212 protein-coding genes and 11 tRNA genes (2 of these 223 cut by a window edge) are annotated in these 230,686 nt (G+C 38.4%); 40 read left to right on the plus strand and 183 right to left on the minus strand.

Annotated elements, in window-relative coordinates; genetic code table 11:
• The 4 genes from RT761_RS01955 to RT761_RS01965 all read right to left on the minus strand — a co-directional run.
• Positions 1-86: the 5' portion of a flagellar biosynthesis anti-sigma factor FlgM gene (locus RT761_RS01955; RefSeq protein WP_218112420.1), read on the minus strand. 226 nt of this gene lie to the left of the window's left edge; 86 of the gene's 312 nt are visible here — the first part of the coding sequence; its start codon is at positions 84-86; its stop codon lies off the left edge, out of view.
• Between the two features lie 223 nt (positions 87-309).
• On the minus strand, positions 310-978 hold the full coding sequence (locus tag RT761_RS01960; RefSeq protein ID WP_218112421.1) for a cyclase family protein: 669 nt from the start codon (positions 976-978) through the stop codon (positions 310-312).
• 446 nt (positions 979-1,424) lie between these two features.
• A complete protein-coding gene (locus RT761_RS14250; RefSeq protein ID WP_343073755.1) occupies positions 1,425-1,628 on the minus strand; it encodes a DUF6485 family protein in 204 nt (67 codons plus the stop codon).
• A complete protein-coding gene (locus RT761_RS01965; RefSeq protein WP_218112422.1) occupies positions 1,615-2,340 on the minus strand; it encodes a glycosyltransferase family 2 protein in 726 nt (241 codons plus the stop codon). Before RT761_RS01965 ends, RT761_RS14250 begins: the two co-directional genes overlap by 14 nt.
• An 86-nt stretch (positions 2,341-2,426) precedes the next feature.
• Between RT761_RS01965 and RT761_RS01970 the strand changes: the two genes are divergently transcribed.
• Positions 2,427-3,464, plus strand: a complete 1,038-nt coding sequence (locus RT761_RS01970; RefSeq protein WP_218112423.1) for an AI-2E family transporter — start codon at positions 2,427-2,429, stop codon at positions 3,462-3,464.
• Here the strand turns inward: RT761_RS01970 and RT761_RS01975 are convergent.
• The gene (locus RT761_RS01975; RefSeq protein WP_218112424.1) at positions 3,461-4,216 is read right to left on the minus strand and encodes a Sir2 family NAD-dependent protein deacetylase; all 756 of its coding nucleotides are present in this window, start codon (positions 4,214-4,216) and stop codon (positions 3,461-3,463) included. The two genes, RT761_RS01970 and RT761_RS01975, sit on opposite strands and share 4 nt — an antisense overlap.
• Before the next feature lie 344 nt (positions 4,217-4,560).
• Positions 4,561-5,694: a DUF362 domain-containing protein gene (locus tag RT761_RS01980; RefSeq protein ID WP_218112425.1), complete on the minus strand. Its 1,134-nt coding sequence runs from the start codon at positions 5,692-5,694 to the stop codon at positions 4,561-4,563.
• Between the two features lie 147 nt (positions 5,695-5,841).
• Here RT761_RS01980 and RT761_RS01985 point away from each other — a divergent pair, with 147 nt between their 5' ends.
• On the plus strand, positions 5,842-6,402 hold the full coding sequence (locus RT761_RS01985; RefSeq protein WP_218112426.1) for a folate family ECF transporter S component: 561 nt from the start codon (positions 5,842-5,844) through the stop codon (positions 6,400-6,402).
• A gap of 34 nt (positions 6,403-6,436) precedes the next feature.
• Here the strand turns inward: RT761_RS01985 and RT761_RS01990 are convergent, their stop codons facing one another.
• On the minus strand, positions 6,437-6,946 hold the full coding sequence (locus RT761_RS01990) for a ferritin family protein (protein ID WP_218112427.1): 510 nt from the start codon (positions 6,944-6,946) through the stop codon (positions 6,437-6,439).
• 262 nt (positions 6,947-7,208) lie between these two features.
• Between RT761_RS01990 and RT761_RS01995 the strand changes: the two genes are divergently transcribed.
• The 5 genes from RT761_RS01995 to RT761_RS02015 are packed head-to-tail and all read left to right on the plus strand — an operon-like array spanning position 7,209 to position 10,034.
• A complete protein-coding gene (locus RT761_RS01995; protein WP_218112428.1) occupies positions 7,209-7,511 on the plus strand; it encodes a hypothetical protein in 303 nt (100 codons plus the stop codon).
• Between the two features lie 10 nt (positions 7,512-7,521).
• Positions 7,522-8,121 (plus strand): sigma-70 family RNA polymerase sigma factor, encoded by a 600-nt coding sequence (locus RT761_RS02000; protein ID WP_218112429.1) that lies wholly within the window; start codon positions 7,522-7,524, stop codon positions 8,119-8,121.
• Positions 8,100-8,327: an anti-sigma factor family protein gene (locus RT761_RS02005; protein ID WP_218112430.1), complete on the plus strand. Its 228-nt coding sequence runs from the start codon at positions 8,100-8,102 to the stop codon at positions 8,325-8,327. The genes RT761_RS02000 and RT761_RS02005 overlap by 22 nt, the downstream gene beginning before the upstream one ends.
• Positions 8,328-8,346: 19 nt before the next feature.
• Positions 8,347-9,273, plus strand: a complete 927-nt coding sequence (locus tag RT761_RS02010; RefSeq protein WP_218112431.1) for a serine O-acetyltransferase — start codon at positions 8,347-8,349, stop codon at positions 9,271-9,273.
• On the plus strand, positions 9,270-10,034 hold the full coding sequence (locus tag RT761_RS02015) for a hypothetical protein (RefSeq protein WP_218112432.1): 765 nt from the start codon (positions 9,270-9,272) through the stop codon (positions 10,032-10,034). The genes RT761_RS02010 and RT761_RS02015 overlap by 4 nt, the downstream gene beginning before the upstream one ends.
• 222 nt (positions 10,035-10,256) lie before the next feature.
• Here the strand turns inward: RT761_RS02015 and RT761_RS02020 are convergent, their stop codons facing one another.
• The 3 genes from RT761_RS02020 to RT761_RS02030 all read right to left on the minus strand — a co-directional run bounded on the left by RT761_RS02020 (position 10,257) and on the right by RT761_RS02030 (position 12,265).
• The gene (locus tag RT761_RS02020) at positions 10,257-10,658 is read right to left on the minus strand and encodes a YlbF/YmcA family competence regulator (protein WP_218112433.1); all 402 of its coding nucleotides are present in this window, start codon (positions 10,656-10,658) and stop codon (positions 10,257-10,259) included.
• Positions 10,659-10,765: 107 nt separating this feature from the next.
• Positions 10,766-11,776, minus strand: a complete 1,011-nt coding sequence (locus RT761_RS02025; protein WP_218112434.1) for a LacI family DNA-binding transcriptional regulator — start codon at positions 11,774-11,776, stop codon at positions 10,766-10,768.
• A gap of 84 nt (positions 11,777-11,860) precedes the next feature.
• Positions 11,861-12,265: a uroporphyrinogen decarboxylase family protein gene (locus RT761_RS02030; protein WP_218113382.1), complete on the minus strand. Its 405-nt coding sequence runs from the start codon at positions 12,263-12,265 to the stop codon at positions 11,861-11,863.
• Between the two features lie 527 nt (positions 12,266-12,792).
• Here RT761_RS02030 and RT761_RS02035 point away from each other — a divergent pair.
• On the plus strand, positions 12,793-14,208 hold the full coding sequence (locus RT761_RS02035) for an L-fucose/L-arabinose isomerase family protein (protein ID WP_218112435.1): 1,416 nt from the start codon (positions 12,793-12,795) through the stop codon (positions 14,206-14,208).
• Between the two features lie 69 nt (positions 14,209-14,277).
• On the opposite strand, the gene RT761_RS02040 is transcribed toward RT761_RS02035, so the two are convergent.
• The 5 genes from RT761_RS02040 to RT761_RS02060 form a co-directional block, all read right to left on the minus strand.
• Entirely contained in the window at positions 14,278-15,480 is a 1,203-nt protein-coding gene (locus RT761_RS02040; RefSeq protein WP_218112436.1) for a cupin domain-containing protein, read from the minus strand.
• A 134-nt stretch (positions 15,481-15,614) separates the two neighbouring features.
• Positions 15,615-16,619, minus strand: coding sequence for a LacI family DNA-binding transcriptional regulator (locus RT761_RS02045; protein WP_218112437.1), 1,005 nt, complete (start codon positions 16,617-16,619; stop codon positions 15,615-15,617).
• 111 nt (positions 16,620-16,730) lie between these two features.
• The gene (locus tag RT761_RS02050) at positions 16,731-17,690 is read right to left on the minus strand and encodes a substrate-binding domain-containing protein (RefSeq protein ID WP_218112438.1); all 960 of its coding nucleotides are present in this window, start codon (positions 17,688-17,690) and stop codon (positions 16,731-16,733) included.
• A gap of 151 nt (positions 17,691-17,841) precedes the next feature.
• Entirely contained in the window at positions 17,842-18,822 is a 981-nt protein-coding gene (locus RT761_RS02055; RefSeq protein ID WP_218112439.1) for an ABC transporter permease, read from the minus strand.
• Complete coding sequence (locus tag RT761_RS02060; protein WP_218112440.1) at positions 18,806-20,335, minus strand: sugar ABC transporter ATP-binding protein; 1,530 nt, start codon at positions 20,333-20,335, stop codon at positions 18,806-18,808. Before RT761_RS02060 ends, RT761_RS02055 begins: the two co-directional genes overlap by 17 nt.
• A gap of 217 nt (positions 20,336-20,552) precedes the next feature.
• Here RT761_RS02060 and RT761_RS02065 point away from each other — a divergent pair.
• The 4 genes from RT761_RS02065 to RT761_RS02080 all read left to right on the plus strand — a co-directional run bounded on the left by RT761_RS02065 (position 20,553) and on the right by RT761_RS02080 (position 23,502).
• Positions 20,553-20,641, plus strand: a tRNA-Leu gene (locus RT761_RS02065).
• A gap of 3 nt (positions 20,642-20,644) precedes the next feature.
• Positions 20,645-20,719: transfer RNA gene (locus RT761_RS02070), tRNA-Val, on the plus strand.
• Between the two features lie 328 nt (positions 20,720-21,047).
• A complete protein-coding gene (locus tag RT761_RS02075; protein ID WP_218112441.1) occupies positions 21,048-21,413 on the plus strand; it encodes a Na-translocating system protein MpsC family protein in 366 nt (121 codons plus the stop codon).
• A gap of 319 nt (positions 21,414-21,732) precedes the next feature.
• Positions 21,733-23,502 carry a phosphoenolpyruvate carboxykinase (ATP) gene (locus RT761_RS02080; protein ID WP_218112442.1) on the plus strand — a complete coding sequence of 590 codons (1,770 nt, stop codon included), beginning with the start codon at positions 21,733-21,735 and terminating at the stop codon, positions 23,500-23,502.
• A gap of 11 nt (positions 23,503-23,513) precedes the next feature.
• Here RT761_RS02080 and RT761_RS02085 read toward each other — a convergent pair whose 3' ends face one another.
• Positions 23,514-23,774, minus strand: a complete 261-nt coding sequence (locus tag RT761_RS02085) for a hypothetical protein (RefSeq protein ID WP_218112443.1) — start codon at positions 23,772-23,774, stop codon at positions 23,514-23,516.
• Between the two features lie 238 nt (positions 23,775-24,012).
• Between RT761_RS02085 and RT761_RS02090 the strand changes: the two genes are divergently transcribed.
• Entirely contained in the window at positions 24,013-24,873 is an 861-nt protein-coding gene (locus RT761_RS02090) for a sugar phosphate isomerase/epimerase family protein (RefSeq protein WP_218112444.1), read from the plus strand.
• Between the two features lie 100 nt (positions 24,874-24,973).
• Here the strand turns inward: RT761_RS02090 and RT761_RS02095 are convergent, their stop codons facing one another.
• From RT761_RS02095 to RT761_RS02165, 15 genes are all read right to left on the minus strand, one after another.
• Positions 24,974-25,168, minus strand: coding sequence for a hypothetical protein (locus RT761_RS02095; protein WP_218112445.1), 195 nt, complete (start codon positions 25,166-25,168; stop codon positions 24,974-24,976).
• Between the two features lie 10 nt (positions 25,169-25,178).
• Entirely contained in the window at positions 25,179-25,592 is a 414-nt protein-coding gene (locus tag RT761_RS02100) for a flavodoxin family protein (protein WP_218112446.1), read from the minus strand.
• Between the two features lie 141 nt (positions 25,593-25,733).
• Positions 25,734-26,573 (minus strand): 50S ribosomal protein L11 methyltransferase, encoded by an 840-nt coding sequence (locus tag RT761_RS02105; protein WP_218112447.1) that lies wholly within the window; start codon positions 26,571-26,573, stop codon positions 25,734-25,736.
• Positions 26,530-27,435: a class I SAM-dependent methyltransferase gene (locus RT761_RS02110; RefSeq protein ID WP_218112448.1), complete on the minus strand. Its 906-nt coding sequence runs from the start codon at positions 27,433-27,435 to the stop codon at positions 26,530-26,532. The genes RT761_RS02105 and RT761_RS02110 overlap by 44 nt, the downstream gene beginning before the upstream one ends.
• 533 nt (positions 27,436-27,968) lie before the next feature.
• Positions 27,969-29,792: a threonine--tRNA ligase gene (thrS, locus tag RT761_RS02115; RefSeq protein WP_218112449.1), complete on the minus strand. Its 1,824-nt coding sequence runs from the start codon at positions 29,790-29,792 to the stop codon at positions 27,969-27,971.
• Between the two features lie 186 nt (positions 29,793-29,978).
• Positions 29,979-30,053 (minus strand) — tRNA-Val (locus RT761_RS02120).
• A gap of 16 nt (positions 30,054-30,069) precedes the next feature.
• Positions 30,070-30,144 (minus strand) — tRNA-Cys (locus RT761_RS02125).
• A 16-nt stretch (positions 30,145-30,160) separates the two neighbouring features.
• Positions 30,161-30,236 (minus strand) — tRNA-Gly (locus RT761_RS02130).
• A gap of 14 nt (positions 30,237-30,250) precedes the next feature.
• Positions 30,251-30,326 (minus strand) — tRNA-Phe (locus RT761_RS02135).
• 7 nt (positions 30,327-30,333) lie between these two features.
• Positions 30,334-30,412 (minus strand) — tRNA-Asp (locus RT761_RS02140).
• 110 nt (positions 30,413-30,522) lie between these two features.
• Positions 30,523-30,909 carry a glycine cleavage system protein GcvH gene (gene gcvH / locus RT761_RS02145; RefSeq protein WP_218112450.1) on the minus strand — a complete coding sequence of 129 codons (387 nt, stop codon included), beginning with the start codon at positions 30,907-30,909 and terminating at the stop codon, positions 30,523-30,525.
• Positions 30,910-30,954: 45 nt separating this feature from the next.
• Positions 30,955-32,343: a dihydrolipoyl dehydrogenase gene (gene lpdA / locus RT761_RS02150; protein WP_218112451.1), complete on the minus strand. Its 1,389-nt coding sequence runs from the start codon at positions 32,341-32,343 to the stop codon at positions 30,955-30,957.
• Positions 32,344-32,559: 216 nt separating this feature from the next.
• A complete protein-coding gene (gene gltA / locus RT761_RS02155) occupies positions 32,560-33,957 on the minus strand; it encodes an NADPH-dependent glutamate synthase (protein WP_246465193.1) in 1,398 nt (465 codons plus the stop codon).
• On the minus strand, positions 33,947-34,798 hold the full coding sequence (locus RT761_RS02160) for a sulfide/dihydroorotate dehydrogenase-like FAD/NAD-binding protein (RefSeq protein ID WP_246465200.1): 852 nt from the start codon (positions 34,796-34,798) through the stop codon (positions 33,947-33,949). Before RT761_RS02160 ends, gltA begins: the two co-directional genes overlap by 11 nt.
• Positions 34,799-34,977: 179 nt before the next feature.
• Positions 34,978-35,517, minus strand: coding sequence for a ribonuclease H-like YkuK family protein (locus tag RT761_RS02165; RefSeq protein ID WP_218112452.1), 540 nt, complete (start codon positions 35,515-35,517; stop codon positions 34,978-34,980).
• Positions 35,518-35,669: 152 nt separating this feature from the next.
• Between RT761_RS02165 and dut the strand changes: the two genes are divergently transcribed.
• From dut to RT761_RS02190, 5 genes are all read left to right on the plus strand, one after another.
• Positions 35,670-36,104 (plus strand): dUTP diphosphatase, encoded by a 435-nt coding sequence (gene dut, locus RT761_RS02170; RefSeq protein ID WP_218112453.1) that lies wholly within the window; start codon positions 35,670-35,672, stop codon positions 36,102-36,104.
• A 34-nt stretch (positions 36,105-36,138) separates the two neighbouring features.
• A complete protein-coding gene (gene glgP / locus RT761_RS02175; RefSeq protein ID WP_343073767.1) occupies positions 36,139-37,896 on the plus strand; it encodes an alpha-glucan family phosphorylase in 1,758 nt (585 codons plus the stop codon).
• A 195-nt stretch (positions 37,897-38,091) separates the two neighbouring features.
• The gene (locus RT761_RS02180) at positions 38,092-38,862 is read left to right on the plus strand and encodes a hypothetical protein (protein WP_218112455.1); all 771 of its coding nucleotides are present in this window, start codon (positions 38,092-38,094) and stop codon (positions 38,860-38,862) included.
• 227 nt (positions 38,863-39,089) lie between these two features.
• Positions 39,090-39,407 (plus strand): IPT/TIG domain-containing protein, encoded by a 318-nt coding sequence (locus tag RT761_RS02185; protein WP_218112456.1) that lies wholly within the window; start codon positions 39,090-39,092, stop codon positions 39,405-39,407.
• A gap of 31 nt (positions 39,408-39,438) precedes the next feature.
• Positions 39,439-39,807, plus strand: a complete 369-nt coding sequence (locus RT761_RS02190) for an IPT/TIG domain-containing protein (RefSeq protein WP_218112457.1) — start codon at positions 39,439-39,441, stop codon at positions 39,805-39,807.
• A 116-nt stretch (positions 39,808-39,923) separates the two neighbouring features.
• Here RT761_RS02190 and asnS read toward each other — a convergent pair whose 3' ends face one another.
• The 9 genes from asnS to tadA form a co-directional block, all read right to left on the minus strand.
• On the minus strand, positions 39,924-41,228 hold the full coding sequence (gene asnS / locus RT761_RS02195) for an asparagine--tRNA ligase (RefSeq protein WP_218112458.1): 1,305 nt from the start codon (positions 41,226-41,228) through the stop codon (positions 39,924-39,926).
• 82 nt (positions 41,229-41,310) lie between these two features.
• Complete coding sequence (locus RT761_RS02200; RefSeq protein WP_218112459.1) at positions 41,311-42,072, minus strand: creatininase family protein; 762 nt, start codon at positions 42,070-42,072, stop codon at positions 41,311-41,313.
• Positions 42,073-42,088: 16 nt separating this feature from the next.
• The gene (locus RT761_RS02205) at positions 42,089-43,075 is read right to left on the minus strand and encodes a branched-chain amino acid ABC transporter permease (RefSeq protein WP_218112460.1); all 987 of its coding nucleotides are present in this window, start codon (positions 43,073-43,075) and stop codon (positions 42,089-42,091) included.
• Positions 43,072-43,971 (minus strand): branched-chain amino acid ABC transporter permease, encoded by a 900-nt coding sequence (locus RT761_RS02210; protein WP_218112461.1) that lies wholly within the window; start codon positions 43,969-43,971, stop codon positions 43,072-43,074. The genes RT761_RS02205 and RT761_RS02210 overlap by 4 nt, the downstream gene beginning before the upstream one ends.
• Positions 43,972-43,973: 2 nt before the next feature.
• On the minus strand, positions 43,974-44,678 hold the full coding sequence (locus RT761_RS02215; protein ID WP_218112462.1) for an ABC transporter ATP-binding protein: 705 nt from the start codon (positions 44,676-44,678) through the stop codon (positions 43,974-43,976).
• Positions 44,671-45,450, minus strand: a complete 780-nt coding sequence (locus RT761_RS02220; protein WP_218112463.1) for an ABC transporter ATP-binding protein — start codon at positions 45,448-45,450, stop codon at positions 44,671-44,673. The genes RT761_RS02215 and RT761_RS02220 overlap by 8 nt, the downstream gene beginning before the upstream one ends.
• Before the next feature lie 135 nt (positions 45,451-45,585).
• Positions 45,586-46,755 carry an ABC transporter substrate-binding protein gene (locus tag RT761_RS02225; protein ID WP_218112464.1) on the minus strand — a complete coding sequence of 390 codons (1,170 nt, stop codon included), beginning with the start codon at positions 46,753-46,755 and terminating at the stop codon, positions 45,586-45,588.
• Between the two features lie 305 nt (positions 46,756-47,060).
• Positions 47,061-47,154: transfer RNA gene (locus RT761_RS02230), tRNA-Ser, on the minus strand.
• Positions 47,107-47,598, minus strand: a complete 492-nt coding sequence (gene tadA / locus RT761_RS14255; RefSeq protein WP_218113385.1) for a tRNA adenosine(34) deaminase TadA — start codon at positions 47,596-47,598, stop codon at positions 47,107-47,109. Before tadA ends, RT761_RS02230 begins: the two co-directional genes overlap by 48 nt.
• 953 nt (positions 47,599-48,551) lie before the next feature.
• Here tadA and RT761_RS02240 point away from each other — a divergent pair.
• The 3 genes from RT761_RS02240 to RT761_RS02250 are packed head-to-tail and all read left to right on the plus strand — an operon-like array spanning position 48,552 to position 52,304.
• Positions 48,552-49,553: a D-alanine--D-alanine ligase family protein gene (locus RT761_RS02240; RefSeq protein ID WP_218112465.1), complete on the plus strand. Its 1,002-nt coding sequence runs from the start codon at positions 48,552-48,554 to the stop codon at positions 49,551-49,553.
• Positions 49,549-50,649, plus strand: coding sequence for an NAD/NADP octopine/nopaline dehydrogenase family protein (locus RT761_RS02245; protein ID WP_425491270.1), 1,101 nt, complete (start codon positions 49,549-49,551; stop codon positions 50,647-50,649). The genes RT761_RS02240 and RT761_RS02245 overlap by 5 nt, the downstream gene beginning before the upstream one ends.
• A gap of 14 nt (positions 50,650-50,663) precedes the next feature.
• A complete protein-coding gene (locus RT761_RS02250) occupies positions 50,664-52,304 on the plus strand; it encodes a hypothetical protein (protein WP_218112467.1) in 1,641 nt (546 codons plus the stop codon).
• 78 nt (positions 52,305-52,382) lie between these two features.
• On the opposite strand, the gene RT761_RS02255 is transcribed toward RT761_RS02250, so the two are convergent.
• The 24 genes from RT761_RS02255 to metG (RT761_RS02370) form a co-directional block, all read right to left on the minus strand.
• Positions 52,383-52,748: a S1 RNA-binding domain-containing protein gene (locus RT761_RS02255; protein WP_218112468.1), complete on the minus strand. Its 366-nt coding sequence runs from the start codon at positions 52,746-52,748 to the stop codon at positions 52,383-52,385.
• A 678-nt stretch (positions 52,749-53,426) separates the two neighbouring features.
• Positions 53,427-53,768, minus strand: a complete 342-nt coding sequence (locus RT761_RS02260) for an FtsB family cell division protein (protein WP_218112469.1) — start codon at positions 53,766-53,768, stop codon at positions 53,427-53,429.
• A gap of 95 nt (positions 53,769-53,863) precedes the next feature.
• Positions 53,864-55,150 carry a phosphopyruvate hydratase gene (gene eno / locus RT761_RS02265; RefSeq protein WP_218112470.1) on the minus strand — a complete coding sequence of 429 codons (1,287 nt, stop codon included), beginning with the start codon at positions 55,148-55,150 and terminating at the stop codon, positions 53,864-53,866.
• Positions 55,151-55,265: 115 nt separating this feature from the next.
• On the minus strand, positions 55,266-55,523 hold the full coding sequence (locus RT761_RS02270) for a S4 domain-containing protein (protein WP_218112471.1): 258 nt from the start codon (positions 55,521-55,523) through the stop codon (positions 55,266-55,268).
• Entirely contained in the window at positions 55,510-55,959 is a 450-nt protein-coding gene (locus tag RT761_RS02275; RefSeq protein ID WP_218112472.1) for a hypothetical protein, read from the minus strand. The genes RT761_RS02270 and RT761_RS02275 overlap by 14 nt, the downstream gene beginning before the upstream one ends.
• The gene (gene mazG, locus RT761_RS02280) at positions 55,911-56,723 is read right to left on the minus strand and encodes a nucleoside triphosphate pyrophosphohydrolase (protein WP_218112473.1); all 813 of its coding nucleotides are present in this window, start codon (positions 56,721-56,723) and stop codon (positions 55,911-55,913) included. Before mazG ends, RT761_RS02275 begins: the two co-directional genes overlap by 49 nt.
• Positions 56,724-56,775: 52 nt before the next feature.
• Positions 56,776-59,862, minus strand: a complete 3,087-nt coding sequence (gene mfd / locus RT761_RS02285; RefSeq protein WP_218112474.1) for a transcription-repair coupling factor — start codon at positions 59,860-59,862, stop codon at positions 56,776-56,778.
• Positions 59,859-60,437, minus strand: a complete 579-nt coding sequence (locus tag RT761_RS02290; RefSeq protein WP_218112475.1) for a hypothetical protein — start codon at positions 60,435-60,437, stop codon at positions 59,859-59,861. Before RT761_RS02290 ends, mfd begins: the two co-directional genes overlap by 4 nt.
• A 21-nt stretch (positions 60,438-60,458) precedes the next feature.
• Entirely contained in the window at positions 60,459-61,028 is a 570-nt protein-coding gene (gene pth / locus RT761_RS02295; protein WP_218112476.1) for an aminoacyl-tRNA hydrolase, read from the minus strand.
• Complete coding sequence (locus RT761_RS02300; RefSeq protein WP_218112477.1) at positions 61,029-61,706, minus strand: 50S ribosomal protein L25; 678 nt, start codon at positions 61,704-61,706, stop codon at positions 61,029-61,031.
• An 81-nt stretch (positions 61,707-61,787) separates the two neighbouring features.
• On the minus strand, positions 61,788-62,756 hold the full coding sequence (locus RT761_RS02305) for a ribose-phosphate diphosphokinase (protein ID WP_246465202.1): 969 nt from the start codon (positions 62,754-62,756) through the stop codon (positions 61,788-61,790).
• Positions 62,757-62,763: 7 nt separating this feature from the next.
• Entirely contained in the window at positions 62,764-64,146 is a 1,383-nt protein-coding gene (gene glmU, locus RT761_RS02310; protein WP_218112478.1) for a bifunctional UDP-N-acetylglucosamine diphosphorylase/glucosamine-1-phosphate N-acetyltransferase GlmU, read from the minus strand.
• Between the two features lie 228 nt (positions 64,147-64,374).
• Positions 64,375-64,450, minus strand: a tRNA-Gln gene (locus tag RT761_RS02315).
• Between the two features lie 60 nt (positions 64,451-64,510).
• On the minus strand, positions 64,511-65,875 hold the full coding sequence (locus RT761_RS02320) for a PFL family protein (RefSeq protein ID WP_218112479.1): 1,365 nt from the start codon (positions 65,873-65,875) through the stop codon (positions 64,511-64,513).
• A gap of 64 nt (positions 65,876-65,939) precedes the next feature.
• Positions 65,940-66,269: an ACT domain-containing protein gene (locus tag RT761_RS02325; protein WP_218112480.1), complete on the minus strand. Its 330-nt coding sequence runs from the start codon at positions 66,267-66,269 to the stop codon at positions 65,940-65,942.
• Positions 66,256-66,957 carry a deoxyribonuclease V gene (gene nfi, locus RT761_RS02330; RefSeq protein WP_218112481.1) on the minus strand — a complete coding sequence of 234 codons (702 nt, stop codon included), beginning with the start codon at positions 66,955-66,957 and terminating at the stop codon, positions 66,256-66,258. The genes RT761_RS02325 and nfi overlap by 14 nt, the downstream gene beginning before the upstream one ends.
• A gap of 188 nt (positions 66,958-67,145) precedes the next feature.
• Positions 67,146-67,379, minus strand: a complete 234-nt coding sequence (locus tag RT761_RS02335) for a Veg family protein (protein ID WP_218112482.1) — start codon at positions 67,377-67,379, stop codon at positions 67,146-67,148.
• A gap of 85 nt (positions 67,380-67,464) precedes the next feature.
• Positions 67,465-68,241 carry a 16S rRNA (adenine(1518)-N(6)/adenine(1519)-N(6))-dimethyltransferase RsmA gene (gene rsmA / locus RT761_RS02340; RefSeq protein ID WP_218112483.1) on the minus strand — a complete coding sequence of 259 codons (777 nt, stop codon included), beginning with the start codon at positions 68,239-68,241 and terminating at the stop codon, positions 67,465-67,467.
• Positions 68,242-68,281: 40 nt separating this feature from the next.
• Complete coding sequence (locus RT761_RS02345) at positions 68,282-68,467, minus strand: hypothetical protein (RefSeq protein WP_218112484.1); 186 nt, start codon at positions 68,465-68,467, stop codon at positions 68,282-68,284.
• Between the two features lie 67 nt (positions 68,468-68,534).
• Positions 68,535-68,891 (minus strand): hypothetical protein, encoded by a 357-nt coding sequence (locus tag RT761_RS02350; protein ID WP_218112485.1) that lies wholly within the window; start codon positions 68,889-68,891, stop codon positions 68,535-68,537.
• 60 nt (positions 68,892-68,951) lie between these two features.
• A complete protein-coding gene (locus RT761_RS02355; RefSeq protein WP_218112486.1) occupies positions 68,952-69,443 on the minus strand; it encodes a bifunctional nuclease family protein in 492 nt (163 codons plus the stop codon).
• 543 nt (positions 69,444-69,986) lie between these two features.
• Complete coding sequence (locus tag RT761_RS02360; protein ID WP_218112487.1) at positions 69,987-70,766, minus strand: TatD family hydrolase; 780 nt, start codon at positions 70,764-70,766, stop codon at positions 69,987-69,989.
• Positions 70,763-71,098, minus strand: coding sequence for a methionine--tRNA ligase subunit beta (metG, locus tag RT761_RS02365; RefSeq protein ID WP_218112488.1), 336 nt, complete (start codon positions 71,096-71,098; stop codon positions 70,763-70,765). The genes RT761_RS02360 and metG (RT761_RS02365) overlap by 4 nt, the downstream gene beginning before the upstream one ends.
• A 135-nt stretch (positions 71,099-71,233) precedes the next feature.
• The gene (gene metG, locus RT761_RS02370) at positions 71,234-72,763 is read right to left on the minus strand and encodes a methionine--tRNA ligase (RefSeq protein WP_218112489.1); all 1,530 of its coding nucleotides are present in this window, start codon (positions 72,761-72,763) and stop codon (positions 71,234-71,236) included.
• A gap of 665 nt (positions 72,764-73,428) precedes the next feature.
• On the opposite strand from metG (RT761_RS02370), the gene RT761_RS02375 reads away from it, so the two are divergent.
• Positions 73,429-74,814 (plus strand): MATE family efflux transporter, encoded by a 1,386-nt coding sequence (locus RT761_RS02375; RefSeq protein WP_218112490.1) that lies wholly within the window; start codon positions 73,429-73,431, stop codon positions 74,812-74,814.
• A gap of 4 nt (positions 74,815-74,818) precedes the next feature.
• On the opposite strand, the gene RT761_RS02380 is transcribed toward RT761_RS02375, so the two are convergent.
• From RT761_RS02380 to RT761_RS02390, 3 genes are all read right to left on the minus strand, one after another.
• Positions 74,819-76,057 (minus strand): MFS transporter, encoded by a 1,239-nt coding sequence (locus tag RT761_RS02380; protein ID WP_218112491.1) that lies wholly within the window; start codon positions 76,055-76,057, stop codon positions 74,819-74,821.
• A gap of 859 nt (positions 76,058-76,916) precedes the next feature.
• On the minus strand, positions 76,917-77,111 hold the full coding sequence (locus RT761_RS02385; RefSeq protein ID WP_218112492.1) for a hypothetical protein: 195 nt from the start codon (positions 77,109-77,111) through the stop codon (positions 76,917-76,919).
• Between the two features lie 97 nt (positions 77,112-77,208).
• Positions 77,209-79,224 (minus strand): ATP-dependent helicase, encoded by a 2,016-nt coding sequence (locus tag RT761_RS02390; RefSeq protein ID WP_218112493.1) that lies wholly within the window; start codon positions 79,222-79,224, stop codon positions 77,209-77,211.
• A 413-nt stretch (positions 79,225-79,637) separates the two neighbouring features.
• Here RT761_RS02390 and RT761_RS02395 point away from each other — a divergent pair, with 413 nt between their 5' ends.
• Positions 79,638-80,804 carry an IS481 family transposase gene (locus tag RT761_RS02395; protein WP_218110800.1) on the plus strand — a complete coding sequence of 389 codons (1,167 nt, stop codon included), beginning with the start codon at positions 79,638-79,640 and terminating at the stop codon, positions 80,802-80,804.
• Positions 80,805-81,150: 346 nt separating this feature from the next.
• Here RT761_RS02395 and RT761_RS02400 read toward each other — a convergent pair whose 3' ends face one another.
• The 3 genes from RT761_RS02400 to udp form a co-directional block, all read right to left on the minus strand.
• Positions 81,151-81,801 carry a hypothetical protein gene (locus tag RT761_RS02400; RefSeq protein ID WP_218112494.1) on the minus strand — a complete coding sequence of 217 codons (651 nt, stop codon included), beginning with the start codon at positions 81,799-81,801 and terminating at the stop codon, positions 81,151-81,153.
• Between the two features lie 409 nt (positions 81,802-82,210).
• Positions 82,211-83,385, minus strand: a protein-coding gene (locus RT761_RS02405) for an IS3 family transposase (protein WP_218112495.1) whose coding sequence is annotated in 2 segments (ribosomal slippage) — positions 82,211-83,106 and positions 83,106-83,385 — 1,176 coding nt in all. Because the reading frame shifts where the segments join, the coding sequence is not laid out codon by codon here.
• Positions 83,386-84,215: 830 nt separating this feature from the next.
• Positions 84,216-84,995: a uridine phosphorylase gene (gene udp, locus RT761_RS02410; RefSeq protein ID WP_218112496.1), complete on the minus strand. Its 780-nt coding sequence runs from the start codon at positions 84,993-84,995 to the stop codon at positions 84,216-84,218.
• Positions 84,996-85,708: 713 nt separating this feature from the next.
• Between udp and RT761_RS02415 the strand changes: the two genes are divergently transcribed.
• Positions 85,709-87,352: a nucleoside kinase gene (locus tag RT761_RS02415; protein ID WP_218112497.1), complete on the plus strand. Its 1,644-nt coding sequence runs from the start codon at positions 85,709-85,711 to the stop codon at positions 87,350-87,352.
• A 1,146-nt stretch (positions 87,353-88,498) separates the two neighbouring features.
• Here the strand turns inward: RT761_RS02415 and RT761_RS02420 are convergent.
• From RT761_RS02420 to RT761_RS02480, 13 genes are all read right to left on the minus strand, one after another.
• Positions 88,499-90,043 carry an MBL fold metallo-hydrolase gene (locus RT761_RS02420; protein ID WP_218112498.1) on the minus strand — a complete coding sequence of 515 codons (1,545 nt, stop codon included), beginning with the start codon at positions 90,041-90,043 and terminating at the stop codon, positions 88,499-88,501.
• Between the two features lie 14 nt (positions 90,044-90,057).
• Positions 90,058-90,978 carry a hypothetical protein gene (locus tag RT761_RS02425; RefSeq protein ID WP_218112499.1) on the minus strand — a complete coding sequence of 307 codons (921 nt, stop codon included), beginning with the start codon at positions 90,976-90,978 and terminating at the stop codon, positions 90,058-90,060.
• Positions 90,979-91,053: 75 nt separating this feature from the next.
• Positions 91,054-91,935 carry a UTP--glucose-1-phosphate uridylyltransferase GalU gene (gene galU / locus RT761_RS02430; RefSeq protein ID WP_218112500.1) on the minus strand — a complete coding sequence of 294 codons (882 nt, stop codon included), beginning with the start codon at positions 91,933-91,935 and terminating at the stop codon, positions 91,054-91,056.
• Positions 91,936-92,783: 848 nt separating this feature from the next.
• The gene (locus RT761_RS02435; protein WP_218112501.1) at positions 92,784-94,601 is read right to left on the minus strand and encodes a nucleoside-diphosphate sugar epimerase/dehydratase; all 1,818 of its coding nucleotides are present in this window, start codon (positions 94,599-94,601) and stop codon (positions 92,784-92,786) included.
• Between the two features lie 1,409 nt (positions 94,602-96,010).
• Positions 96,011-97,297, minus strand: a complete 1,287-nt coding sequence (locus tag RT761_RS02440) for a GumC family protein (protein ID WP_218112502.1) — start codon at positions 97,295-97,297, stop codon at positions 96,011-96,013.
• A 111-nt stretch (positions 97,298-97,408) separates the two neighbouring features.
• Positions 97,409-98,014, minus strand: coding sequence for a sugar transferase (locus RT761_RS02445; RefSeq protein ID WP_246465212.1), 606 nt, complete (start codon positions 98,012-98,014; stop codon positions 97,409-97,411).
• 166 nt (positions 98,015-98,180) lie between these two features.
• A complete protein-coding gene (locus RT761_RS02450; protein WP_218112503.1) occupies positions 98,181-98,693 on the minus strand; it encodes a hypothetical protein in 513 nt (170 codons plus the stop codon).
• Positions 98,694-99,247: 554 nt separating this feature from the next.
• Positions 99,248-99,460, minus strand: coding sequence for a type II toxin-antitoxin system HicB family antitoxin (locus tag RT761_RS02455; RefSeq protein ID WP_218112504.1), 213 nt, complete (start codon positions 99,458-99,460; stop codon positions 99,248-99,250).
• A gap of 1,030 nt (positions 99,461-100,490) precedes the next feature.
• Positions 100,491-100,613, minus strand: a complete 123-nt coding sequence (locus RT761_RS14260; RefSeq protein ID WP_218112505.1) for a type II toxin-antitoxin system HicA family toxin — start codon at positions 100,611-100,613, stop codon at positions 100,491-100,493.
• Entirely contained in the window at positions 100,573-100,710 is a 138-nt protein-coding gene (locus tag RT761_RS02465; RefSeq protein ID WP_218113430.1) for a type II toxin-antitoxin system HicA family toxin, read from the minus strand. Before RT761_RS02465 ends, RT761_RS14260 begins: the two co-directional genes overlap by 41 nt.
• The gene (locus tag RT761_RS02470) at positions 100,703-100,990 is read right to left on the minus strand and encodes a type II toxin-antitoxin system HicB family antitoxin (RefSeq protein ID WP_218112506.1); all 288 of its coding nucleotides are present in this window, start codon (positions 100,988-100,990) and stop codon (positions 100,703-100,705) included. Before RT761_RS02470 ends, RT761_RS02465 begins: the two co-directional genes overlap by 8 nt.
• 1,127 nt (positions 100,991-102,117) lie before the next feature.
• Positions 102,118-102,528, minus strand: a complete 411-nt coding sequence (locus tag RT761_RS02475) for a type II toxin-antitoxin system VapC family toxin (RefSeq protein WP_218112507.1) — start codon at positions 102,526-102,528, stop codon at positions 102,118-102,120.
• Positions 102,506-102,754, minus strand: a complete 249-nt coding sequence (locus tag RT761_RS02480) for an AbrB/MazE/SpoVT family DNA-binding domain-containing protein (protein ID WP_218112508.1) — start codon at positions 102,752-102,754, stop codon at positions 102,506-102,508. The genes RT761_RS02475 and RT761_RS02480 overlap by 23 nt, the downstream gene beginning before the upstream one ends.
• 180 nt (positions 102,755-102,934) lie before the next feature.
• Between RT761_RS02480 and RT761_RS02485 the strand changes: the two genes are divergently transcribed.
• Together RT761_RS02485 and hepT are read left to right on the plus strand one after the other, a co-directional pair.
• Entirely contained in the window at positions 102,935-103,354 is a 420-nt protein-coding gene (locus RT761_RS02485) for a nucleotidyltransferase domain-containing protein (RefSeq protein ID WP_218112509.1), read from the plus strand.
• Positions 103,355-103,368: 14 nt separating this feature from the next.
• A complete protein-coding gene (gene hepT / locus RT761_RS02490; protein WP_218112510.1) occupies positions 103,369-103,806 on the plus strand; it encodes a type VII toxin-antitoxin system HepT family RNase toxin in 438 nt (145 codons plus the stop codon).
• Positions 103,807-103,951: 145 nt separating this feature from the next.
• On the opposite strand, the gene RT761_RS02495 is transcribed toward hepT, so the two are convergent.
• From RT761_RS02495 to RT761_RS02595, 22 genes are all read right to left on the minus strand, one after another.
• Positions 103,952-104,824: an NAD-dependent epimerase/dehydratase family protein gene (locus RT761_RS02495; RefSeq protein ID WP_218112511.1), complete on the minus strand. Its 873-nt coding sequence runs from the start codon at positions 104,822-104,824 to the stop codon at positions 103,952-103,954.
• 412 nt (positions 104,825-105,236) lie between these two features.
• Positions 105,237-106,385, minus strand: coding sequence for a DegT/DnrJ/EryC1/StrS family aminotransferase (locus RT761_RS02500; RefSeq protein ID WP_218112512.1), 1,149 nt, complete (start codon positions 106,383-106,385; stop codon positions 105,237-105,239).
• Positions 106,386-106,388: 3 nt separating this feature from the next.
• Positions 106,389-107,975 carry a Gfo/Idh/MocA family oxidoreductase gene (locus RT761_RS14155; RefSeq protein ID WP_218112513.1) on the minus strand — a complete coding sequence of 529 codons (1,587 nt, stop codon included), beginning with the start codon at positions 107,973-107,975 and terminating at the stop codon, positions 106,389-106,391.
• Between the two features lie 25 nt (positions 107,976-108,000).
• On the minus strand, positions 108,001-109,167 hold the full coding sequence (gene wecB, locus RT761_RS02510) for a non-hydrolyzing UDP-N-acetylglucosamine 2-epimerase (RefSeq protein ID WP_218112514.1): 1,167 nt from the start codon (positions 109,165-109,167) through the stop codon (positions 108,001-108,003).
• Positions 109,168-109,363: 196 nt separating this feature from the next.
• Positions 109,364-109,507, minus strand: a complete 144-nt coding sequence (locus RT761_RS14265; protein ID WP_425491249.1) for a four helix bundle protein — start codon at positions 109,505-109,507, stop codon at positions 109,364-109,366.
• Positions 109,508-109,760: 253 nt separating this feature from the next.
• Positions 109,761-111,020: a nucleotide sugar dehydrogenase gene (locus RT761_RS02520; RefSeq protein WP_218112516.1), complete on the minus strand. Its 1,260-nt coding sequence runs from the start codon at positions 111,018-111,020 to the stop codon at positions 109,761-109,763.
• Between the two features lie 285 nt (positions 111,021-111,305).
• A complete protein-coding gene (locus tag RT761_RS02525; RefSeq protein WP_218112517.1) occupies positions 111,306-111,800 on the minus strand; it encodes a PIN domain-containing protein in 495 nt (164 codons plus the stop codon).
• Positions 111,797-112,060 carry a UPF0175 family protein gene (locus RT761_RS02530; RefSeq protein WP_218112518.1) on the minus strand — a complete coding sequence of 88 codons (264 nt, stop codon included), beginning with the start codon at positions 112,058-112,060 and terminating at the stop codon, positions 111,797-111,799. Before RT761_RS02530 ends, RT761_RS02525 begins: the two co-directional genes overlap by 4 nt.
• A 509-nt stretch (positions 112,061-112,569) precedes the next feature.
• On the minus strand, positions 112,570-112,953 hold the full coding sequence (locus RT761_RS02535) for a four helix bundle protein (protein ID WP_218112519.1): 384 nt from the start codon (positions 112,951-112,953) through the stop codon (positions 112,570-112,572).
• Between the two features lie 136 nt (positions 112,954-113,089).
• Complete coding sequence (locus RT761_RS02540) at positions 113,090-114,373, minus strand: glycosyltransferase family 4 protein (protein WP_218112520.1); 1,284 nt, start codon at positions 114,371-114,373, stop codon at positions 113,090-113,092.
• Complete coding sequence (locus RT761_RS02545) at positions 114,360-115,502, minus strand: glycosyltransferase family 4 protein (RefSeq protein WP_218112521.1); 1,143 nt, start codon at positions 115,500-115,502, stop codon at positions 114,360-114,362. Before RT761_RS02545 ends, RT761_RS02540 begins: the two co-directional genes overlap by 14 nt.
• Positions 115,483-116,679 (minus strand): glycosyltransferase, encoded by a 1,197-nt coding sequence (locus RT761_RS02550; protein ID WP_218112522.1) that lies wholly within the window; start codon positions 116,677-116,679, stop codon positions 115,483-115,485. The genes RT761_RS02545 and RT761_RS02550 overlap by 20 nt, the downstream gene beginning before the upstream one ends.
• A gap of 2 nt (positions 116,680-116,681) precedes the next feature.
• Complete coding sequence (locus RT761_RS02555) at positions 116,682-117,974, minus strand: O-antigen ligase family protein (protein ID WP_218112523.1); 1,293 nt, start codon at positions 117,972-117,974, stop codon at positions 116,682-116,684.
• A gap of 387 nt (positions 117,975-118,361) precedes the next feature.
• On the minus strand, positions 118,362-118,508 hold the full coding sequence (locus RT761_RS02560) for a hypothetical protein (RefSeq protein ID WP_218112524.1): 147 nt from the start codon (positions 118,506-118,508) through the stop codon (positions 118,362-118,364).
• Between the two features lie 446 nt (positions 118,509-118,954).
• Complete coding sequence (locus RT761_RS02565) at positions 118,955-119,893, minus strand: glycosyltransferase family 2 protein (protein ID WP_218112525.1); 939 nt, start codon at positions 119,891-119,893, stop codon at positions 118,955-118,957.
• Between the two features lie 109 nt (positions 119,894-120,002).
• Positions 120,003-120,239: a hypothetical protein gene (locus RT761_RS02570; RefSeq protein ID WP_218112526.1), complete on the minus strand. Its 237-nt coding sequence runs from the start codon at positions 120,237-120,239 to the stop codon at positions 120,003-120,005.
• A gap of 14 nt (positions 120,240-120,253) precedes the next feature.
• Positions 120,254-120,370: a hypothetical protein gene (locus tag RT761_RS14345; protein WP_425491271.1), complete on the minus strand. Its 117-nt coding sequence runs from the start codon at positions 120,368-120,370 to the stop codon at positions 120,254-120,256.
• 423 nt (positions 120,371-120,793) lie between these two features.
• Positions 120,794-122,023, minus strand: coding sequence for a glycosyltransferase (locus RT761_RS02575; protein WP_218112527.1), 1,230 nt, complete (start codon positions 122,021-122,023; stop codon positions 120,794-120,796).
• Positions 122,020-123,279, minus strand: coding sequence for a polysaccharide pyruvyl transferase family protein (locus RT761_RS02580; protein ID WP_218112528.1), 1,260 nt, complete (start codon positions 123,277-123,279; stop codon positions 122,020-122,022). Before RT761_RS02580 ends, RT761_RS02575 begins: the two co-directional genes overlap by 4 nt.
• Positions 123,280-124,287: 1,008 nt before the next feature.
• Entirely contained in the window at positions 124,288-126,135 is a 1,848-nt protein-coding gene (locus RT761_RS02585) for an ABC transporter ATP-binding protein (protein ID WP_218112529.1), read from the minus strand.
• Positions 126,132-127,439 carry a UDP-glucose dehydrogenase family protein gene (locus RT761_RS02590; protein ID WP_218112530.1) on the minus strand — a complete coding sequence of 436 codons (1,308 nt, stop codon included), beginning with the start codon at positions 127,437-127,439 and terminating at the stop codon, positions 126,132-126,134. The genes RT761_RS02585 and RT761_RS02590 overlap by 4 nt, the downstream gene beginning before the upstream one ends.
• Positions 127,429-127,980 (minus strand): helix-turn-helix domain-containing protein, encoded by a 552-nt coding sequence (locus tag RT761_RS02595; protein ID WP_218112531.1) that lies wholly within the window; start codon positions 127,978-127,980, stop codon positions 127,429-127,431. The genes RT761_RS02590 and RT761_RS02595 overlap by 11 nt, the downstream gene beginning before the upstream one ends.
• Before the next feature lie 158 nt (positions 127,981-128,138).
• Here RT761_RS02595 and RT761_RS02600 point away from each other — a divergent pair, with 158 nt between their 5' ends.
• The gene (locus RT761_RS02600) at positions 128,139-128,504 is read left to right on the plus strand and encodes a four helix bundle protein (RefSeq protein ID WP_218112532.1); all 366 of its coding nucleotides are present in this window, start codon (positions 128,139-128,141) and stop codon (positions 128,502-128,504) included.
• A gap of 210 nt (positions 128,505-128,714) precedes the next feature.
• Here RT761_RS02600 and RT761_RS02605 read toward each other — a convergent pair whose 3' ends face one another.
• Together RT761_RS02605 and RT761_RS02610 are read right to left on the minus strand one after the other, a co-directional pair.
• The gene (locus RT761_RS02605) at positions 128,715-129,140 is read right to left on the minus strand and encodes a type II toxin-antitoxin system VapC family toxin (RefSeq protein WP_218112533.1); all 426 of its coding nucleotides are present in this window, start codon (positions 129,138-129,140) and stop codon (positions 128,715-128,717) included.
• A gap of 4 nt (positions 129,141-129,144) precedes the next feature.
• The gene (locus RT761_RS02610) at positions 129,145-129,408 is read right to left on the minus strand and encodes an AbrB/MazE/SpoVT family DNA-binding domain-containing protein (RefSeq protein ID WP_218112534.1); all 264 of its coding nucleotides are present in this window, start codon (positions 129,406-129,408) and stop codon (positions 129,145-129,147) included.
• A 914-nt stretch (positions 129,409-130,322) separates the two neighbouring features.
• On the opposite strand from RT761_RS02610, the gene RT761_RS02615 reads away from it, so the two are divergent.
• The 6 genes from RT761_RS02615 (at position 130,323) to RT761_RS02640 (ending at position 135,451) form a co-directional block, all read left to right on the plus strand.
• A complete protein-coding gene (locus RT761_RS02615; RefSeq protein ID WP_218112535.1) occupies positions 130,323-130,592 on the plus strand; it encodes a type II toxin-antitoxin system Phd/YefM family antitoxin in 270 nt (89 codons plus the stop codon).
• Positions 130,567-130,995: a putative toxin-antitoxin system toxin component, PIN family gene (locus RT761_RS02620; protein WP_218112536.1), complete on the plus strand. Its 429-nt coding sequence runs from the start codon at positions 130,567-130,569 to the stop codon at positions 130,993-130,995. The genes RT761_RS02615 and RT761_RS02620 overlap by 26 nt, the downstream gene beginning before the upstream one ends.
• A gap of 302 nt (positions 130,996-131,297) precedes the next feature.
• On the plus strand, positions 131,298-132,098 hold the full coding sequence (locus RT761_RS02625) for a hypothetical protein (protein WP_218112537.1): 801 nt from the start codon (positions 131,298-131,300) through the stop codon (positions 132,096-132,098).
• 402 nt (positions 132,099-132,500) lie between these two features.
• On the plus strand, positions 132,501-132,752 hold the full coding sequence (locus RT761_RS02630; RefSeq protein WP_038961251.1) for an AbrB/MazE/SpoVT family DNA-binding domain-containing protein: 252 nt from the start codon (positions 132,501-132,503) through the stop codon (positions 132,750-132,752).
• Positions 132,728-133,174, plus strand: a complete 447-nt coding sequence (locus RT761_RS02635) for a type II toxin-antitoxin system VapC family toxin (protein ID WP_218112538.1) — start codon at positions 132,728-132,730, stop codon at positions 133,172-133,174. The genes RT761_RS02630 and RT761_RS02635 overlap by 25 nt, the downstream gene beginning before the upstream one ends.
• Before the next feature lie 1,110 nt (positions 133,175-134,284).
• Entirely contained in the window at positions 134,285-135,451 is a 1,167-nt protein-coding gene (locus tag RT761_RS02640) for an IS481 family transposase (RefSeq protein WP_218110800.1), read from the plus strand.
• A gap of 499 nt (positions 135,452-135,950) precedes the next feature.
• Here the strand turns inward: RT761_RS02640 and RT761_RS02645 are convergent, their stop codons facing one another.
• From RT761_RS02645 to mutM, 53 genes are all read right to left on the minus strand, one after another.
• Positions 135,951-136,361 (minus strand): type II toxin-antitoxin system VapC family toxin, encoded by a 411-nt coding sequence (locus RT761_RS02645; RefSeq protein WP_218112539.1) that lies wholly within the window; start codon positions 136,359-136,361, stop codon positions 135,951-135,953.
• A 6-nt stretch (positions 136,362-136,367) separates the two neighbouring features.
• Positions 136,368-136,598: a ribbon-helix-helix domain-containing protein gene (locus RT761_RS02650; protein WP_218112540.1), complete on the minus strand. Its 231-nt coding sequence runs from the start codon at positions 136,596-136,598 to the stop codon at positions 136,368-136,370.
• Between the two features lie 293 nt (positions 136,599-136,891).
• Positions 136,892-137,479 carry a DUF6036 family nucleotidyltransferase gene (locus RT761_RS02655; protein ID WP_218112541.1) on the minus strand — a complete coding sequence of 196 codons (588 nt, stop codon included), beginning with the start codon at positions 137,477-137,479 and terminating at the stop codon, positions 136,892-136,894.
• Between the two features lie 196 nt (positions 137,480-137,675).
• Positions 137,676-138,542, minus strand: coding sequence for an REP-associated tyrosine transposase (locus RT761_RS02660; RefSeq protein WP_218112542.1), 867 nt, complete (start codon positions 138,540-138,542; stop codon positions 137,676-137,678).
• A gap of 51 nt (positions 138,543-138,593) precedes the next feature.
• The gene (locus RT761_RS02665; RefSeq protein ID WP_218112543.1) at positions 138,594-139,577 is read right to left on the minus strand and encodes an aldo/keto reductase; all 984 of its coding nucleotides are present in this window, start codon (positions 139,575-139,577) and stop codon (positions 138,594-138,596) included.
• A gap of 107 nt (positions 139,578-139,684) precedes the next feature.
• Positions 139,685-140,125 (minus strand): type II toxin-antitoxin system VapC family toxin, encoded by a 441-nt coding sequence (locus RT761_RS02670; protein WP_218112544.1) that lies wholly within the window; start codon positions 140,123-140,125, stop codon positions 139,685-139,687.
• Positions 140,122-140,400, minus strand: coding sequence for a type II toxin-antitoxin system Phd/YefM family antitoxin (locus RT761_RS02675; RefSeq protein WP_218112545.1), 279 nt, complete (start codon positions 140,398-140,400; stop codon positions 140,122-140,124). The genes RT761_RS02670 and RT761_RS02675 overlap by 4 nt, the downstream gene beginning before the upstream one ends.
• Before the next feature lie 208 nt (positions 140,401-140,608).
• Complete coding sequence (locus tag RT761_RS02680) at positions 140,609-140,971, minus strand: nucleotidyltransferase domain-containing protein (RefSeq protein ID WP_218112546.1); 363 nt, start codon at positions 140,969-140,971, stop codon at positions 140,609-140,611.
• A complete protein-coding gene (locus RT761_RS02685; RefSeq protein WP_218112547.1) occupies positions 140,925-141,317 on the minus strand; it encodes a HEPN domain-containing protein in 393 nt (130 codons plus the stop codon). The genes RT761_RS02680 and RT761_RS02685 overlap by 47 nt, the downstream gene beginning before the upstream one ends.
• A gap of 62 nt (positions 141,318-141,379) precedes the next feature.
• Positions 141,380-141,874: a ferritin gene (locus RT761_RS02690; RefSeq protein ID WP_218112548.1), complete on the minus strand. Its 495-nt coding sequence runs from the start codon at positions 141,872-141,874 to the stop codon at positions 141,380-141,382.
• Between the two features lie 861 nt (positions 141,875-142,735).
• Positions 142,736-143,956 carry an FprA family A-type flavoprotein gene (locus RT761_RS02695; RefSeq protein ID WP_218112549.1) on the minus strand — a complete coding sequence of 407 codons (1,221 nt, stop codon included), beginning with the start codon at positions 143,954-143,956 and terminating at the stop codon, positions 142,736-142,738.
• A gap of 466 nt (positions 143,957-144,422) precedes the next feature.
• Positions 144,423-145,748: a bifunctional diguanylate cyclase/phosphohydrolase gene (locus tag RT761_RS02700; RefSeq protein WP_218112550.1), complete on the minus strand. Its 1,326-nt coding sequence runs from the start codon at positions 145,746-145,748 to the stop codon at positions 144,423-144,425.
• Between the two features lie 150 nt (positions 145,749-145,898).
• Positions 145,899-145,973: transfer RNA gene (locus tag RT761_RS02705), tRNA-Glu, on the minus strand.
• A 4-nt stretch (positions 145,974-145,977) separates the two neighbouring features.
• A tRNA-Gln gene (locus tag RT761_RS02710) sits at positions 145,978-146,051 on the minus strand.
• 997 nt (positions 146,052-147,048) lie between these two features.
• The gene (gltX, locus tag RT761_RS02715; protein WP_218112551.1) at positions 147,049-148,536 is read right to left on the minus strand and encodes a glutamate--tRNA ligase; all 1,488 of its coding nucleotides are present in this window, start codon (positions 148,534-148,536) and stop codon (positions 147,049-147,051) included.
• A 51-nt stretch (positions 148,537-148,587) separates the two neighbouring features.
• On the minus strand, positions 148,588-148,983 hold the full coding sequence (locus RT761_RS02720; protein WP_218112552.1) for a PaaI family thioesterase: 396 nt from the start codon (positions 148,981-148,983) through the stop codon (positions 148,588-148,590).
• Between the two features lie 105 nt (positions 148,984-149,088).
• Complete coding sequence (locus tag RT761_RS02725) at positions 149,089-150,222, minus strand: divergent polysaccharide deacetylase family protein (RefSeq protein WP_218112553.1); 1,134 nt, start codon at positions 150,220-150,222, stop codon at positions 149,089-149,091.
• Positions 150,194-151,384, minus strand: a complete 1,191-nt coding sequence (locus tag RT761_RS02730) for a S41 family peptidase (protein WP_218112554.1) — start codon at positions 151,382-151,384, stop codon at positions 150,194-150,196. The genes RT761_RS02725 and RT761_RS02730 overlap by 29 nt, the downstream gene beginning before the upstream one ends.
• Positions 151,385-151,908: 524 nt before the next feature.
• Positions 151,909-153,105, minus strand: a complete 1,197-nt coding sequence (locus RT761_RS02735) for a murein hydrolase activator EnvC family protein (RefSeq protein ID WP_218112555.1) — start codon at positions 153,103-153,105, stop codon at positions 151,909-151,911.
• The gene (locus RT761_RS02740) at positions 153,102-153,974 is read right to left on the minus strand and encodes a cell division protein FtsX (RefSeq protein ID WP_218112556.1); all 873 of its coding nucleotides are present in this window, start codon (positions 153,972-153,974) and stop codon (positions 153,102-153,104) included. The genes RT761_RS02735 and RT761_RS02740 overlap by 4 nt, the downstream gene beginning before the upstream one ends.
• Positions 153,975-154,007: 33 nt before the next feature.
• Positions 154,008-154,706, minus strand: coding sequence for a cell division ATP-binding protein FtsE (locus tag RT761_RS02745; RefSeq protein ID WP_218112557.1), 699 nt, complete (start codon positions 154,704-154,706; stop codon positions 154,008-154,010).
• Positions 154,707-154,881: 175 nt separating this feature from the next.
• Entirely contained in the window at positions 154,882-155,625 is a 744-nt protein-coding gene (locus RT761_RS02750) for a WecB/TagA/CpsF family glycosyltransferase (RefSeq protein ID WP_218112558.1), read from the minus strand.
• Positions 155,626-155,643: 18 nt separating this feature from the next.
• Positions 155,644-156,720: a polysaccharide pyruvyl transferase CsaB gene (csaB, locus tag RT761_RS02755; RefSeq protein WP_218112559.1), complete on the minus strand. Its 1,077-nt coding sequence runs from the start codon at positions 156,718-156,720 to the stop codon at positions 155,644-155,646.
• An 11-nt stretch (positions 156,721-156,731) separates the two neighbouring features.
• Entirely contained in the window at positions 156,732-158,615 is a 1,884-nt protein-coding gene (locus RT761_RS02760; RefSeq protein ID WP_218112560.1) for a DUF5693 family protein, read from the minus strand.
• Positions 158,612-158,995, minus strand: coding sequence for a biotin/lipoyl-containing protein (locus RT761_RS02765; protein WP_218112561.1), 384 nt, complete (start codon positions 158,993-158,995; stop codon positions 158,612-158,614). Before RT761_RS02765 ends, RT761_RS02760 begins: the two co-directional genes overlap by 4 nt.
• A 305-nt stretch (positions 158,996-159,300) precedes the next feature.
• Entirely contained in the window at positions 159,301-159,456 is a 156-nt protein-coding gene (locus RT761_RS02770) for a hypothetical protein (RefSeq protein WP_218112562.1), read from the minus strand.
• Between the two features lie 186 nt (positions 159,457-159,642).
• Positions 159,643-159,846: a hypothetical protein gene (locus RT761_RS02775; RefSeq protein ID WP_218112563.1), complete on the minus strand. Its 204-nt coding sequence runs from the start codon at positions 159,844-159,846 to the stop codon at positions 159,643-159,645.
• The gene (locus RT761_RS02780) at positions 159,827-161,386 is read right to left on the minus strand and encodes an acyl-CoA carboxylase subunit beta (protein WP_218112564.1); all 1,560 of its coding nucleotides are present in this window, start codon (positions 161,384-161,386) and stop codon (positions 159,827-159,829) included. Before RT761_RS02780 ends, RT761_RS02775 begins: the two co-directional genes overlap by 20 nt.
• Before the next feature lie 80 nt (positions 161,387-161,466).
• Complete coding sequence (locus RT761_RS02785; RefSeq protein WP_218112565.1) at positions 161,467-162,360, minus strand: hypothetical protein; 894 nt, start codon at positions 162,358-162,360, stop codon at positions 161,467-161,469.
• An 11-nt stretch (positions 162,361-162,371) separates the two neighbouring features.
• Positions 162,372-163,470, minus strand: a protein-coding gene (gene prfB, locus RT761_RS02790; protein ID WP_425491250.1) for a peptide chain release factor 2 whose coding sequence is annotated in 2 segments (ribosomal slippage) — positions 162,372-163,400 and positions 163,402-163,470 — 1,098 coding nt in all. Because the reading frame shifts where the segments join, the coding sequence is not laid out codon by codon here.
• A gap of 195 nt (positions 163,471-163,665) precedes the next feature.
• Positions 163,666-166,335: a preprotein translocase subunit SecA gene (secA, locus tag RT761_RS02795; RefSeq protein ID WP_218112566.1), complete on the minus strand. Its 2,670-nt coding sequence runs from the start codon at positions 166,333-166,335 to the stop codon at positions 163,666-163,668.
• A 296-nt stretch (positions 166,336-166,631) separates the two neighbouring features.
• Complete coding sequence (locus RT761_RS02800; RefSeq protein ID WP_218112567.1) at positions 166,632-167,168, minus strand: DUF5317 family protein; 537 nt, start codon at positions 167,166-167,168, stop codon at positions 166,632-166,634.
• Positions 167,158-168,408: an HD-GYP domain-containing protein gene (locus RT761_RS02805; protein ID WP_218112568.1), complete on the minus strand. Its 1,251-nt coding sequence runs from the start codon at positions 168,406-168,408 to the stop codon at positions 167,158-167,160. The genes RT761_RS02800 and RT761_RS02805 overlap by 11 nt, the downstream gene beginning before the upstream one ends.
• Positions 168,409-168,740: 332 nt before the next feature.
• A complete protein-coding gene (locus RT761_RS02810; RefSeq protein WP_218112569.1) occupies positions 168,741-169,427 on the minus strand; it encodes a hypothetical protein in 687 nt (228 codons plus the stop codon).
• Between the two features lie 99 nt (positions 169,428-169,526).
• Positions 169,527-170,075 carry a ribosome hibernation-promoting factor, HPF/YfiA family gene (gene hpf / locus RT761_RS02815; protein ID WP_218112570.1) on the minus strand — a complete coding sequence of 183 codons (549 nt, stop codon included), beginning with the start codon at positions 170,073-170,075 and terminating at the stop codon, positions 169,527-169,529.
• Between the two features lie 5 nt (positions 170,076-170,080).
• A complete protein-coding gene (locus tag RT761_RS02820) occupies positions 170,081-171,034 on the minus strand; it encodes a 1-phosphofructokinase family hexose kinase (RefSeq protein WP_218112571.1) in 954 nt (317 codons plus the stop codon).
• Positions 171,031-172,023, minus strand: coding sequence for a carbohydrate kinase family protein (locus RT761_RS02825; protein ID WP_343073757.1), 993 nt, complete (start codon positions 172,021-172,023; stop codon positions 171,031-171,033). The genes RT761_RS02820 and RT761_RS02825 overlap by 4 nt, the downstream gene beginning before the upstream one ends.
• Positions 172,024-172,245: 222 nt before the next feature.
• A complete protein-coding gene (gene xylB / locus RT761_RS02830; RefSeq protein ID WP_218112573.1) occupies positions 172,246-173,775 on the minus strand; it encodes a xylulokinase in 1,530 nt (509 codons plus the stop codon).
• 22 nt (positions 173,776-173,797) lie between these two features.
• On the minus strand, positions 173,798-175,060 hold the full coding sequence (locus RT761_RS02835; protein WP_218112574.1) for a dihydrolipoamide acetyltransferase family protein: 1,263 nt from the start codon (positions 175,058-175,060) through the stop codon (positions 173,798-173,800).
• Positions 175,061-175,254: 194 nt separating this feature from the next.
• Entirely contained in the window at positions 175,255-176,217 is a 963-nt protein-coding gene (locus RT761_RS02840) for an NAD(+)/NADH kinase (protein WP_218112575.1), read from the minus strand.
• A 16-nt stretch (positions 176,218-176,233) separates the two neighbouring features.
• The gene (locus tag RT761_RS02845; RefSeq protein WP_218112576.1) at positions 176,234-177,022 is read right to left on the minus strand and encodes an SDR family NAD(P)-dependent oxidoreductase; all 789 of its coding nucleotides are present in this window, start codon (positions 177,020-177,022) and stop codon (positions 176,234-176,236) included.
• A gap of 211 nt (positions 177,023-177,233) precedes the next feature.
• Entirely contained in the window at positions 177,234-178,274 is a 1,041-nt protein-coding gene (locus tag RT761_RS02850) for a zinc-dependent dehydrogenase (RefSeq protein WP_218112577.1), read from the minus strand.
• Positions 178,275-178,819: 545 nt separating this feature from the next.
• On the minus strand, positions 178,820-180,331 hold the full coding sequence (locus RT761_RS02855; RefSeq protein WP_218112578.1) for an FGGY-family carbohydrate kinase: 1,512 nt from the start codon (positions 180,329-180,331) through the stop codon (positions 178,820-178,822).
• A gap of 40 nt (positions 180,332-180,371) precedes the next feature.
• Positions 180,372-181,343 carry a sugar phosphate isomerase/epimerase family protein gene (locus RT761_RS02860; protein ID WP_218112579.1) on the minus strand — a complete coding sequence of 324 codons (972 nt, stop codon included), beginning with the start codon at positions 181,341-181,343 and terminating at the stop codon, positions 180,372-180,374.
• 1,224 nt (positions 181,344-182,567) lie between these two features.
• Positions 182,568-184,100: an FGGY-family carbohydrate kinase gene (locus RT761_RS02865; RefSeq protein ID WP_218112580.1), complete on the minus strand. Its 1,533-nt coding sequence runs from the start codon at positions 184,098-184,100 to the stop codon at positions 182,568-182,570.
• 695 nt (positions 184,101-184,795) lie between these two features.
• Positions 184,796-185,965: an MFS transporter gene (locus RT761_RS02870; RefSeq protein WP_218112581.1), complete on the minus strand. Its 1,170-nt coding sequence runs from the start codon at positions 185,963-185,965 to the stop codon at positions 184,796-184,798.
• A 379-nt stretch (positions 185,966-186,344) separates the two neighbouring features.
• Positions 186,345-188,354: a pyruvate dehydrogenase (acetyl-transferring) E1 component subunit alpha gene (pdhA, locus tag RT761_RS14160; RefSeq protein ID WP_281388026.1), complete on the minus strand. Its 2,010-nt coding sequence runs from the start codon at positions 188,352-188,354 to the stop codon at positions 186,345-186,347.
• Between the two features lie 102 nt (positions 188,355-188,456).
• Complete coding sequence (locus tag RT761_RS02885; RefSeq protein WP_218112582.1) at positions 188,457-189,506, minus strand: zinc-dependent dehydrogenase; 1,050 nt, start codon at positions 189,504-189,506, stop codon at positions 188,457-188,459.
• A 54-nt stretch (positions 189,507-189,560) separates the two neighbouring features.
• Positions 189,561-190,742, minus strand: coding sequence for a mannitol dehydrogenase family protein (locus RT761_RS02890; RefSeq protein WP_218112583.1), 1,182 nt, complete (start codon positions 190,740-190,742; stop codon positions 189,561-189,563).
• Between the two features lie 29 nt (positions 190,743-190,771).
• A complete protein-coding gene (locus tag RT761_RS02895; RefSeq protein ID WP_218112584.1) occupies positions 190,772-191,704 on the minus strand; it encodes a carbohydrate kinase family protein in 933 nt (310 codons plus the stop codon).
• A 2-nt stretch (positions 191,705-191,706) separates the two neighbouring features.
• Complete coding sequence (locus RT761_RS02900) at positions 191,707-192,666, minus strand: sugar-binding transcriptional regulator (RefSeq protein ID WP_218112585.1); 960 nt, start codon at positions 192,664-192,666, stop codon at positions 191,707-191,709.
• A gap of 153 nt (positions 192,667-192,819) precedes the next feature.
• Positions 192,820-193,545, minus strand: coding sequence for a ComF family protein (locus RT761_RS02905; RefSeq protein ID WP_218112586.1), 726 nt, complete (start codon positions 193,543-193,545; stop codon positions 192,820-192,822).
• A 217-nt stretch (positions 193,546-193,762) separates the two neighbouring features.
• Positions 193,763-194,560: a bifunctional DNA-formamidopyrimidine glycosylase/DNA-(apurinic or apyrimidinic site) lyase gene (gene mutM / locus RT761_RS02910; RefSeq protein ID WP_218112587.1), complete on the minus strand. Its 798-nt coding sequence runs from the start codon at positions 194,558-194,560 to the stop codon at positions 193,763-193,765.
• Positions 194,561-194,806: 246 nt separating this feature from the next.
• On the opposite strand from mutM, the gene RT761_RS02915 reads away from it, so the two are divergent.
• From RT761_RS02915 to RT761_RS02930, 4 genes are read left to right on the plus strand one after another with little or no spacing between them, the layout of a single operon-like run.
• Positions 194,807-195,754, plus strand: coding sequence for an ABC transporter ATP-binding protein (locus tag RT761_RS02915; protein WP_218112588.1), 948 nt, complete (start codon positions 194,807-194,809; stop codon positions 195,752-195,754).
• Positions 195,751-196,470, plus strand: a complete 720-nt coding sequence (locus RT761_RS02920; RefSeq protein WP_218112589.1) for a peptidase associated/transthyretin-like domain-containing protein — start codon at positions 195,751-195,753, stop codon at positions 196,468-196,470. The genes RT761_RS02915 and RT761_RS02920 overlap by 4 nt, the downstream gene beginning before the upstream one ends.
• Positions 196,471-196,472: 2 nt before the next feature.
• Entirely contained in the window at positions 196,473-197,294 is an 822-nt protein-coding gene (locus RT761_RS02925) for an ABC transporter permease (RefSeq protein WP_218112590.1), read from the plus strand.
• Positions 197,291-198,625: a hypothetical protein gene (locus RT761_RS02930; RefSeq protein WP_218112591.1), complete on the plus strand. Its 1,335-nt coding sequence runs from the start codon at positions 197,291-197,293 to the stop codon at positions 198,623-198,625. The genes RT761_RS02925 and RT761_RS02930 overlap by 4 nt, the downstream gene beginning before the upstream one ends.
• 651 nt (positions 198,626-199,276) lie before the next feature.
• On the opposite strand, the gene RT761_RS02935 is transcribed toward RT761_RS02930, so the two are convergent.
• From RT761_RS02935 to RT761_RS02960, 6 genes are all read right to left on the minus strand, one after another.
• Positions 199,277-200,068: a 3'-5' exonuclease gene (locus RT761_RS02935; RefSeq protein WP_218112592.1), complete on the minus strand. Its 792-nt coding sequence runs from the start codon at positions 200,066-200,068 to the stop codon at positions 199,277-199,279.
• Positions 200,069-200,100: 32 nt separating this feature from the next.
• Positions 200,101-201,015, minus strand: a complete 915-nt coding sequence (locus RT761_RS02940) for a rhomboid family intramembrane serine protease (protein ID WP_218112593.1) — start codon at positions 201,013-201,015, stop codon at positions 200,101-200,103.
• A gap of 74 nt (positions 201,016-201,089) precedes the next feature.
• On the minus strand, positions 201,090-201,827 hold the full coding sequence (locus tag RT761_RS02945; protein WP_218112594.1) for a DUF4234 domain-containing protein: 738 nt from the start codon (positions 201,825-201,827) through the stop codon (positions 201,090-201,092).
• Positions 201,828-201,899: 72 nt separating this feature from the next.
• Positions 201,900-202,913 (minus strand): acyl-CoA dehydratase activase, encoded by a 1,014-nt coding sequence (locus RT761_RS02950; protein WP_218112595.1) that lies wholly within the window; start codon positions 202,911-202,913, stop codon positions 201,900-201,902.
• Positions 202,914-202,976: 63 nt separating this feature from the next.
• The gene (locus tag RT761_RS02955) at positions 202,977-204,077 is read right to left on the minus strand and encodes an acyl-CoA dehydratase activase-related protein (RefSeq protein WP_218112596.1); all 1,101 of its coding nucleotides are present in this window, start codon (positions 204,075-204,077) and stop codon (positions 202,977-202,979) included.
• Positions 204,043-205,041 (minus strand): acyl-CoA dehydratase activase-related protein, encoded by a 999-nt coding sequence (locus RT761_RS02960; protein ID WP_218112597.1) that lies wholly within the window; start codon positions 205,039-205,041, stop codon positions 204,043-204,045. The genes RT761_RS02955 and RT761_RS02960 overlap by 35 nt, the downstream gene beginning before the upstream one ends.
• Before the next feature lie 758 nt (positions 205,042-205,799).
• On the opposite strand from RT761_RS02960, the gene nrdR reads away from it, so the two are divergent.
• The 3 genes from nrdR (at position 205,800) to RT761_RS02975 (ending at position 209,187) form a co-directional block, all read left to right on the plus strand.
• Entirely contained in the window at positions 205,800-206,261 is a 462-nt protein-coding gene (gene nrdR, locus RT761_RS02965; protein ID WP_218112598.1) for a transcriptional regulator NrdR, read from the plus strand.
• 61 nt (positions 206,262-206,322) lie between these two features.
• Entirely contained in the window at positions 206,323-208,425 is a 2,103-nt protein-coding gene (locus RT761_RS02970; RefSeq protein ID WP_218112599.1) for a ribonucleoside triphosphate reductase, read from the plus strand.
• A 57-nt stretch (positions 208,426-208,482) separates the two neighbouring features.
• Positions 208,483-209,187 (plus strand): anaerobic ribonucleoside-triphosphate reductase activating protein, encoded by a 705-nt coding sequence (locus RT761_RS02975; protein WP_218112600.1) that lies wholly within the window; start codon positions 208,483-208,485, stop codon positions 209,185-209,187.
• A gap of 26 nt (positions 209,188-209,213) precedes the next feature.
• On the opposite strand, the gene RT761_RS02980 is transcribed toward RT761_RS02975, so the two are convergent.
• The 17 genes from RT761_RS02980 to RT761_RS03060 form a co-directional block, all read right to left on the minus strand.
• Positions 209,214-210,206, minus strand: a complete 993-nt coding sequence (locus RT761_RS02980) for an ABC transporter permease (RefSeq protein WP_218112601.1) — start codon at positions 210,204-210,206, stop codon at positions 209,214-209,216.
• 21 nt (positions 210,207-210,227) lie between these two features.
• A complete protein-coding gene (locus RT761_RS02985; RefSeq protein ID WP_218112602.1) occupies positions 210,228-211,751 on the minus strand; it encodes a sugar ABC transporter ATP-binding protein in 1,524 nt (507 codons plus the stop codon).
• Between the two features lie 100 nt (positions 211,752-211,851).
• On the minus strand, positions 211,852-212,820 hold the full coding sequence (locus tag RT761_RS02990; RefSeq protein ID WP_218112603.1) for a substrate-binding domain-containing protein: 969 nt from the start codon (positions 212,818-212,820) through the stop codon (positions 211,852-211,854).
• A gap of 91 nt (positions 212,821-212,911) precedes the next feature.
• Complete coding sequence (locus RT761_RS02995) at positions 212,912-213,772, minus strand: sugar phosphate isomerase/epimerase family protein (RefSeq protein WP_218112604.1); 861 nt, start codon at positions 213,770-213,772, stop codon at positions 212,912-212,914.
• 310 nt (positions 213,773-214,082) lie between these two features.
• Positions 214,083-215,180 carry a DUF4432 family protein gene (locus RT761_RS03000; protein WP_218112605.1) on the minus strand — a complete coding sequence of 366 codons (1,098 nt, stop codon included), beginning with the start codon at positions 215,178-215,180 and terminating at the stop codon, positions 214,083-214,085.
• A gap of 386 nt (positions 215,181-215,566) precedes the next feature.
• Complete coding sequence (locus tag RT761_RS03005) at positions 215,567-216,538, minus strand: sugar ABC transporter substrate-binding protein (protein WP_218112606.1); 972 nt, start codon at positions 216,536-216,538, stop codon at positions 215,567-215,569.
• Positions 216,539-216,632: 94 nt separating this feature from the next.
• A complete protein-coding gene (locus RT761_RS03010) occupies positions 216,633-217,613 on the minus strand; it encodes a sugar phosphate isomerase/epimerase family protein (protein ID WP_218112607.1) in 981 nt (326 codons plus the stop codon).
• A gap of 46 nt (positions 217,614-217,659) precedes the next feature.
• Positions 217,660-219,138 carry a sugar ABC transporter ATP-binding protein gene (locus RT761_RS03015; RefSeq protein ID WP_218112608.1) on the minus strand — a complete coding sequence of 493 codons (1,479 nt, stop codon included), beginning with the start codon at positions 219,136-219,138 and terminating at the stop codon, positions 217,660-217,662.
• A 55-nt stretch (positions 219,139-219,193) separates the two neighbouring features.
• Positions 219,194-220,267, minus strand: coding sequence for an ABC transporter permease (locus tag RT761_RS03020; protein WP_218112609.1), 1,074 nt, complete (start codon positions 220,265-220,267; stop codon positions 219,194-219,196).
• 62 nt (positions 220,268-220,329) lie between these two features.
• Positions 220,330-221,421 (minus strand): uroporphyrinogen decarboxylase family protein, encoded by a 1,092-nt coding sequence (locus RT761_RS03025; protein ID WP_218112610.1) that lies wholly within the window; start codon positions 221,419-221,421, stop codon positions 220,330-220,332.
• 364 nt (positions 221,422-221,785) lie between these two features.
• Positions 221,786-223,282, minus strand: coding sequence for a glycerol kinase GlpK (glpK, locus tag RT761_RS03030; protein ID WP_246465223.1), 1,497 nt, complete (start codon positions 223,280-223,282; stop codon positions 221,786-221,788).
• A gap of 45 nt (positions 223,283-223,327) precedes the next feature.
• A complete protein-coding gene (locus RT761_RS03035; protein WP_218112611.1) occupies positions 223,328-224,371 on the minus strand; it encodes a zinc-dependent dehydrogenase in 1,044 nt (347 codons plus the stop codon).
• 212 nt (positions 224,372-224,583) lie between these two features.
• Positions 224,584-225,540 (minus strand): ABC transporter permease, encoded by a 957-nt coding sequence (locus tag RT761_RS03040; RefSeq protein WP_218112612.1) that lies wholly within the window; start codon positions 225,538-225,540, stop codon positions 224,584-224,586.
• A gap of 19 nt (positions 225,541-225,559) precedes the next feature.
• Complete coding sequence (locus RT761_RS03045; RefSeq protein ID WP_218112613.1) at positions 225,560-226,531, minus strand: ABC transporter permease; 972 nt, start codon at positions 226,529-226,531, stop codon at positions 225,560-225,562.
• On the minus strand, positions 226,528-228,057 hold the full coding sequence (locus tag RT761_RS03050; RefSeq protein WP_218112614.1) for a sugar ABC transporter ATP-binding protein: 1,530 nt from the start codon (positions 228,055-228,057) through the stop codon (positions 226,528-226,530). The genes RT761_RS03045 and RT761_RS03050 overlap by 4 nt, the downstream gene beginning before the upstream one ends.
• Positions 228,058-228,179: 122 nt before the next feature.
• Complete coding sequence (locus RT761_RS03055) at positions 228,180-229,583, minus strand: sugar ABC transporter substrate-binding protein (protein ID WP_218112615.1); 1,404 nt, start codon at positions 229,581-229,583, stop codon at positions 228,180-228,182.
• A 178-nt stretch (positions 229,584-229,761) separates the two neighbouring features.
• Positions 229,762-230,686 carry the 3' portion of a galactitol-1-phosphate 5-dehydrogenase gene (locus tag RT761_RS03060; protein WP_218112616.1) on the minus strand. 137 nt of this gene lie beyond the right edge of the window, so 925 of the gene's 1,062 nt are visible here — the last part of the coding sequence; its start codon lies off the right edge, out of view; the stop codon is at positions 229,762-229,764.

Genomic DNA, 230,686 nt, shown 5'->3' on the forward strand with positions numbered 1-230,686 from the left:
TTCGTAAATATTTCAGGATTTTTCTTCATTTTTTTTTCTTTGTATATCCCAATAACATTTTGAATTTGCGCTTCCGAAATTTTCATTTTGGCGCCTCTCATTTTCTTTCCTATTTAATATATCGGTTGGAAATAAAAAAAGTTTAATTTTATTTCATTGACTTTTTGGAGAATTTAAAAATTTTCTTCTAAAAAATTTCAGGTACTCCTCATTGCATCTAATTTTTTGATTGTTATACCCAACTCCTTTTTTCAAAAATGAAAATAAAGGAAAAGAAATATTAATATTTTTAGTAAAATAATTATAAATTTACTGATCTTTTACTTGAGCGACAGCACGGATAGGAGAACCGGTACACTTAACAAATTTCAATGGGAAAGCACAAAAAAAGGCTTCTTTTTTTAAAAGATGCTGAAGGTTGGTTAGAAATTCATAAATGATAACTCCAGCTGGTAGAAACACTCGATGGCTATCATAGGGCGCATGATCAATGCTCGGCGCATCAATTCCAACTCCCTTTACCTTCTGTTCAACTAAATATTGGGCAGCTTCCCCAGATAAACCTGCATATTGCTTAAAATATTCTTCCTGACCATATCGGATGCTGTCATTAGTATAAAATAAAACAATATCATTAGGAAAAATCGTAATTCCTTGCTGATTGATTGTTCTTTGTAGCTCTTCCCTTGAAAGGCTCTCTCCCGGTTTAAAATGACTTATATCAACTATGAGGCATCTTCCACAAAACCGATCAACTGGTATTTCTTCGACTGATAATCCTGTCTTATCAAAATGAGAAGGGACATCGAGATGAGTCCCGGTATGTTCTACCATAAAAAAAGCAGTTGTTGCATTAGGGTGAAGATCAAGGGTAGTCCAGGTAAAAAAAGTGGGTGATGGTTGTCCGGGAAAAACTGGTGATCCATTGTAGACTGGTAGGGTTAAATCAATCCAAGTGGTATTTTCGTTTGACAGCATTAGTTTCCCTCCCTCATTATCATTTTATCTTATTATAATGTTAAATAATATCTTCCATTTTCAATATGATCCATTAATAAGCAATAAACAACCTTATGTCTCCAAGGCTTAAAGCGCTTTAAGAAAACGCGACTTTCCTCCGCAGAAACCGGCTGACCTTTTTTATAATAATGACCTATGGCTTTTCGTAACCCCAAGTCATCAAAAGCAATTATATCGCTCCTGGTTAAATAGTAGGGCGATTAGGTGTTCCTGACTCCTCAATCTTGTTTAGGAATGGAACCTGGTTTTATTTAACAAAACTAAATAGAGTCATCGTTAAGCCAAATTCACGAAGAATCACTTCTGGATGCATAAACTCTTTTTAAGTACTTGAGGGTGAAAGGTGATGGGGGTTCACAAGTTATTTGCATCATCGTCTATGAAGCTATGGCCCCCTTCTTTAATTATTCACTATTTTTATAAAGGGATAAAAATTTTTGAAGGGAACGGTCATAAGTTTTTTCCACCTCAGCTGGGAAAAAACAGGCAGGTAGTTCATGATGAGACCAGTGATATTGAATACATTCACAACATATCCCTTTTCTTGGACATGGTTCATAGGTACAGGGACATGCCGAAGTATTCTTCTGTATTTTACACTCGCGCATACTTTTCATCCTTTTTTTCAGAAGATTTATCAGGGACAACAATTTCCTTCATTTTTATTTTGCTTTCATAGAGCAAGTAAGCGTAAATAATTTCGAAATACATCTTAATTCGATGATAAAAACCTAAGAAAGGACCGTATTTTTCTTCTTTATGATAGTGAGAGATGCCCCAAAGTGGGACCATTTCAACCTGACCACCAAAATCACGGGCATAATGAGTGAGAAATACTTCAACACCAAAACGAGACCAGGAAAAATCTTTCACTCTTCGTATCCACGTTCCTCGAACTGCTCGCTGTCCGTTTAAAATAGGGCAAACTTTCTGAGCTAAATCTGTTGACCCTCTCCCTCCTTTGAACACCCCAATTGTCATTACAATCGAAGGATCTTTAACCATGGGATTAACCAATTCGTAAAGATGTTTTTCATTCAAACGAATAAGGTCAGCATCAAGAAATAAATAAATATCGCTTTCACTCTTGTTCCTTATTCCACTGATTAGCGCAGCACCCTTCCCTTTGTTTCTATTATGTCGTAAAACATCTACAGCCATGCTGGGAGGGACTTGGACTGTTTTATCTCGAGAACCATCGTCAACCACCAGGATATCATCAATGAATTGAACGTTCTTTAATACTTTCAATACCTGTGAAATCCTTGGTTCTTCATTATAAGCCGGTACTATCGCAGTTATTGTTTGATTCTTTAACATATTAAATTCCCAACAATACCTCTTTTATTTGTATTCAAGAACACGTACAATATTATACACAAATAACCAGGAAGGAAAAGACAAATTTGACTTCTGAGAAAATTCTTGTTAATCTTTATCGGCTTCTTATTGCAATTATTATCCTCTTTGTTGTTTATATCCTAAGAAATATTCTCATCCCATTTGCCCTGGGAGGAATTTTAGCCTATGCACTAACACCAGCAGCACGCTATTTAAACAATCGAGGTTTTTCTTGGAAAACATCGGTATTGATCATATTTTTAGCTCTTCTCATTTTTTTTATTTTGCTTTTTTTCCTAGTTCTTCCAGAAGCTGTTTCTCAATTTCGATCTCTCACATCAAATCTCCCTGAGTATACTTCAAAAATTATTGATATAGCAAAAACTATCGATGAACGCTATCCAGCGTTAGGTATATCAGAAGCTATTGAAGAATTTATGATCAATCTCAGCTCGAACCTCCAGTCGTATTTAGCCACCATCCTGAGTAATATTGTTAATCTATTTTCGCTCATCATGAGTATTATTTTTATGGGATTTGTGCTGACTCCATTTATTCTTTATTACTTTATGGCTGATGCAGTTAAAATCCGTCGTGCTTTAATTCGCCTATTTCCCTCCCAAAACCGAAAGAAATTTGTCAAACTTATTCGATTGACAGACAAAATAGTTGGTAACTTTATCCGTGGCCGATTACTAGTTTCTTTATTTGTTGGCATATGCGTTACGATAGGTCTTTTCTTGATGAACATCGAGTTTTCTTTGGTAATCGGTGTCATTGCTGGTATTCTTGACATTATCCCCTATCTTGGTCCAATTATTGGAGCCATTCCGGCTTTGATTTTCGCTGGAACCAAATCCATATGGCTGGTATTGGCTGTAGCTTTACTTTTTGGAGGAATTAACCTCATCGAAGGAGTCTTCATTGCTCCTAAATTTATGGGGAAAGAAGTTGGTTTACATCCAGTAACCGTTCTTTTTGCCTTATTAGTAGGTGGTGAATTGTTTGGAGCGTTAGGAGTTATTGTTGCCATCCCGGTAGCTGGTGTTTTAAAAGCCTTCTATCTTCACAACCGGAAACATATTCAAGACGATATCACCTAAGCATTTTCTTCAAATTTTTTTATCTCTTCGTCAAGAAAATGGAGAATGCTACTTGCTTTCCCGTTCAGTACAAAAGCCGCTTTTTTATCAAATGGAGTTTCTTCTAAATTAATAATCATTAGTTTTGTTGCCAAAGAAGGAATCAAGTTTGCCGGCGATACTTGCAGACTGGAACCTATCACTAACAAAGGAAATTTTTGAACCATTTTTGTTGCTTGTTCAAAACTGGAAGGAAGCATATCACCAAATAAAACAACATCCGGCCGCAGAATACCTCCACACCGACAACGAGGAGGGATTTGTCCATCCATTACCAAGGATTCAAGTTTTTCAATTGAAACTGTTCTCATACATTTCACACAGCTCGCCGTTCGCAAATGGCCATGGATCTCCATCACTTTTTTTGAACCAGAATCGATATGGAGGCTATCAATATTTTGGGTTATAACAGCTTTCACCATGCCTTTACTTTCCCAACTGGCTAAAATATCATGGGCAAGATTTGGACGAGCCTGTTTAAATTGCATAAGGACCGAAAATCCAGTTTTATAAAATAATTCTGGCTGGTTGAAAAGGACCTCAGTAGAAAGGATTTCCATAGGATCATATTGATTCCACAACCCGGTTTGTGGACTCCGAAAATCGGGAATTCCACTTTCAGTTGAAATTCCTGCACCGGTTAGGACTATCCAAGGTCGATTAAGCCATAAACATTCAGCCGCTTTTTTTTGCCTATCATTGTGAAAATACATATATATAGTATTCCTCCTAAACTTTCAATAAAAAATCTGATCTATCCTGAAAATACCATCTTATAAATTCCCCCATTGAGGGGGGATAAAGGGGGGTGTGCCTTTAATCGGTCATCCTGAGCCCTCGCTTTTTGAGGGCGTGAGGATCTCATCTTTTAAGTTTTTTCTTCATAAATACTTTAAATGATGAGATTCTTACGTCGTCCGGCAAAAACACCGGACTCCTCAGAATGACTAAGTGGATGGTAGAGATTGCCACGTCGCACAAGACGCTCCTCGCAATGACGGATTTAGATAGGTATTTTCATCCTCATCTGGTACTGCTGACAGCATGAGGGTCTGGCCTATCGATTTAATATTTTTCCGACTGAAGATACTTTAATTTGTATGGCGTTATGGGGACATAATTCCTGGCAACAATAGCAACGGATGCAATGTTTATAGTTATGTTGAGGAACATGGTGTTTTTCTTTCCAAAATAACGCTTTGGGTTGAGCCGGACAAATATCTATACAAACTCCACAAGCTTTACATTTTGAATAATCGATGATTGGTTTCGATAAAAAGAGATTTCTAAAAGACCTTAAAAAACCTTCTTTTTTATAAGATACCATCGATTCTCTTTGAACATCAAAATCTGCCCTGTAAAAATGAGAAAAATCATCTCCAACTAATTCAATGCGGTCTTCTTGCCAATATCCCAGCTCCCCCTTTTCTCCTTCAAGACAAGTGATTACCTTTCTTGGATCCAGTCTTATAAGGCGACTAAAAGTAGCATCGATAGCAATTGGGTCCTGGGAAAAGGCGATCAAACCCATTAATCGAGGCCGTCCATTTCGTGGTCCATTTCCCTCCATAGCAATGATAGCATCCATCACATAAAAATCAGGCTTTAATAGTAAGTTTAAATCAACTAACATTCGAGAAAAATGAAGTACATCAGGAAGTTTAAAATGAAATTCACTCTTGAGCAAACCGGGAATACAACCATATTGATTTTTTACCGCACCGGTAACCCGGGTTAAGCCATGAGTTTTCCACTTAGGAAGACTTAAAAGGGCATCGAAATTAAATAAATTCTTGGCAACAGTAAACTGCCGATTTTGCGTTGCTCTTGAAAAGGTTACCTCTTTCTTTTCAACAAAATCAACCATTTCGATTTTAAGATTTCTTAATGGATCATAGATTCCGGCTTTTTTTGCAACAGTTTCGCTAGAACCAAATCCTGGTGAATCACCATATCCACAAATAAAATCATTTTCAATGAGAATCTCTGCAACTCCCTGCAATAAGGAAGGATGAGTGGTGATTGCTTTTTCAATGCTATCCCCGATTAGTAAATTTGGCTTCAACAGTATTCTTTTTTTATTTTGAAATATCCTTTTAACTCCACCAAAATAAGAAAAACCCCTCATCAGGGCTGTTTTTACTTGGTATAATTCGTAGCTTGGACAACCAATTAGAGCAACCTTACTCATTTATTTCCTTTCTTTTGATGAAGTAAACTATTTATAAATATTTACCTAATTCTCTTGCCTAATTAAATTATGAATCGTTATAATGGTTCGAAGTCAAATATGTTAAAAACTTAAAAAAAGTATATATAAAAGGAATTTTAGATTTTAATGATGAAGATTACTTCCAAAGAACTGGTCATAATCAGTCTATTTATCGCGATTGGAGTCATCCTAACTCGTTTCGCCAGCCTCAGAATTCCTGTGGGAGGAATCGAGGGAATACGGATTGGTATTGGACCTTTAGCAATTATTTTGGCCGGAATTCTTTTTGGACCTTTTTATGGGTCACTCACTGGAGTAATGGTCGATGTAATTGGCTATATTTTAAGCCCCATAGGACCTTATATGCCCCACTTTACCCTAACGTCTGCTTTATACGGTCTTATCCCTGGAATAATGAGTTTCCAAATCATCTCTCATTCTCATGAATTTAAAAACCTCCCCAAGCTTCTGATCTGGGGAACTGTTTCAATGACACAAATTTTGGTAGGATTTATTCTCACTCCTATTTTTCTACATTTAATTTTTGACATTCCCTGGAAGCTCCTTATCATTCCGAGACTTATTAGTACTCCCATTCAGGTGCTCCTTTTTGGATTTATCCTTCAACTTCTATATAAAGCTCCTCCTTTTTCATCGTTATTTTTTTCTACTCATCAGTCACGGTAAAATCATACTGGAATAAAATTGGATATTATTGATCTCAATCCTGAGGATACTGGGGAAATGTTTCTTGGCAATCGTTTAAATATTCCCTGGTATTAAAAAGCAAATTAAAATGACGGTACTCTTCACCGGCTAAAAAAGACAAAAAATCTTTAATTTTTTGATCACCAATTTCTTTCTCACTGGTAGCAAAAAATCGATGAATGCTAGTTTCCAATGCCATGGCCTGATCAATAATTTCTATTTCGGTTAACAAGGGCGATGAAGATTGGTTTTTATCTTGAACTATTTCAGAAAATATCGAATCAAAACATTCCCGAGAAGATCTCCTTAAACCTTCTCGGGAACCATTGGAAAATATTTCTCCCTTTCTGAGTTGCTCATACCCTTCTTGAATCCTTTGCAAGTGGAAAGATTCATCATCGATTATTTTTTTAAAAATTTCTTTACACAACAAATTCTGTAGTTGGTTTGATTTCTCAAGATAAAATTGATAAATGTCTTTCTTGTTGTGGAGTGCTAACTCAAAAACGGTTAAATCAGACAATTTTTATAACCCCTTTCCATAACAACCTCTCGCCCAAATAATTATAAACTGACATTGATTATTTAAAATATACAATCCATTTTAACATTATAACCAACAATCTCTTTAAAAAAGATGTAAAATAGTCATGCTATCTTATAGAGTAGTCGGACTGATATCTTAGAAAAACCATAAATAAGATTCAACAACTTTTAAAAAACTTGTACTCTTTTTAATCACTTGGTAGAATACCCAAAAATGATTTAGGTTTCAGGAGGAAAAAATGCAAGAACTTCCTTTAAGATGTAAAAGCTGCAAAACCCCGATAAATACTGAAGATATAACTGAAATTGGAATTTACAAAATTCCTGCTTATCGAGGTTCTGCATACATTCGATATATCTGCTCTTATTGTCGAGAATTCGGAGAAGCAACCTTTAGTTTAGAAAAAATGGAAGATGTCGCTCGAATTACTCGAAAAAAGAAAAAAGATAAACCGAAAGGACAAATTACTATAGATGAAGTTATTGAATTCCATAAAGACTTGGAAAATTTAAAAAATGCTGATTTTTTAAAAGACGCATGAAGGTAGGAAAATGTTGATGGAAAAAACCAAAGATCAACAAAAAATTCTTTTTCAAGAGCTTTTAATGCCCGAATTAGGCGCCTTGTTTCGAACCGCCTTGAGAATGACCAGGAATCGTGAAGATGCCGAAGATTTAGTTCAAGAAACAACCACCAAAGCTTTTTCAGCAATCGATCGATTCGAAGAAGGAACAAACTTTCGAGCTTGGATTTTTAAAATTCTCACTAATACTTTTATCAATAACTATTATCGGGTTCGAGAGCGCAATAAACTTCCATCCTTAGATGAAATGGAAGAAGAATCGGCATTTCAACCAGCTTTTGAAGGAATAAGTCCTGAACAAGCATTGTTAAATACATTGACGAAAGAAGATATTCAGAAGGCGATCGATGTTATTCCCATAGATTTTAAATCAGTTGTTGTTCTAAATTTGGTTGAAGGGTTCTCTTACAAAGAAACTGCTGAAATTTTGGACATACCAATTGGTACCGTTATGTCCCGTTTGCATCGTGGAAGAAAAATTTTACAAAAACTTCTCTGGGAATATTCCTCGTCAAAAAATAGTACTGAAAAGGGGACAAAAGAAGAATGGACTGCAAAGAAGCAGTAGAGAAATTATATCTTTACCTTGATGGAGAGATTCTCACACCTCAAGAACGTAAAGATTTTGAAGAACATCTAAGGATCTGCCGAAAATGTTGTGAAAAGTTTGATTTTGAAAAAAACCTTCTAAATTTAATAAAATCAAATTGCCTTGATACACCCCTTCCGGCAACTTTAGTAAATAAAGTTCTTACTGTTATTAATAGTTTTTAATAGTTTTTGAGGAGTAAATATGGAGATTGAAAAAAAAGAAAAAAAGATTGCCATTGGTGATTTGGCAAAAACCTTTGTCGAAAGTTATAAAAAGACTGATTTGATTACCAATATAGAAAAAAAGCAATTCCCCTCACGAATCAATGTCATTCGTATAACTGAGGAATTACGTGAAATTCTTTTCCCGGGTTACATTGGTCGAACCAGTTTAAATTGGTTAAATGTTGAGTATTACGTTGGAGGAAAGTTAGATCGTCTTTTCGATGAATTACAATTAGAAATCTCAAAAGCTTACGGTGAAGAATATTCAACGAAATCCCTTTCTCAAGCCGAGTGCATTCAGCTTTCTTGTGATCAAACTCTTACTTTTTTTCAAAAAATCCCCGAGATTCGAGAAATGCTTGAGGATGATGTCCAAGCAGCTTTTGATGGTGACCCAGCGGCAAAAAATACTGATGAAATTGTATTTAGCTATCCAGGCGTAGTGGCTGTCTCTATTTATAGGATGGCTCATGAACTCCTGGTTCAAGGTGTACCTCTCATCCCCCGGATGATGACCGAATATGCTCATAGCATAACTGGCATTGATATCCATCCTGGTGCAAAAATCGGAAGAAGTTTTTTTATCGACCATGGCACTGGGGTAGTTATTGGTGAAACAACTATTATTGGAGATCAGGTTAAGATTTATCAAGGCGTTACTTTGGGAGCGCTCTCCTTCCCCAAAGATGAGCGGGGCAAAATTATCCGTGGTACAAAAAGACATCCAAGCATAGAAAACAATGCAACTGTCTATGCAGGAGCCACCATTCTCGGTGGCGAGACAACAATTGGAGAAGGAAGTGTAGTTGGTGGTAATGTTTGGCTTACTCATTCCATCCCCTCCCATACCAAAGTAATCATCGAGGAGCCTCGGCTAAAATTTTTTGAAAATAAAAAAGAATGACTTGGCATTGGCATTTACTGTTTTTTTTGGGTTGGATCTCGGTTAGGTTAATCAGTGAGTCTTTCCCCTCTCCATATATTTCTTTTCTCTTTTTTCCGCTTTTCCCAATTCTTTGGGTCAGTTTGCCGCTTTTTTTTGCCGTTAAAGCCTTTATTTATTCCTTCCATCATGGAGGCTCTTTTTTAACAGCACTGATCAATGCCATCGTCGGATTTTTTCATTATCCACATTTTCTTTGGTCTCGGAGGTTAATCTTAGATTTATCACCGAATGCCATTCAAACCATCCTAAAAAAATCAACCAAAATTACCAAAGTTTCTGCGCCCGATTCGCTCTTTTGTCCTTTCTGTAACATAGAAATTCCTCAAGCACTGCGTTTTATTTCTGGGGAAAATATAACCACCACCAAGAGACCAATGCTCTGTCTGCGATGTGGATTACGATTTGATTGCTGTCGCTACTGCCAAAACTATGAGATGAGTGGGAATCAAAGTTGGATGTTTGAAAATTCTCGCGGTAAATGTAAGGTTATTAAGGAAGTGCAAAATATTGATTCCTTTTGCGATCCTTCCATGGCAAAACGACTCCATGATATGGGATGGGATAGCTTATATACCGGGCTTTCGATCCCCGATAATTTTACTCCACCTGATCGCTGCCGCCAGTTTATACTTGATGGAGAAAAAACCAAAATTGATCATATCCCGGGTATGGGTAAAATTCGGATTCGCTTAATGAAGCTCCAAAAAAAGCAGGATTGACACTCCTGCCGCTCAATCGGTACCGCTTGACAACCAAAACGCTTTTCAAAAAAGAACAGCATTAGGAATCCAACCGCCCTTGTTTATAACGGTTAGGTATTCCCGGTTTAAAAATGCAATAAGGAGGCTTTCAGCAGTTTCAATTAATAATGCTATAGGATAACCACCTGATTTCCTGATCTCTGATTTTTTACAATAATTCTCTATTTTTAAAGGATTTTTTTATTCCCAAGCCGCCTCCTCATTGTCATCATCTCGATGCATTACCGATAAAGCGAAATCAAAGCCTATGAGAGAAGTTATTTCAGTGTTTAAAGCCTGGGTAAGTTGAAATAAACTTTTTTCTGCCTCCAAATAGGAACGAATGAGTTGGTTATTGTTTGCTTTTTCATGCAAATTGTTAAGCTCGGCAAAGTCATTTTCTTCAATATCACGTTCACAAGATATTTCCAGCAACCGTTCTTGTTCATCCCTCAATAAATTCATAATTGAAGAGGCAGCTTCATCTCCAAGGATTGCTGAACGGGTGATCTGGAATTTTTTAAAAACGGTTGTTTGCATTATTTCTTCGGCAAATTTTCTTGAAACATTTTTTAAGTCTTCGTTTAAAAGTAACGAACTCATTTTTTAAGCCTCCCTAATTAAGTATAAAACACAAAACGATAGGATAACAATAGATGTTTGGCTATTCTAACATATTGAACCAAAGAATTTCTTTTTTAAAGGAAAGTTTATGGGATACAACCACATGATTTTCGAATAATTATTTCTGGTTGTAAAACAACTATCCTTTTTTCTCTTATCTTTTCCCCAGAAATTCTTTGAAGTAAAAATTCTGTGGCCATGCTTCCCATAGTATAAGCCGGCTGTTTCGCTACTGTTAGAAAAGGACAAGTATATGAAGCCATCTCAAGGTCATCAAAAGTAACTAAAGCTAAATCTCCAGGAATTTCAATACCCATCTCTCGCGCCGCTCGTATTATCCCAATAGCAATAAAATTATTGCCGGCAAAAACAGCGGTAGGTTTTACGCCAGAATATTGTAAAAACTTTGATGCCATCTGATATCCGAAATTCTCTTTAAATTCTCCAGAAATAATCCACTCAGAATTTTCTTGAATATGATATTCTCGAAGAGCTCGAAGATACCCTCTTACCCGATCTTGGCTCGTCGATAAAACCGGTGGTCCTGAAATAACGGCTATTTTCTTGTGATGATGAACTTCAATAAGATGTTTGGTTAAAAGATAAGCACCTTCTTCACTATCCCCAACCACACTATCCCAGCCATTATTAACAGAAAAAGTGCGATCAACAAGAACCAACGGGAGGTTGCGGTTTTTAATATCACCCAAATTGTTACCCGAACCACAACTGGCAATAATTATCCCATCTACTCGTCGTTGGAGCATAAGATTGACATAAAGCTTTTCTTTTTCAACATTTTCATCAGTATTACAAAAAATTGTATTAAAACCCCTCTGAGAAGCATAGTCCTCAACTCCCCTTGCAACAGTAGTAAAAAAAGGATTCGTAATATCGGAGATGATGAGAGCTAAAGTATTGGTTTGTTTTTTGACCAGGCTTCTCGCTAAAAAATTGGGTGAATAATTCATCTCTTCGGCAATTTTGTGAATCTTTTTTCTGGTTTCTTCTTTTACTATATTTTGATTGTTCAATGCCCGCGAAACTGTAGCCGGCGAAACTCCCGCTCTTTTGGCTATATCGTATATAGTTGACAATGAAATCACCACAACATTCTTAATAGATTCTTTAATTTTAAGGATTATAACAATTATCGATCTCGCCTACTCATTCTTCACTCGTTATAATTTAATTGGATAAGTCCCTTTTTGTTTAAGTAAGTTAATCATTCGATCATACCATCGGGGGTTCACGTTTCCTGCTATTGAATGATCTGAGGCAGGCAAATATCCTCCACCCTTAGCCGCATTTAACTTATAAAGAACCTCCTTCTCAATATCTTCCCAATTGCCTTCTCCAAGCAACCGTGTATCCAAACCACCATAAAAGGCAATTCTACTTCCATATTTTTGTTTTAGCTCAACTGGATCCATTCCCGCTTTTGCTTCCAAAGGATTATAAACATCAACCCCGGCTTCAATCAAATCTTCAAAAATAGCAAGACTTTTTCCACAACCATGATATACCGTTATAATTCCATGAGAATGGATAAAATCGCATAATTTTTTGACACAGGGAAAAAATATTTCCCTTCAAAGAGAGGGAGAAATTTTTCGTAGATTTTTTCGTAATCTCCCCCATTAATAAAACAAGCCTTAATTATCGTTCCACCAAATCTTCCTAATTCAAGACCGAATACCATACTGACTGACAAAACTAAAAAGCAAAATCAACCCCACAAAAATCATCTTTTTCAAGGTTTTTCCCTCTTTTTTTTAAAAACCTCTCTCAAACCCTTAAAGACTGATCCCTTAGTAAAATCCATATCACCCCCTTCGAATATAATTGTAACCGATTTCATATTATCATTGCCCTAAATGGATTGTCAACAATTTAAAAGATAGCAAAATTCTTGGTTGGTCTAAAATATTTAAAATATACTATATGATATTTTAACTTTTAAATAAGCTATTTCTATAATTATTAAGAAAATTATATCTAAAATTTTTTGATTTGCTATTTCACTTTAAAAATTTGACATTTGCAGGGTAAAAGCGATAATATTGATGAAATCGATTGCTTTTTTTGCTTTGGATAAAGGAGGAATAAAGAAATGAGTAAAATTGGTATCATTACTTTTTCCGATGGTCGTCCTCATGTTCACCAGGAATTATTAGCAATGAATTTAAAATTCCAGGAGAATTTAGTAAAAAAACTTCAACAAGAAGGTCATGAAGTCATTGTTGCCGATGAGCCCCCCTGGACAAATCAGCTAGCAGTTGCGGCTGGAAAAAAAATGCAACTCACTGGCGTTGATTGTACAATTTTCAATTATGCTATTTGGGCTTGGCCTCATTTTACCGTTTTAGCAGCTCAGTTTGCACCGGGTCCTTTTCTCTGTCTTTCTAATATCAATCCTGGGTACCCTGGTCTAGTCGGTATGATGGCCAGTTCTGGTGCATTAGATAATATTGGAATTCCTTATACCCGGATTTCAGGTGATTTAAATCAGGAATCAACTTTTAAAAAAGTAAATTGTTTCATCAAGGCTGCCGCCTGTTTGAAGCAAATACAAGGTGAAACCTTTGGGTGTTTTGGAGGGCGGCCAATGGGAATGTACACCGCCACCTCAGGAACTGATTCTTGGATGAAGACATTTGGAATTGATACCGAACATATCGATCAGTGGGAAATAGTCCGGCGATCAGAATTCCTGCTTTCTCAAAATCCGAAAAAAATCGAACAGGCTTTTCAATGGTGTGAAAAAAACATCGGCTCGATTCAATACGATGGGAAACAATTGACTCCAGAAATCTTAAAAAAGCAAATTGCCTCCTACTATGCAGTAAAAGAATTATGTCAAGAAATGCATTTAGATTTCTGTGGAATAAAGGGACAACCCGAGCTTACCAATAATTTTTGTACTATGGATGTCGCCGAAGCTTTTATGAATGACCCCTACGATTTCGATGGACCTAAAGAACCTATCGTTTGCTCTACCGAAGCAGATATGGACGCAGCATTAACCATGGAGATTTTCAAAAAATTAGCAAAAACCCCGGTACTATTTGCTGATGTTCGCCATTGGCATGAAGATTATCAAATATTGGACTTGTGCAACTCTGGCGAACACGCCACTTACTTTGCCGGAGCCAGCTTCGATTTTCGAGACAACCTACCTCGAGTTTCTTTCCTTCCTGAAGGCTTCTATTTCCAAGCTGGCGGTGCCGCAGTTCATCATCTTGCCCATCCAGGAAAAGTCACCATGGCACGATTAGGAAGAAAAAATGGAAATTACTGGATGGCTATTATGACTGGGGAATTTCTCCAGTTTGATGAGAAAACCAACCAAGAAATCATGACACGCACTCAAATTGAATGGCCCCATGCATTTTGTAAACTTGATACGAGTATTGACCGATTTATTGAAAAGTTTCCCTGCAACCACATCCATGGAGTATATGGTCATTTTGTTGAAGAACTCAAATTGGTTTGTGAATTTCTTGGTATTCATTGGGAAATCATTTAACTTAAACCCCTAATTAAAAAAGAGCGGGTGTAAAAAACCCGCTCTTTTTTTAAATAATTATTTCAAAACTTATAATTCAGGTCCAAAGTGTTTTAACATGACCAACATCGTATTTTCACTTGGATTGGTGATGGTTATTCCTTCCCGGGCTGCTTTTTGGGTTACAAACAATTCGTCGCTGGTCATTTCTCCAAATCGAATTAAACTTGGAGCATCGATAGATAAGGATCCAAACTGGCCATGACCCTCAATGGTAATCAGCCCATAGGCTTCCTTATCTTTGATGGTAACCGTACTCCCGGGAAACACCCTTAGCTCTTTCGCTGAAAAATCACTGGATTTATAGGAAATCCAAAATTCCTCATAACCTTCCGTTCTCATTTCTTCGACTGGTTTGACTGGTTTGGGTTCAGCAAATCGATTATGATAAAAATCTGGATCAACGTTTAAATCCCAGTTTATCAGGCTAATGATAAAATCAAGATCATTTTTATACTCTTCAGGAACATTTTTTACCAGTAATTCCCAAGGTGTTGGGACATCCCACACTAATGACTGGAACATAGCAAATACATCCGAACATCTTTGGGGTTCATAGGTTAATAAAGAACCAGGCGCATGAAGAATGCCAGGGGGGACGTCCCACCCAGTTCCTGGTTTGAGTTTATATGCTCGAGACAAATACAGTATCCCATTATCACCCTTGTTCCAATCTTCTAAACATTTTCTTACCTCATCCTTGGTTGTTCCGGGATTAAGACCAAAAAAAGTATAAGGAAACCAACCACCATGATTATTCAACTGGGCTGGAAAAAAGTAGGATTCCGGTTTTCCCATAGCCCCAACATGAGCAGCTGTTTCATCATCATGATGAAGATGATGAGGAAGGGGTTCCATATTGTCAAAAAACTTACTAAACATCAACCAGCCGCCAAATTTTTTCATAACGTCGGTCCCTAAGATATCATTCCCCATGATATCAATTGCTTCTTTGAGAAGAACTTTTTCCTCTTTCCTTCCATCTTTAAAATAAATATAGCTTAAACCCTCATCTGGAAGCGTCTCCGGCCCGTTGTCCGCTTTGGTCGTCGAAGCAAACCATCGTTCATCAATGCCACCCCGATGTGCTCCAAAAGCATAGTAATCATCAGGGTGAAGTTTTATGCGTTTACCAGGAATACAAAATGAACGAGGAACCCAATTGGGAAATAACCGAAATATTCCCTCTCCTTGTTCTAAAGCTCTTTCTACAACTTCTGATGAATTCGCCATAATACTCCCTCTTTTCTATTGTTTGTTTTTTAATTATCATCTAAAAATTTACCATAAAACCGTATCCCTATTCCATGGGAATAATCAATTATCTCTAATATAAAGATTTTATTTTATTAATCCAAGCTCACATTTCACCTTTTCAAAGGACGGGTTGATTCGCGGATTATTAAGCTCGGTTCCAAAACAATTCGATTGAGAGTGATTTCTTTCTTGTGAATATGATTTAAAATAACTTGAACTGCTTTTTGACACATTTCTTGAAATGGTTGGATAATAGTTGTAAGCGATGGAGTAACCATTTCCGAAGAGCTAATATTGTCCATCCCAATTAAGGAAATATCTCCGGGGACACGAATGTGATTTTTGTTGAGCTCTTTCAGGGCTCCAATTGCCATCATATCATTTTGGGCCCAAATTGACGTAATTTTAATACCATCACTTAAAAATTTTTTAATAGCGTAAATCCCCGATTCAAATTTAAAGTCTCCTTCATATATGAAACCCGAGGGCAATAGAATTCCATTTTCAGAAAGAATGGTTTTAAAGCCTTTTAATCGCTCTCGACAAAGAGCGATATTTAATGGGCCAGTTATACAGGCTATATTTTTGTGATCCAAGCTCATCAAATGCGAACCGGCTAAAATTCCGGCTTTATAGTTATTCAGAACAATACTGGGAATATGTTCCTTTTCCAAAAAACGATCAACAACCACAACTGGAATATTGGTTTTCTCAAGAATTTTGAAAACCCGGCTTTGATCAGAAACTCGAGAAAAAATTATTCCATCGACATTTCTTCGAATCAGGCTATCAATAAATCGTTCTTCTTTTTCCGGATCTTCATTGGTATTTCCTAAAATCAAATCAAATCCATGATCAACAATTTGTTCCTCTACATAATGAATGAAATTGACAAAAGTTTGATGGATGATTTCAGGAACAACCAAACCAATAATACCTCCACTTCTCATGCGAAGACCTTTAGCAAGGAGGTTTGGTTTGTAGTGGAGTTTCCGAATCGCCTTTTCCACTCTTAAGCGGGTTCTCTTATCTACCGGAATACTATTATTTATTACTCTGGATACGGTTGAAACCGAAACACCAGCGATTTGAGCGACATCTTTCATTGATGGCATAGATGACCTTATTTTTAACTTTAGAAACTAACTCTCCTTTTTAATCATTTCTTTTTAATAAGCTTATAATCTCATAGGGGAGTAGCGTTCTCCCCTATGAGATTATTTCATCTAGAAACTCTTTTCAGCTTGATCAAGATTATCCTTGGTAATTACAGCCGGCTCAATTAAAACCACCGCGTTTTCTGGGGTTTTACCTTCTTTTACAAAGTTATAAAGAATTTCAAAACCGGTCGCTGCTTGTTTCCCAGGAAATTGTTCTATCGTTGCATCTAGTATACCATCATCTATCGATTTTAATGCATCGGTTAGTGCGTCAAACCCAATCGTAATCACTTCTTGGACATTGAATTTAGCACTGGCTTGCAAAGCCTCAAGAGCACCGAGAATCATTTCATCGTTCGCTCCAAATACAGCATCAATTTCCGGGCTGCTCATAATAAAATCTTCCATAACCTGCATGCCATCATCTCGACGGAAATTAGCAGTCTGTGTCTTAACAGTTATATTTGGATATTGCTTCATAACATCCTGGAACCCAGAACTACGGTCAATAGCCGGACCAGCGCCTGGTGTACCATAAAGTTCAATTACAGTTCCCTTAGGATCACCAAATTTTTTGCTCAGTTCAGCAACAATAAATTCGGCGGCTTTCTTCCCACCGGTATAATTGTCTGCTCCGACATGGGCTAAAATCTCTACAGGAACTCCCTCTTTCAACCTGCGATCCACAGTCACCACAGGAATAGCAGCTTTATTGAGTGCTTCAACACCAGGAACGACTGCTTCGACTTCGATTGGAACTAATAATACTCCATTTACTTTTTTAATAATCATATCTTCAATAATTGATATTTGTTTTGATACCTCATCATTTGCTTCCAATGATACAACATTCACTCCCAATTGGCTGGCTTTGTCTTTCACAGCTTGTTCGAGAAAAGCAAACCAAGCAAAAGAAAGGGATGGGAATGAAAGCCCAATAGTGTATTCTTGAGCAAGAGCTAAAGTTCCAAACATACAGCTAAAAGCCAAGATTGCCACAATAAACAACAATCCAATTCTTTTCATTTTCTTCCTCCTTTTGGTTTTTCTCTAAAAAAAGAAAAAACATAATTTTTCTTTTTTTATCACCCCCCCCCTTAGTTAATTTTACCAGAAAAGAAATTAAATCTCCTTTGAATGCTGTTTAAGGAATGCTTCGTACTTGAAAGTATTTTTTTTAAACAGTCCGGAAACGACGCTTCATCCTATCCATAAGAACCGCAAGGATGATAATTGTACCCTTAACCATCATTTGCCAATAGGGTTGGACTCCTAATAAGTTTAAACCGTTAGAAATAACCCCGATGAGCAATGCGCCGATTAAGGTTCCATATACTCCACCTTCCCCACCCATCATACTGGTTCCACCGATAACCACTGAAGCGATTACATCTAATTCATAACCCTGCCCTGCTACCAGCTCTCCAGAATTGAGCCTTGATGTAAGGATAAGCGCACTTAATCCTGAGAGAGTGCCAAGAATTGTATAGGTAAGAATTTTTACTCGATCAACCATAATACCTGAAAGTAAAGCTGCCTCTTGGTTCCCCCCGATAGCGTATATGTAACGGCCAAAAACCGTTCTTTTAAGAATAATACCAAAAACGATGACACACCCTAAAAAAAGAATGACCGGGAAAGGAATAGGACCGATCATTCCAGCACCAATAAATCGGAAAGCAGGACTCATTCCAGAAATTGGTTTCCCCTGGGCTATGAGTAATGTCGCCCCACGAAATATACTCATCGATCCTAATGTAACAATAAAAGGATGTATTCCACCTTTGGTGGAAACATATCCATTAAAATAACCGATACCCGCTGCTACGAGTAAAGGAATAATTAAGCTAAGAAAAAAGTTACCACCCCATTTTACTTGAAATCCAGCAGCAATAATACCGGCAAAAGCAACAATGGAACCTACCGAAAGATCTATGAGTCCTAATAAAATTACTAATGTCATGCCAACTGCCATAACCCCGATGATTGAGACCTGTCGAATGACATTAATGATATTGAGGGGATTAAAAAAAACTGGATTAAGAATTCCAAAGACTACACAGACCACAATAAAAACTAATAGGATCCCAATCTTATCCCAAAAAATAAAGAAACGTTCAACTAATCCCTGATTTTTATCTTCAGTCAGAGCGTCCATTTAAACGTCCCCCTCCTATTGCTAGTTTTAAAACTTCTTCTTGGTTCGCATTTTGGCGGGTTAAGGTTCCGGTAATCTTTCCTTCTTTCATAACCAATATATGATCGCTCATCCCTAATATTTCCGGTAATTCTGAAGAAACCATCAAGATTGCAGCCCCTCGTTCTATAAGTTTGTTCATTAAGTGATATATTTCAATCTTTGCTCCCACATCAATTCCCCGAGTTGGTTCATCAAAGAGGTAAATATCGCACTCTCGAGCAAACCATTTCCCCAACACCACTTTTTGTTGATTCCCCCCGGAAAGAAACATGGTTTTCTGATGAAAGAAAGGAGTTTTAATATTCATCATTTGAACCATTTCAGAAGTGATATGATTGAGTTTCGTATCATCAATAAAACCACGATTGGATATCTTGGTTAAGGAAGGTAGCCCAATATTGTCCGTGACCGATAATAACAATACCAAACCTTGGGTTTTTCTTTCTTCAGGGAGAAGCGCAATGCCCAAATTAATGGCATCATGCGGAGATTGAATGGTAACTTTATTCCCTTTCACAAAAATCTTTCCGCCATCTAAAGGATCTAAACCATATATAGCCCGTAAGAGTTCAGTTCGACCTGAACCAACCATTCCGGCAATTCCTACGATTTGTCCCTTTTTAAGGGAAAAATTAATATTGTGCAGCACTCCCTTCCGGTTTAAATTTTCTACTCTTAAAACCTCATCTTCAACTTTATGATCCAGATGAGGAAATTGCTCAACTAATTTCCGCCCAACCATCATTTTTATCAAATCATCAATCGTTAACGTAGCTGTATTGCTGGTTGCAACATGCTTCCCATCTCTTAACACTGTCACTCGATCGGATATAGCAAATATTTCGTCGAGATGGTGTGAAATATAAATTATGGTTACTCCCTTTGATTTCAGGAACTGGATAATTCGGAATAGTGTTTCAATCTCTTTTTTTGCTAACGCTGCCGTAGGTTCATCCATTATTAATATTTGTGCATTGAGTGAAAGTGCTTTTGCAATCTCAACCACCTGCTTTTTTGCAACTCCCAAAGTTCCAACCTTCGCATCAATATCTACATCCACTTCCAGAAAATCTATGAGCTTCTGAGCTTCCTCTTTCATCTTTTTCCAATCAATAAATCCTCGCTGGTTGCGAATGTGGTGACCCATAAAGATGTTTTCAGCTACTGTTAAAGCAGGTATTAAATTCAGTTCTTGATAGATGGCAGCTATTCCGCTCCGTAAAGCTTCATGTGGGTTTTGATAATGAATTGATTGACCTTGAAAAAATACAGCTCCCGAAGTTTTTTGATATACACCGGTGACAATTTTAATTAAGGTCGATTTTCCAGCTCCATTCTCACCTACCAAAGCATGGACCTCTCCCCTTAAAACATCAAAACTGACATTATCTAAAGCTAACACACCCGGAAAACGTTTAGTTACCTTATCAAATCGTAAAATCCAATCCTCATCCTTAATGGGATTATTCATCAATCCTCTCCAATTTGTTTAACCTTTGGATATTTGAAATCGTTTTCAAGGTATTATAAAAAACACTTTCACTACTATTCTATATTCTCTTATTATTTTTATCAATTTAATTTGACTTTTCTTTTCAGCTAAAAAATATCTAATTTCTCAAATTTTTATCATCTTTTTCTATCCTTGACAAGGCTTATGAAATACGCTATTTTATATTTTGCCCTTCGCCGAAGTGGCGGAACTTGGCAGACGCGCTGGATTCAGGTTCCAGTGAGTTTAACGCTCGTGGGGGTTCAAATCCCCCCTTCGGCACCAGATGCGCGATTAACTCAGCGGTAGAGTGCCATCCTCACACGGTGGAAGTCGCTGGTTCGAACCCAGCATCGCGCACCACCATTTTTTGTTTAATCGCAACCAGAACTATCAAAATAGTTATAATAAGGTGTTACTCTGAGTAATCCTTTTCCATCGAGGCAAGAATGGTGATTTCAGAAGGTGAAAAATTTGCTGAAATATTCGGTCAATAAAAGAGTGAATACCTTTCTGTGCTTTCTTAGACAAAATGCAACACCAAATGAAAGTGTTGTAATAATAAAAAATACGCCAATTTTTAACCTCCTTTTTTAATATCAATCCAATTGCACCAATAATTTTTAATAAAATTCCATCACTTTCAATTGAATCAATATCAATTTAATTTCGGTTCTGGATTGGAGCTCTCATGAAAAAGAAAAGCGAATTGGAAAGTCAAATTAGTTCGACTCTCATCCAGTTTGAAAAAGAATACATGGGAAGAGGGCCAGTCGATATAAAGACTTACCTTTTTGATGATATTGTTTTTATACGATTGAAAGGCGTCCTCACCAAAGCAGAAACGCAATTAGCCTCAGGGGGGAGTAAGGATAACCGCGATTTAATAAAGCGGGTCCGTATTGAGCTTTTAGAAAAAGGAAGACCGCTTTTGGAAGCAATAATTGAAAATATTCTTAATCGAAAAGTAGTGAGCTTGCACACTGATATCAGTACTCGTACTGGTGAGCGGTTGATAATCTTTACTTTAAATGAACCACTGAATGACCTGGTCTAAAGTTTGCTTAATGAGAATATAAGTCTCTTTGAAAAAAAACACCACATCATGAATCTAATTTCTTGCATATTCAACTCTTCCCTTTTTTAAAGAAAATGAAAAAATGACTTTATTTCACTAATTTTTTCCATAAACATTGACAGCGGATATCATAATGAGTAGAATAACCACTTAAATCGGTGGAGCACTAAGGGTATTGGTGTTTCGCACATAAAGAAAGATACAGTCGGAAGCCAAAGAGTATTAATGACGATTTGGAGAGGGCTGGGGTTATAATCTAACTCCAGCCCTTTTTTATTTTAGAAAGAAGGAGAAAAAAATGAAAAGCTTTACTTTAAGGAATAAAGAAGTGATCATTCATACTGAAGGAGAAATTTGTGGTAACATCCAAGAATTAACCAATAGCCCCATTTTCGAAAGAATGGTTTACGCCTTCATGGATCATATCAAAAAGCACAGTTCTTTGTTAAGCGATTCTTTATTTCCTCCAGATGTTGAGCTTTCCTATCGTTCAAAAATAGTTTCTCTACTGCGAATTTTAACCACATCATCTCTTGAAGAAGTTGTTAAAATCTTACCTGATTATGGTTTCTTTTTAGATAAAAAAAATTTACTTCATGAATTTGTGGAAAAGCTCTATAACTTCTGGCGTCGATATGAAAGGTATATGATTTGTCATTCCGAGTCTGGAATCTATTCTCATGATCAAAAACCTTATCGAACTTTTAACATGACGGTTGAGCGTCTTTCCCACTTAGTTCGAGCAGGATATCGCGATATATGCGAAAATATCACTGGTACTCATCCTCGAGTTTATCGTCAAGTCGATGCCGGTTGCCAAGCGGGAATTATTGCGGTCCCAAAAAAATGGAATCTTCCTTCGGAAGAATACGCTAAACTCCTTTCCATCCCCTTTATCCGACAATTGATGATACAACCGCCTCTCATTCTCGATCCTCCAATGAATAAACGAACTGGACATTTCCATAAAATTCCTCAAAACGTATTATCCAGCCTTGTGATCGAGGGGAAAAAATGGCTTTGTTATCCAGCCCAGGTTGGGAAATTAGTCATCTTCATCTATTTTGAAGAATGTTTTATGGGATTAGGTTGTTCTCTGGCCAATCTTTTTGAGTTGGCTGATGATGATCAAATCAGCAAAGGACCGGATGCTATTTACCTTTATGGGATTAATCCCACAACGTTTCCTTCCAATCTCAATTCTGAAACTGTCTTTTTTGATGATGAATCGAATAAAATTCTGATCGGTTTCGTTCCTGGAAAAGAGCAATATGGGTACTTCGGCTATCTTAAAAAGATGGTGCTCACGCTCCACAATATTGTCATGATGAAAAAAGGAATCCTGCCTTTCCATGGCGCAGCTTTTCGTATCACCAATTTGGATAAATCAGTTTCGACTATTGCCATTATTGGAGACACGGCTGCAGGGAAATCGGAAACTCTGGAAGCTCTTCGTATTATGGGAAATGGATATATTGCTGACCTAAAAATTATTGCCGATGATATGGGCTCTTTTGAGATTGATGAAAACAACCATCAAATTCTCTGTTTTGGTACCGAGATTGGTGCCTTTGTTCGACTTGATGATTTAGAAAAAGGCTATGCCTTTGAACAAATTGACCGAGCTATTATCATGAGTCCTCAAAAAATGAATGCCCGAGTTATTTTACCAGTAACAACCGTAGATTGTATCTTAAAGGGATCCCCAATTGATTATATTTTCTATGCAAATAACTATGAAGAAATTGATGAGTTACATCCAGTTATTGAACGGTTTCCGACCGTTGAAAAAGCTTTGGAAGTATTCCGGGAAGGAAAAGCTATGTCAAAAGGAACCACCACGTCGGTAGGTATTGTGAATTCCTATTTCGCAAACATTTTTGGGCCTATTCAGTATCTCGATCTCCATGAAAAAATTGCCCATCGCTATTTCTCAAAATTTTTTAAAACTAATATCTTTGTCGGTCAAATTCGTACTCGTTTAGGTATCTGCGGTCAAGAAATGAATGGACCGCAAACTGCCGCTGCTGCTCTTATGGAGTTAGTTGGTCTAAAAAGAACCAAATAAATCAAAAGAGATTATTCGGTTTTGATATACAAAAATTCAAAAACATAGAGTGGAATTTTTTTGGGATTAGTGGTTTGAGCAGTCGGATTAAAGCGTGCAATCGGCCGAGGTTTATCGGTTTTGTTTAAGAATTGCAAGCGTTCAGCTAATGATTCTTTAAGAAGGACTTTTATTTCTTCTATGGTTTTTGACCGAACCTCTAAATCAACTATATCAGGGAAACAGGCGTAAAATTCCTTTTCTCTTTTTTCTACCACTGCCCAATATCCCATTTTTCATCCCCTCCCTTCAATTAAAATATTAACATCAACCAGTGGATTCCCCCTGGTTGATGTTTGATCTCTTAAAGAGAAATCTATGGTTACTTTCATTATACAAAAATTTAATCTTTATGGCGAAACCATTTCAATTATTGTTATCAATAAATAACTTTTACTCCAAATCTTTTTATCTTTAATGGTACAATATTGAAAAAGTATCCTTGGCTTGGTTAAAGGAGGTTGCCTATCAATGTTCAAATTTGGAGTTGATACCTTTATTTGGAGTGAAGCTTTCTCAGAAAAAGATCTATGGGTCATTCCGAAAGCGAAAGAACTTGGTTTTGAAGTATTAGATATTTCCATCAGTAAACCAGATAGTTTCCCCACCCAACTGGTCAAAGAAAAGATTCAAGAAACCGGTCTCGAAGTGGTTACCACCACCACTCTGGGTAAAGAAACCAACCTGATCTCATCTGATCCGGCCATTCGAAAAAACGGCATTGAATTCATGAAGAAGATGGTTGATATCAATGTTGAGCTGGGGTCTCGAATCATCGGTGGCGTAAGCTATGCTGCCTGGGGATACCTGAGTGGGAAACCCCGAACCCAACAAGAATGGGACTGGTCGATTGCCAGCATGAAAGAGATTGCTCAGTATGCTCAGGAGAAGAGCCAAATCGCCGTCTGTGTTGAACCGGTGAATCGCTTTGAAACCCATTTCTTAAACATTGCCGATGATGCAGTTCGCTATTGTCAGGAAGTTGGCTATGAGAATATCAAAGTCCATCTCGACTCCTTCCACATGATTCGGGAAGAAACCAGCTTTCGGGAAGCAGTGAAAACCTGTGGGAAGAAATATTTGGGCTATGTCCATGTCTGTGAAAACAACCGAGGAATTCCCGGAACCGGTCTAGTCCCCTGGAAAGAATTCTTTCTTGCTCTCAAGGATATCAACTACACTGGCCCGTTAGTCATCGAATCTTTTGATCCCAGTTTTGAAGAGCTCAACCGTCAATGTGCCATCTGGAGAAAATTGGCTGATTCTGGAGAAGAATTAGCGGTTCAAGGGTTGAAGCATCTCAGAGCAGTCGCCAAGGAGATTGGAGAGTAAACCATAGCAAAGGAAGAGCCCTCTTTCGACTCGTTTTGAATTTCAATGCTTGATTGAGGGCTTTCTCGACCAAGCTCTTGCCTCACATCTAAGATGATTATCAATCCTGGACCGTTTTTTCAAGCTTGTCTATTTCGCTTTCTATAAAAGTTCTCATAGCTTTTAGCATTTCAATTCGAGCGAGGGAAAGATGATTTCGTACTTCCTCGCTGACTTGTGGTCCAAAAAAATTGGTGAGAGGACTAAAAAACATCTCCTCAAACATTTCTCTCATATTTTCTTTTTCATTACTCATCTTAATGAACCTATCCTTTTTTTAATTGCCTTTCCAATAAAAGCTGGGCATCTCTATCACTCTTAATCGCTTGAAAGTCAGTAACAAATGCCCCGCTTGACTCCATATTCGCCATTAAACGCCGAAGGGCTTTATCGGTTCCAAACAAGGAGGGTCGAACATAGGCCACCGTTTTCTTCCCCTCCATTCCAGCTACTCCTTTTAAAAAGTTCACCACTTCCGGTGAAATCTTGCCACCAAAAGCACTGACTACCGACGCACCAATAAAAATTACATCATATGGCCTTAAATTAATAGGTGAGGATACATCCTCGATTTCAATAGCTTTCACGGTATGACCTGATTTTTCAAAAGCATTGATCATGTAACGCGTACTCTGTTGTAAAGCTTTATCTTTCCCGAGATAAACGAAAGCAACTCTCAACCAATTAGACACCTCTCTTTCGCAATACCCTATTCATAGTTTAAAAATTTCAACATCTAAAAAACCTTGATATTCTTATTATAGCCAAAAAAGCAAGTCTGTGTCCACGAAAAAAGATTGAAAAATTTATAAATGAACTCTTCAATATTTTTCTATCTGAGAATTCCTATCTCGTTTTTTTTGGCAAAGAAGCGTATTCCAATTATTTTTCTGGTTTGTATGTATTATTTCAAGAGAAAGCATACCAACAGCCTTTTCAATACGAGAGTCATCCTCTACTTGAAAACCTGATAATACTAAATAACCAGTAACAGGAAGCATATTGCTCAGGAGGGGTAAATTTTCTAAAATAAATTCGGCTCCAATATTCACTACGATAAAATCAAAAGAACCTTGCACGCTGGAAAGATCACTCGTTTTTGCCTGAATCCGCTCAAAAGGGACTTGATTTAATGCACAGTTGCGTTTTAATTCTTCCATGGCCAAGGGATCAATATCAATAGCAGTAACATCTCCAGCACCAAGACGAATAGCTAAAAGAGAGAGTATCCCCGATCCCATGCCAACATCTAAAAATTTCATTCCCGGTTTAAAAAATTGAGATAGGAATTCCATACAGGAAAAAGTTGTTGGATGATCACCGGTCCCAAATGCGTAAGCAGGATAAATAACCAAATCTACCATTGAAGGAATTGCTGGTTCCCAAGGAGGACGAATGACAATGGCTTCATTTACTATTATCGGTATAAAGCGTTTGCGCCATTCTTCAGCCCAATTTTCATCAGGTTCTTCTTCACGTTCTGCAGCAACGATGTATTCTGGAAAGGCCCCCTCTGGCCAATCTCGTAGGTAGGCAACTATGGTCAAACTATCTTTCTCCCAGAAGCCGTACGGTTCCTGATCTTTAAACCACAAATAAACCTGCTCGCGATAGGATTCATGCTTTATTCTCAGAGTGAGTTTCTTCCATATTCGACTCATTTTTATTCCTTTCGGCTACGACTAATAAACCTGAAGCAGAGCGGGCACCAACCCCCAGCACCTCAAATTGAGAGTCATACTCTTGGCAAATTCCCAAAAATTGTTGATAAGTTTTCTGGTTATTCACGATGCGCTGTAAAGTCTTGGTTTTTATTAATCGGGCTAACGTCCCGGTTGCCATTGCTCGAATCGGTCGAAAATTTTGTTCGATAATCATATTTATCAGCTCTTTAGGAAGAAAGGCATGGAGTGGGGGAAAAATATAACGATTTAAAAAAGAAATCTTTTTCTCAATCTGTTGCAACTTTTCCGGGTGGTCCCAATTGCCTTTTTCTAAATAAGACCGAATATGATTTAAGGAACCGGTCCAGCCCATTTCCAACTCAATTGCTATCGGGAGCTGTCCCAAACGGTTTACCACCGAAACAATAACTCTTTTTCGACTCACCCGACATATTTCTTGTATAGCTCGGATATGATCAGGGTAGGCATAAGATATTGGTGCATCTAAACAGAGAACTAAATCAAAACATTGTTCGGGAAATTGATGGAGATTTTGCACCCTTCCTTCAACAAATTTTATTGAATGTATTCCACTTTTTTGGGCTAAATTCTTTGCCTCTTGCAGCATAGCCGTAGAAATATCTAAAAGGGTTAGTTCACATCCTCTTCGAGCTATTTCTAAACCATATCGACCATAACCCCCTCCAGCATCAAGAACTTTTATTCCGGAATGTAAATAAGGTTCGACTTCCAGCCAGACTAAATCGGTATGAACTTTTTTTTCAATATTCCTTTCTCTTCGCTTTTCTTTTCTCACCCCGGCATTCCAATACATTCGGTGTTGAATATCTCTATCCATATATCCTTCCGTTGTATATTTAATGAAAATCTATCCTATTCTGAAAATACCATCTAATGAATTGAATTCTTTAATTCATCACCCCGAGGCTTCATTTTTCGAAGCCGTGAGAATCTCATCTTTTCAGTTTTTTAAATTATCCTTTAATTCTTTTTTCATTCTCTCCCTCGCCCTCTCGCGCCCTCTCCCCCTCAGTCTTTAAGGGCGTGAGGATCTTATCATGGACTTTCACCCTCATCCTCACCTTCTCCCATCAAGGGAGAAGGAACTCTGACTCGTCATTGCGAGGAACGAAGTGACGTGGCAATCTCATGAGTTCAATCTTTTTTATTCCTCTCTTTTTAGAGAAATGAAGTTTAAGAAGGATTCGTTTCTTCCGGTTCTTTCAAATCCCCCTTACCTCCTTTTATAAAGAGGGAAACTGGTTCTTAATATATATTTTCATCCTCATCTGATACCACAAATTGGTATGGATGTTTTTCCTGCCAATAGAACAATCATCATTCATTCCTGTTTCTAGACTTTTCACGATACTACATTATTAAGTTTTGAATTTCGTTTTGAATGCGAAGGAGGAAATCCTGCAATGAAAACCCTCCTAAATCTCCTTCTTTTCTTTCCCGAACGCTTACTTGATGGTTTTCAACTTCCTTATCACCCATGATTAAAATATAGGGAATCTTCTGAAGCTGGGCTTTTCTAATTTTTGCTCCTAAGGTAGCATTTTCATCATTTAACTCCACTCGTATCTGAGCTCGAGCTATTTGTTGTTTGACTTCCTGAGCATAGGAATAATGTCTTTCGGCTATTGGTAAAACCACCACCTGCACCGGAGATAGCCATACCGGTAAAGCACCGGCAGTGTGCTCAATAAGAATACCAAGAAAGCGTTCCACGCTCCCTAAGATAGTCCGATGAAGCATAACCGGCCGATGTTTCATTCCATCTTCGCCAATATAATTGAGATCGAAGCACTCCGGCATGGTAAAATCAAGCTGAATAGTCCCACACTGCCATCGACGTCCCAGAGTATCCTTTAAATGAAAATCAATCTTAGGACCATAAAAAGCTCCGTCACCCTCGTTAACCCTGTAAGTTAAGTTCTTTTCTTGAAGAGCATTTTCCAAGGATTTGGTTGCTAAATCCCACATCTCATCTGAACCCATCGAATTTTCCGGTCGAGTACTTAGTTCTAATTCATAATCAAATTGAAAAAGCCGATAAATATAATCAGCCAACTCAATAACTCCAATGATTTCTTGTTTGACCTGATGGGGTTCCATGTAGATATGGGCATCATCTTGGGTGAAACATCGCACCCGCATGAGTCCATGGAGCACTCCGGAGAGTTCATGACGATGAACTAATCCCAATTCGGCCATCCGTATCGGAAATTCACGATAACTATGCAGTTGACTTTGATAAACTAAGATCCCACCTGGACAATTCATCGGTTTAACCGCAAATTCTCTTTCATCAATTGAGGTAAAATACATATTATTTCGATAATGGTCCCAATGCCCAGATCTCTCCCATAACTCACGATCAAGGATAATCGGAGTTTTTATTTCATGATATCCTCTTTTAATATGCTCTTTTCGCCAGGCATCCAAAAGGGCATTAATAACCACCATGCCTTTAGGATGGAAAAAAGGGAATCCTGGCCCCTCTTCGTGAAGACTGAATAATTCAAGCTCCTTCCCTAATTTTCGATGATCTCTCTTTTTTGCTTCCTCCAACCGATAAAGGTACTCTTTGAGTTTATTTTTATCATCAAAGGCAATGCCATAAATCCTTTGCAACATTGGATTGGTTTCTTTCCCTCTCCAATAGGCTCCCGATACACTCAAGAGCTTATAGGCTTTAATTGAGCTGGTTGATGGAACATGAGGACCCCGGCAAAGATCAACAAATTCTCCCTGTTGATAAAGACTGACCTGATCTTCAAGAATTTCATCCAACAATTCGATTTTATAATTTTCTCCCCGGGAAGCGAAGAGTTGCTTTGCTTCATCTTTAGAAAGCACCTTTCTTTCTACTGAAAGATTTTCCTGAATAATTTTCTCCATTTCATCTTCTATTTTCTTTAAATCTTCTTCATTCAAAGCGTGATCAATGTCGAAATCATAGTAAAATCCCTCTTCAATTGCCGGTCCTATGGCTAATCGAGCTCCAGGATAAAGCCTTTTCACCGCCTGTGCCATCAGATGAGAAGTACTGTGCCAATAAATAGCCTTCCCTTCTTTATCATCAAAAAAAATATATCTTTCAATATCTCCATTATTTTCTCGGAGATCAACCAATTGACCCGCTTTATTCATTGCAGCAATCGCTGAATTGATTGAGTTTTTTGCCATTTCATTTTCCTCCTTCATAAAATCTTACCAGCTAATTTATAGTAGCTTTGAGAAAGTTGTCGGTTTGTATATAAATTTATATCATAAAATCATACCACTTTCGAACATTTCTCAACAGGACAATAAAGCTTGCACAAATGAAAAGGGCGCCATTCCTAAACCGGAATGGCGCCCTTTCAAATCTTCTGGTGGGCGGCACAGGACTCGAACCTATGGCCTCTTCCGCGTCAAGGAAGCGTTCTTCCTCTGAACTAGCCGCCCACATATTCTATATTCTTGGAGGCGGCACTCGGACTTGAACCGAGGATGAAGGATTTGCAGTCCTCTGCCTTAGCCGCTTGGCTATGCCGCCAAAGTCTTCCATTATCTGGAGCGGAAGACGGGACTTGAACCCGCGACCCTCACCTTGGCAAGGTGACGCTCTACCAACTGAGCTACTTCCGCCTCTCAAGCTACAATGGTGCCGAGACCCAGAATTGAACTGGGGACGCATGGATTTTCAGTCCATCGCTCTACCATCTGAGCTATCTCGGCACTCATTTGGCGGGGTCGACGGGATTTGAACCCGCGGTCTTCAACGTGACAGGCTGACGTGTTTGGCCAGGCTACACCACGACCCCGCTCATTTGTACTTCGGATTCAGGATACCTCCCTCGCCCGAAAGCAATTAACATTTTAATAGGTCAAAAGGCTTTTGGCAAGTCTTTCTTGAAAATATTCAGGGAAAGCTTTATTTATTTTCCTGAATAACCTTATTATAATCATCGGAACTTAACAATTGCCCAACTTCTTCCGGTTGAGTCGATTGAATAACACAAATCCATCCTTTTTCATAAGGACTTTGATTAATAACCTCTGGTTTATTTTCAAGGAGAGAATTCACTTCAGTTATGACACCAGAAATTGGTGAATAAAGGTTGGATACCGTTTTAATCGATTCAACATCACCGATTTTATCTCCCTTTTTAACCGTTAGGTTCGGTTTTGGCAACTCAACATACACTAGGTCCCCCAATTCTTCCTGAGCAAAATCAGTGATGCCACAGCGATAAGCGCCATTTTCCTCTTTTACCCACAAATGCTCGGGAGTATACAATAAATCTTTGGGAATATTCATATGAAACCTCCTCGTTTTGGCCAGATGTTCAATCCAAATAACTATTTAAAAAAGATGCAATGAAGATCCAAAGACAGAATCAGCTGCTTCCATAACGGTTTCAGTGAGAGTGGGATGAGGATGAATGGTGTGGGCGATCTCTTCGGGAGTCGATTCCAATGCCATTGCCAAGGTTAGTTCACCGATGAGATCAGATGCGTGAGGTCCAATTATATGAGCGCCTAAGATCTCACCAGTTTTTTGGTCGGCAATAATTTTAGTAAATCCTTCGGTTTCTCCTTCAATTAAGGCTTTCCCAACTGCTCGGAAAGGAAACTTTCCAACTTTCACATCGAATCCTGAGGCAATCGCTTCATCCTCGGTTAAGCCTACTGAGCTGATTTCTGGTGAACAAAAAATACAATTCGGTATGACTCGGTAATTCATGGTTGCTTCTTTTCCCATTATACTATTAATAGCTACTTCTGCTTCTTTAAAAGCAACATGGGCTAAAAGATATTTCCCATTGACATCACCAGCAGCAAAAATTGATGGCACCGAAGTTTTCATTTGTAAATCGGTAGTGATCGCTTTTTGATCCATCTTTATTCCGGCTTTCTCTGGATAAAGACGGTCAGTCATTGGCACTCTTCCGGTAGCGATTAAAACATAATCACCTTCAGCCACCTTGGTCTCAGAATTTTGTTCATAGGATACTTGGAGTTTTTTATCTTTAGAAATTCCAACCACTTTCGCATTGGTATGAATCTTCATTCCTTTCTTTTCTAATATTTCAACTAAAAGCTTGACGACCTCACTATCGGCAATGGGAAGGATATTGGGAAGCATTTCAATCACTTCAACTTGAGTTCCAAAGGTGTTGAGAATGCAGGCCATTTCCATTCCGATATAACCGCCGCCGATCACGACTAATTTTTCCGGAATAGATGGTAAATCCAATACTTCATCACTATCAATGACTCCATCCAAATCCACCCCTGGAACCGGTAAATGGGCAGATTTCGAACCGGTCGCAATCAGGATGTGTTTGGCTTGAATGGTTTCTTTCTTTTTCTCTTTCCCTATGACTTCAATTGTCTGTTTATCCAAGAAGGAACCAATCCCGTCAATAACTTCTACTCCGGCTTTTTTTAATAAAAATCGAACTCCTCCGGTTAATTGTTTAACCACTTTATTCTTCCGAGCCACGACTCGAGTCCAGTCTACTCCATCTACTTTTAGCTGAACTCCAAATTCTGCAGCTCGTTCACTGAGGTGAAAAATTTCCTGTGATCGAAATAAAGCTTTGGTTGGAATACAGCCTCGGTTTAAGCAAGTTCCTCCAATATCACGACTTTCAATCAAAAGAGTATTTATTCCTTTTTGTCTTGCACGAATAGCAGCCGCATAACCTGCCGGCCCACCTCCAATAACAACCAGATCGGTTTGTTTCATTCTTAACCTCCAATTATAATCTTCATCAATTCTGGCAAATCCGTAACGATTAAGAAATTTAAAGATAACATCGAATAACCCAGAAATTATCGTTGCCCAAAAAGTATGGTCATTCACAACCCACACTTTTTGAAGTCATGAAATAGCTCATCTGATGAAGATATTGCCATTCTGAAGCTTCGTATTTTATACCATCAGGGCTTCAATTTTTTTTCATCATGATTTATTTTTTAAATAATCATCAATGGCTCGTGCAGCTTTTTTCCCGGCTCCCATTGCTGAAATAACTGTCGCAGCACCAGTCACAATGTCACCTCCAGCATAAACCCCCGGTATGCTGGTTGCACCAGTCACTTCGTTAGCTTCAATATACCCTCGTTTATTGAGTTTTAACTCCGGTAAAGTTTCAAGGAGCAAAGGATTTGGTCCTTGTCCAATAGCCACGACTACGGTATCAGCCGGGATAACAAATTCCGAACCCGGAACTGGAATCGGTCGTCTTCGACCACTTTCATCCGGTTCTCCTAACTCCATTTGAATACATTCAATGCCCGTAACCCATTTATTTTCATTTCCAACAAAACGAACAGGATTAGTGAGAATGATACAGTTAATGCCTTCTTCTTCGGCTCGTTCAATTTCTTCAATTCGTGCCGGCATTTCTTTTTTTGTCCTTCTATAAACCAAACAAACTTCTTCAGCGCCCAATCGAAGTGCGGTTCGTGCTGAATCCATAGCTACATTTCCGCCACCTATAACCGATACCCGGCGACCAACTTTTGTGGGAGTGTCATATTCCGGAAACCGAAAAGCTTTCATGAGATTAGAACGGGTTAGAAATTCATTCGCCGAATATATTCCATTTAAATTTTCACCGGGAAGATTCATGAAATGGGGTAATCCAGCTCCAGTTCCGATAAAAAAGGCTTTAAAGCCGTCTTGAAGTAAATCATCAAATGTTAAGGTTTTCCCGACAACCACACTTAATTCAAGCTCAACACCTAAGGATTTGACATAATCAACTTCCTGAGCAACGATCGCCTTGGGAAGACGAAATTCAGGAATACCATAAATTAAGACTCCTCCAGCAGAATGGAGCGCTTCAAATATCGTTACTTTATGTCCCATTTTGGCGCAATCCCCGGCACAAGTTAGTCCAGCCGGACCTGATCCAATAATTGCTACCTTTTTCCCGTTTTGAGTTGGCATTTTTTGCAAATCTATACCTTGTTCTCTTTCATAATCAGCTAAAAACCTCTCTAAATAACCAACTGCTATTGGTTGTCCCTTTTTACCGAGAACACATAAACTCTCACACTGTTCTTCTTGAGGGCACACCCTCCCACAAATAGCTGGAAGACTATTTTTTTCCTTGATTTTCATAACAGCTTCGTCAATCTTCCCTTGGGCTAACAGACCAATAAACCCAGGAATATCGATTTCAACAGGACAACCCTTCATACAACTTGGTTTTTTACATTGTAAACATCTTTTAGCTTCTTCAATTGCCGCCCACTTCTCTAAACCAAGCGGGACTTCATCAAAATCACGGATTCTTTCCTGAACAGTACGTTGGGGCATTTTAGGACGTCCGTTTAATCGATTATTTGGCATGGTGAACTCCTTCCTCGGCTTTTTTCATCAACCAGTTCTCAACAGCTCTTTTTTCTTCTTCAAGATAATTTCTTTGACGAGCCAATAGCTCATCATAATCTACGGAATGGCCATCAAAAACCGGTCCATCAACGCAGGTAAATTTGCATTCCTTCCCAACGGTTACCCGGCAACAACCGCACATACCAGTTCCGTCCACCATAATCGGATTTAAACTGACCAGAGTTGGGAGCTCATATTTCTTCGTTAAAAGACTGACCATTTTCATCATCATTAGAGGACCCACTGCTATAACTAAATCAATTTTTTCTTTTTGTATGACCCGATCAAGAACCGAAGTCACAAAGCCTTTTTCTCCATAAGAACCATCGTCAGTCGTTACGTAAAGGGCATCACTAACCGACTGCATCCGATCTTCCCAAAAGAGAAGGTCGGAAGAACGAGCTCCAATGATCGAAGTAATACGATTACCCAACTTTTTCAAAACTTTGGCTTTGGGGTAAATCGGTGCGATCCCAACCCCTCCTCCCACACAGACTACGTGGCCAAAATTCTTTTCTTCGATTTCTTTCCCCAGTGGTCCTACAAAATCAGTAATATGATCTCCTTCGTTCAGCTCTCCGAGTTGTATTGTGCTTTTCCCAACTTCTTGGAATATTATGGAAACAGTTCCTTTTTCTGAATCAAAATCAGCTATAGTAAGCGGTATTCTTTCGCCTTCTTCATTAATTCGAACAATGACAAACTGTCCGGCTTTGGCATGTCGAGCTACTCTTGGTGCATCAATAACCATGAGCTTGATCTGTGGTGTAAGCACTTCTTTTTTAATAATTTTTACCACAATTATTTCCTCCCCTTCTGTATATACCTCGTTCAAAGTAAGGGTATTTATTTTCTACCGACTCTGGTAATCACAGCAAGAATTATACTATATTCCTGAACCATACCAAAATTACATTCTAATGAGAATTAGGGTTCTCATATAGAGGGAGATTAAATTAAGAAGATGGATAAAATTGCTTAGGTATGTCGATGAGCTACCCTTGAAGCCCCGAATGAATGAGGTTTTACTTTTGCAGTAAATCCCAAATTTTCTATCATTCCCGTTACTTCTTGTATAATGTTTCGTGTTGGTCCATTTGCTCCAATATCAACATGAATTTCAACTCGATAATTGGACAAATGGTTATCTGGAAAGGTATTAATTTTTTCCATAAAAGCCCAACAGGTTTCTAAAGAAAGCATGGCTTCTTGATAAATTTTGTCCCGTATCCCTCTGAGGTTTTTTTGATAAGTTTTTCTCCAAAAATAACGAGCTCCATATCCAACTTTATGAACGATTATTGCTGTTACGAAACTCTGATAATTGGGACTATCTTTCGATCCTTTTGAGTCAGTTCCAATGATAACTCGATAAGTCCCTTTTGGATCTTGTCGAATAAAATCAAATAAGGCAACAACCACTTCATCGAAGGAAATGCGACCTTGAGTATAATTATGAAAATAAAGATTTCCAAATCGCTCTGATAATTTTTGATTCGGGACAAAGTTCTCTCTCATCTAACCTGCTCTTTTCATCACATTTTCAAATAAATATTTTAACACTTTCCTAACAATAGGAAACACTGCATAATTAAATTGGAACTATGAGTCTCATCTTTTTTTGTTGCCATCATCCAGTTGATTCCGTATACTCTTCATTGGAGGAAAATATGAAGAAAAAAGTTGTTATTCAGTTTAAGAAATTAACCGAACGAGCCAATATCCCACGGTTTGCCTATCAAGATGATGCTTGTTTTGATCTTTTTAGCCCGGTTGAAATGATTGTTTTCCCTCAAAAAAGCGTAATCATTGACCTCGAAATTGCTTCCGAATTCCCTGTTGGTTTTGAAGTTGTATTAAGACCTCGAAGCGGCTTGGGAATCAAAAAAGGGATAATGATCCATATTGGAACAATTGACTCAGGTTATCGAGGGAGCTGGATCGTTAGATTATTTAATTTCGGCGATCACCCTTATACCATTCATGCTGGAGATCGAATTGCTCAAGGAGCATTGCGAGAAATACCTCAAGTTGAAATTATTGAAAGCGATGAAATATCTTCGTCTTCTCGCGGAACCAATGGTTTGGGATCGACCGGGAAATGAAAATATCGAAGAATTCGAATTGGGAGTGTTTAAAATGGATAGCATTAAAAATTTGCAAAAAGAAGAAACAATAGCATATTTTTCTATGGAAATTGCTTTAACTCATGAAATTCCTACTTATAGTGGAGGACTTGGTGTTCTTGCCGGTGATACAGTGCGAGCGGTCGCAGATTTTTCTATACCTTTTATTGCCGTCACCTTATTGAGTCGAAAGGGGTATTTTCATCAGGAAATAACTCCCGATGGATGGCAGAAAGAATCTCCAATCGTTTGGGATATTGAGAAGCACCTTAAACCGTTTGAGCACCAAGTACAAGTAACCATATCAGGACGAACTGTTCATATCGGAGCATGGCTGTATAATTGGAAAAGTGTTTCAGGCGGAGTCGTACCGGTGATTTTCCTCGACACCAATTTGGACAAAAATGCTGAAGAAGACCGCAATATAACCGATTTCTTATATGGTGGAGACCGGGAATATCGTTTAAAACAAGAAATTGTTTTGGGCATCGGCGGGACAAGAATGCTGGACGCCTTGGGTTTAAATGTAAGAAAATACCATATTAATGAAGGCCATGCCGCCTTTCTGACTTTAGAGCTTCTAAACAAGAACAAGAGAAGTCTCGAAGAAGTTTGGGAAGAGGATAAAATTTGGGACATCGATCAGGTAAAAAACTTGTGCGTCTTTACTACTCACACCCCAGTCGAAGCTGGTCATGATAAATTTTCTTATGATTTGGTAAAAAAAGTATTCGGTGATTACGTCCCCTTGTCAATTTTAAAAAAATTGGCTGGAAATGATGTCTTAAACATGACGCTTCTAGCTCTAAATTTAAGCGGGTATGTTAACGGGGTAGCCAAACGCCATTCTGAAGTTTCCCGCGATATGTTTCCTGGATATATTATTCACGATATTACCAACGGTGTTCACAGTTTTACTTGGACTTCTAATTCTTTTCGTGAACTTTTTGACCGATATATTCCTGGCTGGGCTCGTGAAACCGAACTCCTTACTCGAGTTGATATCATTCCTGATGAAGAAATCTGGGAAGCCGGTCAAACTGAAAAGCGAGTTCTCTTAGATTTTGTTAAAGAAAAAACTGGTATCGCTTTAAATGAAAATGTATTAACCATCGGATTTGCTCGCCGAATGACTGCTTATAAAAGACCACATTTCATCTTCACTGATCTAGAAAGACTCAAAAGAGTGAAAAGAAAAGGTGATTTCCAGATTATCTTTGCTGGAAAAGCTCACCCTCATGATGAAGAGGGAAAAAGATTAATACAATCAATTATCCAAATCGCCAAAACACTTCAAAATGAGATCAAAATCATTTTTCTTGAAGACTACAATATTGAGATAGCCAAAAAATTGGTTTGCGGAGTTGACGTCTGGCTCAATACTCCCCAAAGACCTTTGGAAGCGTCGGGAACCAGTGGTATGAAAGCGGCTCATAATGGTGCGCTCAACTTCAGTGTTCTAGATGGGTGGTGGGTGGAAGGCTGTCTAGAAGGAATAACTGGATGGGCAATTGGACCGGCACCAAACGAAAAAAGCGATCCGGCCGAGCAAAGCCGGGAAGAAATTGACGATTTATACAATAAGCTCGAATATTTAATTCTCCCCACCTATTACCAACGTATTGACTGGTGGATAAAAATGATGAAAAATTCAATTGGTAAGATTGCTTCCTATTTTAACACCCATCGTATGATGGAGCACTATATTACCGAAGCCTATTTTCATCATATTGTCACTCAACATCCCAACGGAAACCGTTTGATTGTATAATGAGAAACACCAAAAAAGATCTGTTGGAAACCTCCAAAAAAACACACCATCTCCTCACACCTATTAAAACCAGGGTGTGAGGATTTAATTTTTTTTAGTTTTCCTAATTTTATTTATCAATCCTTGAAATTTTATATCCGAAAGAAAAAAAAGTGCTATAATGAAGTATATTTTAATTTGCAAGGAGGGAACAAGATGAAAAAGTTGTCGTTTCTTGCTGTGGTTGTTTTATTGGCTTTCTTGATAACCAGTTGTACTCCAACTCCATCACCAACACCTACCCCAACTGCTCCACCAACCGGTACCACTGCACCAAGTGTAACCATTGTTCGTGATGGAGGATGGACTGGTAAGATCATTCAGAATGGAGATCCAGTTCGTTTCAATCGAGATATCTATTTTCAAGGTACTGCTCCAAGTAGCTCGGTAATTAAGGTCTATCGTGATAATACCCTAGTAGACCAAACCTCAAGTAGCCCAGCTGGCGAATTTATGTTTGTATGGAATTCAATGGCAACCGAAGCTACCTATAACCTGTTTTTCACCGCTACTCAAGGGAGCTTAGGAGAAAGCACTAAAACTCCATTTACTATCATAGTTGATGGGACTAAACCATATATACAATCTCTATCTGCTAAGGCCGATACAATTCTCGGCGCTGCTCCTACCATCACTGTCAACTTCAACGAGGAAATCGTAGTTACCGACATGAATGCTTTTACCTTCCCAACCGTATGGGGATTCTCCTCAATTGGAGCCAGCGTTTTTAACACTACTCAAGTAGTTATGAATGCAGGAAATCAAAGCGTTACTTTGACTGGGAATTGGATATCAGACTCCTTGATCACCGGTGATACCATTGTGGTAACTTTCCTTTATGTCCCAGCCATGGGTGTCACTGATAAAGCTGGAAATGCTTTCAACGCCACCTTAAATTTCGCCACCGGAGTTGTCGCAGCACCGTAAGCTTATAATAAGCCCTGTAAATCAAGTTACAGGGCTTATTATCATTCCTCTTTGAGTTCACACAAAAATATTTCAAGATATTACATTCTTATTTGGTGATAAGAGTGCTTGTTTTTCTATAATGCCGCGTTTGTGAATTCTTTTTTGGTTTTAAAAAATTCAATGGTTACCAATAGGAGGGGGGAATCCCTATTAAAAAACTACTCTTAATTGGTCTAATAGTTCTTATGTTTCTGATTGGTTGCACCAAAACTCCAGCTCCTACTTCAGTACCTTTGTCAATTACCAATATAAATCCCAATTGCGGAGCACCCGGAGCAACGATCATTATTACTGGAACCAGTTTTGGAGATACTCAAGGATCAAGTGTAGTTACTTTTAACGGAGTTCCGGCTGTGGTGACTTCCTGGTCGAATACTCAGATCTCAGCCCTGGTTCCGAATGGAGCTATTACTGGGAATGTATTGGTAACAGTGAATGGAGTAAACAGCAACGGGATTTGGTTTACCATTCCTTGTTATACCCACGTTGCTCATATAATATAACTCACTAGTTTCAGCGAAAGGGGAATTTCTTATGAAAATATATATTCCGATTGGAATACTGGTTCTTCTTTTATTGGTTGGTTGCACCAACACACCAGCTCCCACACCAGTACCTCTAACTATTACCGATCTTAGTTCTCAATGTGGAGTAGTGGGAGAAACGATCATTATTACTGGAACCAGTTTTGGAGATACTCAAGGATCAAGTGTAGTTACTTTTAACGGAGTTCCGGCAACGGTAAATTCTTGGACAAATACCCAAATTGAAGTACTGGTTCCGAGCGGAGCCATTACCGGGGATGTGGTGGTAAGGGTAAATGGGATTAACAGCAATGGGATTCGGTTTACCATTCCTTGTTATGGACCAATGCAAGGGATGATTGTTGATCAGATTAAATGAAGAGAATCTAAATCACCAATTGAATCATTTGTTACTTAATATTACATAATTCAACTAGCTATATTTGATAATAAAAAACCCCCTGGTTATTTGTTCCCAGGGGGTTTTTTATTATCTTAGGGATAAATCCGATAAATCTGACGAGGGAAGGGGATGGCTTCCCGGATGTGCTTGACACCAGCTATCCAGGCTACTGTCCGCTCAATACCCAGACCAAAACCGGAATGAGGGACGGTTCCATAGCGACGGATATCCAAATACCATTCAAAAGCCTCTCTGGGGAGATGATGTTCTTCTAATCTTTTCTCCAGTAAGGCGAGGTCATGAATGCGTTCGCTTCCCCCAATAATCTCCCCATAACCTTCCGGAGCGATGAGATCATCATTTAAAACCATAGTCGGATTTTCCGGATCGGGTTGCATATAGAAAGCTTTGATGTGAGCTGGATAATGATGAATAAAAACCGGTCGATCGAAACCTTCGGATATCATGGTTTCTTCATCTCCTCCGAAATCATCACCCCATTGAGCTGGAGCTCCCTTCTTTTTAAGAATATCGATGGCTTCGGTATAAGAAATCCGGGGGAAAGGAGGTTGAATTTTCTGAAGAGGAGCGGTATCTCGTTCAAGAATTTCAAATTCATTTTGGCATTTTTTTAAAGCCTGATTGACGATAAAACTCACTAAATTTTCCTGAAGGACCATGTTGTCCTGCCAATCATAATAAGCAACTTCCGGTTCCAACATCCAGAATTCGGTTAGATGCCGTCGGGTCTTTGATTTTTCAGCTCGAAAAGTTGGAGCCAAACAGTACACTTTCCCAAAAGCAGTTGCTCCGGCCTCCATGTACAACTGACCACTTTGAGATAAATAGGCTTTCCCGATATCAAAATACTGGAGTTCAAATAAAGTCGAAGTGCCTTCACAGGCTGCTGGAGTTAAAATAGGAGAATCAAGTAAAATGAACCCTTCGCTTTGTAAAAATTCATGGATGCTCATCATAACCACATTGCGAATCCGTAGTAGAGCATTTTGTTTTTTGGAGCGGAGCCAGAGATGTCGACGTTCCATTAGATAATCTACCGAGTGTTCCATTTTTTGAATGGGATATTCTTCCGAAGGAAAAACCAGTTGAAGAGAATTGATTTCTAATTCGTATCCCCCAGGAGCACGTTCTTCTCGACGAACTTTTCCTTGTATTACGAGGGATGATTCAATCGGTATCCTTTTAATCTCATCTAATTGATCCTTGGTGAAAAAATCTCCAACAAATGCCGTTCCCTGAATAAAACCCGACCCATCGCGGATAATAAGAAAGGCAACCTTCCCGCTTGATCGTTTATTCGCTAACCATCCACGCAGTTCAACAACTTTTCCTTCGAAATCGGCAATCCGTCCTATTGACACCCAGGGTATATCCATCTTTTTCCTCCAGAATGTAATTCAGTTTACAAAGTGATTCTTAAGCAAATCTTTTTATAAAAAGGTTTGATAGGGCATGGCTTTACATCTTCAACATTACGCCATATTTCCATTGATTTTTTTCTAAATCTTGAATCGATTTGACTATGTAATCCACCAGAACATTAAACATCTTTTTGCCTTTTTCCGCAGTTCCTTTGGTCGGGTCACCAGTCGCTCCATAGGGTGTTATTTCATTAAATTTCCATTTAATGTCCAATCCCTCCGGGAGATCGGGGACTACTCCCTGTGCTTCTTCCGGCTGGCATAATTCTGGAAATAGATATAAGGAAATCGATGTTTCTCCTTCCCCAGCATGACCCAATCCATTCCAGACTTCAAAAGTATCTTGAGGCAAAAGCTCTCCGGCTTTGACCCACCAGGCATCTAAAGAAGCGATAAAAACATCTGGGTGAGCAACTTTCACCGAACGAGCAGCAATTTCAATCGGTGCGATGTTTCCATCATGACCATTGATGATAATAATTCGATTGATTCCCTGGCGAATAGTAGAATTGAGTATGTCTTTCAAAACCTCAATTAAAACTTCGGGTCTGAGGGTTAAAGTAAAGGGGAAATCATCATAATGATAACTGACTCCGACGTTCACTGGGGGAAGAACTAACATTCCATCAACTTTTTGGGCGACTGCCATAGCAATCCCATGAGATACCAAAGTATCATTACCAAAAGGAAGGTGGAATCCGTGATTCTCTGCCGATCCCACTCCAAAAATTGCTTTGTTAAACTTACCTTCTTTAAATTGAGTATAAGTCATCTCTGGATGATATACTTTTTTTGACATACTCATCCCTTCTTTCTTATCTTTTCAGTTGTCTTTTTCCCATAATACCTTCGGGTTTCCAGAGCATAATGATAATGAGGAGAGCAGCATAAACCAATTCGATAAAACCATAGACTTTCAGGTGTTCTTCGACTGGTTTAAGTGCATAACGAAATGCCATTAAAGAGAATGTCCCAACTAAAGGTCCGCTCATGGTGCCCATTCCCCCCACAATAAGCATGATCACTATTTGGAAGGTCATGGTAAAGGAAAACTCAAAAGGCCGTATCGCTTTGGTAAAATGAGCAAATAAACCACCAGCCACTCCGGCAAAAAAAGCCCCAACGACAAAAGACATCAGTTTATATTTCATCGGAAAAATACCCAGAACCTGAGAGGCGGTTTCATCATCTCGAATTGCCATCATGGCACGTCCAAAACGGGAATGAACTATTCTCCAAACCACATAAATTGCGATGAGAAGCCATAAATAGGTCCAATAAATATTGGTATAAGAAGGTATGGCATTGATCCCCATTGATCCCCGGGTGATCCCTTTGAGAGTTTTGGCAAAGGTAGTCACTATGACCATAAATCCCAACGAAGCGACAGAAAGATAATGCCCTCTTAACCGGAGAACTGGGGCTCCAATTATCACTGCTGATAGGGCAGCAAAAAGCCCTCCGACGATTAAAGCAATGATAAAGGGCATAGCTCCATCGGCGCCTGCCAAAAAAGAGGGTAAAAGCGGAAGTTCGTATGACTCCCTCAGATGGAGCGGAAAAGCCAGCAAGGTAGAAGTATAAGCCCCAATTGCCATAAATGCAGCATGGCCAAGAGAAAAAAGACCAGTATATCCATTGGTCAAGTTGAGACTGACGGTGGCGATTGAATAGATACCCATCAGGACAATAATATGAATGAGGTATCGATTAAGAGTCTGGGAAAAAATGAAGATGATAAGGAAGAGGAGACAACCTCCAATTATGAACCAAAATTCCGGGATAATTCTCTTCTGGTTCATACTCGAATCTCCTCCTTTACTCCCATAATCCCTGAGGGCTTAATGAGTAAAACTAAAATAAGAATAGCAAAAACGATTCCATCCCGATATTCGGCAAATCGAGTAGGAAGTAATGCTACCGAGAGTATCTCGGCTACACCTAAAATAAAACCACCTAACATTGCTCCAGGTACGCTTCCCACCCCTCCAACCACGACAGCTACAAACGCTTTTACACCGGTTAAAAATCCCATATCATAAGAAATTTGTCCATATTTTGCACCCCAAAAAAAACCGGTAAAGGCAGCAATTGCTGAACCCAAAACAAAGGCAACCGATATAACCTTATTGATTTCGATACCCATCATGTTGGCTACTTCCAAATTTTCTGCAGTTGCTCTCATCGCAATCCCCATTTTGCTTTTTTTGATAAAAAGCGAAAAGGCGATCATAATTGCTATTGAAGATACAATGATGAATAGATCGATTGACCGAAAAGTTAAAAGTTGCGTTCGATAAAGAATATTTAAATAATCGGGAGTTTTAAATGCATAGGGTTGGGGAGAAACTATTAATTTTAAAAAATTCTCAATAAAAGTATAAAAACCAATCGAGGTAATCAATAAAGCAACTTCCGGCCCCCCGCGCAGCTTTCGATAGGCTACAATATCTAAAACTAAGCCCATTAAACTGCCAAATCCGATTACCAAAAAAATACCTGCAATAAAGGGGAATCCATAACTGATACTCACGAAGTACACAAAAAAAGCCCCTAAAGTGATGAGTGCCCCGTGAGCAAAGTTGATTAGTCGTAATATTCCATAGACAACCGTCATTCCCAATGCCAACAAGGAATAAATACAACCTAAAATGACACCATTCATCGTTTGTTGTAAAACATAGCCCAGTGAAAACATAATCAACCTCCCAGATAAACCTTTCTCACATCTTCAAGAGATTCAATTTCTTTGGGGATTCCCTCCAATTTCACATTGCCAGTTTCAATAAGGTAAACGTAATTGGAAACTCGTATCGCCATCGTGGCATTTTGCTCAACCAGAAGTATGGTAACACCTTGCTTTAAAATCTCTTGGATCAATTCATAGAGCTCTCGGACTACCAAAGGAGCCAAACCCAAAGAAGGCTCATCTAAAAGCATGAGTTTTGGTCGTGACATTAAACCTCTGCCGATTGCTAACATTTGCTGTTCCCCGCCGCTCAGCGTACCAGCTATTTGGTTCTCCCTTTCTTTAAGTCGAGGAAATAGGGAGTACGATTTTTCCAAATCTGAATTAATTTCTTGTTCATCACTCCGATGATAAGCTCCTAAAAAAAGATTTTCCCTCACAGTTAAACGATTAAAAATACCCCTTCCCTCAGGAACCAAACATATTTCCTTGCGAACCCGTTGTGGAGTCGGCATCCGGGTAATGTCTTCATCACGATAAACAATGCTTCCATTCACCGGTTTTAGAATCCCCATAATTGTTTTTAAAGTGGTTGTTTTCCCAGCACCGTTTGCCCCGATGAGGGATACTATTTGACCGGTTTTCACTTCGATTGAAATATCTTGAAGGGCTGGTATGACTCCGTATTTCACACTAAGATTTTTAACTTTAAGCAATGGTATCACCCGTTCCTAAATAGGCTTCAATAACCTGAGGATTATTTTGTATTTCTTCAGGAGTACCCTGGGCAATCACTGAACCATAGTCTAATACCTGAACAATACCGGCTAAACCCATTACAAAAGGCATTCGATGCTCAACGATAACCAGAGTAAGACGGAATTTCTCCTTAATTTGAAGAATAAGCCGGGCTAAATCTTCTGACTCCCCAGTATTCATTCCTGCCGATGGCTCATCCAAAAGAACTACCTTTGGATCGGTCATCAAGGCTCGAGCAATATCTAATTTTCTTTGTAAACCATAGGGTAAATTGGTCGCTAATTCGTCTTTATATTGAGTTAAGCCAAAAATATCCAACATGGTATCAACTTTCTTTTGCATTTCTCTTTCGGAGTGAAAAAAACCTGGTAAGTTCGAAAGTGAAGAAACAAAAGAATAATACAGATGGATATGGTTAGCAATTTTTAAATTCATCTCAACACTAAGCGATGGAAAAAGACGGAGATTCTGGAAGGTTCGAGTCAAACCAACCCGGGTTATCTGATCGGGTCGAAATTGAGTAATATCAATTTGATTAAAAACGATACGACCTCGATTGGGTTTTAAAACTCCACTTAAAAGATTAAAAATTGTGGTTTTTCCAGCACCATTAGGACCTATAAGTCCGTAAATCATTCCCAGGGGAAGCTCGAGATAATAATCATTTACTGCAGTAAGGCCCCCAAAACTTTTCCACAAATCAGTTACTTTCAATATTGGTTCAGGCATTTCTTTCTCCGTTCATAAGTCTATCATGATAGACTGCCATGGTATGACAATCTAAATTTTTTAAAGGAAATGACGAAGGAAAGATAGGATAAAACAAAAGCGGACTCAAATATTTGAGTCCGCTTTTAGAAAAGATTATTTTGCAATAGTTGGATCGGACAAATACTCTGGAGCAATTTGTTTTACTGTGACAAAATTTCCATCTTTCACTTCGATAACTGAAACTGACTTATTTGGAATCTGGCTACCACCTTCATAGCTAATAGTTCCAGATACTCCCGCAAAATCTTTAATTTGGGCTAAACCTTCTGGAATTTTGTCTGGGGCATCACTTCCAACTATTTCAATTGCTTTTGCCACTAATTTCACTGCATCATATCCTAATGCTGCAAAAGCGTTCTCGGGTGGATTCCCATACATGGCCTGGTAATCAGCCTTGAATTGCTGAATAATTGGGCTGGGATCTTCTAATGAAACGTGAGTAGCAAAAATGACGCCTTCAGCAGCTTCTCCACCGGTTTCGACTAAAAGTGGCGTATCAAAACCATCTTCGCCATACATAGGGATTGTAACTCCATTATCTCGCAATTGCTTGGCAATTAAACCACAGTTATCAGGTATGGCACCGACATATACAAAATCTACTTCGCCTCTATCTTGATATTCTTTTAATCGAGCAGACATGGCGGAGAAATCTTTCCAGGTTACTTCAAAGTAGTCTTCGTAAACAACTTCGCCACCGTAGTGTTTTAAAGCATCGGCAAAGAAAGCACATACAGCAACACTAAAATCAACTGCCGTATCTACCCAAATAACGCCTCTTTTCAACCCAAGGTCCCTCACGGCATATTCGGCTATTGCTGATGCTTGAGCATTATCTCCAAAGCAAGCTAGCCAAGCCCCAAAACGCTCGGGGATACGAGGATGGGTAGCTCCTGGAGTCATAAAAGGAACTCCGTATTCTTTTGCCATCGAAGCAGCAATATTCACCCAATGGGTATCTCCGTAACCGATTAAAGCTGATACTTTTTCATTTTCAATTAATCGAACAACAGCAGCACTGGTTTCTCCCTCGTCAGCCTTGGTATCAACAACTTTCAAGTCTATCTGACGACCCAACACACCCCCAGCTTTATTAATTTGTTCGGCTGCCAATTTCGCACCATTGGCACTAGGGTTATCAATTGATGCCCAAGGACCGGTAAGATTCATAACTATACCAATTTTCACCGGTTCTTGTGCAAAGGCTAATGTTCCTGCCATTACAATGAATAAAGAAATCACTATAATAAGTATTCTTTTCATAAATATACTGTCCTCCTCCTAAATAATATTTTTATTATTTATACCTTCAAGGACACCATTCGTCAATATTAAAATGGCTTGTAAAGGAATTTGTTTTTTATTTTTGAGCATTTATTCCTCTTTATAAATAAGAGATTTGTTTCTTATTTGAGAGATAAAACAACCTTCTTTGCTGATAGTAAATGGTTACGCCTTGAAGTTAAGATTCGATCGTTTTTTTAAAAAATCTGAGTAGGGGTTAGGTGCTTTTCTTTATAAGGAAAATCCCTTTCATATACTTCGAATTATACTCCTTTTTTCCTCAATGGCGGAGAGGGTGGGATTCGAACCCACGAGACAGTTCAGCACTGCCTACTCGATTTCGAGTCGAGCGCCTTCGTCCAACTCGGCCACCTCTCCAATACCCCTTTTTTTCTTAAAATACAGTCTTAATAATTGGCTGCAACGATCTTCATAAATTCCGTTATATACTTCAACAGAATGATTAAACAGTTTTTTGCTGAAAAGGTCAAGAACACTTCCGGCAACACCAGTTTTGGGATCTTTGGCACCATAGAATAACTTCCGAATGCGAGCCTGGATAATTGCACCAGCACACATCAAACATGGTTCCAATGTGACATATAAGTCACAGCCCTCCAATCTCCAGCTACCTAGAACCTGTGAAGCTTTCTGAATTGCCTCAATTTCAGCATGAGAAGTTATTTCTTGTTTTTGTTCACGACGATTATGACCAACACTTATTAATTGGTCCCCTCGAATAATACAGGCTCCGACTGGAACCTCATCTTCGTCATAGGCTTTCTGGGCTTCTTCAAGAGCAAATTTCATCCCATCAATCATAATCTTTAAGAACCTCGCTCTAAACTAACAACGGTATCTTATCAATTTTTAAAAAGAAAATACAGTACTGCTCTGATTTGCTCATCAAACCTTTTTTATGATATAAATAACTACATACTTTTTTTTGGATAGTGATACTGCCTGGCAATATTATATGAAGTTGGAAAATGCCTGTCTAAAGCTATCATCCCAAGAGCCCAACCGTTTTTGACTTGAATGGTGGGGCAATCTCATCAGCACACTCCGAAATTCTGTGGAGCGTATTGTGCAGCGTGAGAATCTTATTTTTTTCAGTTCCATAGTCTATAAAGGATCAGGCCCTCACGGCTTCTTAAAAATGAAGCCTCAGGATGACGCCTTTTTTTATAATTCTTTAGTAGGTGCTTGATTTATCATGCCCGTGGGTTTTTAGGATTGACATTCATGCTGCGAAGAAGCAGCAGTTTAGAATGAAAATATATAACCAAGAGCCAATATCCCCCTTTTGCAAAGGGGGTAAGGGGGATTTGAGTTTTTTTTACTGCTCCGTCATTGCGAGGAGTCTAACTGTTCTTTGGTTGGACGACGTGGCAATCTCTTTCATTATTTTTTTAAAAATAATAAAAGAATGGGATCCCCACGCGGAAAAGCACCGCTCAGAATGACCGATTAAAGAATTCATTTTTAGGTATTTTTAGGATAGACCCTTATGCTTTATAGCAACACCAAATGAGGATGAAAATAGGTATTTCCCTCACCTTAATCCTCTCCCGCCAGGGGAGAGGAAAGAAAAAGGAAAAGGAAAAAGGAGAAGGTGAGGATGAGGGTGAAAGTCCAAGATTCGACATGCCATGGCATGTCGCTACTTTAATCAGGTGCAATAAAACAAGCGAACAGATGGGTCTCCAAGATAAAATGTATATCCTTTAATATGAATTTAATGGTAGGTCATATACTCTATAAAAAAGGAGGAGATGATTATAAATAAAATCCTCGTTGCATTCAGTAAGAAGATATTTGAAGAAAGAGAAAAGAATTTTTATTCCAATAGACCCGATTTACAGGGAAAAACGGTTTCTATGGTTATCGAAGCTTTAGAGCAAAAAGGTTGGGATTGTCATCAGCTCAACGTTGATGTTCCACTTATCGAACTCGTTCCCTCCCTCTCCAATCAAAATGCGAATTTTGTTTTTAATCTTGCGGTTTGCTCAGCAGAAGCTTATGATCAAGCTTTCTTGCCATCTTTATTAGACGCTTTAAACATCCCTTATCTTGGCTCTAATTCTACTATTCACTCCTTATGTCTCGATCGAGCTCTTACCAAACTCTCCATGAGGGGCATTGGTATTCCCACCACCTCATCGATTCAATGGTCGCCTGGTGATTCCTTACCTGATGGTCTTGATTATCCTTATATAATAAAATCTCGCTTTCGTAATCACTGCCAAAAGGTATCATCAGATTCAATAGTCAATGACCAGGAAAGCCTTTTAAAAAAAGCTGAGGAAATTTTTACCCAAACCAACGAGAAAGTGTTGATTGAAAAATTCGTTGAAGGTCGAGAAATGGTGATTGGTCTCTGGGGAAATGGGAATAATCCCGAAGTTCTTCCTATTATGGAATTAAATCTCTCCCGAGAAAAACCTCTTTTTGATGCCGAAATCGAAAGCAAAAAAGGATACGTTGACGATATATCCTGCCCAGTAAAATTAAGTGATGAACACAAAACCATGCTGGAAAGCATGGCTATTAAAATTTTCCGTGAACTTAACCTTAAAGATTTTGCGACTTTCCACCTCATTTTTGATCAAAAAGAAAACCTGCCTCTCTTTTTTGAAATAAACGCTCTGCCACTGCTCCACTACAAACATAGTGCTTTCCCAGAAATGTGCTCTTACCATGGCATAGAATATCCTGTAATGATAAAAAAACTCCTACAAATAGCTCTGGAAAGGAAAAAAAATGAGCGTCATTGATGCAACTCACTTTGCAGTGTTGGGAGCCGGTCATGGTGGGCAAGCTTTGGCTGGATATCTTTCTTTAAAAGGTTTTAAGGTCAACTTATACAATCGATCTTCTGACCGATTAAATTCCTTAAGGCTGATGGGTGGTGTTCAGGTCGAAGGAGAAATACAGGGATTTGCTCCATTAAATGTTGTTACCTCTAACATCGAAGAAGCAATCAAAGACGCTGAAATAATTATGGTGGTTGTTCCGGCAACTGGTCAGCGCTTCATGGCAGAAAATCTCGTTCCCTTTCTCAAAGATGGTCAAATCATTGTTTTAAACCCCGGCCGAACTGGTGGTGCTTTGGAGTTCAGGCAAATATTTAAAGAGCGAAATGTAACCGTAGAGGTGATCATCTCCGAAGCTCAAACCTTTCTTTTTGCCAGTCGGATCAGCGGTCCAGCCCAAGTAAAAATCTTCCGAATTAAAAATAGTATTCCTGTGGCAGCTATTCCAGCTTATAAAACTGTTGAGGTAGTAACGGCGCTTCGCAAAGCGCTTCCCCAGTTTGTTCCTGAGGATAACGTCCTCAAAACCAGTTTTAATAATATTGGAGCGATTTTCCACCCCACTTTAACCATTCTCAACGCTGCTCGCATTGAGAACACCCATGGTGAATTTGATTATTATATCGATGGGATCACCCCATCAGTTGCTTTAATTCTTGAAGCAGTTGACAGTGAACGAGTTAAGGTAGCCGAAGCTTTAGGAATCCGAGCTATCACCGCACGAGAATGGCTCTATTCCGCTTATGATGCCTATGGGAGAAATCTCTACGAGGCAATTCAAAACAATCCTGGTTACCGTGGAATCCGAGCTCCCTACACCATTTTTACTCGTTATATTACCGAGGATGTCCCAATGAGCCTGGTTCCCATTTCATCTTTTGGGAAAATGTTACAAATCCCAACTCCAACCATAGATTGCATGATCCAGTTGGCTAACATTCTTCACAATAAGGATTACTTTGTAGAAGGAAGGACAGTAGAAAAGCTGGGATTAGCAGGGCTTAGCGTAAAAGAAATTCGAGAAATGGTCGTGGTAGAAGCGAACTCAAGTTCATAATTGGAGGTTTTGACATGGTTGAGAAAAAAATCATAATTGGTGCAACCCTGGGAAATTGTGTTCATGTCGCCGGAATTTATCGGTTTCTCAGTTTGGCCGAAGAATACCAATACACATCCTATTTTTTGGGACCAGCAATTCCAGTCAACCAGTTAATTCAATGTATTAAAGAAAAAAAGCCCCAACGTGTTATCGTTGGTTATCGTTTAAGTGAAGATTCAGCTCAAATTCTCTTCACCGAATTACGCCGTCAATTAGAAGAAAATCATCTTCTTGACCAGAGTACTTATATTCTTAGCTGTACACCGGCTTTACAACCAATCGCTCAGAGTGTCGGTGTTTTTCAATATATTTTCAGCGGAAAAGAGAGTTTTGATGAAATTCTTGAAAGCATTCACCAAGTTACCCAAGATATCCCTCCCGATAAAAAATATGCCTCTACTCTTCCTGAAAGAATTCTTGCCAAAAAACCTTTCCCTCTCCTTCGACATCATTTTGGAAGACCAAGTCTTGAAGAAACTATCAAAGGCATTGTTCAAATCAGCCAATCAAAAACCATCGATGTCATTTCTTTGGGACCTGATCAAAATGCTCAAGAGTTCTTTTTTGAACCTGAAAAGATGAAAGTGGATGAAAGTGGAGCTGGTGGAGTCCCGGTTAGAAGTCGTGAGGACCTGGAAAGAATCTATACTGCTTCTCGGGATGGCAACTACCCTCTGCTGCGTTGCTATAGTGGGACCAACCATCTGGAAGACTGGGCCCAATTGTTATTTGAGGCGATTCATATCGCTTGGGGTGCAGTCCCTTTAACCTGGTACAGCCGACTGGATGGCCGATCTCAACGTTCAATAAAAGCTGCTATTACTGAAAATCAAAAAGCCATGCAAAGATATGCAGCCCTTGGCGTTCCTCTGGAAGTCAACGAATCTCATCAATGGAGCCTGCGAGATGCGCCTGATAGCGTCGCCTGTGCTTCTTTTTACTTAGCAGCTTATAATGCCAAAAAAGCCGGTGCAAAACATTACGTTGCTCAATATATGCTCAATAACCCCAATGGAATCTCTCCACGAGCTGATTTAGCAAAAATGCTTGCCAAAAAAGAATTAATTGCACCCCTTCGAGATAAAGATTTTATCATTTATACCCAAACCCGGGGTGGGTTGGCTCATTTTTCCACCAATATGAACATTGCAAAAGGACAATTAGGAGCATCTACGGCATTAGGTTTGGCGCTCAAACCGGACATTATTCATGTAGTTGGTTACAGCGAAGCCGATCATCTTATCTATCCCAATGAGCTTATTGAAAGTGCCGAGCTTGTTCAGGGTGTCATCAAGGACTTGCTTTTTGATTTTCCCGATTGGGAAAAGGATCAAGTGATTCAAACAGAAAAAGAACGTTTGGTTTATGAAGCGAGAATCCTTCTTGAGGCTATAAAAAATATTCACCAACATGGAGATGGAGATGATCCCTGGGCTTCTCCTGCTACTCTTGCCCGTGCCATCCAAAAAGGTATTTTGGATGCACCCCATCTTTTAGGAAATCCTGAAGCTTACGGCCAAGTCCGGACTCGAATTATTAAAGGTGTTTTAAGAGTAGTCGATAAAAATGGGGAAATTATCGAAGAAAAAGATCGCTTAAAAAACTTTCTTTAGTTAATGCATTATAAAGGAAAAGAGGGAAGCCAGTTTTCGTTGGCTTCCCTCTCATGAACCAATACTATACATTAAAAATCAGTGGAATTTACGTTTATTTTCCTGGTGTTTTTTGAGATCAGTAAGCCTGTCCTGGCTTTGTTTAAGAAATTTGTTCAACTTTTGCTCAAACATAGCTTTACTTTTCTCTAATTTCTCTAAATACTCTTCATCCTCATTCAGTCGTTTTATCGACAGGTCAATTTTACCATCATCAGAAATGTGAATAACCTTGGCTTTTACTTTATCATCCACCTTAAGAAAATCATTCACATCCTTAACAAATTGGTTTGAAATCTCCGAAATATGGATGAGTCCTTTTTTCCCATCCTCTAATTCAATAAACGCTCCGAATTTAGTGATGCCAACAACCGAACCTTCAACAATATCATTCACCTCAATCATGGGGTGACTCGTTATCCTCCTTTGTATCATTTTTCCTAATTTTTATCATGATAATAAAGTATTGAATAAAAATTGACGTCAACCTGAGCCCTTTTTTTCGAGGGCGTGAGGATCTCATCTTTTCAGTTTTTTATATTATCCTTTAATTCTTTTTTCATTCTCCCCCTCGCCCCCTCGGCCTTTAAGGGCGTGAGTATCTCATCTGACACCGCAGGCGTCATCCTGAGCGGTGCTTTCCCGCGTGAGGATCTCATCCTTTAATTTTTTTTTATTTCCAAATTATTTTTAAGGATGAAATCTTTAGGTCTTTAGGAAAAGAAACACCGGATTGTCGTTTTTATCATCAACTGCTGCTTCTTTTATCCGGCTCACGGTTCACTCCTCACCAATCACTGATTCTAATAAATGAGATTGCCACGTCACTCCGTTCCTCGCAATGACGGAGCAGGTGGATTAGATTGCCACGTCGTTTAACCAAAGAACGGTTAGGCTCCTCGCAATGACAGATTTATGTAACTATTTTCATCCTCATCTGGTACTGTTATACAGCATGAAGGTCTATCCTAAAAACCAGTACCTCAAACTTCTCTCAATACTGTATAAAAGTAAATTTTAAAGAATGTTTAAAATCTTTCAATGGAAAAGCGAAATCATTATACAAATGAGTGAAGGAGAGTGTCAAGGATTTTCTGAAGGAACAACTTTAATCAATACCTCACCCGGTTTGGCAAGGTTTAATTTTTCCCTGGCTAATTTTTCAATGTACCAATCTTGATTTAAATTTTGCTTTTCATCTTTTAAAAGTTCGATATCATTATAGAGCCTTTTTTCTTCTTGGGAGAGATAGGTTTCCTCTGCCAGCAAATTATAGTAATTTATCAATTTCCCGGCAAAACCAAAACACCAAGATAAAAGAACTAAAGCAAAAATAATTGAAAAAAGCATCTTCCTCCAATTAAACGCAAGTTTATGGGAAACATCAGGTTCGGTTTTTCCGTCGTAATAATAGGAAGATACCATCTTCTCAATCCACCAAAACCTTAATGAATTTCTTCCCCAAGGATTTTATCCTAATTATTTTGCGGCAAAATCCTTAGGGAAGGTTATTTTTTAAATTAATACCCTTTAACTTTGAAAACATCCCGTCCATTAAACACTGCGGCTTCTTCTAACTCTTCTTCAATCCTGAGCAATTGATTATACTTAGCAATTCTTTCCGAACGACATAATGAGCCAGTTTTAATTTGACCGGTGTTACAAGCTACAACTAAATCCGATATGGTCGTGTCCTCGGTTTCACCAGATCGATGGGATACAACCGCAGTATAACCAGCTTTTTTTGCGACCTCAATAGTTTCTAAGGTTTCACTGAGGGTACCGATTTGATTGAGCTTGATGAGTATGGAGTTACAGCATTCTTCTTTAATACCTCTAATCAAACGTTCCTTATTGGTCACAAAAAGATCATCACCAACCAACTGGATCTTATCACCCATAGCAAAGGTCATTTTTTTCCAACCTTCCCAATCATCTTCGGCTAATCCATCTTCAATGGATATGATTGGGTATTTTTCCACCAACTCTTGATAAAATTCAATCATCTCATCGATATTCCGACGAGCGCCTTCTCTTTCAAAAACATAAATACCGTCTTTGTATAATTCCGATGCCGCCGAATCTAAAGCCAAAAAGACATCTTTCCCTGGTTCGTACCCTGCTAGCTGGATAGCTTCGATGATAACTTCCAAGGCTTCATCGGAAGAATGAAGATTTGGAGCAAAACCTCCTTCATCTCCAACTCCTACCGAATACCCTCTTCTTTTCAAAACTTTCGCTAAGTGGTGAAATACTTCAGTTCCAGCTCGCAAAGCTTCTCTAAAATTTTTTAATCCACAAGGAGCGACCATAAACTCCTGGATATCAACACCACTGTCGGCATGCTTCCCACCATTTAATATATTCATCAAAGGAACTGGTAACTCGCAGGCATTTGCACCACCAATATACCGATAAAGTGGAAGACCGGCATATTCAGCCGCAGCTTTCGCAATCGCTAAGGAAACACCAAGAATCGCATTAGCTCCTAATTTTCCTTTGTTGGGAGTTCCATCCAGATCTATTAAGACTTTATCTATCTTGGATTGATCAAGAGCATCGAGTCCAATAATTTCCGGAGCAATAATTTCGTTCACATTTTCAACTGCTTTGGCTACTCCTTTGCCAAGATATCGATTTTTATCGCCATCGCGAAGTTCAACTGCTTCAAAAGTTCCAGTTGACGCTCCCGAAGGAACAGCAGCCCGACCAAAAGCACCCGATGCTAAAGTCACTTCTGCCTCTACTGTAGGATTTCCACGGGAATCAAGAATTTCTCGAGCATGAACATCAAAAATTGTACTCATCAGTTTACCATCTCCTTTAAAAAGTCAACTTAAAATCAATGAACTTAACCATTGCAATAGTTTCCCTAAAAACTACAGTATGGTTTAAAAAATGCCTCCCACACCGATAGCTGTCTTACTCCGCTTCCAGTTTTTTTTGTTCAATTACATCAAAAAAGTCATCAGAATATTGATTGTTAACCGGTATTTGTAAAACCTTTACCCGAAGCATCATAACCGGAGAAACAATCTTAATCTCATCTCCAACTTTAACCATTGATGATGGCTTGGCTATATGACTATTTAAATAAACCCGGTTATTTTTACAAGCAATTTGAGCTTGAGTTCGTCTTTTAATTAACTTGGTAACTTTTAAATATTTATCCAGTCTCATCAGTTTCCCAGGGGAGAATCGATTCTTCTGGTAACTCTGGAAAACACGAGTATTCCACACCTTTACCCAAAACCACTAATTTAACCAATGATAATACTTGTTTGGTTTTTAAAAAATTTTCCAGTTGGAAAACCACTTGTTCATTGGGAAAATGATCAACAACCACCAATACTCTTTTGTCTCTTAACTCCCCACAATTGTCCCAATTCACTTTTAAATGGTCATTCTGATATTGGATGGAAAGAGTCCTGATATCTCTTGGAAAAAAACTATTCAATATGCCACACACGATTAAACCGGCTGAATTGACTGCCAAGTAAATATCGGGATTCCATCCTTTTACTAACGGTAATAATACTTTGATTCGATTAAATAAATCTCCAAAATCTATTTGTTGTTTTGGATAAGTTTGATTTCTTGTTTCGCCTTGTTCCATAACTCATCCATCTCCTCTAATGAGAGGTTTTCAATTTTCTTTCCCTGTTTTTTTATTTCGTTCTCCATATATCGAAAGCGTTGTGTAAAACGTTGGGAAGCTTTTTGAAGAGCATCCTCCGGTTGCAGGTGAAAATGCCGAGAGAGATTGACTAACGCAAAAACCAAATCCCCCCATTCTTCCTCGATTGATTCTTGATCATGGCTTTTCCAGGCTTCTTCCAGTTCATTCTGTTCCTCAATAACTTTTCTCCAAACCTCGTTGGCATTTGGCCAATCGAATCCTACCCGAGCAACCCGGCTTTGAATGACTTGAGCTCGAAGTAAAGCCGGTAAACTTGGAGGTATAGATGAAAGCATGCTCTCTCTTTCCTTCTCGCCTTCTTTAATGGTTTCCCAATTTAATAAAACTTCATCCACATTTTGAACCTGGATATCTCCAAATACATGAGGATGTCTTTTCTTCATTTTAAAGATGAGCTGTTTTAAAACGTCAACAACAGTAAAAGAATTTTGTTCTGCTCCAATTTGCGCTTGAAAAACAATATGAAGCAACATGTCCCCTAATTCTTCTCTTATATCGGCTTCGTTCTTTCGATCAATGGCATCAAAAGCTTCATACATTTCTTCAAGCATAAGTGGCTTTAAACTTTCTCGAGTTTGTTCTCGATCCCAAGGACAACCATTTTTGCTCCGGAGGATCGTTACCAATTCAATTAACTCTCCAAAATATTTTTTGGCTTCTGAATCAATCATTTTATCCATTAAAGAAAGATCTCCATTATTCTCAATTAACAGGTTATTTATAAAATCTTTTTTACCCTTTTCCTACCAACGGATCAAACAGACGTAACAATGTATTTAAATTTTGAAATGGTATCCTTAAAGTTTGCTTACCATGGTAATTTACCAACATACCTTTTACACCATGGTTTCGGAATTTTTCATTGAAGCTGACCAGCACCTCAATTGGAGCACCGATATAAATTTCCCCATTTTTTTCTTCAATTGTATCAACCAGTGCTATTTTACCATAATAACGCAGGGTTGTAATTTTTAATAGAGTTTCAACTTCCCTTGGCAAGCGTCCATACCGATCTTCTATCTCAGCCCTCAGATCTTCAACATCATTCATTTTTTGAGCTTGTAACAAACGTTGATAATAGCTAAAACGCTCGTTTTCTTGCTTCATATACCAGTTTGGGAAAAAAGCATTTTCTTGCAAAATTATGGTGGTTTGGGGATTCGTTTCAGTATTTTCTCCCTTCAGTCGGGAAATTTCTTCTTGTAACATTCGAGTATAAAGAGAAAAACCAATCTCCTGGATAAATCCATGCTGAGCTTGGCCCAAAATATTTCCCGCTCCTCGGATTTCCATATCGCGAAGGGCTAATTTATAACCCGTCCCCAATCCCTCGAATTCCAACAAAGCATCCAAACGCTCCTGAGCTTCATGGGTTAGTCTTCTTGGATAAAATAAATAGGCATAAGCCTCTCGATCAAACCGTCCTATTCGACCACGCAACTGATAGAGTTGAGATAATCCAAAAAGAGTTGCCGGATCTACAATCAAAGTATTGGCATTCGGAACATCTAATCCAATCTCGATAATTGTTGTACAAAGTAAAATATCAATCTCAGCATTATAAAACTTCTCCATTACCTTTTCTAGGTCAGGCCCGGAGAGTCGTCCATGAGCAGTTCCAATTTGACAATCAGGAAAGAGCATCGCTAACTCTTCATAAATTTTCATTAAGTTTTTAATTCTAGGGCTCACATAAAATACTTGGCCTTTTCTATCGAGCTCATATTGGATCGCTTCCTTTATCATTTTTTGACTACGAGGTGCAACCACCGTATGAACCGGCTTACGTCCTTCAGGAGGCGTTTCGATAACGCTGATATCCCGGATACCAGTAAGGGATAGATATAAGGTTCGAGGAATAGGAGTAGCGGTTAAAGTGAGGACATCCACAGTTGATTTCATTTTTTTAAGCCGTTCTTTATGCATAACCCCAAACCGCTGTTCTTCATCGATGATAACTAAACCGAGGTCATGAAATTGAATATCTTTTTGAATGAGCCGATGAGTACCGATTAAGATATCTATTTGATTATTTTTAACTCGTTCAACAATTTGCTTTTGTTCTTGGGTTGACTTAAAGCGGTTGATGACCGCAATTCGAACCGGAAACCTTTTCAAACGCTCTTTAAAGGTAAGGTAATGCTGCTCGGATAAAATGGTTGTTGGCGCCAACAAAGCAACTTGTTTCCCATCCATAACTGCTTTAAAAGCTGCTCTTATGGCAATTTCAGTCTTCCCGTAGCCCACATCACCACAGATGAGTCGATCCATTGGTCGTGTAGACTCCATGTCACGTTCCACATCAACAATTGCCTGTTTTTGGTCAGGTGTTTCGATATAGGGAAAAGAAAGCTCTAGCTGTTTATGCCAGGTAGAATTCAGAGAAAAAGCGTGTCCTTGATCCAAGTTGCGACGAGCATATATCTCCAGCAATTCCCGAGCGGTTTCCTGTATTGATTGGGCAACTCTCTGTTTTGCCTTTCCCCATTCATCTTTACCCAATCGGGATATCTTCGGTTTTATATCTCCGCTCCCAATATACTTTTGGACCAAGGAAGCGCTCTCAACTGGAACATAGAGGATATCACCGGCAGCATATTCAATGACTAAATAAACCCGGTGTACTCCTTCCAAAACCATTTCTTGGATTCCCTTAAAAATTCCGATTCCTTGTTCTTCATGAACAATATAATCACCCGGTTGAAGCGAACTCACCATTTCTTCTTCAATTGGCGATTCTGCTCTTTTTTTACTCGGTCTGGTAAAATCTTTTCCAAAAATTTCCTGAGTTGTGAAAACGGTAAAACCCAATTCGGGAAGGATAAATCCTTCTGCCGGAAAACCCTTTAAAAGAAAAATTTGGCCTGGACTCTTAACATCTCTGCCATAGGGGATCTTTTCCTCATCTAAGATCGCTGCAAATAATTCGATCTTCTCAGACGGGAAAATTAAATAAGTCTTTCCCCATTGGTTTTCCTTTAATTCATTGACCAATTTTGGTATTTCTCCAAAAAAAGTCGGCGGTCGAGAAGCTGATATAACCATCTCAGGAAGATTTTCCCTGGATACAATTCCGGTAATCACCTGAGGAATATGCGATAAATGAGTGTTTTCTATAAATACATCGTCCCAAAAAATAAGACTGGCTTGTTCCATTATAAGCTTAATTAAGGGTATGGTTTTAAATTCTCCATCACTGGGAATTACTAAGGCGTGTTCCAAATCACGGTCGGTCCTCTGGGTATCGGATTGAAAATTTTTCATTTTTTCTATGATGTTTTCCCACCAGTAAGTTCTGATTGGTTCAATCCCGTCAGGGGGATAAACGTCAACGACTTCACCACGAATCGCAATATCACCCTTCTCTCTGACAAAATCCTTTCTTTCATATCCCATCCGATAGAATTGATCAATCAATTGATCGCGCTGATATTTCTTCCCTTTCTCCAATAATACTGACAGGCTCATAAAATTTTCCAACTCAACGACTTCTTGATCGAGTTCATTGACATTTAAGACAATAACTAAATTCTTTTTTTCACGAAGAGTTTTTTGAAGAACAATTCCTGAATATTTCTCCTCAAAACCAACACCAATTGCTACCATCTCATCCTGATTAAAAAAAGAAAGACCTTCAATTTGCCGAAAGACCTTTCTTTTTATTTCTTCGCTAGCAGTCATATAAAAAATTGGAGAATAATTGGTTCCGGATAAAATTTGGGCAATAAAAGGTCGAACCGGTTGAATTGTTGAAAGCGAACACCGGTTTGCAGATCGGATTTGTTGGATAATTTTTTGAAGAAATTGAGAAATGTTCATGAAAAAAGCCGAATGATTAAATAGGTTAATAAGATCGAAAATCCACTCCCTATGACTATTTGAGGAAACGTATGCTTTTTAAGAATATAGCGTGCCCATCCAATTGGTATGAGTAAAAAATAAGCTAACACAAAAATGGGGTTCACTAAAAAAATCAATGCCGTGACCGGTCCAGCTATTCCAGCCATATGCATACTGATTTTCCAAAAAAGTGATATGAAAGCTCCAAAAAAAGTAACAGCGATATAAGAAGCCGTGATTGCCAATATTTGGGAAGGAGCACCAAGGTACCAAAAAACAATAAAACCGATTATATATAACCCTACAATACTTAAGTAAGGGATAAAGCGCTCGCGCCGGTCGGGTAGATCAGGATCGGATATTTTGTTATAACGAGCAAGGATATAAACCAAAACTATCGGCGCCAGAGCAACGAATACGATACCCAGTAAAGCATACCAAAATCCCTTAACCGTGGGAACAGCAGATAGTGAAACGATAAAATAAAGAGCTATTGGTATAAAGGTCGGTTGAAAAATAATAGATATTCCTTTGGCTATTTTTCTGGTCTCCACAATGATGTATCTCCTCGGCGGTTATGACGCAGATATTGAGTTAAACCGGTTCATGGCATATTGAACACCATGAGTAACAATACAGATTAATGCTTCGACTGATCGCTTTTCAGAATCAGCGAGTACAGCTGCTTCTTCGGAAGGAGGCTTGAGCAATACGTACTCAGTGATTTCGTCTTTTTGTATTGGTTTTCCAACACCTACCCGTAAACGGATAAAATTTTCCAGATTAAAGTATTCAGCAATGGAAAGAATGCCCTTATGACCTGCCGCTCCACCGCCTCGACTAATCCGGATCCTTCCTGGAGGAAGATCAAGCTCGTCATGGACAATAATCTTGTCCTCAAAAGATTTGGCTATATAGCTTAAAAAGGATAAAAGCCCCAAACCACTCAGATTCATATAAGTTTGGGGCTTTACCAGATAGAGTTGGTGGCTGTCAATTTTACCATAACACCATTGAAAACGTTTTGCTTCTTTCCATATCCATTGATGCTGTTCAGATAAATTATCTACGATTCGAAAACCAATATTATGACGGCTGTATTGATATTTTTGACCGGGGTTTCCAAGACCGACAACCAAAAACACTTACTCTTCCTCGGCTTCTTTCTCCTTTTTCTCGCCTTTTTTAACTACTTCTGGTTCTGGTGCTTCACCTTCTTCTTCCAAAACCTCTTCTTCTTCTTCAACTAAAACCTCTGGAGCTGTAACAACCACTACGACATCATCAAGATTTTCAGTAAGTAAAACCCCTTCCGGAACCGTAACATTCTTAAGATGAACTGCGTCACCAATTTCCAGACCGCTGATATCAACTTCGATGAATTCGGGAATGACGTCAGGCAAGCATTCAATCTCAACATCTTGCATAACCTGCTCTAGAGTACCACCCGCCTTAACTCCTGGCGCCTCACCATTGAACATCAGTGGCACTCTTAAAGTAATTTTCTGATCAGCCCGTACCCCATAAAAATCAATATGTAAAACCTGTTCTTTAATGGGATTCCTTTGCAGTTCTTTAATAATCCCTCGATGAATATCACCGTCGATAGAAATATTTAATAATTGATGGGTTGCTCCTGGTGCTTTTAAAACTCTTTTTAACTCACTTTCTTGAATTTTCAATAAAACTGTATTTCCTTCTTTGCTTTCATAAGCATAATAAACCCCAGGTACCCAGCCTGATTTTCTTAGCTTTTTCATACTTTCTTTTCCAATAGATTCTCTCTTTTCGGTATTAACGGTCAAGATTTCTCTTTGGTTCATAGTATTCCCTCCGCTCTCAAGCGTATGATAGTTTTAGATTTGATTATTTAGTGATTTTTATTTTAAACCGATGGAGTTTTCTCACAAGAAAAGCTCACTGACGGATAGTTCACTATATATTCTTTTTATTGCTTCGGCAAAAATTGGTGCCACCGATAGAACTTTTACTTTATCACTGGTTCGGATGCTCAACTCGTCTGCATTGGAAGGAATAGTATTGGTCACAACCACTTCTTTCAAATATGAATTCTTGATACGATCTAAAGCTGGTTCACTAAACACCGGATGGGTGGCACAGGCATACACTTCAACGACGCCCCGTTCTTTTAAAGCTTGTGCGCCTTCAACTAAAGTTCCAGCAGTATCGATAAGGTCATCAACTAATATTGCTCTTTTGCCCCGAACATTTCCGATAACATCCATAACTTGAACTTCAGCATAGGTCGGTCGGTATTTATCAATGACGGCTAAATCAACACCGAGATGATTGGCAAAATTTCGAGCCCGTGCTGTACCTCCAACATCGGGACTTACCACAACAATATCCGATAGGTTTTTCGAAGCAAAGTAGCGAGCCAGGAGTGATTGAGCAACTAAATTATCGACAGGAATATCAAAAAACCCTTGGATTTGACCAACATGCAAATCCATGGTTAAAACTCGATCAACACCAGCGGTTACCAGTAAATTTGCCACCAGTTTCGCTGAAATTGGTTCCCTTCCTTTGGTTTTTCGATCTTGTTTTGCATATCCATAAAACGGAATGACTGCCGTTATTCTTCTGGCTGAGGCACGACTCAATGCATCAATCATGATCAGAAGTTCCATAATATGATCATTCACTGACGGACAAGTAGGTTGAACAACAAAAACATCACAGCCTCGAACGCTTTCTTCAATTTGTATACGAATTTCTCCATTCGGGAAACGACCTACATCAGCCCGACCCAGAGGAAGGTCAAGATACCAACAAATTTCTTGCGCCAGGAATGGATTTGCTCTTCCAGTAAAAACTTTCATATGCTGGCTTATATCACCATAGCAAATCATTTTCCAATCAGCTCCTGTTTTTTTTCTTTTCAGTCCATTTGTCAATGTTAACCTGTCTCGCTCGACCGACACCGAGAGCTTGAGAAGGAACATCACGGGTAATCGTTGAACCGGCAGCAGTATATGCTCCTTTACCAATGGTTACCGGAGCAACTAATGAATTATTGCTCCCGATAAAAACCTGGTCATGAATAATGGTTGGGTGTTTTTTATATCCATCGAAATTACAAGTAATTGTTCCCGCTCCGATATTAACCTTTTTTCCTAATTGAGCATCACCTAAGTAACTATGATGTAATGCCTTGGTTCCCTCACCAATTTCAGATTTTTTTACCTCAACGAAATTTCCAATCCGAGCATTTTTCTTTATTAAGGAATTCATTCGAATATGGGAAAATGGGCCAATAACCACCTCATCCTCCACAATAGAATCTTCTATAACACTATATTCAATTCGGCAATCCCTGCCAACTTGTGATTGAACTAAATGGGTGTAAGGCCCAATCTTCGTGTTTTCTTTAATTTTACTTTGTCCTTCAATAACCGTTCCGGGATACAACCAGACATCCTTTTCACATTTGACGTCCCAATCGACATATACCGATTCTGGATCGACAATTTTAACTCCTGATTCAAATAGCTGATTAATTTTTGTTCTACGAAACAATCCTATCACTGTTGCTAAATCATCAGAGGAATTCACGTTAATAAACTGCGTATCCCAGGGAACAGTGTAAACCAAGGTTTTATAATTGAGATTTCTTGCGACTTCAAGAACATCAGTCAGATAATATTCTCCCTGAGCGTTATTCCTTTGAATTGATTGAAGAACTATCCCTATTTCGTTTCTTTGAAAGGCATATATTCCCAAATTTATTTCAGGAATTTTTTTCTCTTCAACCGAACAATCTTTTTCTTCAACAATTTTCAGGGGAGTTCCCTGAAAATCCCTTTTAATTCGACCAAAACCATCAGGAAACTCTGATTTGGTGCTTAAAAGCGCCACTGGAGCACGGTTTTTTTCGAAAAAAGTCATAAATTGATGTAGAGTATCAGCTTTCAAAAGTGGCATATCAGCATATATGACTAATATCTTCTGAATCTCAGAATCGAGATGGGGTAATATAGAATTTACGGCATGGGCGGTTCCCAAGGGTTCTTCTTGAACAACTAATTGAATCGCTGGATCAACAATCGATTGGATTTGGTCATAAGAGAAAGGAGAAACGACTGCCAATCGTTTCCCACCAAAATTGGGAATCTCAAGTTTCAAAAGATAATTAATTAATGGCCTCCCCAAAACCGGTAAAACAACTTTTGGTTGTGAAGATTTCATTCTTTTCCCTTGACCAGCCGCCAAAACACAAATACACCAATCATGATAATCCATAAAATCCTCCTGGAAAAACTAACTCATCAATAACCTACTTCATCATCAAATTCTAAAAAAACAAACCTCGTTTGGGTGGTCTAAAATATATCTGAGCAGATTCTAAGGAACCATTTAAGTGGACTTGATTCCCCAAACCTTAATATTTTACCTCATTCTGATATATTATTATAATTCAGTCCTACAAAAAATAAAACGCGACTGTTTCAGCCGCGTTTTATTCTCAACTGGCTGGGGCGGAAGGATTCGAACCTTCGGAATCAGGGATCCAAAGTCCCTTGCCTTACCGCTTGGCCACGCCCCAACTCAAACAAAAAGCGAGTTAATTATATATAATAGTACCTTTGAAGTCAATTTTCTTTCTCTAATTTCTAAGACTGGTTATTGGAGCTGGAATTCTTCCGCCCCGGCCAATAAAGTTTTTAGGGTTGGTGGGATTCACTCGTATAACCACCGTTTCTCCCAACAATCCTCCCCAAACAACTTCATCGCCCGGTTTTTTCCCAACCACCGGAATGATTCGAATTCCCACGGTCTTATTGTTAATAACCCCAATCGCCACCTCATCACCAATAATCGCAGAAATAATCTCTTCCGGTGTATCGCCGGGAATTGCAATCATATCTAATCCAACCGAACAAACACTGGTCATAGCCTCAAGTTTTTCAAAATTTAATCTTCCCGTCTTTACTGCTTTAGTCATGGCTGCATCTTCACTTACCGGAATAAAGGCCCCACTTAAACCTCCTACTGATGAAGAAGCCATGGCACCTCCTTTTTTACAGGCATCGGTTAGCATAGCCAGAGCAAGAGTTGTCCCCCATCCTCCACAGGTATCTATTCCCATGGCTTCAATAATTTCTGCCACACTATCACCTACTCGAGAGGTCGGAGCCAGAGATAGGTCAACAATTCCAAAATCTACACCCAGCTTCCGTGAAACCTCTCTCCCGATTAACTCCCCTACCCGGGTTATTTTAAAAGCGGTTCGCTTGATAATTTCGGCAACTTGACCCAAATCAGCTCCTGGATGTCTACGGATCATTTCCTTCACAACACCGGGTCCGCTCACACCGACATTAATAACCGCATCTCCTTCCCCCGGCCCATGGAAAGCGCCTGCCATAAAAGGATTATCTTCTGGAGCATTGGCAAAAACTACCAATTTGGCACAACCAATTCCATTTTTGTCTTGGCTTAAATGAGCAATTTCTTTAATAGTTTTGCCTAATAATAAAATAACATCAACATTGATACCGCTTCGGGTCGATGCCACATTGACTGAAGAACAAATATGGTCAGTTTGGGTCAAAATAGCCGGCAAAGAATGGATGAGATTTCTTGCAGCCGGGGTCATCCCTTTTTGAACTAATGCTGTAAAACCGCCGATAAAATCGACTTGAATTTCCCGAGAGAGTTGATCAAGAAGGAGTGCGAGTTCAAATGGACCATTGGCTTCGTCTTTTCCAAAAAGAAGAGAAACTGGAGAAATAGACAAGCGGCGATTAACAATAGGAATTCCAAATCGGAGTGATACTTCTTCAACCACATCATGAAGGGATTGAGCATAGGAACGAATTTTATTTACCACATTTCGACAAGTATCCTTTTCATCTTTTCCACGACAATCTAAAATATTGATCCCCAAAGTCACCGTCCGAACATCAAGGTTTTCAATTTCAAGCATTCGAATCGTTTCTAAAATTTCTGATCGATCATATAACACCATAATCCCTCCGAATAACCTTAATCCGTTTAAAAAATCCGTATCATGTTTCGAGGAAACCCTTTCTTTAAATGCGATGCATGGCTTGGAATACGCTGGTATGTTGAAGAAAAATTTGGACACCGATTTCTTCGCCTTTTTGAATAAGGCATTTCTTCAAATCTGCCAAAGGAACAACACTTTGACTTATATCACCTATTAATATCATGGTAAAATATTTATCTAAAACTTTCTGAGTAATATCTTCAATATTCACCTGATTTTCAGCCAATAAGGAAGTTACAGCTGCAATAATACCCACACGGTCTTTGCCGACGACAGTAATAACAACTTTATCCTGCTGCTCCGCTGGTTGTTCCTCAACAAAACTCGATGGTGATATGTCATTGATGTTCAAGAAATTCCACCTCATTTCTTTTTATTTTATCCGCATAAAGGTGAGCAATCCGAGTCGGTTCTGGAATTCGATATTTACCCGTAACCCTTAATGTCCATTCAATGGAGTTTTGTAAATCAATACGATGACCCGGGGATACAAAAATCGGTTTTACTGCTTTCCTGCTCCGAAGAGCAGCACCAATTTTTTGATCATGGTAAAAAATCCAGGAATATTCGCCCTTTTCTAAGAGCGGCTCGGTATACTGACCTACTAACAGACTTTTTGCGACCCCAATTGACACAATATTATAAAGAATTCCCATATGACTGGCTAATCCCACTCCCCTCGGATGGGCAATTCCCTGACCATCGAAAAAGAAAATTTGAGGAATGCTTTTTAATAGTTGAAAAGAAGACGCTACTGCTGGCCCTTCACGAAAAGAGAGAAAGCCTGGGATATAAGGAAATTGAACTTTTTTTAATGAATGAACAACTTCAATGACTTGGAGTTCAGGATAAGAAAAAGCAACAATGACTGCACAGGCAAGGTTTTTTTTCAGATAAGAAACATCAACCCCTGCTAAGCAATGTACTTCTTGAGGGTGGAAAGGAAAAGAAAACGAAATATGTTGGGTTAGGTCTTTCTGAATCCTAACCGCTTCCTGAGTATTGACATCAAATGGAAAAATATGTTTTGGTTGAATCATTTTTTGATATTTTAAATGGATTCCTCAAAAAATTGAATACTTTGAATTTCCATCACCATTCCATTATATAGAAAAAAGACTAAAACTCCATTGAAATCCATCAAGGGAAGAGTTAAAAAGAAGAAGTTCGAAGGAAGAGAATGTATCTCTTTCAATTGTTATAGGGTATTAAAAAAAGCATATATTCTTTATATCAATTCAAGTTCAATGGTTTTGGTAAGAATATCAACATAATTAAAAGAAATCCGTTGGCAACATCCATCTACATCCATCTTTAGCGTGAAAAAGAATGGATAAGCAGTCTCAATTACTCCTTCTCTTATGACCGTTTTTTTGCGACCTTTATTAACTTCGATCCGGACTTCTTTCCCCTTTTTTTCCAAAACCCAAGCTTTAATTTGGTCAACGCTCTGGACTGGCAATATTATCTCATTCTCCATAATTTTAGTTAATTATAATACTAATCTAAAAAAAAATCAACGAAAAATGAGTTTTAAAAACCAATGATTATAGCTCTATTTTCTTTAACTGAGTTAAAATTTCCGCGAGTTTGGTCCATTCCAGTTCAGTCAAATCTTCTGGTCTTTTGGTGATTGGAATTCCAGCATTATTGATAACTTCGGGATCAATAATCCTTCGCAACCGACTGGAAATTCTCTTTCTTTTCTGTTGGAAAAAATATTGAGTTAAGTTTGCCACTCTATTGATCGTCGCAATGTCTGGTGGATAAGGTCCGGGCAAGCATTTCAGAACCAATGAATCTACCCGGGGCATAGGTCGAAAGCTGCCCCGGGATACTTCAAATCGTTGCTGAACTCGATAACGCATTTGAAAAATAACTGATAAAGGAACTCGTTTTTTCTCACCAGGTTGAGCCATAATTTTTTGGCCAAATTCTTTTTGGACCAATAAAACCAATCTTGCCCAAAGTATGGGTATTTGTAGGATTTTATACAAAATTGCTGATGAAATACTATAAGGAATATTCGCAACAACTTTGAAAGAGTATTTAGAAAACGGGGCTAAAATCTGAAGAAGATCAGTTTTTAAAAAATTCTGATTAAAAAAGTGGATATTTGAATGAGAAGGCAATCTGTGTAGCGTTTTTTGGTAAAGAATAGGGTCAATTTCAAAAGTCAAAACTTTACCACCGTACTGGGCTAAATGCTCGGTGAGATTCCCCATTCCTGTACCGATCTCAACCACACAATCACTTCGGTTGAGATCGGAGAACTCAATTATTTTCTCCAACACACCAGTATTCACTAAAAAATTTTGACTCAATTTTAACGCTTCTTGCATTCTTTTAGGTCTTTGTCAGAATCTACCCTTTCACCGTTGCTGAGTTCCCTTCAAGAGTCGAGAGGTGATCAGGGAAGAAATAATCACATCTATCAACCGGTACAGTTCTCTCTTTTTGCTCTCCCAATAAGCACCTATAAATGCCTACTTTTTTCTTTTCAGGATCACAGTACCGACAAACCTGACAAAGACCCTCGGGATTGTACAATGTACATCCCCCCTTCAATTTTTTATTTTTTAAAAAAATAGCCTCCTTTAAATATTGCCAGTTCAGGTCAGCTGAATGACCACTCTACTTTTCCAATTTCAACATTCACCTTTTTTAAAGAAAAACCAAATTGTTTCTCAACAATTGAATAGGCTTTGTTTTGTACATCGCTGGCAACTTTCCAAAAAATGCAGTTCGGATCAAGAGTTAAGGTAATGTTGGCTTCTATGCTCCGATGTTGGACATCAATCTTATCATTGGTTTGAAATAATTGTCCGTTTTCTGAAAACTTTATCAAATGGAGAAGGCTTTCAAAAGAATCCATTACACCAGGTATTTGAACAATTTCTCGGGCAATAACTTCACTGAGAGTGCTGGCGCTTACCCGGATCTGTCCATCAGTATTCTCAACCGCAATGGTCATTTCCTGCCTCCTGGTGGAAAATTATAACAACTAAAAAACACTATGATCCCTAAAGACTTTTTACTTATCCTGACCCAAGTATTTTTGAAGGTCTTCAGGTTTCAAGGTTTCTAAAAATTTACGGAAGTCCTCAATTTCTTTATCATCAATATCACCCATAGCTACCGTGGTTGAATTCATAATTTCTTCGGAAATAAAAATTGGCGCACCAGTCTTTAACGCTAGTGCGATACCATCGCTGGGACGAGAATCCACAGTAACTTCTTGTTCATTCAATTTAAGATATAACAAAGCATAAAAAGTGTTGTCGACAATATTGGTGATAACCACCTTATCCAATTTGGTATCAAGTTTTTGAAGAATGGATGAGATGAGATCATGGGTAAGCGGTCGTGGAGTATCTACTTCCTGAAGACCAAGTAAAATTGCTTGTGCTTCAAACAAACCTATCCAGATAGGAAGGCTTCTTTTTTCTTCCTCATCTATAAGAACCACGACAGCCATGGAATTTTTTTGATCAAACATGAGCCCTTGAACTTTCATTTTAAGCATAAGCAACATCCTTGTTTCAAATATCTCCTATTTCATTATAACTCATTTCAGCTTTTTCCGTTCCCCTTTCTAAAAAAGTTTGTATTCATCGTTTGGTTTTCATGGTTTTGTTTTTTCTCAACGTTTAACTTATTCTTTATGTTGTATTTATTCCCCCATTGAGTGGGGATTTAAGGGGGGGGTGCCTTTATTTTTTGTTTTAATCACTTTTCACGTATTCCGGTATCTTCAGGATAGACCCTCATGTTGCTTTGCAGTACCAGATGATGATGAAAATACTTACCCAAGAATCGTTTCCCCCTTTAGCAAAGGGGGTTAGGGGGATTTGAATTTTTTCCTGCTCCGTCATTGCGAGGAGCGTCCTATGCGACGTGGCAATCTCATTTAGCCATTCTTTGATTCTGAGGAGGGCGGCATTTTTTACCGGACATTATAAGAATCTAACTTATTTCAATTACATAATTCCACAAATAATAAAAGATGACTCATGAGATTGCCACAACCTCAAAAAAAGAGGTCTCGCAATGACGACTAGAATTTCCTTCACCCTTGATTCAACTTTTCTCCAAAAATGTCCTTTATATTTTGGAAGATCTGATCCTGCAACCTATCCAGTGAAATGCCCAACAATTCGGATAGAAATTTCGCAGTTTCAACTAAATAAGCGGGCTCATTTCGCTTCCCTCTTTTCTTTTGCGGAGCAAGATAGGGCGAATCAGTTTCCAAAAGAAGCCGATCGAGAGGAATTCTTGGTATGAACCCTCTTAAACGACGAGCATTGGGAAAGGTCATAACACCTCCCAGAGAAAAATAAAAGTCCATTGCTAAGGCTTTGAGAAAAGCTTCTTCATCCCCTGAAAAGCAATGCCAAATGAGTGGAATGCTTCTCGCCGAATTTTGGCAAATTTCAATCAGATCTTTATCTGAAGACCGAGAATGAAGAACCAAAGGGAGCCGATTTTGTTCAGCTAATTCGATATGAATTTGAAGCGCTTTTTTTTGGTTGAGAATATATTGAGAATCCCAATAATAATCTAATCCAGTTTCACCAATCGCCACAACTTTTGGATGAGAAATTAACTTTTCCAGCTCAGTAAAATCAGGAAGGGATTCTTTGATTTCCTGGGGATGTATGCCTATTGCTACAAAAACTGAAGAGTAATCACGGGCTATCTGAAGCGATTCATGGCACGAAGAAAAAGAAGAGGAAGCATTGATAATGCATTTTACATCAACCTCTTCTGCTCTTCGTATAACTTCGCTTCGATCGGGATCAAACTCCCGCCCATCCAAATGGGCATGGGTATCAACCCAAAAACTCATCTCACCTTGCTACCTGGTGGCATATCTCGATTAAGAGTTAAAAAACTCACGGTCCCCTGCCCGTCATCAGCAGCCAATAACATGCCTTGGGATTTGATTCCACGAATGTTAGCCGGTTTTAAATTGGCCAAAACGATGATCTTTTTCCCAACCATTTCTTCCGGAGAATAATAGGGAGCAAGGCCCGCCACCAAAGTTCTTTCCTCATCACCTAAATTCACTTGAAGAACCAGGAGTTTATTAGTACCTTCTAATCGTTCAACTGCTAAAATTTCTCCCACTCGTAGATCAATCTTTTGGAAGTCCTCTAAGTTTATTTCTGGGAGAGGCATATAGATTCCTCCTTCTTTCTTGGTTTAATTCTCATTTAATAATATCCAATACAAAATTTGTGATGAGTAATGAATGGACGATAATCGATAAAAATATCATCATTCAATTTCACTGATATCACGTATTTGAATAGCTCATAAGATTCTTGGGAAGAGTGGAACTGGCTTTTCCAGCTCAAAAAGATTTGGACTCTGATTCCAAATAACTTTATGGCTTAAAGTCAATGACGGAAGAGGAGTTTTAAACCCTAATTGACTCCATAACTGGATAGCTGTTGAAGGCATAAATGGGTAGGTCATCAGAGCCAATATCCGACAACTATCCAACAACAAATACATGACCTGATTTAGTTCTTTTCTTCGATCCTGGTCTTTATTCAAAACCCAAGGTGCTTTTTTCTCGATATAGCGGTTACAATAATGGACCAATTTCCATATGCTCTCCAAAGCCTGAGCAAAAGCAAATTTGTCCATATAATACGTCAGGTTTTCCAGCACTTCTTTCATAAGCCTTTCCCATTCTGACTCAGTTGAACCATCGGGTTTAGGAACTTTTCCGTCAAAGTATTTCCAGGCCATATTCAAGGTTCGATGAACAAGATTCCCAAAATTATCGGATAAATCCGAGTTGGTGCGTTCCACCAAACCTTTTTCGGAAAAATCACCGTCGAGACCAAAGCTCACTTCTCTCATAATAAAATAACGGAAGCGGTCAAGACCGTATTTTTCAATCATAAGTTGAGGGTCAACTACATTCCCTCGAGATTTAGACATCTTTTCACCATCCACAGTCCACCAGCCATGGGCAAATATTCTTTTTGGCAAAGATAACCCTGCTGCCAATAACATCCCTGGCCAGAGCACCGAATGAAAACGAAGTATATCCTTCCCTACCAAATGATGAACTGACGGCCAAAAAAGCTCAAATTTTCCGGAATTCTTACCATAGTCAACAACGGTTAAGTAATTAATAAGAGCATCAAACCAAACATATAGGGAATGTTTTTCATCCCCTGGAACGGGAATTCCCCAATTCAAACCAAGCCGGGAAATGCTCTGGTCTTTCAAACCACTCTTAATAAAACTAACGATCTCATTGTAACGGGATTCAGGCATTACAAAGTCAGGATGTGACTCAAAATAATCTAATAATGGTTTCTCGTAACGTGATAGAGCGAAAAAGTAACTCTCTTCGCGAACCTTTTCAAGAGGACGTCCACAATCGGGACAAACCAGACGGTCATCCAACTGATTTTCTGGCCAAAAGGTTTCACAGGGAACGCAATACCATCCTTCATATTCTCCCTTGTAAACATCTCCTTTTTTTTGAAGAGCGATAAATAATTCTTTTACCGTCTCTAAATGTCTCGATTCAGTGGTCCGAATAAAATCATCATTGGAAATTTCCATTTTTTTCCACAGCTCTTGAAAGCGGAGGATAACTCGATCAACTAAAGCTTGGGGTGTGGTATTTTGCGCGGCCGCAGCTTTTTCGATTTTTTGCCCGTGTTCATCGGTTCCAGTAACAAAAAAAACTTTTTCACCCAACAACCGATAATACCGAGCTAAAATATCAGCGGCACAGGTTGTATAAGCATGACCAATGTGAGGTACATCATTGACGTAATAGATCGGTGTTGTTATATAAAAACTGTTCGAGTTCATTTTTATCCTCCGAATTGAACTTATTCTTGCTTGCAAAGAGAGTAGCTATGCCAACCACTATACCATTTGAACTGAAACGATTGCCCGGTTTTTCAACCAAAAGACAATTTTACTTATCCTTTATTCTAAGAAGTCCGTTGTTTTTACCGGACAACGTGAGACTCTCATCCACTCCGTTTGTACTCCACCCCTCCAAGGAGGGGAATTATTCAATTCATTCCCCCATTGAGGGGGGATTCAGGGGGGGGGTGTGCCCTTCTCATTTTTTTTATCACTGTTTACCCATTACTATATTTTCAGGATAGACCACCATGCTGCTTCGCAGCACCAGATGAGGATGAAAATACCTATCTAAAACCGTCATTGCGAGGAGCGTCTTGTGCGACGTGGCAATCTCATCAACCCGCTCCGTCATTGCGAGGAGCGCAGCGACGTGGCAATCTCATCGTTTTTTTCCTTCTCCCTTGATGGGAGAAGGCGAGGATGAGGGTGAAATTTTACTATTCACGCCTCGCTTCTCACGCTATTATCAGGATAAAGATTTTGAATGCAGTATATCCAAACTTCACTGGTTTTTCAACTTATTCTCGATTAGAATAAATAGGCTCATATTCATCAAGATATATATTTAATTAGGCTTTTTACGTAATATAGCGAGGTTGCTCATGAAAGTGGGTCATCAAACTGATTTTACCAGCGGAAATATCCCTAAACAATTAATTTCCTTCTCAATCCCTATGCTCTTAGGAAATATCTTGCAAACCTTTTACACCACTGTTGATAGCATATGGGTTGGTCGTTTTCTTGGTCCAGAGGCATTGGGTGCGGTCTCGGTAAGCCATCCGGTGGCTTTTGTCATGATTGCTTTCGTACTTGGTTTAGGTATGGCAGTCAATATCATGGTTGCCCAATATTTGGGAGCAAAAAAACACCTTGAACTGAAAAATACCATTGGAACTTCGTTGACGCTTTTCACTGCCATTGGTGTTATTCTGACCGTTTTTGGCCTCTTATTCCACCAAGGCATATTAGAGGCTATCCAAACCCCGGACACTATCTTGCCCCTGGCTTCATCCTATCTCTATGTATATTTTTGGGGATTAATTTTTATATTTCTTTACAATACCATTGGAGGAATTTTAAGAGGTTTAGGCGATTCAAAGACCCCTCTCCTTCTTCTGGTCTATTCAACCATCATCAATATCATACTCGATCCATTCTTTATCATTGGAATTCCGCCTTTTCCTAAAATGGGAGTTGCCGGTGCATCCTTGGCAACTGTTATCGCTCAAGCATTCTCCGGACTTCTCGGTATTTTTTATATTTATCGAATGAACCTTTTCCATTTTACTCGGGATTTCCTTTCCCCAAAAATTGAGCTCATAAAGGTAATGCTTAAAATCGGCTTGCCTGCTGGAGCTCAACAAACTTTTGTCTCTCTTGGCTTCTTGGTCTTAACCGCTTTTGTAAATGGCTTTGGAGATAAAGTAGTTGCTGCTTACGGAGCGGCGACCAGAACTGATAATTTCTCCTTTCTTCCGGCAATGACTTTCAGTTTGGCTATCTCATCAATGGCTGGTCAAAATTTGGGAGCAAGAGATTTTACCCGAGCCAAAGAAGTGGCACGCTGGGGAGCTATTATTTCAGTTCTTTTTGCAATACCTGTTTCAATAATTGTATACTTCTTTGCTGATACATTATTAAAAATTTTCACCACTGATTCTGAGGTTATTCGAATCGGTGTCTCCTACCTGCGAATAGTCGCTTTTACTTACATCCCCTTTTCAGCAATGTTTGCTTATAATGGTTTTCTCCGGGGAGCCGGGGATACCATGCAAACCATGATCAACACCCTTCTCTCACTCTGGGTTATTCGAATCCCTATAGCAAAAATTCTTTCTATGAACCATTTATTAGGAATCAATGGGGTCTGGATTGGTTTTGCCATTGGTCCTTTAGCTGGATTTTTACTGGCTTATGGATATTTTCGAACTGGAAAATGGAAAAATAAAATTATCGTTAATTCCTTCTATGGAAGTGAAAAATCTTGAAGATTTAATCCAATTCAGATTCTTTAAAAACTCGGGGTTCCTTAACCCCCAACAAGAGAACAAAAGCAATGAGGTTAATGATCAACGAAACCCAAAATACCCTTTGATATCCATAAAAATCAGCTATTTTCCCACCAATGATCGGGGTGAAAAAAGAAGGAAAAGTTGAAATAAAATAACCCAAACCAATATACATGCTCTTTAGTTCTTTACTGCCAAAATCAATAATAATGGCAATACCTCCCACCCATATAGCACTCCAGTAAATACCAAAAAGAGCAAAAGCTAAATAGAAACTCGCAGAGCTTTTCACGGTAATCGCCACTAAATTGCTGGCTAGTAAAGAGATACCCCCTAAAAGCAAGACGAATTTATGACCTTTTCGGTCACCCAGTGGTCCCCAAATAAAATTACTCAAAGCCTGAGAAGCTAAAAAAACTGCGTTATACCTGGCAATTATAGCCCCGGTAGCCTGAAGGTTTTCCAAGGCATGGACGGTATAAAAGGATCCACCCATGACTCCCATGGCTAAAAAAATCCTCCCCACAGAAAAACCTCTAAAATTTCGATCCTTTTTAAGGATGTTAAAAAGAGACTTTAAATAGTTCGATGGAGCTTTAAGCAATTTTTCTTTTTCTTCCCGAGTGAGAGCTAAAAATAAATAAGATATCAACATGGCACCAATAGTAAGTAAAAAACAATACCCAAAATTTTTAGCGAACGGATATTGAACAATAAATTTTTCCGCCAAACGGGAGCCCCAAATTCCCATCAAAGCTCCAACCCCATTCCCAACTGCAAAATAGGCTCCTTTTCGTAAAGGATCGATCACCTTGCCGACCATTTCCATCCAAACTGGAGTAATGATGCCCATGGCACAAAAAGAAACAGCTAAAAATAGAAAAAAAAGTGTGAGCGAGAAACTGGTATTGATGCCAACTAAAAAAAAGGCAATCAGGGCAATTCCTAAATAGGGAAGTCTTTCCAGTAGGGTAAATTTTAAAATAAAGGTCAGCTTTCGATCGATTCGAGAAGAATACAAACCATTAAAGAGTGAAGGAATCGAAAGTCCTAAATAATAAAGAGCAGGTATTAAGCCGATTTCGACATTGGTTGCACCAAGATTCCTGGCAAACAAAGGAAGTAATGTAGTTATGGATGCCACCGCTGTGCCTAAACTAAAGAATGCATAATCGAGAGAACCGACGACAAAATTAAAAGAGTAATCCTTCTTTGTAAGCAATCACGTTCGCCTGCTTCCATTATTTTTTAAATATTTGGTTAAAAACAATAAAATACGGGCACAATAAATTTTAATCCCCCCACCTTTAGTCAAGCAGGAGAAGTTCGATTTATTAAGCCCGCTTTTTAGTCATAAAAATATGAAAAATAAAATTCTTTTGCCTAATTTACACGTCTCTATCCTATAAGCACACGGGCATGATAAATCAAGCCCCTACAAAAGAATATAAAATTTAGTGGCGACAATTTATTACACCCGATTAATGTAGCGACATGCCATGGCATGTCGAATCTTAGGCTTTCTACCCCTCATCCTCGCATTTTCCCATTTTCCTTTCTTTCCTCTCCCCTGGTGGGAGAGGTCTTTTCCTTTTTCTTTCCTCTCCCCTGGTGGGAGAGGATTAAGGTGAGGGGGATGCTTGGAATTTTAATCGAGTTTAATTTTAATAATAACAATCCTGGTTCTCACACAAGATTTTCACCCTCATCCTGACCTTCTCCCATCAAGGGAGAAGGAATCATAATGATGCGTCATCCTGAGCGGTGCTTTCCCGCGTGAGGATCTCATCTTTCAATTCTTTTTTTATTATTCCTTCTCCCTTTATCTGAAGGGAGAAGGAATCTAAATCCGTCATTGCGAGGAGCGCAGCGACGTGGCAATCTCATGATTTATATCTTTATTCTTTTTTCTTTCCCTTTAGCTAAAGTGAGATGGTTCGGGATTCGATTCGTTACCAATAATTCAAATCCCCCTTCCCCCCTTTTCTAAAGGGGGAAACTGGTTCTTAATATATATTTTCATCCTCATCTGGTGCTGCAAGGCAACATGAGGACCTATCCACCATTTACTAATTATTGTTTTAATATCTTCGATAATTTCTCTTATTCTGCGTTTTCATACCAAATCTTTTTTTAATCTTTAAATCGACTTCATCTTCAATCTCGATATATTGGGTGAACATATTATCTCTTCCCAGTTCATAGCCACCTATCAAATCGTTCAGTTTTAATAATTCACCAATGGTCATTTTTTCTTTTTTTACCCAAAAAGCCAAAGAATTTTCCTCCACTCAATAAATAAAACCAAAATAATTATTTATTGTTATTTTCAATCTTTTTGAAAACGGTCATCCTAAGAATCACTATAACTGACTACCATTGATTTTCTGAACGATCAAGAAGCCATTTGGTATAAGAACGAGTATCAATTTCTTTGAGAAAGCGTGAAGGCTTCCGTATAAAAGAGGTTTGAGCCCGATTTCCTTCAGCTACGATTGGATAGCAAAGAAAAAGATAATCCTTGGCACGGGTACAGGCTACATAAAATAACCTTCGTTCTTCTTCGATATCCTCTTCTTTTTCAATGCTCCTCCCCGAAGGGAAACCTCCCTCACAAAGCCAAATAACAAACACTACCGGCCACTCCAAACCCTTTGCTTGGTGGACTGACGATAGAGTAATCTTTTCGTCAGGAAGTCCACCATCAACAATATTTTCTGCTTCCATATTACCTAACAGTGCCAGTTCACTTAAAAAATCATCCAGAGACTTATATTGGGATGCAAAATGAGCCAATTCTTCCATATCTTGGAGCCGTTCCCGGTAATCAGGATAATGGGTGGTTAAATATTCACTGTAACTCCCCTGGATAATTTTTTGGATCATGGTTCCTGGTTGGAAATCTATTTCTTCTAACTGGGAAAGCAATTCTATCAAAGTTAATAACCCTTCCCGGGCTCCGCGAGAAATATTTTCAGGAAGCTCTCTTTTTTGGACCAAACCTAAGGGATCGACTGACTCTCTAAAAAACTCCCATATTTTTTCGCTGGTCGCTTTTCCGATCCCGGGATATATTTTTAAAACCCGTTTCCAGGCAATTTCATCTCGGGGATTGGCTATCACTTTTAAATAAGCAACAATATCCTTAATATGTGCCTGCTCAAAAAACCGTAAACCAGAGCGTACTTCAAAAGGAATTCCTCGCCGAGTGAGTTCCATCTGGAGTTCCATGCTCTGATAATGAGCTCGGTATAAAACCGCTATATCACGAAGCGAATAACCATTGTCACGAATGGTTAGAATTTGAGTGGCAACAAATTCACTTTGTTGTGAAGTGTTCCTTGCCGGGACAACAACAGGCTTTTCGCCAGACTGTCTCACCGCCTTCAAAGTTTTTTGATATTGTCGCGTATTATTTATAATCACTTGATTGGCCAAATCGAGAATGGGTGGGACGCTCCGATAGTTGGTCTCTAACTTAAAGAGGACACAATCGGGATACTTCTTGGGAAAATCCATGATATTGGCAAAATTAGCTCCTCGAAAGGAGTAAATACTCTGCGAGTCATCTCCGACTGCCAAGATATTCCGATACTCACTGGCAAAGAAATCGACAATTTCAGCTTGAATAAGGTTGGTATCTTGGTATTCATCTACCAGTACGTGATGAAACATTTGAGCATATTTTCGTCGGGTCGCTTCATCTTGTTGAAAAAGCTCCCAAACATAACTCAATAAATCATCAAAATCCATGCAGTTCAATTCTCTTTTTCGATTCTGGTAAAGAGCAAAAATATGGCTTATATTGCCTGCCCATTCTCTAAATTGGGGATAGTTCTTATCAATGATGTCCTCTATCGATACCAAGGTATTTCTACAGAGGTTGATGACCTGCATAACGACGTCAGCCTTAGGAAAACGGCGAGCTTTGATATCAACTCCGGATTGAAGAATACAGGTTTCAATCAAATCTTTTTGGTCTTCTCGGTCCAAAATGGTGTAATTAAAGTCAAAGCCAACTTTTTTCGCTTCCCGTCTGAGAATCAAATTTCCGATATGATGGAAAGTCCCTCCCCACATTCGGTTCAATGAAAGACCCAATAAGCACTCTACCCGATGGAGCATTTCTCGAGCAGCTTTATTGGTAAATGTAGCGAGTAAAATATTCTCGGGATTGACACCCTGCTCAATAAGACGGGCAACCCGATAGGTAATGGTCCGGGTTTTTCCACTCCCCGCCCCCGCAATAACCAGCAAAGGACCCTCACCAGCAAACACGACCTTTTGCTGTTCTTCATTTAACTCTGTCTCGTAGTCAATTTGGAAATATTTTGATTTATGAGTGGAAGATTGATTCACTGATTCGAGTTGATGCGAAGAAAAATCCATAGAAAAAACATTCCTCAGCTTTCTTATTTATTTCCGTTCGATAAACTCATCAACGGGCTTGATAAATCAAACCCCTACTAAAGAATTAAAAAATGTAGGGGCGGCAATTTATTGCGCCCGTTCTTTATTTACTGTAGCGACATGCCATGGCATGTCGAATCTTGGGTTTTCACCCTCATCCTGACCTTCTCCCATTTCTCTTGCTTTCCTCTCCACCGGTGGGAGAGGATTAAGGTGAGGGGGGCTCTTGTACTTTCCTCAATCTTTGTCTCAAAGCACCAATCTTGGATCTACATCCTAAGTTTTCACCCTCATCCTGACCTTCTCCGGTATGATCCGGACACATAGGTAACAGAAAGTTCCTGACACATAGGTAACACTTTGTATACTACTGGCATAAGGAGGAATGCCTTATGCCATGGACGGAGGTACACAAAGTGGATCTCAGACAAGAATTGATTTATCGTTATCTCAACAAGGAAAAGGTGACAGATTTGTGTCGAGAATATGGAATCTCTCGAAAAACCGCCTATAAGTTTATTCATCGTTTTCAAGCCTTTGGTTTGGATGGACTTAAAGATCAATCCCGACGTCCTCATCACCTGGCGGGTCAAACTGATGCCCTGACCGAGCAAATGATTCTGGATACCAAATTCAAGCATCCCAGTTGGGGAGCTAAAAAGCTCAAGCCCGCCTTGGAAAGACAGTATCCCGATATTGTCTTTCCAGCAATCAGTACCATCAGTGCCATCTTATCTCGCCATGGACTGGTGAGATCACACCCTCGTCGATTGAGAAGAAGTGTGCCAACCAGTCAACTTCGAACCAGCCATGAACCCAATGAGATCTGGTGTGTCGACTTTAAAGGACAATTTCGAACCCAAGATCGGAAATACTGTTATCCTTTAACCATCACCGATCACTATAGCCGGTATCTCCTTGCCTGTGAAGCTCTTTCCTCTCCCAGCATTCAAGAATCCCTTCCGGTCTTCAAAGAGTGCTTTTCCACATATGGTCTTCCCCAGGTGATCCGCAGTGATAACGGGAGTCCCTTTGCTTCTCTTCACTCTCCCTTTGGACTCACTCAACTCTCGGTGTGGTTAGTGAAACTCGGCATCATCTTAGAGCGCATTGATCCGGGACATCCAGAACAAAATAGCCGTCATGAACGGATGCACCGCACCTTAAAAGAAGAGGCCTGTCAAAAACCAGCCACCAATCTTTTCACCCAACAAGACCGCTTTGAAACCTTTAAAACCATCTATAACACCGTACGACCCCATGAAGCAATCAACCAAGAAACCCCAGCTTCCTGGTACCACAAAAGTGACCGGCCCTATCCAAAAACCTTAAGTGATTGTGAATATCCTCATCATACGCTCACTCGTAAAGTCGATTCCTCAGGACGGATTTCTCTTTATGGCAACCGTCTGATCAGAATCAGTAAAGTCTTTGCTGGTGAACTTCTCGGATTCAAAGACTATACTCATTCCTGGTTAGTTAGTTTCTCTACCTATGATATTGGTATAATTGATAAAAAGACCCTTACTTTTGAATCAACGGAGATTCAAGATGATTAAAAAGTGTTACCTATGTCCTTAGACTAAAGTGTAACCTATGTCCCCGTTCGTACACTCCCATCAAGGGAGAAGGAATTATAATGATGCGTCATCCTGAGCCCTCGCTTTTTGAGGGCGTGAGAATCTCATCCACTTACTCCGTCATTGCGAGGAGCGTCCTTTGCGACGTGGCAATCTCTTACACCACTCCGTCATTGCGAGGAGCGTCCTTTGCGACGTGGCAATCTCATTTAGAAGTATTTTTTATGAAATAATTAAAGGATGAGATTCTCACGTCGTCCAACCAAAGAACGGTTGAATTCCTCGCATAACAGTCTATCATCTTTATTTATAGATTGAATTTCCCTTAAGTTCTCGATTGAACCGCATCCATCAAAACAGCAGTAACCAAAAAAACAAAAAGGACAAAAGGACTTTGCCCAAAGAAAGTATCACTTTCCCCCAATCTTTTCAACACTTCACAAAAAGCAACCACCAGCAGCGAACTTCCCAGCAAAGAACTCAAGGCTCTGAGAAGGCCTTTCCAGTTTATGCATAGTATTCCTATAATAATGGAAATAACCAAAACCCCTAAAAAGCTAAAATAACGCATAAAACGAATTATCTCAACCCACTCCGATAGCCAGATTAATGCATAAAACACATTGATGGCGACAATAAATCCGGAAAAAAATCTTCCGATATAATCACCCTTTCTCGAGGAGATTGCAAGAAATGAAACAAATAGAGCAAGAACAATGACTATCCAAAAAATGATTGACTTGGGATTAAAAAACCAGTGGTCAACTGCACTCCTGCTCCATCGAACCGGATTCGTGCTAAAAGCCAACAATTGTCCTCCCATGAGAAAGAACAAAAAAGTGGAAATAACATAAAATAGTTTCTTGAGTTTCTGAAAAAAGAAACCAATTAATATCCCTAAAAAAAGAAGAGAAAAGAAGAAAATATACCAACCTAATTGATTGTTCAAACTTTTCAACCAGATTTCAAGAAACACTCAACAGCCCCCAGTCTTAAAGATTTATCAACGAGAAGTAAGAAACCATTTTTTGTTTATATCCAAAAATCCATTATAGATCCTCGTACTGATTTACACACCAGATAAGGCTGAAAATACCTATCTCACTCCGTCATTGCGAGGAGCGTCCTATGCGACGTGGCAATCTCATCCACCCTCCCCGTCATTCTGAGGAGCGAATTTTGCGACGTGAGAATCTCACTCTTTAATTTTTTTTTCTTTATTTTTCTCTCCCCCTCGCCCCATCGCCCTCTCTGCACTGCATTTCTTGGCCCGATCTTCATATAACGTAGCGACATGCCATGGCATGTCGAATCCTGGTTTTCACCTTCATCCTCACCCTCTCCCATTTCTCTTACTTTGGACTTCCCCCGATAAAGCGGAGGCACTAAGAAGCAACAAGACAAGCTCTCCTTTCAAACTGTTCTGGACTCAAATATCCTAAAGATGAATGGAGACGGACACGATTATAGAAATGTTCAATGTATTCAAAGAGACTGCTATGGGCTTCCTGTCGAGTCTGGTATCGTTCATGATACACCAATTCCATTTTTAAGGTTTTAAAGAACGATTCAGCACAAGCATTATCATAGCAGTTTCCTTTCCGACTCATACTGGGCAGGAAACCATGTTTAGTCAGAATATTTTGAAATTCGAAACTCACATACTGTCTCCCTCGATCAGAGTGAAGAATTAGACCAGGACCAGCTTTTCGATTCTGCATGGCTCTCTGTAAAGCCATGCACACTAAATCATGAGAAAGACTGTGGCTGGTTGCCCACCCAACCACTTTCCGAGAAAACAGATCCAGGATGGTGGCTAAATACAACCACCCTTCCTGGGTGGGGATATAGGTAATATCAGACACCCAAACCTGGTTTGAACACTCGACGAGAAAGTTTTGATTGAGACGATTATCAGCAACTGGATGCTGATGATTCGAATCAGTGGTGACCCGATAGCGACGATGGGTTGTAGCTCGTATCTCATGGTGTTTCATGAGGCGAGCAACTCGGTTCTTACTACAGGACCACCCTTTTTCTTTTCTAAGCCACTGGGTAATTCGAGGGCTTCCATAGCGTTTCCGGTGAGCATGGAAAGTCACTCGGATATCAACCAATAGTTGCTCATTGTCGATCTCTCGTTTAGATCTTTTTCTTTTTCGAAACGCATAGTACCCGCTCACTGAAACATTCAAAACGTTGCACATCCTCTCCACCGAAAACGGCGAGCGGTGCTGATGGATAAATTGGAAAATCATCTTGGTGTCTTTGAGAAGATGGCAAGTGCTTTTTTTAGGATATCTCGTTCTTCAGTCACTCGTTCTAGGTCACGTTTTAACTGTCGGAATTGTTCATCTTCTGGTTTTAAGTGACCGGTTCCAGGAAAAGCATTGACCGGATCTTCTTCAAAGGCTTTCTTCCATTTATAGATGGTATTTTTTCCTAATCCAAAATCTCGAGCAACGTGGGCAATAGGTCTTTTTTGTTCATTGACTAAGCGAAGGATTTCTAATTTAAATTCTTTGTCATACTTTCGCCGTTGTTCTTTTTCTTGATTCATGATTCATTGACACCCCCGATTTATTATATTCTCTTCTCCAAGACTCTACAAAATCGGGGAAAGACCACTTTCCTCTCCCCTCGTGGGAGAGGATTAAGGTGAGGGGGCTCTTGTGCTTTCCTCAATCTTTATCTCAAAGCACCAAGCTTGAATCTTCATCTTAAGTTATCACCTTCATCCTCACCCTCTCCCATTTCTCTTGCTTTCCTCTCCCCTCGTGGGAGAGGTTTTTTCCTTTTTCTTTCCTCTCCCCTGGTGGGAGAGGATTAAGGTGAGGGGGCCCTTGTGCTTTCCTCAATCTTTGTCTTAGAGCATCAAGCTTGGATCTACATCCTAAGTTTTCACCCTCATCCTGACCTTCTCCCATCAAGGGAGAAGGAATATAAATCCGTCATTGCGAGGAGCGTCCTATGCGACGTGGCAATCTCTTACATTCTCCCCGTCGCAAAGTGGCACCCCTCTTAAGAGAGGAATTATTCAATTTATTCCCCCATTGAGGGGGGATTCAGGGGGGTGTGCCTTTTTCTTTTTTTTAATCACTTTTCATTCTTTTCCGTATTCTCAGGATAGACCTACATGCCACTTTCATGGCACCACATGAGGATGAAAATACCTATCTAAATCCGTCATTGCGAGGAGCGTCCTTTGCGACGTGGCAATCTCATCCACCCTCCCCGTCATTCTGAGGAGCGAATTTTGCGACGTGAGAATCTCATCCTTTTTAATCTTTTCCAAAATTAAAATATAAAAGATGAGATCCTCACGCGGGAAAGCACCAATCCGGATGACGTCATTTTTAATCATTACTATATTTTCAGGAAAGATTCTAATTAATTAGATGTATCTCTTTGAGAAAGGAGTATTTTTGCTGCTTGCACTGCAACCCGAGACATTCTTTCCTCGACTTCCTGAAGTGTTTTCAGATCAACATCCTCCTTCTGATTCCGATTCACGATTACCCCACAGATAGCACCTGCTTTTAATCCAAATACTCGTACAAGGGTATAAAGAGTGGCAATTTCCATTTCATAATTTAAAATTCCTAATTTCTTCCATTCCTGAAAACTCCCTTGCAATGAACGAATAACATAATGGGTAAAGGTATCATACCGTTCTTGACCGGGATAAAAGGTTGCCGAAGTACACGTAATGCCAGAATGATAATTATATCCCAATTGTTTTGCCGCCTGGTTGAGAGCGGTAACAACAGAAAAATCTGCACAGGCAGGGAAGGACATTGGAGCATAATGTTCCGAAGTACCATCCATCCTCACTGCTCCCTCACTGATGATTAAGTCCCCTACCCGGATAAAATCCTGAATTGCTCCAGAAGTTCCCACTCGAATAAAAGTTTGAATTCCCAGCCGCGCTAACTCTTCAATAGCAATAGCCAGTGAAGGACCTCCAATACCAGAAGATACCACTAATATTCTATCCTTCCCATCATCAGCGATAACACTTCGGTATTCACGATGGAAAGCGATTTCTTGGTAAGAACCAAATTCTTGGGCAATGGTTACGACCCTCTCTGGTGCTCCAGGGATAAGTGCAATCGTAGCTCCCCGAAGGTCGTCTTCTGCCATTGAGAGATGATAAGCATAATACTTCATTCGCTGCCTCCCCTTACCAAAAAAATTCACCCGATTCCATCATATCCTAACACAAAACGAAAGGAGACAGTAGATATTCAAAATAATCTACTAAAAGAAAACCCACGGGCATGATAAATCAAGCCCCTACCAAAGGATATTTTTATGTAGGGGCGACAATTTATTGCACCCGGTCTTTATTTAACGTAGCGACATGCCATGGCATGTCGAATCATGGGTTTTCATTCCTTTCTAGTACTACTAAGTGGCATGAGGATTTATCCTATCCTAAAAATATCATAAAATAAATTCCCCCATTGAGGGGGGTTAGGGGGGTGTGCATTTAATCGGTCATCCTGAGCCCTGGCTTTTTGAGGGCGTGAGGATCTCATCCTTTAATTTTTTTTAATTCATAATCTTTAAGGAAGAAATCTTTAGGTTTATAGAAAAAGAAACACCAGATTGTCGCTCTTATCACCAATTGCTGTTTCTTTTATCCGGCTCACGCCTCACTTCTCACGAATCACTGATTCTACTAAATGAGATTGCCACGTCATCTAATCAAAAAACGATTAGATTCCTCGCAATGACAGTATTAGATAGTTATTTTACCTTCTGGCAATAACACAAATCCAGCATTTGTGACGTTCCTATTAACCAGATTTTACAGAGCAGTCAAGTCTGAGTACAATAATAATCAATCAGAAGAAATTTTATATTTGGCGGTGATCGAGATGAAAGCATCCTCGTGTTCGGTTACTATCAACAATCAGCAAAAACTAAATATCACCCCGGGCATGACTATTCTCGAAATCGCCCGCAATTCTTTTCCTGACACTTACCAAAACTTTATGGCAGCTCGCTTGAATGGAGAAATAGTTGACCTCAACACCAAAGTTGATAAATCCAGTGAAATATGCTTCTTGGATTTCTTCCAACCCGAGGGACATCGCACCTATATTCGTAGTTTGCTCTTTATGCTCAGTTATAGTATTCACATCCTCTATCCTAAAGCCCAGCTTCATGTCCTTCATTCGATGAGTGATGGTTTATTTTGTGAAATATCAGGAGTTGGAAATTTAACGACCGAACACTTAGATAATATCAATCAAAAAATGCAAGAATTAGCTCAATCCAATATCTCATTTGAAAGAGAAATAGTCGATTGGGATAAAGCTATCAGTATTTTTGATCATCAAAATCGAGAAGACCTTAATCGACTTTTCCGCTATTGGCGAATAACAGCAATAACTCTTTACCGTCTGGATAAATATTATGATTATTTTTATGGACCTCTTTGCCCTTCAACCGGTTATATAAATAACTTTGGATTTGTTATGGTTCCACCCGGCTTTTTTCTTCAATATCCTCGGGTAACCGATCCCGAGCGACTTCCCACCTATGTTTTTCATCCCAAATTATTTACCACTTTCCAGGAAGCCGGTCAGTGGGCAAAAATCATGGAGATAAAAAATGTGGGAGATTTGAACCAATCTATCGCTCATGGTGAAGGTCGAGAAATTGTCTCGATGACCGAGGCTTTTCATGAGAAAAAAATCGCCCAAATCGCCGACCTCATCACTCAAAGAAGAGGGAGCTTGAAGATAGTCTTTATCGCTGGTCCCTCCTCCTCGGGAAAAACTACTTTTGCCCGGCGTTTGTACATCCAATTAAGAGTGAATGGCTGGAAACCGGAGACCATTTCTCTTGATGATTACTTTATCTCCAGAAAAGATGTAAAAACCTGGGACAATCAATACTATGAGCGCCCGGAAGCTCTTGACCTCGAGCTTTTTGAACAACAAATTGAAGAACTCATCGATGGAAAGGAAGTTGAAATTCCTCGATACAACTTTATCACCGGAAGCCGGGAACCAATGGGAGCCAAAATGCAGTTGGGTCATGATGGGATTATCATCATTGAAGGACTACATGCCCTCAATCCCTTGCTTAGTAAAAACATACCCGAGGAAAGACAATTCAAGATTTACGCCAGTGCCATCACCCAGCTCAATATTGACAATCACAACCGAATGTCAACCACCGATTGTCGGCTTATTCGCCGCCTGGTGAGAGACAGCCAATTTCGAGGGAGTACTACTGAAGAAGTCTTTAAAACCTGGCTGCACGTCCGTGCCGGAGAAGAAAAATACATCTTTCCTTTTCAAGAAGATGCCGATATTTTTTTCAATTCATCCCTGATTTATGAATTAAGTATTTTACGCCAATATGCCGAACCGCTTCTCCGGGCAATCACTCCTGAAAATGAAACTTACTTAGAGGCGTATCGACTTTACGCCTTTTTAAGCCACTTCATCCCGCTTCAATCTTCTTTTGTACCATCCAATTCAATCTTGCGAGAATTCATCGGAGCCTAAGAGTGTCATTACAAGAAGTGCAACTATATGTCAATATCAATGCCAAAAAACGTGAAGAGTGAGCCGTGAACCGTGAACCGTAAAAATTTCACCCTCATTCTTACTCTCTCCAATTTTTTGTTTTTTTCGCCTCCTCGGCACTTCTTTCATCCGTTTAATGTAGCGACATGCCATGGCATGTCGAATCATGGGTTTTCACCCTCATCCTCGCCTTCTCCCATTTTCCTTTCTTTCCTCTCCCCTGGTGGGAGAGGTCTTTTCCTTTTTCTTTCCTCTCCCCTGGTGGGAGAGGATTAAGGTGAGGGGGCTCTTCTACTTTCCTCAATCTTTGTCTTAGAGCATCAAGCTTGGATCTACATCCTAAGTTTTCACCCTCATCCTGACCTTCTCCCATCAAGGGAGAAGGAATCATAATGATGTGTCATCCTGAGCGGTGCTTTCCCGCGTGAGGATCTCATCTTTCAATTCTTTTTTTATTATTCCTTCTCCCTTTATCTGAAGGGAGAAGGAATCTAAATCCGTCATTGCGAGGAACGAAGTGACGTGGCAATCTCATCCACCTGCTCCGTCATTGCGAGGAACGAAGTGACGTGGCAATCTCATGATTTATATCTTTATTCTTTTTTCTTTCCCTTTAGCTAAAGTGAGATGGTTCGGGATTCGATTCGTTACCAATAATTCAAATCCCCCTTCCCCCCTTTTCTAAAGGGGGTAATTGATTCCAAAACTAGTGTTTTCATTGTTTCCTGGCATTGTAAAAGTAGCATAAATCCCATTTCATAAATCTATCGACGGGCATGATAAATCAAGCCTTTACAAAAGAATTAAATAATGTAGGGGCGACAATTTCTTGTGTCCGGTCTTTATTTAATGTAGCGACATGCCATGGCATGTCGAATCATGGGCTTTCACCCTCATCCTGACCTTCTCCCATCAAGGGAGAAGGAATCATAATGATGTGTCATCCTGAGCGGTGCTTTCCCGCATGAGGATGACCGATTAAAGGCACACCCCCCTTTATCCCCCCTCAATGGGGGAATTTATAAGATGGTATTTTCAGGATAGAAAAAGGTCGATTCATTGATTCCGTTTGATTTTTATTTAATGCTGGCTTATTTTCCACATACACAGAATCTATTTAACTCACTACTCCTTCATCACCGCTTTCTCCGCTTCTTCAATTAACAGCAAAGCTGAATGAAGTAAATGGTCGCCATCGGTCCCAATATAAACTTTCTTCTCTTGAAGGGATTTAACCTTTGAGCTGATCTCTTGAATCACCGAACTTTCCACTGCCGGTGCTTCCGAAACACAAACTTTTTTCTCTTTTTTCACCAGCTCAATCGAATCACCTAACTGAGGAACCACAACCGCTCTACCCCGTTTTTCAAGAATACGTCCAAAAGTTTCAGCGATTTCTTCTTCACCGTGGGTAACAACGAAGGTGGGATTCGATTGGAAATAATCCGACCATTTCAGCAGATCATCCTGGTCAGCATGGGCTGAAAATCCATTAATCGTATTAATTTTAGCCTTTACGCTAATTTCCTCACCAAATAGCTTGACCTTTTTTATACCATCAACTAACAGTCGGCCTAAAGTTCCTTGTGCCTGATAGCCAACAAAAATTAAATCGGTATTAGGCTTCCACAAGCCGTGCTTGAGGTGATGAATTATTCTTCCTCCAGTGCACATTCCACTACCAGCAATTACAATGGCTTTTTCGATCTGGTTGATTGCTCTCGATTCATCGGGTGAACTGACATAACTCATTCCAGGAAGAACAAAAGGATCATGGCCTTGAAAAATTTGTTTTTGGATCTCTCCTGCCATTAATCCCAAATATTTTTGATAAATTTCAGTCGCTTTGCTTCCCATCGGACTATCGAAAAAAATCGGGAAATCGAACTTCATTTTATTTTTTAGCAGAGAAAGCTCATAAATTAACCTCTGGGCACGGTCAACAACAAAAGAAGGAATGAGAACCTTCCCCCCAGATTTAAGAGCTTCTCGAATGGCATTTTCAAACTCTTCCCGAGTTTCTTCCAGAGTTTTATGCCGGCGATTTCCGTAGGTTGATTCTAAAATGACATAATCCGCTTCATCTATAATTGGAGGCGATCCCTCCATTACGTTATAGAAGGGTCCTAAGTCTCCGGAAAATACCAGTTTAACACCATCAACCCAAACCTCAATGGTTGCTGCACCAATAATATGTGCCGCATTTCTGAAAACTGATTCAACAGTGTCAACCGGTACAATTTCGTCATATCCAACCGGTTCAAAAAGGTTTAAAGCTCCCAAAACATCTTCTTCGGTATATAATGGTTCTATTGAAGGTTTTCCGGCACGAAGATTTTTTCGATTGGTCCGGTTGGTTTCTTCCAACATGATTTTATACATATCGAGCCAGAGAACTTCGCACAACTCAATGGTGGGAGCTGTGGCAAATATCTTTCCTCGGAATCCATCTTTATAGAGAAATGGAATCCGACCCGAGTGATCAAGATGAGCATGGGTTAATAAAACAAAATCAATGTTCCCGGGATCAAAGGGAAAAGAAGCAGCATTTCTCTCTTCACCGCTTCCCTGCACCATTCCACAGTCAACTAAAAAACGCTTATTCCGTCCTTCTATGAGATAACAGGAACCGGTTACTTCTCGAGCTGCTCCTAAAAATGTAATTCTCATTTTTACCTCCCCGGCTATCCTTTTAATATTTCCATTGATCTCTCCACCAGTGGTAATATGTTACGATCAATAGATTCATCGTTATTTTCAAACTGGATATCGCTGTATAAAAACCAGTTCTCGATATGTTCATGCATTTCCCCTGGATTTATCAATTTAAGCGGGCTAAGAGTTTCCACTTCGCAGATGTCCGGGTTGGTATAAAGCTCGGTAGATGAACCGTAATCAGGGTATAGGGCTCCTTCTTGATAGTTGGTAATTTTAATAAATAAAAACCCATTGACTCCATAAGCTACCCAACCCTTTTTATTTCCAAATCCGGCTTTGGTCGGTTCCTTCGTATCCGTTCTTTGCTGGAGTGTTACATAACGCTGACCCCATCGCCAACGGGGATCACTCATATTGGTATATCCCCATAATGCCATCGGTCGAATTGGAGTTAATAAATCGGTATGAGGAAAAAATTGCTCTTGGGGTACAATTGCCATGCCCCCAACGTTCATAACCGATAATGACCAAACGGCAAATTCAACCGGCCAGAGATTTTGATTAAAAAGCTGATGAGTCACCTTGACTCGATTTTCATTCTCCGATAACTGTAAAATTAACTTTTTTTGAATTCCAGAGGTATTTTCAGTCTCAGTGGTTAAAACTAAAATATTTTTATCCCCGGCAACCGCGACCGGTTGATTATCAGGAAAATAAGTTCGTGGTATGGCTTCTGGTGCGTGCCAAAGACGATGTCCCCCATAAATCCTCCATTCCTCTCCACCAATCTTGCCTAATTGATCAGAAAATTCTTTAAATAAATTTTGTTTTCCAATGAAACCGGTTCGAATGACACGAGGACCGACTTCTTGGGTTATAACTAATTCAATTTCACCATTTTGCATTCGGATACACTTTTCCCAACCACCATAACTCATAACTTCCATTGATCCCTACACCTCTCTCAATAATGAAATGACTATAATATAATACACCTATCCCTTCAAAACCGTGAGTTCACCCTATTTTTCTTCTTCAATTATCTGCTTTAAGAATCCTTTCAATTCTTCACCAATATCTTTCCGCTTCAAGGCAAAAGCCACATTGGCTTTTAAAAATCCAACCTTATCCCCTACTCCATAATACGTCCCTTGAAATTCATATGCATAAATTTTCTCTTTATTCAAAAGGCTTCGAATCGAATCAGTGAGCTGGATTTCTCCCCCTTTTCCTGGTGACACCTTATCAATTGCTTCGAATATTGATGGAGTTAAAATATATCTGCCAACAATCGCCAAATCGGAGGGAGCTTCGTCAGGATCGGGCTTTTCAATCAAATCCTCAACCTCAAATGTTCCTTCTCCCACTTCCATGCCCTGAATAACACCCCATTGAGAAATTTCCTCACGAGGAATACGAGTCACAGCCAGGATTATTCCTGGTCTTTTCCGGTACAAATCGATCATTTGCCGTAGTACCGGATCCGTTGTATCAATGATATCATCGGCTAATAAAACTGCAAAAGGTGCATCATTAATAAAACGTTTTGCCTGATAGATAGCATCTCCTAAGCCTCTTTGCAGCTTTTGACGGACATAAAATATCCGAATCATTTCCCCAATATCACGTACTTCCTGCAAAAGATCAAATTTTCCCTTGTTTTCCAATTCCAATTCCAATTCAACTGCGTAATCGAAGTAATCTTCTATGGCTCTTTTCCCTCGGCCAGTAACAAATAGAATGCTTTCTACTCCAGAATCGATGGCTTCTCTCACCACATATTGAACTGCCGGTTTATCGACAATCGGAAGCATCTCTTTCGGCTGAGATTTGGTTACCGGTAATAAACGGGTTCCATACCCAGCCACTGGGATCACTGCCTTGGATATTAATCTTTCCTTCATTGGTCACTCTCCTAACCAGTTTTTCCATTCTGTAAATCTATTTTCTTTCTTTCCTCTCCCCTGGTGGGAGAGGATTAAGGTGAGGGGGTCCTTGTACTTTCCTCAATTTTTTTATCTCAAAGCACCAAGCTTGGATCTTCATCTTAAGTTTTCACCCTCATCCTGACCTTCTCCCATTTTCTTTTCTTTCCTCTCCCCTGGTGGGAGAGGATTAAGGTGAGGGGGTCCTTGTACTTTCCTCAATCTTTATCTCAAAGCACCAAGCTTGAATCTTCATCTTAAGTTATCACCCTCATCCTGACCTTCTCCCATCAAGGGAGAAGGAATCTAAATCCGTCATTGCGAGGAACGAAGTGACGTAGCAATCTCATTTATTAAAATCAGTGAGCCGTGAAAAGTGAACCGTGAACCGGATGCAAAATAGAGCAATGATAAAAAAGCATTGTGAAATTTTTTGAAACTCTGAGGATCTCACCCACCTGTTCCGTCATCCTGAGGATTCGCTTTTCGAATCCGTGAGGATCTCATCCTTTAATTTTTTCTTTTTTTATTACTCTTCTTTTTCTCCCACTCGCCCCCTCGCGCCCTCTCCCCCTCTGCATTTCTTGCATTCTTTTAATGTAGCGACATGCCATGGCATGTCGAATCATGGTTTTCACCCATACCTCATTCCACTAAACTACATAAATATCATTCCACATTTCGGTATTCTGCCTTTAAAAGCACTATTATTATACCAAACCAGCCAAAAAGAGAAGAATAAACAGCGAGGAGTATAAAACTGTAGATCGTGAAAAGTGAGCCGTGAATCGAAAAAAATCGCAAAATGGAGAAACGTCTTTTATTGTCTAAATTTCTGAATTCCTTTTCAAAAATTCCGTTATTTCATTTTTAACTTCAACCGGTTTTCCTTCCAGGATTCTCATTTCCAAATCTCGGACAAACTGGACCAAATCATCCCATGGTAAAGAATCAGTGTTGTTAACAATTTTCAAAATTTTCTGATGGGCAGTATCTGAAACCTCTTCATTATCTTCCCATAGTTTTTCAATGATCTTTTCACCGGAACGGATACCGGTTACCTCGTATTGAACATCTTTTCCTAAATCATATCCCTGTATTTTACAAAATTCTTTCGCCATGTCTAATATGGGCACTAATTCACCCATCTTTAATACATAGGTTCCACCATTGTCACCCAATAGACTCGCTTCCAAAACTAAAGTGACCGCTTCTTGAGTGGTCATAAAATATCTTTTCATCGCCGGATCGGTAATAGTAAGGGGTTGATTCTTCTGTAATTGACTTTTCCAAACTTCTAAGACATTTCCACGGCTTCCCAACACATTTCCAAACCGGACGACCACCATCTTAGAGTCAAGCTTTAATTTTGCCGACGAAGAAATCAAAATTTCAGCCATTTTCTTGCTCAAACCCATCATATTCTCCGGTTCAACCGCTTTATCAGTAGAAATAACCACAAATTTCTCGATTTCTTCTCCCATAGCTTCAATGCAATTTAAAGTTCCAACTACATTGGTCAGGAAAGCTTCCTCATGGTTATCCTCCATAAGAGGAACATGTTTATAAGCCGCAGCATGATATATCAAATTGGGATGATACATTTTTACGATATTTTTTAACCTTCCCAAACACCGAATATCACCAACCAAAGGATGAACTTGAGTTAAATTACTAAGTTCATTATTGAGGTCAAAAATACCGGTTTCGTTGTTATCCAACAAAATGAGCTCAACTCCACTGATTGCTAATTGCCGGCTGATTTCACTTCCGATCGAACCACAGGCTCCGGTAATCAATATCCGTTTCCCGGAAAAGTAAGCGGCAACTTTCTGCAAATCAAAAAAAACTGGATCACGGGAAAGCAGATCTTCCATCTTAAATGGTCGCAAGATGTCAAATGAGATCTTTTTCCCAATTAATTCATAAATCCCTGGCATAACTAAAGTCTCAATGGCAAAAGGAGAAACTAAATCGTAAACCCTTTGAATGATTTTTCTTCCGGCACTGGGAATGGCCACAACAACCGTTTCAATATTTTTCTTCTTGACAATCTCAGGAAGTTTATCGATTTTTCCCAACACTCGGATCCCATGGAGATGTGAGTTGATCTTTCTGGCATCGTCATCAACAAAACCAACAACTCGATAACCCAGTTCAATATGTCGATTGATTTCCCGGTAGATTTTCTCTCCGGCATCACCAGCCCCAACTATCAAAGCTTTTTTGGTATCTTTTTTTAATAAATTAAGAGATCGCTCAGAATAATACCCAATAACAAAACGAGGGATTAACATAAAGCCAAAGCTAATTATTGGCATTAAAAGAAAAACTGAACGGGGAAAATTTCCACGAAAGAAAAGAAGCATACCAGCAATAAAAAAGGCGGTTTCTAAAAGAACAACTTTAATGAGTTGAATAATTTCCCGAAAGCTCGTGTATCTCCAAATCTGTCGGTAGGTTTGATAGTAGAAAATAAAAAATAAACCGAGAATACTATTAACAAGTGTCCCCCAAAAAAGCGCTTGCTGGTGACGGCTAATGACAGTATAGATGTTAAGATCCAGACGCAACCAAAACGCTATTATTGTGGCTAAGAAAAAAGCTAAAAAATCAATGATAAATTTTATTCTGGTCGAAAACATTCTTTCAGTCTGCCTCACAAGAAACTTTATTAATAGAATTAATAATTATTAAAACTCTTTAGGAGAGTAAAATAAAGCCCCTAAAACATTTTACTCTATAGGGGCGATAATGAATTTTCTCAACAGTTCTTATATTGTACCATCTTAAACACATTAACTCGTGATGAGTATAAAACCCTAAGTCATGAAGAGTGAATGGGAAAAGATACGTAGATGCTTTTCATTACAAATGGTACCTATTTAATTTTACACTTCTTGATTTCATCAGCTCAATCATTACCAAATTTGAACTTTATCTCATCTGACGCCGCAGACGTCATCCTGAGGATTCGTCTTTTGAATCCGTGAGAATCTCATCTGACACTGAAGGTGTCATCCTGAGGCTTCGCTTTTCGAAGCCGTGAGGATCTCATCTTTTCAGTTTTTTCTTTTATCCTTTAATTCTTTTTTCATTCTCTCCCTCGCCCTCTCGCGCCCTCTCCCCCTCTGCATTTATTGCGCCCTTTTAATGTAGCGACATGCCATGGCATGTCGAATCTTGGATTTTCACCCTCATCCTTTCCATCTCCCATTTTCTTTTCTTTCCTCTCCCCTGGTGGGAGAGGATTAAGGTGAGGGGGTCCTTGTACTTTCCTCAATCTTTGTCTTAGAGCATCAAGCTTGAATCTTCATCTTAAGTTATCACCCTCATCCTGACCTTCTCCCATTTTCTTTTCTTTCCTCTCCCCTGGTGGGAGAGGATTAAGGTGAGGGGGCTCTTGTACTTTCCTCAATCTTTGTCTTAGAGCATCAAGCTTGAATCTTCATCTTAAGTTATCACCCTCATCCTGACCTTCTCCCATCAAGGGAGAAGGAATTTAAATCCGTCATCGCGAGGAGCGAAGTGACGTAGCAATCTCATTTATTAAAATCAGTGAGCCGTGAAAAGTGAACCGTGAACCGGATACAAAATAGAGCAATGATAAAAAGGCATTGTGAAATTTTTTGAAACTCTGAGGATCTCACCCACCTGTTCCGTCATCCTGAGGATTCGCTTTGCGAATCCGTGAGGATCTCATTTTTTCAGTTTTTTTTACTTATTATTTTTCTTTTTCTCCCCCTCGCCCCCTCGCGCCCTCTCCCCCTCGGCACTTCTTTCATCCTTTTAATGTAGCGACATGCCATGGCATGTCGAATCATGATTTTCACCCTCATCCTGACCTTCTCCCATCAAGGGAGAAGGAATTTAAATCCGTCATTGCGAAGAACGAAGTGACGTTGTAACCTCTTAAGAACAATTCTTTTATTTTTTATTTTGTAAATAAAAACCCACAGGTTTGATAAATTATGCCCCTACCAAATCTCTAAAACAGTAGGGGCATAATTAATTACTTCCCAATTTAACCAAAAAAATAATCACAGAAATCCTTTTATACTTTCTTATACTGCTTCATCTTATCTAAGAATTCAACAAAAAAGGCCATAAATATGGCTAAAAATAGACCGGCTACTGCTGCCACTGCCAGAATAAGTTTAGCTGAAGTACCTGCCGTTGGTTCAGATGGTGGGATTGCTTGAGAAAGCAAAGTTACATTAGTATCTCCTGTCCAAGCTGAAATCAAGGTTTTTATTTCATTCAATTTTCTAAAAGATGTTTGATAGTTATTAAAATATACTTCATACTGTTTCTCAAGAGTTCCCAACTCTTTTTCAAGTTTAAGTAATTGTGTCTGCTTTTCTAAAATCTTCTTATGAAGGTTGTCAATGATTCCTGATTCCTGGAGTGTCTCTTTCCTTTTCAAATCACCAGCCAAGCAAATATCCAGATCAGCAAGTTTCTTGGATAGTTCTATGTAATTTTGGTTCAACTCCTGACTTATAATTGAAAAAGACATAGGTTCAATTGGTTTTTCGGCAGATAATAAATACTCCATAATAATCGGTTCGTTTATAATCGATTTTTTGATTTCAATAAATTGGCTTTCTTTTTCAAGACTTTCTTTGGTTTTTTGAATCTCAACTTCCTGGGCTTTAGCTATAAAATCTAAATCAACCAGTGTTTTTTGGTAATCAAGATATTGCTCGGTCAATTTATCCATCTCTTTTTGAATTACGATACGATCCATATTCTTTTCTTTTATCAATTCTATCTCTTGCGAAATCCAGTCAAGGTCTTTCCTGTCGGCATCCACTCGGATGGTTACCAGTTCAATTATCTTATTGAACTGATCTTGAATGGACTCATTTAATGCCTCCGTAAAAACAATTGCCCAGTTATTCGCTATTTCAGCTGCTCGTTCAGGATCTTTATCCTTAACCGTTAATCTCATCAGATAGGTTTTTTCAGAATATTCTGCTTTCAGCTTTTTACTCAAACTCTGAACAGTGTAATTTTCGGATGGCTCCAAATTTTCAATCAATTTTTCGATAATCATAAAACTTGTAGCTATTGTTATATAAGTTTCGTTGGTAAATTGGGGGTAGGGTAAAGTTGCATTCAGCAAATTTTCATAGGAATCATTCGATTGCACAATCCCTGTCAAGCTAAACGGATTCACCATTATGGTTGCAACTGCTTCATAGTCTTTGGAAGAATAACGCATATACCCGGCATAGAGAATTCCCAAGGCAAATACCAGTAAAAAAATTCCCCACATTAGTTTTTTCCGCCGGCTTAAAACTTCAAATAAATCATATAAAGACACTTCTTCTTCCATAAAACTCCTCCACAAGCTTCAATTTCACTAAATTCTCTGAAAATTTTTTCCTAATATTAAATTAAAAGAAATGATTGTATTAAAGACCAATAAATATGACTCTAATTATAATCAATATACTCCCTTTTTGCTTCTCATTACACTAATAGTTTTTAAAATTATGCTGATATCCAAGCTAAATGATAAATTTTTTAAGTAATACTCGTCGGCATCTACCTTTCCCTCCAAACTCAAATCCTCACCACCACTAATTATTGCCCATCCAGTCATACCTGGTCTTATTGTATGAATATTCCTCTTCGTTCTCATTTCAATAAGATCATATTGATTGAACAATGCTGGTCGAGGCCCAACTAAAGACATGTCTCCTTTAAGAATATTAATTATTTGCGGTATCTCATCGAAAGCATTTTTTCTTAATTTTTTACCAACTTCGGTCATATAGGTATCCATTCCATTTGGTGAGTTCTTTAATATTTCTTTAGCAACATTTGGAGTATCAATTCTCATCGTTCGAAACTTAAAAATCATAAACTCTTTATTACCTTTACCAATCCTTTTTTGTCTAAAGAATACTGGACCTGGTGAGTCTCGCTTTATTAAAATTGGAATGATAAGAAAAAAAGGAGATAAAACAATAATACCGATTAAAGAAACAACAAAATCGAATATTCTTTTAAATGGAAGGTAAAGTTTATTCTTATTCTCCATAACCATTATTTAATCTTTTTTTATTTTTTAGCTTTTATAAATTTAACAAATCCTTTTCTGATCGAATAATATTATTTATTCCCTAGATTAACAACCAATCGACAATACTTGACTACACAAATAATCTTTCTTTCTGTTCTTTATTATACCGCTCCACTTTATATTCAAGTATTTAAAGATTGCTTCTGACTTCTTCAAAATTAAGAAAGTTGAGGTAGCTCCCACCTAAGGATATAGCCAGAATTCCCATTTCAGAAGCTTTATAAATAATCGAATCGTCAAGACGGAAAGAAGCAATGCAGCCGACAAGTCGGTATTCCCGAATTTTAAACTCTGGAAGAAGTTCTTTGGCTTTCGGAAGAAGAACCTCGTAGAAATATTTAATATATTCAATTTTGTTATAGGAGCTTTTCACATCAATTATAAAAAGGTATTCACCTGCTCGGGCTACCACGTCAAACTCCCAGGAATTGCCTTCTTGGTCTTTTATTCTCCTTCGAACACCAATATCTTCAACAGAAAAATTAAAAGTTTTTTCAATTAGAAAAGGGAAACCAGGTGCAACGATATCTTTATCGATAGTACCCATTTTAATCGCTAATTCTTCCCATTTTCGGTTCATATCAGCTATAATATTATCCAATCGCTCCATATATACCTTCGTCTCATTTTTAAAGGTCGCCATCTTGTATTTGAAGACCTTCACCTCGTTCTTGAATACAGCCATTTCGTCAACAAACGCAGCAAAGCGAATATCCGTCTATTTCGACTGATAGACCATCTGCATTAATGTATTTTCTAAATCAGTCACTCTTTTTTCAACCGTTGTTCTCGCCATACTTAAAACCTCTCTACTTTATTCTTCTCATTTTATAAAATTTAAATTGATTTAACAATCTATCCGTCAGTTCAACTCTTTTTGCCCGAAAATACCGTGAACCGCTACTTTCGTTCTCACTTTCTATCATCCTACAAATACAATCAAATGAATTCCACCACTGAAGGGAGTTTGAATTTATTCCTGACCCGTCATTGCGAAAAATCCAACTGTTCTTTGTTTGGATGACATGGTAATCTCTATTTATTAGAATCAGTGAGTCGTGATGAGTGAGCCGTGAGCCGAATAGAAAAAAGTAGTGAAAAATGATGTTCCAAGGTTTCATTGTTTGATGTTTTGAAGGCATCATCTGACGCAACTGACGTCATCCTGAGCCCTCGCTTTTTGAGGGCGTGAGGATCTCATCCTTTGATTTTTTCTTCACTATAATCATTGCCAGCAGCTGTTATTGCATCCTGTCGATTAAATTCCAGAGCCTCCCTTAAGGTAACCTCTAATGTCTCTTTCAACTCCTTGTAAGTTTTTTCCTGGCAATTCACCCCAGGAACTTCCTCGATCCATCCTACCCACCAATCATCTTCTTTTTTAATAATAGCAGTATATTCATTCTTCATAGCTACAACCTCAATATATAATAAATTTCAGTTATTATATCAAATATTTACTTCCCAAAAGCCGTTATTTCTAAGAGTCTAATCGTCTTTTGGTTAGACGACGTGGCAATCTCATTTATTAAAATCAGTGAGCCGTGAAAAGTGAATCGTGAACCGAATAAAATAATAAAGTACTGACAAAAAGACATTGTGAGGTTTTTTGAAACTCTGAGGATCCCAGGACGACACCGCAGGCGTCATCCTGGGGCTTCGTCTTCCAAAGCCGTGAGGATCTCATCTGGACACCGCAGGCGTCATCCTGAGGATTCGCCATTCGAATCCGTGAGGATCTCATCCTTTATACCTGTTTTTTCCGTTATTATCTCAGGACAACCATTAAAGATATAAAAACACCCTCCTCTCCTCAAGTGGTATCCCTCCACGGAAGGGAATTGTTGAATTCATTCCATCATTGAGGAGATTCTGGGGGGTGTGCCTTCATTTCCTTATTCACCTTTAATCGTTCCTGTATTTATGAAATAGATTCGACATGCCATGGCATGTCGCTACATTATAAGAAGATCGGGCGCAACACATTGCGCCCCTCCATTTTATATTCTTTGGTAGGGGCTTGATTTATCATGCCCGTGTATTTTCAGGATAGACCCTCATGCTGCTTTGCAGCACCAGATGAGGATGAAAATGCCTTCCCAGGAATCGTTTCCCCCTTTAGCAAAGGGGGTAAGGGGGATTTGAGTTTTTTTCCTGCTCGGTCATTGCGAGGAGCGTCTTGTGCGACGTGGCAATCTCTACCATCCACTTAGTCATTCTGAGGAGTCCGGTGTTTTTGCCGGACGACGTAAGAATCTCATCATTTAAAGTATTTATGAAGAAAAAAAACTAAAAAGATGAGATCCTCACGCCCTCAAAAAGCGAGGGCTCAGGATGACCGATTAAAGGCACACCCCCCTTTATCCCCCCTCAATGGGGGAGTTTATAAGATGGTATCTTCAGGATAGACCCCAAAATTCCAAATTAGAATGAATTTGGTTTACAAAAGAGTCTTTAGCTCTCCGATTGATAATCGGGATTGACGAAGGATTGATTGGAGTGTACTTCGTGAAAGGTCTCGATTATGGTAGGGGATGGTCACAAGAAGATTTCCTTTTTTCATCTGAATATGGCTTTCCTTTGGTTCTTTCAATGCTAAAGCCGGCTTTCTTAAGAGCTCGAATGAGTTGTTGGGGACGTAGAGCAAGAAATTCAGACATGAACCTTTACATCAAGTGATATTTTGATATCAAAGACTTCGGTTACTTGATCCGGACTTTTCATTAGAGGACTTTCATTTTTAGGAACTGGTCGAAAAACCGGTAGACCATTCTCAATTGCTGATTCTAGATAGAGAGATACCGCTTCTATGAGGTTCGACTTGGCTTCTTCTGGGGTCAATCCTTCAGAAGCGACATCAATTTCGATACAAATCGAACTAAACTCATTATTTTCTTTTATAATGACACCAGTAAAAACAAATGTATTATTTTGCATCATTACGGCTCCATGTTGTTTTAGAAATATCTTTTATTATTATATCTTATTTAAAAAAATACAGAAATCTAATTGGTTCATCCAGTAGTCGTTGGCACTAAATTGCGTTCCCCCAATCTTTAAAAAATCTTTTATAGTGGCTTGATTGATCAAGACCGTAGATTTTCAGGATTGACGGTCATGACACTTTCATGGTACCAGATGAGGATGAAAATACTTACCCAGGAATCGTTTCCCCCTTTAGCAAAGGGGGTTAGGGGGATTTGATTTTTAACTGCTCAGTCATTGCGAGGAACGAAGTGACGTGGCAATCTCATTTATTAAAACCAGTGAACCGTTAGGAGTGAGCCGTGAACCGGATACAAAATAGAGCAATGATAAAAAGGCATTGTGAAATTTTTTGAAACTCTGAAAATCTCACCCACCTGTTCCGTCATCCTGAGGCTTCGTCTTACGAAGCCGTGAGGATCTCATCTGACACCGCAGGCGTCATCCTGAGGATTCGTCATTCGAATCCGTGAGGATCTCATCCTTTATACCTGTTTTTTCCGTTATTATCCCAGGATAACCATTAAAGACCGAAAGGCACCCCTCCACGGAGGGGAATTGTTGAATTTATTCCCCCATTGAGGGGGGTTAGGGGGGTGTGCCTTCATTTCCTTATTCACCTTTAATCGTTCCTGTATTTATGAAATAGATTCGACATGCCATGGCATGTCGCTACATTATATGAAGATCGGGCGCAATACATTGCGCCCCTCCATTTTATATTCTTTGGTAGGGGCTTGATTTATCATGCTCGTAAGTTTTCAGGATAAATCCTCATACCGAACAGAGATACCAGGTGAAGGTGGAAAGATCGAAGAGAAGAGGATACAAGAGAATAAGAAAAATATAAAAGGATGAGATCCTCACGCGGGAAAACACCGCTCAGGATGACGATAACGTAAAACGACGCTATATTTTCAGGATAAACCTTCATGCCACTTTTGTGACACCAGATGAGGATGAAAATCCAAATTCGACATGCCATGGCATGTCGCTACATTAATTGGATGTAAAAAAGTTCAAGGGGAGAGGAAAAAATTTAATAAGGTGAAAATGGGAATAACGGTTCACGGTTCACGAAATTATGGTTCTAACCGATTAATACCATCTACTTTATCAAAATCACCATCATAGGAATAAATTTCACATTTCTTTTGAGTAATCATTTGAGCAGCAACGAAGGCGTCAGTCCAATCAATGTTTTTTTCAACATAAAGTTGAAAAGCTAATTTAGAAATTTTCTTGTTATTGTGGCGGAGACCTTTTAATTCCAGGATAGGAATAAGTAACTCTTGGATTCTTTGTTTTGGTTGTTTATAGAATTTCTCAAGAGTCCATACAATGCCAGCAAGGACTAAATCAGGAAGCCAAACCTCTTCCGAACCAGATTCAATACATTTTAACAATTTTGTACAATGATCAGCTTGTTTTGGAATATCATTGGTTAAAAAACGGAGAATAATATTGGCATCAATGATGGGTATTTCTTTCATTGGCGAGCTCTTTCATTGCTTGGTGACGAACGACTTTAAAATCCTGTGGTTCACTTACCTGAATGGTTCCCCTTAATGCCTCAATCCCATTTTCAACTGGGACAATTCGAATGCAATCCTCTTCAAGAACGAACCGTACTCGAACACCGGGTTGAATATTTAAATGCTTTCTTGCTTCAATTGGAAGGGTAATTTGCCCCTTGCTTGAAACCTTAGAGCCTTTCATTCTTTACCTCTCTATTTAGAATTTACTTTATAATAATTATAAATCAATAATAATATAAGTAAACCTTCTCATAATATGTAATGAATTTACTTCTCCCACTCTCCCCCTCGTCTTTTAAAAATCCCTTCCCTCTAAATATGTATCCTGCATAACATCTTTTAATTTTGTTATAATAAAAACATGAAAAAGATAAGAGACATTTGTCAAAAATATAATATTGCTTTAGTCTATTTATTTGGCTCGCAGAAAGAAAATTCATTAAATATCCTCAATGAAGAAAAAGTCGATATCAAAGATCCTTTAGCTGATATCGATGTTGGAATTGTATTTTCTCAAGATATTGAAAGTATTCCGGATAGACACAAAGTCTACTCGAACATATATAATGACTTTGAAGACTTATTTCTACCCTATCATTTAGATTTGGTTTTTCTTCAAGAATGCCATTCGGTTTTCCAATCCGAGGCTCTTTTGGGAATTTGCGTTTATAGTATTTCCGAAGAATTTAAAGACGAATATGAAATGATGGTTTTAAGAAGAGCTGCTGACTTTAAATATGTCTTAGACAAATATGCTGAAGATGCTTTAGAAAAATATTAAGGATGGAATGAGTTTTGATCAACAAACAATTTATTAATGAAAGATTACTTTTAATCAATTCTTTCCTCAAAGAACTCCAAGATTTAGCTACCTTGGATAAAAATTCTTTCCTATCACAAAAGAGAAATGTAGCTGCAGCTGAAAGCTTCCTTCGAAGAACCTTAGAAGCGATATTTGACATAGGACGCCATATTTTAGCCAAAACTGATCATATAGACTTGTCTATAGAATATAAATCTATTGCGAGAGGACTCATAGAAATTGGTACTGTTGATAATAAATTAGGGGAAATATTAACACAAATGGCAGGCTATAGAAACCGTTTAGTCCATATGTATAACATCATTAGTGATGAAGAATTATACCAGGTCATTCAATCGAACACGAAGGATATAGAAAATTTTGTTTCTAAAATAAAAAAATACTTGGATACTCTTAAAAATGAAAATTAGATAGCTATCAACTATGAAATAATGATCTTCTACTTGATTTAGTAAAGACTTGGCGAATATAACCATCTAATAAGTCAAGGTTAAAAACCAGATCACTATTCAATCACCACAATTTTTCCATTCTTTCCTCGTTGTTACTTTTTCATTAAACCTTATTCTTTTCAGTTAGTTCTATAGACTCTTCAAATCCTACCTTACAATAATTCCAATCATAATGTTGGGATAGGTTTTTATCATAAATAAGATTACCAAATATTTTATTCACCATTGGAAACGTGTTCTTTCCAGCTCTCAGTAACCCACCTAAAGCTTTTGATACTAATATTTTCTTTCCATAAAAATGAGCAATTATTTTTGCCATGTTTAATGTATCCACATATTCCTTATTTTGTGGGAAAAATAATCCTTTATCCTGGTGATCAACTAAAAGTCTTATAAATTCAGTAAGGTTATTAATAAATATCATGCTCCTTTGGTTTTTGAGATCGGGTAAAATTCTTATCCTCCTTGCATATTTTCTTAAAAATCCATAATTACCAGGACAATTTGGTCCATATACCATCGGGGCTCGAATAATAGCAATAGAAAAATGATAATCTCCTAATTTATTTATTTCATTTTCAGCTTCAAGCTTGCTTCTACCATAAAAAGAATTTGGATTGCAGGGTGTATTTTTGTTTATAATTACTTGTTCGTCAATTTTTCCTTCATGTCCATATACCGCCATGCTGCTCATGAAAATAAATTGCTTAACACCTGACTTTTTGGCTTTTTTTGCCACCTCTACTGCAAGATCTCTATTTACCGAAAAATAACTATTTTCCATATCTAGTTTTTCTTTTTGATGAACAATTCCCGCAACATGAAACACTTTATCGTAAAGAGAAAAATCATAATTTTCCCAATTATCATTTATCAGGCAGATTGTATCTACCTGATAGACATCAGGCCATTGATTTAACCATTTCTCAAAACTCATCCCTATATAACTGTTTTTGCCAGTTATAAGGATTTTCATAAAAACCTCCTATTTTAAGCAAAAGAAAAAAACTAAATTTTAAAAAAATTTTTTAACAGAGATATGGATAAAACTTATCAAATACCCTTATTAAATTCTTTTTTATACCATTAAACTTTTATCTATTATTCCATAATTTTTTTAATCCATAGCTTTTATGAAATTCCAAACTTCTTTTAATTTTATTTTCATGAATAATTTCAGTTACTTCCCTAAATCCTGAATAATTCTTAAATAAAAGCAGTTCCCCCCTGTTCATCAGTTTCTTTCTATATTTCTTTTAAAATACTGTTAACGGGATTGATCGTTTAAACTCTCATTACTCGGCATCGTCCTTTAGGTTTCCTTTTTAATGTATAAAAAAATTAAGACCTTAAAATTAGAAAACAAACGAGTACACAAAATTTAAGAATCAGGGGCTAACTTCAGATGCTACTGTTTTTACTGCTTCAACAACCACCGAGAGTTCCTCATCTGTAAGCAATGGTTCTATCGGCAAGCTCAATACTTGCTGAGTTGCTTGTTCGGTAGCCTCCAAAGGATAAGGAATGCGACACTTTCCTTCAAAAACCTTCATTTGACTTAGGGGAATAGAATAATAAATCATGGTTTGTACGCCCTTGTCTGACAGCATTTTTTTGAAGGTATCTCTATTTTGTGTCCTTATAGTAAACTGGTTATAAACGTGATAGGCTTTTTCGGATTCTTTGGGGAGTAGTATCTTTGAACAATCGGATAAATGGGATTGATAATATTTAGCGATTCTTCTCCGTTTCTCGTTCATTTCGTCAACGTATTTCATTTTTGCCAATAAGAGCGCTGCCTGCATAGTATCTAAACGGCTATTGTAGCCAAGATGTTCAACATTGTATTTATCTTTCCCTCCGTGTTTGCGGAGCATTTGGATAATATCGTAAAGTATGGGATTGTTGGTCGCGATCATCCCACCATCACCGAATCCACCTAAATTTTTGGTGGGGAAAAAGCTGAAAGCGCCACAATCTCCCAGGGAACCGCTTTGCTTCCCGTCCCAGCGGGCTCCAAAACTCTGTGCGCAATCCTCAACCACAAAGAGGTTATATTTTCTCGCACACTCCATGATTGCGTCCATATTCGTCGGATACCCATAGAGGTGAACAGGAACGATACCAACTACTTTTTCTCCATGTTGACCTAAATAGCGTTCTACTTGCTCAGTATCGAGACAATAATTATCTAGATTGATATCCAGGAATACTGGAGTGGCTCCAGAGCGAAGTATCGAGGTACCGGTCGCTGTAAAGGTAAAAGCTGGGGTTAGGATTTCATCACTTTTTTCAAAATATTCAATTCCTTTTCTTTGAATCGCCAAGGCACGCAGAGACAAAACTAAGGCATCAGTTCCAGAGGCTACCCCTACAGCATTGTTCACTCCTAAATAGTCAGTGACCTTTGCTTCCAATTCTTTCACTTCAGGGCCTAAAATCCACTGTTGGTGCGATAAGGCCTGAGCCAGCGCACCGTCGATCGCTTCTTTCATGTATTGGTATTCTCTATTGAGATCTAATAAAGGGATGCTCATCCTTTAACTCCTTTCCGTTTCCGGTCTTACAGCGCCATTTTCTAGCCGGTAACGTTGCCCACACTCCGGACATACCAGTGTATTTCCATCATCCTCTCTCAATCTCACCCCACATCGGCACATCCAACCAATTTGACGAGCGGGGTTTCCCACCACCAGAGCATAATCGGGGATGTCTCGGATCACGACTGTCCCTGCGCCCACAAAGGAATATTGGCCTAGTGTCACCCCACACACGATGGTGGCATTAGCTCCAATTGAAGCACCCCTTTTCACCAAGGTTTTACGGTATTCGTGTTTACGCTCAATAAAAGCACGGGGGTTGATTACATTGGTGAAAACCATGGAAGGACCACAAAAGACCTCGTCTTCCAGGGTAACATCTTTGTAAATAGAAACGTTGTTTTGAATTTTACACCCATTACCGATGGTAACATCAGGGCCAATTACCACGTTTTGCCCAATTACACAGTTTTTACCTATACTCGTGTTTTTGAGAATATGAGAAAAGTGCCAAATTTTTGTCCCTTCCCCAATCTGGACGTTTTCATCAATAAATGATGATGAATGAACAAAATACGGTGTTTGTTCTCTTTTACCTTCTGACTCTTCCACGTTTTCCTCCTTCAGGGCTCTTTGAGCGGCAATAAGCGTTTTCAGTACCCGTAGTCCTTCCTTACCGTTGGTCAAAGGAGTCTTTCTTTGTTGAACACACTCTAAAAAATGAATACACTCGTTACGTAAGGGTTCGCTGTCATCCAGCTCCACTATAGTTTTTTTTGCAAAAGAAAACGGTCGGTTGACCATTTCTTTCAAAGGGCTACCATATTCATACCATACGAGCTTTTCATTCTTTTGCAGATCATCAAACAATAGCATCCCCTGACTTCCCACTAAGGTAATCCGTCGTTCCTTGAGCGGACTAAGCCAGCTCGTATAGATATGGGCTTTTCTATGGTCCCCGAAATCCAGGGTAACCATGACCTGATCCTCAACTCCCGGCTGGATAAAGTCTCCTCCAGCAGCATAGATTTCTGTTGGCTCAGAATTGAAGAAAGCCAGATGGAGTGAGATATCGTGCGGTGCCAAGCTGAACAAGGCATTTTCATGCCGGCGAATGATCCCCAGGTTCAGTCGGTGGGAAGAGACATACCACAGATCACCAATCGCCCCTTCTTGCAATAACTCCTTGATTTTCATCACCGCTGGGTGATAGTGAAGGAGATGACCAACCATCAAAATTCTCTTCTTGTTACTGGAAAGCTCCACAAGTTCCTTTGCCTCATCCACCTTGAGAGTCATAGGTTTTTCCACATAGAGGTCTTTATTCCATTTCAGACATTCTTTTGCCAATTCATAATGGCTTTCTGGCGGCGTTGCAACCACCACGCAATGGATAGCCGGATCACGTAAAATCTCTTCAAAGGATGCGGTAACATTTAAACCTGGATACTTATTCCTTAAATCTTCACCAATAATCGGGTCTTTCTCGCAAACCGATCGCAATACTCCCAGTTCATGAAAAACTCTCACCAAATTTTTTCCCCAGTACCCGGCTCCAACCACCGAGATTTGTATGTTTTCACTCATCCAATTCTTCCTTTCTGCTTCATACTCAAAGCCCTTTTAAAGTGATATCTCCGGTTAATGCGGGAAATCCCCATAATATTTCAAGAATATATCGCGAAGTTTTTCCATCACCGTAGAGTTGTGGGCGTATCTCTAATCTATCTTTCTTTAAAACTGCATTCGAAATAGCCTGTGGATCAGTCCCAACAAGGACATTCCATCCCATCTCTACCGTTTCTACCCACTCTGTCTCACTTCGCAAGGTGATACAGGGCGTTCCCAATATATACGCCTCTTTTTGCAAACCACCTGAATCGGTCAATACCGCTCTGGCGTTTTTGACCAATACCAGCATATCAAAATAGCTAACTGGGTCTATACATTTAATGTTATCGGCTGAAATTAACTCCCGGTTTATCTGTTCCATTAATTTCTTCGTACGGGGATGAATAGGGAAAATGACTGGTTTCCACTTACTAACCTGAGCTAAGCCTTTCAAGATGTTTATAAAATTCTCAGGATTATCGGTATTTTCTGCTCGGTGTACGGTAACAACATAGTAGGAATCGGGATCAAGCCCGAGTGAAGGAAGGATAGTCGATTCTCTACCTGCAATGTCTAGACTCATATTCAGAACCTCGTACATCAGATCACCAACCATAGCACACCATTGGACCGATCTTTCTTCTCCAGTTTTCACCCATCGAGCATTTTCTAATATTAAACGGCCTTTCATTCCTTCCCTACTCAGGTTATCCATTCCAGCCTTGGTTGGACAAAAAAGGACTGTGGAACAATGATCTGTGAGTACTCGATTAATCTCCTCCGGCATTGTACGGTTAAAACTTCTTAAACCGGCTTCGATATGGGCTACAGGGATATGGAGCTTCACTGCCGCCATTGCTCCGCCAAGAGTTGAATTAGTATCTCCATAGACCAACACCCAGTCAGGTTTTTCTTTTAGAAGCACCGGTTCAATATTTTTCACCATTTCAGCAGTCTGCCAGCCATGAGTTCCCGATCCAATCTCAAGATTCCAATCAGGCTCTGGAATGCCCAGTTGATCAAAAAAAATCTTGGACATCCGATAATCATAATGCTGACCGGTATGGAGAACGACATGGTCAACGCCGGGGTATTCCCGGAACCTTTGACACAGCGGGGCAAGTTTCACAAACTGTGGCCTCGCCCCAACAACTGATAAAAGTTTCATTATATACCTTCCTAGTATTAGTTGAGAGTTGAGTGTTTAGGGTTTAGGGTTGATTAAAATTTTAATATCAACAGTAAAGCTGTTTAGGGTTTAGAAATTATACACCAAAGGCCATCCCTCAACACTCAACTGCCTTTTTGCTCTCAACTGCAAAAGCTGTTTAGGGTTTAGAGTTTAGAGTTGATAAAATATTATATCAACTGTCCACGGCTTTCGCGTGATTGTGTAACGCGCTAAGGCGGGGTGCGATGGCATCTATACAACTCCTCAGGGATATATACTCTTCTTCGGAAATGAAATCAAGTTCTTGAGCAATTATCAACTGCGATAGTACTTCCATCAGAGAACCGCAGAAGCTGTTTAGGGTTTAGGGTTTAGGGTTTGGAACTATACATTAACAGCAAAACGTTTTTTCTCCCTCAACTGTTTTTAGCCTTATTTTTTTCTTCTCTAAACCCTAAACTCTCCACCCTCAACTGCTTTTTCAGCTCTCAACCCTCAACCGCCCTTTTCTCTCAATCCTCAACTGCTCTTTTAGCCCTCAACTTCCTTTCCTCCCTCAACTCTCAACGCTAAACTCTCAACTGCTCTCCTCACGCTTTTACCACATTCCCTCCATCTACCACATTCCTGGTATCTACAATGAGTCGGGCGTGTTTCTGAATCCAAGAAAAATCATAGGAAGAATGGGCAGTGAGGATGACGACACAATCATATTGACTTAAATTTGCCTCGGTAAGGGGTACTGATGAAAGGGGGAAATGAAATTTTCTTAAAGATGGGAAGGTTGGAAAATAGGGGTCATTATAATCAACCTGGGCTCCCTTTTTCACAAGAAGGTCAATCACCCTTAAAGAAGGCGATTCCCGTAAATCGTCCACATCCTTTTTATACGAGAGGCCTAAAACAAGGATACGAGAACCTTTCAGACTTTTTTCTCGTTCATTAAGAGCATCTGCAACCCTGGAAACCACGTAATCAGGCATTGAATTATTAATCTCACCAGCTAACTCAATAAACCGAGTAGAGAAATCAAACTCCTTTGCTTTCCAGGTAAGATAAAAAGGATCTACCGGGATACAGTGCCCCCCGATTCCAGGACCGGGATAAAAAGCCTGAAACCCAAAAGGTTTGGTCGCTGCTGCGTCAATCACTTCCCAGATATCAATTCCCATGCGTGATAAAAGAACCTTTAGCTCATTAACCAGAGCAATATTCACTGCTCGATAAGTATTTTCCAAGATTTTTGCCGCTTCCGCCACTTCTGGGGAAGAAACCGGTATAACTCGATCCACTATTGGCGAGTATAGCTCCACTCCTCGACGGAGACAGTTTTCAGTCATCCCGCTGACAATCTTTGGTATAGTTTTTAAAGTATGGATTTCATTACCGGGATCTTCCCGCTCTGGAGAATAAACCAAATAAAAATTTTTTCCCACTTCCAACCCACTCTTCTCAAGAATGGGTAACACCACTTCTCGGGTGGTTCCAGGGTAAGTGCTCGATTCCAGTGACACTAATTGTCCCTTTCGCAGGTATTTCGCAACGGTTTCTGCTGTGCTTTCCACGAAGACCAAATCTGGCTCCCGACGTTCAGTAATCGGCGTTGGAACGCAAATAATTAGCGCATCTGGTTCTCCTAAGCGGGACATATCGTCGGTTGCTTCAAATGAAGATAATGATGAAATTGTTTCTTCGGCAATATGTGAAATGTAAGACTTCCCATTCTGTAAAGCCCGAACTTTTTCTCTATCAATATCAAATCCAATAACTTTTTTTCCTACCTGGCAAAATCGAATTACCAGCGGCAACCCCACATAGCCAAGACCAATGATACCAACTCGTTCGTGCATAAATTTTCTCCCTTGTCTTTAGAATACCCAGCGATCAGCTCACTAAAGCAGTTTAGGGTTTAGGGTTAAGTGTTTAGGGTTGATGAAAATTTAATTACCAACAGTCAGACACCTTTTCTCCCTCAACTGTTTTTAGCCTTATTTTTTTCTTCTCTAAACCCTAAACTCTCCACCCTCAACTGCTAAAGATGTTTAGGGTTAAGTGTTTAGGGTTCTAAAACTATACATCAACAGTAAAACGCTTTTCCTCCCTCAACACTAAACTCTCAACACTCAACCGTTCTTTCAGCTCTCCATTTCTCCTTCATCTTGTAGTACTCGCAGGTAAAGTGCGTTACTTACATGAAAACCAGCTATATCACGTAACGTTGTCAAAATAGGTTTGACAGCACGAATAATCCTCTTATGTTTTGCTTCAATGAGTATTCCAATAAGCCCTGTATAATGCAATCCAAAGTAACGGGCAGTTTCCCGCCCCATGTGTTCATCCATCAGAAGTAACTCGGCTTTTATTTCCAATGCCAAAGCAATAGCTTCAGACTCTCCGGAATCAAGGTCCTGCTGCAATGCTTGAACTAGTTCTTTGTTGGTGACATTGAGCATTGTGATCCAGGAAGCTCGCTTGATAGCATCCGCCCCCGCCTGCCCTTCCCCCTCAACAACTACCTCTTTCCATACTGCCTCAGGAACGATGAGTTCACCATACAATTGGTGAAGTAAGTCAAGTTTTCCAATTCTCGACAAATTGATAAGCACAGAAGAGTTGCTGACAATGCTCACAGCCGACCAAGTTCCTCCAACGTTTCAAGGTCTTCCTCATAGTCTTTAAGGTCATAATGTACGGGAATACCTCTACTGCCTAGTAGCTGTTGGAAAGCCCAAGCAGTCATAGCAGCCATCTCCCGAGCTTTGCCAAAAGAAAGCTTGCTTTGCTGGAAAAGATAGACAGCCAGTTCGCGTTTCAGTTCTTGCGGAGTCATCCGAGTAGCATGGACAACTTCACTAGGTATTTCAATAGAAACCACAGAAGACGCTTTCAATCTCCACCCTCCGTTCTTCTCTTATAATATTGGCTTTCTTAAGATTTTCTATTATGCTCTCCGTTTAGCCTTAATGCAATTATAACAAGATACAAATAGCCAATCAACGGAATTTTAAGCAGGTGTTTTCCCGCACTATACTGACCTTTTCTCTGTCAACCACTAAAGCTGTTTAGGGTTTAGAGTTTAGGGTTGATAAAATATTATATCAACTGTCTGACATCTTTCTTCCTTCAACACTCATCGCTCAACTCTCAACCAGTAAAGCTGTTTAGGGTTTAGGGTTTAGGGTTTAGGGTTTAGGGTTTAGGGTTTAGGGTTTAGAAATTATACACCAAAGGTCATCCCTCAACACTCAACTGCCTTTCTTCCCTCAACTTTCAACTGCCTTTTTGCTCTCAGCCGCCTTTTCCCCCTCAACACTAAACACTCAACTCTCAACTGTCTTTCTCCCCCAACTCTCCACTCTCAACTGCTAAAGCTGTTTAGTGTTTAGGGTTGATAAAATTTCAACTGTCCACGGCTTTCGCGTGATTGTATAACGCGCTAAGGCGGGGAGCGATGGTGTCTATGCGACTCCTCAAGGATATATACTCTTCTTCGGTAATGAAATTAAGTTCTTGAGCAATTATCAACTGTGAAAGAACTTCCATCAGTGAGCTATAAGCCATATGATAAAAATGCCCCTGATCCTTGCTGCTTTTCCGGGAAGCACCTTCGGCGATGTTAGAGGAAACCGACAAAGCAGCTCGATTGAGCTGCGATACTAACCCATACTTTTCCTCAGAGGGAAATTTCTTTGTACAAAAATACACCTCTTTCACCAAATCCTTCGCTTGCTGCCATACCTCTAGTTTCTCAAAAGGGTATTTATGATATTCTCTGTTTTGCATCGCCAGTCGCTTTTTCTCCCCCACTGCTAGAGATGTTTAGGGTTGAGAGTTGAGTGTTTAGGTTTTGGAACAAGACATCAACAGTAAAACGTTTTTTCTCTCTCTCAACCGCCTTTATCCCCTCAACCCTAAACACTCAACTCTCAACCTTTTTTACCGTTTTTTCAATAACTTCCTGATACTTATCGGTCAAAATTGAGAAGTCATGGTATTTTTTCACATATTCTATTCCCCGTTTTCCCATTTCTTCCCTCTCCTGCGGGCTCATTTTAAATAATTTTATCACAGCTTCTGCCATAGCTCGTAGTTGACGGGGAGGTACGGTCAGACCTGCGTTTGCTTCTGATACAGGATTGTTCATAGAACAACAAGAGAATATGACTGGTTTTCCGGCGCTTAAATATGTGTATAGTTTATTTGGACTGACCCCATACTTAAATACCGGTGAATCCTCAAGACAGAAAACAAAAGCATCAGCTTTTACCAATTTAGCCGGTATTTCATTGCTCGGTATCGGATCAGCAAAACGAACATTATTTATCTTTTTATCTTTTACCATCGCCATTAAGTTTTTTTTCTCTGGCCCTTCTCCCACAAACTCGAAAAGAATGCCATCCTCTCCCTTTTCCATAATTAAAGCTGCCGCATCAATTATCATGTCTAAAGCATTTGCCTTCCCATGAGCTCCAGCATACATAACCACAAATTGATCATTGTCGCTTTGTTTAAATAAAGAATTTTTTGAAATGTAATTGTCTGCATTTACACCATTAGGTATCCAGAAGACCTTATCCTCCTTAACTCCTCGATTCTTAATATACTCTTTCGCACCTGGTAGCAATGTAACAATCGCATCTGCTCTTTGATAAAGAAATTTTTCCAGCCTAGCTAATACCCAAATAAAGGGATGAGAGGGAGAAAATTCTCCAAGATCGATAAGTGACTGAGGCCAGAGGTCACGTACCTCGAAGATAAATTTTGCTCTTTTCCACTTGGTTAATAACCAAGCTGAAAACGCAGCAAAGAGATGAGGGGAAGAACCAATGATTACCAAAGGTTTTTCTTTTTTTCGGAGCCCTATCCAAAAAACCCTCCAGGCAAAACTGATCATGTTCAGTACTCTTTTTCCGGTATTTCCCCTATAAGGTGAGGTCCTTATCCAGTTCCAGTCCATTCCCTCTAAAGTTTCTTGAAAGAGCTTCTTTTTATTCACTTCTGTTTTATGATATCGATAAGTATAATGAAGAAAATCTGAACAAAAAACCGAAACTCGATACCCTCTACTTGTTAAACGGCGACCAATGTCGAAGTGCCGACTTCCACCTGGAAGATCAGGAGTATGAGCATAATGGTTAATAATCCATATCTTACAATTTCCTCCTTTTTTTTCCTCAAAGTTCAGCAGTTCATTTTCCATCATTTAATATTAGCCTATAAGCCTCTAACAGCTTCTTCTCCTCTCCCAACCAATTATACTTCGTCTCAACTGCTTTTCGACCTCTATCCCCCATCTCTCCTGCTTCTTTTTGATTATCAAAGATAAATTGAATAGCACTAGCGATCTCTTTTGGATTTTGAGGATCTACCGTCAAACCGCACTGATTCCCCTCGATAATCTCCTTCCAGAGGGGGAAGTGAGAGGCAATAACCGGTAGTCCTGCTGACATATATTCAAACATTTTATTCGGCTGAGCATTAATATGGTTAGGAGCTGGATGAAATAAAACCATTCCTACTCGAGCCTTTGCTAGAGTATCTCCCACCTGTGTTCGATTTAACCATCCAAGATACTCCACCTGATTCCAACCTGGCATTTTTTTTGCAGCATCTTCCAATGAACTCGGAACAAACTTCCCACCAAGCAACAATTTCGCGTTATATGAGGATGGAATCATCTCAATAGCCTGTATCATTTCCTTTGTTCCCCTATTTACAGTTATGCCCCCAACATAGACCACAGAGTTTGATCGATTCTTCCTCTCATCAGAATTCCCATCGCTTCTAAAAAGCTCTCCCAGTAAAGGATAGTTGTGAACGACATCTACCCTTCCCCGAAGATGTTCAAAGTTTTCCGCAATTGATGGCGTAGCACAAATAACCCCATCGAAACGATGGGAAAATGTTTTTTCGAGAAAGCCGGTCACTTTTGCAATCATTACTCTAACTGGTTTCCAAATCCATTCCTTAGTCCGAATCTGTCGAGGTACATCCTCGTGAACATCATAAATAACCTTTTTCCCTCTCCTTTTCAGCAGCCACCCAATAATGATAAGTTCTGGATCGTGAAAATGATAAAGATCGGCATCAACCTTTATTGCCTTGCGATAACACTCCAAAAGTGTTTTGGTCATTCGAACTATTCGATTTCGCGGTGTCTTCAAAGGGATTATTCTAATACCATCGACCAGCTCTTCTTTTTCATGCCTTGCAATAAGCGTTACTGAGTAGCCTGCTTTGGCTAAACTTTTCGCTTCTTTATGAAAAATACGAGTATCGAAAGGAGGATGAACCGTAGTTAGATGACAGATTTTAGGCTTTTCGGAGTACATCTTCATAAACCTTTATTGTTTTTCCAGCATTTTTCTCCCAAGTGTAATTCTCCAAAACCATTTGGCGTGCTCGTTCTCCCATTGCTTTTGCTTCTTCAGGATGGCTTAACAAATAATCCATAGCCTCGACAAGGCTATCAACGTATTTTAGCTTCACAAGCATTCCAGTTTTCTTATGAGTAACCACATCTTCAATGCCCTCGCCCTTACATGCAATAATCGGCTTTCCATGAGCCATTGCTTCAACATACACAACACCAAAAGCCTCATTCCAACTCGGCAGAGAAAAGATATCACATTCAGCCATATATTTCATAACTTCCTGGTGTGATTTTCTACCAAGGAATTCAATGTGTTCATTCATCTTTAAATCATTAACCAATTTAGCCAATCGGTTTTTCTCAACTCCATCTCCAACGATTTTATAGTGTAAAAATGGGTATTTTTTGCTTAAAGCATGAATTGCTTTAATATTATAATCAATACCTTTAATATTTATTAAATTGGATACACTAAGAACTATCGAAAAATCTTTGTACTTTTTTGTGGTAAATTCACCTTTCATAACCACCTTTGTAGGATCAATTCCATTAGGTATAATGGTATATTTATCATTAATTTCATGAATACTATTCCCAATAGTGTATAGCTTTTTACTGACTAAAATTACTCGAGAAGCGTATTTAATAACTTTTGTTACTGCCTGAAGGCATGAAAAATTTCTTTTAATTGTCTGTTGAAAGTCTTGACCATGAATTGTCACGATTAATGGTTTATTTAGCAATGATGATATACACATTCCCGAATACCCATCAGGAAGCGCCACATGGGCATGTATCAAATCAAAAGAGGATTTTTTTTCTAACTCGGTAACTAAATTTTTTATACCATGAAACATCCGTTGTCCTGAAGAAGCAAAAAGAAATCCTTTAGGCAATGCGAGGTATCGAGGATGCCAAACAGGAATTCCCTCCAATTCCATATAACGGGGAACATTTTTATACCCTTTCCATTTAGAACTCAAAAAACTGAGAGGATAGGGAGACCAAGGTGTTGGACTAACAACCTTCACTACTATACCCTTTTTTGCTAATGCCTTTACCTGTTCATGTACAAATATTCCATGAACTTCATTATAAGGTTTAGGATACATATGAGATATAACAAGAACTCTCATGGTTAATATTCTCCAGTTTTGGCCCATTTTATAAAACTGACAGAAAACGCATATAATAACCAATGAGCAGTAATGGCCATAATTGAGCTTGAACTGATACTACCTATTAAAAAACCAATAAGAGAAAGGAAAAGTGCTTCAGATAGCATTTTTTCGCTTCTATCGATTGATTTTTTCCACACTCTCCAGAGAGAACGTAACATTCCAAAGAAGAAGAATAAATATGCAAGAAAAATAAAAATACCATAATTTACCAAAACCTCAAACCACCAATTATGAATATTCATTATTCCTCTCGTATCATATATTGCACGGTTGGCCATATAATATTCTATATTGCCCGGTCCCACTCCAAATCCAGCAGTTGAATAAAGAAAATGCAAGCCATTTTTAATTAAATTTAGTCTAACAGCTACAGAACCTATCCCCAATTTATATTGTGTTCTAAGTGATTCAATACCAGATATTATTTCTCCAATCAAATCTTTAACTGAACCAATATCATAACTCCAAAAAACACCCAAAACCAAAACAAAACAAACTAACAATGCTATTCTTGCCTTAGAACGAAAAAAGAGGAAAAATACAATCCCCTGTAGAAAAAAAGCTAAAATATTTGCTCGTGACCCGGTAGCTACTATTAACAATAATCCGCTTGAAGCTATTATTACTCCTAATAGCTTCAACCATAAAAAAGAGTTATAACTAGTTAACGCTAGTGCAAATGGAATGCTCAACACTAAATACGTTGCATAATCATTAGGATTGTGGAAAGTTCCAGTTGGTCTGTACATAAGCCATGTCCTTGTTTCTCTAAAATACCCAGAAACCGGCAAATGAAATCCAGTTCTTATTTCCCAAAATCCAATAAAAATCAAAATTAAAAAGGCTACCATCCATAACCAGAAGTAAATATGAAAATCTTTTTTGGATCGTAGGTAGAAACAAGAAAATATAATGGTAGAAATTCCCATAAAGAGGAATATCCAGTCACGAATCCCATCACTTATTGCTGCAGACCAAAGAAGAGATAATGTTCCATAAAAAAGCCATATAAACAAAAATAATAAATTAAAAATTGAATTTTTAAATAGTAAGCTAAAGCTTTCAGGTTTTAACAATAAATGAATAATAAACATAAACCATAGAAAAATAAGAAATATACGATAAGGAAATAGATGAAATAAACCAACATTAATTGGGAATAAAGCAGATCCAAAAAAACCGGCAATAATAGCCAAAAAAAGTACATATTTTTCTAGTTTATAAAAACTAAAACAATATTTTAATCTCACATAATCACCGGGACCTTCAAAATCATTTTTCTAATATTGTTACCCTCAATCTATATGTTTGAATACTCTCTCAAATAGTTAGCCTTTCTATAAAGTATAACAAATTAGGTGTTCCCCAATAAAGTAAAAATATTAAGAAAAAAATTCCTCTTCTAAACCGTTTTGTATTCATATTCTTAAATTATTTTGAAACCAGATACAATTAGAAAGATTTCGATGATTTTTAAGACGCTGTTTCAAGCTTCTTTTTATGTTTGTTATCTTATATGATACTCAAATTTAGTTTATAGGTTTTAATGAAAGATTCATTGCGGAGCAAAATTCTCTTTATATTAGAAAAGAATCCATGGTAAACAAATATAGTTTGATATTCAAAACCAATTCACTTTACCCTAAATTAGAATTGAGAATAAAATCTTGAGCTGGTTTACTTTCTCGAATTGTCTTTTCTAAAGCAATAAAAACCATCATTATTAAATGGGTTGACTGTTCTAATATCCTTCTATTTTTAAGAAGAAGATCGAGAATAGTCATTATATAAGGTTATTTTCCCAGTTTAGAATAAAGGTAACATCTGATATTTATGTCTTGTTGTATCAATAGATAAGAAGTAATGATTGAGAATATTTTTATAACTGAATATAAATGATGAGAACAAAAAATCTTCTGATATCGGTGATGTGGCTCAAATCCATCATTATTTTTCTTTTTTAATTAACTACACCTTTCTCCACACAAGATTATCTTTCTTCTTTCGAAGAAACAAGATAATCCGAATTTTCTACAGCATTTTTTCTTAATAAACAGATAAATCCTATCTGACAGCAATATATAGTCGATTATTATTCATCTTAAGTTAAGACTATTTATTGTTAGGTATAGTATCTGTAATAAAATTCACCTATCATTTTAGTTAATTAATAGTATATTTTTATAATTATTTATCTTTAACATTTATAATTATTAGCGTTATTTCTAGTTTATTTTTTTATTGCTTTTTGATGTTTGCGTCTTTGCAAAAAAAATCGTTTTCTATTAAGTAATATTATTTGTCGATAGAAAGAAACCCCTCCTAATGATATTAAAAAGTGCTTCCAAATTTTTCCGTAAAATGGTTTATAACTTAAAGCCTTCCTCCAACACAAAAATCCAGTCATCCGTTGACCAGACATAACATAGTATTGACCAAGCTTAAACATATATTTGTGTGTTAAGCCTAATCGACATATATCATTCATATAACGATTTACTATACATTGCAAACCTTGAGCTTTTAACTCCATATTTATACTAATACTATCATCTTGAAGCCTATATTCTATCAGAATATCATCAATATAATTCACCTTATACTTTGAGCTTATGCGTAATAAAAATTCGAAATCTTGAAAGCTTTTAAGCTCATTATCAAAACCTCCAATTTCATCAAAGGCACTTCGTCTTACAACAAAAGCCGACGTACAAATTCCACTTGCACGCTTAAGATGATCACTGAATTGGAAGCCAATTATGCTAGGTTTTAATTCTTTATAAAAATCCTGATTAATTTGCTTAATACCACAGCAAACCATTCCCACATCTGGAAGAGATAATTCAATAGTCGAAACCTGCCTAGAAAGATAATCTTGGTACCATAAATCATCACTATCAAGAAAGGCAATATACTCCCCCTTTGCTAAGCTTATCCCGGTATTTCTTGCAGCAGATCCACCTTTGTTTTTATCGTGTTTGTAATAATAGATACGATTATCTTGAATTTTTTTTACCACTTCCTCTGTATTATCACTTGATCCATCATCTACAATAATTAATTCAAAATCTTGATAGGTCTGGTTTAAAACACTTTGAATTGCTCTATCAATTAAATGAGCACGGTTATAAGTTGGAATGATAACGCTTACCGTTGGTTTTACATTCATTTTTTACCAACTCACCTCTAAGTTTAAAAAAGATAAAAGCTTTTTAAGCTTAAATCTTCCTTTGGTTAATTTTTAATTATTTAAAAATTTTTATCCAAATTCTCCAACCCTATGCCTTTTTTCCAACAAATATCTTTTCTCCCCTTACTAAGCTGTACTTTATACAATCTTCCGGTTTTGCTGTGTAAAAAGTAACTTCAAATCCTGCATTGGTAATTCTCTCAATAAAATCATGACTATAAAACCGTACATGATCGTGTTGTCCAAAATGAAGTTCTCGTTGCACAGGATCTTTAATAGCTATATTTTCATAAGTTTTTTCCCATCCTTCACAAATTGGAACCATAGCAATGAATTTCCCTACTGGCTTGAGAATAAGCTGATAGATTTGAGAGCTTTTTTATCATCCACATGTTCTAAAACATGTGAACATAAAACAGATTCCACGCTCTCAAATGGAAGTGATATGTTCTCAATATCCTCCTTAAGGTCGACATCTGATCTGAAAAGATCGGCTCAGGTATATTTATTCACTTTATTTTGCAAATAATTTCTCACGATTGGCTCAGGAGCAAAATGGAGAATAGATTGAACCCCCTCTAAAATTCCCTTATCTCTATCAATTAAAAACAATAATCTATGTCGTTCCAATGAACCACATTGCGGACATTTTGCATCATATCGTGGAGGGTTACCAAAAGCTTTAAAAATACCAAGATAACCACAACAAGGGCATTCTCTTGGATGTAATCCTTGTAAATTTTTCAATATATTTTTAAATTACGTTCTATTACTAAGTATCCAAAATAATAAAGTATTTAAAAAACCTAGGGTAATGAGTATTTTCTTAATTAGCTTTTTCCATACTCACCGATCACCCAGCATTGCTCTCCATTTAAATTATTGATATTTACTATTAATCAGATTTCGATATATCTCCACTAACTGCTGATTCAATTTTTTGATATCATAATGCTCTTCCACAAATCTCCGTCCAGTTTTTCCAAACTCCTGCCAAATCTCTGGATGTTTGATAAGATGTTCTAGCCGCTCAACCAGAGCATTCACATCTCGCGCAGGGGCGAGGAAACCAGACTTACCATCAATAATCACTTTAGAGGTACTGCCTACAGAGGTAGCCACCACAGGAAGACCAACTGCTTGGGCCTCCATTAAAGAAACTGGTAATGCCTCAGCAATGCTTGGAAGAAGAAACAGGTTAGCCCTAAGCATTTCCTGTACCACATCTGCCTGTCCCATCGGTCCTAAGAAGTGTACAACTCCCCCTAGGCCTAGTTTTTCAACCAATTGTTTTAACTGCTTTTCTAGTGGTCCCCCTCCAATAATACGATACTCTAACTGGAGCCCATGATTCAGTTCTAACAATTGAGCAACTGCTCGAATCCCATACTCAAGCCCCTTTTCCTCAACTAACCGGGCAACAGTAAGTATTACGATAGCGTTTGAATGTCCAAACCCTGCAGATCTCCATCGATAAGGAAAAATATTAAGATTAATCCCTACAGAATGGAAGAATATTTTTTTTGGGTCTGCACCCAAACGTATAAGGTTTTCATAGTTATAATCCGAAATAGCCAAAATGCAATCACAAGATTTAAAAAGCTTATGATAAATATTCCCACGTTTTTCTATACCAAGTCGAATATCATAGCCATGAAACGTTGTTACAAGAATACCTTGAATACCCAGTTGTTTAAGCAAAGCCCCCAAATTACCATTCGGCCCAAATTGACAGTGAATAACGTCGTAATCTTTCTTCTTACCAAGGAATGGAATAATAGCATAAAGAAGCCGAAGCGATAGTGCACTCTTCCCAAATATAAAAATATTTAATGCTTTTAATAGTATGACCGGGTCTTTATGAAAATTAGTAGTTAACAAAACTAAACCTTTAAACACCCTCCTAATTTTATTGGTCGGCATGTTTAAATAATAGACATTTTTCATTATTTTGTATTTCTCTATATCTGGTTGCACCTTTTTCTCGTAAGGGTTAAAACCAGCAAAAATATCAACTTCATGGCCTAGCTCCAATAACCCAGTAATTTGGTTTAAAATAAATGTCTCAGATAATTTTGGGAATGCTCCGACGATAAAAGCTATTTTCATTTTATGTACCCAATTTTGTTTTTAATTAAGTTAAAAACAAGCTCAGCATTTTGTTCTGATTTCTCTTTTATATGAGGAAGCTTTTCGTTGATTTTAGCTTTAATCTGCTCATTATGGGTTAAGGCTTCACTCACCTTTTTTATTAAAATTTCTAAATTAATTTGATTGATATCTATTAAGTAATTTTCAAGGTCAAAGAAATTCAAGAGACCTAATGTCTTAAACTCATATTGAATGGCAACTACCGGTGTCTTCGCTAGCATAGCGAGTATATTGGAATGCATCCTAGTCCCCACGTGTAGGTCCATGGTTCTATAAAATGCCAATAATTCCTGCGGTGTATATTCACCATATAAAATCACTGGGTTTTTCTCTTCATAATGTTTCATATGATTAATAACTTCGTGAGCTATTACCCGATCATCATTGTGGTAACCAGCAAAACCGGTACAGGTGGACGCAAAAATAACCTTAGCATTCTTTTCTATTATAAGCCAGTCTGCTAAAGCAGCTATGATTTTAATATATTTCTTATGTCCATCAGCTGTCTTATAATGACCCCACTGTCGAACAGAGATACTTACCTTTAGCTGATCTTTATTGTTTAATTCAATTTTCTCATAACGCATCATTTGCATTGGTTTACATTCAGTTAAGGGCATTGCAAAGGCAGAATCAGAAGTAACATAGATAGGTGGTCTGGTAACTCCAATCGAGTCAAGAATGCCCTTAGACTCTTTATCGCGTAAGGTGATGAGGTCCGCTTTATTGAGCACATACCTAGCGATCCATCTATAGAATGGTTTTTCAAAAGGACCTATAGATTGAGCATAAATAATAACCGGTTTCCCTAAAACCTCAGCGAAATAAAGTCCCCAAAAGCGCCCAAGTACATCTGGGGCATAGTAATCACTAAGAAAACTTCCACCTTTGCTAATAACTATATCAGCATCTAAATAGGGCTGTATTCGCGGATGCTTAAATTTGGGGACAGTAATTTTGTGTTTTTGTAATCTGGCACCAATTAACAGATAAACCATGGCTAATCCCATCTTCCATTTGTTCCATTTAAAATTAGTCATTGGTTGTCTATTTGCTTTTACCCCGTTGATGATTTCCGCTGCCTCTGGGTATTCTGTCATCACTACAAAGTCAGCATTAGGGAAAAATTTTTTTAAACACCATATCGCTCCTTCCAAGATTGCTGAATCTCCTCTTTCAGCAGCACAATGGTGATCGGTAATTACTATTTTCATATCATACCCCCTGATCATAGCTTAGCATTTTTATGACAATTCCTTCATCCCATTTAAGCCTACAAAGAGTAAAAAAAGATAAAAAAACAACAATCTCTAAAAATACTAATATTGTCTTAATTACCATCAGCATCAAGGACGACCTGATGATTGGTAACACTATAGATATAAAAAATTCCTTAAACCTTCATTGTGAGCTTTTTTGATTCTTTCATACAATTTTGAAAGGATAAAAAGCCACTCCCTGGAAAATATGCCTATTCAAGCCTTGATACTTGAATTTTCTTTTTTCCGCACATAAAAAATACTTTGCAATTTTAATTAATTCTTGCATATTTTCTAATATTCCCATAAATTTAAAAATTCAATAATTGTTTCTATATCAAAAATAAAATTACTTAAGCTTACTTGAGATTAAACCGTTTATACTAACAATGGTTATCTTGTCTTTCTTGCATTCATCTTCCAAATCCTCATGCTCTTGATATTATTATCTAGAATTAATTATTACTTTTTGACTATCTCCAACAATAGTAATACTAGTTCATATCGAGAAGATCTGAATTAGGAAACAACTGATCAACTGAATTAATATTCTTCATAATATCTGGATACATATCCATTCAAAGAAAAAATTTACGATTGATTATCATGACCACTCTCTTACTCTTTCCTATCAAATAGTATTTGAAAAAGGTTTTTTTCTTAAGCAAAGGTTTTTTCTGCTTGTTTCAATATTTGATCCAATTACACTTCAACTAATAAGGCTACTAAGCTTGCTTCTGAAAATTAACTCAGGTTATTAATTTATTTTGGTTCCTTTAATACGATAAATAAGATATTCTGTATTTTATTAGAAACCAAACTATCGGGAAATTAGTAAATCTAACTCCACTCATATAAACAATATTTATCAAATAATCCCACCAAATACTAGGTTAATTCGACATGAAAAAATCCACAAAAGTTGAATATTATAAATAGATATAAAAAAAATATTTACTTTCTTTAATTATGTCTATCATACTTTCTTACAATCTCCTGAAACTGAGGGTTTTCATTGGCTAATACATCAAATTTCCCTTGAGCAATTATACTACCTCGATCTATGAGATAAATTGTATCGCAATTTCTCACCGTACTAAGGCGATGTGCAATAATAATTAGTGTTTTCATTTTTGATAAATTTTCAATGGCTTGGTAAACCATCTCCTCAGTGATCACATCCAGGGAACTGGTGGCTTCATCAAGAACCAGAACCTCCGGGTCGTGATAAAGTGCTCGCGCAATGCCAATCCGTTGTCGTTGGCCCCCGGAAAGGCGTATTCCTCTTTCTCCTACGATTGTCTGGTAATCTTTGGGGAGTTCATTGATAATAAAGTCATGGATTCCCGCAGTGCGAGCAGCAAGCTCAACTGCTTGGTGGTCAATTATTTGTTCTGGAATGCCAAAGGCAATGTTATTAGTGACGGTGTCGTCACTCAGAAAAATTTGTTGGGGAACATACCCTAAATTTTCTTGCCAGTTTGCTTTATTTCCATTTGTAAGAGGAATACCATCAATAAGAATTTCTCCTGAAGTTGGATCTAAAAGCCCCAGGATGAGATCTACAGTGGTAGTTTTCCCCGAACCAGTCGGTCCAACAAATGCCACCGATGTACGCCAGGGAATGGTTAAAGATATATCCCTCAGGACTGGTTCTTTCACTTCCGGATAGTAAAAATTTACCCTTTCTAAACGAATTTCTTTTTGGAAAGGAAGGGGTGGTTTATCAACAAAATTTTGAATGCCCTCAGGAACTACTTGTTCTGCTCCTGATAATTCTTCTGTTACTTTCAATACAGTAGGATAGTTAAAACGAACTTGGGTTAATGAGAGAAAAAATTGTTGGAGTGCTGGCATCAACCGATAGCCAGCAAATGCATAAAGGCTTACCATCGGAATGATCTCGCTTGCACTTCCTCCTGTACGAAGCAGGTAAAGAACCAAAACAATAATTCCACCGAAAGCAATTGTTTCCAAGGCAAAACGAGGGAGGCTTCCAATTAGAGAATGAGAAATCATCAAATTTGAAAAGAGATGAGAAGCAGAAGAAAATTTTTTGAAATAGTAGGATTCCCGTCCCATCAGTTTGAGGTCTTTAATCCCTCCGAAGGCTTCATTTACTGAAGTATAGCGTTCCCGATTGGTTCTTATTCGTTGTACACCGGTTATACCCAAACGTCTTCGATTAAGCCAATAGACAATGAAATAAGGCACACCAAGAAGGAGAAGTGTCACCAGGGTAGTTGAAGGATTTACGAAAAAAAGTAACAAAAGAACAAATAACACCACAAACAAATCTGAAATCATAGTAAAAAAAGGAATCAGAAAGCCATTAGTTAGTTGTTGAACTTCTGAAAGAACATTCTTCCCTAAATCGGCACTATTTCGATTCAAGAAAAATGAATATGGTCGCGAAAGGTATGAATATAAAAGCTTTTGTGATAGTAAATGGTTATTTCTCCATGTAAAGCGCAATCGCATCCAGACAGTTAAAGCAGAAATCGCATTGGCTAAAATAATTATTCCGAGGGTAATGAATCCAACTGTAATTACAAAAGATTGTAAATTTTGGAAATTTCCCCATTGATAAAACCATTTTAACCATTGATTGGTTTCAACCATCTCTGGATTAAGTACCAAATTCATAAAAGGAAGTATCGAAGCTACTCCTATTGCTTGAAACAAGCCCATCAAAATCATTAAGAAAAGAAGTATGAACATCTGTCGTTTTTCTTGAGTAGTAAAAATTTTAAGAAAGGAAAGAGGGGAAAACCCTCTTAAAAATGAGTGTAAGAAATGAACCTTTTTCATCTCCTCCCCACTCCTTCATACAAGAATCCGGTTTGATGACACGTTTCTGGATCAAGGACATTACGAGTATCAAAAATGATCTTTTGTTTGAGAAGTGATTTAGCTTTTTCTAGGGCAAGGTTCCGATAGGCATTCCATTCGGTTAAAATAACAATGGCATCGCAATCCTTCATGGCTTGGTACATGTCTTCATAGTAATTCACAGCATTTTCGAATAGCTTCTTTGCATTCTCAAGGGCTTGGGGATCATGGAGGTTTACTTGAGCTCCTTTTTGAAGAAGGATTTTGATGATATCAACTGCTGGTGATTCGCGGATGTCATCGGTTTCAGCTTTGAAAGCAATACCTAAAGCACAAATCTTTTTCCCTTGTAAGGACCCAAGGAGGCGTTCAAGTTTCTCAATCATTCTTGATCTTTGTTTTTCATTTATCCTCACCACTTCACGGACCAAACTCATATCCGTATCGTAGTGTTCTCCGATTTTTATCAGAGCTCGAGTGTCTTTGGGAAAACAACTCCCTCCGAAGCCGGGACCAGGATGAAGGAACTTAGGGCTGATACGTCCATCCATTCCCATGGCTTTGGCAATGATATTCACGTCAGCTCCGATCTCATCACAGAGATTGGCAATCTGGTTGATAAAAGTGATTTTAGTAGCTAAAAAGGCATTATTGGCATATTTAATCAGTTCGGCAGTTTCATAATTACAAAAAATAAAGGGAGTGTTGAGAAGATAGAGAGGACGATAAATTTCTTGCATGGTCTTTTGAGCTTTTTGATCATCGGTCCCAATCACTATCTTATCAGGGTGGAAAAAATCATACATGGCTTTACCTTCCCGTAAGAACTCAGGATTGGAAACGACACTGAAGGGAATATTGGGGTTTTGTTCTTTTAAGGTTTCTTCTATCCAACGGTTGGTTCCAACTGGGACAGTGCTTTTGGTTACTACCGTTTTGGGAGTAGTACTCTTGTTGGCAATGGTCTTTACGGCTTCTTGAAGGAAGGCAAGGTCCACCTCACCATCGTCTTTGGATGGGGTTCCAACAGCGATAAATATAATGTCACTGTTTTGGATGGCTCGATCAACATCTTTTTCAAAGGTAAGCCTTTGTTCTTTACGGTTTCGGATGAGGTATTCTTCCAATCCTGGCTCATAGATAGGAATGAATCCCTTGCTAAGGAGATCCATTTTATCTCCATCAATATCAGTACAGATAACTTGATTGCCAAAGTCTGCGAGTCCTACGCCACATACCAATCCGACATACCCAGTTCCCAGAACGGTGATTTTATAGGGCATGGTTTTTTTCTCCTTCTCCCCAAATCGGTATTGATTCCTTTATTTTTAAAGTCTCTTTTAGCTTTTCCAATTCTTTATTGTTTAATACCAGAAAGCGGATTTTGCGATGGATAAGAGACTCGCCTTTTTGGATGAGCTTTTGGAGGTAGGATTGATCGACTTCCCCTACTATGACCAGATCGATTATCCCGGAATCTCTACCTCGAGCGTAATCTCCGGTGATAAAAGCTAGATCGATTTTCCCTAACTTAGAAAGGACTTGTTCCAGGAGAGTATCGATACCGGTAAATTTCCGCACCATGCTTTGGATATCGGGGAATAGGGGGTGTTTGGGGTTGGATTGGTAAACTTTGGTTCTCCCGTTTTCAGTTGTTTCTAAAAGTCCTGCTTCGGCAAGGCGATTGAGCTCCAAGCGAACAGCATTGGTGGATTCCCCAAATTCTTCGGCCAATTCCCGAAGATAGGATTTGCTCTCCGGATTGAGAAAGAACTTGAGGAGCAATTTTATCCTGGTTTTAGAAGTGATTAGCGAATCTAACATTTTTTCCCCTTAAAAAACGTGATCCGTGAACAGTGAGTCGTGAATGATTATCATTTAATAGTACCTTATCTCTACTCAATAACATACAATGATATTTACTCAATAATGAATTATTGTCAAGAGCAAAGGAAGAATTTTTAAAGGTTAAGGGGAGATAAATGGAAAAACTTGTTAAAACTCACAAGGACCTAAGAATCTGGAAATCAGCGATAAACATGGTAGAAGAAATTTATAAATTAACCTATCAAATCCCAAAACATGAAGTGTATGAACTAACAAGTCAAATAGGACGCATTGCAGTTTTAATCCCTTCAAATATAGCTGAAGGTGCTGCCAGGAATTCTAAAAAAGAATTCCTTCAGTTTCTTTATGTTGCATTGGGCTCATTGGCTGAACTGGAAACTCAACTGATTATCGCCCATCGACTCCATTATATTTCATCTTTTCCTGATGAGATAATTGAAGATGTTAGAAAGCCACTGGTTGGATTAATAAAAGCTTTAAAAAGAAAGGAAAATGAATGATATCCGCAGTTCGCCTCAATGCTCACGCCTCACGCCGTGGGGGTCAGGTCTTGATTCTTGAATTTCTCTGAATTTTAGTCTCTCTCTTTATTCCGATTTTGAATGTGAGGATTTCATTTTTCCCTTTAGTTTTAATCTTTTTCTCCCCATCTCCCCCTCGGTTTTTTCATTGTGGGGTCTTTCCTTAGCATTTTCCACCAAATATAATACTCATTCCAAATCATTCAATAACACTCTAATGTCGCCATTTAGGCGAGAGAAATGTTTCTTATCTAAGGTATAAACGGTTAGAGGTCCTTTTTTATTGGCATATTGGACGAGATAGGAGTCAATAAAATCGACGTTTTTCTCTTTGTAGTCCTGTAACGCACCAACGATGACTTCTTTATCTGGGACTACCACACCCTTCGCTTCAACGAGCTGTATCATTACTTCTGCAATCTTTTCTTTCGAATATTCATAGTAACTTTCTAAAGTCCAAATAATTTCAGCGATAATGATAGGATGGATATATATCTCCAAATCACCTTGTTCAGCTTGAAGGAAAAGAGGTTCAACTGCCTGGAAAAGTTGAGGATCTTCTTTTAACAAAAAACGAAGAATTACATTGGTATCAAGCCAAGCTGATTTTTTCATTTTTTTATTCATTCTGAGCAATCTTATGTGCTACTTTCATTTTGGTGAGTTCTTCTTCTTCCTCTATCCCGGGAAAAACCTTTTTCTTGGGAAAAGTCCCAGCTAAATCGAGTAATTTTATCTTTTTTACAAATTTAACTCTTATTTCCTTCTGATCAGTAAGCTCAAAAAGGAAAGTATCCCCAATTTCAGCTCCAATAGCTTTACGAATTTTGGCAGGAAGTTGTATTTGTCCTTTTCCGGTTAAGCTGGTTTCCTCTCTAATCATTGATATTACCACCTTTCATGATATATATTATAGCATTGAATTTTTTATCAATCAATGAAATAACATCACTGGGTCAGGTCTTGATTCTTGAATTTTAATCTCATTAATCCGCTCTGGGATTTGATGGATCAAACTTTTTCAACAGATGATATAAAGCTTTGGAAGTATGCATATTAGTAGTAACGAGTGGAAAAACAGTGATGAGTCTAAATATAGCGATTTATAAATTAAATTTCGAATAAAAATTATCGAGAATTATGATATCAAATGATGAAAACCTAATATTTATTCGGCATGCCATGGTATACCGCTACATGAATCGGGTTCAATAAAGGCTGAGGGGGTGAGGGGGAGAGGGGGGAGAAAAGTAAAAAAACTGAAAAAGATGAGATCCTCACGCGGGGAAGCACCGCTCAGGATGACGCCGGTGGCGTCAGATGAGATCCTCACGCCCTCAGCCCTGAATGTATTTTTCAGGGTTAGCTTTGAATCCTTACATTGTTTTTTCTTACGTCGTAGACTGCGGGCTCAGGATGACCGATGAAAGGCACACCCCCCTAACCCCCCTCAATGGGGGAATTCATTCGATGGTATTTACAGGATAGACCACCATGCTGCTTCGCAGCACCACATGAGGATGAAAACTGAGAGGGTCTATCCTCTATCAGTTTCAGTTTTTTTATCTTTTCATCTTACGCCGTAGGCTGCTATCCTGTGCAGTTTACAGGATAGATAAAATTTTCAGTTAAACCTCAGGAATCATTGGCATAACTTCATTTTCCAAAAAAAAGCCCTTCCCTTTCACATTTTTCTTGCAATCACTGGCGAATTAAATATTGTATGATTAATCGTCGGATAAAATATTGAATAATATGATGATATATTATAACATTATTTGTAGGAGGTGCTGTAGGATGAAATTTGTTTCGAGCAAGGAATTACGAAATAATCCAGCGGAACTTTGGAAATCTATAAATAAAGAAGAAGTAATTATTACAGTGAATGGAAAACCAAAAGCTATTGTTATTGAGGCTGAAAATAATATCGAAGAACAACTCAAAACTATTAGGAAAGCCCGGGCTGAGGTCGCTCTGGAAAAGTTAAGGTCCTATTCGGTAAAACAAGGCCTTAATAAGCTTACTGAAGACGATATCGAAAATGAAATTAAAAAAATACGACGGTAATAGCGTAAACAACATCGTTCTCGATACCAATGTATTAGTATCTGGTATCATTAACCCTTATGGGAATCCCGCTAAAATATTAAACCTTATCCTCAATGGGAATCTTATTATCAATGCTGATGCCAGAATTCTTACCGAATATGAACGAGTTTTAAAAAATCCGAAGTTTTCATTCCCTCCGGATCATATAAAAATTCTCATTCAATTTATTTTCCACCAATGTTCCTTCATCGTTCCTTCACCCCTTCAGATTGATTTGATTGATGAATCCGATCTTCCTTTTATTGAAGTTGCAATTCATGAAAATATACCTTTTATCACGGGAAACAAAAAACACTTTGATAATATCGATGAACTCAAAATCTTTTCTCCAAATTCTCTGGGGTCAGGTCTTGATTCTTGAATTTCTCTGAATTTTAACCTCATTTATTCACCTGTAGGCTTGATAAACAATATCCATCCACCCCACCCCTTCCACCGTTTTTTTACTTCTTCCCAAAATTAGGAGCAGAGAGCTCTCATTGTCACCCTTATCCGCGAGCCAAAATTGGGCAAAGCATTTTTTAACTCTTTCTCTCATCCGAGATTGCTTCGGGGGCGTATACGCCCTTGCAATGACGAAAAAGTGGAGCTCTTTCAATGAAGAGTAAGCATCTTAAAATATTTCTTCTCATGCTATATAATATAACTGCGAGGTGATATTTTGTGGCAATTGAACAAAAAGTAGATAAACTCGAAGAAGCCTTAATGAGATTAGTATATATTCAACAGAAGACCGAAATGGAGCTTCAGTCATTCAAAAATGAAATGTTAGACTTTAAGAATGAAATGAAGGTCTTCAAAGATGAAATGTTAGAGTTCAAGAATGAAATGAAGGTCTTCAAAGATGAAATGTTAGAGTTCAAGAATGAAATGAAGGTCTTCAAAGATGAAATGTTAGAATTTAAGAATGAAATGAAGGTCTTCAAAGATGAGATGTTAGACTTTAAGAATGAAATGAAGGTCTTCAAAGATGAGATGTTAGACTCTAAGGAGTGGTCAAAAAAGAACATTGAAAGTATCAATCGCCAGTGGGGTAATCTGGCGAATAGAATGGGAACGCTTGTGGAAGATATCTTCTTCCCCTCCATGGATCAAACTATCGAGAGATATTTTCATATACGGTGTGACATCCTTGAGAGGAATAAACGTATCCGTAAGGATGACAAATCTTTAGAGATTGATATAATGGCTACCTTGAAGAAGGCCAAGCAGGCTTTTATCGTGGAGGTAAAATCGAATCCCGATCGAACAGAATATATCGAAGAATTTCTTGAAAAACTGGATAAAATAACTCAATTTCTTCCGGAACTTGAAGAGTATACCCTAATCGGTATTTATGCCGGATTAGATATGAGCAAAGAAACGGTTCATCTTCTCACCAAAAAGAGAATCTATGCTATGGTATTTAAAGGAGATATCCTCGAAATTGTAAACTATGATGAATTCTCTGGGGTCAGGTCTTGATTCTTGAATTTCTCTGAATTTTAGTCTCTCTCTTTATTCCGATTTTGAATGTGAGGTTTTCATTTTTCCCTTTAGTTTTAATTTTTTTCTCCCCCTCGCCCCCTCGCTCCGTCTCCCCCCTTCTCGAAAATTGCTGCCAGGTCTTGATTCTTGAATTACCTTATTTGTCAATCTCATTCATTCCTCCGCCGGTTGGGACAATGAAAGCATTCATAAAAAGAATTGTGAAACTTGGGAGTCGGCAAAAAAGTTGATAAGCGATGAAATGAACTGCAGAAGCTGAAGTATTGGGTAAATAGAGAAAATGTTTGAACTCAAACTTGCTCTTATCAGGATCGATGAATATAATGTGGGAAAAATATGTGATAAGTAGGAAGATTTATGTGAGCAAGAGGGAGAGAAATGATTAAAACATTGAAAATCGGCAAAAAATCACAGATCGTTTTACCTGTGTCTATAAGAAAAAAGCTTCATATTTCTGAAGGAGACGAAATCATTATCCATTCAATTGGAAATACCATTGTATTGGTCCCAAAACCAAAAAGTTATGCCAAATATATGAAAGGCCTTCATGCAGAGATGTGGGAAGATGAAAATCCCGACCTTTATGTAAATAAATTACGAGAAGAATGGAAAAATTCAAACACCTGCTAAACAATCATCGCATTATTGCCCTCGATACCAATTGTTTCATTTATTACTTCAAAGAAAAAAGATACCTTAAAGCGCTTGAATATTTGTTCTCCGGCATAGAAAATGGCAGTTTTCAAGCTTTAACTTCAGTCCTGACGATCACTGAAATTCTGGTCAAACCTCAATCTTTAGGTTTACAAAATGTTGTTGACGAATATATTGCCCTTTTGGGTGCATATCCGAATTTGAAAATAATACCCTTCACTTTAGATATAGCGGTACGTGCTGCAGAAATACGATCTACACATAAGTTAAGAACACCAGATGCCATCCACTTGGCTACTGCCTGGGAGAATCAGGCTACCCTTTTTCTTACCAATGATTTAGATTTTCCTCCTGAAATCGGAAATATAAGGATTATTCATTTAAACCAATTCTCTTAGCAAGGTAAATCCTTTTAGATTAGTTCTAGGTTATTGAATTTTTTCATTTCAATTAAATTACTTATCCCCAGGCTTGACTGACTAAAACATTACCCAAAGGTTGTGGAAGCTCATAAAAGCTGTAAGGGGTAATCAATGAAAAGGTCTTTTGGTAGAAGGTCTAATTAGGAATACTAATGGGTAAATAATATCAAGAAAAGAAATCGCAAGTATCTTATTTTTTCAATATTTTTGTACTCTACAAATACTTTAAAGATGAGATTGCCACGTCACTTCGTTCCTCGCAATGACGGAGCAGGTGGATGAGATTGCCACGTCACTTCGTTCCTCGCAATGACGGAGCAGGTGGATGAGATTGCCACGTCGCTGCGCTCCTTCGCAATGACGGATTTAGATTCCTTCTCCCTTGATGGGAGAAGGTGAGGGTGAAACCAGGATTTAGTGCTTGGCTTGGTATTTAAAGCTAAGATTGTTGGAAAACCAAGCATCCCCCTCACCTTAATCCTCTCCCACCAGGGGAGAGGAAAGAAAGGAAAATGGGAGAAGATGAGAATGAGGAAGGCAACTAAGATTCGACATGCCATGGCATGTCGCTACATTAATTAAAGACCGGACACAAGAAGTGCAGGGGTACGAGGAGATTTTTAAATTCCAAGAGGGTAAGGGGGCGAAAAAGAAAAATAATAAAAAAAGAAAAAAGATGAGATCCTCACGCCCTCATAAAGCGAGGGCTCAGGATGACGCTTGCGGTGTCAGATGAGATCCCCGGGGTTTCGAAAAAAACCTCACAATGTCGTTTTATTGGTGCCTACTTTTTTATCCGGCTCACGTCTCACTTATCACGGTTCACTGATTTTAATAAATGAGATTGCCACGTCGCTGCGCTCCTCGCAATGACGGATTTAGATTCCTTCTCCCTTGATGGGAGAAGATGAGAATGAGGGTGAAACCAGGATTTAGTGCTTGGCTTGGTATTTAAAGCTAAGATTGTTGGAAAACCAAGCATCCCCCTCACCTTAATCCTCGGTATGATCCGGACACATAGGTAACAGAAAGTTCCTGACACATAGGTAACACTTTGTATACTACTGGCATAAGGAGGAATGCCTTATGCCATGGACGGAGGTACACAAAGTGGATCTCAGACAAGAATTGATTTATCGTTATCTCAACAAGGAAAAGGTGACAGATTTGTGTCGAGAATATGGAATCTCTCGAAAAACCGCCTATAAGTTTATTCATCGTTTTCAAGCCTTTGGTTTGGATGGACTTAAAGATCAATCCCGACGTCCTCATCACCTGGCGGGTCAAACTGATGCCCTGACCGAGCAAATGATTCTGGATACCAAATTCAAGCATCCCAGTTGGGGAGCTAAAAAGCTCAAGCCCGCCTTGGAAAGACAGTATCCCGATATTGTCTTTCCAGCAATCAGTACCATCAGTGCCATCTTATCTCGCCATGGACTGGTGAGATCACACCCTCGTCGATTGAGAAGAAGTGTGCCAACCAGTCAACTTCGAACCAGCCATGAACCCAATGAGATCTGGTGTGTCGACTTTAAAGGACAATTTCGAACCCAAGATCGGAAATACTGTTATCCTTTAACCATCACCGATCACTATAGCCGGTATCTCCTTGCCTGTGAAGCTCTTTCCTCTCCCAGCATTCAAGAATCCCTTCCGGTCTTCAAAGAGTGCTTTTCCACATATGGTCTTCCCCAGGTGATCCGCAGTGATAACGGGAGTCCCTTTGCTTCTCTTCACTCTCCCTTTGGACTCACTCAACTCTCGGTGTGGTTAGTGAAACTCGGCATCATCTTAGAGCGCATTGATCCGGGACATCCAGAACAAAATAGCCGTCATGAACGGATGCACCGCACCTTAAAAGAAGAGGCCTGTCAAAAACCAGCCACCAATCTTTTCACCCAACAAGACCGCTTTGAAACCTTTAAAACCATCTATAACACCGTACGACCCCATGAAGCAATCAACCAAGAAACCCCAGCTTCCTGGTACCACAAAAGTGACCGGCCCTATCCAAAAACCTTAAGTGATTGTGAATATCCTCATCATACGCTCACTCGTAAAGTCGATTCCTCAGGACGGATTTCTCTTTATGGCAACCGTCTGATCAGAATCAGTAAAGTCTTTGCTGGTGAACTTCTCGGATTCAAAGACTATACTCATTCCTGGTTAGTTAGTTTCTCTACCTATGATATTGGTATAATTGATAAAAAGACCCTTACTTTTGAATCAACGGAGATTCAAGATGATTAAAAAGTGTTACCTATGTCCTTAGACTAAAGTGTAACCTATGTCCCCGTTCGTACACTCTCCCACCAGGGGAGAGGAAAGAAAGGAAAATGGGAGAAGGTGAGGATGAGGGTGAGAAAGCCTAAGATTCGACATGCCATGGCATGTCGCTACATTAATTAAAGACCGGGCACAAGAAGTGCAGGGGTACGAGGGGATTTTTAAATTCCGAGGGGGTAAGGGGGCGAAAAAGAAAAATAATAAAAAAAGAAAAAAGATGAGATCCTCACGGCTTCATAAAGCGAAGCCTCAGGATGACGCCTGCGGTGTCAGATGAGATCCTCACGCGGGAGAAAGCACCGCTCATGTGATAACAGATTAAAGGTGCACTCCCCCCTGAATCTCCCTTTAATGGAAAATGAGTTTTATTCTACTCAATAACTCAACAACATGAAATTCCTCTCTTCGGAGGGGTGGAGTTTTATAATCTTAATGGTTATCTTTATGTAATTGCTCTCTTCTTTCAAAGATTATTCTGGAAAATCTCAAAGCCTTGATGAAGAAAGTGTGAATCGAAAGTAAATACTGTCGATATGTTAAGACGGTTCATAGTATAAAAAGAAGAACAATCTACTATGCTCAAACCTCGGGCATTCATTTCAAATAGAAAATAAATACTCGTGTTGAATGAGTCTTCTTCTATCCAATCAATTAACAGGATTGGTTGAATTTTTCTAATAAATGTTTTTAAGGCATTGATACCCAATCTATTTTGAATCAGTGCACAACTTTCAACCAGTACAAAAGAATTAATAACCAACTCCGCCTTGGAATCTAATAGCTTTACCCAAGCTGATTTAGCTATAGTATGATAATTGTCATTTCGATTGAGAACCGCCAAAAACGCTGAAGTATCAACATAAACATCTCCCACGGGAAGTTACTCCCAGTATTGGTCGTGGTTGATTGATAAGTCATGAGGACCACTAAATTGCCCTGCTATTTCTTTAGCCCTTTGGCGATTCATCTTATCAGAATGCGCTCCTTCTCCCTCTAGAAAATTGTCTACCGATTGGCGAATAAGCTCGGATAGGGAAATCCCTTTTTGATTGGCAATTTCTCGAAGCTTTTTTGATTGAGTTTCGGTTAATTGAATTTGAGTTCGAATCATTTATTTCACCTGTTTATTATGATTACATGATGTATATATTATAACATTATGATGTAATTATTAAAATAAAGGTAACCGTTATTAGAATTAGGTCTTGATTCTTGAATTGAACTGGTTTTCAACCTGGTTAATTTATTGGGGAGTTTGTCAAATCAAACTCCCTACAAAAGAATTTAAAATTGTAGGGGTACGAGATATTGCACTCGATTGAGGTAGCAACATGCCACGGAATGTGGAATCTTGATTTTCATCCTCACTTGGTGCCGCTAGGCAGAGTGAAAGTCTATCCTTAATTATTTATTGTCATTCTTTATGATTTCATTATAAATCAATTTAAATTGATTTATAAAATTAAGATTGAGTGCTTGAGAAAAATCCTGCAACCATTTATCGACGTATTGGATATCAAAATGAGGATTTTTTAGTATCATGGTTTTTATATCTTCGATGTCCCTTGGCCTACCCGAGATAGTTTTTTGAATGAGTAAATCTTCAAAGGATGCATAACACACATCAATAGATCCAATTTTTATCTTATTCACTCTTTTTAACGCTTCCTGTTCATACTTTGAAAAGGAGAAAATGAGATCCACTCGAAAACCAGAAGGTTCATGGAAGGTTGGTAATACCATCGTTTCTCGAACAAATTTCTCCTCGTTTTGAACCAGAAGCGTTAATCCAATTTGAATGGCGATATTTCTTATGCGAGGGAGCTCGTTAATATCAAGACCAAGAGTGACATCTATGTCTTTCGTTAGCCTTGGTTCCCCATAGAGCAAAACTGCCTGACCACCAATGATCATATATGGAATATGTTCTTTCTCAAATACTTTGGCAATTTTCTCAAGGAGCTTTGGAAGCGAAGTTGATGGCTCGGGCATAGCGAATTTTATCCTCTCTATTGATCGTTTGGTCTTCTTTAAATACACCAAGAAATAGCGCCTGTTGGTGCAACTCATGAACAACTCGGAGATTTTGATAAAAATCAACCGGTGAGTTACGTATTAAATTTTTTTCAAATTGTTCAAATAGCTTCTGATTTTTAATCATTTTGGGGTCAGGTCTTGATTCTTGAATTTAATCCTTTCTGGCATTTTTCTCAATAAACCTTTTTAAGGCTTTACTGACTGTTGAATAGTGAACACCTAAATAATTGGCAATCTCTATTTGAGTATAACCATGCTCAACGTGAGCACTATAAATCTTGCTTTCTTTATCTGGGTGCAGCTTCCCTTCGTTAAAAATCTCAGTTAATTTCTTCCGAGCCGCAAATCTTTCAACTTTAGGTAATTCTCGAATGGTTTTCTTCTTATCGATGTAATGCTCAATCTTTTCAACAAAGCTGTCCTTACCTAAAATAAACCTCCCCCTTAAGTCTTTCCAGGGAGCTTCTTTCCCAAGCCCAGCTAAAACAAAGTCTTCATAGCTTTTTTTGGCAATTCCTTGTTCTTCATGAAACTGAGAAAGGATCCATTCGGTTGATAATAATTTAGGTTTTTCGGCTTGTTTAGCCGTTGCTTGATAGCTACTCCATTGCCAATCCCAGGGATATTGTACGAAACCAGCTCGGACAGGATTTAAAACAATATACCTGCATAACTCTAAAAGATAGCTTTCCTTCTCAACTAAAATCGCCTTAAATCTCCCTTGAAATACATGGCCTACTGTCTTATAAGCCCAATTCAATTTTTTGGCATACACTCCATTTAATTCCCTGATCCCTAAGGATAGATTCCCATTGGGAGTTTCTATCATTAGATGGTAATGGTTGGGCATGAGACAATAGGCATAACAAATGAACTGATACCTGGTTACCGTCTCATTCAGGATCTTTAAAAAGACCATTCGGTCTCGGTCACTATTAAATATATTCTCTTTTTTATTCCCCCTGGCGGTGATATGATACAGGGCACCAGGGAATTCAATTCTAACTGGTCGAGCCATGGTAAATCATTCAGATATTAAAATTCAAGAATCAAGACCTGACCCCAGAAATTACCAGCGGTGGTGAACATCCTGCTTTATTGAGGTTTCATAGATTTTTTGGATTTCTTCCATTACTTTTTCTCCGAGGGGTGGAAGGCTGGAAGCTTTGGCGTTGTCTTCAGCCTGCAGGGGGTTTTTGGCACCGGGGATGACGACACTCACTTCTGGAAACATGAGAATCCATTTCAGAGCAAACTGTGTCAGGTTAAATCCTCCAGGGGTTAGATTCCGCAACTCCTCTACCGCATGTAATCCTTTTTCATAATCAACCCCGGCAAAGGTTTCACCCCGATCAAAGGCCTGGCCAAATCGGTTGTAATTGCGATGATCATCGGGAGGAAAGGTGGTTTCTTTGGTCATTTTTCCGCTGAGGAGACCACTGGCTAATGGAACCCGGGCAATAACCGCTACTCTTCTTTTTCGACATTCAGCAAAAAACAATTCTGTCGGTCGCTGTCGGAAGATATTAAAAATGATTTGGACGCTCTTCACACCAGGGTATTCAATTGCTTTCAAGCCCTCTTCAACCTTTTCCACGCTCACTCCATAATTCTGAAGCTTTCCTTGTTTGACCATATCATCTAACACTTCGAATACCTCCGGTCGATAATAGACCTCGGTTGGCGGACAATGAAGTTGTAAAAGATCAATGGTTTCAACCTCTAAATTTTTTAAACTTCGGTCTACAAAGGCATTTAAATTTTCCCGGTTATATCCATCGGCGACATGGGGTGAGAGGCGTCTTCCTGCCTTGGTGGCAACATATACCCTTTCTTTCCGCTCTTTTAAAACCTTAGAAACTATTTTTTCACTTCGCCCATCGCCATAGACATCAGCAGTATCTATGAAATTCAAGCCACAATCAATTGCTCGATGGAGAGCTGCAACGGCATCATCTTCCTGCACCTTTCCCCAGCTCCCTCCGATTGCCCAAGCTCCAAAACCAACTTCACTTACTGCCCATCCACATTTCCCAAATATTCGGTAATTCATTTATTTCTCCTCGCTTTTAATTGTTTTTTTTTAAATAATACCTTCTTAGAAATGATATTTAAAATACACCTTATCGAGATTAGAATTTGATTATTAAGTACAACAACTCAATCATTCAAACTCTCAGGGATAACTTTAAAATTTTCTTCTTTAGCTGCTTTCCAAAGTCGGTTGTCAAAACAAACGAAAGCGATATCTTCATCAACTTCTTTTTGGGTAAAAAGTGCTGACCCTAAATGAAGAGCATCAAGACTCCTCAGGGGATAAAACTCAAACAATTGACTGGAAATATTCAAAATTCGATTGGTGATTTCAATAACCGCATAACTTTCCCAATCGACAATGAAACTTTTTAATATTCTTCGATAATCATTTTCTGTTATCGCCTGATCCCTTTTTATTCGGGAAAAAACCGAAAACATTTCGACATAAGAAATTTTTGAAGTGAAAACCACCTCTGAACTTTTCACGGTTTCCTTCACTAAGTCAGAGTCTTTTTCATCGATATAAAACTTAATCAAAGCACTCGTGTCAAAATAGGCTATCATTTTTCTCTATCTTCGGCGACATATTGTGATGTCAATTTTATTCCTTTTAATTTAATTTTTCCTTTTAAACCTTTTGGTTTTGTTCCATCCCAATGCAAAGAATGATTTTCAACCAAGCTCCAGATAGGTTGTAATTCCTGGGTATCGAATGGAATAATACAGGCTACTGGTTTTGCTCTTTCACTAACAATTAGCCTCTCTCCTGATTTTACTTTTTCAATATACCCACTCAGATGAGTTTTGAGCTCTCGGATTCCAACTTTCTTCATCATCATTTTCTCCTCAGGAAAATCTTTATTATGTAGTTTCATTATATCAATAATGTAACCACAATGAAAGAGCATTCTAACCAATCAAGAAGTATTAAATAAAGCAGTAACATGTTTAAATATCATTTCGATAGATGGATAATGAGCTCAAATTTACATTCAAAAGGTTAAATATAGAAATTGTCTTGGAAAAATTCGAAATCTCGACGAGCACTTAATCCCAATATATCCATTTTACTTCATGGTTAATTCTTTTAAAAAAAGGCGTTTCTTCTTTTCTCATTACTTCCCACTCCTGTTGGGTGTAGATGAGAATGTCAGTCGGTATTGGTAATTGATGCTCGCGCCAATCTTGATTTCTTTTTTCAAAAGGAAGACCGGATTGGGATAGTATAATGATGAGATCTAAATCGCTTCCCACTCCCCAATCACCTCGAGCATAGGAACCAAAATATCCAATCCGAACGACATTTTTGTTCATTTTTAGAATAGCATTTGCCCATTTTTTAAGGGATGAAATAACCTGTTTTTCATCTGGCCATTTGATGACCGATGAATTCAATGATCTCACTGGCATATTGAATTGCCTCCGAGCTTTGTAAAATACCATAATGCTCAAAAGGGGCTCCCTCAGGATGGCTATTGGGATAACGAGCGGGGATATGATAATTATCAAGAACTCGAGCTTTCTCAATAAGCAGCTCTGGAATTTCTATTGAATTAGGAAGCTCGTGAAGAAGGCGAGAGACAACATGTCCCCAGGCTTCTTGTCGGTTTTTTAAATGAAGGGCTTTTACTGCTTTTTCAGCGGCTTGTTGTGCTGCAAAACACGCCCATTCATGGCGGCCTGAATTTTGAGAATCAACAGCTTGTTCTAAATCACGAAGAGCCTGCTTATACCAATCCTGGGAACGCTCTGGCATTCTTTCCCTCCAAAAAAATGAAGGATGGGTAGTTTAAAACTACCCATCCTTTTAACAAATAATTAATCTTCTTCTCTTTTCCCCAGATCACGATCCAGCATATGCAGACCATGGCCTTTATCACCAATCATCTTGAGGATAGCAATAATATCTGAAGCGTTTTTCTCTTCTTCAACCTGTTCATCAATGAACCACTGCAACATGATTTGAGCTGGATAATCTTTCTCTTTCAAAGCAATTTCATAGAGGTTATTAATCATCGAGGTCACCAGTTTTTCATGCTCAAGAGTTTTATTAAACATATCAAGTACATTTTTGAATTCAGTTTCTGGTTGTTCTATTGCTTTTAAAAGAACTCGCCCGCCTCGGTCATTAATAAAATCATAAAATTTCATCCCATGCTCTTGCTCTTCTTTGGCTTGCACCTTGAACCAATGAGCTACCCCAGGTAAATTCATTTCTTCTGATTGGGCTGCCATCGAAAGATATAAATAACCGGAAAAAAATTCGTTTTTAATTTGTTCGTTGATTGCATCTTCAAGCTTTTTACTCATCATAGTAGCATCTCTCCTTTTTTGTGTTTATTCTATCTTATAAACCCATTGTGGGTTTGATAAATCAATGCTTGGATTAAACATTTTTTTCTTTTTATTTCATAAAAACTTTAAAAAATGAGATTGCCACGTCGCTGCGCTCCTCGCAATGACGGGCCGGGTGGATGAGATTGCCACGTCGCTGCGCTCCTCGCAATGACGGAGCGGGTGGATGAGATTGCCACGTCGCTGCGCTCCTCGCAATCAGGCTGTGTCACAATCCCTTTCACACACCAAGAAGAGCTTGAAATTGGAGGATACATTCTATTTATCTTCATTTTTTTGGTTATCTATTCCCAATATTCCTGTAAAATATTAACATAAGTGGTGGTAAAAATTTTACAGAATAATTATGACACAGTCTGAATGACAGAACAGTAAAAAACTCAAATCCCCCTAACCCCCTTTTCTAAAGGGGGGAATTGATCGGTATATACATATTTTCATTTTAATCTGGTACTGCAAGGCAGCATAAGGGGTCTATTCTGTAAACCCACGGGCATTATGAATCAAGCTCCTACAAAATATTATTAAATGAAGGGTGCAATTTTTTATTGCGCCCGATCTCCATCTAATGTAGCGACAAGCCATGGCATGTCGAACTCTTGGGCTTTCACCCTCATCCTCACCTTCTCCCATCAAAGGAGAAGGTACTATGAATTCTTTTGTTCTTTTTTCCCTCGCCCCTTCGCGGGAGAGGATCAGGGTGAGGGGGATACCATTTTTCATCCTCATCTGGTGTAATAGAGACATGAATACCTAATTTTAATGATTACAACAAAGCTAAATAATTGAATTTAGACTAAAAAGACTGCATCTTATTAATTAACCATTTTTTTCAGAATTCATTCCCGATAAGACCATTTCAGCGAATTTTCTCCCGAATTCTTTTCCTTGAGCAAGAACCTCTTGAGAAGGACCACCTTGAAATACCAAAGTATCGGCCATCTGCCATTTTAACAGAGCCAGTTGTTTTTCTAATTCCCGAAGAGCTCCTCCCGCCCAACCATAACTTCCAAAATAGGCTACCTTTTTATGCTGAACTCCTTTTCTTATAGCAATATCAAGAACATGAGCCATCGAAGGAAAGAGCTCATTCTCATAAGTTGGAGCCCCAATGATAACTCCGCTTTTTGACCAGAGTGAGGCAAGTATATAACTGGTATGAATGCGAGAAACATCAAATATTTCAAGGCTGGAACCGGTCTGAGATATTCCCTGGGCAACAGAATCCATTAAAGCTTCGGTGTTCCCATACATGGTTGCATAGAGAAGGGTTATTCCCGGCTCTCCGGGTATTTTTGCATATTCCGCCCATTTTTTATAAAGATCGATAATGATCGATGGATTTTTTCTCCAAATTAAACCATGAGAAGGAGCTATAATATCTACCGGTATTCCAGATAATTTTTCAATCGCTTTTAAAACCTGAGCGCTAAATTTTGCGACAATATTGGCATAATACCGTAATGCTTGTTTCTGATAAAATTCTAAATCAGTGCATTCATCATCAAATATGGCACCCCGAAGTGCTCCATAACTGCCAAATGCGTCGCATGAGAACAGTATTCGGTTTATCTTTTCAAAGGTCATCATGGTTTCTGGCCAATGAACAAACGGCGTCATAAAAAATTGGAGTGTTAGTTCTCCCAGTTGCACCTCTTCCCCATCTTGGACAACCTGTACCTGATCAGTAATTCCATAAAAAGCTTGAATCATGTCCTTGGCTTTTGGAGAACAGAGAATTTTAGCTTGGGGTGCAATTTTTCGGAGAACTCTTAAGACTCCTGTGTGATCAGGCTCCATATGGTTGAGAATGATATAGTCAACTTGAGAAGGATTGACAATTTCTGCTATTCGTTTAAAAAATTCATCTACTTTAATTGATTTGGCTAAATCGATTATGGCTTTCTTTTGATCATTGACCAGGTATGAGTTATAAGAAACTCCTTCCTGAGTAATCGGCCATAAACCCTCAAAAAGGTCGGTGGTGTGGTCATTGACACCGATCCAATGTATCTTGTTTCGTATCTCGACAGCCGGCATAGGCTCCCATCCTCCTTCCCAATATGGAAATAAAAATTCAATCTCTATTATACCTGAATTTATTTGTTTGATGGTGATATCAAGGGAGAAGGAATTTTAGTTATTCGCTATCCTGAACCCTCGATTTTCGAGGTCGTGAGGATCTCATCCTATTATTGGTAATTTAAATATTTTAACATATGAGATTGCCACGTCACTTCGTTCCTCGCAATGACGGAGGGGGTGGATGAGATTGCCACGTCACTTCGTTCCTCGCAATCAAGATGTGTCATACAAATTACTCTGTAAATTATTTACATCCATTTATGGTAATATTGGGAATAGATAACCAATATATGAAAAAATACTATATCCTCCACTTTCACGCTATTCTTGGTGAAAGAAAGGAATTGTGACACAGCCTGAATGAGGGTTTTATATAGGGTTTTCATCCTCGTCGGTGCTCCAAAAGTGGCACGAGGGTTAATTAACCTGCTTTTTCCTCCATCATTTTAAGGAAGTTTTTGACCACCTCTGGATCAAACTGTTTCCCTGATTGGTTTTGCAATTCAATCAAAGCTTCTTGAGGTGCCAATGAGCTTTTATAGGGTCGAGGTTGAATCATCAAATCATAGGTATTTACCACAGAAGAAATCCTCGAAATCAGTGGAATATCTTCATGAGAGAGTCCACGTGGGTATCCTGATCCATTCCACCATTCACAATAGCTTAAGGCAGCATCTGCTATTTGATTGGTAAAAGGAAAATATTGAAGAACGCGGTAACTAATTTCTGGAATTTTCCTAAGGGTTAATTTCTCTGTTATAGTTAACGGTTCTTTTTTTAAAAGCAGATGACGGTGAATAGTGATTTTCCCAATATCGTGAAGAGCGGCTAATAACAGAAGATTATTTAAGGCTTGTTGATCAAGTTGAAGAATTTCACCCAATTGATGATGATAAAGAAGATTTTGCGTGTTCCCTTCTTTCTGAAAAAGCTTTTTGACTTCCCAATATTTAAATTTTAATGAAGCAAACAGTTGATCCCTGATTAACTGACTTTCGACTGTCTTTTTGTGATACATTTCGTCTTCAGCTTGTTTTAAAACTTCTTTGATTTGATCTCCAGGATGACTTTTAGTACCAATTCCAAGAGAAATGGTAATTGGTATCGTGTCGGTTTTTCTTTTTTGACAAAGTTCTGAGATCCGTTGGATAATAGCTTGGGCTGTTACTCCTGAGGTTTTTGGTAAAAGAATGATGAATTCATCCCCTCCCCAACGGGCTATGATATCTTCTTTTCGGCAAGAATCCCTGAGAATTGTTGCTACATCAACTAAAAGTTCATCACCACAGTCGTGACCGTAGATATCATTCACCAACTTCAATCCGTTGACATCACCCATAATTAAACTTATCGGTAGTTGGCGCTCAGTATCGAGTCTTTTTATTTCCTCTTCAAAAAGAACCCGATTCCATAGTCCAGTGAGGGGATCGTGTAAAATCATATCACTGGAAAAATACTTCTGACTTTTTATCGTAAAATCTTGAAAAGATTCTTCATCTTCATAAAAATAAAACTTTACTTGATTATCCATTGGTTGAATCCTATTGTCTTCATTCTCTTCTATGAATATTTCGTCTTTTTCATCCTGATTAAAAGGAGCTTTCTGGTTATTTACTTTGATTTGATCTTTTGGTTGGAAAGAATTCGAGTTAAAATTATTTTGGTTGAATGAGTTGAAAAGTTCGTTTCTGTAATTTTTTTGGTTTATGGTAGGATTTAAACCCCTTTTAAGGGCTTTTCTTTTCAATTCAATCTTTCCCCTCGTTCCGGTAAAACTTCTGTTTTAAAAACCAATGATTTTCTTTTAAATCGCTTTTTCCCCTCTTTTAAAAATGAAAAAAAATGATGATTATATAATAATATTTTATTCAGATTTTTTGCTTTATGAAGGTTTTTTTGGTGGCGCAACCGGGAATTGAACCCGGGCTTGCGGATTGAGAGCCCGCCGAACTAACCACTATTCTATTGCGCCACGTTGGCTGAGAGGGGTGGATTCGAACCACCATTCCATGATCCAGAGTCACGTGTCCTACCCTTAGACGACCTCTCAGCGATCAAGCAGAAAATATAATACCATCACTATTCAGTATTTTCAATAATTTATTGGCTTCTCCAAACTTTGATAAATTCAATTTTTACAAAATGAGGTCTATCCAGAAAATACCGTGAACCGTGAAGTGTGAACCGTGAACAGTTTAAAAATCCACCCTCATCCTCACCTTCTCCCATCAAGGGAGAAGGAATCATAGCGATGAGTCATCCTGAGCCCTCGCTTTTTGAGGGCGTGAGGATCTCATCTTTTTAATTTTTTATTTTTTTTATAAATACTTTAAAAGATGAGATTGCCACGTCGCCTAGGACGCTCCTCGCAATGACGGGCCGGGTTGATGAGATTGCCACGTCGCTGCGCTCCTCGCAATCAGGCTGTGTCATAATTATTCTGTAAAATTTTTACCACCACTTAGGTTAATATTTTACAGGAATATTGGGAATAGATAACCAAAAAACTGAAGATAAATATAATGTATCCTCTACTTTTAAGCTCTTCTTGGTGTATGAAGGGGATTGTGACACAGCCTGAATGACAGAGCAGGAGGAAATAATTCAAATCCCCCTCACCCCCTTTGCTAAAGGGGGAAACGATTCCTGGGTTAGTATTTTCATCATCAATTGGTACCACAATGTGGCATGAGGGTCTATCCTGAAAATACCAGAACGTTTTTTAAGGTAATTCTTTTAGAGCAACTCACCAGGATTTCACTCTGTCCTGGGCTTTCACCCTCATCCCCACTTTCTCCCCTCCAGGGAGAAGGAACTCTAAATCGTCATTGCGAGGAACGAAGTGACGTGGCAATCTCTCATGCTCAATCTTTATTATTTTCTCTCTTTATATAAAGGGAAATTAAGAGGGATTCAATTAGTTACTAAAAAACTCAAATCCCCCTCACCCCCTTTGCTAAAGGGGGAAACGATTCCTGGGTAAGTATTTTCATCATCAACTGGTGCCACAATGTGGCATGACGGTCTATCCTGAAAATGGTTCCTTCTCACTTACCACATTGCTTTCGTATTCTTATTTGGTTTAAGGTGCGATCAATCCTCAACAGTACTTTCTCTTTCCCTAAAATTTCCAAGAGTTCAAAAAGCCCGGGTCCTCCCTTCACTCCAGAAATTGCCATACGAAGAGGGTGAATAAATTGAGCAGCTTTTATTTTATGTTTCTCTGTTAAATTTCTAATCACATCTTCAGTGGCTTCAATATTAAATTCATCAAGTTTTCCGAACTCTTCTTGACAGAGAACCAATCGATCTTCGGCACCTTCACCCATCAATACCTTATCAAAGGCTATCCAATCATATTCAAAATCATCAGTAAAAAAATACTTGGCATCTTCGGTTATTTGACCCACATACTTCATACGCTCCCGCATAACGGCAACAATTTTTTCACAATAACGGATAAAATCTGGAGTTACTGCCTTCGGTTTAACGACTTGTTCTCGAATCAAAATTTCCGTTAACATTTGAACCAGTGTTGATTGATCGGCTTCCCGAATATAAACGCTGTTCATCCAATTTAGTTTATCCAGATCAAAAACCGCCGAATGTTTGCTCACTTGATCTAAGGAGAATCTTTCGATGATTTCCTGACGAGTAAATATTTCTTTCTCTTCTTCCCCAGAAGCCCAGCTTAATCGGGCTAAGTAATTAACCATAGCATCAGGGAGATACCCTTTATCCCGATAATAGGTAACCGAAGGGGAACCGTGCCGCTTGCTTAATCGGGTTTTATCTTTTCCAAGTATCATCGGTATATGCGCATATTGAGGTACTGGAAATCCTAATGCTTTATAAAGAAGAACTTGACGAGGGGTGTTAGAGATATGATCATCTCCTCTTATTACATGAGTAATCTTCATATATGCATCGTCAACTACGCAAGCAAAATTATAAGTCGGCATCCCATCCGATTTTAATAGAACAAAATCATCCAGTTCGACATTGTTGAAGGTTACATCACCTCGAAGCATGTCAATGAAAGATGTTTCGCCTTCGGGAATGAAAAACCGAACCACCGATCTGGCTCCCTGACTCAATCGGGTTTCAATTTCTTCTGGTGAGAGCCGAAGGCATTTGCGATCATAACGCCAATTTTTCCCTTCTGCCATTGTTTTTTCTCGACGTTCAGCTAACTCTTCAGCAGTACAAAAACACCGATAGGCTTTCCCGGTTTGTAATAACTTTAGGAGCTGTTCTTGATAAAAGGACAACCTCATGCTTTGATAATAGGGTTTAAAAGGACCATCAACTCCTGGACCTTCATCCCAATTAAAGCCAAGCCATTCTAAGCTATCAAGAATAACCTCTACTGACTCATCGGTGGAGCGGGCAACATCGGTATCTTCAATTCGAAGCACAAACACTCCGCCCATTTTTCTTGCATATGCCCAATTAAATAATGACGTTCGGGCACCCCCTAAATGAAGAAACCCAGTAGGACTCGGGGCAAACCGTACTCTAACTGTTTTTTCCATAAAAAAAGATCCTCCTCATAAATCCCATTTCCTTGTTGGTCATCAAAAGAATCAGACTTGTCTTGGAACAACAAAAATTCCTTCCCCTTCGGCAACGATTTCTTGATCTTGAATTATCTCACCCTGGGCTTTAATTATTCTACCGTTGATTTCTACTATACGACCCCGTATCTGGATTTTCTCATCAGTGCGACAAGGTTTTCGATACTTTACAGTTAGGGTACCGGTCATGGCTTTTTGGCCGGATTTTTTTACTGCCTGGGCCATTATTTCATCGAGAAAAGTTGCCACAATGCCTCCATGAACCACTCCATCAAAACCTTGATACTGAAATGGAATAGTGGTTTCGGAAATCGTGTCCCCTTTATCCTCTTTAAATTTCAACTTAAAACCTATGGGGTTTTTATCGCCGCAGAGAAAACAATGATGAGTATCGGGAAAATCCATTATTCGGTATCACCTCGAATCAGATTATTCAAAAAGAAATGACCCGCTCAAATAATTTTGTACGGGGGTTCTCTAAAAAAACATCCTTTCTTGGTGCAGCATTCTCTAAGGAGCGTTCTGACTCTTCTTCCTGCTTTGTTGAATTAATTCTGAAAGAAAAACAAACTCGACTTCTGGGTCATTGAAAGAATGAAAAAAAGACTCCAGAGCCAGGTAAGTTTCTGGCTTCACATGACCAATAGCAATCGAATAACCTCTTTTTTTAGCTATTGATACTGCTTCCCGAAGTTTTTGTTGGATATATTCAATCGAAGTATCTCCATCAATAAAAATATCCCTTCGAAAAGAAAGGAGCCCTAATTCTTGAGCTACATCAAAAGCCCGCGACTGATCACTGGTTACACTGTCTAAAAACATAAGATTCGATTTTTTTAAAGCTAACATGAGATTCCTCATTAGCTTAGAATCCTGGGTCGCTTTTGAACCTTTATGGTTATTTAGACCCCGTGCCGTTGGCAGATTGGTAATGGCCTTTTTTATAATATCATTAACCCGGGCTTCATCATCGCCGGTTCTCAAAATCAAAGTCTCATTATTATTTTGTTCATTATCCAAGGCTTCCATGGGAAGATGAATGATTATTTCTTTTCCCTGCTCACTAAACTTCTCTCCCAATGAACGGCTGAGAGGAAGGTGGGGGAAAACGGCATAGGTTATCTTTTGGGGAAGTTTTAAAAAGCGTTCTGCATTGGTTCGATTGTACCCTAAATCATCAATCACAATCGCCACCTGATAGCGAGGTTGGAAATAAACCTCCAAGGTAAACCATGGCATAAGATCTTGAAAAAGAAAATAGACGTCTTTTTCATTGAGAGTTCTTTTTTCACCATAAAATCCAAAGCCAAAAAGAACATTAAAAATTGCCAGGAGACGATCTGATATCTCCTCACGGTAGTATTCTGGAACATCCTCCATCATGACTTTCCAAGATTTTCCCGTTTCTGGATTTTCAATAATATTTACAGTCAGTTCGGGAAAAAGGTTATTCATTTCATGGAATAGGAATAACGAAAGCCAACGGTCTTGCTGGGAAGGGATAACTTTTGCCAAAGCAATATATTTATTGTTGAGCGCTCCATCCTGTTGAATTTCATAAATTAAGACTGCCGAACAAATCAAGACCGAGGCAATTAATACCCAAAATATCGTCTTACTCAGGGACATTGTTTTCTTTTTCATTGATAATCCTTTTTAACTCCTGAATGGCAATATCTATTTGTTCTTCTTCATTTTCAACTACAACTTCGGGTTGAATTCCTTCACCATCAATATCAGTTCCATCGGGTAAGTAATATTTTGAAATAGTAAATATAACTCCTCCCTGGTGAGAAAGTGGAAAAATCTGCTGTACTACACCTTTTCCAAAGGTTGTCTCTCCAATAAGGGGTGTTTTTAAAATGTCCCGAAAAATTCCTGCCATTATCTCAGCTCCACTGGCCGTTCCCTTATTTATTAAAGCAACCATAGGGAGATCAACAATTTTTTCAACAGGATTTTCCAACGACTCACGGTTTCCGTTCCGATCTTCAATAAAAAGGATACTCGTATCTCTCGGCACAAACAAACCCGAACAAATAATTGCCGAGGAAAGAAGACCACCTGGATTATTTCTTAAATCGATTACCAGCCCCTTGACCTCCAAAAGCTTTAATTGCTTAATAGCATCTTCGACCTCAACATTGGTTCGTCCATGGTATTCAATAATTCGAATTAAACCGATGCCTTCTTCTAAGAGTTCAAATTCTACGCTTTTTATTTTAATAATATCTCTAATAACTGTTACGGTAATAGGATCCGCTATTCCTTCTCTTTGTAATTGTAGGACAACTTTTGTTCCCCTATCACCCCGAAGTCTCCGTACTGATTCATCTAATGGCATTCCCGAAGTAGATTCTCCATCTATTTGACTAATCACGTCACCAGCCTTTACCCCAGCCTGGGAAGCCGGTGATCCCTGATAAGGTGTAATGATGGTCAATTTATCATCTTTAATCGCAATTACTATTCCTAAGCCAGAAAACTCGCCTTCAATACGATCGCTGGTTTCTATTTTGAGATCTTCTTCATTTAAATAGCGAGCATAGGGATCTCCTGTGGCTTTCAATACACCTCGTATCGCTTCCTCCATCAAATCATTTTCATCAATTTCTTTCTCTGAATAATATTGATTCTTTATTAGATAAATAGTCTCGAGAAGTGGTTGCCATTTATCGCTTTCTATTTCTGTTGAAAAATAAGTATCATAACGATTGGCCTGAACTGAAGTAACAACGATTAGTCCCAAAAGAACCGCGATAATAACTACCCAAATGGCTAAACGTTTTTTTTGCAAGTTGTTCACCTCAAACTCCATCTACCCTTAGGAGTAGATGAATAGCGCTTGATTTCCTTTTATTCATTGCAAATCTCATTCTATTCTGAAAATACAGGAATAAGTAAAAAATGATAAAGAAACCTTTATAAAAGACGAGATTGCCACGTCACTTCGTTCCTCGCAATGACAGGGCGGGAAAAAATTCAAATCCCCCGAACCCCTTTGCTAAAGGTGGAGATTATTTCTTGAGTATTTATTTTCATCCTCATTGGGTGCTGCAAAGCAGCATAAAGGTCCATCCTGAAAACCCACGGGCATGACAAATCAAGCCCCCACAAAAATATTAAAAATTGGAGGGACACAATACATTATGCCCATTCTTTAATTCATGATTCGACATGCCATGGCATGTCGAATCATGGGTTTTCATCCTCATCAAGTGCCACGAAGTGACACGAGGATCTATTCTGTATCGACAAAAAAAATAACTAAAGAATTATTTTAACATAGACTGAATAACCCAAACACAATAAATAAATTTAAGAAGAAAATTACTTCAACCATTTGATAGGATTATCTTCCTGGGCATTGGTTCCCACTCTAACTTCAAAGTGTACGGCTGGGACATTGGTCAAGCCGGTTTCTCCGGCTAACCCGATTGTCTGTCCTCCCTTTACCATATCTCCTGGATTTACTTGAATTGAATCCAGATAAGCATACATGGTCACCACATCTTGACCGTGGTCGATTAATATCGTTTTTCCATAACCTCGTATACTTCTGGCTAATAAAACAACTCCGTCTTGAGCTGCATAAACATTATCACCCCGACTGGCAGCAATATCAATCCCAGGATTAAATACTTGAATTTGGTAAACTGGGTCTTTTGACATCCCAAAATTTTTAATAACTTTCCCACCACTCACCGGCCAAAAGAAACGCCCCATCTTAACCGGTGGAAGATTCTTAGTTGAAGCAGAAGTACTTTCTCGACTTTTCTTGAGTTCCTTTTGGAGTTGGGAAATAAGATTGGTAACATTTTTTTGTGCAGCAACTAATTCTGCAAGGTTATTTTGGAATTTCTTTTTATCAACTAATAACTGGTTGAGTAAAGATTTGCGAGTTTCTTCAAGCTTTTTTACATTTTTCTCATCAAGAACTAACTTCTCCTTTAACACGGCCTCTAATCTAATTTTCTGTTCAATTTCTTTGAGCTTATTTTGTAGATTTTGCCTTTTATTGAGATATCTTGAAATGTTACCCATCTCATGCTCGCTATACTTCTGAAAAAGATACCATTGTTCCTCAACTTCCGCTGGATCACTGCTTCCTAAAAAAACACTCCAAAAGTCAAAGTTAACGTTATTTTTATATGCTCGAACCATAGCTTGTGAAATTTTTGTTTTACTTGAGGAAATATCTTGGCTAAGCCCTTCAATATCTTTACGAAGAAGAGCTCGATCCTTTTCCAGCTGTAAAATCCGATTTCTCGAAGTTGTTATATCATTCTCCAATTTCTCGATCTTATTTTCTATGTTATGTATTTCAGCAGCCACATTTTTTTGAGTCTTTTCTAATTTTTTTAACTCTTGATCCAATTTAGCTTGTTCCGATTTCATTTTTTCTAATTCTTTTAATTGAGTATCTATCTCAGCTTCAATATCATTACCAAAACAATCTGGACTAATTAAGAAAAGAAAAATGGCCGGAATTAGGCAAATGATTATGAGAAAAGAGAGTTTTCTCATCTTAACACCTCCTTGAGCACCGAATTACAGGCAATAAGACTCCCTAAAATACCAATTACCCCACCCATAAAGGTGTCGACTACTAAGAGGGGAGCCATGATATCGGTGAGGTTTATCCATGGAAAAAAAGGAAATGCAGCATGAAGAAAATCAAGGAGAAAATGAAATACCAATATACCCAGAAAAAATGCTGAAATGCCAGCAAACAAACCTTCAAAAAAACCCTCAGTAATAATTGGACGCCGTATAAAAGTTTCAGTCGCTCCAATTAAATGAAAAACTCGAATTTCTTCTTTCCTGGATTGAATGGAAATCCGTATTAAATTAATAATGACAACCAATGAAAATATAAAAACCAAAAAGAGTACTATGCTTCCAACACTTAAAAGCATGTGATAAAACCGTACAAAAACATCGACATTTTTACCACCATAAATCACATCATCAAATAATCCGGTATTTTTTACTTGATTTGCCAGTTCTGGAATCGATTCTACACGTTTCGGTGTAATCTCTACTGAAAGGGGAAAAGGATTTTCATCAACCGGAAAATCTTCTGGTGTTAGTTCAAAGTATTCAAGGAACTTCTTCTGGGCATCTTCTTTAGAAAGAAAAACGATAGAGCTGACGTTGGGAAGATTTTTTAACTTCTGGACAGTTTCTTGAGCCTTTTCATCTGTGATTTCAGATTGAAAATACGCTTTAATGGTAAAACTCTGACCTGAAAACTTCCCCATTTTTTCCATTTCTAAATAACCAAAAATAAAAATGTTCACAATCAGCTGAGTAAAAAAGATACTTAGAAATCCAATCAATACCAGGGATGGTCGCTTTCGTAAATTATAAAATGCATCGCGTACAAAACCCAAAGTTCTCCAGCCCCTTCTGATCTTGTGTTGGAATTAAAATCCAGTTTCAACTCTTACTCGACTATAACGATCGGCTACCAAGTGTCCCTGATCAAGTTGTAATATTCGACCAGAGAAACTTTTTAACAGCCGATCATTATGTGTAGAAACAATTACACTCGCTTTTTCTTCCCGACAATAAAGATATAAGGTCTCTACCATTTCATAAGCAGAATATTGATCAAGATTTCCAGTCGGCTCATCGGCTAAAACCAGTTGGGGTTGATGGATTAAAGCCCTCCCCAAGCATAATTTTTGCCTTTCCCCGCCTGATAACCATTCTACTAAATGATGCTTGCGGTTTTCCATTTCTAACATAGCTAAAATTCGGCTACTTAACTTGGATATGAGATGCTTTTTAATTCCCATAATTTGCAAAGGAAATATGAGGTTTTCATATACTGTCCGGGAAGGTATCAGTTTTAAATCTTGAAAAATTATGCCTAAATTTCTACGAAGAAAAGGCAGATAGCCATCGTCTAAATGATTGATACGGATATCATCAAACCAGATATCACCCGAGGTTGGAAGCTCTTCCCGGTTGATTAGTTTCATTAAAGTTGTTTTCCCAGCACCAGTAGGGCCAACTAAAAAAATAAACTCACCTTCTTCGATCGAAAACGAAACATTTTGAAGGGCTTTAACCCCACTGGAATAAATTTTATATACCTTGTCAAAACCTATAAATGCCATTTTTTAGATTTCTCTACTCTTCTTTGAACTTTTCTCTTTAAATGAGCTTAATCTATACATCTTTTGGTCATTATACCATTTACCGTTATACAATGATGAACAAGGAGCATTAACTCATCAACTACCAATCTATTTATCCAAAGCGTATTGCCTATCAGGCTTGTTCAACCCTTCGTTATTTTATTCCCAATCTCTCTTTTAAAACCATCCAACCAAATCGAAAAAAAGCTGGAACAACTCTTTTTAAGCGATGCGGTTCGGAAGCTATTCGATAGAGCCATTCTAATTTCATTTTTCGAAACAATGATGGAGCCCTTTTTTTATCCCCACAGAGTACATCAAAACTCCCACCTATTCCAATCATAATCGAGGCTTGAAGCAAATTTCGATTCTTATGAATCCACAATTCCTGTCGAGGAGAACCTAAACCCACCAAGAGAATATCCGGCTTCGATTGATTTATATCTTCGATAATTGGTAAAGAATCTTGAAAATATCCGTGATGATAACCCGAAATAATTGTTTTGGAAGCATGTATTTCAAGGTTTTTTACTAATCTGGTTACAATCTCTGGAGAGCTTCCCAAAAAATAAAAAGACCAACTTTTCTCTTGCCCGATCCTGAGAAGCTCTTCCATCAATTCAACCCCTGGTATACGGTGCTGGATGGTTATCCCTAATATTCGAGCTGCTACCAATATTCCATTCCCATCAACAATCCTTAAATCAGCACTATGCAAAGCCTGATAAAACTCGTCATCAGTTGCTTGCCGCGCAACCATTTCAGGATTGAGAGTGATGATGTGAGCTTTCTGACCAGATTGAATTGCCTCAGAAATAAAGGAAACTAAATCAGAAAAGGAGTAATCAGAAATTAAAATACCTAATAATGAATGTTCTGATGACGATCCCCCGTGCATGGAATATTTATTTTCCTTTCAGTTATCATTATCCATTTGTTCTAATATTTCTCCCAGCCATATCCGGCTTTGATCATCAAGTCGTCTTAACTGGTTTTTGATTTCAATATTATTTTTAAAAATATCTTGGCATTGCATATATAATTTAAAAAAGGTTTCTTCCGAGAGGTCTTGCCATAACACCAAGTTTCTCTTCCCCCACCAATTGGCAAAGGACTCAATCTTTGGATCAATATTCAAAGCATACCAAGGAACATCCATCATGGTGGCTAAAATTGCCGGATGAAGTCTCATGGTGAAAACCGCAGCGAGTTGATGAAAATAAGGCTGGATTTCTTCAATTGATTGAAAATATTTCCATTGACAATTAACTTGATTGGCAATTTGTGAAGCAATTTTATAATCATATTCATAATGAAAGGCAACGATTTCAATCCTTTCTGGAATTCTTGCCTGGAGGTATTTTAAAACATTAACCAATAGGTCCTGGTTAGCTAAACTACTGTATCGAACAAAAAAACCTACCGTTGGTTTGGTATGAGTCATATTTAAAACATTTTCATCAATTGAGACTACCGGATCGACTCCAATTTTTATTCTATTACTGGAACCACTTAATCTTCTTACCAAATCTGCACTTTCTTGATCACGGGCTACAAATAATTTCATTCTTTTAAGAATAAAAGCCACTATCTTCTGACTTAAAGCTCTATGGAAAGGGCCTAAACCACAACGATAAAACAAAAGAGGACGACGAAAAATTAACGCCCAACCCAATAAAAAAGAATAATATATTAAAGATCGAAAACTCGTTGAATCTTGCAGAAGACTCCCTCCCCCTACGACAACATAATCACTTCTGGCAATTTCTCTTAAAACTGTAATTATTTTTTTTCGGAAAACGACCAATAGATTGGAGAAGGAACGAGGGGAAAATTGACTATCCTGAGTTAAAACCAAGTAATAAAAAGAATAAGGGGTCGCTTTAGAAATAACTTCCAAATCATTGATTATCGATCGAAGAGAAAGCTCGTCTCCCCAATTACCAAAACCATAATACCCGAGTAAAAATATTTTTTTTTGAGTATCTTTCATATTAAAGCGGTTTATATATTTGTTCTTTTTTTATAAGCATCATTCTCTCCAAACTGACTCAGCCATTTCCATATCCAATAGGCAATCCGGACAACAATATAGTAGAAAATGAATACTACCAAGCTTAGTATAAAGGCATTAAAGAATCGAAGAAGGATGAAAAGAAATGGGGTATGGATATGGCAAAAAGAATTGAAGAAGGTGATAAAGCCAATCGTTACCCCAAGCCAAAGCACAACCTTAAAAAGAGGTTGATAATTAAAACGGCGGAGGGAAAGAAGAATCCATAAAGCCGGGTAACCAATCATAAATTCTTTCGTTCGAGGTCTCATAAAAAGGAATCTTTCCAACCAAAGCCTCATTTTACTTTCTAACATCCCGGCTGGAAGCAATGGAAAGTTACCTGAACGGGTTAAATAAACTACAAATCCTCCAGCAAGAATCATTAAAATAACAAATTCATAGCGCTTTAAGGTTCCCAAAACCACTGAATGAATACTCCGATTCAGATAACCCGACTTAAAAAGATAAAGAGCAACTAAAATTATAGGAATGACCAATGAGGTTTTTACTCCTGAATATTGCTCAATCCGAAGAACATAAAGCCATTGATAAAGACCACAGGAAACCACCAGCCCACCGGCAAATACCATACAAAATGCAGTAAGGATAGGTACCAACGGATTCTTTTTTGACCGAAACCCATCAATCAGGGAAAAAACAGCCAAACTTGGATAAGCAATACCAGAAAGAACACCAATGATTCTCAAATTCAACGCATTATCCTGGAAAAGCGTTCCCGATAAAACAAATAAACTTATAATGAAAATTATCCATTTTCCTGGTAAAAAGTAACTATAGAGCAGCGCTATAGCTATTGCCACCGAAAGTGAAAATAATACCGAGGCAACCAAGGGAGGTTCAAAAGGCATAAGGGGGTAAACCGTTCCGCGGGTAAATCCACTGGATTCAATATCAGAAAATAACGCAATGAGATAGGAATAATTTTTCTCCCAAAGGTTTATTGACGGTTCGGTAAAAAATCGCACGTAAAGAAGACGGACCGACCGTTCTTTTACAGCTCGAAGAAATCTTTCTCGAGCCTCAAGAGGAGTATAGTTCTTTATTTCATCGGGTGGAATACTATGAACTCGAATGGTTTGAGCTGGAGCTAAACGAGCAAGGATGGTTTCTCCTTTTTGTCCTACGAACTCTGTGTATCCCCAGAATAGCTTTTTCTTTTCAAGGAAGTTGGCCATTTCCATCAAAGATTCTGAATTTCCGTTTCCAAGTACTTGGTCACCAAAGAATATTAAACCATCTGCTTGATCATAAATCGGATCAGAAAGAAGGTTTTTTAAGATTTCTGGAGTAATTCCTTGCCAGTTTCTTGGACGAAGTATAATTCGAAATCCCTTATCTTTTAAAAGCTGCACAAGGTTATTATCCCAACCCAAACCTATCTTATCTTCTTCTTCATAGGAAATATTTAAGCCAATAATATTCGGGGAAATTTCGATCGGAGAGCGACCTAAAATGCTTAACTGGTGGATAATCGATTCTTTTAAAGAATTATTAGAAACATAAAAATAACGAAGAAGAGATGGATATTCATGATCAACAGCAACTGGTAGTACTTTTCCTAATTGCTGAAGATTTTTTAAATCATAATCGCTTACACCAATAACGCTTACCCCTGCTTGTTTCAACTCGTCTAAGGTTTCATCAACTGATTTTCCTAAACGGAGTGATATGACTTCAATATCCTGCCAATCGCAAACAACTTCGATTTCTTTCATGGCTGCTTCGTTTTTTAACCGTGTAGGGAGTACCATCAGCGCTCCAAGCAAAGCAGATATAATTGCTATAAGAAGAAATAGTTTAGAAAATTTCATGAGATATCCCTCGGATTTTCCTCGCATTCTAATAATGGATCACCGGTGTCAACAGTATCGTTTTCTTCAACAAAGACTTGGGTCACAATCCCTTCATTTTCAATTTGAATTTCATTTTCCATTTTCATTGCTTCTAAAATTATAGCGACATGCCCCCCAGAAACTCGTTCGCCTTTTTTTACTTGCACCGATAAAACTCTTCCTGGCATGGGAGCTCTAAGAACTGTTGTCACTTGCATAGGAGCGTTTGTCGGAGTAATTTCACGAGGAATTCTTTTGATCTTTTCGACTTGAATTTTCCCATCTTCCCTGGATTCATTAACTTCAGAGACTTCAACTTCAAACTCTTCACCATTGACCCGGACTTTGAATTTACGCATACCGAAACTCCTCCCCATTAGAAATACAATACCTTCTATCCTGAAAAGACATGAACGATTAATATGAGCCCTCTCTTTTTGAGGGCGTGAAGACCTTTTCTGACACCGCAGGTGTCATCCTGAGGCTTCGTTATATGAAGCCGTGAGGACCTCATCTTTTCATTATTTTAAAAAATACTAAATGAGATTGCCACGTCGCTGCGCTCCTCGCAATGACGGGGCGGGTGGATGAGATTGCCACGTCGCTGCGCTCCTCGCAATGACAGAGCAGGAGGAAATAATTCAAATCCCCCTTACCCCCTTTTCTAAAGAGGGAGATTGTTTCCTGAGTATATATTTTCATCTTCATCTGGTGCTGTGAAAGTGGCATGACGGTCTATCCTGAAAAGACCGGAAAGTTTTTTATAAGTCATGTATTTATAGCAACCAACCGTAATCTCATTCTGGACTTTCAACCTCATCCTCACCTTCTCCCATCAAGGGAGAAGGAACCAAAAAGTCGTCCCTTCTAGTCTTTATTGCGCCCGATTAAGCTAGCGGCATACCATGGCATGTCGAATCCTTGGTTTTTCATCCTTATTTAGCGATTAGAAATAACGGAATCATTCTTTCTAATTTTTGAGATTGTACTTTCATGACTATGGAAATTAATATCTAAAACGCGATAAACCCCAACAATTTTCTTGCAGACACAAACTCTTCCACCCTTTATTTTTTTGTTGGATATAGCTATTTTCCACAACTATTTCCCCCGGTTGTTCGTCATGCTCATATTGGAGGACCGCAGCTATCACTGCGGCTATTATTTGAGGATTAACGTCGGGCTCAATCTTAAACTGGGATATTCCCATGTTTTTTTCCCTTTCCTGTAATTCTTTTTGACCAAAAAATTTCAAGAGCTCGAATAACTTTTAGCCGAGTTTCTTGAGGATCAATAACTTGATCGACATACCCTCTTTTGGCAGCTTCATAGGGATTATAAAATTCCTGACGGTATTCCTCAAGCAATTTCTCTCTTTCAATTTGAGCATCTAAGGCTGCTTCTATCTCTTTTCGAAAGATGATATTAACCGCCCCCTCGGCGCCCATTACAGCAATTTCGGCAGTAGGCCAGGCCAATACCAAATCGGCTCCAAGATCGCGACAACACATAGCTAAATAAGCACCACCATATGCCTTGCGCATTATTACCGTAATCTTTGGAACGGTGGCTTCTGAGTATGCATAGAGAATCTTTGCTCCATGTCGGATGATTCCTCCAAACTCTTGATTACTTCCCGGTAAAAATCCCGGAACATCGACAAGGGTAACCAGAGGAATATTAAAAGCGTCGCAAAATCGAATAAACCGAGACGCCTTGTCGCCCGAATCGATATCCAAGCATCCAGCCAGATGATAGGGTTGATTTGCTACTATTCCCACAGTATGACCATTCATTCGAGCAAACCCAATGATTAAGTTTTTTGCAAAATCTTTTTGGATTTCAAAAAAAGAATCTTGATCAACTAAGTCTTCAATGATTTTTTTAACATTATAAGGTCGATTGGGATTGGTAGATACAATATCCAAAAAGGAGGAATTTTTTCGATCAACTGGGTCTTGGCGCTCGCCAACCGGTGGCTCTTCGACATTATTGGATGGAAGGTATGAAAGGAGCTTTTTCACTTCAAAGAAACACTCTTCTTCGTTTCTGGACACGAAACTAGCAACCCCGCTTTTGGTAGCATGAGTATGGGCACCACCCAATTCTTCAGCAGTGACTTCTTCACCGGTTGCAGCTTTTACAACTTGAGGGCCGGTTACAAACATCTTGCTTGTCCCTTGAATCATAAAAATATAATCCATAAGAGCTGGAGAATATACTGCCCCTCCTGCACAAGGACCAGCTATTATTGCTATTTGGGGAACAATGCCCGAATTTAAAGTATTCCTATAGAATATTTGACCGTAACCGGATAGGGAGTCAATACCCTCTTGGATCCGAGCTCCTCCTGAATCATTAATTGCAATAATAGGGGCTCCGACTTTCAATGCCATGTCCATAATTTTACATATTTTTTGTGCATGCATTTCGCCTAAAGATCCACCCATAACGGTAAAATCCTGGGAGTATATAAATACCGGCCTTCCATCGATAGTTCCATAACCAGTTACAACGCCATCAGCTGGTGGCTTTTTTTCATCCATACCAAAACGGGTTGAACGGTGCTCGATAAAAAGATCGGTTTCTTCAAAACTATTTTCGTCAAGTAAAAGAAAAATCCTTTCTCGGGAAGTTAGTTTTCCACTTTTGTGCTGCTTATCAATTGCAGATTTCCCTCCACCCAGAAGAATCTTTTCTTTTTTATTTTCTAGAGAGGTAATGAGTTCTTCCATTTTTTTTCTGGACATAAATTTGACCCTACCAGTTTTTTAAATAATTCAGTAATTTTATAACCAATCCCATTTTTATTTTTAGAAATGAATCAGCTTCATTTTCGAGAAGAAGCAATTCTTACTTTCTCAGACCGCGATGGCTTTTTAACCTTCGTTATCTGTTTCACAACAACATCTCCGTTTTTAACCAAAGTGATTTGATCGATGTCGATATTCACTTCGATCAGTTCAACCCCACTGAGATGTTCTACTTTCTCCTTTAAATACCTCTGTATAAAAGCACAGATTTGGACTAATTGAGAATAATTTTTAAAAACACAACCTATCCTAACATTAACATGAGACTCAACTTTATGTAACAAAATATCATTAATTTTTTCAATCCAGGGGAGGTTGGTTAAAAGAACTAAAATGATGGATCGTAAAGCACTTTCTGAAACAATCAACTTACCTAAATAACTGAAAGGTGGCCGAACCACTGTCTTTTCTTTTGAAGAATAAAACCAACCCCAAACTTTCACTGGAATAGTATCAACAATATTTCCCCACAAATTTCTCTTAAGTTCAACCAAAGGAACAGGAATGGTATGTTTCCCTTCTCCAATCCGAGCTTGAAGGGCATTTTCTATTTCTTCAGGACTGGCTATGTCTTCAATCATTACAACTTCAGATGGATTAGGAAGCTGCAAACGCTCACATATTTTTTCCACCATAGCCAGAGAAATACCTAAAACCATTATTTTAGGGGGATGAATTTCTTTTAGGGCGTCAATAATTTGTTGCCGATGATCAGTAAAATAAAAAACCGCAATTTTTGCTGCTTTAATTTTACTTACCTCTGCTTTGGAGGATTTTCCAGCGATAATGCTCCCCTGAGAAATTAATAATCCATCGTCAATAATGCAGTCAATCCCATATCTCTGAGCGATATGAGGAGCTCGATAGCTTTTACCTGTTCCGGTTGGACCTACCAAAGCGTAAACTTTCATGATATTTACACCTAAACCTGTCCTTGCCAATCCATTCGAAGATAAGCATCGATAAAATCATCAATTTCTCCATCCATAACTCTTTGAACATTACCAACTTCATAGTTAGTCCGATGGTCTTTAATCATACTATAGGGCTGGAAGACATAACTCCGAATTTGATTCCCCCAAGCTATTTCCTTTTGCTCGCCCTTCATTTCCAAAATTTTCTCGTCATGCTCTTTTTTCATGAGTTCATAAAGTCTAGCTCGTAAAATCCTCATCGCAACCGCTTTATTTTGATGCTGTGATCGTTCATTCTGGCATTGAACAATCAAACCACTGGGAAGATGAACTATTCTCACCGCCGAATCGGTTGTATTCACATGCTGCCCACCACGACCTCCAGCTCGGAAAGTCTCAATTCTTAAATCCTGTGGGTTAATTTCGATGTCAATTTCTTCACTTACCTCGGGAATAACATCCACCAAGGCAAAAGTTGTATGACGCCTTCGGTTGGCATCAAAGGGAGAAATCCTCACCAGCCGATGGATCCCACTTTCTGATTTAAGGTAACCGTAAGCATATTGGCCCTGCACTAAAAAAGTAATGTGTTTTAAGCCAACCTCTTCTCCCTCTAAAACATCGGTCACGTTTACATCAAATTTTTTTCTTTCACAGAAACGACTGTACATTCGAAACAACATCTGAACCCAATCTTGAGATTCGGTTCCGCCAGCTCCCGAATGAATAGTTATAATCGAATTGCTTTGGTCTTCTTGATTTCGGAACAATAATCGGATATCCAGATCTTCAACTTTTTCCGAAAGGTCATGGATATCTTTTTCAAGATCGGAATACTCCTCATCATCAGGAGTGAGAATCTCTTGGAGCTCAACTGTCTGCTGATATTCATTTTTCAAGCTTTCGTATTCCTCTATTATACTTTTATATTTTTTATAATCTTGTAATTCCCTTTCGTTTTGGGTGTTACTCCAAAAATCAGGGGAAGTCATTTTTTTCTCAATTTGTTTAACTTTTAATTGTATTTGTTCTTCTTCAAAGATATTCTCCTATTTCGTTAAGCTTGTGTCGAATAGTACTGAATTCAACAGAAATGTCAATCGCCATTATCTAAAACCTCCTAAAAAATTATCGAATCTTAATTTTTCTTTTAGGGAAAAAATCCTTCTTTAATTCCCTTTTAGTAAATATAAACCAAATAAGACTTTTTGTCTTCTGATTCCTGTTTGCTTTCCAACCATCACTCCATTTACAAGACAGAATAAGCAAAAATTGTTTCAAAATATTCTTGAACAACCAAGTTTATTTTCCACAGCAGTACTTATACTTTTTTCCACTCCCACAAGGGCAGGGATCATTGCGACCAATTTTTCCCTTTTTTGTAACTTCTGTTTTCCGGTTTTCCGAAGATGGAGCCTGATTAGTCCGAACCGTTGAAGGTTGAACCGGACGATGGGAAGCAGCTGGTTTCCCTCCTTCAGGTACCAGTCGAATCCGTAAAAGATATTTGACAATATCCTCTCGGATCTGCGCAATCATATCATGAAACATATCAAAAGCTTCGATTTGATATTCAACAAATGGGTCTTTTTGACCAACCGCTCGAAGCCCAATACCCTCCCGAAGATGGTCCATATTATGTAATTGTTCTTTCCAATATCCATCTACTACTCGTAAGCCAACAAATCTTTCCACTTCACGAAATACCTTATCATTTACCTCACTTACTTTTTGCTCATAAATCTCTTTATAACGAGCAATTATTATTTTTTCTAATTCTTCTGGCTTGGCTTGGGAACGTTGTTCCACGGGAATTCCATGACCAAAACCAAAAAGGTCAAAAAGACGGTGATCAAAACCATCCCAATCCCATTCCTCAGGATAGGTTTTTTCTAAAGCATAAGTTCTCACACATTCGTGAACCACGTCATTTAACATCTCAAAAATTAACGGACGCAGATTATCTTCGGTTAAGAGAGTTCGTCTTTGATTATAAATGACCTCTCTTTGTTTATTCATGACATCATCATATTGCAGAAGAGTTTTTCGGATATTAAAATGATACCCCTCTACTTTCTTTTGAGCTCCTTCAATCGCCCGAGTGACTAACCCATGTTCAATGGGAACTCCTTCCTCAACACCAAATTTATCCATAATGCCAGATATTCTTTCAGAACCAAAAAGTCTTAAAAGATCGTCTTCCATGGAAAGAAAAAAACGTGACGAACCTGGATCTCCTTGTCGACCCGCTCGTCCGCGTAATTGATTGTCAATGCGCCGACTTTCATGACGTTCAGTACCAATGACGTGCAATCCTCCTTTTTCAACCACAAAAGTATGTTCTTCTCCGGCAATTTTTTGGAATTTTTGAACAAGTTGTTGAAGCTGATTCTGTTGGTCAGGATTGAGATCAAATTCCAGACTGTGCCCTTGGCTAGTTAACTCTTCTCGAGCTAGATATTCGGGATTACCACCTAGAATAATATCAGTCCCTCTCCCCGCCATGTTGGTTGAAATGGTTACTGCCCCTTTTCTTCCAGCCTGAGCAATTATTGCTGCTTCTCTTTCATGATTTTTCGCATTTAATACCTGATGAGGAATTTTCTTTTTTTCCAACATTCGACTTAATTTTTCAGATTTTTCTATAGATATGGTTCCGACCAACATCGGACGTCCTTCTTGATGCCATTTTTCAATCTCTTCAACCACGGCTTCAAACTTCTCTTTTTCAGTACGATATATTACATCCGGGTAATTGGTCCGTTTAAGAGGCATATTGGTAGGAATAACTACAACTGGCATACCATAGGTATAAACGAATTCATCTTCCTCGGTCTTTGCTGTTCCAGTCATTCCGCAAATCTTGTCATACATACGAAAATAATTTTGGTAGGTTACCGAGGCGAGTGTTTGGTTTTCATTTGCTACTTGTACATTTTCTTTCGCTTCTATTGCTTGATGGAGACCATCGCTATAACGCCGACCCTCCATAAGCCGTCCGGTAAATTCATCAACAATAATCACTTCACCGTTTCTCACAACATAATCTACATCTTTTTTATAAAGATGGTGAGCCCTTAAGGACTGTCGAACTCGCTGTTCAATTGAGTCTTTCCCCGCAGTATCATAGAGGTTGTCAACATGAAGAAGCTTCTCTACTTTGCTGATTCCTTCTTCGGTCAACCAAATGGATCGAGTTTTTTCTTCAAAGTCAAAGTCAACCGAGTGGGAAAGCTTTCGTGATACTCGATCAATTTTATAATATATTTCGGTCGAATCCTCTGCTGGTCCGGAAATGATGAGAGGTGTCCGGGCTTCATCAATTAAAATGCTATCTACTTCATCGATGATTGCATAATTGAGCTCTCCTTGTACTATATCTTCCCGACGATGTGCCATGTTATCACGGAGATAATCGAACCCGTATTCAGTATTGGTTCCATACGTAATGTCACCGTGATATGCTTTTTTTCTCTCCTCAAAAGTTGAGGCATGTTGAATTAAACCAACTGTTAAGCCAAGAAATTCAAAAATTGGTCCCATCCAATATCGGTCACGACGGGCCAAATAATCATTTACCGTTACGATATGAACTCCCTTACCAGTCAGAGCATTCAAATAGGCAGGCATCGTAGCAACTAATGTTTTACCCTCACCAGTTTGCATTTCAGCAATTTTTCCTTCATGTAATACGACTCCCCCGATAATTTGAACATCAAATGGTCTCATACCGGTAACTCGACGAGCTGCTTCCCTCGCCACCGCAAAGGCCTCAACTAAGATATCGTCTAAGTTTTCTCCATTTTCTAAACGATTTTTAAAATAAGGAGTCTTATCGGCAAGCTCTTTATCGCTGAGGCGCGATATTTCCTTTTCAAAAGAATTAACTGGATCAACAAAGCGCTCAGTCACTTCTTTAAGAAATCGATCTTGAGATATTTTCCCAAAATATTCTTTGATCAAACCAAACATTGAATGCCTCCTTGCCAATTTAAAAAGATCGTAAGTTGGCCGAAATGAAAACCCTCTTTTTCAGATCTCCTGATAATCATACGAAGGCGAAATCATTATATCATACCCCCTTAGGTCTTCTAGAGTTCATTCTCTGAGTATAGCCCACCATGCGACTTGATAGCATAAGAAATGAATTAAGGTTTTTTAATGAAGTCTTTATTAAAAAAGTTAGGTATCGTAGCAAGGCTATTTTAAAAAACTTTTGTAAGGACTTAATTTATCGAGCTCGTAGATGGATTTTCAGGATTGGAGAGTTAACTGGGATATTCCTTTCTCATATAAAATATGATGAAAGCTATTAAACCAATGCCTAATAAATAATCACCAATACTGATTACAAAAGGGCGGCGCATGATAATCGAATAATAGGGAAGAGTATCACCCAAAAAAGGAAGTCGGGTAGACGCTTTGAGGAGAGTATAATCGAGATAAAGGCCACTTTCTAAATGAGCTGCTAAATCATTGAGTTGAAGTCTTTGAACCATTGGAAGCCAAACCGGCATCATCCCTCGATTAAAAACAATAACCAGGATATTGAGAAATGCCCCAACTGAGACAATTTTCATTCCATAAGATTTATAACTAAAAAGGGTCCCAATAAAAACAATAATCATACCAATAATATTGAACCATTGAAAAGATGATTCGGAGAAATACGGGCCAATAAACTTCACAACAAAGCCCAATACAATAAGCCATAAATAAGGAATGTTGGCTTGCTTTAGATTACGGAAGTTTCCATGACTGATAAAACCTACGATGATACCAATTAAAACAAAATCAGCCAGCAACTTCAAAGCCCTCCTGCAAAATCTCTTTTAGAGCATTTATGACCTTCATATCATAATACTGGTTTCCTTCATTTTCCATGATAGTTAAGGCTTCTTCTACTGAATACGCTTTACGATAGGGCCGGTCGGAAGTTAAAGCTTCAAAAACATCAGCCACAGCCAATATAAGAGATTCAATAGGAAGGTCAGTCTGCTTCTTTCCATCGGGATAGCCACTTCCATTACATCTCTCATGGTGAGATCGAATTAAACCGGCGATCTCCTTTAAAAAGTCGACTTTGGAAACTATATCAAAACCTATAACCGGATGCTGTTTAACAATGATATACTCTCCTTCAGTAAGAGGACCAGGCTTTCTTAAAATTGCGTCTTCAATTCCAATTTTCCCAACATCATGAAGCAAGGCTGCGTATTCAATCGTTTCACGCTTTTTATCCGATAGATTTAGTTTTTCAGCAATCGCCAGTGAAACTTTTGCTACTCGATCAGAATGACCTTGAGTGTATGGATCCTTAGCATCCAGCGCTGCAGTGAGAGCCCGTAATAATTCAAGATGGACTTTTTTGGTTTCAACATAAAGTTTAAATGAGTATCTAGCTATCATCAGAGGAAATAAGAATAAAAATAATCCCACGTAACCAATTCGTAAATATATCAAGTAAAGCAACAGCGAATAAGGGAAAAGTCCAAAATACTGTAGGAGGATTCCATTGACATCTTTTTTCCATAAAACCGGAATCGGTATGCCAGTACTTAAAGAAATGACCATGACGACCAAGAAAGCATTGCTTAGGAAAAAAACTAATATGGAAATGACAATGGCTATATAAAAAGTAAGCTGATTCCAAGTATAAGAATAACCCCCAAGGAGTTGAAAAACATACCCAGAAAGAAAAGCTGATATAGCAAATTGAGCTCCATTAAAGAGACTTTTTTGCCAACCTGTTTTCATATAAATGATAACATTTCCAATAAAGGTAACAATCATTACCAAATAAGGGTTGGTTAGTAAAATAAAAGCATAAATTATAGCGAAACTAACCGATATTGATGTATGGGGAGAAAGATGAATCGGTAAAGCTTCGGTAACTATTATTAATACCAGGAAGGTGATGATCTTAGCAAGAGGAAAATGACTAAAATTAGTGGTTAAAAGTGAGTATAAAAATAATGCAATACCACAAATAATAACTGAATAAATATATAAATTTAATAGTTGCTTCTTTTTATCGGACTTCATTCAAAATTTTAAAAAAGACGGCCAGGGCATTTCTAATGCAACTTCAGCTTATCTCCAATGGAAGCCAGCACCACTGGCTAACACAATGGCCAAAAGGCCAAGAAGAATGCTCAACAGTTTCTTCATTCACAAGCCCTCCCTGCGATCATTCTCCATCTTTCTTCGCTATTTAAAGATGGGAAGGCCGCTCCGCTCTCTATTGACTCCTGGCCGCCTTTTCTTCTCCTTATAGTTCTATATCCAGAACATATGGACTGATACAAAATCGGCTATCAGCGTTTCTTTCTTTTTGGATTGCATTGAAAACTATTTTTGCTTATAATCACTCCTTTTTAATGCTCAGAAACGTTTTTTTCTAAATTTTCTTGATGGAAGGAATGATAATAATTCACCTTCCTATTTACGGCATCCAACGCTGATCGTGCAACGGTTTCATAGATTTCATCTCGAAGTAAAGCTGTACCTATCAAGGTCCCTTCGGTTTTTTCACAGTTTCGATAATCAACCAGACAAACCGCCACATCAAATTCACAATAATTATGAACTGTAACTCCACGTATGCAAAACAATGGGGTTGCAACAATTTGATTTATACAATCTATAACTGCTTGGGCAACTAACGAACACCGCTCTCTCTGGTCCCAGGCTTTGCTAGTCAGACAGGAATGATAAACCTTGTCAACGAGTTTGATTTCTACATCCGCCTGAAAATTATCACCGGTTTTTTTCCATCCAACCCCCCATAAAATAGGTCGTTCTTGGGTTACCGCCGTTTCGTGAGACGGTTCTTCTAAGTCGAAACTCACAACACTGATTTTTTTATGATCAATTTCAATACCAAAGCGAGCCTTTATAAGGGTCTCAATATCTCTAACTAATAATTTAGGCCCTTTGCTCCGATTGGATAAAACATGAACCTCAGTAATATTTGAGCCTTCTCCAACAATTTTTACATTTATAATACCGTCAATACAACTTATCGAGTCCTCTATAGTTTTAAAATCAACACGTTCGTTCATAATTTCCCCACCTAAAAATTGTCTTTTTTATACTTTTTCATCAATAATGTTTTCCAATAATTGATAAATTTCCCTGGCTTATATTTTAACAATTAAAAGTTAATACACAGGATCAATTAAGCCGTAGTCTCCATCATTTCTTTTATAGAGAATTTGAACTTTATTATTATCCATATCTTTATACACGAAAAAAGAATGGCTGAGAAGTTCCATTTGTAAAATGGCATCTTCAACTGTCATAGGACGAAGTATAAATTCTTTAGTACGCACCAACTTGCCAGGAATTTTTTCTTCGCTCTCAATTTGAGGAAGAATCTCATTGATTTCGATAGCCGAAAGAGCTTCTCCTGATTTCAAAGCACCTCGGCGAGCCAATTTTTCTTTATAACGTTTTACCTGTCTTTCCAATTTATCATCGACAGTTTCGAAAGATGTCCTCCAATCGGGACCTTCTCCTTCGGCTCGAAGAACAATCCCACTTGCTGTCATAGTAACTTCACTTTTAATTCGTCCTCGTACCAAACTGAAAACAACAGTTGCATCGATAAGCTTATGGAAAAACTTATCAAGTTTTGACAACTTTTTGGTCACATAATCTCTCATGAGGTCGTCGACACCGATATTTTTTCCTCGAACCACCACTTCCATCGCAGCTACCTCCTTTTAGATGAGTAATATTTTTCAATGAAAATGTGCTCCATAAACTGGTGTGCCATATCCAGGTTAAACACCCCCGCTCCTGAACAAAAGGTATTGGCAAGCCCGCAGGCGGTTCCAAATAGAATGGCATCCTGTACATCAGCTTGTTGAGAAAGTTGAGCTACGACTCCTCCAACTAAGGTATCTCCCGATCCAATAGAAAATCCTCCACCCCTTAAAGTATTATCGGCTTTTACAATAAAAACTTCATCATGATATCCAACTACTAATCCTTTTGGCCCGTCGGATAAAATAATTAAGGGAATCTTCAGTTTTTGGAAACAATGTACTGCTTTTATTTTATCATCCAATGATAGAATAGCAAATCCTAATGCTTCTTCGGCTTCCTTTACATTAGGTTTAATTAAAAAAGGAATTGAATTGAGAGCTAAAGAAAAAGGCAAACCAGAGCTATCAAGAACCGAATAAGCTTTTTTTTGCTGGGCAATATAGATGAGAGCCGAATAGAAATCTCTTCTTACTCCTCTTGGGAGTGAACCAGATAAGATGAGATAATCATCCGGCTTGAGTTGTTTTTCAATGCTATGGATTAAAGTGAGTGATGAACCAAAAGGAACCAGAGGGCCAATCTCGTTAACAACCGTATGTCGATTCATTTTTTCTTCGTGAATAACTGTGGTTAGACGAGTTTCTCCAAGAGTTGGCCAAGCATCAAAAGGAAGATACTCTTTGGATAAACCGTTCGCTACTTTGATTCCATTATCACCGCCAAGAAATAGATAGAGATGGCTATCAAAACCCATTGTCCGTATTGCTCGAGCAACATTAATTCCCTTTCCAGCAACCGTTACTTCAACCTGGGAAGCTCGATTCACTCCATCTAAATTGAGTTCGGTTAAAACGAGTAGTCGATCAAGGGCTGGATTGGCACAAACCACCAAAATCACAAAGGATTCTCCTCAATAAAAATTTCAACTTCTTCTTGAGTTGGAAGAGCTGGAATTGCTCCCTTTTTCAAAGTCGTTAGAGCTCCTACAGCATTGGCACGACGACCTGCATAACGAAGCGTATCATCAGGAATGGGTTTCCTTTCTCTCAGGTCATTCCAAAACATATAAAGAGAACTGATCAATCCGGCTACAAAGCCATCTCCAGCTCCAGTAGTATCAACAGCATGAACCGGAAAGCCTTCTACGCGAAGTGATTTCTCTTGGTGAATAAGAATAGAACCTTCTTTCCCCAAGGTTATAATTACCAGTGCTAGATTATAGCTACGTTGTAAATATTGAATAGCTTCTTCAATAGTATTGGCTTCAGCAATAAACATCGCTTCTTCTTCGTTCAATTTTACAACATCAGATAGTTCTATACCAAGCCGCATTTTTTCCCGGGCTTCATCCAATGTTTTCCATAAGGCTGGCCGTAAATTCGGATCAAAAGATACTAAATATCCGTATTTACGAGCTAATTGAATAGCTTTAAAAGTCGCACTATTGGATGGTTCATGAGTCATGGTAATTGATCCAAAATGAAAAACACCGCTTCCAGAAAAAATCGAATCTATAATATCCGACTGATCCAAAAGCATGTCTGCCCCTGGGTCTCGGTAAAAAACAAAATCCCTTTCACCCTCTTCAGTTAAAGAAACAAAGGCTAAAGTCGTTTTCGCCTTAGTCGTTGAAGTTAAATAATCGGTTTTCACGCCATTTTTATCTAAAGTCATTCTTAAAAAATCGCCAAAGGCATCTTTACCAATTTTTCCAATAAAATAGGTTTCAATGCCTAATTTTGATAAACCCACTGCCACATTAGCAGGGGCACCCCCTGGTGCTTTTTCAAAACCTGGTGCATCCCTTAAGGTTACACCATTTAAGGTAGAAACAAAATCAATTAAGAGTTCCCCTAAACAAATGGCTTTTTTATCCAATTGCCTCACCTCCTATGGTGACAGTGATCAGTGATGGATATTGGTATCTATGTCTCTCTTTAACCTTTAATGTTCCACAAGAAAAATAAGGAATTTTTCAACAATTAAAAAATTCCCCCCTCGGTCCACCATCAGATGGAATGGTCAGAATGAGGAGGGGAAAGATTTTTCATTGTCAAAAGACTCAATATAGGGCATGAACATCAATCCATCTTGTTCTTTTAATCTGGATTACCAAGAAATATCGGAAATCCGCTTGTAGAATGGCTTTAAAGCTGGATACAAGTCTTTATATATTTGATATATTTCATTATATCGAATCCCTTTTTGGGAATCAGGGTAGACTTTATCCGTCACTTTCACGGCCTTTTGGCAAGCTTGTTCAACATTAGAAAAAACTCCCTTTCCGACCGCAGCCAATAAAGCTGCACCGAATGCAGGTCCTTCATCAATTTGAACTTGATATAAAGGAACTTGATATATGTCAGCTTGAATTTTTCTCCATAAGGGGCTTTTGGCACCCCCGCCAATGGCCATGAATTCCTCGATAGGAATGCCCATTTCCCGAATGATCTCAAAGGAATCTCTCATACCAAAGGTAACGCCTTCCATAACTGCCCGCACCATCTCATTCTTTCGATGTTTCAGGGTTAAACCAAAAAACACTCCCCGAGCATAGGGATCGGCATGGGGTGTTCTTTCGCCGGTTAGATAGGGTAAAAAAACCAGACCTTCACCACCCGGTTCAACCTGAGCTGCCTCTTCGGTTAAAATCTCATAGGCATCTTTTTCGAGTAATGCTGCTAGGTTTTTTTCCTCGGTTCCAAGAACATCACGAAGCCAACGAAAAGATCCGCCAGCCGCCAACATAACACCCATAACGTGCCATTTACCCGGAACCGCATGACAAAAGGTGTGAACACGACCTTTCATATCAATTTTAACTTCATCACTAAAAGCAAAAACCACACCTGAAGTACCAATACTCGCGGATACTAAGCCGGACTTGACAATACCAGTTCCTATAGCTCCAGCTGCATTATCCCCTCCCCCGGCAACAACAATGACTTGGTCATTCATTCCAAATAATTGAGTAATCTCTTTTTTTAAATAACCGGTTATTTCCGGCGACTCATAACATTCTGGAAACCAATTTCGATCGAGCTTGAGGTCAGCAATGATTTCATCTGACCATTGTCGACGAGGCACATCGAATAACGAAGTGCCTGATGCATCAGATACATCAGTTGCGAATTCTCCGGTCAGACAAAATCGTATATAGTCTTTGGGAAGCAAAATTTTATCAATACGTTTATAATGTCCTGGCTCGTTATTTTTCAACCAATAAATTTTAGGCGCCGTAAAACCAGCTAAAACCGGATTCCCGTTGATCCGCATTATTTTTTCTCGACCAACGATTTGAGTTATTTCTTCACATTCCTTAGCGGTTCTTTGATCACACCAAAGTATAGCTGGACGAATTACTTCTCCTTTGTTATCGAGGAAAACTGACCCATGCATCTGACCAGTCAAACCAATACCAACAATAGCCTTTCGATCAATGGAAACCGAATCAAGGGTTTTTTTGATAGCTTGTTGGGTTCCCTGCCACCAATCAGAAGGATCTTGCTCCGCCCAGTTGGGACGTGGAGTATAAAGGGGGTATTCTTCTACACCCTTTGCAATGAGCTCACCATTTTCGTCAATTAAAATTGCTTTACATCCGGTTGTCCCGACATCAATTCCCAGAAAATAATCCACTGACTGACCCTCCTTTTTTTATTTATACGATTAATCCTAAAGGTTCTTCAATGAGATTTTTTAAATATTGCATAAACTGGGCTGCGACCGCCCCATCTACGATCCGGTGATCTCCAGATAAAGTTAAGTTCATCAAAGAAGCTACTATAATATTCTCTCCATCAACATAGGGACGCTTTTTAATTGCACCACAGGCTAAAATAGCCGATTCCGGTGCGTTAATAATAGCATTAAATGAATCAACTCCATACATACCCAAATTTGATATTGTAAAGGTACCTCCGGTTATTTCTTCGGGGAGTAACTTTGATTCACGAGCTCTTTTTGATAAATCATTAGTCTCAACTACAATTTGTGATAGCCCCTTCAAGTTGGCATTTTTAACTACTGGAACGATCAAACCATCCTCCAAAGCTACGGCTACTCCAATATTGATAGCTGAGTTCATCTGGATTCCATTATCGAGAAAGTAAGCATTGATGGTTGGAAATTTCTCTAAACTCTGGGCAATAATTTTTATCAAAATATCATTGTAGGAGATTCGAAGTCCGGTGGTTTTTTCAATAAGAGGCAACATCCTTCCTCTTAATTTAACCAATTCATCAGCTAAAACTTCCATTTGTAAGTAAAAATGAGGTTTATTTATCATACTACTATGCATTCTTTCCGCAATAATTTTTCTCATACGGGATAAAGGAATAATTTCTTTCGGCAACTCTTCGCTTGGTGTTACCGTTCCTTTTGTCTTGATAGCAGGCTCAGTTTTTAGTATTTCTGCTTTTTGAGGAGTAACGGTTTTCTTTTGCTGATAGGCATTTTCAATGTCCTCTTTAACGATTCTTCCACCAGGACCAGTGCCTTCTATCTTTGATAGATCAAGACCATACTCATCCGCTAATCGACGAGCAAGAGGTGAGGCTTTAATCCGTTCTTTTGCAGCTTCGGTGTCTGCGGTGGCTTTCGTTTCTTCTGTTGGCACTGTTACCGATTCCTTTTTGGTTTCCTGGGGAGTTGGGACAACCTCTTCTTTTTCTTCTATAACTTCCCCTGGCTTTCCGACATAAGCGACTGTTTGAGTAATTGGAATGGTTTCTCCTTCACCAGCTATAATCTTTAAAACAACTCCGTTCGCAGTTGATTCAACTTCCATATTCACTTTATCAGTTGCGACTTCAAATAGGGCGTCACCCTTCTCAACCTGATCTCCCTCTTTAACCAGCCACTTGTTAATAATTCCCTCTTCCATGGTTAAGCCCAATTTGGGCATAATTATTTTTTCCGCCATCGACAATCTCTCCTTTTCGTTTAAAAAAAGATTCGTTAATTCCACCAAAAACCAACACAAAATAACTCTATTTATCTCTTAAGGATAATTGTATATTATCTTGACATGAAGAAATAAGTATTTAATCGATAATCCTGGGTAAAAAGATCTTCTCTTATGCGAATTTCCTATTTCGTCTTGCCGCTCTTGATGACTTATCGTACTTGTTCCATTATTTGCTTGATGCTCGCTTTTACCGGACCATTTCTATCCAATAGTACCGTCCAATTTTCCCCTGTACGAACCGGCAGTTCTCTTTCACCATCGAGAGCAATAATCCCATCAGTATGATTAATTGGGAATGATTGATTTTCCTGAAGGTATCCCCACTCACCAACACCAATTTTTTGCACTAAACCAGGAGCAATCGGCACTCCAACCATTCGACCGCTGCGATCGGGGAAAACATACCCTCCATAAGAATCCTGGGATGAAATTTTTATTACACGATCAACAATGGTGCTTAAGCCAGTTTTCATGGAATCGGTTTGAGTAACCACAACTAATTTCACTAACGATGAATCCCATACCGCTCGAGCACCAATTTCCTTTTTATCTAGTAAAACCACATCCACCAAAGCTACACCTTTTTCAGTATTATTTTGAAAAATTCGTAATATTTTTTTCTGCTCTAAAACCTGTTTCTCTTCCACCCATCCGTTCATAAAATATCCAAGTGCCATCCCCAATATTGTCGGTTCAATATTATCAGCAAAAACATTATTTGTCCCGGCAGATATTGAAAAAAGAGGGATTTTTCGGCTATATCGGGCTACTAGCCGATTCGTTCCATCTCCACCCAAAACAACTAAAGCCGCAAACTTGGGTTTTTTGGCAATAAATTGGGTAAAATGAATTGTATCAGCTTCATCTCCAAAAACGGGTATTGGTGCTTTCTCAAACTCAATGTTTTTTAAAGATTTCCCGACTTCATCAATGACTGTTTCAACCAGTTCATAAGGATCGGGCATATAAATTAACTTTATTGGTCCAGTGGTTATTTGGTCAAATCCCAAAAGAATTCGAATAGTATAATTTATCTTTTCCCGATTCCCAAATACTGATCCATGGGCAACTAATCTTCGTATATCTTTCCCGGCTACCGGATTAACAACCAAACCTATTGTCTTCAGTTCAGTGGACCTCCTGTCCACCGGTTAAGTTTATTGCTTGACCGGTCATATAGTCGGACTGTGTGGATGCAAGAAATACCGCAAGATTTGTTATATCTTCAACGGTACAACCTCTTCCTAAGGGTACTTTTTCAACATAAATTTTTCGGACCTGCTCAGGAGGAACTCCTAATTTTACTGAATATTCTTTATCCAATAAATCCCACATTGGGGTTGAAAACACATTACCAGGACAAATGGCATTGACATTGATATGGAAAGGGGCGAGGTCGGTTGCAACGCTTTGGGTAAGTCCTACAACACCAAATTTCGCTGAACTATAAGCAGCCAGCCACAAGCCGCCTTTCTTCCCTGATTTAGAACTAATATTGATAATTTTTCCACTTTTTTGTTCAACCATATATTTAGCAACTTCCTTGATACAGAGAAAGGTTCCCTTGAGGTCAACATCGATAATCGCATCCCAGATTGATTCGGGAACGTCGGTTATAAAGTTGGCTTTAATAATCCCAGCTGAATTCACCAGGATATCGATTTTTCCAAAATGGTCATGAACCTGACGAACAGCGCTTTCTACATTTTTACTCTTCACAACATCTAATTGAATCGCTAATGCTTGCTGTCCAAGAGATTTGATTTCTTGAGCTGTTTTCTCTGCACCTTCTAAATTTAAATCGCAACAGGCGATATGTGCTCCTTCTTTTGCAAAGCGGAGAGCAATTCCCTGCCCTATTCCCGAAGCAGAACCAGTGATAAATGCAATTTTTCCTTTCAAGGGTTGGGTTTCCATAAATATTTTCACCACCTATTATTAATTTGAATATAGGGAACCTTCTTTTTCCAAAGGTTCCGTTTCAAAAATCTTTTTTCCTGTTCTCATTCTTACCTGCTTCTACCACTTTTCTCGCCCATTTGACTTCTAAATAAAAATAAATGAAGCTCTTTCTCTCCTGTAGCGAAAGTTAACTAGTAAGAAAGGGTATCATACACTCATTGCTATTCTATAAAAAACTCACAACCGCTTTCAAGGCTTTTCCTTCTTTGACCAGCTGGATTCCCTCAACGACTTTTTCAAGAGGAACTACATGGGTAATCAAACCTTTGGCATTAATCCGCTTGGAATAAATCAGTTTGGCTGCTTCTTCATACTGAGAAGCATGAGAAGCAAACACTCCAAACACTCCTACCTCTTTATAATGGACAGTGTTGCTGTTGAATTGGATGGTTGGTTTGTCCTTGGGTAAACCACCAAATAAGCTAATGCGTCCTTGTGGAGCGATCATCTCCAAAGCCTGCTCTTGAGCTGCTCCAGATGATGCTGCTACGATGATAACATCAGCTCCCAAACCATCGGTCTTAGTCAATACTTCATCTTTTAAGTTCTTTTCTGCTGAGTTTATGTAGTAATCGGCTTGTACTCGCTTGGCTAAATCCAAACGTTCCCCGGATATATCTGCAATGATGATCTTACCGGCCCCTTGGTTTTTGGCTAATTCAACATGCATACATCCGATAGGACCAGATCCGATTACTAAAACAGTTTCTCCAAATCCTATATTTAAATAGGATTGTCCATTTACAGCACAGGAAAGCGGTTCTACCAAGCTAGCTTCAAGCAAATCCATATCTGGCGGCAAAACGAGTAAATTGCCTTTATCAACGCCAGCTTTTGGAATTTTTAAGTACTCGGCAAACCCCCCTGGAAAATGGTACCCGATATATTCCTGCTCGGGACATAGATTTTGGAGGCCACGTCGGCAATAATGACAGCGGCCGCAGGAAATAACTGTTATCACCGAAACTTTATCTCCAACCTTATAGCCCTCTACACCCTTTCCTACCTCAACTATTTCTGCCGATATTTCATGACCAGTAATATGAGGTGGCTTCACTTTTGGGTGCCCAAATTGGAAAATACGGACATCGGTTCCACAGATAGCACAGGCAGCTACCTTTAATAACACTTCGCCGTCACCAATTTTTGGCTTTGGGACTTCACGAACTTCCATCTGACCAGGTCCGAGAAAATGCGCAGCTTTCATTTTATTTTCTCTCCTTTCTATTTCTAAAAGCAGTGATGAGTGACACCTAATCAACACCAATTTTCCCCTTCATCCTCACCTTCTCCCATCCAGGGAGAAGGAACTTTCTAGTCGTCATTGCGAGACCTGGTTTTTTTGAGGTCGTGGCAATCTCATGAGTCATCTTTTATTATTTGTGGAATTGGAATAAATGAGATGCTGATAATGTCCGGTAAAAACACCACTCTCCTTAGAATCAAAGAATGGCTAAATGAGATTGCCACGTCGCATAGGACGCTCCTCGCAATGACGGAACAGGAAAAAACTCAAATCCCCCTAACCCCCTTTGCTAAAGGGGGAAACGATTCCTGGGTAAGTATTTTCATCATCATCTGGTACCACCACGTGATAGGGCTGTCTACCCTATTATTGTAAACCGGATTCGGCAATAAGATTAAGCCATCCATAAATCGGATTATCCTTGTGAATTTGGCAACAGTCTCCAAAAAGAAAAACCACATTTTCCAACTTTTTCATCTACTTTATCAAAACAAATGGTTTTTTCTTTAATCTTTAAAAATACATTGTTTTAGAGCTGGATATAAGTGTTTATAAACTTCATATTTTTCAAGGTATCGATTGGCGTTAATTGGATTTGGTTCATATACATGTTTTACCTGGACAATCGAGTTAACTAATGAAGAAAAATCCTCAATATTTTCCCTGGCTTTCCTTCCTAATAAAGCCGCCCCCAAGCAAGCAGCTTCGGAAACATTGAGTGTTTCAACTGGCAGGTTATAGACATCGGCTTTTATCTGTAACCAATGTTCATTTCGGGCTCCACCACCAATAGCACGTAAAGCTCTCACCTCAACACCAGCATTCTTAAGTAACTCAAGATTAAATTTCATTTCCAAACTAATCCCTTCTAAAAGAGCTTTCACCACTTCTTTGTTGGTAGTTTGGAATTTTAACCCAACAATCATCCCACAAGAATTCGTATCAAAATATGGGGTACCGGTGGTGGTAAAATGAGGGAGGACATAAAGATGAGTTGGATCTTCTGGCAAACCATCAAGAATGAGGTCATAAACATTTTTTTGAAGGAGTCGTGACTGTTCTTTTTCCAAGCCAGCAAAATTATCTCGATACCAGCGGAGAAGCTGCCCGCCAGTAAAATTATAAACTAAAGTGATAAAAAGATCGGAAACCGAATGATGATAGCAACAAAGATTGTTTTCTCTCATCAAAGGTGTTAAAACTAATTGAGAGATAGCCGGTGCTATGCACTCCACGGTTCCGGTGGCATCCATTGCTAAATAAGGTCGAATAACACCCGCTCCCAAGGCTCCTGATGGTTGGTCATGGGCACCACAAGCCACTAAGACTGGATGTGGCCATCCCATCTTTTTTCTGAAGGTTTCGGAAACAAGACCTATTGCTTGCCCTGATGGAAAAGGTTGGGCTAATTGATTCTCGTTAATCCCTGCTATATCTAAAATTTCTGGCGACCATCGAGCTTTTTTTACCTCAAACATCATTGTTCGACCCGCTAAAGAATAATTTATAGCTGGTTTTAATCCCAATCGGAATACAATAAAATCTTCGAAGCAAAGAAAATAGCGAGCCTTTGAAAATATATCGGGAGTATACTTTTTCCACCAAAGAATTTTATTGATCGTCCCAATCCCCGAGAGAGGCATTCCGGTAGTTTTAAAAAATTTCTCTTCTCCCAGCTTTTCCTTCCAGAATGGAACGAACTCATCTCCTCGCTCGTCAAAGGTTACTATGCTTCTTGCCAGACAACCACCTTTTTCATCAATTGGAATGACCGCTTCGCCTTGTGCAGATATAGCCAAGCTAACTGGGTAATCACCTTGATAGGAATGAGATACCTCCTGTAAACAATCTTCAACGGAACGAAAAACTTCGTCAGCATCCAATTCGATCCATCCCTGATTCGGTTGATATAAGGGGTATTCTCTATAAGCTTGGGCTACTGTATGACCCTCTTCATCAAAAGCGATCACTTTGCAGCCAGTTGTTCCAACATCGATACCCAAATAACTCAAATCCACTCACCTCTCCTATATAGAAAATTCAATCACCAATTCTTATTTATAATAAGCTTCCTATGTAACGCATTGCTTCAAGGGAATTTGCTTCTTTTTGAATTTGGTGAAGTGCCTTGAGATCAATCTTTTTAACTACCTCTAACATATATTGAATATTTTCAATACTAAACCGGCAGGCTTCAGCAGAATCCTCCCGATAAGGAAAAATGTCTAAACCCAACCATCCTTCATAACTGGATAAATTCAGGTAATAAATGAACTCGAGGGTTTCCCAGAAATGAACTGATCCAACCGCCATGTCATCATCCCAATCCCGATAATTATCGTTAAGATGAAGAACAAACAATTTTTCAAATTTATCCAAAAGAGCAACCACGTTAGCCGGTGATTCTTTGCAGTTGAAAGAATGACCTAAATCAACCGTTACCCCTACATTGGAACATCCGGTGGCGTGAGAAAGATAGAGGGCTGTTCCCGAAGAATAAATTGTTGAGTGGGTGCGGGGTTCACGAAGCTTGTACTCGAGGCTAAGACGTACTCGAGGATTATGTTGGGCAATTTCAATCAATGCTTCAACCATTAAATTCCATTGTGCAACATAATTAATCTGAAAGGGATAATCAAAGCCATCCTGACCTGGCCAGAGATTCATTACACCTGCTTCCAGATACTCAGCAATATCCATTGCTTTTTTGGAATAATCGATTGCCTTTTTCCTTAATTCAGAATTTTCTGACATCAAACTTCCCCGGGCAAAAATTGGATCACTAAACAAATCAACATCACAACAGGCTAATTTTAAGCCCCGATCTTGGAGTGCTTTTTTAACAAAATCGACGTTATTTTCATTAAGTGGTTGAGGATAATGCATCATTACGCCAGTGAGATTAGGAACCGCAGCGATTCGATCTAACGACTCTTCGATATTCCCACCTGATTTGTATCCAGTCACACAAAACCGATCGGGGGTCGCCCCAAAAACCCATATGCCGGTAGAAAATCCTTTGCTTTTCATTGACTTCATCCTCCTTTTGTTTCTATCCTGAAAATACCGGAACGATTTTAATAGGTAACTCATATTAAGTAACTAACCAGAATCTCATCCAGGGCTTTCACCCTCATCCTCACCTTCTCCCATCAAGGGAGAAGGAACTCTGAATTCTTATGTTCTTTTTTCCCTCGCCCCTTCGTGGGAGAGGGTCAGGGTGAGGGGGTAACTCATTTTCATCCTCATCTGGTGCTGCTAAGAGCAGCATGAGGGTCAATCCTAAAAATCCAGGAATGATTTTTTATAGGTAACTCATATTTAGTAACTAACCAGAATCCCATCCAGGGCTTTCACCCTCATCCTCACCTTCTCCCATCAAGGGAGAAGGAACTCTGACTCGTCATTGCGAGGAACGAAGTGACGTGGCAATCTCATGAGTCCAATCTTTTTTAATTCTCTCCCTTTGGATAAAAGGAAATGATTCGGGATTCGATTTTTTCCAGTTTTTTTTAAAATCCCCTCTACCCCCTTTGCTAAATGGGGAAATTGGCTCTAGAGCATATATCTTCATCCTCACCTGGTGCTGTAAAGTAGCATTAAGGTCTATCCTGAAAATAACAACAAATGAATTCTTTAGTCCGTCATCCTGAGACTTTGCTACTCGAAGCCGTGAGGATCTCATCCTTTTATCTTTTTCTTTAAACAATTTTTACTAAATGAGATTGCCACGTCGCTGCGCTCCTCGCAATGACGGAGCGGGTTGATGAGATTGCCACGTCGCTGCGCTCCTCGCAATGACGGAGCGGGTTGATGAGATTGCCACGTCGCTGCGCTCCTCGCAATGACGGAGCGGGTTGATGAGATTGCCACGTCGCTGCGCTCCTCGCATTCAGGCTGTGTAACAATCCCTTTCACACACCAAGAAGAGCTTGAAATTAGAGGATACATTCTATTTATCTTCATTTTTTTGGTTATCTATTCCCAATATTCCTGTAAAATATTAACATAAGTGGTGGTAAAAATTTTACAGAATAATTATGACACAGCCTGAATGACGGAGCGGTAAAAATTCAAATCCCACTTTCATCCCCCTTTGCTAAAGGGGGAGCTTTTTCCATAGCCCCTCCGTGAGAGGGCAGCTCTTTTCATTCTCAACGGGTGCCACTAAAGTGGCATGAAGATCTAATAACTATTTTAAAAAACCTGGTAATATTAATCTCCTTTTTTTATTAAAAAAGGGGTTGAAGAAAATCACTGTTCTTCTCGGGTCAGATCGCTGATCATTCTGTTAACTTTTAACAAATCTTTATATATTAACTGATATATCTGATAACGATTATTATAGTTTTGAATATAGCTATTGTTTGGCTGGATGGAATCCTCAAAGGAAACCATGGCATCAATTGCCTCTTCAAAACTTTTAAATACTCCTTTGGCAACTCCCGCCAACATAGCAGTTCCAAGAGCAACTGCTTCACCGGTTTTTGGAATGACCAAAGCTTTCTGAAGAATGTCAGCTTTAATCTGCAACCATGCTCTCGAACGAGAACCACCACCAATCGCTCGCAAGCAGTTGATCGGTAAACCGAATCTTTCGTATAAATCTAAATTTATTTTCATCTCATACGTAAGGCTTTCCAAAATCGCTTTGACTACTTCTTCCTTGCTGGTTGCCAAAGTAAGGCCAATTATTGCCCCTCGTGATTTTTCATCTAGGTAAGGTGTTCCCGTTCCGGAAAAATGCGGAAGAACAAATACTGAGGCAGGCTTATCCGGTATTTCCTTTAATAATAGATCATATGCGCTCCCACCAATTTGGGCTGCTTTTTCAAGTTCCTCGAAACCAAACTCATCTCGAAACCAACGAAGCACAACCGCACCTGACGCTATATACGCCAGGGTAATGTAGGAATCTTTCACAACATGAGGATAACAGCAAAAACTGTTTTCCAACATTTCTCTGCTAAAAAAGGCACTTTCCCCAAGATTGAGTGCAACACATTCGGAGGTTCCTATTCCATACATCGCTTCACCTGGGTTTTTCACTCCACATCCCAAAACTCCACAAGGCTGGTCATGACCTCCAGTGGCAATTAAAAGATTTTTTGGAAGGCCGCTTATGCCGGATATTTTTGAACTAATGGTTCCAGCTATGCTTCCAGAGGGAATAGCCCGAGAGAGATTCTGTGGGTCAACACCTGCCAATTTACAAATTTTTTCCGACCATTCTTTTTTGACTACATCAAAAAGCATAGTTCGAGCTGCCAAAGAATAGTCAATTACTGGTTGATCTTCCGTCAATCGATAAATAATATAATCCTCAACACAACAAAACTTCCAGGTTTTTTCAAACACGTCTGGGCAATGGTCTTTGAGCCATAATATTTTATTAACCGTATACATACCATGTAGAGGCATACCGGTTATTTGAAATATATTATAAGGGTCTTCTCTTTCTAACCAGTAATCAATATAAGTATGAGCTCGAGTATCGAAATTTGCCAGAGCATTATAAAGTGCCTTACCAGAGCTATCAATTGGAATAAGCGTTTCCCCATGAGAGGTAACGGCTACGACTTCTATTGGTTCTTTTGACTTTTTCGCAGCTTCGATAAGTGCATCAAGAACGCTTTCCCAAATATGTTCGGGATTAATCTCCAACCAACCCGGTTGCGGTGTTATAAAAGGATACTCACGGTATGATTGAACAAGCATAGTTCCTTCTTCACGAAAAAGGACAACTTTACAACCACTCGTTCCTACATCCAAACCAGCCAAAACCAATGATACCCTCTCCCTCCATCAATTCGAAGTATTTTTATTTTTTTTATGGCAAAAGCATTGAACCAAGGGTAAAAACTAAATTTCCCGTCTTCTATCATGAAAATAACGGACCATTTTTTAAGGGAATTCTTTTAGAGCAACTCACCAGGATCTCATCTTTTTTAGTTTTTTCTTCACAATGAATACTTTAAAGGATGAGATTGCCACGTCGCTGCGCTCCTCGCAATGACGGGGCGGGTTGATGAGATTGCCACGTCGCATAGGACGCTCCTCGCAATGACGGAGCAAGAATAAATTCAAATCCCCCTAACCCCCTTTGCTAAAGGGGGAAACGATTCCTTGATACCTATTTTCATCATCATCTGGCGCTGCGAAAGCAGCATGAGGGTCTATCCTGAAAATAACGGACCATTTTTTAAGGGAATTCTTTTAGAGCAACTCACCAGGATCTCATCTTTTTTAGTTTTTTCTTCACAATGAATACTTTAAAGGATGAGATTGCCACGTCGCTGCGCTCCTCGCAATGACGGGGCGGGTTGATGAGATTGCCACGCCGCTGCGCTCCTCGCAATGACGGATTTAGAGAGGTATTTACCCCTGGTTTGGCACTTAAAAAACGGCATAGAAATCTGTTCTCATTCGTCAAAATAAAAAGGAATAGAAATCTAAAATTCATTTTATTCATCTCTATTTTATCAGGTCTCCATACCCTCTTTAAAAAACCGCGATTGAAAAACTAAAAACATCGCCACTACTAATACAACAACCATAATGAAGATAAAACGAAGTCCCATATAATCAGAAAGAATTCCCAGTATCCAGGGGAAGAACAACGCACCAGTTCCTCCTAAAGCTACTACAACTCCAATGGCAGTGGCCTGCATTTCCTCAATATTTCTAGCAACAACAGCTACGACTAAAGGCCAGATACCAGAAAAACCAAAACCAATCCCCATAAAGGATAATATAACCAAGGGAATGCTATTAGTCATAAGAAGTAAGAATAAAAAAACCAAGCTAATAATAGATGAAATCCGTAAAAGCGTTCCATAGTGATTCTTTTGAGAGAGATAAGCAAAAACAATTCTTCCGATGGTTATCATTCCCCAATACCCAGCCATGGCTAATCCACCTAAATACAGATTTCCTTTTAGCCCTTTTACAATATAGGTGCTCATCCAGGAGGAGCTAGCAATCTCAGACCCCACATAGAGCAACATCGCCAAACAACTTACCGCCAAAAAAGTTTTCCAGCGTTGATATAAAATCAGAATATTTCCACTGGTAATCCCTTTTCTCTCTTTCTGAAATAATTTTTTTTCAAAGTAAATGAAGAAAAATAAAAACATTGAAACAACCGCGGGCAAGAGGTATAAAAACCTCCAGTTAAAACCTATTCCTAAAAGATAACCAGTTAAAAAAGGACCACTGGCAGCTCCGATTCCAAAAAATATTTGACTCATGTTTAAGGCAAATCCCTCTCGACCATTAAAAACCTGAGAGATGAGACCAGTCATGGGTGCTTCGCAAAACCCTCCACCCAATCCCATGATTAACATCCCCAACTCAATGAATAGAAAAGAATGAGCCGTGCTTATACAAAAAAAACCGATCCCAAGAAATAATTGACTCAGAACTATTATTGGTTTTTTCCCAAAATGATCACAAAGAAAACCACTGGAAAAAGTGGTAATCACATAGGTTAAATAATAAAGGAAAAAGAGCCTTCCAGCTCGACCGGCGGTTACCTGGAATATATCCATCCATTTAGGGAGAGCAGCACCAGTAATGATCATTGATATTGCTAAGAAATAAAATACGATACCAACCATAAAATAAAACTTGATTTCAATTTTTCGATCCATTTCATGTCCCTTAGTTAATTTTTAAAAGTGACGAGTTTTGGCTAACTTATATATTAATATTAAAAAGATCTCCCTTTAAATTAAAGTTTATTCATAAGAATTAAAGGTTTTATGGAGTTTCTATACTTTTTTATTTCTACTTGGAAAATCAGGGAAATTAAATTCTAACTAATGAAAGTCACTCTTATCCTCAACTAGTAATGCTGCTGTATCGTATGAACGACCATTCTGTTCACTGATTTCAAGGTCTAACAAATTAAATTCTGCTTAAATTTATATAAAAAATTTAAGGGGCGCAATAAAATTGCGCCCGTTGGGGATTTCTCCATAAAACATAACTTTTATTAAGCTTCAAAATCACTTTAGCAATTTATTTCAATTATTCTAATAACTTTTTCACTGCTTTAACCACATCTTGGGCTTGGGGAATGGAATTGTCTTCTAAATAACGACTGCAGGGAACCGGTGCATCGGCAGCGCTTAATCTTACTAAGGGAGCATCAAGATAATCAAAGGCATTTTCTATAATTTGCATCCCAATTTCTCCTCCGGGTCCACCGGTTTTGCAGGCTTCAGAAACAATCACTACTCTTCCGGTTTTCTTTACTGAGTTAACAATGGTATTAATATCTAAAGGCAACAAGGTTCGGGGATCAATAACTTCAATATGAATACCTTCTTTTTCCAGTATTTCGGCGGCTTCCATTGCAACCAGCAACATTCGTGAATAAGCAATAACAGTTACATCGGTACCCGATTTTTTTACATCAGCAACCCCAATGGGAATAAGATATTCATCGTCAGGTACCAAGCCTTTGGTGTTATACAACATTTTATGCTCGATAAAAATTATCGGATTATCTTCCCGAATAGCTGACTTAAGAAGACCTTTTGCATCAAAAGGAGTAGCTGGCATTACCACCTTTAAACCAGGTACATGCATAAACCAAGATTCCAAGCTTTGAGCATGATGTGCTCCAGAAGAGCGACCGCAGCCACCTTCAGTTCGAATAACCATCGGAACTCGAGCTTTCCCTCCAAACATATATCGAATCTTTGCTCCCTGATTATATATTTGGTCCATAGCTAATCCTGCAAAATCCACATACATCAGTTCACCAACTGGACGAAGACCAGTTATCGCTGCACCGACACAACATCCGACAATGGCTGCCTCAGAAATAGGAGTATTTCTTATTCGTTCATCACCAAAATCCTGCCATAAACCCCGAGTTACTCCATAAGCTCCACCGTATAAACCAATATCTTCTCCAATCAATACTACATTGGGGTCATGATTGAGTTCTTCTTTCAAGGCTTCGTTTAAAGCATCACGATAGGTAATGTCTCTCAGATTTTGATTGTTGCTATATTCGCTAAAAGAGTGAACGACTTTTGCTCCTTTTTTTTGCTCTTTTTCAGCGAAATCTTCTTCGACATAGACATCTTTGGTTATTTCTTCCAGCGGGGGGTAGGGGCTTGATTCGGCAAATTCAACTGCTTCAGTTATTTCGTTTTCTACCTCTTCATCTATTGCATTTATCTCTTCCTCTTTTGCAACAGTGTTTTCAAGCAGCCATTTTCGAAATCGTTTGATTGCATCGCGTTCTTTCCACTGTTTTTCTTCATCTTTGGTTCGGTAAGCTCTCGGATCGTTTTTGGAATGACCCAAATATCGATAGGTCTTACATTCAATAAGCGTTGGACCTTCTCCTCGACGAGATTTCTCTGCCGCTTGTTCAACAGCTTCCATGACTGCCAAAACATCCATTCCATCTACTACTAAGCCTGGCATTCCATAAGCTTGACCTCGTTCAGCTATGTCTAAAATGGGAAAAGCTTCTCGTACCGGCGTTGACATAGCATAAAGATTATTCTCGCATACATAAACGACCGGTAATTTCCAGGTTGCTGCCATATTCACCGCTTCATGAAAAGCTCCGGTATTAGATGCTCCATCACCGAAAAAACAAACTGTGACTTTCTCAGTTTTTTTATATTTACCAGTCAACCCCGAACCAGTTGCGATTGGGATTCCACCACCCACAATTCCATTGGCTCCAAGATTCCCAGCGTTTAGATCGGCAATGTGCAGTGATCCTCCTTTGCCCTTGCAATAGCCGGTAATTTTTCCAAATAACTCGGCCATCATTTCTCGCAAAGTTGCACCTTTCGCGATACAATGTCCGTGTCCACGGTGGGTTGAAGTAATATAGTCATCGGGATGAATGGCATTACAAGCACCAACCGCAACGGCTTCCTCGCCTATATAAAGATGAGTTGTCCCTCGGATTTTATCCTGAGAAAAAAGATCACTTACGGTTTCTTCAAAACGGCGGATGCGGAGCATATCCTTATACATTCGAAGTAGTTTGTCTTTCGATTCCAAATTAAACACCTCCATAAATGAGCGAATCACAACGAGTCATAATTGTTTAACCGCTTATAATTCCAGCATAAAAAATCAATCTATCAATCTATCATTTCTTTTTTACGGTTTGACGATTATTTTCAAATAATTTCCCTTTTCTGCTTCAACCAACATGGCAGGAAGTTCTTCTAAAGATATGACTTTGCTTATAATTTGAGAAGCATTAACTCTTTTCCCCGCCATCAATTCAATACACATATTGATATGGTCTGACGTCGTTCCGCTGGTCCCATGAATAAAGAGTTCTTTATAATGTATGATATTGCTGTCGAGGCTCACTATGTGGTCATCTTTTGGCAGCCCTCCGAAAAAGTTGATCCGGGCTTGGTTGGCAGCCAAATCCAATGCCATTTCTTGTGCTTTTCGAGCGGGGGCGGAAATGATAATAACCGAAGGACCAATTCCATTGGTCGCTTCCATGAGAACTTCTTTTAAATCTTCCTGCATAGGATTCACATAAACATCGGCCCCGAATTGACGAGCCAAGTTCAAACGACCTTCCTGGAATTCAGAAATGATGACTTTGGTTGCTCCAAGGGTTTTTGCTAAAGAAATATGCATACAACCTATGGGTCCGGCTCCAATTATTAAGACATGATCACCAACTCCAACTTGGGATAACATCTGACCATTTAAAGCGCAAGCCATTGGTTCTGCAATAGCAGCTTCTTCCAAAGCCAAGTCGTCTTTAATCAGAATGAGATTCCCCCGTCGAATGGCTTTTTCTGGAATCCGCATATATTCAGCGAAACCTCCGGGGTAATAGTATCCAAAAGCCTCATAATTTTCTTTAAATGTAAGGCACAGATTGGTTAATCCCCGTCGACAATAAAAACATTCACCGCAGGATACGATTGGATCAACAGCAACTTTATCCCCAACCGCATACCCCTTCACATCTTTTCCAACTTCAGCAATTGTGCCGGCAATCTCATGACCAACAATTTGAGGTATTTTTACACCTTTATGACCATGGCGAAAAATCCGCATGTCGGTTCCACAAATTGCACACGCACCGACCTTAAGAAGTATATCTCCCGGTCCAATTTCCGGAAGGGGACTTTCCTCAATTCTCAAATCACCCGGTCCATAATAAACTGCTGCTTTCATTTACTCCACTCCTCTCAATTCTTCCCAAGGGGAAGTTTACAATTTATGATCCCACTATTTCCGAAATCGCTCTCGAAATTGATGATAAGATCGAATAATGCCCTCGCCTATAGCGTTTTCAGGATCAAGACCACATAATTTTTGAATGACTTTTTCAATGCCTTCCTCCTTTATCATGTTCAGGAGTTTTAGTGCATCGGCATCCTTATCATAATCATAATTTAATGCTACTCCAGCTACCTTTATTATTGCAGCTGGAAACATCTTTTGAGATTGGCAAAGAGCGATTCCTCCAATTATACGGTCATCCTCACCAAGTTTGCGAATTGGATCTCTCCCAACCCGGTACACCGTATCCATAAGTAATGGATTTAAAAAACGCTCTTTTAAGTCTTCAACAAATTCGTTCACTTCAACCCTATCTAAATCCGGATACTTCCGAAGAATTGAAGTTGAGGTTTCATTGAGCACATCATCAAGAAGATTTTTTATTTCTTCATCGGCAATTGCCTGATGTATGTATTCATATCCCTTTAAGTAACCGAAGTAAGCTAAAGTTGCATGGCCTAAATTATGGATAAAGAGCTTTTTGTCAACTTCGGAAGAAAAATTTTGAACTGGTTTCAAACCCGAGATTTCAGGGAAAACTCCCTTTACCGCGGTTGCATCATATGGAAGTTTATGATAAGCTTCGGCAACTATAAACAGAGGATCATCAACACCGAATCGCTTGTCCATTACTGGAACCATGCGGGCAACAACCGTTCCAACAAAACCTACTTTTTCTTGAAGAAATTGTTTTCCTTCAGTATTTAAATGATTGTTCACTTCATTTTTGAAAAATTGAGGTGCATCCTTGAGATTTTCACACAAAAGAATATTCATTGGGATGGGATTTTTTTTAAGGCGAAGCTGAATCCCATCAGCCACCAAAGGAGCAATAGCTGGTAAATTTTTTACTCCAACAGCTGTAAAAATAATCGATGAGGCGGCAATAGCTTTTGAGATATTGTTTTTCTCTTCGGTCTGATATGCAACTAAATTATTAATGGTCACATTTTTTTCTTGACCGTTTTTTTCTAATAATCGAAGAGGATAGCTTGAGCGAGAATTGAGAAGTTTAACAAGATCTGAATAGGCTTCAACAAAAACAATACGATAATTCGACTCCCATAAAAGATGACCAATAAAACCTCTTCCAATGTTGCCTGCTCCAAACTGAACAGATTGGTTCATTCAAAAACCTCTCATTTCTTTTTTAAAATTTACGAATGTTTACGAATAAAATCAATAACTTCATCAAAATTCCCAACACCGTCGGTAGCTCCCATAGCTTGAACACACATAGCCCCACAGGCGTTCGCAAATCGACCAGTTTCATATAAATCCCATTTTTTTGAATAACCAACTAAGAAACCAGCAGCAAAAGCATCACCAGCGCCAGTTCCATCTACAGCTTTTACTTGAAAGGGAGGGACCAATATTTTTTCGTTTTGAGTCATGATGAAACTCCCTTCTTCTCCCATTTTAATGGCGACTATCTGAATCCCATAATCAAGAAAAAATTTGGCATTATCTACCATATTCTGATGTCCCGAAATACGGGTGGACTCATCACGATTAGAAATAAAAATATCGAGGAGGGGAAGGTAGGGTTCAATGACGTTGAGCCATTGCCCACTGTCATCCCAATAGGTATCAATCGAAGTAGTTACTCCAGCATCTTTAACTCGCTTTAAAAGAGCAGTTGTCTCGGGTCCGTCAAAACCAGGCATTAAAAATGTGCCGGTGATGTGTACGATATCCGAATCAAGAAAAAACTCATCTTGAATATCAGCATTTCTTAAACTTTGATTAGCTCCTGCACAGTGAATAAAGGAACGCTCTCCTTGCTCATCGACTAATACCATAGTAGCCGAAGTTGGATATTCTCGAGTTGTGGTTATGCCTTTGGGGTCTATCCCCTCTTTTCGAAGCGAATTGATGATAAATTCACCCAAACCATCTTGCCCCACTTTCCCAACCATCACTACTTCTTCGCCTAATTTTTTCAATACCACCCCAGTATTGTTGGCTCCTCCACCCACATGTAGTTCCATTTGTGGGATTAAAACCAATTTTCCTCTTTCCGGTATACGATTGATTGGCCGACCCAAGAGATCGGCGACCAGGATTCCTATGCAAGTTACTTTGGCCATTTTTATCCCTCCAGAACTGGTATTCGACTAATAATTTTCATGGCGGTCTTTTCATCAGTGATAAGAACATCGATAAAACGACCCCGGAGAGCCCCAAGAATAGCATCGGCTTTTTCTTCACCACCTGCTACTCCGATCACATTGTGCATTTTTTGGATATCTTCAAGAGGAACTGCAACCGTTCTTCGGTGTAAAGGTGTATCTAAAATGGTTCCATCAATGGTGTAAAACTGACCTAAAATATCTCCAACGGCTCCTTTTTGCTTTAATGCTTCTAACTCGTGGTAATCTATAAAACCAGTTAAAGAGTAAATTGAATAACGAACATCAACCGTACCAATGCCCACCAATGACCATTTAGCCTGACAGGCAAGCTGAAGAGTATTTTGGTTTATTCTTTCGTTCAAGTAAAAATTTCTTATTTCTTCATTCTCAACCACTGCTGGTGCATAAAGATAATAACATTCTCCTTCAAATATCGAAGCCAGTTTTTCCCCAATAGTATAGGGATTAAGTGAGGCTGATGAAGTTAATCCTCCAACCATGGTAACGAATTTAAGGTTCTTAACCTTTGCCGAACGAATCGCCAAAGCCAGGTGTTTTAGGGTTCGTCCCCAGGCAATTCCAACCAAATCTCCATTATTTAAAACCTTTTCCAAATACCATGCCCCAGCTCTCCCAATGCATTCATAAATCTCTTTTCCTTGGGGGGTTGGGATTACCACAACATCTTGAAGTCCAAATTGTTTACGAATTATAGATTCAATTTTTAAACAATTGGAAAGAGGCGATTCAATCGATATCTTTATAATTCCATTTTTTTGCGCTTTGTCGATAAGCCTGGCAACTTTCGGTTGAGAAAGTTTCAATAGGTGGCCAATTTCATTTTGGGTAAGCCCTTCCATGTAGTGCAGCCAAGCAATTCGAGTCATCAATTCAACATTTTCATCGGTAAGGTTCATAGCAAATCCCTTTATTTAAAATTAAAACATGAATGATTATTCATGTTTCTAATATACATTCACTTCTATTTTATATTTTTCCTCTATAATGTCAATAAAATTGTAGAATAATGAATATAATTTCAGCTTTATTTCATTTTATCGTCCAAATTTTTACTTTCCAGTTGCTAAAGCCAAAACCAGTATAGTTTGACTTCCCACTCGACGTAAAGCCGTGGATAAACTCTCCACGGTGGAACGTGAGGTTATAACATCATCGATGATTAATATTTTTTTCTTCGCTAAAGATTTTTCATTCTCTACTCGGAAGGCGTCTTGGAGATTAAGCCTCCTCTCTTTCATGCTGAGCCCTACCTGAGGGAGAGTTTTCTTTTTCCGAGTTACGGTGTTGCTAATGAGGGGTTTTTGTAAAAAGTTTGAAATACCTCGTGCTAAGATTTCAGCTTGGTTAAACTCTCTTTCACGAAGACGAGATTGATGGAGTGGTACCGGGAGAATTCCATCGATATCACGAAAGAAGGGATTGGAAGATAAAAATTCGACTAATAAATGAATAAATAAAATTCGCAAGGATAGAATTTTTCGATACTTAAAAGCATGAATAGCGCTTTTAATTGGGGGTTCATACAAGGTAACAGCTCGAGCGCAGTCAAAAGTAAAAGGTTTTTCTCGGCATCGTCGGCATTTAGTTTGGCGATTACTCGGTACTGGTCTTCCACAGATCAGACAATAGGGAGATATTTCTTTTCGAATCATTTCTTCACAATCTTTACATAAGGGATAGCCTGCCGACTCAGTAATATATTTTTTACAATTCACACAATTTTGAGGGAAAAAAAAGTGAAGGACCCCCTCACCGATTCCTTGTCGATTCAGCAAAATACTTCCTCCTTTCGTAAAAAAGTGATATATATACATCATCCTCTCTCTCATTCTCATATTCCGTTATAAATAAAGTAAAATTTTTAATTGTTTTGTTTCATTTTTCTACCACCGTGAAAGATTTAAAGTTATTTAATTGACATTAATTTTATCTGTAGTTTCGAAGCAGTTCTCGTTTCTTTTCTAAAAAATATAGAGAATCATATAAATATTTTCATATTTTCTGACAACAAGGGCAAAAATATGTGCTTCGTTGAGCCATCTTAATTCTTTCTACAGGAGTTCCGCATGCTAAACATGGTTTTCCTTCCCGATCATATACTTGTAAACAATTCTGGAAAAATCCACTTGAACCATCAGTGTGTTGATAATCCCGAATGGTAGTCCCCTCGCATTGAATTGCCTGTTTAAGGACAATAAGAATTGTATCAAATAATAATTTTTTCTCTTGGCTGGTTAAATCATTCACCCTTTTTTTTGGATGAATTTTACTTAAAAAAAGAATCTCACTGGCATAAATATTTCCAATTCCAGATACCCAGGCTTGATTCATGAGGAAATTTTTTATTGGAAGAGTTTTGTTTATTAATAGTCTTTCAAACTTATCCCAGGAATAACCGCTTAGTAGAGGGTCTAACCCAAGATTTTGCATGACTTTTTTTCTTTCATTTTCAGTTAAATATTTAATTTTCCCAAAACGGCGGGCATCACAAAAAGCAATAAATCCGGTAGATAAAGTGACACATACTCTTTGAAACCGGAGATTATCCTTGGCTTGAATATATATTAAACTCCCAGTCATTCCCATATGAAAAAGGAGAGAGCTAAAGTCATTAAAAATTAAGAAAAGATATTTCCCTTTTCTTATCAGGTCCTTTATAACTTTATTAAGGATATCATCGGAAGGAATCTGAATTTTATTATCATATATTTCTATGTCAACTATTCTTTCTCCTATCAACGGAATCAAGAGTTCTCTTCTTATTATTTCAACCTCAGGAAGTTCCGGCATTCTATTCCTCCTATTCCATTCATAGCAAGAAATTACTGTTCAAAAAGTTGGTTTTGATGTTCTTATTTTCTCATTAGACTTTAAAAAAACCAATAATTTTAATTAATATGGGAACGGTTAAACAACATTTCCACTATAATTAGTATAAAATAATCGATGAGTTTATTTAAACAAATGGGCCAATAAAAAAGAATCATTCCCTTGTAAGTTTCAGTGAAAACGAAAGGAGGACATAAAAACTTATCTATGATACAAACTGAAAATCTTTGTAAGGCCTATAACGATTTAATGGTAGTGAAGGACTTAAACCTCAAGGTTGAAAAAAATGATATTTATGGGTTTTTGGGTCCGAACGGTGCTGGAAAAACAACAACTATTATGATGCTTCTCGGACTTGTTCCTAAATCGGGAGGGAAAATATATCTCCTCGGAAATGAGATGAAACCCAATAATGTCGAACTAAAAAGAAAGATTGGTGTTGTTTCAGAAAATCAATATTTCTATCGTGACATGACCGCTTCGGAATACCTCAATTTCTTTGGTGAAATTTATGAAGTTGAAAATCGACAAAAACGGATCGATAAATTAATGAGTGCTGTTGGTTTAGAAAAAGAAAAAAATAAAAATCTTGGTGCTTATTCTAAGGGTATGCAACAAAAATTGGCCTTTGTGAAAGCTCTTCTCCATGATCCAGAATTACTCATCCTTGACGAACCGGTAGCCAACCTCGACCCAACCAGTATTAAACAAATTCGTGACCTTATTGAAGAAGAACATGAAGCTGGTCGAACTGTGTTTGTTTCCTCTCATCTTCTTTCCGAGGTTGAGAAACTTTGTAAAAAAGTTGGAATCATCAATCAGGGAAAATTACTTGCTGAAGACAACATGGATAATATCAAAAGAAAATTATCGGATACGGTGACTATTCGTACCGAATTGAATCAAGAAGCCCAAAACTTAGAGCCGGTTTTAAGCAATCTTCCCTTTATCAAAGCTTTTCAATCCAAAGAAAATAAAATTGAAGTCCAACTTAAAACCGATCGAGATTACCGTAAAGACCTTTCAGAAGCAATTTTTAATTCTGGTTACATCATCCTTTCTATGCAAGCGAAAGAAATGAGCTTAGAAGAGGCTTTCATCACTATTACTCAACAAAACATTTCTTTATTAACCGACCGAGGGAATGGACAATGAAAAAGAAAAAAACAACCATCCTTATTTCTACTTTTATACTTGTTGTTTTGGCAGTTTTATTTGTTTTAGTCTACTTTTCCACCAATACCAATTGGGGAACGCTCCAGGGTAAAGTAGTCGATGAAATATCTCAAGATGTGGTCAAAAAACTTCAGGTTACTCTTGACGGAAAGTCAGATATTCTCTATATGAGTAAAGATTATAAATTATCCCGGATTCCTCCAGGAAAGCACACTTTAATAGCCGTTGCTCCCTATTACGAAGAAATTCAACAGGAAATTGATATTAAAAAAGGAATAAATGTTTTTGATTTTACCATGAAAGGGAAGGAAATCCCTGGTTTAGCTGGAATCATATGTTTCTCTGAACCAACTGAGCAGGGTATCGAAGTTGAAATCCGCTTTAAAAATCACCAAGGGCAAGGTATATCCGATTATCCCGCTCTCCCCCTTACACTCGAGGGTAAATTATATGTTCGAAATGGTGACGAAGATAATTTTAGCCGGGGAAGAAGGCTTTTTGACGGCCCTATGAAGCTTTTCTGGGACCCAACTTCTTATTTAGCCCGAAATAAAGCTGTTATACCCTGGAATATACTTGATATTGATACTGAAAACGAAAAATTCGGTCTTATGGAGTTAACATTAACCACTCCACAGGGCGCTTTTGAAGACGTCATTGAAAATGTTGAACTATCCAAGAAGGAGGGTCAGTAACTGTGGCAAGCCAAGGACGAATTACCAAGATTCTCCTAAAAAGAGACCTTTTATATAGTTTATATAGCTGGGGTTATTACGGAGTGTTGTTTATTTCTTTCTTCGCGTCGTCTTTTATTTTGAAAAATTTTCTCGATGGAATTAGAGAAGACGACATTTTAGTGAGCGCGTTTCCCCTCAATTATCCTTTGTACATTACCATCATCATCATCTCGCTCTACCTGGTGCTTATTTCGGCAATTTCGATATCAAGGGAACGTGAACAAGGAACCTTAGAAGTTCTTTTCTATGGACCGGTTACTTCAAAGAACTTTCTTATGGCCAAATTCTGGAAAGACTTTTTTTTGGGAGTAATTTCATTAGGTTTTACTGCTGTTTACTTCTTTTTAGTGAGCTTTTTTACCAATTTAGGATTTACTCCTGGCCTGGTTCGAGCCCTGATCATGGGGGTATTTCTCATATCTTGTGTGGTCAGTTTTGGGCTTTTCATATCCTCGTTGACCAGCCGGGTAAGAAGTTCGGTCATCACCCTCATTGCTGTTTTTGGAGCATTTCTCGCTATCCAGTTTTCTTATAGCACTCTCTTGGGATTAGAAAAAGAATCCCTTCCAACTTCTCTTTTTTATATTCGAGAAACGCTTCAATTGGTTTTTAAAGGAATCAATTGGGTTTCACCCTTTGCTTACTTATCGAGAGGCTTAGATTCAGTATTGTTGGATAATTGGTCATTGTTTTTCACCAATGCATTCTATTGTGTAGTATATGTGACGGTATTTCTCTCTCTTTCCATCTACATCATGAACCGAAGAGGTGTCAAGGCATGAAAAAAAATCCTTTCATACTATTTGTCTTCATTATTGTCAGCCTATGTGGAGTATCGACTATTGCTCTGGCTGAAGCTCCGGTTTTACGAGAACAACTGGTATACTCTTTGACCTCATTTAACGGTTCAGGATACAGCAAAAGTTTCTGTCCAGCTACTGAAGAAACAATTTATCTCATTACTGATGAACCCAGCATCATAAGTCCACGGAAAACTATTGTCTATTTTTGGCCGATTACCCAAAAGTATATGGCCGGTTTTAGCACTCTTAATGAAGAGGTCGCTGGTAAGTTAGAGTTAATTCAAAACGGAAAAGTTGTAGATACTCTTGATAAGGTTGATTATTCTCTCTTTTACCCGAAAGGATACTATTCAGAAAAAGCTGTCGTCTACACCGAGGCTTCGGCTATCGAATCTTTTGAAAAATATCAGACAGCTGTTGATCAATTTAATGTTCAATTAAGACAATACTATGAAAATATGGCCCAATATCGTGAATCTTTTAATCGTTTTTTAGAAGAAGTAAGACGTCGTCGTGAAGCTGGAGATACAGGACCAGTTAATATTCCAATCCCCCAAGAACCAAAACCACCCGATTTTGTTCAATTCTACTCAACTGAACCAGCTCAAGGTTTTGTTTTACAGCTTCCGGTAGGATCTTATGAAATCCAGCTTCGAGCCGAAGATGGTACCCTAATTGAAGGAAGCGAAAAAAAAGTTATTGTTTTTGCTTCCCGTCGCCAAGGTGGTACCGGTTACGAAATAATTCCGGGAAATCGATGGACGAAAAAAGAAAATTGTGATGAACCCTCATGGATTATCCATGCTACAGGGAAAAATGAACTTTACTTTAACCCGTTCCTTCAAGATGAATACAATGAGTTATATCACAACAAACTCGTTGATCCTCAAAATGTCGGACGATTAGAACGCTGGAAATGGGTTCATGTTGACCCCATCGATAACATCAAAACCATTCTGGGATACAAGCAACAAATTCTCCAGTCAGTTGATAAGTTACCTTACTTTGTTAAGCAAATTCCTGGTCCGGAACTAGGATATGAAATACTCAAATATAACGATGAGCTTAAACAGCAGGGATATCAACCGACTTTCGAAAGTTATAAAGTTACTTTAGATCCAAATCTTCCCAAACGTGATTATTCTGTTTCGTTGGTCCAATCTGATAATAACCAACCCGTTTCCCAAAGCGAACGTGTAATAAGGTTATTGAAAAAAGAAAATGCTGGTTATTTATATGCAATTCCATTTTTCCCTTTGATAGTTGCGCTTATCGTTATCCTATCCCGACGAAGCCATGTTGAGAAATAGTTTCTTTTTGTGGTTATAATCAAAAGGCTGGAGAAATAAAATTCTCCAGCCTTTTGATTATCAACTCAGTATTACTCATTTAAAATAATTCTATCCAGAAAATACTGGTATGCTTAAAAAACGGCATCATCCTGAGGCATCGTTTCTCGAAACCGCGAGGATCTTATCTGACGCTGCAGGCGTCATCCTGAGCGGTGTTTTTCCGCGTGAGGATCTCATCTTTTTTGTTTTATTCTTTATAATTATATTAAAGAATGGGATTCTCACGTCGCAAAATTCGCTCCTCAGAATGACGGGGAGGGTGGATGAGATTGCCACGTCACTGCGCTCCTCGCAATCAGACTGTGTCACAATCCCTTTCATACACCAAGAAGAGCTTGAAAGTGGAGGAAACATTCTATTTATCTTCAATTTTTTGGTTATCTATTCCCAATATTCCTGTAAAATATTAACATAAGTGGTGGTAAAAAATTTATAGAATAATTATGACACAGCCTGAATGACGGAGCAGGAAAAAATTCAAATCCCCTCCGCCCCCCTCTTCTAAAGGGGGGCGGAGTTCAACTTCTGAGTATATATTTTCATTCTTATCTGGCGCTGTTTAACAGTATAAAGATCTATTCTCTATCAAGAGAGGTAAATTTTAAAAAACTATTTATCTTTTGGCCTGGGAAATTTACCTTGAAGAGCATCATAAACTATTTTTTTAACATCAGGTGAGAAATCCGAAGATAACATCCATTGCAGATAATCAGGGACTTGCGAAACAAGTTGTTTTAAGGTCCAACCGAAATATTTTTTCCCAAAGTGACATACAATCTCTCCGTTCGACCAAATGAACTTCCCCTCCGGATCTGCATAATTGGCTAATCCAGGTTGGCACAATGCATGTAAATCTTCTACATTTTTTGGTAACTCCTGATGAATTTCTAATTGTTTATCCAATATTTCAGCAGCTGCTGTTGCATCACCTTGGGCTGTATGGGCTAATTCCATTTCTTTGCCGCAATACTTTAAATAAGCACTCTTTAAATCTCGTGGCTCTAAGATATGGTAAAGAATTTGAACATCAATAAACTTTCGATCTCTTTTTTGGAAAGGGACACCGGCTCTTCGCAACTCTGCTTCAAGAAAAGGAATGTCAAACTTCACCACATTAAAACCGGCTATATCACATCCTTCAAGAAAACAAACAATATTTGGAGCATATTCTTGGAACTCTGGTTCATTTGCCACATCTTCATTGGTAATACCATGTATTGCTGTTGCTTCAGCCGGTATAGGTATTCCTGGATTCATTCGATGGTTTTTATACTCATAATTCCCATCAGGATAGATTTTAAGAATTGATAACTCAACTATTCTATCTAAATTTGGCTGAAGACCAGTGGTTTCAACATCGATAAAGGCAAGAGGTTTATCTAAAATCAAGTTTTTTAACATACAGTCTCCTGCTCCCCTCATCAATCTATGAATTAACTATCCTTTTCATAGATTAAACCTTCATATTTTTTTAAAATACGATCTCTCCATTCCATAAAATCAATCTCTATTTCCTGAAGGATGGCAGCGTTTTTTATTTGACTGGAAGAATATTCAAGCATTTTATTTTTTATTTCTCGTGCTTCTCGATCTGGTATGGGGAGATTTTCCAGAAGATCAACTGGTGGTGGATTTCCATTTTGGGCTACCCAAATGTAGTTTTGCATTTGATTATGAAATGTAATCACTGAATCAATTGAGGATTTTTGCAGAGCATTAGGGATAAAAAAAGTGATTACGCTGACAGCGATAAAAACTACCATAGCCCATTGTATGATTTCCTCGGCTTTTTTCTTCCACGAAAACCAGCTTTCTCCAGGAGAAACCAGGTAACCCAAAAGCATCCCACTCAACAAACCACCAATATGAGCACCATTATCCACCACCGGGGTTACAAAACCGATAATCAAATTTATAAGGATAAAAGGAAGTAAACTTCTGGTAAGCCTATTTAAAGATGTGTTCCGATACTTTAGACCACTGGCAAATAACGCACCAGCCAAACCGAAGATGGCACCGCTGGCTCCCACACTTACATTGGAATAATTCATTAATAGAGAAAGCAGACTCCCGCCTATACCAGTGATAATGTAAATTATAAAAAACTTCTTTGCTCCATAAACTCCTTCAGCTAATCGACCTAAATTATAGAGTGCATACATATTAAAAAATAGGTGCCAAATACTTCCATGAAGAAACATACATAGTAGAAGCCTTTGCCATTCTCCAGAAATAATAAGGGGACCAAATTTTGCACCTAAACGAAGGAGTATAGGAACGGAAAATCCACCACTTATTAATGTCGTAATAAAAAAGACTAAATTCAATAATATTAAAAAAAATACCATAAATAAATCCTCAATTTGAAATTAAAACATGGGGCAATATACATTGTCCCATGTTTTTTAAGGTATGATCAAGCTTAACTGGTTAACATTTTTTCCAATTCAGGTCGAACTTTTTCATCACTGGCAACGTATTCGTTTATTTCCAAGCTCAATTTAATCAGGATATAAGCCCAATATATTCCTAAAGTTATAACACTTAATATAATAACCAAAACTACACTTCGCTGTGGTATTCGGTAGATATAGCTTTCTGAATTATACCCTTTGGCTCCCTTTAGATATGAATATATCTTATCTTTCATATCGGAAACCTTACTGGTTGCTTTAAAAATATTCGATAGGTATATTGCCAGAAAAACAAAACCGATCAAATAGAGGAGGAATGAATACCAACCAACAAATTGAGCGATAATATACAATACCAAATAGATATAAAATGGCCATGCTTGAACCAAGAAATCTCCCAACCGATTTACAAAAAAACCGATTTCTCCACGGAGCGGATCTTGCAATTGTTCTTTAGCATGGGTAAAAATATGTTTAGTATTTTTGATATTATTGTTGATAACATTCCCCCATTGATAAAGCACCACTGCTTGGAGGATCGCACTGATTAATGCAAAAACCACTGCAATGACTACCGTGCCACCTGCCGCTACCGCTCCGGTTGCAACATCTCCGGTTGAAACCTCAGAAACTGCTGCAAAACCGCCAATCATAGATACAATCGGTGTTAAAATTATAAATATTACCGCTAAAACAGCAGAAATTACACTTACTCGGTTTTCTTGCAAGAAACCTGAAACTGCCATTACACAGCCCTCCTTAACCAGTTTTTGATTCTTTTTAAAATACCATAAGAATGAAAAAAATAAAAACCTTTTTTAACTATTTTTTATAAATGATAAGGTTTTTTCTTCTTTTTCAGAAAACTTCTCATCAACTAATTCAGGAGTCCATTTCCCGCAGCGACTTCCCCACAAAGCCTTTACTTTACCCTCTTCTTTCAAAACCACAATTTCACAGCTATTTGGGCAATCATTGCAGGTAAAGCTTCGATTTTCATAAGAGCGATTTATCACATCAAAGCCTTGGAAAAAAGTTTTTTCTTGTTTTGCACCGAATACCAAAAGAGCGGCTCCCCAGGCACCCATGATTCCATGTTCCTGGGGTACAATAATTTTAAATTTTCCTTGGTAAAAATCATGAAAAGCTTGAACAATCCCTTGGTTGGCGGCTACTCCACCCTGAAAAACGATGGGATCCAATATGTTTTTCCCAGTTGCTAGGTTATTAATAAAATTTCGTACCAATGCTTCACAAAGACCACGGATGATTTCTGGTTTACCAAAACCCAGTTGTTGTTTATGAATCATATCTGATTCAGCAAATACCGTACAACGCCCGGCAATTCGTACCGATTGTTGAGCCTGTAAAGCTAATTTACCAAATTCTTCTATGGGTATCCCCAAACGAACTGCCTGATGTTCCAAAAACGATCCCGTTCCTGCAGCACAGATAGTGTTCATAGCAAAATCTTCAACCACTTGATCTCGAATAATGATTAGTTTAGAATCTTGTCCACCTATTTCAAAAACCGTTCTCACTTCAGGCAGAAGAGTTATGGCAGCAACTGCATGAGCAGTAATTTCATTTTTAACCATATCCGCCCCAACAACTACACCTGCTAAATGGCGCGCACTTCCTGTTGTTCCCACCCCTCGTATTACACCGCCAGATGGATAGTGGGATTGTATATATTTAAGACCGGTTTTTAAAGCCGCAATTGGGTCCCCGCTGGTTTTTAAGTAACAACTCGAGTAAATTTTTTTGTCAGATGTCATTAAAGCAAACTTTGTTGTCACTGAACCAACATCAACCCCGAGATAAAGATCCATTTATATTTAACCTCCAACCATCACACTTTTAAGCATTCATAAGAAAGCATTTATTGTACCTATTTAAGAGCACGATGCTTCTCGAACCTTTTGTTGGCGACGCATTTCCAAAACATCAACAAAAGCTTCAACTCGAGTTATCATTCCTGCCTCTCCAGCATGTTCATCAATAGCTAAATGAAGTATAGGAATATTGTATTCCCTTCCTACTCCTGCAACAATACTTTTTGCAACCGCTTCAGGCATGCAGGTAAAAGGATATAAATGAATGACTCCATCAAAACTTTTCTGGGCATATCGGATAGTACTTCCAACTGTGTCAATCCCTTCTCCACCAACAAATCTTTTTAGAAAAGGTTTTGCTAATTTCCAAGCTTCTTCTTTTTCTCTTGAGCGGGTAAAAGGGAAAAAATTTAGAACATATTCAGCGGTTGAAACCGAGTTATCCACTAAGACACCCATATTTCCTAAAAGCTTTTCAATGTTAAAATTCACTCTAAATTCTTGAGCAATATAAACTTCACCCACGATGCCTATCTTAATAGGTTCATTTTTTTTTAGAGTGTTAAGTTGAGATATTTCAAGGAGAGTATTTTCTCGTATTCCTTCTAATTGAGCAACGGAACTGATATTTTTAACCTCTTTTAAGCTTTTTTCAATCAATCTATCAAGCTGTGAAGGATCTTTTAATTTCCATCGAACCAGTCGGCTGGTTTTCTCCAAATCCTCAACATACCGAAGAACATTCCAAGCTAATCGAACCGCACGATGAATTCGTGAAATTGACCATTTTCCTCCAACCATTGTCTTTAAAGAGGAAAAAAAGTTCTTCCAACCATACCGAGGAGAATCAATAAGAATAAAATTCACATTATAGCCTAGATCTTCGATAATAATTCTTTGAATTTGTCCATAATAACCAAAACGGCAAGGTCCAACTCCACCAGCCATAAAAATGGTATCAGCTCCCTTTTCTATACCCTCAATGAAATTGCCTAAGGTCACTTTCATTGGAAAACAAGCATTTTGAGGAGCGAGTTTAACTCCTATTTCAATAGTTTTTTTAGTAATTGGGGGTGGAGGGACAATTTCAATGCCCAGTGCTGGATAAAGAACCTCCAGAACCACATCAAGATGTGCGAGATGAGGAAAGGTTGCTTTCAAATGTTTCTGTCCTCCATTTCATCATATCAACAAAAGCTTCCAAACGAGTTATTAAGCCAGCTTCGCCAGTATGTTCGTCAATCTCAAGGCGTAAATAGGGAATAGAATGAACTTCTCTTCTTAACCACCGTTCGATGAGCTCGCCAACCAGCGAATCGGGGCCACATTCAAATGATACTAAATGGACGAATCCTTTTATTACAGGATCTTTTTGGTATATTGAATGGAGCGCACTGCCTAATACTTCATTGGAAATAGTCCAAAAACTGGGTTTAGGGATTTTTGTTAATGCTCTTCGGATCTTCTTTTCATCTATCATATCACTGGTAACAATTGAATAACCCATAGCATTCATTTTTTGAAGGATATTCATATTAATATAACTGTCATTGATCAAATAACTATGGCCTAACAAAAGAATTTTTTCCTGATGTGGCGTCAACATTGGATGGTTGTCAATCAAATTTTCGGGAAAATATCCATTGGCAGTTTTTTTCCGGTATTGGGAATGAGCCTCTTCGGCAACTTGAAGGGCATGGTTTATTTTTTTGTTATTTGAAGTAAATCGTCTTCCTATTTCAAAAAAACCTTGCCGCCACCCAATAAAACCTCGATCTCTCATGTTGATTTCATCATCAATAATTCTTTCCTGAGGTATATTAAAAAGATTCCTAACCATATCAGGCAAACCAAGTATTTTCGGGCAATTATATTCATTTTTACAAAAACTCACCATACGTGGCACAAAAAGTAAATCAACTTTATCCTTTAAATAATGGCAGTGACCTAAAAACACTTTAACTGGAAAACATATTTCGTCCACTCCATAAGTAAGCCCTCGTTGAATAATGAGCTTATTGGTTGGTGGAGAAATCACCAGTTCTGCACCTAATTCTTTTAAAAAAGTTGACCAATAGGCATAAAAACGATAAAACAACAATCCTCGAGGAATACCAACCTTCAAACGGCATTCATCTCCTTGATCGAGCATCCTTATTTTTTATAATAAAATTTACAACATTATTTAACCTGAAAACACCATTTACCATGAATGTTATGATACTGTCATCCTGAGCCCTCGCTTTTTGAGGGCGTAAGGATTTCATCTGACACCGCAGGTGTCATCCTGAGCGGTGCTTTCCCGCGTGAGGATCTCATCTTTTAAGTTATATTTCCCTTTGACTAAAGGAAAGGTTTTCTCCATGGGTTTCTCGCTACTAAAGTTCATCAATTCTTAATTTTTTTATTCGACTCACGGATCACGATTCACTACTCACGACTCACTGTTTTTAGGAATGAGATTGCCATGTCATCCAACCAAAAAACGGTTGAACTCCCCGCAATGACGGAGCAGTAAAAAATTCAAATCTCCCATTATTCCCCTTTGACTAAAGAGGAATTTGATTTCTGAATTGTATTTAATTTTAAACTGGTGCTGTAAAAACAGCATAAGGGTGAATCATTATAGACCCGGAAGGATATTTCTATTTTTAAAAAATCCTCTAATCCCAAGACTATATTATATTCATTAACCCAGGAAAAACCAAATAATTTCAAGTAATTTAGACTTTTGATTAAATAAAGTCTATTTTTAAATAAAAGTTTTTTCCCCCTGACGAAGTAAGGATTATTTTTTGTTTCCCTTATTGATTTTTCTTAAAGCTATTATATACTAAATATAGTATGTTTTACAAAATCTAAATCTATATGTTGGGGTGCAAGATGCATTGTCCGGTTTGTGGTGAACCTGATTCTCGAGTTATTGATTCACGGGTTGCCGACGGAGGAAGTGGGGTGCGGCGTAGAAGAGAATGTCCTAAATGCTTAAAAAGATTTACTACCTATGAGCGATTAGAAAGAAAACCATTGGTAATTATCAAAAAAGATGGGAGAAGGGAAATTTTTGACCGAGAAAAAATTTTAAATGGGATGTTAAAAGCAGTTGAAAAGCGGCCAATATCTGTAGAAGTTTTAGAGTCTATAACAAGCCTCATCGAAAAAGAGATACGAGATGAAGGATACGAAGAGGTGTCTTCGTCTCGAGTTGGAGAAAAAGTTATGGAAAAATTAAAGGAATTAGACCAAGTGGCTTATGTCCGTTTTGCATCAGTATATCGAGAATTCAGGGATATCGATCAGTTTATGGAAGTTTTGACTTCTTTAAAGACTGGAGAGAAACATTAGTTATTGAAATCAAAGATATTCATAAATTATTAATTTTTTCATTGTAAATGGAGGGATTTTTGTGAGTAAATCTTTTGAAGTCGACCAATTAACACCTCAAAAAGTGCAAAAAAGGGATGGCCGAATCGTTCCCTTTGATCGGAAAAGAATAGAGAGAGCTATATACAAAGCTTTTCAAGCAGTTGGTGAAACATCTGAAACAATTCCCGATGAGTTGAGTCAAGTGGTAACCAATCAGCTTTTCGAAAAATATGGAATAACTACCACCGTTGACATTGAAACTATCCAAGATTTAGTTGAAGAAACTCTGATTCAATACGGTTATTCAAAGGTTTCAAAAGCTTACATTCTTTATCGTCGTAAAAGACAGGAAGCCCGTGAAGCTCTCCAAGCTGCTGTGGATGTGGAAAAAATAGTCCAAGAATACCTTTTAAAAGCGGATTGGCGAACCCAGGAAAATTCCAACACAACCTACTCTTACCCAGGATTGGTCCTTCACGCTGCTGGCTCAGTAATGGCTCACTATACCCTCAATCGAATTTATCCTGATGAAGTAAGAGATGCGCATATAAACGCTGACCTTCATATCCATGACCTCTCTTACGGAATTACAGCCTATTGTGCAGGCTGGTCAATAGAAGAGCTTATTCGAGAAGGATTTGGGGGAGTCAAAGACAAGGTTGCAGCCGGTCCGGCAAAACACCTGTCAGCACTTACCGGACAAATGGTCAATTTTTTAGGAACAATGCAAATGGAGTTTGCCGGTGCCCAAGCCTTCAACTCCGTAGACACTTATTTAGCTCCCTTTGTTCGTTTTGATCGACTCGATTATCGGATGACCAAACAACTCATTCAGCAAATGGTATTTGCCATGAATGTTCCGTCTCGTTGGGGGAGTCAAGCACCCTTTATCAATTTCTCTTTTGATTGGATTGTTCCAGAAGATATGAAAGAAAGGCCGGTAATTATTGGTGGCAAAGAGCAACCCGAGTTAGGTTGTTATTGTGATTACCAACAAGAAATGGATATGATCAATCGCGCTTTTATCGAAGTGATGTTGGAGGGTGACTTTGAAGGAAGAGTGTTCTCTTTTCCTATCCCGACTTACAATATTACTGCTGATTTCCCCTGGGATTCAGAAAATGCCATGTTGCTTTGGCAAATGACTGCCAAATATGGTGTCCCATATTTTCAGAATTTTATCTCCAGTTCCCTGAAGCCCGGTGATGTTCGATCTATGTGTTGTCGTCTTCAACTTGATTTAAGGGTCCTGCGTAATCGAGGGGGAGGTTTGTTCGGGTCAGCTGACAAAACCGGTTCAATTGGGGTTGTAACCATTAATCTACCAAGAATTGGCTATTTGAGTAAATCCGAGGAAGACTTTTTTACCCGATTAAAAGCAAAAATGAGTATCGCTAAAACTGCTCTGGAAATAAAAAGAAAAGTGGTCGAACGGAATATGAAAAACGGTCTTCTTCCTTATACAAAAAGATACCTGGGAACTTTTAAAAACCATTTTTCAACTATTGGGTTGGTAGGAATGAATGAATCCTGTATTAATTTTATTGGGAAAAATATAGCCGATCCAGAAGGGAAAGCTTTTGCTTTGAAGGTTCTGAGTTTTATGCGAGAATGTTTGGCTGACTTCCAGGAAGAAACTGGGAATCTCTACAATTTGGAAGCTACCCCAGCTGAAGGTACCAGTTACCGCCTGGCAAAGCATGACAAAAAGCATTTTCCCGATATTTATACCTCGGGAGAAAACGAACCCTATTACACCAACAGTACCAATTTACCAGTAAACTATACCGATGATCCCTTTGAAGCCTTAGACCATCAAAAAGACCTACAAGCTTTATATACCGGTGGTACGGTATTTCACGCTTTTATGCCAGAAACGCCCGAGCCCGAGACGGTTAAGCTCTTTATAAAGCGAGCTTGCGAGAAATATACCGTTCCCTATATTACTGTTACACCCACTTTTTCGGTTTGTCCAAATCATGGATATATTCCCGGTCGCATCTTTCAATGCCCGGAATGTGGAACCGATACTGAAGTATACTCTCGGGTGGTTGGCTATTATCGTCCAGTCCAACGTTGGAATCATGGAAAACAAGAAGAATTTAAAGAACGCCAAGAATATACTGTTACAAATACTATCTAAAAGTACTATGGTTCAGAATTCAATGATTGATCCTGAATAAATGAATTTGGAGAATATATGGTTTTTCGTGGTTGGCTGAGGGTTAGTTTTATTGAATATCCAGGGAAGATCTCTACTGTCTTGTTTACCGGTGGGTGTAATTTTCGATGTCCCTATTGTCACAATCCAGAATTAGTATTTTTAAAAGAATCCCTTCCTCAGATTCATGAAAATATTGTTCTTGATTTTTTACAGAGAAGAAAAGGGATGATTGATGCAGTATGTATCACCGGGGGTGAACCGTTAATCCACACCCCCGATCTTTTTCCTTTTTTAGAAAAAGTAAAGCAAATGGGATTTTTAATTAAAATTGATACCAATGGAAGCCTTTTCCAACCATTCCAGCAAATTTCTCAAGCCGGTTTAGCTGATCTGTGGGGAATCGACTATAAGCTTCCTTTTTCTCTATATAAAAAGGTTTTAGGAGAAAAATGGCATAAAAATTGCCAGTCGGTTTTGGATCAAGCGCTTAAAAACCCCAATCAAGCCGAAATTCGTACCACCATTTATCCACCTTTTCACGATGAAAAAACCCTTTTTGAAATGGCTGAAAAGTGCTCTTCCGCCAATCATTGGTATTGGCAAAACTTCCAACCCCAAAAAACCCTAAGCGAAGAAGCTCGCACTATTTCTCCATATGTACCCTCACTTCTCAACCAGTGGCGAGACCTCATTAATAACCATATCCAGAAAGACCTGATTGTCATTCGGCCTTATTCTTAAACACATTTCTACCAATAAAATAAGGATTATAATTTTACTTTTCTTTCATAAAAAATTCTTTGAATTGAATCAAGAGATACGGCTGCAACGACCACCACTCCGCTTACTGCAGTTTGCCAATAGGGAGAAATACCAAAAATTACAATTATATTTTCAATAACTCCGGTTATCACGGCACCTAATACAGCACCAACAGGATTTCCTATACCTCCTGCCGGTGAAACCCCTCCAATAACCGAAGAAGCAATTGATGGTAATACCCACTCTTGCCCAATTGCTGGCTGGGAGGAACCAAGACGTGCTACCATAATCATGCCAGCTAAGGCAGCTAACAATCCAGCCATCATGAATGTTATGATCTGAATTCTATCCACCCTGATCCCAAGTATTTTTGAGGCTTCACGATTGTTTCCCACGGAATACATATAACGACCAAAAATAGTATATTGGGTGATAAACAACACTGCCCCGGCGACACCTAACATAATTATAAAAGGTGCTGGTATCCCTAAAAAATCACCTTGGCCTAAAAAATAAATAGCTTTAGGAATACCAGTTATCGCTCTTCCTTTAGAAATTACTAGGTTGAGGCCGGTATAAACACCAGTCATTCCAACTGTTACAACCAAAGAATTCAAGTTCAACTTTGCCACCAAAGCTCCATTAAGAAATCCACACCCTGCTCCCAATAAGAGGCACAAGCCAAAGGCAAGCCAATGATGAATTCCTAAGTTAATGATGAGAACTCCACCAATAACCCCGCAAAAACCTGCTATAGCACCAACCGATAAATCCAATTCTCCAACCAACAATAAACATGCTTGACCCAAGGCTATCATTCCGACAAATGCTAGAGACCTTGTTAAAGCCTGTAAATTATAACCACTTAAAAAATAAGGCGACAAAAGTGAAGCAAGAACAACAAGAACAATAAGCGCAAAAATAACACCAATTGAACGTGTTTTTCTAACTATTTCTATCGTTTTACCTAACTTCGAAACATTCTCTCTCTGTGCCATCTTAAACACTCCAAAACCTTCTTATTTAGCAGTAACTTGCTCTTTATCTCTATCAATAACATTGATTGCTGATGAAATGATTTCTGAGGTTTTAACTTTACTTGGGTCGAATTCACCAGTTATTTTTCCTCGATAAACAGTAATAAGTCGATTACAACATCTCATTAATTCTTCAAGTTCTGAAGATACTAAAATTATTCCAATCTTTTCTTTTTCAGCAAGATCTTTCATAATTTTATATATTTCGGTTTTCGTCATGACATCAATTCCCTTGGTTGGTTCATCAAAAATGATTACTTTTGGGGTTGGCGAGCAAAACATTGCACGTCCAACAATAACTTTTTGTTGATTTCCTCCACTTAGAAACCTTATTGGTGTTTCTATTGAAGATGTTTTTACCGAATATAATTTTACCAACTCTTCGGTCATTGATTTTTCTTTCTTTGCTGATACCACAATACCATTTAGTACTTTTTCCCCGAGAGCAACCCCAACATTATGGCGAACACTTAAATATGGAAATATCCCTTGTTGCTTTCGTTCTTCAGGAAGGTAAAATACACCACCTTGGATGGCGAAATGAGGGCTTCCAAGCTTTAATGGTTTTCCACCAACTTGTACCTCCCCTTCTACCACATATCTATACCCCAAAATTGTCTGCATAATTTCAGAACGCCCTGCTCCAACTAAACCGTAAAATCCCAGTATTTCTCCTCGGTGTAGTTCAAAATTAATATTTAAAAACCCTTTACCGGTTAGATTTTTTACTTCTAATACAAGTTCTCCTTTATTTTCGGTTGGACGGAAGATAATTCTTTCATCAATTTCTCTCCCTGACATCATTTTTATTATCCAGTTTCTATCAACATCTGAAGCTTTTGAATAACCAACTTTTTTCCCATCTCTGAGAACGGTTATTTCGTCACCTATAGCAAAAACTTCTTCAAGCTTATGAGATATATAAATTATTGCTTTCCCCTCTTTCTTGAGTTGGTTTACTACTTGAAATAGACGCTTGGTATCTTCAATAGTCAAACTGGTTGTTGGTTCATCAAGGATTATTATTTCACAGTCTTCGATGATTAGCGCACGAGCTATTTGCAATAATTGTTTACTCGAAGGAGAAATATCATTTACGCTGGTCTCGGCTTTTTCAACGACGTGGAATTTTTCTAAGAGAGGGGCCGCCATTTTAAATATCTTACTTTTACTCGAATAAAATCGATTTAACCCTTTCCTTTTAAAAGGCAATAATAAATTTTCTCCTACCGTCATATATTCAAATAATTGTAATTCTTGAGGAACGTAAGCAACCTTATTAATAATCTCGGGGTTCTCGAAGATACTTTTATCTTCAATTTTTACATTTCCTTTTTCAGGATGATAAATGCCAGTTAAAACTTTTACAAAAGTACTTTTACCAGCTCCATTTTCTCCTACAATGCAATGGACTGTTCCTTTTTTACAAGCGAAATCGACTTCATTGAGAGCCACTACCCCTGGAAAAATTTTGGTAATACCGGTTGCTTCTAAGATATAATCCATTTTTTCTTCCTGTCCCCATCCATTTTTATTAAAAACCACCCATAAAAAGTTGAACCTAAAAAGATCAACTTTTTATGGGTGATAAAATAATTAATTCCTTTTAGTATCCTTTATATTCCTTTACATCATCAGGAATCATGTCTTTGGTTATTACAACAAAACCAGTATCAACTAACATTGGCGTAGCAATTCCTTGATTCTGTAACCACATACAAAGAACTGCATAAGCACCTTGCATTTTGGGTTTGGTGCTATATGAAGATTCCACAACGCCTTCTTTTATTAAAACTATCAGTTGATCTAAATCATCCAAGCCGACATGGATGATTTCTCCAACTTTTCCAGCCTCTTTAATGGCAAGACCGACTCCTATTGGTCCAGCTGCGTTATGGGCTATCATACCATCAAGATCAGGGTGGGCAGCAATGATTGCAGCTGCTTGCTTCTGAGCTTGTTCAATGCTATCGTTATCAACACCTTCAGCTACAATTTCTATCTCTGGCAGTTTGGAAAAAAACTCTTTTGAAGTTTCAAAACGCTTCTTATGATTGGGTGCAGTAGGAACTCCTTCAATGAGAGCTACTTTATAAACATCCTTCTTTTCCTTAGCTTTCATCAAATCCACGAGTCTCTGGCAGGCTCCAATCTGTTGGGCAACAAAATCATTGTTAACCGTGGTTAGGCCCATGCCTTCTGGAGCGTAGGAGTCAAATACAACAATGGGAATTCCACGGGCGAGAATTGCCTCTAAGACCGGCCTATTTCCTTCAGCATCAAGAAGGTCCAAAGTAATACCCGCTGGTTCAGTTGCTGCTGCTTGTTCAAGTATTCTGTTTTGTTCCACGACACTTGCGGTTGCTGGAGCCCTATAATCGATGACAAAGGTATCTCCAGTTACTTTTCCAAGAAACTCAGCCATTTCCTGTGCTCCTTGGTTAACTTTATCAAACCAAGGGTGAACAATTTTTGGTACTATCACATATTTATATTCTTTTGCCTGTGCTAAACCTATACTGATAACAAATACTGTTAATAGTAAAATAGTTACAACAAACAAGCTTTTCTTCATTTTTCTTCCTCCCTTTTTTAGGATTAACAATAAATATAAATCCTATTCATTTGAACAGAGTTTTATTTTATCTATTATCATCACCTCTTTTCTAAACAAAAATTTTCTTCTCTACGCTTTTCAAAAAATCCAAACCCTTTTTCGCAATATCCTCAGGTTCAGCAATTTCTCTCCAGATCGCAACCTGACGACCAAAATCTTCCTTCATAATATCGGGCGTAAACGATTCAACAACTAACCACCTTTTGTAACCAATTTCTTTTAAACCTTGAAAAACCTCGTCCCACTCGACGTGACCATTACCAGGAATTCCTCTATTGCTTGCACAACAATGAAAGTGGAAAAGTAAATCACCAGCAGTTTTGATGGCATCATATAAATGATTTTCTTCAACATTCATTTGGAAGGTATCTAAATGAATTTTCAATTGAGGATGGTTAATTTCATTTATAAGAGCTTTTGCTTCTTCGGCGGTGTTGAGAAAATGGGATTCAAAACGGTTGACGGGTTCAAGAGCAAGGAACACCTTATAATCTTTCGCAAATTCTGCAACTTTGAACAAGCTATCCTTGCAAATTTCCCATTCTTCTCGAGTTCTCCCTTTTTTATTGCTTAAGCCCCAAGGTGCATATACAACTCCCCCGATTACATCACTACCTAGTTTTGCGGCTTCTTCTATACACTTTTTGAGAAAAGTAATTCCGTTTTCCCTAATAGCATTATCATTTGATGTAATATCAGTTTTTTCATCCAGTGACGTAGAACATAAACACTTAATATCCAATTTCTTTGCTTCTTTGGCAATTTCATTGGATAAATTAGAAGATAAATAATCTTCGCTTAAAGAAATTTCAATTCCTTCGTAACCAAGTTTTTTAACTTTTTCCAGTACCGATATTCTTTCACGTGTGAATTTTGAAAAAAACAACAAACCAAAAACACCATAGTGCATTTTAATCATCCTTTCTTCATTCATAATCAGTTTTTCTATTTTAAGTTTAAAAATCTCCCTTTTCTATGTCAATGAATTTCGCTTTAATTAAAAAGTATCATTAATTATAAAATTTCTTATTACTGCATCTTTGACTAAATTATTGAAAGTTTTTATTTTGGAAAATCAACATTAAGTTTACTTTTTAAATATAACGCATTACAATGATCAAATTCTTTTAATTATTATGTTAATATCGTTTTCCCCATACTGAATGAACAAAACATAAAAAATAAATATAAGTAATTATTTGATGGCAATTTTTATTCCCTTATAATTTTTCTATCTTATCCTGCATTTCTTTGGTTCGATTTGGATCAAGCGCCCCAGCAATGATATGGTACTTTACCGAACTTTTCTCAGGAATAATTCTCACGTTACCAGCTGCTTTTTCATGAGTGTATCCTTCTGGATCACAAGTCCCCGGCAATAAAAACCCATAGGCTTCTCGATCCCGGTTCCGTATAATCCAACGGGTTGCATGGTCAAGTTGATCCGGTCGGTAGGAAACATAATCTCCTGAACCATTAGGATGAACTTGTAAAAAATGTGTCCATCCCCGATCATCGGTTTTGGGAGATTTAAGATAAATAACCAATTCTGGAAAATAAGGATCTTCAGGAAGTATGGTTTGCATGCGTTCAGGATTAGTTTTAATAGTATTCACAAACTGAATATACTCCTTACTCATAGGAATATCCTTCGAATGAGCTGGGATACTTTCTCGAAGTTTAATAAATTCTGTATTCCATGGAACCGGTTGTATCATTTTTCCGTAATCGATAGGTCGAAAATTGATATGGGTCATATACATATGTTCCATTGGATAATCAGAAAGATTTTCGATTTGAATATCAATATCCAATAGGGATGATTGACTGTGAATCTTAACTACTGGATAGGCTCGATAGTAGCTTGAGGTAAAGGCATCATTGTATTGGAATTCTCCAGTAATTGCTAAATAAAATCCCTTTTCGTCTTCACCAAAAAGTAACCGGGGATGGTCAAAATTTGCGTAAGGGAGCTCACCGTGAAGTGGATGGGTGTCTTCTTTTCCTGGATTTCCGGTTCTTAAGGCTCCACAATGGTACATAAAACATCCATAGGTATTGGCTATTGATTCAACATTTTTTGGTTCATCAAATTTTGATAGCATTTTAATGCTTCTACCATAAAAAACTGCATCCCAGATTTGCTGCCCTTTATAAGGTAAAACAGTTATATATCCCAATTCATTTTCCAATTTTATGGCATGGATTCCACTATCAAAAATGAAAAGGGAGGCTTTTAAGGCTTCCCTTTTCATTAATTCCATCTCTTTATAGTGAAACATTTCTTTCCTAATAATAACCTCGCCTTGATAAGCCATAATTCACCTCCTAAAAAATACCGCAATATATAAATTTTTTCATGAAAATGCTTTTTTGAAGAATATTTTTAATTTATAAGTCTTTATTTATAGGATAAACCTTAATAAGGGACATTGCGCACAAAAGAAATGATTAAAATTACAGACATAGATTTGCTACAATTAAGTACATAATGGTTGAATAACCTAATTTTACTAATTTTTATAAAAAGACGGATTGATGGAATCCTAAAAATTTAAATAATTAAAGAATAAAAACAAGATAACATTATTTTATCTTTATCTACTCAACACTACTTTTAGTTGTAGTTTGCCAACCTCTACTTTTATTCTTGCATAATAGAGGTTGGCAAACTTAACAGCCACCTTATCTAATTTTTCTGGTTTTATCCAACAGTTGGATCTCCTTCTTCTAATCTTTTAAGAAATTCATCAACGTTGGTTTCATCTACCTTTAAAATACCTGTATCCAAGCTTTCCAAAGGAACATCCTTGGTCAAGTGTTCAAAAAGTGCTTTTACTGGTTGGTATCCTTGCATAAATGGATTTTGGCTTAAAGAAGCGTTGGTAGCACCAGCTTTAATATTATCAAGCGTTTCTGGCATTAAATCATGGCCCACTTGTTTCACTTTTCCGATGAGGTTGTATCGAATTATTGCTCGACCAACCGCCGGAGTTGTCACTGCATCAAGGCTGGCAATTCCTGCCAGGTCAGGATTGGCAACAATAGCATTTTCGATTGCAGCATATGTAGTTTGCTCGTCCCCTTTAGCATTAAGAATACCAATTACTTCAATATCGGGATACTCGGCCATTTTTTCTCTTACGCCTTTTTCTCGGTTCTGGGACCACGGAGCAGCTGCATCACAGCTAGTAATAAGAACTTTGCCTTTTCCACCCAAATATTCGGCTAAAAATTTTGCCTGCACCCGACCAGATTCAACAGTATCCTGCCCATAAAAAGCAATCCTTTTGGACGTTTCAGAATCTGTATTAAAGGTTACAACCGGAATTCCTGCTTCTAATGCCTTTGCAATAATTGGGTCAATGACTTCTGAGCTAAGAGGAGCTATTGCTAAGCCATCAACTTTTTTGGTAATGTAATTTTCAATTATTGATACTTGTTGATCAATATTCCAATTGACCGGACCATCAATAAAAGCATTAACTCCAAACTCCTTGGCAGCTGCATCAATTCCAGCTTTAAGCGCTTGAGCAAAGTTGATAGATACGTCAAGATATATGCAAGGAATTTCAATATCTTTTGGATCCTTATCTACCGCTGCATTTGCTATCCCAGAAAAAAATACAGCTACAACTAGTATGGCTAAAACTAGCATTAATGTTTGTTTTTTCATGATGCCCCTCCAAATGATAAGTTATTTTAAAAGAATACAGAATTCAAGCCCTCCTTTCTTTTCCAAGTATATATTATTTAAGTGAAAAAACCCTTTATTTTTTTTCCAAAACAACTTTTCTCAAATGTTCCAATGCAGCAACAGCATCACTTTTTTTCTGATATTTTCTAATTTTCTGACTATCAAGTTGGTCAACAATTTCCTCCAAACTCTGAATCATTCTAACTGCAAGGCTGCAAGCTTCAAAAGGATCCTCCCGGTAAGGGAACATATCGAGGGTTACATATCCTTGATAATCGGTTTGCTTCAAATACCAGAAAAATTCTAGGTTACTCCAGATATTTACTGATCCAGCAATTAAATCGTCATCCCAGGTTCCATAAGCATCATTGAAATGAACATTAAATAGCTTGCCAGCTCGATTTATTAAGCATAATGATTCTGCAGCATTTTCGTGGGCGAATAGGGCATGTCCATAATCGAGAGTAACGCCAAAATTTGATGCATTGACTTCATTGGCAAGATAAACTGCTTTCCCGGCATTATTTATCAAAGAAAACATGCGAGGTTCTTTTGGTTTGTACTCATAACCAATTTGTATATCCGGAGCATATGCACTTATTTCTTTCATAGCAGAAATGGTATTGTCCCATTGGGAGTAATAATCATTTTGAAAATAGTAATCAAAACCGTCTTGACCAGGCCATAGAGATGAAATTTTTGCACCCAATTCCCTGGCCATATCAATGCTCTTTTTGGAAAGGTCAATAGCCTGTCTTCGAATTTTTTCTTCAGTATTCGTAAATGCACCATATTTATAAACCGGATCCCCAAAAATATTGGCATTCACCGCATTAATTATTAAACCATTGTCCTTAGCCATTTTCGCTGCATCTTTAATGGCGATACCATTCAGATCTGAGGTATGAAGATCGATCGATTCTGCCCCTGGTATCCGTGCAACAATTTTTATTTGTTCTTCCAATGAATGCATCGGCCGATACCCACTGGACAAGAATCGATCAGCAGCAAAACTGACACACCATAATCCAACACCAATTTTAAATTTCTCCATTTTTTTCCTCCCCAAGATTCAATCCTTTTTTTATTTTGCCAATCTTTCATCCCTTTAAAGCATACTTTAATACTGTTCCCTTATCTACTTGATCACCAAACAAATTCGCTACTAACACCCCATTCCTCATAACTAATATCCGATCACACTCAGCTAATACTTCTTGCAATTCAGAAGAAACCAAAAGAATTGATAATCCTTCATCTCGTAATCGTTGTAAAATCCTATAAATTTCAGCCTTTGCTCCAACATCTATACCCCGAGTGAGTTCATCTACTAAAAATATTTTAGGTTGAGTAGCTAACCAACGCGATATAATAACTTTTTGTTGGTTGCCCCCACTTAAATTTTTTACCATCTGAGAAACGCTTCCTACCTTAATGCTAAGGCTCTGAACCAGTTTTTTTGCAATTTCAAAAACTTTCCTTTTATTGATAAACCCAATTGGAGCTACTTCCTTTGGATTTGACATATTGATATTATCTTTAACATCCATATTTGAAAATAACCCAGTTTTTCTCCGATCTTCTGGGACCATGGCGAGTCCATTCTTTATTGCCTGCTTAGGATTGGTAATATTTATCTTTCTTCCAAAAAGAAAAATCTCACCCTGATCCAATTTGGCAGTTCCAAAAATACTTTCTAATAATTCAGTTCTACCAGAACCTTGAAGACCATAAATACCCAATATTTCTTTTTCAAATAATTGAAATGAAACATTTTTAAAATATTTTCCTCGGCTTAAATTTTTAACCTCAAGTACCGAACGATTTTTTTCTAAATTTTTAATGGTTTTTTGAGAAAGTTCGTTTACTAGTTTTTTACCAGCAATCAAAGTAACAATTTGATCAATGTTTATCTCATTAGTTGGATAGGTTGCTAAATATTTTCCATCTCTTAAAACCGAAATTCGATCAGAAATTTTAAATACTTCCTCTAGTCTGTGGGAAATAAAAATTATAGTGACACCCTTTTCCTTTAATTTTAATAGGTTACGAAAAAGGTTTTCGGTTTCATTTAATGTGAGCGCCGAATTTGGCTCGTCGAGTATTAGCACTTCTGATTGAAAGCTAATTGCCTTAGCAATTTCAACCATCTGCTGTTCAGCAATCGAAAGGTTTTTTACCAAAATGCGAGGATTGATTTTAGCCCCCAAAGATTGCAAAACCAAACTACATTCCTGACACATTTCTTTGCGATTGATTCTCTTTTCTCTTCCTAAATTAATATTTTCAACTACCGAAAGGTTGGGACACAGTTTTAATTCTTGATAGACTATACTTATTCCCAACAAACGTGCGGCATGAGGATCAGCAATAACAACTGGTTTCCCTTTATAAATAATCTCTCCACCATCAGGTTGAATTTCTCCACCTAGAATATGCATTAATGTTGATTTTCCAGCTCCATTTTCTCCAACAATAGCATGAATTTCACCTTTCTGAATAGAAAAATTTACCTCATCAAGAGCAACTACACCTGGATACTTTTTAGTGATATTTTTAAAAATCACTAGTTCTTCCAAAAACTTTACCTCCCTTTCTGATTACTGTTTCAGGCTTATTTTTTTGGAAAATTCCTTATGATATTTTTTGCTTAGAAGTCCAGGTATCTAATCCTACAGCTCCAATGATGACCAAACCAATAATCAAAATTTGCCAGAACGGAGAAACTCCTAACAATATAAGTCCATTCCGGAGAACTCCCATGATAAGCACTCCAATAGTCGTTCCTAAAATTGTCCCTTCTCCTCCAGACATACTGGTTCCACCAATAATTACCGCAGCAATTACATCCAGCTCCAACCCATAACCAACTGTACCCTGAACGTTGGCTAGAAAAGAAAGGTTCAATATTCCCGCTAATGCACAGAAAAATCCTGTAATAACAAAAGCAGCAACTTTAATCATCATTACGTTGATACCTGATGCTCGTGCTGCCATTTTATTCCCCCCTACTGCGCGCATATAAAAACCCATGATGGTTTTATTAAATATAAAATAAGAAGCTATTGCGGTGATAACTAAAAAAATACTCATCATGGGGATGATTTCAAAGAGCTTTCCCTGTCCAATAAATAGGAAAGTATTTATAGCTGGATCGGCAACAGTACGGTGACTGGTTGAAATAACTTGAGCTTTGCTGGCAATAAGTGCAGCACCTCGGGCCACATTAAGCGTGCCTAAAGTAACAATTAAAGCTGGAATCCTTGCATAAGTTACAAGTATACCATTTATTAAACCAAATCCCATGCCAGCTAAAAGTGCAAAAATAATTGAAATTATGATAGAAACTCCATTGGTCATCAGCATGCCCGCAACAACTGCTGCCAAACCATACACAGCTCCTACTGAAAGATCTATCTCACCAGAAACGATTACCATAGTCATGCCCATGGCAATAATCCCTAAAAGAGACACCTGACGAACAACGTTTAATAAATTATTAACACTAAAAAAAACTGGAGATGTTAGCGAGAAAAGAATGAGGAGCAAAATAAGAGCCATTAAAACGCCGATCTCTCTAATTCTAAACATTTCAACTAATACTTTTCGACTAACTGACTCTTTTTTTATTGTTCCTTTTTGCCCAGCTTCTGAGAACCTCTCGACGGCTTCAAATGATGAATCTTTGTTATTTTCATTTTCAACCATGAGCTACCTCCCCTATCGGGTCTTTTAAAATATTGAGTTATTTGCTTATATAACAATAAAATTTATAATACGCTCACTCGTTTCTCCTTAATGGTTTCAACCAAAGCAACTACATTTTCTGGAGGAACATCTGCCATAATTTCTTGGTCAGGAGCAATAATCATTCCTCCTCCTTTTCCAAGGGTTTCAATTACCTTTCCCGCCATTTTTTTCACATCTTGAGGAGATCCGAAGGGAAGTATGTCTTGAGTTCCAATGCCACCCCAAAAGGTTAAATATTTTCCAAATTCTTTTTTTAGGTACGAAAAATCCATAACTTTTTGCACCGGCTCCAAAACATCTAATCCTATATCAATCATGTCCCCAATTATTTCTGTTACATTTCCACAAGTATGATGCATGACCGGCAATCCGGCATCTTTATAAACCTTCCATACCTGCGCTAAACGGGGTTTAAAAAATTTTACCCAAAGATCTTTTGAAAACATCAATCCTTTTTGCGAACCAAAGTCATCCCCAGTATGACCAATCTTGCATCCCAATTTTACAGTTAGTTTGGCATAATCAATTTTATATTGAGTGATTTTATCTAAAAACCCTTCCATTAGTTTAGGTTCTAAAAGCATATTCATCATAAATTCTTCATACCCCAGGAGACCCCAGGCTCGTTCAAATATTCCAAAATATCCAACCAAAACCACCAGATAATCTCCGGAATATTTTTTAATATCTTGTTCAATTAACGCCAAATTTCCGGGTTCGTTGAGGTTGGGAGCTTGGTAATTTTCGATCTCAAGGTTGCTTTTCCCTCTCAAGGGATGGTGACGAATACATATCCCATCAGTATTAATATCATAGCCTATTCCCCATCGATCATAGAGAATACCGTTTCCCCAATCAACTTTAGCAAAAACCGTCTTTTCAGCGTTCTTTAAAAATTCGTGATCTCCACGAAAACGGAAAGTATCATCCATTGGTGAAGTGAGATAAAGGTGATTTTCTAAAAAATCATCAAATTCATCAAGAGACGGAAATTGAAAGGTTTCCATGAGGGATAGTTTCTTTTCATGAGAAGCAAAATAAATGTTACTTGGAAGATAATCAATAGAATCATGACGAATAGTCCTTAGAACTCTTTCCTCCCTTGTCACCATACATCACTCCTAATTCTTCATTTATAAAATTTTTTTCATGAATCAAAGATTACAGAAATATTTACTTATTACATCACTCCAATTATAAACGTGTAACATTTTCTGATCTTTAGAATTACTATGAACTTTTCATCTTTTTTGAATTTTAACATAAATACGGTAAGAACATCCTTGTCCATTGATAGTGGAAAAGAAATATCTTATTTCAATGCTACATTTTTGGCCAACAAAAATATTATTCATGAAAAAAAGACATCATTTTGAAAATACTCATTGAAAATTTGAAAATGATGTCTTTTCTACTATCAAAATACTGATGAATTAAAATTCTTAACCACATAAATAATTATAATTATTTATGTGGTTATTCAGCCCAACGCAGAGACCTCTCTACCGCTTTCTTCCATCCACGATAAAGTTCTTCTCTCTGACTTACATCCATTTCTGGATCAAAAACTCTATCCACCTTCCACATAGCTGAAATTTCTTCCCTATTTTTCCAAAAACCAACTCCGAGTCCGGCAAGATAAGCTGCTCCTAAGGCTGCCATTTCGGTGATTACTGGCCTAATTACTGGAACTCCCAAAATATCTGCTTGGAATTGCATTAAGAAATTATTTTTTACGGCGCCCCCATCGACCCGGAGAGAATCCAAGGGTTTTTTTAAATCAGTGACCATAGCTTCTAACACATCTCGCGTTTGATATGCCATCGATTCTAAGGTAGCTCGAACTACTTGTTCACGTGTCGTTCCTCGGGTTATCCCGATAATAAGACCCCGAGCATACATATCCCAATAGGGAGCACAAAGTCCGGTAAAAGCTGGAACGAGATATATGCCCCCAGTATTTGGAATTGATTGAGCCATAGCTTCAGTTTGTGCCGCATTCTCAATAATTTTGAGTCCATCCCGGAGCCACTGAACCGCTCCACCCCCATTAAAAACTAATCCCTCAAAGGAATATTCAATTTTTCCATCAATCCCCCAAGCTAAATCGGTTGTTAGCCCATGTTCCATTAAAATAAACTTCTCACCAATGTTCATCATCAAAGCTAACGCGGTTCCATAAGTATTTTTAGCCATCCCTGGTTTAAAACAAGTTTGACCAAAAAGAGCAGCATGTTGATCCCCAGCAACCCCAGCTATGGGTATTTCAACTCCGTCAAAAATGCTCTTATTCGTAATCGCCATAACGCCACTGGATGGTTTTGGTTCAGGAAAAATTTCCCGAGGAATTTCCATGATGTCTAATAATTCTTGATCCCAGTTTAGTTTTTGAACATTAAAAAGCATAGTTCGAGAAGCATTTGAATAATCGGTCACATGCATTCGTCCGCCACTGAGATTCCACATTAGCCAGGAATCAATATTCCCCATTATCAGCTCTCCACTCATCGTTCTTACCTTTACGCCTGGAACATTTTCTATAATCCACTTAATCTTGGAGGCGGAAAAATAAGCATCTATGGTTAGACCGGTTTTCTGACGAATTTTTTTTTCTAGACCCTTTTTTTTAAGGTCTTCACAAATGGACGCCGTCCGACGGCACTGCCAAACAATGGCATTATAGACTGGTTCCCCGGTTTTCTTGTCCCATATTATTGTAGTCTCACGCTGATCGGTAATACCTATCCCTGCAATCTGTGAAGCCTGAATCCCTCCTTTTTTCATGGCTTCTTTCGCACAGATTATGGTTGTATCCAAATATTCCTTTGGATTATGTTCAACCCAACCTGGCTCTGGAAAGATTTGATTTATTTCACGATAGGCGCTGGAAACAACCATTCCATCATGATCAACCAAAATGACTTTAGTTCCAGTCGTTCCCTGATCAATGGCCATTACAAAATTCCTTTCCAAAAAAAAATCGACCTCCTCGCTGAATGTGTTATATAAATAGTATTTTTAGGGTTTTATAACCACCTTAATGGCTTTCCCTTCTTTTGCCACATTCATCCCTTCCATGATCTGATCAAGGTGAAAAGTATGAGTTATATAACGACTGGCATCAACTCTTTTATTAGCTATTAATTCTAAAGCAAGACGGTTTTGGGATGCAGTTGATGCATGCGCCCCAAAGACACCAATTTCTTTATAGTGAATTAAATTACTGTCTAAGTGACCGATTGATTTATCTGGCGGCAAGCCGCCAAATAGGCTTACTCTTCCTTTTTTTGCCACCATTTTCAGAGCTTGATTTTGTGCTTCACCAACAGGGCAAGCAACAATCACAACGTCTGCACCATACCCATTGGTTTGAGATTGTGTTTCTTTCATTAAATCGATATTTCTGCTATCAATTGGAATAACATTTTTTCCTAAAGTCTCAGCATTTCTCAAGCGAGAGGGGACAACATCAGCCAGAAAAACTCGGGAAACTCCCTTCAACAAAGCTAATTCAGTATGGAATAGCCCAATTGTTCCTGCTCCAATAACGACAATTTTGTGTCCTAACCCAATACCAAGCGGTTCTTGACCATTTATACAACATGCCAAAGGTTCAGCTAATACTGCTTGATCGCAGGATAGTCCGGAAGGAAGTTTGTTTACATGGCCTTGTTTTATGGCTTTGGCAGGTACATTCATTAATTCTGCAAACCCACCATTAAACTCAAATCCTATCGTTTCTAAATTGGAACACATATTTGTAAATCCTGAACGGCAATAAAGGCACTCACCACATCCAATAGCAGGCGTGATTGCCACCGAGTCACCCAATTGATAACCACCAGTAACTTCAGGACCCATCTTTATAATTGTACCAACTACTTCATGTCCTAATATTCGAGGAGGCTTAACATGAGAACTCCCATACCACAACGTTCTTATGTCTGATCCACATATGGCACATGCATCAACTTTAATTAAAATTTCATCTTGTCCTACTTCCGGATCGGGAATTTCTTTCACAACAATTTTACCAATTTCTTGCATAACGGCCGCTTTCATATAAATTCTCCTCACTGATGATATTTCATACAACTTTTATAATTTACAAAGAGAGTTTTTTATTGAAGAAAAAAAATGAATATACTGATGTAGAAAACAAAAAAATTAAACATCTAAAACATAAATTTAATGTTGCTATAGAGTTTTTGATATTATTAAAGTTTAATGTCTATTCAAGACTTCTTTTTTTTATAGCAATCTTGTGTTTAAATCTACTTGACAATGCTCATCGTTTTTCTGTTTGCAGTAAGTATACTCATCCCTATAGCGATAAGGGCAAAAACAACTAGTTGAATATCGTGTCCAATTGCATTCATTGACATCCCAGCTTGTGTCCAAGTAATTAAGATAACACCTAGGATTGTTCTTTGTGGTCCTCCCGTCCCTCCAGCAAGGGAAGTACCACCTGCTATAACGCTGGCAAAAAGTGGTATACTCATATCTGCCCCCATCTCAATAGAACCTCCTCCAAATTGAGCCATATATAAGATCCCCGCTAATCCAGATAAAAACCCACTTAGCATAAATACATAAATCCTCTTCTTCACAACATTAATTCCGCAAAGAGAGGCAGCTGTAGGGTTACCACCAATTGCATAAATTTGTCTCCCAAAGGGTGTAGCTAGAGCTATGAATATACAAACACCCCAAATGGCTAAAGCCCAATAGAAAATTGAAGGTAATCCAGCTATAAATGTAACTGCAATCGACCGGAAAGCCCTATTACTGATAATATGGAGAAACCCTCGAGAAAGATACAAAGCTATCCCCTCGATAACCATTGACATTCCGAGGGTTGCCAAAAAAGAAGGTACCTTGAATTTCGCAAATAACAATCCATTTATAAAACCCATTGCTGTGCATGCCAATAAAGCTAGAGGAATTACCATTAGACCTAAATCATCAATATACAAAGCACAAATAATGGCACCAAGTTTTAGCATGCTCACTACAGAAAAGTCAAATGATCCAATCATTATCACAAAAGTTAAACCACAAGCAACTATTAAAAAATAGGACATTGCATAAACTAAGGTTACTCTGCCTTGAGGACTGAGAAAAAATGGGTTAATAATTTGGAAAATGGCAATAATCGCAATTGCAGCAATCACCGATGTTACCATGCCAACATTTCCATGGAACCATCTCGAAAGAGTTGAAGTCGCCATCTCTTTACCTCTCTTCACTTTACGTTATTGAAACTCCTCTTAATCCTCTAGAAGCCACTACGATAGATAGTACCAATAACAATCCTACGATCAATTGGAGTATTTCTGGGTTTATAAGCGATATATATAAACCTCGATATAGGACCACAAAAGCTAATGTACCAAGAATAGTTCTATCTGGTCCCCCACTTCCCCCGGTTAGCAGCGTGCCTCCGAAAACTATTGCCACAAGAGGCATAGTCATAGTATTCATATTTAAAGATAATGGTACTGATCCCCCTAAATGTTGAAATTGAATTATAGATCCGATTCCCGTAAATAAGCCACTCATCACAAAAGTTAAAATTTTATACCTATTTACATTTATCCCCGCTAATCGAGCGCCTTCTTCATTTGAACCAATTGCGTAAAGATAGGTACCTATTTTTGTACCCCTCATTAAATATATGGCAATTACAATAAGAGGAATTGTCCAGAATAATGCGGTAGGAACACGGGGTATCAATTCTCCGGTTAAAAATTCGTAACCCCGAACCATGCGAGGGTATCCACCTGATAAAATTGAAGTAAGTCCGGAATAAGCCGCCAATAAGCTCAAAGTTAAAATAAAGGAGGGAACTTTAGCTTTCACTTGGATTGTACCAACCATAAGACCGGTTAAGAAGCCCAATAATGGATAAATCAGAATTGCAAAGATTCCTAATGAAGGAGTTAAGTGCCAAACGAGCATACCTCCTAACATCCAGATACCAACGTAGGAAAGATCTAATGAGCCTATGGTAGCAACCATAGAAGGGCCAAGAGCAAATAAAATAATTGTTACAAACTGCCCTAAAATAGATGAGAGGTTCATAGGTGTAAGAAATCTTTTAGGAAAAATTATTGAAAATCCTGCAATGAGAACAATTAAAAGCGGGATAGAGGGATGAGTTTTAAAGATTCGGGTCCATGCCGGTGGTATCGCTTGCTTCCCATTCTGTGCACCGTTCATGTTGCTATTACCTCCCTAAACTCCTGATTCCCAAGCACTTTCTGAATTCTTCCTCCCTTTAAAGTAATAATTTTATTGCACAATGTTGTATATTCCTTGGGGTCATCACTTACCAAAATTATAGAAACACCCTTCCTTTTCAACTCTAAGAGTGCTTCGAAGATATCCTTTCTGGCTCCAACATCGATCCCAATGGTTGGATCTTCCAATAAAAGGATATCAGGCCTTCTTTCAAACCACTTTCCCACGGAAATTTTTTGTTTGTTGCCACCGCTCAATGATTGACAATCAGTTTCAATGCTTGGGGTTTTGATTTTAAAAGTGTCGACGATTTTTTCTGCCATTTTCTTTTCTGTATTGTAATTTAGGACCGGAAACCGCTTCTGTAATATTTTCTCTATATTCACTATCGAGATGTTTTTTCGCACTGTCCAGTTAAAAAATAATTGCTTTTCGGTTTCTCCACAAAAATACCCAATCCCCTTTATTAACCGAACATGGGGGAGCTCTCGAGTATCAGCTTTCTTTTCACCTACTATTAAGCTTCCCTTATCATAATTTAATATACCAGCGATGGTTTTTATAATTTCACTCTTTCCAGATCCAGCTGGACCAAAAAAACCAATACCTTCTCCCTTATGAAGATCAAAGGAAATATCATAATAACTCCCGTTCCTAGTTAAGTCTTTGGCAGATAAAACAATTTCTTCGTTGGTGTAATCAATGGTTTCATGGGCAGCGGTGTCTTCAATAAAATCTTTTCCAACAATAGCTTTGAAAAGATCTTTTTCAGTAACCTCTTCCTCTGATAAATTATAGTGATCTACCAATTCTCCATCTCTTAACACATAAATCCTATCGGTAAATTCTAGCACTTCATGCATGATGTGAGATACTAATACAAAAGAAGTGGTTTTTTTCATCTTTAAAATATAATTAAACAATTCCTGTCGTTCTTCAAGATTCAATGGTGCAGTTGGTTCATCGAGAATAATAACTGAAACTGCATCATTATCACCCTGCTCTAATCTAAGGGATAAAATCGCTTTGGCTATCTCGATCATCTTCTGGGTGGAAGGAGGTAAATCATACATAAAAGTTTCAATATCACAGTCAATATGAAATTCATTTAAAGTTTTCTTGGCAAAAGTTTTCATTTGTTCAATATCTAATTTCGTGTTGTGAACGTATTTATCCTCATGCCCAAGAAATAAATATTGGTAAACCTTTAAAGCTGGAATAACTCCTTTTTCCTGATAAACGATTCCAACCCCACGTTTGGCTGCCTCCTTGGGATTCTTAGGGAAAGTTGTTTTTGTACCAGTATAATACCATTCACCTTGATCAGGCGGATAAACACCAGCAAGAATTTTCATTAAGGTGGATTTTCCTGCACCATTTTCCCCTACTACTCCTACAACTTCATTTTTATAAATCCCAATGCTGACATCGCTTAGTGCTTGAACAACCCCACCAAAGGTTTTATTCACACCTTTCAATTCAACTATTGGAATATCTGTTCTCATGTTCTTGCTAATCCATCCTTCCTCAGTTTATCCCTATTCATTCAATTCGCAGGATAGCCATCTATCCTGTTTTCTAAAATCAACCCGAAGGCTATCCTGCGAGAAAAGCTAAAGCTATACGTTTATTTCCATATTGGGTCTACCTTAAGTTCTGGTGGGAATGTCTTTGCATATTCTTCAGCTTCTTCCCAGGTATCAGCTACGCTGAAATCAAGGAAGTATTCCATAAGTGCTATAACATGTTTTTTAAATGCGTCTACGCTGCCAAATTTCTCAAGTGATGCCGCATAAATAAAATTGTGTCTTCCAAGTTCTGTCCCTGCTCCAGCATGAATATCAAATTCTAAACCGAGCTCTTTGCATTTTGAATAAGACATCAATCGGAAGTCATAAGGATATTCAGGCTGTCTATCCTTCATTTTTTTCAATATTTTTTCCAAGTTTTCTTCGGTCGGACCAACTTTGAAATTCGGATGATCGTCAATTCCGGCAGCTTCAGCTAATTTTTCTAAATCACCGGGTTTTCCGTACACGCTCAATTCTGGTGCCTGGATCATTTCTTCGGGTAATGGATACCATTCTCCCACACACATATCATAGAGCATCGGAACAAGCCTCCCACCGTAATATGGAATATCAAAACCACAGGTGCAGAGGAAATTTCCTTGTAGTATTTCTTCAGCGGTAGTCATTTCCATGTCTCTTGAAGCTGTGAATGGACCAATGTTCAAACCTCGATCCTCAAGAGCTCTGAGAGCCCCAATGGTTACTGAATCATTGGCGCCCCACAATCCTTCATAATCCTGTCGAACCGCCAAAGCTGCTTCGGCTGCTTTTCGACCACCTTCATAATTCCATTCACCCCACTGATGACCTAAAGCCATAATTTCTGGATAGAGTTTCCAAGCCTGAAACACTCCTAAATTGATGAGAGCAGTTGAAATGGTTGCATTGGTTGTGCTGGCTTGTATGTGGAGGAATTTTGTTTTGCCGTTATCTCTCATTTTTTGGAATAACAGCACTAAAGGAAGGAAGGTTTGTTCGTCAGACATGGGCGTATTGTCAATAACCCAGTATGGTCCAAAATCACCAGGGAAGGTTTCGGCAGTTAAACCAAAATAGGTTGCTAAAAACACCTTATTATCGTTACATATTTTTGCCAGCTCGGGGATAATCGAAACCGATGGACAATTATAGATAATCGCTTTTGCTCCAGCAGCAATCATACTCTGGGTTTGTTGAATCCATTCAGCATCAGATGTCGCCAGTGAGCTACTAAACTGCAAACCAAGCTGCCGGCATGCTTGTTCTATCGATTGCAAAACCATCATTGAATATTCTTGCGATAAATGGAAGGTGATATGACCAACTAAAAAACTTTCTCCTGGCTCAGCATTTTTGTATTTTTGAGCTAATTCACGTCTCTGGCTTTCTGCATCATCTGCTGCTAAAGCCATCATACTAAATATCCCAATTATAAACACCAGAACACAAACAACCATGAACTTTTTATTTAACCTTGACATTGCTCTCCTCCTTAAAAATGATAATATCCATTCCAGCCTCAAAAAAGCTACTGAAATGATCGATTAAATTTTTTCTCGAACACATTTTTTAGAAACACATAACTTTTTAATCCTTTAAAAACTTTCAAAATCATTTCCCCCTATCTCATCCATCACCTCCAATTATTATTTTTAAGTCTCATAATTCTGGTTGAAACATCACCTTGGTAAATACTTCCTTTTTATAGAACATCATTTCGAACACTGATTGGCAATCCTCCAAACGAACTCGATGGCTGATAAGTGGTTTTACTCGTATTTTCCCGTTATTCATAAATTTTAAAGCGCTTTCCCATTCATTGATGGGGAGAGGCGCAATTGAAGAATTCCAGGATCCCAAAATAATTAATTCTCCTCTTAAAATGGCATTCAGTGCCTGGTTGGGGAGGATGAGGTCATCATAGGATATTCCGCAATATACCACTTTACCCATTTTGCTCACCGATAGTACCGCTTGAGGTTGGGTAAACTTACTTCCGGCTAATTCAATGGCAACATCGACACCCTTTCCCCCAGTATAATCCTGAATGGCTTTAACCGCATCGGTTGTTTTCCCGTTAATGGTTAAATCCGCACCTAAAGTTTTGGCTAAATTTAGTTTTTCGTCAAAAATATCTACTGCAACAACATTGGTACAACCTAAGTTTTTTAGCCATTGAACTGCCACAAAACCAATTGCTCCCAATCCAAAAACCACAGCTGATTGACCTGCTTCCACACCGGCTTTCCGAACTGCATGTAATGCCACACTTACCGGATCGGTCATAGCTCCCATCTCATAATCAACATTTTCCGGAAGCTTTAAAACATTCCTCTCGTTGACCAAGATGTATTCAGCCATTGCCCCAGGTATACGAGAACCATAATATTCATAATCGTCACAAAGGGTATATTCTCCAATTCGGCAATAATCACATTGGCCACAAGGAACTAAAGGCATAATCGTTACACGATCAGCCACTTTAGTCGTTTTAACGTCTAACCCAATTTCAACGACTTCACCGGCAAATTCATGACCGATGATGATCGGCATTTTATGAGCTCCCTTTACCATAACCCTGGCA

Origin of the sequence: Atribacter laminatus (assembly GCF_015775515.1) — a bacterium.
Lineage (GTDB): Bacteria > Atribacterota > Atribacteria > Atribacterales > Atribacteraceae > Atribacter > Atribacter laminatus.

Bases quoted from the DNA above. Each gene is read 5' to 3' on its own strand.
- RT761_RS01960 (WP_218112421.1), bottom strand. From the start codon at position 978: ATGCTGTCAAACGAAAATACCACTTGGATTGATTTAACCCTACCAGTC.
- RT761_RS14250 (WP_343073755.1), bottom strand. From the start codon at position 1,628: ATGCGCGAGTGTAAAATACAGAAGAATACTTCGGCATGTCCCTGTACC.
- RT761_RS01965 (WP_218112422.1), bottom strand. From the start codon at position 2,340: ATGTTAAAGAATCAAACAATAACTGCGATAGTACCGGCTTATAATGAA.
- RT761_RS01975 (WP_218112424.1), bottom strand. From the start codon at position 4,216: ATGTATTTTCACAATGATAGGCAAAAAAAAGCGGCTGAATGTTTATGG.
- RT761_RS01980 (WP_218112425.1), bottom strand. From the start codon at position 5,694: ATGAGTAAGGTTGCTCTAATTGGTTGTCCAAGCTACGAATTATACCAA.
- RT761_RS01985 (WP_218112426.1), top strand. From the start codon at position 5,842: ATGATGAAGATTACTTCCAAAGAACTGGTCATAATCAGTCTATTTATC.
- RT761_RS01995 (WP_218112428.1), top strand. From the start codon at position 7,209: ATGCAAGAACTTCCTTTAAGATGTAAAAGCTGCAAAACCCCGATAAAT.
- RT761_RS02000 (WP_218112429.1), top strand. From the start codon at position 7,522: ATGTTGATGGAAAAAACCAAAGATCAACAAAAAATTCTTTTTCAAGAG.
- RT761_RS02005 (WP_218112430.1), top strand. From the start codon at position 8,100: ATGGACTGCAAAGAAGCAGTAGAGAAATTATATCTTTACCTTGATGGA.
- RT761_RS02010 (WP_218112431.1), top strand. From the start codon at position 8,347: ATGGAGATTGAAAAAAAAGAAAAAAAGATTGCCATTGGTGATTTGGCA.
- RT761_RS02015 (WP_218112432.1), top strand. From the start codon at position 9,270: ATGACTTGGCATTGGCATTTACTGTTTTTTTTGGGTTGGATCTCGGTT.
- RT761_RS02020 (WP_218112433.1), bottom strand. From the start codon at position 10,658: ATGAGTTCGTTACTTTTAAACGAAGACTTAAAAAATGTTTCAAGAAAA.
- RT761_RS02035 (WP_218112435.1), top strand. From the start codon at position 12,793: ATGAGTAAAATTGGTATCATTACTTTTTCCGATGGTCGTCCTCATGTT.
- RT761_RS02040 (WP_218112436.1), bottom strand. From the start codon at position 15,480: ATGGCGAATTCATCAGAAGTTGTAGAAAGAGCTTTAGAACAAGGAGAG.
- RT761_RS02045 (WP_218112437.1), bottom strand. From the start codon at position 16,619: ATGCCATCAATGAAAGATGTCGCTCAAATCGCTGGTGTTTCGGTTTCA.
- RT761_RS02050 (WP_218112438.1), bottom strand. From the start codon at position 17,690: ATGAAAAGAATTGGATTGTTGTTTATTGTGGCAATCTTGGCTTTTAGC.
- RT761_RS02055 (WP_218112439.1), bottom strand. From the start codon at position 18,822: ATGGACGCTCTGACTGAAGATAAAAATCAGGGATTAGTTGAACGTTTC.
- RT761_RS02060 (WP_218112440.1), bottom strand. From the start codon at position 20,335: ATGAATAATCCCATTAAGGATGAGGATTGGATTTTACGATTTGATAAG.
- RT761_RS02075 (WP_218112441.1), top strand. From the start codon at position 21,048: ATGAAAAAGAAAAGCGAATTGGAAAGTCAAATTAGTTCGACTCTCATC.
- RT761_RS02080 (WP_218112442.1), top strand. From the start codon at position 21,733: ATGAAAAGCTTTACTTTAAGGAATAAAGAAGTGATCATTCATACTGAA.
- RT761_RS02085 (WP_218112443.1), bottom strand. From the start codon at position 23,774: ATGGGATATTGGGCAGTGGTAGAAAAAAGAGAAAAGGAATTTTACGCC.
- RT761_RS02090 (WP_218112444.1), top strand. From the start codon at position 24,013: ATGTTCAAATTTGGAGTTGATACCTTTATTTGGAGTGAAGCTTTCTCA.
- RT761_RS02095 (WP_218112445.1), bottom strand. From the start codon at position 25,168: ATGAGTAATGAAAAAGAAAATATGAGAGAAATGTTTGAGGAGATGTTT.
- RT761_RS02105 (WP_218112447.1), bottom strand. From the start codon at position 26,573: ATGAGTCGAATATGGAAGAAACTCACTCTGAGAATAAAGCATGAATCC.
- RT761_RS02110 (WP_218112448.1), bottom strand. From the start codon at position 27,435: ATGGATAGAGATATTCAACACCGAATGTATTGGAATGCCGGGGTGAGA.
- thrS (WP_218112449.1), bottom strand. From the start codon at position 29,792: ATGGCAAAAAACTCAATCAATTCAGCGATTGCTGCAATGAATAAAGCG.
- gcvH (WP_218112450.1), bottom strand. From the start codon at position 30,909: ATGAATATTCCCAAAGATTTATTGTATACTCCCGAGCATTTGTGGGTA.
- lpdA (WP_218112451.1), bottom strand. From the start codon at position 32,343: ATGAAACAAACCGATCTGGTTGTTATTGGAGGTGGGCCGGCAGGTTAT.
- gltA (WP_246465193.1), bottom strand. From the start codon at position 33,957: ATGCCAAATAATCGATTAAACGGACGTCCTAAAATGCCCCAACGTACT.
- RT761_RS02165 (WP_218112452.1), bottom strand. From the start codon at position 35,517: ATGAGAGAGAACTTTGTCCCGAATCAAAAATTATCAGAGCGATTTGGA.
- dut (WP_218112453.1), top strand. From the start codon at position 35,670: ATGAAGAAAAAAGTTGTTATTCAGTTTAAGAAATTAACCGAACGAGCC.
- glgP (WP_343073767.1), top strand. From the start codon at position 36,139: ATGGATAGCATTAAAAATTTGCAAAAAGAAGAAACAATAGCATATTTT.
- RT761_RS02180 (WP_218112455.1), top strand. From the start codon at position 38,092: ATGAAAAAGTTGTCGTTTCTTGCTGTGGTTGTTTTATTGGCTTTCTTG.
- RT761_RS02185 (WP_218112456.1), top strand. From the start codon at position 39,090: ATGTTTCTGATTGGTTGCACCAAAACTCCAGCTCCTACTTCAGTACCT.
- RT761_RS02190 (WP_218112457.1), top strand. From the start codon at position 39,439: ATGAAAATATATATTCCGATTGGAATACTGGTTCTTCTTTTATTGGTT.
- asnS (WP_218112458.1), bottom strand. From the start codon at position 41,228: ATGGATATACCCTGGGTGTCAATAGGACGGATTGCCGATTTCGAAGGA.
- RT761_RS02200 (WP_218112459.1), bottom strand. From the start codon at position 42,072: ATGTCAAAAAAAGTATATCATCCAGAGATGACTTATACTCAATTTAAA.
- RT761_RS02205 (WP_218112460.1), bottom strand. From the start codon at position 43,075: ATGAACCAGAAGAGAATTATCCCGGAATTTTGGTTCATAATTGGAGGT.
- RT761_RS02210 (WP_218112461.1), bottom strand. From the start codon at position 43,971: ATGTTTTCACTGGGCTATGTTTTACAACAAACGATGAATGGTGTCATT.
- RT761_RS02220 (WP_218112463.1), bottom strand. From the start codon at position 45,450: ATGCCTGAACCAATATTGAAAGTAACTGATTTGTGGAAAAGTTTTGGG.
- RT761_RS02225 (WP_218112464.1), bottom strand. From the start codon at position 46,755: ATGAAAAGAATACTTATTATAGTGATTTCTTTATTCATTGTAATGGCA.
- tadA (WP_218113385.1), bottom strand. From the start codon at position 47,598: ATGATTGATGGGATGAAATTTGCTCTTGAAGAAGCCCAGAAAGCCTAT.
- RT761_RS02240 (WP_218112465.1), top strand. From the start codon at position 48,552: ATGATTATAAATAAAATCCTCGTTGCATTCAGTAAGAAGATATTTGAA.
- RT761_RS02250 (WP_218112467.1), top strand. From the start codon at position 50,664: ATGGTTGAGAAAAAAATCATAATTGGTGCAACCCTGGGAAATTGTGTT.
- RT761_RS02255 (WP_218112468.1), bottom strand. From the start codon at position 52,748: ATGATTGAGGTGAATGATATTGTTGAAGGTTCGGTTGTTGGCATCACT.
- RT761_RS02260 (WP_218112469.1), bottom strand. From the start codon at position 53,768: ATGGTATCTTCCTATTATTACGACGGAAAAACCGAACCTGATGTTTCC.
- eno (WP_218112470.1), bottom strand. From the start codon at position 55,150: ATGAGTACAATTTTTGATGTTCATGCTCGAGAAATTCTTGATTCCCGT.
- RT761_RS02270 (WP_218112471.1), bottom strand. From the start codon at position 55,523: ATGAGACTGGATAAATATTTAAAAGTTACCAAGTTAATTAAAAGACGA.
- RT761_RS02275 (WP_218112472.1), bottom strand. From the start codon at position 55,959: ATGGAACAAGGCGAAACAAGAAATCAAACTTATCCAAAACAACAAATA.
- mazG (WP_218112473.1), bottom strand. From the start codon at position 56,723: ATGGATAAAATGATTGATTCAGAAGCCAAAAAATATTTTGGAGAGTTA.
- mfd (WP_218112474.1), bottom strand. From the start codon at position 59,862: ATGAACATTTCTCAATTTCTTCAAAAAATTATCCAACAAATCCGATCT.
- RT761_RS02300 (WP_218112477.1), bottom strand. From the start codon at position 61,706: ATGAACCAAAGAGAAATCTTGACCGTTAATACCGAAAAGAGAGAATCT.
- RT761_RS02305 (WP_246465202.1), bottom strand. From the start codon at position 62,756: ATGATTTGCTATGGTGATATAAGCCAGCATATGAAAGTTTTTACTGGA.
- glmU (WP_218112478.1), bottom strand. From the start codon at position 64,146: ATGGATTATCATGATTGGTGTATTTGTGTTTTGGCGGCTGGTCAAGGG.
- RT761_RS02320 (WP_218112479.1), bottom strand. From the start codon at position 65,875: ATGGTGTTATATGATCGATCAGAAATTTTAGAAACGATTCGAATGCTT.
- nfi (WP_218112481.1), bottom strand. From the start codon at position 66,957: ATGATTCAACCAAAACATATTTTTCCATTTGATGTCAATACTCAGGAA.
- RT761_RS02350 (WP_218112485.1), bottom strand. From the start codon at position 68,891: ATGACCATTGCGGTTGAGAATACTGATGGACAGATCCGGGTAAGCGCC.
- RT761_RS02355 (WP_218112486.1), bottom strand. From the start codon at position 69,443: ATGCTTAAAATGAAAGTTCAAGGGCTCATGTTTGATCAAAAAAATTCC.
- RT761_RS02360 (WP_218112487.1), bottom strand. From the start codon at position 70,766: ATGAGTTTTTGGGTTGATACCCATGCCCATTTGGATGGGCGGGAGTTT.
- metG (WP_218112488.1), bottom strand. From the start codon at position 71,098: ATGCCTCTCCCAGAAATAAACTTAGAGGACTTCCAAAAGATTGATCTA.
- metG (WP_218112489.1), bottom strand. From the start codon at position 72,763: ATGAACTCGAACAGTTTTTATATAACAACACCGATCTATTACGTCAAT.
- RT761_RS02375 (WP_218112490.1), top strand. From the start codon at position 73,429: ATGAAAGTGGGTCATCAAACTGATTTTACCAGCGGAAATATCCCTAAA.
- RT761_RS02390 (WP_218112493.1), bottom strand. From the start codon at position 79,224: ATGGATTTTTCTTCGCATCAACTCGAATCAGTGAATCAATCTTCCACT.
- RT761_RS02395 (WP_218110800.1), top strand. From the start codon at position 79,638: ATGCCATGGACGGAGGTACACAAAGTGGATCTCAGACAAGAATTGATT.
- udp (WP_218112496.1), bottom strand. From the start codon at position 84,995: ATGAAGTATTATGCTTATCATCTCTCAATGGCAGAAGACGACCTTCGG.
- RT761_RS02415 (WP_218112497.1), top strand. From the start codon at position 85,709: ATGAAAGCATCCTCGTGTTCGGTTACTATCAACAATCAGCAAAAACTA.
- RT761_RS02420 (WP_218112498.1), bottom strand. From the start codon at position 90,043: ATGAGAATTACATTTTTAGGAGCAGCTCGAGAAGTAACCGGTTCCTGT.
- RT761_RS02425 (WP_218112499.1), bottom strand. From the start codon at position 90,978: ATGGAAGTTATGAGTTATGGTGGTTGGGAAAAGTGTATCCGAATGCAA.
- galU (WP_218112500.1), bottom strand. From the start codon at position 91,935: ATGAAGGAAAGATTAATATCCAAGGCAGTGATCCCAGTGGCTGGGTAT.
- RT761_RS02435 (WP_218112501.1), bottom strand. From the start codon at position 94,601: ATGTTTTCGACCAGAATAAAATTTATCATTGATTTTTTAGCTTTTTTC.
- RT761_RS02440 (WP_218112502.1), bottom strand. From the start codon at position 97,297: ATGGAAGAAGAAGTGTCTTTATATGATTTATTTGAAGTTTTAAGCCGG.
- RT761_RS02445 (WP_246465212.1), bottom strand. From the start codon at position 98,014: ATGGTTATGGAGAATAAGAATAAACTTTACCTTCCATTTAAAAGAATA.
- RT761_RS02450 (WP_218112503.1), bottom strand. From the start codon at position 98,693: ATGGCGACCTTTAAAAATGAGACGAAGGTATATATGGAGCGATTGGAT.
- RT761_RS02455 (WP_218112504.1), bottom strand. From the start codon at position 99,460: ATGAAGAATGAATATACTGCTATTATTAAAAAAGAAGATGATTGGTGG.
- RT761_RS14260 (WP_218112505.1), bottom strand. From the start codon at position 100,613: ATGAAAAAAGGAAATCTTCTTGTGACCATCCCCTACCATAATCGAGAC.
- RT761_RS02465 (WP_218113430.1), bottom strand. From the start codon at position 100,710: ATGTCTGAATTTCTTGCTCTACGTCCCCAACAACTCATTCGAGCTCTT.
- RT761_RS02470 (WP_218112506.1), bottom strand. From the start codon at position 100,990: ATGATGCAAAATAATACATTTGTTTTTACTGGTGTCATTATAAAAGAA.
- RT761_RS02475 (WP_218112507.1), bottom strand. From the start codon at position 102,528: ATGAAAGAAATACCCATCATTGATGCCAATATTATTCTCCGTTTTTTA.
- RT761_RS02480 (WP_218112508.1), bottom strand. From the start codon at position 102,754: ATGAAAGGCTCTAAGGTTTCAAGCAAGGGGCAAATTACCCTTCCAATT.
- RT761_RS02485 (WP_218112509.1), top strand. From the start codon at position 102,935: ATGAAAAAGATAAGAGACATTTGTCAAAAATATAATATTGCTTTAGTC.
- RT761_RS02495 (WP_218112511.1), bottom strand. From the start codon at position 104,824: ATGAAAATCCTTATAACTGGCAAAAACAGTTATATAGGGATGAGTTTT.
- RT761_RS02500 (WP_218112512.1), bottom strand. From the start codon at position 106,385: ATGAGCATCCCTTTATTAGATCTCAATAGAGAATACCAATACATGAAA.
- RT761_RS14155 (WP_218112513.1), bottom strand. From the start codon at position 107,975: ATGAGTGAAAACATACAAATCTCGGTGGTTGGAGCCGGGTACTGGGGA.
- wecB (WP_218112514.1), bottom strand. From the start codon at position 109,167: ATGAAACTTTTATCAGTTGTTGGGGCGAGGCCACAGTTTGTGAAACTT.
- RT761_RS14265 (WP_425491249.1), bottom strand. From the start codon at position 109,507: ATGGAAGTACTATCGCAGTTGATAATTGCTCAAGAACTTGATTTCATT.
- RT761_RS02520 (WP_218112516.1), bottom strand. From the start codon at position 111,020: ATGCACGAACGAGTTGGTATCATTGGTCTTGGCTATGTGGGGTTGCCG.
- RT761_RS02535 (WP_218112519.1), bottom strand. From the start codon at position 112,953: ATGCAAAACAGAGAATATCATAAATACCCTTTTGAGAAACTAGAGGTA.
- RT761_RS02540 (WP_218112520.1), bottom strand. From the start codon at position 114,373: ATGATGGAAAATGAACTGCTGAACTTTGAGGAAAAAAAAGGAGGAAAT.
- RT761_RS02545 (WP_218112521.1), bottom strand. From the start codon at position 115,502: ATGTACTCCGAAAAGCCTAAAATCTGTCATCTAACTACGGTTCATCCT.
- RT761_RS02550 (WP_218112522.1), bottom strand. From the start codon at position 116,679: ATGAGAGTTCTTGTTATATCTCATATGTATCCTAAACCTTATAATGAA.
- RT761_RS02560 (WP_218112524.1), bottom strand. From the start codon at position 118,508: ATGACTATTCTCGATCTTCTTCTTAAAAATAGAAGGATATTAGAACAG.
- RT761_RS02565 (WP_218112525.1), bottom strand. From the start codon at position 119,893: ATGAATGTAAAACCAACGGTAAGCGTTATCATTCCAACTTATAACCGT.
- RT761_RS02570 (WP_218112526.1), bottom strand. From the start codon at position 120,239: ATGGTTCCAATTTGTGAAGGATGGGAAAAAACTTATGAAAATATAGCT.
- RT761_RS02575 (WP_218112527.1), bottom strand. From the start codon at position 122,023: ATGAAAATAGCTTTTATCGTCGGAGCATTCCCAAAATTATCTGAGACA.
- RT761_RS02580 (WP_218112528.1), bottom strand. From the start codon at position 123,279: ATGAAAATAGTAATTACCGATCACCATTGTGCTGCTGAAAGAGGAGAT.
- RT761_RS02585 (WP_218112529.1), bottom strand. From the start codon at position 126,135: ATGAAAAAGGTTCATTTCTTACACTCATTTTTAAGAGGGTTTTCCCCT.
- RT761_RS02590 (WP_218112530.1), bottom strand. From the start codon at position 127,439: ATGCCCTATAAAATCACCGTTCTGGGAACTGGGTATGTCGGATTGGTA.
- RT761_RS02595 (WP_218112531.1), bottom strand. From the start codon at position 127,980: ATGTTAGATTCGCTAATCACTTCTAAAACCAGGATAAAATTGCTCCTC.
- RT761_RS02600 (WP_218112532.1), top strand. From the start codon at position 128,139: ATGGAAAAACTTGTTAAAACTCACAAGGACCTAAGAATCTGGAAATCA.
- RT761_RS02605 (WP_218112533.1), bottom strand. From the start codon at position 129,140: ATGAAAAAATCAGCTTGGCTTGATACCAATGTAATTCTTCGTTTTTTG.
- RT761_RS02610 (WP_218112534.1), bottom strand. From the start codon at position 129,408: ATGATTAGAGAGGAAACCAGCTTAACCGGAAAAGGACAAATACAACTT.
- RT761_RS02615 (WP_218112535.1), top strand. From the start codon at position 130,323: ATGAAATTTGTTTCGAGCAAGGAATTACGAAATAATCCAGCGGAACTT.
- RT761_RS02620 (WP_218112536.1), top strand. From the start codon at position 130,567: ATGAAATTAAAAAAATACGACGGTAATAGCGTAAACAACATCGTTCTC.
- RT761_RS02630 (WP_038961251.1), top strand. From the start codon at position 132,501: ATGATTAAAACATTGAAAATCGGCAAAAAATCACAGATCGTTTTACCT.
- RT761_RS02635 (WP_218112538.1), top strand. From the start codon at position 132,728: ATGGAAAAATTCAAACACCTGCTAAACAATCATCGCATTATTGCCCTC.
- RT761_RS02640 (WP_218110800.1), top strand. From the start codon at position 134,285: ATGCCATGGACGGAGGTACACAAAGTGGATCTCAGACAAGAATTGATT.
- RT761_RS02650 (WP_218112540.1), bottom strand. From the start codon at position 136,598: ATGATTCGAACTCAAATTCAATTAACCGAAACTCAATCAAAAAAGCTT.
- RT761_RS02655 (WP_218112541.1), bottom strand. From the start codon at position 137,479: ATGCCCGAGCCATCAACTTCGCTTCCAAAGCTCCTTGAGAAAATTGCC.
- RT761_RS02660 (WP_218112542.1), bottom strand. From the start codon at position 138,542: ATGGCTCGACCAGTTAGAATTGAATTCCCTGGTGCCCTGTATCATATC.
- RT761_RS02665 (WP_218112543.1), bottom strand. From the start codon at position 139,577: ATGAATTACCGAATATTTGGGAAATGTGGATGGGCAGTAAGTGAAGTT.
- RT761_RS02670 (WP_218112544.1), bottom strand. From the start codon at position 140,125: ATGATAGCCTATTTTGACACGAGTGCTTTGATTAAGTTTTATATCGAT.
- RT761_RS02675 (WP_218112545.1), bottom strand. From the start codon at position 140,400: ATGATGATGAAGAAAGTTGGAATCCGAGAGCTCAAAACTCATCTGAGT.
- RT761_RS02680 (WP_218112546.1), bottom strand. From the start codon at position 140,971: ATGCCAGTGAGATCATTGAATTCATCGGTCATCAAATGGCCAGATGAA.
- RT761_RS02685 (WP_218112547.1), bottom strand. From the start codon at position 141,317: ATGCCAGAGCGTTCCCAGGATTGGTATAAGCAGGCTCTTCGTGATTTA.
- RT761_RS02690 (WP_218112548.1), bottom strand. From the start codon at position 141,874: ATGATGAGTAAAAAGCTTGAAGATGCAATCAACGAACAAATTAAAAAC.
- RT761_RS02695 (WP_218112549.1), bottom strand. From the start codon at position 143,956: ATGCCGGCTGTCGAGATACGAAACAAGATACATTGGATCGGTGTCAAT.
- gltX (WP_218112551.1), bottom strand. From the start codon at position 148,536: ATGGAAAAAACAGTTAGAGTACGGTTTGCCCCGAGTCCTACTGGGTTT.
- RT761_RS02720 (WP_218112552.1), bottom strand. From the start codon at position 148,983: ATGGATTTTCCCGATACTCATCATTGTTTTCTCTGCGGCGATAAAAAC.
- RT761_RS02725 (WP_218112553.1), bottom strand. From the start codon at position 150,222: ATGAAAAAGAAAACAATGTCCCTGAGTAAGACGATATTTTGGGTATTA.
- RT761_RS02735 (WP_218112555.1), bottom strand. From the start codon at position 153,105: ATGAGAAAACTCTCTTTTCTCATAATCATTTGCCTAATTCCGGCCATT.
- RT761_RS02745 (WP_218112557.1), bottom strand. From the start codon at position 154,706: ATGGCATTTATAGGTTTTGACAAGGTATATAAAATTTATTCCAGTGGG.
- RT761_RS02750 (WP_218112558.1), bottom strand. From the start codon at position 155,625: ATGCACGGGGGATCGTCATCAGAACATTCATTATTAGGTATTTTAATT.
- csaB (WP_218112559.1), bottom strand. From the start codon at position 156,720: ATGAAAGATACTCAAAAAAAAATATTTTTACTCGGGTATTATGGTTTT.
- RT761_RS02760 (WP_218112560.1), bottom strand. From the start codon at position 158,615: ATGAAATTTTCTAAACTATTTCTTCTTATAGCAATTATATCTGCTTTG.
- RT761_RS02765 (WP_218112561.1), bottom strand. From the start codon at position 158,995: ATGCGTAAATTCAAAGTCCGGGTCAATGGTGAAGAGTTTGAAGTTGAA.
- RT761_RS02770 (WP_218112562.1), bottom strand. From the start codon at position 159,456: ATGAGGTTGAAAGTCCAGAATGAGATTACGGTTGGTTGCTATAAATAC.
- RT761_RS02775 (WP_218112563.1), bottom strand. From the start codon at position 159,846: ATGGGAATATCCCAGTTTAAGATTGAGCCCGACGTTAATCCTCAAATA.
- RT761_RS02780 (WP_218112564.1), bottom strand. From the start codon at position 161,386: ATGTCCAGAAAAAAAATGGAAGAACTCATTACCTCTCTAGAAAATAAA.
- RT761_RS02785 (WP_218112565.1), bottom strand. From the start codon at position 162,360: ATGAAAGTTTACGCTTTGGTAGGTCCAACCGGAACAGGTAAAAGCTAT.
- secA (WP_218112566.1), bottom strand. From the start codon at position 166,335: ATGTTTGGTTTGATCAAAGAATATTTTGGGAAAATATCTCAAGATCGA.
- RT761_RS02805 (WP_218112568.1), bottom strand. From the start codon at position 168,408: ATGAAGTCCGATAAAAAGAAGCAACTATTAAATTTATATATTTATTCA.
- RT761_RS02810 (WP_218112569.1), bottom strand. From the start codon at position 169,427: ATGAACGAACGTGTTGATTTTAAAACTATAGAGGACTCGATAAGTTGT.
- hpf (WP_218112570.1), bottom strand. From the start codon at position 170,075: ATGGAAGTGGTGGTTCGAGGAAAAAATATCGGTGTCGACGACCTCATG.
- RT761_RS02835 (WP_218112574.1), bottom strand. From the start codon at position 175,060: ATGGCGGAAAAAATAATTATGCCCAAATTGGGCTTAACCATGGAAGAG.
- RT761_RS02845 (WP_218112576.1), bottom strand. From the start codon at position 177,022: ATGGAAACCCAACCCTTGAAAGGAAAAATTGCATTTATCACTGGTTCT.
- RT761_RS02850 (WP_218112577.1), bottom strand. From the start codon at position 178,274: ATGAAAGCTGCGCATTTTCTCGGACCTGGTCAGATGGAAGTTCGTGAA.
- RT761_RS02860 (WP_218112579.1), bottom strand. From the start codon at position 181,343: ATGAAAAGCAAAGGATTTTCTACCGGCATATGGGTTTTTGGGGCGACC.
- RT761_RS02870 (WP_218112581.1), bottom strand. From the start codon at position 185,965: ATGGATCGAAAAATTGAAATCAAGTTTTATTTTATGGTTGGTATCGTA.
- RT761_RS02885 (WP_218112582.1), bottom strand. From the start codon at position 189,506: ATGAAAGCAGCAGTTTATTATGGACCGGGTGATTTGAGAATTGAGGAA.
- RT761_RS02890 (WP_218112583.1), bottom strand. From the start codon at position 190,742: ATGAACCAATCTGTTCAGTTTGGAGCAGGCAACATTGGAAGAGGTTTT.
- RT761_RS02895 (WP_218112584.1), bottom strand. From the start codon at position 191,704: ATGGCCAAAGTAACTTGCATAGGAATCCTGGTCGCCGATCTCTTGGGT.
- RT761_RS02900 (WP_218112585.1), bottom strand. From the start codon at position 192,666: ATGAACCTTACCGATGAAAATGTTGAATTGATGACTCGAATTGCTTGG.
- mutM (WP_218112587.1), bottom strand. From the start codon at position 194,560: ATGCCGGAACTTCCTGAGGTTGAAATAATAAGAAGAGAACTCTTGATT.
- RT761_RS02915 (WP_218112588.1), top strand. From the start codon at position 194,807: ATGATACAAACTGAAAATCTTTGTAAGGCCTATAACGATTTAATGGTA.
- RT761_RS02920 (WP_218112589.1), top strand. From the start codon at position 195,751: ATGAAAAAGAAAAAAACAACCATCCTTATTTCTACTTTTATACTTGTT.
- RT761_RS02930 (WP_218112591.1), top strand. From the start codon at position 197,291: ATGAAAAAAAATCCTTTCATACTATTTGTCTTCATTATTGTCAGCCTA.
- RT761_RS02935 (WP_218112592.1), bottom strand. From the start codon at position 200,068: ATGTTAAAAAACTTGATTTTAGATAAACCTCTTGCCTTTATCGATGTT.
- RT761_RS02940 (WP_218112593.1), bottom strand. From the start codon at position 201,015: ATGGTATTTTTTTTAATATTATTGAATTTAGTCTTTTTTATTACGACA.
- RT761_RS02945 (WP_218112594.1), bottom strand. From the start codon at position 201,827: ATGGCAGTTTCAGGTTTCTTGCAAGAAAACCGAGTAAGTGTAATTTCT.
- RT761_RS02950 (WP_218112595.1), bottom strand. From the start codon at position 202,913: ATGGATCTTTATCTCGGGGTTGATGTTGGTTCAGTGACAACAAAGTTT.
- nrdR (WP_218112598.1), top strand. From the start codon at position 205,800: ATGCATTGTCCGGTTTGTGGTGAACCTGATTCTCGAGTTATTGATTCA.
- RT761_RS02975 (WP_218112600.1), top strand. From the start codon at position 208,483: ATGGTTTTTCGTGGTTGGCTGAGGGTTAGTTTTATTGAATATCCAGGG.
- RT761_RS02980 (WP_218112601.1), bottom strand. From the start codon at position 210,206: ATGGCACAGAGAGAGAATGTTTCGAAGTTAGGTAAAACGATAGAAATA.
- RT761_RS02985 (WP_218112602.1), bottom strand. From the start codon at position 211,751: ATGGATTATATCTTAGAAGCAACCGGTATTACCAAAATTTTTCCAGGG.
- RT761_RS02990 (WP_218112603.1), bottom strand. From the start codon at position 212,820: ATGAAGAAAAGCTTGTTTGTTGTAACTATTTTACTATTAACAGTATTT.
- RT761_RS02995 (WP_218112604.1), bottom strand. From the start codon at position 213,772: ATGCACTATGGTGTTTTTGGTTTGTTGTTTTTTTCAAAATTCACACGT.
- RT761_RS03000 (WP_218112605.1), bottom strand. From the start codon at position 215,180: ATGGCTTATCAAGGCGAGGTTATTATTAGGAAAGAAATGTTTCACTAT.
- RT761_RS03005 (WP_218112606.1), bottom strand. From the start codon at position 216,538: ATGAAAAAACAAACATTAATGCTAGTTTTAGCCATACTAGTTGTAGCT.
- RT761_RS03010 (WP_218112607.1), bottom strand. From the start codon at position 217,613: ATGGAGAAATTTAAAATTGGTGTTGGATTATGGTGTGTCAGTTTTGCT.
- RT761_RS03020 (WP_218112609.1), bottom strand. From the start codon at position 220,267: ATGGTTGAAAATGAAAATAACAAAGATTCATCATTTGAAGCCGTCGAG.
- RT761_RS03025 (WP_218112610.1), bottom strand. From the start codon at position 221,421: ATGGTGACAAGGGAGGAAAGAGTTCTAAGGACTATTCGTCATGATTCT.
- RT761_RS03035 (WP_218112611.1), bottom strand. From the start codon at position 224,371: ATGAAAGCGGCCGTTATGCAAGAAATTGGTAAAATTGTTGTGAAAGAA.
- RT761_RS03040 (WP_218112612.1), bottom strand. From the start codon at position 225,540: ATGGCGACTTCAACTCTTTCGAGATGGTTCCATGGAAATGTTGGCATG.
- RT761_RS03045 (WP_218112613.1), bottom strand. From the start codon at position 226,531: ATGAACGGTGCACAGAATGGGAAGCAAGCGATACCACCGGCATGGACC.
- RT761_RS03050 (WP_218112614.1), bottom strand. From the start codon at position 228,057: ATGAGAACAGATATTCCAATAGTTGAATTGAAAGGTGTGAATAAAACC.
- RT761_RS03055 (WP_218112615.1), bottom strand. From the start codon at position 229,583: ATGTCAAGGTTAAATAAAAAGTTCATGGTTGTTTGTGTTCTGGTGTTT.